The 183,337-nt window shown below is 59.5% G+C and carries 174 protein-coding genes, 1 tRNA gene and 1 pseudogene; 106 read left to right on the plus strand and 70 right to left on the minus strand.

The window, feature by feature from the left end; genetic code table 11:
- Nucleotides 1-99: 99 nt before the first annotated feature.
- The gene (locus PMI32_RS25035; protein WP_008025317.1) at nucleotides 100-903 is read right to left on the minus strand and encodes a SirB1 family protein; all 804 of its coding nucleotides are present in this window, start codon (nucleotides 901-903) and stop codon (nucleotides 100-102) included.
- A 172-nt stretch (nucleotides 904-1,075) separates the two neighbouring features.
- Here PMI32_RS25035 and PMI32_RS25030 point away from each other — a divergent pair, with 172 nt between their 5' ends.
- The 3 genes from PMI32_RS25030 to PMI32_RS25020 all read left to right on the plus strand — a co-directional run bounded on the left by PMI32_RS25030 (nucleotide 1,076) and on the right by PMI32_RS25020 (nucleotide 3,456).
- Nucleotides 1,076-2,095 carry a Glu/Leu/Phe/Val dehydrogenase family protein gene (locus PMI32_RS25030; protein ID WP_008025318.1) on the plus strand — a complete coding sequence of 340 codons (1,020 nt, stop codon included), beginning with the start codon at nucleotides 1,076-1,078 and terminating at the stop codon, nucleotides 2,093-2,095.
- A gap of 117 nt (nucleotides 2,096-2,212) precedes the next feature.
- Nucleotides 2,213-3,028 carry a hypothetical protein gene (locus PMI32_RS25025; RefSeq protein WP_238541016.1) on the plus strand — a complete coding sequence of 272 codons (816 nt, stop codon included), beginning with the start codon at nucleotides 2,213-2,215 and terminating at the stop codon, nucleotides 3,026-3,028.
- The gene (locus tag PMI32_RS25020; protein WP_008025320.1) at nucleotides 3,025-3,456 is read left to right on the plus strand and encodes a hypothetical protein; all 432 of its coding nucleotides are present in this window, start codon (nucleotides 3,025-3,027) and stop codon (nucleotides 3,454-3,456) included. The genes PMI32_RS25025 and PMI32_RS25020 overlap by 4 nt, the downstream gene beginning before the upstream one ends.
- Nucleotides 3,457-3,620: 164 nt before the next feature.
- Here the strand turns inward: PMI32_RS25020 and PMI32_RS25015 are convergent.
- A pseudogene (locus tag PMI32_RS25015) lies at nucleotides 3,621-3,860 on the minus strand (YebG family protein); the annotation flags it as partial.
- Between the two features lie 371 nt (nucleotides 3,861-4,231).
- Between PMI32_RS25015 and PMI32_RS25010 the strand changes: the two are divergent.
- Entirely contained in the window at nucleotides 4,232-4,732 is a 501-nt protein-coding gene (locus PMI32_RS25010; RefSeq protein WP_008025322.1) for a phosphate-starvation-inducible protein PsiE, read from the plus strand.
- On the opposite strand, the gene PMI32_RS25005 is transcribed toward PMI32_RS25010, so the two are convergent.
- From PMI32_RS25005 to PMI32_RS24995, 3 genes are all read right to left on the minus strand, one after another.
- Nucleotides 4,729-5,046 (minus strand): DUF3509 domain-containing protein, encoded by a 318-nt coding sequence (locus tag PMI32_RS25005; protein WP_008025323.1) that lies wholly within the window; start codon nucleotides 5,044-5,046, stop codon nucleotides 4,729-4,731. The two genes, PMI32_RS25010 and PMI32_RS25005, sit on opposite strands and share 4 nt — an antisense overlap.
- Before the next feature lie 274 nt (nucleotides 5,047-5,320).
- Entirely contained in the window at nucleotides 5,321-6,622 is a 1,302-nt protein-coding gene (locus tag PMI32_RS25000; RefSeq protein WP_008025324.1) for an HAAAP family serine/threonine permease, read from the minus strand.
- 63 nt (nucleotides 6,623-6,685) lie between these two features.
- On the minus strand, nucleotides 6,686-8,062 hold the full coding sequence (locus PMI32_RS24995) for an L-serine ammonia-lyase (protein ID WP_008025325.1): 1,377 nt from the start codon (nucleotides 8,060-8,062) through the stop codon (nucleotides 6,686-6,688).
- A gap of 135 nt (nucleotides 8,063-8,197) precedes the next feature.
- On the opposite strand from PMI32_RS24995, the gene PMI32_RS24990 reads away from it, so the two are divergent.
- Complete coding sequence (locus tag PMI32_RS24990; protein WP_008025326.1) at nucleotides 8,198-9,145, plus strand: LysR substrate-binding domain-containing protein; 948 nt, start codon at nucleotides 8,198-8,200, stop codon at nucleotides 9,143-9,145.
- A 213-nt stretch (nucleotides 9,146-9,358) separates the two neighbouring features.
- On the plus strand, nucleotides 9,359-9,766 hold the full coding sequence (locus PMI32_RS24985) for an HPF/RaiA family ribosome-associated protein (protein WP_008025327.1): 408 nt from the start codon (nucleotides 9,359-9,361) through the stop codon (nucleotides 9,764-9,766).
- A 193-nt stretch (nucleotides 9,767-9,959) separates the two neighbouring features.
- On the opposite strand, the gene fecA is transcribed toward PMI32_RS24985, so the two are convergent.
- The 3 genes from fecA to PMI32_RS24970 all read right to left on the minus strand — a co-directional run bounded on the left by fecA (nucleotide 9,960) and on the right by PMI32_RS24970 (nucleotide 13,925).
- Nucleotides 9,960-12,293 carry a TonB-dependent Fe(3+) dicitrate receptor FecA gene (gene fecA, locus PMI32_RS24980; RefSeq protein WP_008025328.1) on the minus strand — a complete coding sequence of 778 codons (2,334 nt, stop codon included), beginning with the start codon at nucleotides 12,291-12,293 and terminating at the stop codon, nucleotides 9,960-9,962.
- 208 nt (nucleotides 12,294-12,501) lie between these two features.
- Nucleotides 12,502-13,440 carry a FecR domain-containing protein gene (locus tag PMI32_RS24975; RefSeq protein ID WP_008025329.1) on the minus strand — a complete coding sequence of 313 codons (939 nt, stop codon included), beginning with the start codon at nucleotides 13,438-13,440 and terminating at the stop codon, nucleotides 12,502-12,504.
- Complete coding sequence (locus PMI32_RS24970) at nucleotides 13,437-13,925, minus strand: sigma-70 family RNA polymerase sigma factor (RefSeq protein ID WP_008025330.1); 489 nt, start codon at nucleotides 13,923-13,925, stop codon at nucleotides 13,437-13,439. Before PMI32_RS24970 ends, PMI32_RS24975 begins: the two co-directional genes overlap by 4 nt.
- 182 nt (nucleotides 13,926-14,107) lie before the next feature.
- Here PMI32_RS24970 and PMI32_RS24965 point away from each other — a divergent pair, with 182 nt between their 5' ends.
- From PMI32_RS24965 to PMI32_RS24940, 6 genes are all read left to right on the plus strand, one after another.
- Nucleotides 14,108-14,401, plus strand: a complete 294-nt coding sequence (locus PMI32_RS24965; RefSeq protein WP_008025331.1) for a DUF3649 domain-containing protein — start codon at nucleotides 14,108-14,110, stop codon at nucleotides 14,399-14,401.
- Nucleotides 14,398-15,978, plus strand: coding sequence for a PepSY-associated TM helix domain-containing protein (locus PMI32_RS24960; RefSeq protein ID WP_008025332.1), 1,581 nt, complete (start codon nucleotides 14,398-14,400; stop codon nucleotides 15,976-15,978). Before PMI32_RS24965 ends, PMI32_RS24960 begins: the two co-directional genes overlap by 4 nt.
- Complete coding sequence (locus PMI32_RS24955; protein ID WP_008025333.1) at nucleotides 15,979-16,305, plus strand: DUF3325 domain-containing protein; 327 nt, start codon at nucleotides 15,979-15,981, stop codon at nucleotides 16,303-16,305.
- A gap of 4 nt (nucleotides 16,306-16,309) precedes the next feature.
- Entirely contained in the window at nucleotides 16,310-16,873 is a 564-nt protein-coding gene (locus PMI32_RS24950) for an RNA polymerase sigma factor (RefSeq protein WP_008025334.1), read from the plus strand.
- Entirely contained in the window at nucleotides 16,870-17,856 is a 987-nt protein-coding gene (locus PMI32_RS24945; protein ID WP_008025335.1) for a FecR family protein, read from the plus strand. Before PMI32_RS24950 ends, PMI32_RS24945 begins: the two co-directional genes overlap by 4 nt.
- A gap of 217 nt (nucleotides 17,857-18,073) precedes the next feature.
- Complete coding sequence (locus PMI32_RS24940) at nucleotides 18,074-20,503, plus strand: TonB-dependent siderophore receptor (RefSeq protein ID WP_008025336.1); 2,430 nt, start codon at nucleotides 18,074-18,076, stop codon at nucleotides 20,501-20,503.
- 125 nt (nucleotides 20,504-20,628) lie between these two features.
- Here the strand turns inward: PMI32_RS24940 and PMI32_RS24935 are convergent, their stop codons facing one another.
- Nucleotides 20,629-21,504, minus strand: coding sequence for a helix-turn-helix domain-containing protein (locus PMI32_RS24935; protein WP_008025337.1), 876 nt, complete (start codon nucleotides 21,502-21,504; stop codon nucleotides 20,629-20,631).
- Nucleotides 21,505-21,640: 136 nt separating this feature from the next.
- Here PMI32_RS24935 and PMI32_RS24930 point away from each other — a divergent pair, with 136 nt between their 5' ends.
- Nucleotides 21,641-22,543, plus strand: coding sequence for a DMT family transporter (locus PMI32_RS24930; RefSeq protein ID WP_008025338.1), 903 nt, complete (start codon nucleotides 21,641-21,643; stop codon nucleotides 22,541-22,543).
- Between the two features lie 28 nt (nucleotides 22,544-22,571).
- Here PMI32_RS24930 and PMI32_RS24925 read toward each other — a convergent pair whose 3' ends face one another.
- The 4 genes from PMI32_RS24925 to PMI32_RS24910 all read right to left on the minus strand — a co-directional run bounded on the left by PMI32_RS24925 (nucleotide 22,572) and on the right by PMI32_RS24910 (nucleotide 26,298).
- Nucleotides 22,572-23,081 (minus strand): DUF2165 domain-containing protein, encoded by a 510-nt coding sequence (locus tag PMI32_RS24925; RefSeq protein WP_008025339.1) that lies wholly within the window; start codon nucleotides 23,079-23,081, stop codon nucleotides 22,572-22,574.
- Nucleotides 23,082-23,252: 171 nt separating this feature from the next.
- Nucleotides 23,253-24,227, minus strand: a complete 975-nt coding sequence (locus PMI32_RS24920) for a 2-hydroxyacid dehydrogenase (protein ID WP_008025340.1) — start codon at nucleotides 24,225-24,227, stop codon at nucleotides 23,253-23,255.
- 364 nt (nucleotides 24,228-24,591) lie between these two features.
- A complete protein-coding gene (locus PMI32_RS24915) occupies nucleotides 24,592-24,897 on the minus strand; it encodes a DUF6124 family protein (RefSeq protein WP_008025342.1) in 306 nt (101 codons plus the stop codon).
- A gap of 432 nt (nucleotides 24,898-25,329) precedes the next feature.
- Complete coding sequence (locus PMI32_RS24910) at nucleotides 25,330-26,298, minus strand: LysR family transcriptional regulator (RefSeq protein WP_008025343.1); 969 nt, start codon at nucleotides 26,296-26,298, stop codon at nucleotides 25,330-25,332.
- A gap of 274 nt (nucleotides 26,299-26,572) precedes the next feature.
- Here PMI32_RS24910 and PMI32_RS24905 point away from each other — a divergent pair, with 274 nt between their 5' ends.
- The 4 genes from PMI32_RS24905 (at nucleotide 26,573) to PMI32_RS24890 (ending at nucleotide 31,471) form a co-directional block, all read left to right on the plus strand.
- Nucleotides 26,573-28,072: an efflux transporter outer membrane subunit gene (locus tag PMI32_RS24905; RefSeq protein WP_008025345.1), complete on the plus strand. Its 1,500-nt coding sequence runs from the start codon at nucleotides 26,573-26,575 to the stop codon at nucleotides 28,070-28,072.
- Nucleotides 28,073-28,211: 139 nt separating this feature from the next.
- A complete protein-coding gene (locus tag PMI32_RS24900; protein ID WP_008025346.1) occupies nucleotides 28,212-30,404 on the plus strand; it encodes an FUSC family protein in 2,193 nt (730 codons plus the stop codon).
- Nucleotides 30,394-30,594 carry a DUF1656 domain-containing protein gene (locus tag PMI32_RS24895; protein ID WP_008025348.1) on the plus strand — a complete coding sequence of 67 codons (201 nt, stop codon included), beginning with the start codon at nucleotides 30,394-30,396 and terminating at the stop codon, nucleotides 30,592-30,594. The genes PMI32_RS24900 and PMI32_RS24895 overlap by 11 nt, the downstream gene beginning before the upstream one ends.
- Nucleotides 30,595-30,619: 25 nt before the next feature.
- On the plus strand, nucleotides 30,620-31,471 hold the full coding sequence (locus PMI32_RS24890; RefSeq protein ID WP_008025351.1) for an efflux RND transporter periplasmic adaptor subunit: 852 nt from the start codon (nucleotides 30,620-30,622) through the stop codon (nucleotides 31,469-31,471).
- Between the two features lie 129 nt (nucleotides 31,472-31,600).
- Here the strand turns inward: PMI32_RS24890 and PMI32_RS24885 are convergent, their stop codons facing one another.
- From PMI32_RS24885 to yaaA, 16 genes are all read right to left on the minus strand, one after another.
- Complete coding sequence (locus PMI32_RS24885; protein WP_008025352.1) at nucleotides 31,601-31,999, minus strand: DUF4440 domain-containing protein; 399 nt, start codon at nucleotides 31,997-31,999, stop codon at nucleotides 31,601-31,603.
- Nucleotides 32,000-32,120: 121 nt separating this feature from the next.
- The gene (locus tag PMI32_RS24880; RefSeq protein ID WP_008025354.1) at nucleotides 32,121-32,945 is read right to left on the minus strand and encodes an SDR family oxidoreductase; all 825 of its coding nucleotides are present in this window, start codon (nucleotides 32,943-32,945) and stop codon (nucleotides 32,121-32,123) included.
- A gap of 33 nt (nucleotides 32,946-32,978) precedes the next feature.
- Complete coding sequence (locus PMI32_RS24875; protein ID WP_008025356.1) at nucleotides 32,979-33,443, minus strand: hypothetical protein; 465 nt, start codon at nucleotides 33,441-33,443, stop codon at nucleotides 32,979-32,981.
- A 289-nt stretch (nucleotides 33,444-33,732) separates the two neighbouring features.
- On the minus strand, nucleotides 33,733-35,184 hold the full coding sequence (locus PMI32_RS24870; protein WP_008025357.1) for a mannose-1-phosphate guanylyltransferase/mannose-6-phosphate isomerase: 1,452 nt from the start codon (nucleotides 35,182-35,184) through the stop codon (nucleotides 33,733-33,735).
- A gap of 213 nt (nucleotides 35,185-35,397) precedes the next feature.
- On the minus strand, nucleotides 35,398-36,054 hold the full coding sequence (locus tag PMI32_RS24865; protein WP_008025358.1) for an alginate O-acetyltransferase AlgF: 657 nt from the start codon (nucleotides 36,052-36,054) through the stop codon (nucleotides 35,398-35,400).
- Between the two features lie 14 nt (nucleotides 36,055-36,068).
- The gene (locus tag PMI32_RS24860) at nucleotides 36,069-37,244 is read right to left on the minus strand and encodes an alginate O-acetyltransferase (RefSeq protein ID WP_008025360.1); all 1,176 of its coding nucleotides are present in this window, start codon (nucleotides 37,242-37,244) and stop codon (nucleotides 36,069-36,071) included.
- Between the two features lie 11 nt (nucleotides 37,245-37,255).
- On the minus strand, nucleotides 37,256-38,821 hold the full coding sequence (locus PMI32_RS24855) for an MBOAT family O-acyltransferase (protein WP_008025362.1): 1,566 nt from the start codon (nucleotides 38,819-38,821) through the stop codon (nucleotides 37,256-37,258).
- Nucleotides 38,822-39,026: 205 nt separating this feature from the next.
- A complete protein-coding gene (locus tag PMI32_RS24850) occupies nucleotides 39,027-40,148 on the minus strand; it encodes a mannuronate-specific alginate lyase (protein ID WP_008025363.1) in 1,122 nt (373 codons plus the stop codon).
- A 7-nt stretch (nucleotides 40,149-40,155) separates the two neighbouring features.
- Nucleotides 40,156-41,604, minus strand: coding sequence for an alginate O-acetyltransferase (locus PMI32_RS24845; RefSeq protein WP_008025365.1), 1,449 nt, complete (start codon nucleotides 41,602-41,604; stop codon nucleotides 40,156-40,158).
- 10 nt (nucleotides 41,605-41,614) lie between these two features.
- The gene (algG, locus tag PMI32_RS24840; RefSeq protein WP_008025367.1) at nucleotides 41,615-43,186 is read right to left on the minus strand and encodes a mannuronan 5-epimerase AlgG; all 1,572 of its coding nucleotides are present in this window, start codon (nucleotides 43,184-43,186) and stop codon (nucleotides 41,615-41,617) included.
- Nucleotides 43,187-43,212: 26 nt separating this feature from the next.
- Nucleotides 43,213-44,697 carry an alginate export family protein gene (locus PMI32_RS24835; RefSeq protein WP_008025369.1) on the minus strand — a complete coding sequence of 495 codons (1,485 nt, stop codon included), beginning with the start codon at nucleotides 44,695-44,697 and terminating at the stop codon, nucleotides 43,213-43,215.
- On the minus strand, nucleotides 44,694-46,199 hold the full coding sequence (gene algK / locus PMI32_RS24830) for an alginate biosynthesis TPR repeat lipoprotein AlgK (protein ID WP_177318871.1): 1,506 nt from the start codon (nucleotides 46,197-46,199) through the stop codon (nucleotides 44,694-44,696). Before algK ends, PMI32_RS24835 begins: the two co-directional genes overlap by 4 nt.
- Before the next feature lie 9 nt (nucleotides 46,200-46,208).
- The gene (locus tag PMI32_RS24825; RefSeq protein ID WP_008025372.1) at nucleotides 46,209-47,378 is read right to left on the minus strand and encodes an alginate biosynthesis protein Alg44; all 1,170 of its coding nucleotides are present in this window, start codon (nucleotides 47,376-47,378) and stop codon (nucleotides 46,209-46,211) included.
- Between the two features lie 36 nt (nucleotides 47,379-47,414).
- Nucleotides 47,415-48,896: a mannuronan synthase gene (gene alg8, locus PMI32_RS24820; RefSeq protein WP_443216496.1), complete on the minus strand. Its 1,482-nt coding sequence runs from the start codon at nucleotides 48,894-48,896 to the stop codon at nucleotides 47,415-47,417.
- A gap of 179 nt (nucleotides 48,897-49,075) precedes the next feature.
- The gene (locus PMI32_RS24815) at nucleotides 49,076-50,392 is read right to left on the minus strand and encodes a nucleotide sugar dehydrogenase (RefSeq protein ID WP_008025375.1); all 1,317 of its coding nucleotides are present in this window, start codon (nucleotides 50,390-50,392) and stop codon (nucleotides 49,076-49,078) included.
- Nucleotides 50,393-51,215: 823 nt separating this feature from the next.
- On the minus strand, nucleotides 51,216-51,995 hold the full coding sequence (gene yaaA / locus PMI32_RS24810; protein WP_008025377.1) for a peroxide stress protein YaaA: 780 nt from the start codon (nucleotides 51,993-51,995) through the stop codon (nucleotides 51,216-51,218).
- Between the two features lie 264 nt (nucleotides 51,996-52,259).
- On the opposite strand from yaaA, the gene PMI32_RS24805 reads away from it, so the two are divergent.
- From PMI32_RS24805 to cyoE, 12 genes are all read left to right on the plus strand, one after another.
- On the plus strand, nucleotides 52,260-53,384 hold the full coding sequence (locus PMI32_RS24805) for a polysaccharide deacetylase family protein (RefSeq protein WP_032828588.1): 1,125 nt from the start codon (nucleotides 52,260-52,262) through the stop codon (nucleotides 53,382-53,384).
- A 336-nt stretch (nucleotides 53,385-53,720) separates the two neighbouring features.
- On the plus strand, nucleotides 53,721-55,115 hold the full coding sequence (locus PMI32_RS24800; RefSeq protein WP_008025381.1) for a PhoH family protein: 1,395 nt from the start codon (nucleotides 53,721-53,723) through the stop codon (nucleotides 55,113-55,115).
- A 241-nt stretch (nucleotides 55,116-55,356) separates the two neighbouring features.
- Nucleotides 55,357-55,830 carry a cyclic pyranopterin monophosphate synthase MoaC gene (moaC, locus tag PMI32_RS24795; protein WP_008025383.1) on the plus strand — a complete coding sequence of 158 codons (474 nt, stop codon included), beginning with the start codon at nucleotides 55,357-55,359 and terminating at the stop codon, nucleotides 55,828-55,830.
- Nucleotides 55,827-56,069: a molybdopterin converting factor subunit 1 gene (gene moaD, locus PMI32_RS24790; RefSeq protein WP_008025385.1), complete on the plus strand. Its 243-nt coding sequence runs from the start codon at nucleotides 55,827-55,829 to the stop codon at nucleotides 56,067-56,069. Before moaC ends, moaD begins: the two co-directional genes overlap by 4 nt.
- A 3-nt stretch (nucleotides 56,070-56,072) precedes the next feature.
- Entirely contained in the window at nucleotides 56,073-56,525 is a 453-nt protein-coding gene (gene moaE, locus PMI32_RS24785) for a molybdopterin synthase catalytic subunit MoaE (RefSeq protein WP_008025387.1), read from the plus strand.
- A 284-nt stretch (nucleotides 56,526-56,809) separates the two neighbouring features.
- A complete protein-coding gene (gene aotJ, locus PMI32_RS24780; RefSeq protein WP_008025389.1) occupies nucleotides 56,810-57,586 on the plus strand; it encodes an L-arginine-binding protein AotJ in 777 nt (258 codons plus the stop codon).
- Nucleotides 57,587-57,821: 235 nt separating this feature from the next.
- On the plus strand, nucleotides 57,822-58,331 hold the full coding sequence (locus PMI32_RS24775) for a disulfide bond formation protein B (RefSeq protein ID WP_032828589.1): 510 nt from the start codon (nucleotides 57,822-57,824) through the stop codon (nucleotides 58,329-58,331).
- Between the two features lie 828 nt (nucleotides 58,332-59,159).
- Nucleotides 59,160-60,104 (plus strand): ubiquinol oxidase subunit II, encoded by a 945-nt coding sequence (cyoA, locus tag PMI32_RS24770; protein ID WP_008025394.1) that lies wholly within the window; start codon nucleotides 59,160-59,162, stop codon nucleotides 60,102-60,104.
- Nucleotides 60,105-60,107: 3 nt separating this feature from the next.
- Nucleotides 60,108-62,138 carry a cytochrome o ubiquinol oxidase subunit I gene (cyoB, locus tag PMI32_RS24765; RefSeq protein ID WP_008025397.1) on the plus strand — a complete coding sequence of 677 codons (2,031 nt, stop codon included), beginning with the start codon at nucleotides 60,108-60,110 and terminating at the stop codon, nucleotides 62,136-62,138.
- Between the two features lie 3 nt (nucleotides 62,139-62,141).
- Nucleotides 62,142-62,768, plus strand: coding sequence for a cytochrome o ubiquinol oxidase subunit III (locus PMI32_RS24760; protein WP_008010573.1), 627 nt, complete (start codon nucleotides 62,142-62,144; stop codon nucleotides 62,766-62,768).
- A complete protein-coding gene (gene cyoD, locus PMI32_RS24755; RefSeq protein WP_008025399.1) occupies nucleotides 62,769-63,104 on the plus strand; it encodes a cytochrome o ubiquinol oxidase subunit IV in 336 nt (111 codons plus the stop codon).
- Between the two features lie 11 nt (nucleotides 63,105-63,115).
- Nucleotides 63,116-64,003 (plus strand): heme o synthase, encoded by an 888-nt coding sequence (gene cyoE / locus PMI32_RS24750; RefSeq protein ID WP_008025400.1) that lies wholly within the window; start codon nucleotides 63,116-63,118, stop codon nucleotides 64,001-64,003.
- A 266-nt stretch (nucleotides 64,004-64,269) separates the two neighbouring features.
- Here the strand turns inward: cyoE and PMI32_RS24745 are convergent, their stop codons facing one another.
- Complete coding sequence (locus PMI32_RS24745; RefSeq protein WP_008025402.1) at nucleotides 64,270-65,688, minus strand: aminotransferase-like domain-containing protein; 1,419 nt, start codon at nucleotides 65,686-65,688, stop codon at nucleotides 64,270-64,272.
- A gap of 148 nt (nucleotides 65,689-65,836) precedes the next feature.
- Between PMI32_RS24745 and PMI32_RS24740 the strand changes: the two genes are divergently transcribed.
- The 10 genes from PMI32_RS24740 (at nucleotide 65,837) to PMI32_RS24695 (ending at nucleotide 75,099) form a co-directional block, all read left to right on the plus strand.
- Nucleotides 65,837-66,937, plus strand: a complete 1,101-nt coding sequence (locus tag PMI32_RS24740; RefSeq protein ID WP_008025403.1) for an MFS transporter — start codon at nucleotides 65,837-65,839, stop codon at nucleotides 66,935-66,937.
- 42 nt (nucleotides 66,938-66,979) lie between these two features.
- Nucleotides 66,980-68,260 (plus strand): ATP-grasp domain-containing protein, encoded by a 1,281-nt coding sequence (locus tag PMI32_RS24735; RefSeq protein WP_008025405.1) that lies wholly within the window; start codon nucleotides 66,980-66,982, stop codon nucleotides 68,258-68,260.
- A gap of 49 nt (nucleotides 68,261-68,309) precedes the next feature.
- Nucleotides 68,310-68,807, plus strand: a complete 498-nt coding sequence (locus tag PMI32_RS24730) for a RidA family protein (protein ID WP_008025407.1) — start codon at nucleotides 68,310-68,312, stop codon at nucleotides 68,805-68,807.
- Nucleotides 68,808-68,889: 82 nt separating this feature from the next.
- The gene (locus PMI32_RS24725) at nucleotides 68,890-69,357 is read left to right on the plus strand and encodes a cupin domain-containing protein (protein ID WP_008025409.1); all 468 of its coding nucleotides are present in this window, start codon (nucleotides 68,890-68,892) and stop codon (nucleotides 69,355-69,357) included.
- A 207-nt stretch (nucleotides 69,358-69,564) separates the two neighbouring features.
- Nucleotides 69,565-70,209: a glutathione transferase gene (yfcF, locus tag PMI32_RS24720; RefSeq protein WP_008025411.1), complete on the plus strand. Its 645-nt coding sequence runs from the start codon at nucleotides 69,565-69,567 to the stop codon at nucleotides 70,207-70,209.
- Between the two features lie 31 nt (nucleotides 70,210-70,240).
- A complete protein-coding gene (locus PMI32_RS24715) occupies nucleotides 70,241-71,581 on the plus strand; it encodes a KamA family radical SAM protein (protein ID WP_008025413.1) in 1,341 nt (446 codons plus the stop codon).
- 24 nt (nucleotides 71,582-71,605) lie between these two features.
- Complete coding sequence (locus PMI32_RS24710) at nucleotides 71,606-72,478, plus strand: branched-chain amino acid aminotransferase (protein WP_008025415.1); 873 nt, start codon at nucleotides 71,606-71,608, stop codon at nucleotides 72,476-72,478.
- Nucleotides 72,479-72,499: 21 nt separating this feature from the next.
- Nucleotides 72,500-73,258: a TauD/TfdA family dioxygenase gene (locus PMI32_RS24705; protein ID WP_008025417.1), complete on the plus strand. Its 759-nt coding sequence runs from the start codon at nucleotides 72,500-72,502 to the stop codon at nucleotides 73,256-73,258.
- A 67-nt stretch (nucleotides 73,259-73,325) separates the two neighbouring features.
- Complete coding sequence (locus tag PMI32_RS24700) at nucleotides 73,326-74,285, plus strand: diiron oxygenase (protein ID WP_008025418.1); 960 nt, start codon at nucleotides 73,326-73,328, stop codon at nucleotides 74,283-74,285.
- A gap of 13 nt (nucleotides 74,286-74,298) precedes the next feature.
- Nucleotides 74,299-75,099, plus strand: a complete 801-nt coding sequence (locus PMI32_RS24695) for an N-acyl homoserine lactonase family protein (protein WP_008025420.1) — start codon at nucleotides 74,299-74,301, stop codon at nucleotides 75,097-75,099.
- Between the two features lie 94 nt (nucleotides 75,100-75,193).
- On the opposite strand, the gene PMI32_RS24690 is transcribed toward PMI32_RS24695, so the two are convergent.
- Together PMI32_RS24690 and PMI32_RS24685 are read right to left on the minus strand one after the other, a co-directional pair.
- Nucleotides 75,194-76,624, minus strand: a complete 1,431-nt coding sequence (locus tag PMI32_RS24690) for an aminotransferase-like domain-containing protein (RefSeq protein ID WP_008025422.1) — start codon at nucleotides 76,622-76,624, stop codon at nucleotides 75,194-75,196.
- Nucleotides 76,625-76,845: 221 nt separating this feature from the next.
- Nucleotides 76,846-77,550, minus strand: a complete 705-nt coding sequence (locus PMI32_RS24685) for a hypothetical protein (protein WP_008025424.1) — start codon at nucleotides 77,548-77,550, stop codon at nucleotides 76,846-76,848.
- On the opposite strand from PMI32_RS24685, the gene PMI32_RS30225 reads away from it, so the two are divergent.
- Nucleotides 77,550-77,744, plus strand: a complete 195-nt coding sequence (locus PMI32_RS30225) for a hypothetical protein (RefSeq protein ID WP_157214346.1) — start codon at nucleotides 77,550-77,552, stop codon at nucleotides 77,742-77,744. The two genes, PMI32_RS24685 and PMI32_RS30225, sit on opposite strands and share 1 nt — an antisense overlap.
- Before the next feature lie 28 nt (nucleotides 77,745-77,772).
- Here the strand turns inward: PMI32_RS30225 and PMI32_RS24680 are convergent, their stop codons facing one another.
- Genes PMI32_RS24680 through PMI32_RS24670 form a run of 3 tightly spaced genes read right to left on the minus strand, consistent with a single transcriptional unit; the run spans nucleotide 77,773 to nucleotide 80,556 of the window.
- Nucleotides 77,773-78,273, minus strand: a complete 501-nt coding sequence (locus PMI32_RS24680; RefSeq protein WP_008025426.1) for a DUF6622 family protein — start codon at nucleotides 78,271-78,273, stop codon at nucleotides 77,773-77,775.
- A gap of 52 nt (nucleotides 78,274-78,325) precedes the next feature.
- On the minus strand, nucleotides 78,326-79,843 hold the full coding sequence (locus tag PMI32_RS24675; RefSeq protein WP_008025428.1) for a sensor histidine kinase: 1,518 nt from the start codon (nucleotides 79,841-79,843) through the stop codon (nucleotides 78,326-78,328).
- Entirely contained in the window at nucleotides 79,840-80,556 is a 717-nt protein-coding gene (locus PMI32_RS24670; RefSeq protein ID WP_008025429.1) for a response regulator transcription factor, read from the minus strand. The genes PMI32_RS24675 and PMI32_RS24670 overlap by 4 nt, the downstream gene beginning before the upstream one ends.
- Nucleotides 80,557-80,706: 150 nt before the next feature.
- Here PMI32_RS24670 and msrB point away from each other — a divergent pair, with 150 nt between their 5' ends.
- The 3 genes from msrB to msrA are packed head-to-tail and all read left to right on the plus strand — an operon-like array spanning nucleotide 80,707 to nucleotide 83,774.
- A complete protein-coding gene (gene msrB, locus PMI32_RS24665; RefSeq protein ID WP_008025430.1) occupies nucleotides 80,707-81,225 on the plus strand; it encodes a peptide-methionine (R)-S-oxide reductase MsrB in 519 nt (172 codons plus the stop codon).
- Nucleotides 81,226-81,259: 34 nt separating this feature from the next.
- Nucleotides 81,260-83,035 (plus strand): cytochrome c biogenesis protein DipZ, encoded by a 1,776-nt coding sequence (locus PMI32_RS24660; RefSeq protein ID WP_008025431.1) that lies wholly within the window; start codon nucleotides 81,260-81,262, stop codon nucleotides 83,033-83,035.
- A gap of 31 nt (nucleotides 83,036-83,066) precedes the next feature.
- Nucleotides 83,067-83,774, plus strand: a complete 708-nt coding sequence (msrA, locus tag PMI32_RS24655) for a peptide-methionine (S)-S-oxide reductase MsrA (protein WP_008025433.1) — start codon at nucleotides 83,067-83,069, stop codon at nucleotides 83,772-83,774.
- A gap of 12 nt (nucleotides 83,775-83,786) precedes the next feature.
- Here msrA and PMI32_RS24650 read toward each other — a convergent pair whose 3' ends face one another.
- From PMI32_RS24650 to PMI32_RS24635, 4 genes are all read right to left on the minus strand, one after another.
- Nucleotides 83,787-84,179: a GNAT family N-acetyltransferase gene (locus PMI32_RS24650; RefSeq protein ID WP_008025435.1), complete on the minus strand. Its 393-nt coding sequence runs from the start codon at nucleotides 84,177-84,179 to the stop codon at nucleotides 83,787-83,789.
- A gap of 65 nt (nucleotides 84,180-84,244) precedes the next feature.
- Nucleotides 84,245-85,195, minus strand: a complete 951-nt coding sequence (locus tag PMI32_RS24645) for a phospholipase D family protein (protein WP_008025436.1) — start codon at nucleotides 85,193-85,195, stop codon at nucleotides 84,245-84,247.
- Nucleotides 85,196-85,273: 78 nt separating this feature from the next.
- Nucleotides 85,274-86,287, minus strand: a complete 1,014-nt coding sequence (locus PMI32_RS24640) for a sensor domain-containing diguanylate cyclase (RefSeq protein WP_008025438.1) — start codon at nucleotides 86,285-86,287, stop codon at nucleotides 85,274-85,276.
- 65 nt (nucleotides 86,288-86,352) lie between these two features.
- Entirely contained in the window at nucleotides 86,353-87,258 is a 906-nt protein-coding gene (locus PMI32_RS24635; protein WP_008025440.1) for a LysR family transcriptional regulator, read from the minus strand.
- A 102-nt stretch (nucleotides 87,259-87,360) separates the two neighbouring features.
- On the opposite strand from PMI32_RS24635, the gene PMI32_RS24630 reads away from it, so the two are divergent.
- A complete protein-coding gene (locus PMI32_RS24630; protein ID WP_008025441.1) occupies nucleotides 87,361-88,536 on the plus strand; it encodes an aspartate aminotransferase family protein in 1,176 nt (391 codons plus the stop codon).
- 87 nt (nucleotides 88,537-88,623) lie between these two features.
- On the opposite strand, the gene PMI32_RS24625 is transcribed toward PMI32_RS24630, so the two are convergent.
- From PMI32_RS24625 to PMI32_RS24610, 4 genes are all read right to left on the minus strand, one after another.
- The gene (locus PMI32_RS24625) at nucleotides 88,624-89,139 is read right to left on the minus strand and encodes a P-loop NTPase family protein (RefSeq protein WP_008025443.1); all 516 of its coding nucleotides are present in this window, start codon (nucleotides 89,137-89,139) and stop codon (nucleotides 88,624-88,626) included.
- Nucleotides 89,140-89,210: 71 nt separating this feature from the next.
- Nucleotides 89,211-91,133, minus strand: coding sequence for an alkaline phosphatase D family protein (locus tag PMI32_RS24620; protein WP_008025444.1), 1,923 nt, complete (start codon nucleotides 91,131-91,133; stop codon nucleotides 89,211-89,213).
- Nucleotides 91,134-91,216: 83 nt separating this feature from the next.
- Nucleotides 91,217-91,600, minus strand: coding sequence for a hypothetical protein (locus PMI32_RS24615; RefSeq protein ID WP_238541017.1), 384 nt, complete (start codon nucleotides 91,598-91,600; stop codon nucleotides 91,217-91,219).
- Nucleotides 91,601-91,635: 35 nt separating this feature from the next.
- Nucleotides 91,636-92,205: an NAD(P)H-dependent oxidoreductase gene (locus PMI32_RS24610; protein ID WP_008025448.1), complete on the minus strand. Its 570-nt coding sequence runs from the start codon at nucleotides 92,203-92,205 to the stop codon at nucleotides 91,636-91,638.
- Nucleotides 92,206-92,297: 92 nt separating this feature from the next.
- Between PMI32_RS24610 and PMI32_RS24605 the strand changes: the two genes are divergently transcribed.
- Nucleotides 92,298-93,197 (plus strand): LysR family transcriptional regulator, encoded by a 900-nt coding sequence (locus PMI32_RS24605; RefSeq protein WP_008025450.1) that lies wholly within the window; start codon nucleotides 92,298-92,300, stop codon nucleotides 93,195-93,197.
- Nucleotides 93,198-93,412: 215 nt separating this feature from the next.
- Here the strand turns inward: PMI32_RS24605 and PMI32_RS24600 are convergent, their stop codons facing one another.
- Nucleotides 93,413-94,204, minus strand: coding sequence for an MlaA family lipoprotein (locus PMI32_RS24600; protein WP_008025452.1), 792 nt, complete (start codon nucleotides 94,202-94,204; stop codon nucleotides 93,413-93,415).
- A 166-nt stretch (nucleotides 94,205-94,370) separates the two neighbouring features.
- On the opposite strand from PMI32_RS24600, the gene PMI32_RS24595 reads away from it, so the two are divergent.
- The 4 genes from PMI32_RS24595 (at nucleotide 94,371) to PMI32_RS24580 (ending at nucleotide 97,377) form a co-directional block, all read left to right on the plus strand.
- Nucleotides 94,371-95,081, plus strand: coding sequence for a response regulator (locus PMI32_RS24595; RefSeq protein ID WP_008025454.1), 711 nt, complete (start codon nucleotides 94,371-94,373; stop codon nucleotides 95,079-95,081).
- On the plus strand, nucleotides 95,078-96,436 hold the full coding sequence (locus PMI32_RS24590) for an ATP-binding protein (protein ID WP_008025456.1): 1,359 nt from the start codon (nucleotides 95,078-95,080) through the stop codon (nucleotides 96,434-96,436). The genes PMI32_RS24595 and PMI32_RS24590 overlap by 4 nt, the downstream gene beginning before the upstream one ends.
- 55 nt (nucleotides 96,437-96,491) lie before the next feature.
- A complete protein-coding gene (locus PMI32_RS24585; RefSeq protein ID WP_008025457.1) occupies nucleotides 96,492-96,944 on the plus strand; it encodes a hypothetical protein in 453 nt (150 codons plus the stop codon).
- A gap of 91 nt (nucleotides 96,945-97,035) precedes the next feature.
- On the plus strand, nucleotides 97,036-97,377 hold the full coding sequence (locus tag PMI32_RS24580; protein ID WP_008025459.1) for a potassium channel family protein: 342 nt from the start codon (nucleotides 97,036-97,038) through the stop codon (nucleotides 97,375-97,377).
- A 370-nt stretch (nucleotides 97,378-97,747) separates the two neighbouring features.
- Here the strand turns inward: PMI32_RS24580 and PMI32_RS24575 are convergent, their stop codons facing one another.
- Genes PMI32_RS24575 through PMI32_RS24560 form a run of 4 tightly spaced genes read right to left on the minus strand, consistent with a single transcriptional unit; the run spans nucleotide 97,748 to nucleotide 102,874 of the window.
- Nucleotides 97,748-97,969 carry a formate dehydrogenase subunit delta gene (locus PMI32_RS24575; protein WP_008025460.1) on the minus strand — a complete coding sequence of 74 codons (222 nt, stop codon included), beginning with the start codon at nucleotides 97,967-97,969 and terminating at the stop codon, nucleotides 97,748-97,750.
- Nucleotides 97,966-100,842: a formate dehydrogenase subunit alpha gene (gene fdhF / locus PMI32_RS24570; protein WP_008025462.1), complete on the minus strand. Its 2,877-nt coding sequence runs from the start codon at nucleotides 100,840-100,842 to the stop codon at nucleotides 97,966-97,968. The genes PMI32_RS24575 and fdhF overlap by 4 nt, the downstream gene beginning before the upstream one ends.
- On the minus strand, nucleotides 100,839-102,398 hold the full coding sequence (locus tag PMI32_RS24565; protein ID WP_008025464.1) for a formate dehydrogenase beta subunit: 1,560 nt from the start codon (nucleotides 102,396-102,398) through the stop codon (nucleotides 100,839-100,841). Before PMI32_RS24565 ends, fdhF begins: the two co-directional genes overlap by 4 nt.
- Nucleotides 102,398-102,874, minus strand: coding sequence for a formate dehydrogenase subunit gamma (locus PMI32_RS24560; RefSeq protein ID WP_008025466.1), 477 nt, complete (start codon nucleotides 102,872-102,874; stop codon nucleotides 102,398-102,400). Before PMI32_RS24560 ends, PMI32_RS24565 begins: the two co-directional genes overlap by 1 nt.
- 408 nt (nucleotides 102,875-103,282) lie before the next feature.
- Here PMI32_RS24560 and PMI32_RS24555 point away from each other — a divergent pair, with 408 nt between their 5' ends.
- Together PMI32_RS24555 and PMI32_RS24550 are read left to right on the plus strand one after the other, a co-directional pair.
- Nucleotides 103,283-104,032 (plus strand): hypothetical protein, encoded by a 750-nt coding sequence (locus tag PMI32_RS24555; protein ID WP_008025468.1) that lies wholly within the window; start codon nucleotides 103,283-103,285, stop codon nucleotides 104,030-104,032.
- Between the two features lie 36 nt (nucleotides 104,033-104,068).
- The gene (locus tag PMI32_RS24550) at nucleotides 104,069-104,437 is read left to right on the plus strand and encodes a PH domain-containing protein (RefSeq protein ID WP_008025469.1); all 369 of its coding nucleotides are present in this window, start codon (nucleotides 104,069-104,071) and stop codon (nucleotides 104,435-104,437) included.
- Between the two features lie 106 nt (nucleotides 104,438-104,543).
- Here PMI32_RS24550 and PMI32_RS24545 read toward each other — a convergent pair whose 3' ends face one another.
- The 5 genes from PMI32_RS24545 to PMI32_RS24525 all read right to left on the minus strand — a co-directional run bounded on the left by PMI32_RS24545 (nucleotide 104,544) and on the right by PMI32_RS24525 (nucleotide 107,705).
- Nucleotides 104,544-104,912 (minus strand): hypothetical protein, encoded by a 369-nt coding sequence (locus tag PMI32_RS24545; protein WP_008025471.1) that lies wholly within the window; start codon nucleotides 104,910-104,912, stop codon nucleotides 104,544-104,546.
- Nucleotides 104,913-105,090: 178 nt separating this feature from the next.
- Entirely contained in the window at nucleotides 105,091-105,405 is a 315-nt protein-coding gene (locus PMI32_RS24540) for a DUF3077 domain-containing protein (RefSeq protein ID WP_008025473.1), read from the minus strand.
- Between the two features lie 445 nt (nucleotides 105,406-105,850).
- On the minus strand, nucleotides 105,851-106,900 hold the full coding sequence (locus PMI32_RS24535; protein WP_008025475.1) for a DUF4062 domain-containing protein: 1,050 nt from the start codon (nucleotides 106,898-106,900) through the stop codon (nucleotides 105,851-105,853).
- Nucleotides 106,901-107,141: 241 nt separating this feature from the next.
- Complete coding sequence (locus PMI32_RS24530) at nucleotides 107,142-107,471, minus strand: hypothetical protein (RefSeq protein ID WP_008025477.1); 330 nt, start codon at nucleotides 107,469-107,471, stop codon at nucleotides 107,142-107,144.
- 149 nt (nucleotides 107,472-107,620) lie between these two features.
- A tRNA-Leu gene (locus PMI32_RS24525) sits at nucleotides 107,621-107,705 on the minus strand.
- A 107-nt stretch (nucleotides 107,706-107,812) separates the two neighbouring features.
- Between PMI32_RS24525 and queA the strand changes: the two genes are divergently transcribed.
- The 6 genes from queA to PMI32_RS24495 all read left to right on the plus strand — a co-directional run bounded on the left by queA (nucleotide 107,813) and on the right by PMI32_RS24495 (nucleotide 113,914).
- Entirely contained in the window at nucleotides 107,813-108,862 is a 1,050-nt protein-coding gene (gene queA / locus PMI32_RS24520; protein WP_008025479.1) for a tRNA preQ1(34) S-adenosylmethionine ribosyltransferase-isomerase QueA, read from the plus strand.
- A 14-nt stretch (nucleotides 108,863-108,876) separates the two neighbouring features.
- Complete coding sequence (tgt, locus tag PMI32_RS24515; RefSeq protein WP_162130724.1) at nucleotides 108,877-109,992, plus strand: tRNA guanosine(34) transglycosylase Tgt; 1,116 nt, start codon at nucleotides 108,877-108,879, stop codon at nucleotides 109,990-109,992.
- 43 nt (nucleotides 109,993-110,035) lie between these two features.
- A complete protein-coding gene (gene yajC, locus PMI32_RS24510; protein ID WP_007916913.1) occupies nucleotides 110,036-110,374 on the plus strand; it encodes a preprotein translocase subunit YajC in 339 nt (112 codons plus the stop codon).
- Between the two features lie 63 nt (nucleotides 110,375-110,437).
- On the plus strand, nucleotides 110,438-112,306 hold the full coding sequence (secD, locus tag PMI32_RS24505; RefSeq protein ID WP_008025484.1) for a protein translocase subunit SecD: 1,869 nt from the start codon (nucleotides 110,438-110,440) through the stop codon (nucleotides 112,304-112,306).
- A gap of 9 nt (nucleotides 112,307-112,315) precedes the next feature.
- The gene (gene secF / locus PMI32_RS24500; protein WP_008025485.1) at nucleotides 112,316-113,230 is read left to right on the plus strand and encodes a protein translocase subunit SecF; all 915 of its coding nucleotides are present in this window, start codon (nucleotides 112,316-112,318) and stop codon (nucleotides 113,228-113,230) included.
- Nucleotides 113,231-113,362: 132 nt separating this feature from the next.
- Nucleotides 113,363-113,914, plus strand: a complete 552-nt coding sequence (locus PMI32_RS24495) for a glycine zipper 2TM domain-containing protein (protein ID WP_008025488.1) — start codon at nucleotides 113,363-113,365, stop codon at nucleotides 113,912-113,914.
- A 241-nt stretch (nucleotides 113,915-114,155) separates the two neighbouring features.
- On the opposite strand, the gene suhB is transcribed toward PMI32_RS24495, so the two are convergent.
- The gene (gene suhB, locus PMI32_RS24490) at nucleotides 114,156-114,974 is read right to left on the minus strand and encodes a type III secretion system regulator SuhB (protein ID WP_008025490.1); all 819 of its coding nucleotides are present in this window, start codon (nucleotides 114,972-114,974) and stop codon (nucleotides 114,156-114,158) included.
- 146 nt (nucleotides 114,975-115,120) lie between these two features.
- Between suhB and trmJ the strand changes: the two genes are divergently transcribed.
- The 22 genes from trmJ to PMI32_RS24380 all read left to right on the plus strand — a co-directional run bounded on the left by trmJ (nucleotide 115,121) and on the right by PMI32_RS24380 (nucleotide 134,604).
- Entirely contained in the window at nucleotides 115,121-115,891 is a 771-nt protein-coding gene (gene trmJ, locus PMI32_RS24485) for a tRNA (cytosine(32)/uridine(32)-2'-O)-methyltransferase TrmJ (RefSeq protein ID WP_008025492.1), read from the plus strand.
- A gap of 2 nt (nucleotides 115,892-115,893) precedes the next feature.
- The gene (cysE, locus tag PMI32_RS24480) at nucleotides 115,894-116,670 is read left to right on the plus strand and encodes a serine O-acetyltransferase (RefSeq protein WP_008025494.1); all 777 of its coding nucleotides are present in this window, start codon (nucleotides 115,894-115,896) and stop codon (nucleotides 116,668-116,670) included.
- A gap of 238 nt (nucleotides 116,671-116,908) precedes the next feature.
- Nucleotides 116,909-117,400 (plus strand): Fe-S cluster assembly transcriptional regulator IscR, encoded by a 492-nt coding sequence (gene iscR, locus PMI32_RS24475; protein WP_007903581.1) that lies wholly within the window; start codon nucleotides 116,909-116,911, stop codon nucleotides 117,398-117,400.
- Nucleotides 117,401-117,450: 50 nt separating this feature from the next.
- Nucleotides 117,451-118,665, plus strand: coding sequence for an IscS subfamily cysteine desulfurase (locus PMI32_RS24470; protein WP_008025496.1), 1,215 nt, complete (start codon nucleotides 117,451-117,453; stop codon nucleotides 118,663-118,665).
- Between the two features lie 86 nt (nucleotides 118,666-118,751).
- Entirely contained in the window at nucleotides 118,752-119,138 is a 387-nt protein-coding gene (gene iscU / locus PMI32_RS24465; RefSeq protein ID WP_003443374.1) for a Fe-S cluster assembly scaffold IscU, read from the plus strand.
- A gap of 34 nt (nucleotides 119,139-119,172) precedes the next feature.
- The gene (gene iscA, locus PMI32_RS24460) at nucleotides 119,173-119,496 is read left to right on the plus strand and encodes an iron-sulfur cluster assembly protein IscA (protein ID WP_003227904.1); all 324 of its coding nucleotides are present in this window, start codon (nucleotides 119,173-119,175) and stop codon (nucleotides 119,494-119,496) included.
- A gap of 8 nt (nucleotides 119,497-119,504) precedes the next feature.
- Nucleotides 119,505-120,026, plus strand: a complete 522-nt coding sequence (hscB, locus tag PMI32_RS24455) for a co-chaperone HscB (RefSeq protein ID WP_008025499.1) — start codon at nucleotides 119,505-119,507, stop codon at nucleotides 120,024-120,026.
- Between the two features lie 51 nt (nucleotides 120,027-120,077).
- Entirely contained in the window at nucleotides 120,078-121,943 is a 1,866-nt protein-coding gene (gene hscA, locus PMI32_RS24450; RefSeq protein ID WP_008025501.1) for a Fe-S protein assembly chaperone HscA, read from the plus strand.
- A complete protein-coding gene (gene fdx, locus PMI32_RS24445) occupies nucleotides 121,943-122,284 on the plus strand; it encodes an ISC system 2Fe-2S type ferredoxin (protein ID WP_008025503.1) in 342 nt (113 codons plus the stop codon). Before hscA ends, fdx begins: the two co-directional genes overlap by 1 nt.
- 14 nt (nucleotides 122,285-122,298) lie before the next feature.
- A complete protein-coding gene (gene iscX, locus PMI32_RS24440; protein ID WP_008025505.1) occupies nucleotides 122,299-122,499 on the plus strand; it encodes a Fe-S cluster assembly protein IscX in 201 nt (66 codons plus the stop codon).
- An 88-nt stretch (nucleotides 122,500-122,587) separates the two neighbouring features.
- On the plus strand, nucleotides 122,588-123,013 hold the full coding sequence (gene ndk, locus PMI32_RS24435) for a nucleoside-diphosphate kinase (RefSeq protein WP_007916882.1): 426 nt from the start codon (nucleotides 122,588-122,590) through the stop codon (nucleotides 123,011-123,013).
- 28 nt (nucleotides 123,014-123,041) lie between these two features.
- Nucleotides 123,042-124,184, plus strand: coding sequence for a dual-specificity RNA methyltransferase RlmN (gene rlmN / locus PMI32_RS24430; RefSeq protein ID WP_008025507.1), 1,143 nt, complete (start codon nucleotides 123,042-123,044; stop codon nucleotides 124,182-124,184).
- Between the two features lie 17 nt (nucleotides 124,185-124,201).
- The gene (gene pilW, locus PMI32_RS24425) at nucleotides 124,202-124,960 is read left to right on the plus strand and encodes a type IV pilus biogenesis/stability protein PilW (RefSeq protein ID WP_008025510.1); all 759 of its coding nucleotides are present in this window, start codon (nucleotides 124,202-124,204) and stop codon (nucleotides 124,958-124,960) included.
- Nucleotides 124,960-126,036, plus strand: a complete 1,077-nt coding sequence (locus PMI32_RS24420) for a RodZ domain-containing protein (RefSeq protein WP_008025512.1) — start codon at nucleotides 124,960-124,962, stop codon at nucleotides 126,034-126,036. Before pilW ends, PMI32_RS24420 begins: the two co-directional genes overlap by 1 nt.
- Before the next feature lie 3 nt (nucleotides 126,037-126,039).
- Complete coding sequence (ispG, locus tag PMI32_RS24415) at nucleotides 126,040-127,149, plus strand: flavodoxin-dependent (E)-4-hydroxy-3-methylbut-2-enyl-diphosphate synthase (protein ID WP_007903603.1); 1,110 nt, start codon at nucleotides 126,040-126,042, stop codon at nucleotides 127,147-127,149.
- A 23-nt stretch (nucleotides 127,150-127,172) separates the two neighbouring features.
- Entirely contained in the window at nucleotides 127,173-128,462 is a 1,290-nt protein-coding gene (gene hisS, locus PMI32_RS24410) for a histidine--tRNA ligase (protein WP_008025514.1), read from the plus strand.
- Nucleotides 128,463-128,504: 42 nt separating this feature from the next.
- A complete protein-coding gene (locus PMI32_RS24405; RefSeq protein ID WP_008025516.1) occupies nucleotides 128,505-129,146 on the plus strand; it encodes a tetratricopeptide repeat protein in 642 nt (213 codons plus the stop codon).
- Nucleotides 129,139-130,290, plus strand: coding sequence for an outer membrane protein assembly factor BamB (gene bamB / locus PMI32_RS24400; protein ID WP_032828591.1), 1,152 nt, complete (start codon nucleotides 129,139-129,141; stop codon nucleotides 130,288-130,290). Before PMI32_RS24405 ends, bamB begins: the two co-directional genes overlap by 8 nt.
- A gap of 234 nt (nucleotides 130,291-130,524) precedes the next feature.
- The gene (der, locus tag PMI32_RS24395) at nucleotides 130,525-131,994 is read left to right on the plus strand and encodes a ribosome biogenesis GTPase Der (protein WP_008025521.1); all 1,470 of its coding nucleotides are present in this window, start codon (nucleotides 130,525-130,527) and stop codon (nucleotides 131,992-131,994) included.
- 210 nt (nucleotides 131,995-132,204) lie between these two features.
- Nucleotides 132,205-133,353 (plus strand): pyridoxal phosphate-dependent aminotransferase, encoded by a 1,149-nt coding sequence (locus tag PMI32_RS24390; RefSeq protein ID WP_008025524.1) that lies wholly within the window; start codon nucleotides 132,205-132,207, stop codon nucleotides 133,351-133,353.
- Complete coding sequence (locus tag PMI32_RS24385) at nucleotides 133,341-134,132, plus strand: amidohydrolase (protein WP_008025526.1); 792 nt, start codon at nucleotides 133,341-133,343, stop codon at nucleotides 134,130-134,132. Before PMI32_RS24390 ends, PMI32_RS24385 begins: the two co-directional genes overlap by 13 nt.
- Nucleotides 134,133-134,211: 79 nt before the next feature.
- Nucleotides 134,212-134,604 (plus strand): hypothetical protein, encoded by a 393-nt coding sequence (locus PMI32_RS24380; RefSeq protein WP_008025528.1) that lies wholly within the window; start codon nucleotides 134,212-134,214, stop codon nucleotides 134,602-134,604.
- Nucleotides 134,605-134,737: 133 nt separating this feature from the next.
- On the opposite strand, the gene leuA is transcribed toward PMI32_RS24380, so the two are convergent.
- Nucleotides 134,738-136,417, minus strand: a complete 1,680-nt coding sequence (gene leuA, locus PMI32_RS24375) for a 2-isopropylmalate synthase (protein ID WP_008025530.1) — start codon at nucleotides 136,415-136,417, stop codon at nucleotides 134,738-134,740.
- Nucleotides 136,418-136,691: 274 nt separating this feature from the next.
- Between leuA and PMI32_RS24370 the strand changes: the two genes are divergently transcribed.
- Nucleotides 136,692-137,162 carry a hypothetical protein gene (locus PMI32_RS24370; RefSeq protein WP_238541018.1) on the plus strand — a complete coding sequence of 157 codons (471 nt, stop codon included), beginning with the start codon at nucleotides 136,692-136,694 and terminating at the stop codon, nucleotides 137,160-137,162.
- Between the two features lie 116 nt (nucleotides 137,163-137,278).
- Here PMI32_RS24370 and PMI32_RS24365 read toward each other — a convergent pair whose 3' ends face one another.
- Together PMI32_RS24365 and xseA are read right to left on the minus strand one after the other, a co-directional pair.
- Nucleotides 137,279-138,100, minus strand: a complete 822-nt coding sequence (locus PMI32_RS24365; protein WP_008025534.1) for a M23 family metallopeptidase — start codon at nucleotides 138,098-138,100, stop codon at nucleotides 137,279-137,281.
- A gap of 3 nt (nucleotides 138,101-138,103) precedes the next feature.
- Nucleotides 138,104-139,483, minus strand: coding sequence for an exodeoxyribonuclease VII large subunit (gene xseA, locus PMI32_RS24360; RefSeq protein ID WP_032828597.1), 1,380 nt, complete (start codon nucleotides 139,481-139,483; stop codon nucleotides 138,104-138,106).
- A gap of 165 nt (nucleotides 139,484-139,648) precedes the next feature.
- On the opposite strand from xseA, the gene PMI32_RS24355 reads away from it, so the two are divergent.
- From PMI32_RS24355 to guaA, 4 genes are all read left to right on the plus strand, one after another.
- Nucleotides 139,649-140,416: a sulfite exporter TauE/SafE family protein gene (locus PMI32_RS24355; RefSeq protein WP_008025541.1), complete on the plus strand. Its 768-nt coding sequence runs from the start codon at nucleotides 139,649-139,651 to the stop codon at nucleotides 140,414-140,416.
- Nucleotides 140,417-140,576: 160 nt separating this feature from the next.
- A complete protein-coding gene (locus PMI32_RS24350) occupies nucleotides 140,577-141,125 on the plus strand; it encodes a hypothetical protein (RefSeq protein WP_008025543.1) in 549 nt (182 codons plus the stop codon).
- 210 nt (nucleotides 141,126-141,335) lie between these two features.
- Complete coding sequence (gene guaB / locus PMI32_RS24345; RefSeq protein ID WP_008025544.1) at nucleotides 141,336-142,805, plus strand: IMP dehydrogenase; 1,470 nt, start codon at nucleotides 141,336-141,338, stop codon at nucleotides 142,803-142,805.
- Nucleotides 142,806-142,902: 97 nt separating this feature from the next.
- Nucleotides 142,903-144,480 carry a glutamine-hydrolyzing GMP synthase gene (gene guaA, locus PMI32_RS24340; protein ID WP_008025547.1) on the plus strand — a complete coding sequence of 526 codons (1,578 nt, stop codon included), beginning with the start codon at nucleotides 142,903-142,905 and terminating at the stop codon, nucleotides 144,478-144,480.
- A gap of 71 nt (nucleotides 144,481-144,551) precedes the next feature.
- Here the strand turns inward: guaA and PMI32_RS24335 are convergent, their stop codons facing one another.
- Together PMI32_RS24335 and treR are read right to left on the minus strand one after the other, a co-directional pair.
- A complete protein-coding gene (locus PMI32_RS24335; protein ID WP_008025549.1) occupies nucleotides 144,552-147,605 on the minus strand; it encodes a membrane-targeted effector domain-containing toxin in 3,054 nt (1,017 codons plus the stop codon).
- Nucleotides 147,606-147,704: 99 nt separating this feature from the next.
- Nucleotides 147,705-148,409 carry a trehalose operon repressor gene (gene treR, locus PMI32_RS24330; protein WP_008025551.1) on the minus strand — a complete coding sequence of 235 codons (705 nt, stop codon included), beginning with the start codon at nucleotides 148,407-148,409 and terminating at the stop codon, nucleotides 147,705-147,707.
- Between the two features lie 238 nt (nucleotides 148,410-148,647).
- Here treR and treP point away from each other — a divergent pair, with 238 nt between their 5' ends.
- The 7 genes from treP to tadA all read left to right on the plus strand — a co-directional run bounded on the left by treP (nucleotide 148,648) and on the right by tadA (nucleotide 157,992).
- Nucleotides 148,648-150,090, plus strand: coding sequence for a PTS system trehalose-specific EIIBC component (treP, locus tag PMI32_RS24325; protein WP_008025554.1), 1,443 nt, complete (start codon nucleotides 148,648-148,650; stop codon nucleotides 150,088-150,090).
- 35 nt (nucleotides 150,091-150,125) lie between these two features.
- Nucleotides 150,126-151,775, plus strand: coding sequence for an alpha,alpha-phosphotrehalase (gene treC / locus PMI32_RS24320; RefSeq protein WP_008025555.1), 1,650 nt, complete (start codon nucleotides 150,126-150,128; stop codon nucleotides 151,773-151,775).
- A 104-nt stretch (nucleotides 151,776-151,879) separates the two neighbouring features.
- Complete coding sequence (locus PMI32_RS24315; RefSeq protein WP_008025558.1) at nucleotides 151,880-153,103, plus strand: maltoporin; 1,224 nt, start codon at nucleotides 151,880-151,882, stop codon at nucleotides 153,101-153,103.
- A 62-nt stretch (nucleotides 153,104-153,165) separates the two neighbouring features.
- Nucleotides 153,166-155,700, plus strand: a complete 2,535-nt coding sequence (gene ptsP, locus PMI32_RS24310; RefSeq protein ID WP_008025560.1) for a phosphoenolpyruvate--protein phosphotransferase — start codon at nucleotides 153,166-153,168, stop codon at nucleotides 155,698-155,700.
- Between the two features lie 2 nt (nucleotides 155,701-155,702).
- The gene (locus PMI32_RS24305) at nucleotides 155,703-155,993 is read left to right on the plus strand and encodes a PTS sugar transporter subunit IIB (RefSeq protein WP_008025561.1); all 291 of its coding nucleotides are present in this window, start codon (nucleotides 155,703-155,705) and stop codon (nucleotides 155,991-155,993) included.
- 125 nt (nucleotides 155,994-156,118) lie between these two features.
- On the plus strand, nucleotides 156,119-157,495 hold the full coding sequence (locus tag PMI32_RS24300) for a multicopper oxidase family protein (protein WP_008025563.1): 1,377 nt from the start codon (nucleotides 156,119-156,121) through the stop codon (nucleotides 157,493-157,495).
- Nucleotides 157,495-157,992: a tRNA adenosine(34) deaminase TadA gene (tadA, locus tag PMI32_RS24295; protein ID WP_008025564.1), complete on the plus strand. Its 498-nt coding sequence runs from the start codon at nucleotides 157,495-157,497 to the stop codon at nucleotides 157,990-157,992. Before PMI32_RS24300 ends, tadA begins: the two co-directional genes overlap by 1 nt.
- A gap of 132 nt (nucleotides 157,993-158,124) precedes the next feature.
- On the opposite strand, the gene cmoB is transcribed toward tadA, so the two are convergent.
- From cmoB to PMI32_RS24260, 7 genes are all read right to left on the minus strand, one after another.
- Nucleotides 158,125-159,081, minus strand: coding sequence for a tRNA 5-methoxyuridine(34)/uridine 5-oxyacetic acid(34) synthase CmoB (cmoB, locus tag PMI32_RS24290; protein WP_008025566.1), 957 nt, complete (start codon nucleotides 159,079-159,081; stop codon nucleotides 158,125-158,127).
- The gene (gene cmoA, locus PMI32_RS24285; protein WP_177318187.1) at nucleotides 159,078-159,857 is read right to left on the minus strand and encodes a carboxy-S-adenosyl-L-methionine synthase CmoA; all 780 of its coding nucleotides are present in this window, start codon (nucleotides 159,855-159,857) and stop codon (nucleotides 159,078-159,080) included. The genes cmoB and cmoA overlap by 4 nt, the downstream gene beginning before the upstream one ends.
- Nucleotides 159,858-159,998: 141 nt before the next feature.
- Nucleotides 159,999-160,634 carry a lysoplasmalogenase gene (locus PMI32_RS24280; RefSeq protein ID WP_008025570.1) on the minus strand — a complete coding sequence of 212 codons (636 nt, stop codon included), beginning with the start codon at nucleotides 160,632-160,634 and terminating at the stop codon, nucleotides 159,999-160,001.
- Between the two features lie 2 nt (nucleotides 160,635-160,636).
- Entirely contained in the window at nucleotides 160,637-161,029 is a 393-nt protein-coding gene (locus PMI32_RS24275; RefSeq protein WP_008025571.1) for a protease inhibitor I42 family protein, read from the minus strand.
- Nucleotides 161,030-161,247: 218 nt separating this feature from the next.
- Complete coding sequence (lon, locus tag PMI32_RS24270; RefSeq protein WP_008025574.1) at nucleotides 161,248-163,665, minus strand: endopeptidase La; 2,418 nt, start codon at nucleotides 163,663-163,665, stop codon at nucleotides 161,248-161,250.
- Between the two features lie 247 nt (nucleotides 163,666-163,912).
- Entirely contained in the window at nucleotides 163,913-164,416 is a 504-nt protein-coding gene (locus tag PMI32_RS24265; RefSeq protein WP_008025576.1) for a L,D-transpeptidase family protein, read from the minus strand.
- 51 nt (nucleotides 164,417-164,467) lie between these two features.
- Nucleotides 164,468-165,019 carry an NUDIX hydrolase gene (locus tag PMI32_RS24260; protein WP_008025578.1) on the minus strand — a complete coding sequence of 184 codons (552 nt, stop codon included), beginning with the start codon at nucleotides 165,017-165,019 and terminating at the stop codon, nucleotides 164,468-164,470.
- Between the two features lie 147 nt (nucleotides 165,020-165,166).
- Between PMI32_RS24260 and PMI32_RS24255 the strand changes: the two genes are divergently transcribed.
- The 5 genes from PMI32_RS24255 to purT all read left to right on the plus strand — a co-directional run bounded on the left by PMI32_RS24255 (nucleotide 165,167) and on the right by purT (nucleotide 168,445).
- Nucleotides 165,167-165,766, plus strand: a complete 600-nt coding sequence (locus tag PMI32_RS24255; RefSeq protein WP_008025581.1) for a CoA pyrophosphatase — start codon at nucleotides 165,167-165,169, stop codon at nucleotides 165,764-165,766.
- A gap of 54 nt (nucleotides 165,767-165,820) precedes the next feature.
- Nucleotides 165,821-166,345: a gamma carbonic anhydrase family protein gene (locus PMI32_RS24250; RefSeq protein ID WP_008025583.1), complete on the plus strand. Its 525-nt coding sequence runs from the start codon at nucleotides 165,821-165,823 to the stop codon at nucleotides 166,343-166,345.
- On the plus strand, nucleotides 166,342-166,557 hold the full coding sequence (locus tag PMI32_RS24245; RefSeq protein ID WP_008025585.1) for a DUF1289 domain-containing protein: 216 nt from the start codon (nucleotides 166,342-166,344) through the stop codon (nucleotides 166,555-166,557). Before PMI32_RS24250 ends, PMI32_RS24245 begins: the two co-directional genes overlap by 4 nt.
- 138 nt (nucleotides 166,558-166,695) lie before the next feature.
- Nucleotides 166,696-167,163 carry a 7-cyano-7-deazaguanine/7-aminomethyl-7-deazaguanine transporter gene (locus PMI32_RS24240; protein WP_008025587.1) on the plus strand — a complete coding sequence of 156 codons (468 nt, stop codon included), beginning with the start codon at nucleotides 166,696-166,698 and terminating at the stop codon, nucleotides 167,161-167,163.
- A 100-nt stretch (nucleotides 167,164-167,263) separates the two neighbouring features.
- Nucleotides 167,264-168,445 carry a formate-dependent phosphoribosylglycinamide formyltransferase gene (gene purT / locus PMI32_RS24235; RefSeq protein WP_008025588.1) on the plus strand — a complete coding sequence of 394 codons (1,182 nt, stop codon included), beginning with the start codon at nucleotides 167,264-167,266 and terminating at the stop codon, nucleotides 168,443-168,445.
- A 113-nt stretch (nucleotides 168,446-168,558) separates the two neighbouring features.
- On the opposite strand, the gene PMI32_RS24230 is transcribed toward purT, so the two are convergent.
- The 3 genes from PMI32_RS24230 to PMI32_RS24220 form a co-directional block, all read right to left on the minus strand.
- Nucleotides 168,559-169,875, minus strand: a complete 1,317-nt coding sequence (locus PMI32_RS24230; protein ID WP_008025590.1) for an MFS transporter — start codon at nucleotides 169,873-169,875, stop codon at nucleotides 168,559-168,561.
- 230 nt (nucleotides 169,876-170,105) lie between these two features.
- Nucleotides 170,106-171,338: a transporter associated domain-containing protein gene (locus PMI32_RS24225; protein WP_008025591.1), complete on the minus strand. Its 1,233-nt coding sequence runs from the start codon at nucleotides 171,336-171,338 to the stop codon at nucleotides 170,106-170,108.
- 12 nt (nucleotides 171,339-171,350) lie between these two features.
- On the minus strand, nucleotides 171,351-172,163 hold the full coding sequence (locus tag PMI32_RS24220) for a cytochrome C assembly family protein (RefSeq protein ID WP_032828592.1): 813 nt from the start codon (nucleotides 172,161-172,163) through the stop codon (nucleotides 171,351-171,353).
- 195 nt (nucleotides 172,164-172,358) lie between these two features.
- Here PMI32_RS24220 and ffh point away from each other — a divergent pair, with 195 nt between their 5' ends.
- The 6 genes from ffh to PMI32_RS24190 all read left to right on the plus strand — a co-directional run bounded on the left by ffh (nucleotide 172,359) and on the right by PMI32_RS24190 (nucleotide 176,434).
- Entirely contained in the window at nucleotides 172,359-173,735 is a 1,377-nt protein-coding gene (ffh, locus tag PMI32_RS24215; protein WP_008025596.1) for a signal recognition particle protein, read from the plus strand.
- A 249-nt stretch (nucleotides 173,736-173,984) separates the two neighbouring features.
- A complete protein-coding gene (gene rpsP / locus PMI32_RS24210; protein ID WP_007944872.1) occupies nucleotides 173,985-174,236 on the plus strand; it encodes a 30S ribosomal protein S16 in 252 nt (83 codons plus the stop codon).
- Nucleotides 174,237-174,241: 5 nt separating this feature from the next.
- Nucleotides 174,242-174,778, plus strand: a complete 537-nt coding sequence (gene rimM / locus PMI32_RS24205) for a ribosome maturation factor RimM (protein WP_008025598.1) — start codon at nucleotides 174,242-174,244, stop codon at nucleotides 174,776-174,778.
- A 2-nt stretch (nucleotides 174,779-174,780) separates the two neighbouring features.
- A complete protein-coding gene (gene trmD / locus PMI32_RS24200; RefSeq protein WP_007897583.1) occupies nucleotides 174,781-175,533 on the plus strand; it encodes a tRNA (guanosine(37)-N1)-methyltransferase TrmD in 753 nt (250 codons plus the stop codon).
- Between the two features lie 45 nt (nucleotides 175,534-175,578).
- The gene (gene rplS / locus PMI32_RS24195; RefSeq protein ID WP_003175895.1) at nucleotides 175,579-175,929 is read left to right on the plus strand and encodes a 50S ribosomal protein L19; all 351 of its coding nucleotides are present in this window, start codon (nucleotides 175,579-175,581) and stop codon (nucleotides 175,927-175,929) included.
- Between the two features lie 91 nt (nucleotides 175,930-176,020).
- Nucleotides 176,021-176,434, plus strand: a complete 414-nt coding sequence (locus tag PMI32_RS24190; RefSeq protein ID WP_008025600.1) for an acyl-CoA thioesterase — start codon at nucleotides 176,021-176,023, stop codon at nucleotides 176,432-176,434.
- Between the two features lie 87 nt (nucleotides 176,435-176,521).
- Here PMI32_RS24190 and PMI32_RS24185 read toward each other — a convergent pair whose 3' ends face one another.
- Complete coding sequence (locus PMI32_RS24185) at nucleotides 176,522-178,330, minus strand: cation:proton antiporter (protein WP_008025602.1); 1,809 nt, start codon at nucleotides 178,328-178,330, stop codon at nucleotides 176,522-176,524.
- Between the two features lie 107 nt (nucleotides 178,331-178,437).
- Here PMI32_RS24185 and xerD point away from each other — a divergent pair, with 107 nt between their 5' ends.
- The 4 genes from xerD to thrC all read left to right on the plus strand — a co-directional run bounded on the left by xerD (nucleotide 178,438) and on the right by thrC (nucleotide 183,254).
- Nucleotides 178,438-179,334 carry a site-specific tyrosine recombinase XerD gene (xerD, locus tag PMI32_RS24180; protein ID WP_008025604.1) on the plus strand — a complete coding sequence of 299 codons (897 nt, stop codon included), beginning with the start codon at nucleotides 178,438-178,440 and terminating at the stop codon, nucleotides 179,332-179,334.
- A gap of 273 nt (nucleotides 179,335-179,607) precedes the next feature.
- Nucleotides 179,608-180,339, plus strand: a complete 732-nt coding sequence (gene dsbC, locus PMI32_RS24175; protein WP_008025606.1) for a bifunctional protein-disulfide isomerase/oxidoreductase DsbC — start codon at nucleotides 179,608-179,610, stop codon at nucleotides 180,337-180,339.
- A 134-nt stretch (nucleotides 180,340-180,473) separates the two neighbouring features.
- Nucleotides 180,474-181,778, plus strand: coding sequence for a homoserine dehydrogenase (locus tag PMI32_RS24170; RefSeq protein WP_032828598.1), 1,305 nt, complete (start codon nucleotides 180,474-180,476; stop codon nucleotides 181,776-181,778).
- Between the two features lie 66 nt (nucleotides 181,779-181,844).
- Entirely contained in the window at nucleotides 181,845-183,254 is a 1,410-nt protein-coding gene (gene thrC / locus PMI32_RS24165) for a threonine synthase (RefSeq protein ID WP_008025609.1), read from the plus strand.
- Nucleotides 183,255-183,337 lie beyond the last annotated feature (83 nt).

Raw genomic sequence — 183,337 nt, forward strand, 5'->3', positions numbered from 1 at the left:
CAGTTTTTTGTAGGAGCCGGCTTGCCGGCGATGAACGATAACGCGGTGTTCCTGACTGACAGCGGCGTATCAATCGCCAGCAAGCCGGCGCCTGCAGGTTCAGTGGACGATTGAGTTGGGGGGCAGGTGGCCGAGTCGTTCGGTCAGGCGGATCCGCTGGATCGGGTCGTCGCTGAGCAGCAGCGCATGCTCCAGATCGAAACGCTCGGCGTTCGGGCAGTCCAGCCGCTGGTAAAGGCTGGCCCGGGCCAGGTAGTCGGAGGCGCTGGCGTTGCCCAGTTCAAGCACGCGTTCGGCGTCGATCAACGCGCCAATGTAGTCATCGTGGGAAAGGTGCAACTGGCGCAGGTTACGTGATAACCGCTGGAGCATTTGCACCGGCTCGGCCGTCAGCAAATGTTCGGCGCTGAGTTTCATGTTCGGGCCGTACTGGCGTTGCAGCAGTTCCCGGCAATCGTTGGGGTACAACCGTCGACCGCCGCAAGGGTCCAGCAGGTGATCGGCCCCCGGAACCCGCAGCAGGAAATGCCCTGGGAAGTTGACCCCGACCAAGGGGATTTCCAGGCCTCTGGCCAGTTCCAGCGCAATCAGGCCCAGGGCCAATGGCTGGCCACGTCGGCGCTCCAGCACTTTGTCGAGCAAGGCCACTTGCGGTCGCAATGGTGTGAAATCGTCCTGGGCGTATCCCAGATCATTCAGGCGTCGCAACAGCGGCTGGGCGAGCTCGCTCACCGGCAACATCGGCAAGCCGTAACTGACGCGCTGTTGCAGGTCCTTGAAATTCGCCAGTACCGCCTGCGGATCCACCTCTTTATCGTGCTCGACGGCAATCCACAGCGCCGCTTCGAACAGCGCGGGCGGTGATCGTTGCAGGCAGTCGAAAAAGCGTTGGCGGGGCGTCATCAAAATCTCCGGGACATGCCTCGTTTTAGCCTCCCCTGCGGCATTCGTCCAGTGCCGCGCAGGTTATGTCCGAAAGCCTGAATGGCGGCGCCGCTTATTCCGGTGCGCTTCTGCAAATTTTGGGCGCAAGCCTATACTGGCGACTACAAGAAGTGATTCGGGAGCCCTTACGATGTTCGCTCTCATGCAAAGCACTCGCCTTGAATCGCTGCATCTGAGCGTCGACTCGGTTACCGGGTTGAAGGCGGTCATTGCTATTCATAACAGCCGTCTGGGGCCTGCCCTGGGCGGGTGTCGTTACCTTGCCTATCCAAGCGACGAGTCCGCGGTCGAGGATGCCATTCGTCTGGCTCAAGGCATGAGTTACAAGGCGGCACTGGCCGGCCTGGCTCAGGGTGGCGGCGTGGCGGTGATTGTTCGACCGGTCCATGTGGAAAACCGCGCCGCGCTGTTCGAAGCGTTCGGGCGCTGCATCAATCAGCTCGACGGGCGCTACATCACGGCCATCGACAGCGGTACCTCAGTGGCGGACATGGATTGCATCGCCCAACAGACCCAGCACGTCACCAGCACCACTTCGGCGGGCGACCCGGCGCCTCACGCGGCGATGGGCGTATTCACCGGCATTCGTGCCACCGCCATGGCTCGCCTGGGCAGCGACAACCTCGAAGGCCTGCGCGTGGCCATACAAGGCCTGGGTAATGTCGGTTATGCCTTGGCCGAGCAGTTACACGCTGCCGGTGCCGAACTGCTGGTCAGCGACATCGATCACGGCAAGGTGCAACTGGCGATGGAGCAACTCGGGGCTCACCCGATTGCCAACGAGGCGTTGCTCAGCACGCCTTGCGACATTCTCGCGCCGTGCGGCCTCGGCGGCGTGCTCAACAGCAACACCGTTACGCAACTGCGTTGCTCGGCGGTGGCCGGTTCGGCGAATAACCAACTGACTCATCTGGATGTCGCGGATCAACTGGAACGGCGAGGCATTCTTTATGCGCCGGATTATGTGATCAATGCCGGCGGACTGATCTACGTGTCGCTCAAACACCGAGGCGAAGAGCTGACGACCATCACCGCGCACTTGTCGAAAATCAGCTCACGACTGACCGAAGTGTTCGCCCATGCCCAGGCTGAGAAACGTTCCCCCGCCCGGGTGGCGGACGAGTTGGCGGAGAAAGTCTTGTACCGGTGAAGGCTCGCCGCGTCCTTCACCTCGCTGGCAAATTCTAAAGACCTGACTACGCTGCAAGCGGGATGGCGCAACGCCACCCGCCCGGTTGATGAGGGCCTGCCAGCGTCTGGGGCAATCATGACTGGCGCACTGCTTTTTCGTGATTTCAAGGAGCGAATCATGTCTTCCAGTTCTTCTCTCACCTGCAATTTCACGATCAACTCCAGCCTTGATATTGGCGTGTCGTTTGTCAGCGACGATAACGGCGCCAATTACGGCGGGCAGATCACTATTTTCACCCCCGGCACCGCAGGTCCGGTAAGCACCGGTTTATGGGACAACGACGGCAACGTCTTCTTCACCCTCTACCAGTCTGAAAACCCGGCCATCAACTGCGTTATCAATTCGGGATCGACGCCCGGTTCCTGGGACCCCTACGTGGAGGTCGCCCAGCAAAATGGCCTGATCTGCACCATTACCGGCCCGGTGCCGCAGCCCGGTGAAAACACGTTTGGTTATACCCTCAATGTCACGCAGGGCACGGGCGTTGGTCAGGGCGCCGTAACGGCTCAGGCAGCAGGGTCGCCGACGCCGCAATACGTTGCGCGAATGATGCTTCCCGCGGGCGGCAAAGAGGCGTGGACGCTGATCATGCAGGGCAATACCCCGGTGCCCGATGAAATCAGTGTTGGCTCGCCGGTCGTCATGGCATGGGCGCGGTTTGACGACGGGACGCAAGTCGCCGGCGGTGTTTACAAATCGGCTACCCCGACAGACTACAACGTCAAGTTCATGTGGGTGCTGGACGCCAACGGTAATCAGTACCCCGGTTGGCCCATCGATGTCAGCGATCACGAGGACTTCCTCAACAATGGCTATCTGTTTTCACTGACGCCTGACAGTGAAGAGGTCTACCTGTTGAACGTCGTTGAACGGCCATGGGTGAAATCATGAGCACTTCTTACACCTTCTCCGTCAGCCTGTTCGACGCGAGCGCCAACCCGAACGGGTTGCAGGTTTGGCAGAGCGGCACGTTGACGCTCGACACCGATTCGGTGACGGGCGCATTGGCGCTACCGGATTTTTACCAGGATCCGATCCCGTACGAGGGGAGCACCGCATCGCCATCAACGTCGGCAGGCACCACCATCAAGGCCTCGGGTAAAAGTGCCGAGGCACAGATCACCTTCACGGTGACCTATAACTTTGATGGTTTCCTTTACAACGGTAGCTATGTCGGCGGTTTGATCAGCGTGCTCGACTACGCAGCGCAAGAAACGTATCTCTACGTCATCCAGGGACTTTCTCCGCAGTCGCCATGGGGGGCGTCAGTACGTGGAGGCTCGACAGCTGCAGACGAGCGAACGCCGCGAACGGTTTGAGCCGCGTTTTTCGCAGGCATGAAAAAGGCCCTGAGTCATTCGACTCAGGGCCTGTTCAATTCGGGTGTTGCTTACTTCGGTGTTTTAGCGGCTTTGGCTGGCTTGGTCGGCTCAGCTGTTTCTGCCACTTCAACCTGTTCCGCGACTTCAACAGGCGCGCTCAGCAGCTCGGACAACGCATCCGGCTGGCTCTTGAACGCCTTGGCGAACACATCGCGGTTCTTCGCCATGTAGATCCCGGCTTCTTCCACTTGCTGCTCGGTCAGGGACGGAACGGCTTTTTGCAACACTTCAGCCAGCAATTCGGCCAGTTCGAGCATTTTGTCATGACGGTCAGCTTCGGCTTTATCCATGAACAAGCGCTCCAGATCTCGGCTGCTGCGGTATACCACTTCGACGGCCATTCACCACCTCACATGCCTTCACGATAGTTGTCTGTTTCGACCACTGTGTTTTTATACAGCGAAAAGGATAAGCGAATCCCTGCGCTTTGGGTAGTGGCTTTTTAATGTAGACCGTAATCAGCGTTTGTCAGGTAGACCGCGTTGCTCCATTCGCGGGCAAGCCTCGCTCCTACAGATAATACCGGCCCTGTAGGAGCGAGCGGTGCGGCGGTCCGACTTGCCCGCGAAGACGCCCGTCCAGACACCACAAAAGTGTCCACTGGCAGCCTATCGCCATCTCACCATCAGCCTCTGGCCTTTTTTCTGCATGCAGAACAACCGTCACGTCCAACCGGCATCATCCGCTCGAACCGAGCTAAGGAAGAATCATCGTGAAAATCAACTGGGCCGAGAACCTGCGGCAGAACGTGCACCAACTGGCCGAATCCCTGGGCAATCTGTTCGTCGAGACCTTCCACTACCTGGCGTTGTTCGCCATCGGTGCGGTGACCGCGTGGGCGGCGGTGATGGAGTTTCTGGGGATGATCGAAGCGGGGCACATCAAGATCGACGACATCTTGCTGCTGTTCATCTACCTCGAACTGGGCGCGATGGTCGGGATTTATTTCAAGACCAATCACATGCCGGTGCGTTTCCTGATCTACGTGGCGATCACCGCGCTGACGCGTTTGTTGATCTCCAACGTCTCGCACCACAATCCGCCGGACCTGGGCATCATTTACCTGTGCGGCGGGATTCTGCTGCTGGCGTTTGCGATTCTGGTGGTGCGTTACGCCTCGTCGCAATTCCCTTCGGTGAAGATCGAACACCCGCAACGCAAGACCGGTGCGGGTTCCAGTGAGCATCCCGAAGTGGAGAAGGGCGAGATTTAAAACCGCATGGCGGGGCGCGGGTGGGCTTTGGTCGATGGCGGCGGCGGGGTGCGATTGTCGCTGTCGGTCATGGCTTCGAGGATGGTCATTGCGCTGTGACCCTGCTCGATGGCGATGCCGAATTGAATACTTTGCACCAGGCGCTTGAGGCGCTTGGGGTCATTGCGTTGTTCGGCGCTGATCATTCGCTTGGCCACGACGCGGCCGCTGTTGGAGAGGGTCAGCATGATGCTGCCGTCCAGCCCCTGAATGCTCAGGTTGATCTGGTAATCCGGTGCAAAGGCATCGGTAATGAGCTGAAAAGGGTTGTCCATGATGCGTCACCGCCTGATTGAACGTGCAGTTGTTGACCGGCCATGATCGGGTTGGTTCGCAACACCGGACCATTGGCATGTCGCTCGCTGAGGTTTTCAAAAATCCTTTTTGCCTCGTCAGGGATGTAGCAAGGGGCATGCCGGAAAGATTGTCGGACAATGTAGGAGCGAGCCTGCTCGCGATGGTCGTCAACGATTACGCGTGTTTATCGGTAAACGCGGCGCTCTGAAGTCCATCGCGAGCAGGCTCGCTCCTACAAGAACGTTGCCCGTTTCAGGGCATGAATGAGTAGATGATCGCAGACAGTGCAATCAGACCGATCAACACCACAAACACGTTCGACGCCTGGCCCGAATACTGGCGCAAAGCCGGCACCCGACGGATGGCGTACATCGGCATCAGGAACAACAGGCACGCAATGATCGGCCCGCCGAGGGTTTCGATCATGCGCAGGATGCTCGGGTTGAAAGTGGCCACGGCCCAGCAGCTGAGGATCATGAACAGCGCAGTGATGCGGTTCAGCCAGCTCGCCGACATCACCTGGCCACGACCACGCAGGCTTTTCACGATCAGGCCCTGAAAGCCTTCGCTGGCGCCGATGTAATGGCCGAGGAAGGATTTGGTGATCGCCACCAGCGCAATCAGCGGCGCGGCGTAGGCAATGACCGGGGTCTGGAAGTGGTTGGCCAGGTACGACAGGATCGAGATGTTCTGTGCCTTCGCCGCCGCCAGATCAGCCGGGGACAGCGCCAGCACGCAGCTGAAACAGAAAAACATCACGGTCACCACCATCATCCCGTGGGCAATGGCGAGGATGCCGCTGCTCTTGCGCTCGGCCTGCTCGCCGTACCGCTGCTTCTGATCGACAGCGAAGGCGGAGATGATCGGCGAATGGTTGAACGAAAACACCATCACCGGGATCGCCAGCCACAGCGTTTTGAAGAACAGCGGCATCGGCATGCCTTCACCGGCGGTGGCGAAGAACGCACCGTTCCAGTTCGGAATCAGACTGATGCCGAGCAGCAGCAACGCCGCGACGAACGGGTAAACCAGCACGCTCATGCATTTGACGATGACACCCTGGCCGCAGCGGACAATCGCCATCAGACCAAGGATCAGCCCCAGCGACAGCACCGCCCGAGGTGGCGGGGCGATGTGCAACTGGTGCTCCATGAAACTGCTGAGGGTGTTGGTCAGCGCCACGCTGTACACCAGCAGAATCGGGAAGATCGCGAAAAAATACAGGAGCGTGATCAGCTTGCCGGCACCGATGCCGAAGTGTTCTTCCACCACTTCGGTGATGTCCCCGGAGCGTCCCGACAGCACGAAGCGAGTCAGGCCCCGGTGGGCGAAGAAGGTCATCGGAAACGCCAGCACCGCCAGGATCAGCAGCGGCCAGAAGCCACCCACGCCGGCGTTGATCGGCAGGAACAGCGTGCCGGCGCCAATCGCCGTGCCGTAGAGGCCCAGCATCCAGGTGGTGTCGTGTTTGCTCCAGCCCTTGTGGGCTGTTTCTGTATTGTGTGTCAGGTCTACAGCAGGATTATCGGCAGCAGGTGTACGTACATCGGTCATCGTTATTGGCCTCGTTATTATTCTTGCTCGGGCTCACGTGTTGCGGACGGTCGGGAATGCTCCTCAGCACTCCACCCAGCTGACAGCCAGGCCGCCCCGTGAAGTCTCTTTGTATTTGTCATGCATGTCGGCGCCGGTATCGCGCATGGTGCGGATCACCCGGTCCAGGGAAATGAAGTGTTTGCCGTCGCCGCGCAGGGCCATTTGCGTGGCGTTGATCGCCTTCACGGCCGCGATGGCGTTGCGCTCGATACACGGCACTTGCACCAGGCCACCGACCGGGTCGCAGGTCAGGCCCAGGTTGTGTTCCAGGCCGATTTCGGCGGCGTTTTCCAGTTGCTCGGGCGTGGCGCCCAGTACGTCGGCCAGACCGGCGGCGGCCATGGCGCACGCCGAACCGACTTCGCCCTGACAGCCGACTTCGGCGCCGGAGATCGAAGCGTTTTTCTTACAGAGAATGCCTACGGCCGCGGCGCCCAAAAAGAACGCAACGACGTCATCGTCCGACGCGTCCGGGTTGAATTTCATGTAGTAGTGCAGGACGGCGGGAATGATCCCGGCCGCGCCGTTGGTAGGCGCGGTGACCATCCGTCCGCCGGCGGCGTTTTCTTCGTTCACGGCAAGGGCAAACAGGTTCACCCATTCCATCGCCGACAGCGTCGAAGTGATGACGTTCGGCTTGCCGATTTCCAACAGGCTGCGGTGCAATTTCGCTGCGCGGCGCGGAACATTCAGACCGCCGGGCAGGATGCCTTCGTGGCGTAAACCCTGCTCGACGCACTCGCGCATCACCGACCAGATGTGCAGCAAGCCCTGACGGATTTCGGTTTCGCTGCGCCAGGCCCGTTCGTTGGCCATCATCAACTCGGAAACCCGCAGGCCATGCTGATTGCAGAGCTTGAGCAATTCGGCGGCGCTGGAAAAATCATACGGCAGCACCACGTCGCTGGTCGGTGCGATGCCTGACTCGGCTTCGGCGGCTTCGATGATGAAACCGCCGCCGATCGAGTAGTACGTTTGCTCTGCCAATTCGCCGGTGTCGCCGAAAGCTGTCAGCGACATGGCGTTGGGGTGGTAGGGCAGGCTCTCGTCGAGCAGCAGGAGATCGCTTTGCCAGTTGAAGGCGATGGTGGTTTTACCGGCCAGACTCAGTTCGCCGGTATCGAGCAGTGTTTTGATGCGGCTGTCGATGCTGGTCGGATCGATGCTGTCTGGCCATTCGCCCATCAGGCCCATGACGCAGGCGCGGTCGGTGGCGTGGCCGACGCCGGTGGCGGAAAGGGAGCCGTACAGGCGGATTTCCACTCGGCGTACGGCGTCCAGCAAATGCTGGTCAATCAGTGCCTGGGCAAAGGTCGCGGCGGCGCGCATCGGGCCGACGGTGTGAGAACTGGACGGACCGATGCCGACTTTGAAAAGATCAAAAACACTGATAGCCATGCTAAAGCCTATACAAGCAATGGAAGAGAAATCGCTGCCATTTTTGTAGGACAAGCGCAATGTCGGCGATACTGCCTACCTCGGTCCTACGTGACCAACGAAACTTCCTAAGACAGCCTTTAGCAGGACTAAACAATGAGTCGCCAATTGCACGCCCAGACTTACGTCTGGCTGCACGTGTTTTCCTGTGCCGCACGGCACTTGTCATTCACCCGCTGCGCCGAAGAACTGCACATCACGCCGGGGGCGGTCAGTCAGCAAATCCGACAACTGGAAGAACGGCTGGGTTTTCGACTGTTCCACCGGCGTGCCCGGGGCGTGGAGTTGAGCGCGCAAGGCCAGCGACTGGCCATTACGGTCAACGAGGCTTACGGCAGCATCGACGCGGAATTGCGACGACTGGACGCGGGAATGATCAGCGGGATTTTGCGGGTACGGTCGATTCCATCGTTCCTGAGCAAATGGCTGACCCCGCGCCTGCCGCGCTTGCAGCAGCGTTTTCCGGACATTCAGTTACGCCTGGTGGCCGAGGACAGCAGCGTGCCGTTGCACGAGGGCGACTTTGACCTGGCCATCGACCTGAACGACGGCAGCTACCCTGGCTTGTTATCCACAACCTTGCTCGACGAACAGATCTTCCCGGTGTGTGCGCCGAGTCTGTTGCGTGGGCGGCCGCCGTTGCATGGCCCGGCAGACCTGTCGCACTTTCCGCTGTTGCACGACATTACGGCCTGGCGCGGCAGTTACGAGTACGCGGAGTGGGAGTTCTATCTCAACGCCATCGGCTTCGAAGGAGCGGACGTGCGGCGCGGGCACACGTTCAATCGCAATCACCTGACCATCGAAGCGGCGATTGCCGGCATGGGCGTGGCGATTGCGCGGCGAACGCTGTTGAACGATGAGCTGGAGCGCGGGACGTTGATTGTGCCGTTCGGTCTGGCGGTGCCCAATCACAAACGTTACGTGTTGCTGTATGCGCCGGGGGCGCTGAGCCATCCGGGCGTGCGCGCGGTGCATGACTGGCTGGTAGAGGAGGCGGGTGTTTTTCGCAGCCTGCACCCGCTGGCGGAGCGGCAGATGTGAGTAATTATGACAAAGAAGTGAAGCGACCCAACTCCCGACCTTAACAGTGCTTTTGCTCCTTGTCCGGCTTTTTTTGCGTATGAAAATTTATCTTTTTTCAGGGGTTGAATTGTTCGGCGTACAGACCGATTGTGTAACCAAGAGGTCACGGTGATGACGCCCAAGGGCCAGCCGAGGGGCCTCTCGCGAGCTAGCTGAAATAAGGGATGAACTATGCAAATCCAAGTCAACAGCGATAACCATATTCAAAGCAGCATCCGACTGGAGGAGTGGGTACGTACTACCATTGAGAGCACGCTCGAACGTTATGAAGAGGACCTGACACGCGTCGAGGTCCATCTGCGGGATGAGAACGGCGACAAGCCCGGTCCCCATGATTTGCGCTGCCAGCTGGAAGCGCGGCCAAAAGGCCACCAACCGATTTCTGTCACCCATAAAGCCGAAAACCTGGAACTGGCGATCGACGGTGCGGCTGAAAAACTCGAACATGCACTGGAACATCTGTTCGGCAAATTGCGGGGCAAACCACGTGCCGCTGTGGTGCCGTTCGAGAGGCGTGCAGCCGATGCGCTGCTGGAAGACGAGTTTCTCGAGAACGAACAGGCTGCACAAAACGGCTGACGCCTGATTTAACGTCCCAACGAAAAACGGGCCTGCATTGCAGGCCCGTTGTTGTTTGTGTCGATCGCTGGCCCCTGTAGGAGCGAGCCTGCTCGCGATGGTCGTAAACGATAACGCTGGCTGTCTGGATAAACGCGTTGTTCTGTAGTCCATCGCGAGCAGGCTCGCTCCCACAGTGGAGAGCGGCTTCAGATCAGAACGCCACCGACGTCTGCACATACACCGTCCGCGGTTCCCCGACGTACTTGCCCTTGTTGTTGTCATCGAACGAGCGTGTGAAGTACTGGTGGTTGAAGATGTTTTTCACCCCCACCGCCACATTCAAATCCGACAACTTCGGCCCGAAGTCATACGCCGCGCGGCTGCTGAACAGCATGTATCCAGGAATCGTGCCCGTGCTGCCGTCGGCGCTTTCTTTCGACGTATTGGCGTTGTCGGCAAACTGGTCGCTCTGATAGCTGCTGTCCAGGTTCAACTTCCACGCGCCTTCGGTGTAACCGACGCCCACGGTGCCCTTGTGTTTTGAGGAGAACGGCACACGATTGCCCTTGTTCGGCCCGTCTTCGCGGATGGTCGCGTCCACATAGGCATAAGTGGCGTAGACATCGAAACCGGCCAATGCCGGGCTCACATCATCGAGTGCGTAGTTGACGCTGGTTTCGATGCCCTGATGGCGAGTCTCGCCCCGGGCGATCACCGAATCGTTGGTCTGATTACTTTCGTACTGATTGTCGAAGTTGATCAGGAACGCGCCGATTTCCGCGCGTAACGCACCGTTGTCGTAGCGGGTGCCCAGTTCCCAGGTGCGCGCCTTTTCCGGTTTGACTTCGCCGCTGGTCACGCGATTTGGCATCTGGCTGTATTGCACGCTGCCGAACGAGCCTTCGGTGTTGGCGTACAAGTTCCAGCTGTCGCTCAGGTGATAGAGCACGTTCAGCGCCGGCAGGGCGGTGTTGTAGTCGCCCTTGTATTTCTCGTTCGTCAGGTTGTTGGTCTGTTGCGATTCGATCATTTCGTAGCGGATGCCCGGCGTCACTGTCCATTTGCCGATGTCGATCCGGTCATCGACGAAGAACGCGTTGGCCTCGGTGCCGCCGCGCGTATCGCGGTCGTTGCGGCTGTTGGTGGTCGGGTATTGGTTGCTGGCAATCGGCGTGCGATAGCGCAGTTCGTGGCCGGCCTCGTTGATGTAGCGATAGCCGACACCGACTTCATGGCTGGTCGGGCCGACATCAAAACCCTGGGCGAAGCGGGTTTCCAGACCACGTACCCAGTATTCGCGCGGTGACAGCGACAGGAACGTGCCCTGATCCAGATAGCCGCTGCGCAGGGTTTTGGTGAAGAAGGTGTTGGCGGTGAATTCGCGGCGATCTTCCTGGTAGCGATAGCCGAAGTTGAACATCGTCCGGCGACCCCAGAACTGATCTTTCGGGCGGGTCGACTGGTACGGGTCGGCATCATAATTGGCGACGTTCAGGCCACCGGGCATGTCGGCCTTGCCTTCGTAATACTGGGCCATGGCGTTGAAGCTGTTGGCGCCGTCGAGCTGGTATTTGCCTTTGAGAATCAGGTCGTCGATCTCGGTGTCGCTGTGTTCACGCCAGTCGCCACCGCGTGTGCCGGAATACAACAACGCGCCGCCCAGGCCATTGTCGCCAGTGCCGCCGGCCAGCAGGTTGCCGGTGGTCTTGAAACCGTCGTGGCTGGAGGAGGGGCTGGTTTCGGTCTGGAAACCGCCTTTCACTGTGGGCTCATCGGGAATCGCGCGGGTCACGAAGTTGACCACGCCGCCGACGTTTTGCGGGCCGTAACGCACCGCGCCGCCGCCGCGCACCACGTCGACCGCGTCCATGTTGCCCATGCTGATCGGCGCGAACGACAACTGTGGCTGACCGTAAGGCGCGAAGGGCACCGGGATGCCATCCATCAACACCGTCGAGCGCGACGCCAGGCGCGGATTGAGACCACGAATCCCGAAGTTCAGCGCCATGTCATGGCTGCCGGTGCCGTTGTTGTCCGGCGCGTTGACGCCGGGGATGCGGTTGAGCACGTCCCTGGCCTGGGTTGCGCCCTGGCGTTCGAATTCCTCGCGACGGATCACGTCACGCGCGCCGGGATGCTCGAAGACGTTGATTTGCTGCGCATCGCCGAGCCAGTCGCCGACCACTTTGGACGTGTCCAGCTCCAGCGCGGTATTGCCCACCGGTTGCAGGCTGAACGCGTTGTTGCCTTCGGCGCGGGCTTGCAGGCCGGTGCCTTCGAGCAAGGCGTTCAAGCCCTGTTCGGCGGTGTAGTTGCCCTCCAGGCCACGACTCTGCACACCGCTGGTGACTTGCGAACCAAACGAGATCAACACGCCGGCTTCACGGCCGAACTGGTTGAGGGCGTTTTCCAGCGACGATGGCGCGATGTGGTACGGCTTGGCATCGTCTGCGTGGACGAGTGGCAGCGCGCCGAAGCTCAGGCTGGCGCCCAGCAAGAGTTGGCGCAAGGTGCGGGCCAGCGGGGTAAGGCGGGTGGGGTGCATGGAGGACGATCCTGAGAAGGTGGAATCAAGGTGGCTTTCCTTCTCTGTCACGCCAGATCTGAAAAACGGCTCACGTTTAACGAATATTTTTTATGACACTGAGGACCTGTGGGAGCGGGCTTGCTCGCGAATACGTTATGCCAGTCGCAATATAGGTGTCTGACACGCCGCCTTCGCGAGCAAGCCCGCTCCCACAGGGGGTTGTGTTTCAGGCGCGCGATTCGACGGTCACCCAATACCGCGTAAAGCGCTTCACCTTCACCGGCAAACTGATTTCCAGCAGATCGAGAATCCGCTCGCTGTCGTCCAGTGGATAAGTCCCGGAAATCAACAAGTCCGCAACTTTCGCATCGCAGTTCAGCTGCCCGCGACGATAGCGGCCAAGTTCCTCAAGGAAATCGCCAAGGCGCATGTGCGCAGCCACCAGCATGCCGTCGGCCCAGGCACCGCTGTTGGCATCCAGAGGCACGGTGTTGCCGATTCCGCGAGCATCAAAACTCAACTGCCGGGCGCTTTGCAGTACCCAGGGTGAACCGCCATCAGGCGTCAATTCAACATGGCCTTCAAACACCGCGACCTGAGTGCGATCCGCAAACTGCCTGACGTTCAGGCGCGCCCCTTCGGTTTTCAACAAGCCTTGTGCCGTGCGCACTTGAAACGCTTTGGACGCCGTCAGCAGCATCTCGCCTTCAAGCAAACGGATCAGCCGTTGCTGACCCTCGACCTGCACATCCACCGAACTCGCGGTGTTGAGTTGTAATTGGCTGCCATCTGCGAGCGCGATCTTGCGCCGCTGGCCAATGGGGCTGCGGTAGTCGGCCAGTAACGGTGGCAGCAGGTTGTGCTCGCGCATGCCCCAGGTGACGGCCGAACCGGCACCAAGAATCAGCAACAACTTCAGCGCCTGACGCCGGCTGCCGGACGTTGGTGCGTTCAGGGCCGCATGCGCCAGCGGCGAAGACAAACCGCGCAGGCGCTGGTTGACCCGCTGAATATGCTCCCACGCCCGTTGATGCTCGCTGTGCGCATCGAGCCATTGTTGCCAGGCGTTTTGCTGGCGCGGGCTCAACGGCCCTTGCTGCATTTTCATCAACCACTGCACCGCCTGCTCGGCGACTTGCGGTGAAAAATCCGGGGTGCCGTTCATAGGGAGAAGTAGCAGCGCATCGCCGCTTTATTCAGGTACCGCTTGACCGTGGCGATGGAAATCCCCAGCTCGGCGGCGATCTGTGGATACGTCAGGCCATCGACCTGGGCCAGCAGAAATGCGCGCTTGACCAGGCGCGGCAAACCGTCGAGCAACTGGTCCAGTTCCATCAGGGTTTGCAGGATGATCGCCCGTTCCTCTTCCGACGGCGCGACCCTTTCCGGCATCTGCGCCAGGGCGTCGAGGTAGGCGCGTTCAAGATCCTGACGGCGGTAATGATTGAACAGCACGCGTTTGGCGAGGGTGGTGAGGAAGGCTCGCGGCTCGATGATCTGCGGCGTGTCTCGTGCGGTCAGCACCCGCATGAACGTGTCCTGGGCCAGATCCGCCGCGCTGTCCGGGCAGCCGAGCTTGCGCCGCAACCAACCGGTGAGCCAGTTGTGATGGGCGTGATAAAGGACTTCGACGGTGTGGGCTGGCTGCAACGGTAACTCCGAGCGCGGTTTAATGCGTTAGAGAACAAGAATTGTTCGCATTGTAGAGGCGCGAACCCGCTCCGGCAATCGGCGCTGATCGTATCTCTTTTTGCGTATGAGAATATTTATCATTAATATTGCGGCCCTGGCCTCGTGATTTCCCCAGGCCCCACCGGTTTCAAGGTCGAAACATGAAAGTAATCCCCGTGTCCTATCGATTGGCCGTCACCTCCCGGGTGCTGGCCGCCGTGCTGGGCGGCTATATCGTTGCGGCGCTGGCCAGTGTCAGCCTGACGCTGTGGGTGCCCATGGCCCGCGCCGACGCCGTGGTGACCGGGATGATGACCTCGTTTCTGGCCTACCTCGGCGCAGTGATCTGGTGCTTCGCCTGCCGCAGCGCATGGCGGGCCTGGCTCGGGTTGATCGTGCCAAGCCCGGTGCTGGCGGCGGTGTCGGGCCTCGCGTACTGGATGGGCCGCTCATGAAAGAGGGCTTTCGTCAGGCCATGGCCTGGTTGCACACCTGGGCCGGGTTGATCTTTGGCTGGTTGCTGTTTGCGATTTTTCTCACCGGCACACTCGCGTATTTCAAGGATGAGATCAGCCACTGGATGCAGCCGGAAATCCCTGCGCGTTCGGTGACTTCCGAAGCCAGCCTGACCGTGGCGCAAAACTATCTTCAGCAACACGCTGCCGGCGCCTCACGCTGGCTCATCGACCTGCCCGATGCCCGCGAACCCGGCCTGTCGGTGCGCTGGCAGCAGACCCCAGCCAAACGTGGCGAACGCGGCCAGTTCACAGAAAAACTCCTCGACCCGCAAACCGGCGCCGAAGTGCAGGGCCGGGCAACCACCGGCGGCGAGTTTTTCTACCGCTTCCACTTTCAGCTGCAAATGCCTTATCCGTGGGGTCGCTGGTTGTCCACCATCGCCGCCATGGTGATGTTCGTCGCGCTGATCAGCGGGATCATCACCCACAAGAAAATTTTCAAGGACTTCTTCACCTTCCGCCCGCGCAAAGGCCAGCGTTCCTGGCTCGACGGGCACAACGCGGTGGGTGTGCTGGTGCTGCCGTTTCACCTGATGATCACCTACAGCAGCCTGGTGATTTTCATGTCGATGGTGATGCCTGCGAGCATTCTTGCCGCGTACAACGGTGATGCTCGGGCGTTTTACGATGAGGTGTTCCCGGCCTCCACGGCCCCGGAGCGTGCGGACAAACCGGCGCAGTTGGCGCCGTTGGCACCGCTGCTGGAAAAGGCGCGCGAACAGTGGTCGGGCGGGCGCGTCGGGCGGCTGACGGTGAACAATCCGGGCGACGCGAATGCCTCGGTGGTGCTCGTGCGTGATGGCGCGGACCGTGTAGTCCACGACTTCGGCAGCGCGGTGACCTTCAACGGCGTGACCGGGCAATTGCTCGGCACGACCCCGGAGCAATCGCTGCCGAGGGCGATTGCCGGCAGTTTCTATGGTTTGCACATGGGCCATTTCGCCGGCCCGGTGCTGCGCTGGTTGTACTTCATTTGCGGGTTGGCCGGCACGGCGATGATCGGCACCGGGCTGGTGATCTGGCTCGGCAAGCGTCAGCTCAAACACGCGAAAAGCGCCGTGATGCCGTTCGAGTTGCGACTGGTGGAAGTGCTGAATATCGCCAGCATGTCCGGGTTGATGGTGGCGGTGGCGGCGTTCTTTTGGGCCAATCGGGTGTTGCCGGTCGACATGGCCGGACGTGCGGATTGGGAAGTGAACAGCTTCTTCATCGTCTGGGGTTTGAGTGTGCTGCATGCCATGGTCCGCCGGGGCCGCACGGCGTGGATCGAGCAATTGGCACTGGTGGCATTGCTGTTTGGCGCGATGCCGCTGCTGAACGCCATGACCACGCCGTATCACTTGGGCGTGACGTTGGCGCAGGGCGATTGGGCGATGGCCGGTTTCGATCTGACGTGCCTGGGCAGTGGTGTGTTTTTCGCCTGGGCTGCGTGGAAAATGCAGCGTTCGGGACAGGCCAGGATCGTCATCCGGCAGCGTGCACAACCGATCACCCTTGAGCGAGAGGCGAACTGAATGTTGCTGTCGCTGTTGCTCTGTTACGGCGGTTTCACCGCACTGTGTTTATCGATGGACCGGCATCATGCCGAACTGTTGGGCGGCAAGCCGACGACCCGTCGTCGCCGGTTATTGAAACTGGGTGGCTGGCTGTTGCTGGTCTTGTCACTGTGGGCGGCGGTGTCTTCGACCGGCTGGGGACTTGGTCTGGTGGAATGGTGTGCGGTGTTGATGCTCAGCGCGTTGCTGCTGGTGCTGTTGATGCCGTATCGCCCGCGCCTGGCGCTGTCGATGGCTGCTTTGAGCCTGCTCGTCAGCCCCGTTGCCGCATTTGCGCAGTACTGACCCGATGATGACTAGCCCTCCCGATTCCCATGACAACGAACCTCGCGGAGCACGTGCGCATTTCCTGCAAGTGTTCTTGTCCCAGCGTTCGCAGATGGAAGCGCTGGTGAACCGTCGCGTCGGCTGTCGGGCAACGGCGGCGGATCTGGTGCAGGATTTGTTTTTGCGCTTCTGGCGCCGGCCGCTGGTGCAGGTCGAAGAGCTCAGCACCTACCTGTTGCGTTGCGCGGGTAACATTGCCATCGACCACTTGCGCAGCGAAGGCACGCGGGTGCGGGTCAACGAAGGTTGGTTGCCGGATCAACCGTACAGCCACGGCAGTGAGCCGCAAGCCGCGCTGGAAGCCGGCAACGATTTGCGCCACGTCGAAGCGGCGTTGCGTGCGTTGCCCGAGCGCACGCGGCAGATCTTTTTGCTCAATCGCATCCATGGCCGTAAATACGCCGAGATTGCCAAGGCCATGGGTTTGTCCCAAAGCGCCGTGGAAAAACATATGATGCGCGCCCTCGAAGCCTGCAAGGCCAGCCTGCGGGACCCCGAACCGCGCACGCCAGGGAAAGCACCGTGAATCACATCGAACGCGTCATCCCGACACCCGCTCAGGAACAGGCCGCTTTCGCCTGGCTGAGTCTGTTGCATGACCAGCCGAGCAGCGGTGATCAGGCCACCTTCAGCCATTGGCTGCAGGCCGATCCCGCGCATGCCGAGGCCTATGCCCAGGCGCAAGTGGTGTGGGAATTGAGCGAAGGTCCGGCGCGGACGCTGGCCAACGAAGACGCGTTTGCCTTGCAGGGTTACCTCAATGCGATGAATCGCTCGCGGCGCAGCAGCGTTCGGCGCTGGTCCGGAGCGTTGGCAATGGCGGCGTGCCTGTTGTTGATGGTCAGCCTCGGTTCAGGCTGGCAGCCGATGCGCTGGGTGGATGATCTGGGTGCTGACTATGTGTCGGCACCGGGGGAAGTTCGCACCGTCACGCTGGCGGATCAATCGCAGGTCACGCTGGATGCCGACAGCGCCATCGCGGTGGATTTCAGTCGCGGTGAGCGTCACGTGCAGTTGCGTCGCGGCGCTGGTTTTTTCAGCGTGACGCACACCGGCGAGCCGTTTGTGGTTGAGGCTGAAAAGGGCCAGGCGCGGGTGCTGGGGACGCAGTTTGAAGTGCGTTTGCAACCTCACGGTGCGCAAGTGACGGTGTTGTCCGGCCGGGTCGGCGTGACGGCGGACAAGCATGCCGAGCAGCAGATTCTGACCGCCGGCCAACAAGTGGCTTACGGCGACGGTACGGCGGAAAAACTGCATGCGGTGGACAGCGAAGCACAGTTGGCGTGGCGTCAGGGCTGGCTCAATTACTACAAGGCGCCACTGGCCGACGTGGTGCAGGATTTGCGACGTTACTACCCGGGGCGGATTGTGCTGCTCGACGATGAGCTGGCGGCGCGGCGGGTCAGTGGCAGTTTCCCGAGCAAGGATCCGCAGGCGGTGTTGAGTTCGTTGCAGGGGGTGATGGGGTTTGAGCAGCATGCTGTGGGGCATTTGATTATTTTGCGTTGAGGCGTCCGGCCTCATCGCCGGCAAGCCAGCTCCTACAGTTGAAATGCATTCCCCTGTAGGAGCCGGCTTGCCGGCGATGGCGTCCTCTCAAACAACACATTCCCCCCAAATAAAAATATTTTCAAAATCTTGGTGAGGTAAACCCAAGCCCCATCCGTGTAGTGACTGAAACTGCGAGTCATTCGCATCCGTAGTGGTTCTACACAGGTCATGAGCAATGAAGTCCAGGGCAAAATCGGGTTCGGTCAAACAGTGGTTGGGCGCTTCGGCGCTGAGCATTTCGGCATTGGCATTGCTGCCATTGAGCGTGGCATTGGCCGCTGAAGCGGGCTCGACGCAGCAGCGCACGCAGTTCAGCTTCGCGATGGCCGCCAAACCGCTGCCCCAGGCCCTGAGCGACTTCAGCCGGATCACCGGCATCAGCGTGGTCTACACCGATGAAGCGCCGTACGGCATGACCGCGCCAGCGGTCAGCGGGCAGATGAGCGCCGAACAGGCGATCCAGCGTTTGCTCAGCGGTTCGGGTTTGACCTTCCGTCGTACCGATGCGCACACCATGGCGCTGGAACCGCAGCCCACCGAAGGCGCCTTGAACCTCGGCGCGACCACCATCACCTCGGTGATGGATCAATCCATGAGCTACCAGCCGCCGCCGACCAGTTCGGTGATGCGCTCTTCGGCCTTGCTCCAGGAAATCCCCCAGACCGTCAACGTTATCCCGGCCCAGGTCATTCGCGATCAGGCGCCGCGCAACCTCGACGACGCGCTGGCCAACGTCAGCGGCATCACCCAGGGCAACACGCTGGGCAGCACCCAGGATTCGGTGATGACCCGCGGCTTCGGCGACAACCGCAACGGCTCGATCATGCGCGACGGCATGCCGGTGGTGCAGGGCCGTGGCCTCAACGCCACGGTCGATCGGGTCGAAGTGCTCAAGGGCCCGGCCTCGTTGCTCTACGGCATCCAGGATCCGGGCGGCGTGGTCAACATGGTCAGCAAGAAACCTGAGCTGGAACAGTACAACGCGTTGACCGTGCGTGGCTCGACGTACGGCGACGGCAAAAACGGCAGCGGCGGCAGCTTCGACAGCACCGGCGCGCTCGGTGATTCCGGGCTGGCATACCGCATGGTGCTCGACCACGAGGACGAAGATTACTGGCGCAATTTCGGCACCCACCGCGAAACCCTGGTGGCGCCGTCCCTGGCCTGGTTCGGTGAAAACACCAAGCTGTTGTTCGCCTACGAACACCGTGAATTCCTCACCCCGTTCGACCGTGGCACGCTGATCGACCCACGCGACAACCATCCGCTGGACATCTCCCGCGAGCGTCGCCTGGACGAGCCGTTCAACAACATGGAAGGGCGTTCGGACCTCTATCACTTCGAGGCCGACCACGAGCTCAACGACAACTGGAAAGCGCACTTTGGCTACAGCTGGAACCGTGAAACCTACGACGCCAGCCAAGTGCGCGTTACCGCCATCGACACCAAAAAAGGCACGCTGACCCGCAGCATGGACGGCACGCAAAACGCGATCAGCACCGACCGCTTCACCACGGCCAGCCTCGAAGGCAAAGTGAATGCGCTGGGCATGCAACATGACCTGGTGTTCGGCGTCGATGACGAGTACCGCAAGATCTACCGCGAAGACCTGATCCGCCAGAAAAGCCTGACCACCTTCAGCTACCTCAACCCGGTCTATGGCCGTGAAGTCGCCGGCACCACCGTCAGCCCGGCGGACAGCGCGCAGACCGATCTGCTGCGCAGCGATTCGTTGTTCCTGCAGGACTCGATCCATCTCACCGACCAGTGGATTCTGGTGGCCGGCGGCCGTTTCCAGGAGTACGACCAGTACGCCGGCAAAGGTGTGCCGTTCAAGGCCAACACCGACAGCAACGGCCAGAAATGGGTGCCGCGTGCCGGCCTTGTCTACAAGTACACCGACGCGTTGTCGTTCTACGGCAGCTACACCGAATCGTTCAAACCGAACTCGACCATCGCCCCGTTGAGCGGCAGCAGCACCGTGCTCGACGGCAGCATCGCGCCGGAAGAAGCCAAGTCCTGGGAAGTGGGAGCGAAGCTGGATATTCCGGGGCGTGTGACGGGTAACGTTGCCCTGTTCGACATCAAGAAACGCAACGTGCTGGTGGCCAATGCCGAAGGTCCGGTGACCCTTTACAGCGCCGCCGGCGAAGTGCGTTCCCGGGGGCTGGAAGTGGACCTGAGCGGTCAGCTCAGCGATCGCTGGAGCATGATCGGCAGCTATGCCTACACCGATGCCGAAGTCACCGAAGACCCGGACTACAAAGGCAAAAAACTGCAAAACGTGGCGAAGAACACCGGCTCGCTGTCGGCGGTCTATGACTTCGGCACCATCGTTGGTGGCGATCAATTGCGGGTCGGCGCGGGCGCGCGGTATGTCGGTGAGCGGGCGGGTAACGCGGTGAACGATTTTGATCTGCCGAGCTACACCGTGGCCGATGCATTCGCCACCTACGACACCAAGGTCGAGGGGCAGAAGGTCAAGTTCCAGCTCAACGTGAAAAACCTGTTTGACCGCACTTACTACACCTCGGCGGCGAGCCGGTTCTTTGTGTCGATGGGGGATTCGCGGCAGGTGTCGTTGTCCAGCACCTTGGAGTTCTGACGGTAGACCGCGTCATCGTTCATCGCCGGCAAGCCAGCTCCTACAGGAATCGTGTCGAGCCCAATTTTCGCGATCAACACACATCCCTGTAGGAGCGAGGCTTGCCCGCGAAGGCGGCTTCCGGGTCAGCGCAAAAACGCCTGCCGATACTCGCCAGGCGTCCCACCGAGAACCTGCCGAAACCGATTGGTGAAATGACTCGCACTGGCAAACCCGCACGCCAATGCAATCTCCCCCAACGGCTGCGATGTCGAACGCAACAACTCCCGCGCCCGGCTCAGCCGCCTTGCCAACACATACTGATGCGGCGGCAAGCCGAAACTCTCCCGGAACATCCGCGCAAAGTGATACTCCGACAGCGCGCACAACCCCGCCAACTGCCCAAGGCTGATGGCTTCGGCCAACTGATTGTCGATGAACTCGACCAGCTGCCGCCGCTGGTGCGCCGCCAATCCGCCCTTGAGCCGCAAGCCGTCGCGCATGCCGACCTGGCCGAGTAACACGTGGCTGAGCATTTCATGGGCCAGGCTGCTGGTCAGCAGGCGTTCGCCGGGTTCATCCCAGTTGAGCGTGAGCATCTGGCGAAAGCGCCGGGCTTGCTGCGGGTCGTCGAGAAAAGTCCCTTCACGCAACTGCAATTCGCGAGGTTCGCGATCCAGCAGCGTGACGCAACCGAGGGCGAACTGTTCCGGGCTGAAATACAGATGGGCCAGGCGAATGTCGCCATTGATCACCCAGCCTGACTGATGGTCGGCCGGCAGAATGCACAGTTTGTCCGGACCGCCCTTGGTGCCGGGCTGGTCGCGGCGAAAAGTGCCGGTGCCGCCCGCGATGTAACAGGACAAGGTGTGATGGCTCGGCGCTTCGTAGTCCTGGGCGTCGTGATGGTTGCTCCACAAGGCTGCAGCCATGCCGTCACCGAGCTCGGCGCTGTGCTCGAGGCGAGCATTGGGCGAGCGGTTGAGGGCTTGAAAGACTTGCAGTGATTCCAGTGCGGGCATGATCGTTTCTCCAACGCTTCGCATCCTACTCCGTAGACGTTGGCCTGCCAGCCTCTGGGCCGACAAAAGCGCAAGTTTATGCAAGTGCGAAAAAGTTTGGCGCAGGACACTGGGCACCTATTGAGGAGCCTTCGCCATGAACCTTTCGCTGTATTTGCTGACCGTGCTTATCTGGGGCACCACCTGGATTGCCTTGAAATGGCAACTGGGTGTGGTGGCCATTCCGGTGTCGATCGTCTATCGCTTCGGCCTCGCCGCGCTGGTGCTGTTCGTGATGCTGTTGCTCAGCCGCAAGCTGCAAGTGATGAACCGTCGCGGACACCTGATCTGCCTGGCGCAGGGCCTGTGCCTGTTTTGCATCAACTTCATGTGCTTCCTGACGGCCAGCCAATGGATCCCCAGTGGCCTGGTAGCCGTGGTGTTTTCCACTGCCACGTTGTGGAATGCCCTGAATGCGCGGGTGTTCTTCGGCCAGAAAATTGCCCGCAACGTCCTGTTGGGTGGCGCGCTCGGTTTGTTCGGGCTGGGTTTGCTGTTCTGGCCGGAGCTGGCCGGCCACACCGCCAGCCCGGAAACCTTGTTGGGCCTGGGCCTGGCCTTGTTGGGCACGCTGTGCTTCTCGGCGGGCAACATGCTGTCTAGCCTGCAACAGAAGGCCGGGCTCAAGCCGCTGACAACCAATGCCTGGGGCATGGCCTATGGCGCGGCGATGCTGTCGGTGTGGTGCCTGGTCAAAGGCATTCCGTTCGAGATGGAATGGAATGCGCGTTACATCGGTTCGCTTCTGTACCTGGTCATTCCGGGGTCGGTGATTGGCTTCACCGCCTACCTGACGCTGGTCGGGCGCATGGGCCCGGAGCGCGCAGCCTATTGCACGGTGCTGTTCCCGGTGGTGGCGCTCAACGTCTCGGCGTTTGCCGAAGGCTACCAATGGACCGCGCCGGCGCTGATGGGCCTGGTGTTGGTAATGCTGGGCAACGTGCTGGTGTTTCGCAAACCCAAGGCACCGATGGTGCAGGGGAGCGGCAAGCTGGCTTGAAGATGTTACGGATCGGGTGCGTGTGCACTCAGCGCTCGATCCGGATGGCCACATAGATCATTAACGGCATGATGAAATCAACGATATGTCGGGCCCAGTCTTTATAGTTCCATTGTTGTGATTCATCCATGTTGAACCATTCGACACCCATAACCTGAAAACACACGTAGTAGATGAATACGGCAATCAGCAAGCCAATCAGTGCATATTTCTTTGCCTCGTGAAACTTTTTGGCGCTGGTATTTATATTCTTGAATAGTTGGTAAGTACCCATCATGCAAAAAGCGGTGAAGAGGACTTCGAGTGTAATGATCAGCCAGTAAATCCTGTGATGGGCCATGGGTGAGTTAATGGCGAGATAACTGTACTTCTCGCCCTCGCGGGTGGTGTCCATGCTGAGGATGTGGGCGATGTATTCGTAGTTGGTAGGGTAGTCGGTGAAGTTGCTAAACAATATTAAAAAACCAAAGAAGCTTATAAACAGCATCAGTGTGGCTTTGCTGATTCTAATTGTTTGATCGGTCGTCAAGTGGTTCAAGGTAATAGTTCTCCAGAACGGGTTCCCGTCAGGGCGGGTAAGTAAGGAGAGTCTATAGCGAAGTGTATTTGTTGAGGGCTGGACTAAATTACAAGTTGTGTATTTGTTGTGTTGTGACGTGTGAGGCTTAGTTGTAATCGGGCAGGCGCTTTAATCGCCTGTCCGTTTTTTTCAGCCTTTCCAGACTTGCGGGTTCACCAGGTCCTGCGGTCGTTCACCCAACAAGGCGCTGCGCAGGTTGGCCAAGGCGCGATTGGCCATCGCTTCACGGGTTTCATGGGTGGCGGAGCCGATGTGCGGCAAAGTCACTGCGTTTTTCAATTGGAACAGCGGCGATTCGGCCAGCGGTTCTTTCTCGTAGACATCCAGCCCGGCGCCACGGATCTGGTTGTTTTGCAGCGCTTCGATCAGCGCGGGCTCGTCCACCACCGGGCCGCGGGCGATGTTGATCAGAATCGCGTCCGACTTCATCAGCGCCAGTTCACGGCGGCTGATCAGGTGTTTGGTCTTTTCGCTGAGCGGCACTACCAGGCAAACGAAATCGGCTTCGGCCAGCAACTCATCGAGGCTGCGGAACTGCGCACCGAGCTCTTGCTCAAGTGCAGTTTTGCGGCTGTTGCCACTGTAGATAATCGTCATGTTGAAACCGAGCCGACCGCGCCGGGCGATGGCGGCACCGATGTTACCCATGCCGACGATGCCCAGGGTCTTGCCATAGACATCGGTGCCGAACAGCGGGGCGCCGACGGTGGCTTGCCATTGACCGGCCTTGGTCCAGGCATCGAGTTCGGCGACGCGGCGGGCGCTGCTCATGATCAGGGAGAAGGCCAGGTCGGCGGTGCTTTCGGTCAGCACATCCGGCGTGTTGGTCAGCATGATCCCGCGTTCGTTGAAGTACGCGACGTCGTAGTTGTCGTAGCCCACCGAGACGCTGGACACCACCTCCAGGCTGCTCGCGTTCTCCAGTTGTGCGCGACCGAGCTTGCGACCCACGCCAATCAAACCGTGGGCATGGGGCAGGGCCTCGTTGAATTGGGCGTTGATGTCGCCTTTTTTCGGGTCAGGCACGATGACGTCGAAATCCTGCTGGAGGCGTTCGATCATGGCGGGAGTGACGCGGCTGAAAGCGAGGACGGTCTTTTTCATGGGAGGCGGGCTCGTCGGGCGTGGAGAATGCCAAGCACGCTAACATTCTTCCGCGCTTTTGTGCGAGTGCCCGGATGGTTCGGATGCACGCATTTCCCTCTGTCGGATGGGTGATGCGCAAAAGGTACTTCGTACACGAATTTGTAGGAGCCGGCTTGCTGGCGATCCAGGCACCTCGGTCCGCCTGATGCACCGCGTCGCATGGATCGCCAGCAAGCCGGCTCCTACAGGTGATGGGTGATGCGCAAAGGGTGCTTTGTACGCGAACTTGTAGGAGCTGGCTTGCCGGCGATGGCGGTGGGTCAGGCACACCGTGTTGTAGCGATCGCCAGCAAGCCGGCTCCTACGGATTGCGGGTGACTGCCTAATCCTGCGGGTCGATGTTATCCAGCGCGCGGTTGACGGCCAGTTCGCCCAGCATGATGACTTGTTGAATGCCCAGCAGGGTGTTGCGGTGGGGACCGTCGAGAAATCCGGCGAGGTCGCTGGCCATGACGCTGGCCGAGGCGAGGGATTCGCTGGCGTGGACCAGGAGGGTTTCGGTGTTGATGTCGGGGACGACGGTGAATGGATGGCTGGGGGTGTGGGGCGGGATGGAGGCTTTCAGGGCGAATGAGTTTTGGGGGGAGGTGACTTCCGCATCTGGCGGATTGGGTGACGGCTTTTTCATGGCGTATTCCTCTTGCTTGATGGAGCCGCCATTTTTCGTTTCCAGACGAAAGGGTGGCAGCTATGCGCGGGCTGGAAAACCGAGGCAAGAGCAAAACCCGGCAGACCCGAAGGTCTCCCACGCACAGCTGCCATAACAAGTGCTAACGGGCAAAAAAAGCGCCGTAGTATGTCATGAAGTCCGGCATCTATCTCTTGAACCTCGGGTTTCCAGGCCCGGTCGCTGATTCGTCAGCGACGCCCAAAGCCTACCCATCTCGCTTCCCACCCGACAACCGACAGAACGCGTCGGAAACGTCCTAGGACACCACGCTTTTTGTAGGAGCGAGCCTGCTCGCGAAAAACGTGAGAACACCGCGGGGTATCTGGATCACAGCGTTATCGTTCACGACCATCGCCGGCAAGCCGGTCTCGCTCCCACAGTGTTCTGTCGTCAGTTTGCCAATCTTGCCCCACCCAGGCTTCCGCTCAACTCATACGCCGCCAGTTCTGCCTGATGCGCCGCCAATATCTCCGGCAACGACCCGCGCAAATACTCGACCCAGGTTTTGATCTTCGCATCCAGATACTGCCGCGACGGATAGATCGCATAGAGATTCAGTTCCTGCGAGCGGTAGTTCGGCATCACCCGCACCAGTGTGCCGTTGCGCAAGCCTTCGATCGCCGCATACACCGGCAACACGCCGACGCCCATGCCGCTGATGATCGCGGTTTTCATCGCATCGGCGGAGTTCACCAGAAACGGCGAGCTGTTGATGGTGACCATTTCCTGGCCTTCCGGGCCGTCGAAATTCCATTTCTCGAGCGGAATCACAGGGCTCACCAGGCGCAGGCACGCATGGTTCAGCAAATCGCTGGGCTTGTGTGCGCAGCCGTTGGCTTTCACGTAGGCCGGGGAGGCGCAAACGATGCTGTAGGTGATGCCCAGGCGCTGGGAGACGAAGCCCGAGTCCGGTAGTTCGCTGGCAAGGACGATGGACACGTCGTAACCCTCGTCGAGCAAGTCCGGCACACGGTTGGCCATGGTCAGGTCGAAGGTCACGTCGGGATGGGTCTTGCGGTAGCGGGCGATGGCGTCGATCACGAAGTGCTGACCGATGCCGGTCATGGTGTGCACCTTGAGTTGCCCGGCCGGGCGCGCGTGGGCATCGCTGGCCTCGGCTTCGGCCTCTTCGACGTACGCCAGGATCTGCTCGCAGCGCAACAGATAACGCTTGCCGGCCTCGGTCAGGGCGATGCGACGAGTGGTGCGGTTGAGCAGGCGGGTTTGCAGGTGGGCTTCCAGGTTGGAGACCGCGCGCGAGACGTTGGCCGTGGTGGTGTCGAGTTGCACGGCGGCGGCGGTGAAGCTGCCGGCCTCGGCCACGTAGCTGAAGGCGCGCATGTTTTGCAAAGTGTCCATGGGGTGCTCTCGGGTGCGATGGCAAATTGTGACACGAAGTTTCAGAGTCTGAGACCCCGACCAAGGGATTATCGCGTTAACGGTAACAAAGATTCACAGGAATCCCAGCTTATCGCCATCAAACCCGCCCCCTAGAATTGGTCGCCCTTGTAGGAGCCGGCTTGCTGGCGATGGCATCACCGCGGTTTTCCTGACCCACCGAGGCGATGCCATCGCCAGCAAGCCGGCTCCTACAGGAATCTGGTACCTCCCCCTATTTCAGGAATTTTCAGCAGTGCCGCGTCGCATCAGCAGAGCGCTTCAGACGCTCAGTGTTTTGGCTTTAACCCTGGCAATCAGCGGCTGCATCGGAACCGCAGGTATTGCCCCGCAGGGCAAGGCACTGGAGGCCAATTCACTGGCCACCGACGACGCCATCCAGAGCGCCGCGCAGGACGCTCACTGGCCCACCGCGCAATGGTGGCAAGCCTACAGCGACCCGCAACTGAACCGCTGGATCGACCTCGCCCTGCAAGGCAGCCCGACCATGGCCATGGCGGCGGCGCGGGTGCGTCAGGCCAAATCCATGGCGGGCATCGCCGAGTCTGCCGAGTCGCTGCAGATCAATGGCGGGTCCACCCTCAAGCGCCACAACTGGCCCACCGATCAGTTCTACGGGCCGGGCGAGCTGGCCAACGCGACGACGTGGGACAACAACGCCGCGCTGGGCTTCAGCTACGCCCTCGACCTCTGGGGCCGTGAAAGCAACGCCACCGAGCGCGCCGTCGACATGGCGCACATGAGCGCCGCCGAAGCGCGTCTGGCCCAGCTCGAACTGCAGAACAACATCGTTCGCGCCTACATCGAACTGTCGCTGCATTACGCGCAACGGGACATCGTCGCCGCGACCCTGCAACAGCAGCAGCAAATTCTCGACCTCGCGCAGAAACGCCTGAGCGGCGGCATCGGTACTCACTTCGAAGTCAGCCAGGCCGAAACGCCGCTGCCGGAAACCCACCGCCAGCTCGATGCGCTGGACGAAGAAATCGCCCTCAGCCGCAACCAGCTTGCCGCTCTCGCAGGCAAAGGCCCGGGCGACGGCGCGCAGTTGCAGCGACCCACGTTGGCATTGGGCACTGCGCTGAAACTGCCATCGTCGCTGCCGGCGCAATTGCTCGGCCAGCGTCCCGACGTGGTCGCCAGCCGCTGGCAAGTGGCGGCTCAGGCGCGGGGCATCGATGTGGCTCACGCGGGTTTTTACCCCAACGTCGATCTGGTCGGCAGCCTCGGCTACATGGCCACCGGCGGCGGTGCGCTGGAGTTTTTGACCGGCAAGAAACTCAACTACAGCGTCGGCCCGGCGATCTCGTTGCCGATCTTCGACGGTGGCCGGTTGCGCGCCGAGTTGGGGGAAGCCTCGGCCGGTTATGACATCGCCGTGGCCAAGTACAACCAGACGCTGGTCAATGCGCTGAAAAACATCTCCGACCAGTTGATCCGCCGCGAATCCATGGACAAGCAGCAAACCTTCGCCGCCGAGTCCGTGGCCACCGCGCAGAAGACTTACGACATCGCGATGATCGCTTATCAACGCGGGCTCACCGATTACCTCAACGTGCTCAATGCCCAGACCTTGTTGTTCAAACAGCAGCAGGTTCAGCAACAGGTTCAGGCTGCGCGGCTTAGTGCGCATGCAGAACTGGTGACGGCGCTCGGTGGTGGACTTGGTGCGGGTAATGACGTGCCAAATGCTGAGAAAACCCAGCCCCCGAAAACCCCGGTTCTTTTGCGTTGAACACAAAACCTGTAGGAGTGAGCCTGCTCGCGATGAGGGAGTGTCAGCCAATGATGATGTCGCCTGACACACCGCTATCGCGAGCAGGCTCGCTCCCACAGGTTCTGTGTGTTAACCGAATCTCACTGAGCAGGATTTCATGACTCCCTTGCCCGCACCGCTGCGCTGGCTGTATTCCCTTGAATGGCGCCGGGGTTTCTTCGACTGGGCACGCAGCGACGGCGTGACCTGGGTCTACATTTTCAAGGTGTTGTTCGCCGCGTTCCTGACCCTGTGGCTGGCCATGCGTCTGGAATTGCCGCAACCGCGCACGGCAATGATCACTGTGTTCATTGTCATGCAGCCGCAAAGCGGCCAGGTGTTCGCCAAGAGTTTTTATCGCTTCCTTGGCACGCTGACCGGGTCGGCGGTGATGGTCGCGCTGATTGCCTTGTTCGCACAGAACACCGAGTTGTTCCTCGGTTCGCTGGCGATCTGGGTCGGCATCTGCTCGGCCGGTGCGGCGCGTTCTCGCAACTTCCGCGCCTACGGTTTTGTGCTGGCCGGGTACACCGCCGCGATGGTCGGCTTGCCGGCCCTGGCGCACCCGGAGGGCGCGTTCATGGCAGCGGTTTGGCGCGTGCTGGAAATCTCGTTGGGGATTCTCTGCGCCACGCTGGTCAGCGCAGCTATCCTGCCGCAAACCGCCAGCGCGGCGATGCGCAACGCCTTGTATCAGCGCTTTGGTGTGTTCGCCTTGTTTGTCACCGATGGCTTGCGCGGTCGCAGCAAACGGGACGCTTTTGAAGCCAGCAACGTGCGCTTCATCGCCGAGGCGGTCGGCCTGGAAGGGTTGCGTAGCGTCACCGTGTTCGAAGACCCGCACATGCGTCGGCGCAACGGCCGACTCAGTCGCTTGAACAGCGAGTTCATGGGCATCACCACCCGGTTCAATGCCCTGCACCAACTGCTCGAACGTTTGCGCAGCAGTGACGCCGATCATGTGGTCGCGGCAATCAAACCAGGCTTGCAGGACCTCGCGGAAGTGCTCGACGGTTTCAGTGGTCGCGCGTTGACCAGCCCTGACGCCGCGCGCTTGGTGATTGCGCTGAGTGCCTACAAGGAAGCGCTACCGGCGCGTGTCCGCAGCCTGCGCGCGACGTTTCAGGAGAGCGAGCCAAGCGACGCCGAGCAGCTCGATTTTCATACCGCATACGAGCTGCTTTATCGCTTCGTCGACGACCTGCACGGTTATGCGCAGACCCACGCGTCCCTGGCTGATCACAGTCATGAACGGGAGCAGTGGGACGAGCCTTTCACCCCGCAAACCAACTGGATGGCGTCCGCCGCTTCGGGGATTCGCGCGGCGTTTATTCTGGTGGTGCTGGGCAGTTATTGGGTCGCCACCGCGTGGCCGAGCGGGGCGATGATGACCCTGATTGCCGCCGCCACCGTGGGCCTTTCGGCGGCAACGCCGAACCCGAAACGCATGGCATTCCAGATGGCCTGCGGCACATTCCTGGGTGCGCTGATCGGCTTCGTCGAGATGTTTTTCATCTTCCCGTGGATCGATGGTTTTCCGTTGCTGTGCGTGATGCTCGCGCCGGTGATCGTGCTCGGTTCGTTCCTGACCTCGCGCCCGCAATACGCCGGTGTCGGCCTCGGTTTGCTGATCTTTTTCAGCACCGGTTCGGTGCCGGACAACCTCACCATCTACAACCCTTACACCTTCATCAACGACTACATCGCCATGGTGCTCGGCATGCTGGTGTGCGCCGCTGCGGGGGCGATCATCCTGCCGCCGAACAGCCGCTGGTTATGGCGCCGGTTGGAGCAGGATCTGCGCGGGCAAGTGGTGTATGCGATCAGCGGCAAACTGAAGGGCCTGGCGTCGAGTTTCGAAAGCCGTACGCGGGATTTGCTGCACCAGGCTTATGGCCTCGCCGCCGGTCAGCCGCAGGTGCAACGGGACTTGCTGCGCTGGATGTTCGTGGTGCTGGAAGTCGGTCACGCGATCATCGAGTTGCGCAAGGAACAGGCGATTCTGCCGGTGCACCCGGCGTACGCCGAATCGCAGCCGTGGCGCCAGGCCATCCGTGTGATGGGCCGTTCGCTGGTGCGGCTGTTTCTGCAACCGGGCCAGAGCAATCTGCAGCGCTGCCTGATCGCGGTCGATCATGCGATCAGCCGCGTGCAAGCCACCGACGAGCCCTTCGCGCCGCACTTCGACACCTCGGCGTTGCGCCGGGTGAAGAGCTACCTGCATTTCATCCGCACCTCATTACTCGACCCGCAATCACCGCTTGCCGCCTACGCAATGACCACGCCCCAAGGACTTGAACATGCCTCGTGAAATCGCCTTCCACGGCGTGTACATGCCAACCATGACGCTGATGTTTTTCATCGCCGCGGTGCTGGCCTGGGCGCTGGACCGGTTCCTGTCCGGGTTCGATCTGTACCGTTTTTTCTGGCACCCGGCGCTGCTGCGCCTGAGTTTGTTTACCTGTCTGTTTGGTGCTTTGGCGCTGACTGTCTACCACTGACTCTCTATCTCTGAAGAAGGCCCTGATGAAAAAGCTTTTCAGCCTGCTCGCCACTCTGCTGGTGCTGGCCCTCGCGCTGTGGATCGGCCGAACCCTGTGGGTGCATTACATGAACACGCCGTGGACCCGCGACGGTCGGGTGCGCGCCGACATCATCAACGTCGCCGCCGACGTCACCGGTGAAGTGGTGGAAGTGCCGGTGCGCGACAACCAACAGGTGAAGAAGGGCGATCTGCTGATGCGCATCGACCCCGAGCACTACCGCATCGCGGTCAAACAGGCGCAGGCACTGGTGGCTTCACGCAAGTCGACGTGGGAGATGCGCAAGGTCAACGCCCATCGCCGCGCCGACATGGATGCCTTGGTGATCTCCAGGGAAAACCGCGACGACGCCAGCAATATCGCCGACTCGGCCCTCGCCGATTACCAGCACGCGCAAGCGCAACTGGAAGCCGCCGAACTGAACCTCAAACGCACCGAAGTGCGCGCGGCGGTGGACGGTTACGTGACCAACCTCAACGTGCATCCCGGCGACTACGCACGCATCGGCGAAGCGAAAATGGCCGTGGTCGATATGAACTCGTTCTGGGTCTACGGCTTCTTCGAAGAAACCAAACTGCCGCACGTGCGGGTGGGCGACAAGGCCGACATGCAACTGATGAGCGGCGAAGTGCTCAAGGGGCATGTGGAGAGTATTTCTCGCGGGATCTACGACCGCGATAACCCGGAAAGCCGCGAGCTGATTGCGGACGTGAACCCGACGTTCAACTGGGTGCGCCTGGCACAGCGGGTGCCGGTGCGGATTCACATTGATGAAGTGCCGGAAGGGGTGTTGTTGGCGGCGGGGATTACGTGCACGGTGGTGGTTAACCAATAGTTAGACCGAGTTGCCTGCATCGCCAGCAAGCCGGCTCCTACAGGTTTTGCGCCGAACACAAAAATGTGTGTACGACACCTGTTTGTAGGAGCCGGCTTGCTGGCGATGCAGGCGCCTCGGTCTTACAGTTCACTCCTTGCAAAACGTTTCATGCAAATGCCGCCAAACCACCTTGCCACTGGCCTGCTTCTCAAACACCACCGTCGAACGCCGGTCCGTCTGCAGTCCGGTCGCATCGGTCTGCTGCTCGCGATAACTCACGGTCGCGCCGTTGTCGGACAGCGCAATGCCACGCAACTCGCTGAGCTCAATCCTGAACCCGAGCTTCTTCCCGCCCGCCATCCGGAACAACTCGCCAAGCGCGTCGAAATCCAGCACTCGGCCCAACGGCGAGACCATGGAAAACTGCGGTGAAAAACGGGCGAGCAAGTGTTCAAGTTCGGTGGCGTTTCGTTCTTCGGCCAGCCATTGCTCGATGGCGACGTGGGCCTGGATCACTTCGGTGAAGTATTCGGTGTAGTCGGTCATGTTACTTCCTGAAAATTTTGCAGAGTCTGATCTGACGCTTTCGCGGGCAAGCCTCGCTCCTACAAGGCTCGCGCAAAACCTGTAGGAGCGAGGCTTGCCCGCGAAGAACGATAACGCGGTCTCAAAGCTGCCCGCGCAACCCGAACCGCTTCATCAACCCCGACTCCAGCAACCCTTTGGGCAGCAACCCGGCCAACAACGGCAACGCCCGGCTGCCATTGCCCAAGCGAATCAGGCGCGGCGGTTTGTCCTGCTGCACCGCCTTGAGCAAACCGACGGCAAACTCACTGGCCGGCGTCGGGTTGTCCTGGGACGCCTTGGCCCGCGCACGAATGCCTTCGCGCAGCGGAAACCACGGTGATTGTTCACTGATCAACTGCTCCGCCTCGGCCCCGGCATTCTTGGCAAAACTGGAGGCGATGGCGCCCGGTTGCACCTCCATTACCCGCACGCCAAACGGCGCCAGTTCCATGCGCAACGCATCGCTCAAGGCGTGCACTGCGGCTTTCGAGGCGCAGTAAGCACCGGCAAATGGCGTGACCAGAACCCCGGAAACACTGCCGATGTTCACCACTATCCCTTTGGCCCGGCGCAGCACCGGAAACAGCGCGCGTGTCACACCGACAATCGCAAACACATTGGTTTCGAACTGCCGCTGCATGGCCGGCACACCGCCGTCCAGCAGCGGCCCCATGGCGCCATAACCGGCGTTGTTGATCAGTACATCGAGGCCGCCATGTTGCTGGTTGATCTGCCCGGCCAACGCGTCAAGTGCCACGCCATCGTTGACGTCCAGTTGCACGGCAGTGAAACCGGCCGCCGTCAACGCGGCAACGTCTTCAGCCTTGCGGGCGCTGGCCCAGACTTTATAACCGGCACCTTTAAAGGCATCCGCCAGAGCGCGGCCAATGCCGCTGGAACAACCGGTAATCAACGCAACGGGCATGGCGCGGTCCTTGTGCAAAGGGAAGAGTGGGGATCAGTCGGAGAAACTACCCTGCAAACGCTCGGCGCGAAACTCCAGGGTTTGCGGGCGATAACCGGGACGCAGCGGCGGCATGGGCAAGCAATCTTCCCAGTTCGCCCCGGCCTGCAGTTCACCAGGGCCGCGATAACGCGGTGCGGCGTATTGATTGTCGGCGAGGTTGACCGTATCGCCCGGCGCGTAGGCAGCGACGCGCCAGCGCAGTTCGGTCAGCGGCACGTCGTTGCCGTTGTTCATCTTCAATAACAACGGGCGATCCGCCGGGCAGTGCTCCGGCGCGTAAGTGATGCGCAACTCAAGGCGCGCCAATTGCTTGACCTCGCGATTGTCCAGCCAGACCACCCAGGTGGCCACCAGCCCCAGTCCGATGGCGGCCGCGACTGAAACCGGCAGAGCCTTGGCGGGATATCGCAGCAGCAGGATGAGCCAGGTGATGACCAGCAGGACGCCGATGAACATGACGCGAAACCTCGGAGGAGAGAAGGTCATCCTACCTAAGCGTGGGAGGGGTTGGCGATGGGCTTTATTTCTGCGGTGAATTAACGGACCTCATCGCGGGCAAGCCCGCTCCCATAGTGATCGGAGGCGAACACAAAATTTGTGAACAATCGAACACCCTGTGGGAGCGGGCTTGCCCGCGATGAGGCCCGCCTGGGCAATAAAGAATCCAGCCAAAAAAGCCCCCGACCAACCCACTGCGGATGGGGACGCAGCGGACTGGACGGGGGCTTCTCGTTTTACTGAACGCTTACTGCGCGATGGTTTTCACCGAAACCCCGCGCTCGATCGGCGTAGACCGACCATAGATATCTTCAAACCGCTCGATATCGTCCTCACCCAGATAGCTGCCCGATTGCACTTCAATAATCTCAAGTGGAATCTTGCCCGGGTTGCGCAAACGGTGAACCGAAGCGATCGGAATGTAGGTCGACTGGTTCTCGCACAGCAGGAACACGTTCTCGTCGCAGGTCACTTCAGCGGTGCCACTGACCACGATCCAGTGTTCGGCGCGGTGGTGGTGCATTTGCAGTGACAGGCACGCGCCCGGTTTGACCGAGATGTGCTTGACCTGGAAGCGACCGCCCATGTCGACCGAGTCGTAGGAGCCCCACGGACGATAGACTTCGCAGTGGTTCTGCGTTTCGGTGCGGCCCTGTTCGTTGAGGGTGTTGACCATCTGTTTCACGCCTTGGACCTTGTCCTTGTGCGCAATCATCATGGCGTCCTTTGTTTCGACGACCACGATGTTTTCCAGGCCGATCACCGACACCAGTTTGCCATTGCCGTGGATCATGCAGTTTTTGCTGTCCTGAATGACCACATCGCCTTTGGTGACGTTGCCGTTGGCGTCTTTCTCGTTCACTTCCCACAACGACGACCAACAACCGACATCGCTCCAGCCCGCAGTCAGCGGTACGACGCAGGCGCGCTGGGTTTTTTCCATGACCGAGTAATCGATGGAATTGTCCGGGCAGCAGGCGAAGGTGGCTTCGTCGATGGTGACGGTGTCGGCATCCTGTTGGCTGCGTTCCAGGGTCAGCAGGCAGGTGTCGTAGATGTCCGGATCGTGCTTTTTCAGCTCTTCCAGGAAGCGGCTGGCGCGGAACAGGAACATGCCGCTGTTCCAGAAGTAACCGCCGGACTGGACGAACTCGGTGGCGCGTTTCACGTCCGGTTTTTCAACGAAGTGCGAGACGCGGCTGACGCCTTCCGGCAGCAGCGAGTCGTTGGTCGACTTGATGTAGCCGTAGCCGGTTTCCGGTTTGGTGGCCGGGACGCCGAACAGCACCATTTCGCCGTTTTCGGCGGCGACGGTGGCCAGAGCCAGGGCGCGTTGCAGGGCTTTCTGGTCTTCCAGTACGTGGTCGGCCGGCAGCACCAGCATCAGCTCGTCACGACCTTCGTTGACCAGCATCATCGCAGTCAGGGCCACGGCCGGCGCGGTGTTGCGGCCGAACGGTTCCATCAGGATGCGCTGGGTTTCCAGCTTACGGTTGCTCAGTTGCTCGTTGACGATGAAGCGGTGGTCTTTGTTGCAGACCACGATCGGGGTGTCCATGCCTTCGAACACCAGGCGTTCCAGGGTTTGCTGGAACAGCGTGTGTTCGCCGGTCAGGGCCAGGAATTGTTTAGGAAACTGCTTACGGGAAAGCGGCCAAAGACGTGAGCCACTACCACCTGACAAGATCACCGGAATCATGTTGTTACTCCTTGAAAATCGTATGGGTCAGAGCTACTGCGTTCTGTCGTTTCACTCTTGTTTTTGTTTCGTGTCCCGATTGCCTCGCCCTTTGTAGGAGCCGGCTTGCCGGCGATGGGGCCCTTGAGGACGCCATCGCCGGCAAGCCGGCTCCTACAGGGGACCGCGTTTTTTCAGCGGGCCTGTGGGCCATCAGCAATCAGGAAAAATTTGTTAGCGCGTCGAAACCGGGCGTTTTACCCAGACTGGCGACAGGCTGCTGCCGTTGCCGGTGACGTACAGCACCGCCGCTTCACCGCGTTCCAGGGCAACCGGTTTCACGTCGCCCACTTTCGTGGCGCCATCGTATAGCGCCAGGCTGACTTTGACCGGGTTGATTTCACGCTCGCCACGGCCCTTGGCGGCCACGGACGGGACCACTTCGGTCTTGCCGTCGGCGGTTTTCAGGGTCAGGGCCTTGTCGCTCAGGTTCTGTACGCGAACCAGGGATTTCTGCTTGTTCTTGAACGGCGGCTCTTCGATCAGTTGCGGCGCGCCGCTGGCGTTGTTGACCAGGGTGTAATAGTGATCGCCGGCCAGTTTCACCGGCAGGGTCTGGCTGCCGACCTTGGCGCTGTAGTCGCCGCCCGGCATGAAGCTGAAGTCTGTGCTGGACAGCGGCGCGACGTCGCTCAGGCTGGTGCTGCCGACGGTGGCGCTGACTTCAGCGTTACCGGCGTTATAGACCCGTACGAAGCTCGAACCTTTAGGCGCGGTCGGACCGTAGAGGGCCGAGTCACCGGCGGCGAAGGCGTTCATGGACAGCACGCTGAAGGTTGCGGCCAGAGCAAAGGTCTTGGCGAGACGGCGAGGAGTAGTAGTGAAAGTCATGGTGTACCTCTCTTTCAGTTTTGCGCCCGGTCGGGCGTCTCGGATTTAGTGTTTACGGCTACGTTTTGTTGGCGGGCGCCGGCTTCTTTGAGCGCTGCGACCCACTGCGGGTCGGCGTCGCCGATTTCGTTGTTTACAGGCAGATAACGTTCAGGAAACTCCCAGATCAGCACCTGTGGCGGGCTGTTCTTGAAGGCATCGCTTTTCAGGTAGCTGAGCATCGGCAGAATCGGGCCGTGGCCGTCTTCGGCGTAATTGACCACGTCGCTGTTCAGCGCCTCTTTCAGCGCGCCGACGAAGTTCCAGTTCGGGTTGGCGCTGTAGCTGGTGCCGATCAGGGCCACCGGCACTTCGGTATTGGCGAACAGCGCGTCATCACCGCCAGCCTGATCGTCGGCCACCACGGTGTTGCGCTTCTGCAACGGCTCGGTCGCGGGCATCAGGTTTTCGAACAGCGGGTCGAGCGGCAGGAACAAACGCAGGTCACCCTTGTGGGTCACTTTCTCTGCCGGCTCGGTGACGAAGCGCTGAGGCTCGCCGCTGAGCGGGGTTTTCTCGGCAATGGTTTTGGCCAGGGTCTGGGCGGCGATTTGCGCGCCTTCCGGGGTCCAGTGGGTGTCGGTGCGCAGGAACACTTGCTGACCGTCGAGCTTGGCCTTCAGCAGGGGGCCGTACAGGTCGGGTGCGAGGATCTTGTTGGCCGCCAGACGAGCGTGGAAGTCCTCATAAAGATTGGCGTGAATGCTCGAAGGCTTCACTTCGCCCAGGTGTTCCGGATACAGGCGAGTCTTGGCCGGCACGATCGCCATCACCAGTTTCACGCCTTTCTCCTTCAGTTCCTGGCGCACGCCTTCGACCAGCGCGTAGTTGCCTTGCAGGTTCAACTCTTCGTTGACGATCGGGTTAAATTCTTCGTCGCTGTACAACCACTGATCGCGACCGAGCACGACGCCCGGACGACCTTCGTTGAACAGTTTGAAATCCAGCGCGGCCCAGAGGTTGGTGCCCAGGCGCTTGATCGGGAACTCGTCGTCGTAGTGCGTTTCGACAGCCTTGGCCCAGCGGCCATTGAGCACCGTCGCATCGGCGTTGGTGCTGAAGCCGAAGAAGCTGCGCGTCGACCACAGGCCCAGGACCAGCAGGGTCACCAGGAACAGGGCGATGTAGAAGATGCGTAATGAGCGGGTCATGGTCAGATCCCTCAGAACTGGAAGTAAAGGAACGGCGAGAAGCTTTGCGCCGAGAGTTTGAAAATCGAGGCAATGAACAGCACCAGTACCAGCGTGCGCATCACGTAACGCGACCAGTCCGCCGTCCAGTAAGCCGGCTGCACGGTGGCTTCGACGCCAACGGTGTAGCCCGGTTGGTGGATGCTGGCCGGGTTGTCGCCCGGTACGGCTTTGATCATTCCTGGTGTCGCACCGGCAGGGCCATCGGCCTCGACGTTGACTGCAGGTTTGGTCTTGACCGGTGGCTGGTTGCTGTAGAAATCACGGATGCCGAAGAACGCCAGGGTTGCGTACGCCACCACCAGAGTCGCCACTTGCAGACCGGTGAGGTTGGCCTCATTGAGTTCCGACAGCGACCACTCGCCGAAGCTGAACATCGCGCCGTACATGCGGCCGGCGACGTGCAGGTTTTCGGCGCGGAAGATCACCCAGCCCATCACTACCAGCAGGAAGGTCAGCGCCCAGCGGATCGGGTTGATGCTGCGCGGCGAAGTGTTCAGGCCCAGGGCCTTTTCAATCGCCAGCCACATGCCGTGCCACGCACCCCACACGATGTAGGTGATGTTCGCGCCGTGCCACAGACCACCGAGCAGCATGGTCAGGAACAGGTTGCGATAGGTCATCAGCGTGCCTTTACGGTTACCGCCCAGCGTGATGTACAGGTAGTCACGCAGCCAGGTGGACAGGCTGATGTGCCAGCGACGCCAGAACTCGGTGATCGACTGGCTGATGTACGGCTGCTTGAAGTTTTCCATGAAGCGGAAACCCATCATCAAGCCCAGGCCGATGGCCATGTCGCTGTAACCGGAGAAGTCGAAATACAACTGCGCGGTGTACGCCAGCGCGCCGAGCCAGGCATCGCCCGTGGTCGGGTTCTGCAAGGCGAAGCAATGGTCGGCCACCACCGCGAGGGTGTCGGCGATGAAGACCTTCTTGATGAAACCCTGCATGAACCGCGTGCAGCCCTCGGAGAACTTGTCGAGGGTGTGGGTGCGGTTGTTGAACTGGTCGGCCAGGTCGCGGAAACGCAACACCGGGCCGGCAATCAAGTGCGGGAAGATCGCCACGAACGCCGCAAAGTCGATCAGGTTGCGCGTTGCCGGGGTGTCACCACGGTAGACGTCGATGATGTAGCTGATGGACTCGAAGATGTAGAACGAGATCCCGATCGGCAACAGCACGTGGGTCAGGATGAACGGCGACAGACCCACCGACGTCATCATCGCGTTGATGCTGTCGACACCGAAGTTGGCGTACTTGAAGTAGCCGAGAATGCACAGGTCGACGGCCACGCCGAGCAGCAGCCAGCGCTGGGCCGGTTTGGTCCGAACGCCTGCGGCGCCGACTTTGAGGCCGATCCAGTAGTTCCACAGCGTGACGGCGGCGAACAACGCCAGGAAGTCCACGCGCCACCAGGCATAGAACACATAGCTGGCGATCAGCAGCAGCAGGTTGCGATAGCGTATTCCGCTCAAGTAGTACATGCCGAGAAAGATCGGCAGGAACAAAAACAGGAACACGTTGGATGAAAATACCATCCCGGTCTCTCCATGTTTAACCAACAGTCAAGGGCCGCAGCCCCCCCCAAACCCCCCCACCAAAAACCTGGGGAGATGCATTGCATTCAAACCACCGCGAACCTTGTAGGAGCGAGGCTTGCCCGCGAAGGCCGTTATGCGGTTGAACTGATGAACCGTGTCATCGTTCTTCGCGGGCAAGCCTCGCTCCTACAAAGGTTATGCGTTAAGAACCTTTGCCTTTTTCGTTCGCCGGGTCGTAGACCTTGGTCAGGTCACCCCCGAGGCGGAAGGTCTTGAACGGCTGCATCTCGTGCTTTTTCTCAAGCACATCCGGCGAGCAGGTGTAGAGCGTGCAGAACGGTTCGAGCCAGGCGAATTTCGAGTCGACCTTGAGGTCGGTCATGTCCTGTTCCTTGCCGTTCTTGTTCTCGAAGATGTCGGGGTCTTTAACCCCGGCGAGCACTCGATCACCCAAACGTTTCAACGCGCCGTTGTTTTCCTGACGCAGATCCACACCGTTGACCTGAGCGAAACTGGCGATCATCGCCAGCGGCGGCAGGGCGTAGTTGTGATAGGCGAGGGCGCGTTGCTGGCGCTTGAGTTCGTTGGGCAAGAAGCCTTGGGCGTCGACCTGATTGGCGCCGACCTTGTATTCCTTCACGGCCCAGTCGAACAGGTCGCGGCGGTTGGTGGCGACGGACGTTGCCATCACCGACCACGCTGCCCAGTACGAGTGGTTGTTGGTTTGTTCCAGCGGCAGGTTGTCCCAATCGCTGACCACCTGATCGGCCATTTTGCTGAACCAGGCTTCAATCAACTGCGACTCTTGCTGATGGTTCGCCAACGGATGCGAGTCGGAGAATTTCAGGCGGATGTACGAAGACGCCATGCTGCCCAACGCCCATTTGCGCATCGATTTGCCGGTGTGGTTGAAGTCTTTGGACATCAACGCATCGGCCTTGGCCCAGGCGGTCAACCAGTTCAGCGTGCATTCGAGCTGTTCCGGGCGACCGTCACGCATGAACTGCATCACGCGTTTGCTGGTGCCGCGCTCGATCTTGGTGATGTCGGCGGTGGTGTCGCGGAAGGCTTTTTCCGATACCTCGTTCAGGGTCGAACGGGCCTTGTCGGAACCTTCGTATTTGCTGCGAAATTGCAGCGCGCCGGTGTACGGCGTCGGCATCGCGTCACAGCCTTCTTTGCTGTCGCCGGTTTTGACTTTTTCAATCGGCGCGAAGTAACCCTGTGGCGGACGCAGCGGCGCGGCGGCCTGGGTGGCGCCGGCGAACATCGCCAGCGTCAGCAGGGAGGGCGCGAGTAGTTTTTTCAAAGTTCGGGTTTGCATGATTGCCTCATTGCCCGACCGAAGCAGTACGCTGCTCGGCACTCGGGAACACGTTGCGTTTGCAGATTTTCGCTTCGACTTTCTGCTGCGCGGCACCTGCTTCAGGACCCTGGATTTCGACGGCCAGCAGATTCTGCGAGGCCCAGTCTTCGTCCGTGCGCAACTCAAAGGCGAAACGCCCGTCGGTGTCGGAGGTTTCCGGTTTTTCGATCTTGATGTCCTCGTGGCGACCGTTCATGTACCAGAGGGTGGCTTGCAAGGTTTTCACCGACGGATCGGCGAAACGGATGTCGACCTGGTGACTGCTGTTTTGCAGGTTCAGGTTCTTGCTGTTGACCATCAATTCGTTCTTGCCCGGTTTCAACGTGGTGCTGCCGGACATCTGTGCATCCTTGCCTTCGCAACCGTTGTCCAGCAGCGCCATCATCTGGCGGTAGATGGTTTCCTGGTCGAGGCGATAGAGCGGCGAGAATTCCCAGATCAGAATCTTCGGCGGCTTGGTCTGGAACTCTTCGCTGCCCAGGTACTGCAGCATCGAACCTTCCAGGCCACCGCCGGGGAACGCCACGTTGAGGATGTCGGCGCCGATGGCCTCTTCGAGGAAACCGGCGAAGTTGTAGTTCTTGCCACTGTGGCTGGTGCCGACCAGGGTGATTTCCGGGTTGCCGGAATCACTGAACAGATCGCCATCCGCCGCTTCGCCTTTTGGCTCGGTGGTGAATTGATCCATGTACTGGATCGCGTAGCTGGTGCCACAGAGTTGACCGGCCATGTTGTGCAACGTTCCGGTCTTGCCCATGCGACCCGACTTGTGGCTCTCGAATTCACGCTTGGGAATGCCGGCAAACTCAGGCAGTTGCTTGATTTTTTCGCCGACGATTTTTGCCGTGCGCTGAGCGCCATACGGCGTCCAGTGCTGGTCGCCACGGAAGTAGAAGTCGTGGGCGGGCAGGGTATCGGGCAGCGACTCGTTGGTCAGCGGCGACAGGTCCGGCACCACGTAACCCATGGCGGCAAAGCGGCCGAGCATGGTCTTGTAGTTCCTCAGCGCCTTGTCGAAATCGAACCTGGCCTTGTCTTCCGGATTGAGCTTGTTGCGGTTCACCAGGCCACGAGTGGGTTGGTAAACAATCACCAGCTCCACGCCTTTGCTCTTGAACGCATCGTGCAGTTCTTTCATGCGTTTGTAGCCGGCGGGGGTGGTGTCGAATTCGGTGCGCAAGTCTTCTTGCGTACGGAACAACCAGTCACCCTGAGCCTGCACCAGCGTGGTGAAGTTCTGCTGATAACGCGTGGTGTAGTTCTTCGCGTCGTGGGCTTCGGGGCACAGGTTGCAGCACGGTTCGGCGTTGAATGTCGGCGCTTTGGCTTCATCTGCACGAACGCCGCCGCTGGCCGCGAGAATGCCGGCGGTCAGGGCCGACAAGCTGAGTAATTTGATCAAGTGTGGGTGCATAAAATTATCCTCAGTCCCGCATTTCGGTCTGGCGTTCGACAGGGTCGATCAGCACGGCTTTCTGCTGGCGCACCAGCAGGTCGAGAATTTCATCCTGACGCTCGCCGAGAATCCCGCTGAAGCTGATGCCGCTGGATTTGGTCGGGGCAAGCATGGACACGCGATACAGCTCGACGCTCAGCGGCGAGTCGATGGACAGCGGGCCGCTGCCGTTGCCGGCCAGTTCGCCGCCGACAACGATCAGCGACACCTGGGCATCGAACGGGTCGAGCTTGATGTCCCGGTCGGTGTCGCTCAGGTCCTTGATGTGGCCGTAGACACCGGTCAGGCCGTTGGCCATGGACAGGTTTTCGTACAGGCGAATGTTCACGCTGTTACGAATGCGGATGCCGTGGCGACGGTTGCTGATCACCTTGTTCGCCCACAGCAGGTTGTCGGCACTCTCGTAGAGGGTGATGCCGTCGGTGTGGTTCTTGTAGATCTCGTTGTAGGCGATGATGTTGTTGACACTGTTCCGGTCGATCACCAGGCCCGACAACTTGTTGTCGTAGCTGCGGTTGTTGAAGATGAAGCTGTCGTTGACCTCACGGGAAATGATGATCCCGTGCTTCTTCTTGGTCCCGTAAACGGTGTTGTCGGCGATGATCAGGCCGTGCGAACGGTCATGCGGGTCGATGCCGTAGACGATGTTGTCTTTGTAGGTGTTGCCCTTGACCACGAAGTCGCGGGTTTCGTAGCAGTAGAAGCCGTACCACATGTCCGAGAACTCGGAGCCGACGATCCAGCCGGTCGGTTCAGGACGCTTGAGCACCTTGGCCATGTTCGGCGTGTACTGGGAAATACTTACGCCATACGACTTACTGTTGGCGTAGCCGAAACTGGCCATCTTGCTGTTGGCGATGTAGGTCTGGGTGCCGCCCCAGGCCAGCAGGAACGGACGGAATTCCTTCGGCGACTTGAACGTCGCCGGGCCGTTGTCCTTCTCGCGCCAGCCAGTGATTTTGGTGTCGCGCACAAACAGCTGGCCGTCGTTGACCAGGAATGAACCGGCCTCTTGGGACAGGCGCAATTCCTGGGTCTGCTTGTCGATTTCGAGGATGCCTTTCTCACCGACCACAATCGGCAATTTCGCCAGGAACACGCCCGGCGAGGTTTCGCTGAAGTACTGCTTGGGCAGTTTCTTCGCCAGGTCCTTGAGGTTCATGTAGCCGTCGTCGATGAAGATCGCCTGCGGGATACCGTGCTGACGCACCACCCATTCGGCCATCTTGTTATCGCCGCCGATGAAGTCCTTCAGCGCGTTCTCTTGCATCATCCGACGCACGCTGATTTTGCCGGCCTTGGTGCGCACGATTTTCGCGGCGATGGCGTCGGCGGTGTAGCCGGCGGTGTCTGGCAGCGTCGGCTTTTCCAGTTCCAGCGGCGCGGTCGGGGCGCTGCTGACGGTGTAGGTCTTGGCCTGTTGCAGTTCCTTGGCCATGGTTACCGGCTTGGTCGGTTCCACGTTGGCGAAGGCGGCCGAGCTTGCCAGCAGCATCGCGCCGGCCAGCAAGGTCAACGAGCCTCTCTTCGGACTGTTCATGTCAGGAACTCCCTTAGCGGTTCGCATCAGAAGCGCCAGATCACGTCGATGAACGCGCGGTGCATGTACGAGTCGACTTCTTTGCCGTAGGCATCGCCCGGCTTGAACACGCCGCCACGCAAGCGCACCAGGGCCGACGGTTCGTCGATCGACTGGCTCAGCGCGGCAGGCAACAGGCCTTGCTTGAAGTACTTGGTGACCACAAGGTCCATTTCCTGGCCGAGGTCTTTGTTGCCATCTTCCAGCGGCAGGGATGTGCTGGAGAGAATCGCGCCGGTTGGGTCGGTGTCGTTTTCGACGGCGTTGATGCCGTTGCTGCCGACCGGCTTGTTGCCGTCGACGCGCCAGAACTTGTGGTAGATCACGCTGGCGTCGTACTCGTCGTTGAGCATCCACGAACCGAACAACGTAGCGGTCTGCATGTTGTTCATTTCGCCACGGAACGCTTCGCCGAAACGGTGAACCCGCGAGCGCGTACCGGTGTAGTTCGAGCGGTTGCTTTCCAGGCCGTTCTGTTCGTAATCGGCACTGGCGCGGGCATAGGCTGCACCGACTTGCCATTGCGGATCGAGGCGCAGGCGCACGCCGATATCGGTGGCCCAGCCGTTGAGGTCTTCACCGCGCTTGGCTTCGGTCGGGCGGGAGCCGTCGGCGTTGAGCTGATTCACCGTTTCGGTGTCGCCGCTCATGCCGGTGATGCTGCCCCAGTAATTGACGGTGTTGGTGTTGCGGTAGTTGTACGCATCGCTGTCAGCGGTGAGGCCGAGCCAGCTGATGTCGCCGTTCTGTTTCTTGTCCAGCGAGTCGCCGGGCACGCCCGGTTCCGGGTAGTCGAGTTTGCCGTCGTCGTGGGTGTGATGACCGCGAATGCCGACCCAGTTGCCCGGCGTCCATTGATACGCCGTGTCGGCGTAAACGTGCAGGCGGTCTTTGTCTTTTGGCGCCAACTCTTTGAGGTCGGTGCGGTATTCGCTGAAGCGTTCGGCGACGCCGACGTTGGCACGCAACAGCGTGGTGTCGAAGGTCCAGTTCAGGGCTTCGATGTTGGTGTCGCGCCATTGGCCGTCGTCGTTGCGCAGGCGTTGACGACCGAGCTTCAACTGCTCGCCCGGATACGGTGTCAGGCCGCTGTAGCCGACCCAGAATTCGCGCATCGCCAGGTAGTTTTTCTTGGTCTTGCGATCACCGTTGTCGGTGGTCTGGGTGCCGTCGCTGTCGGACTGCTGCAAGGTGTCGGTTTCGATGATGTCGGTGGACGTCACGGCCTGACCCATGGCGTAGGCGCTCCACGCGCCGCTTTCGCCGTAGACCCAGGGACGCAGGTCGAGACCGACGCCATTGACGTCGCCGCCGCTGGCAGTGCCGAGGTCACGGTCGTCTTCGGACTGGCCGGTGATTTTTACGTCCAGACCGAAATTCTTGGTTTCGGTGATTGCCGCCAGGGTCGGGCAAGACCAGATCAGCGCAAACGTCAGGCCGATGCCGGCCTTCATGAATGGATTCAACTTCATAGGGATTCCTCGCCGTCTTCTTCTTGCAGGGCATGCAGTTCCAGCGTGTTCTGGCTCAAGGCACCACGAACGGCCTGTTCTTGTTTCAACAGGCGTTGGGCCTCGGCCAGCTGGGCAGGCGGCAGTTGGGCTTCGAGAGTTTGCGCAAGCTCGGTGGCCTGCGGGGTGTTCTGGGCCTTGGCCAATTGGCTGAAGACATAAGCGTTAAGCGGGTCGGGCTTGGTGCCCTTGCCTTGGGAAAACAGCTGGGCGATGGCGAAGTCGGCGCTGTTCTGGCCGTTGCGCGCAGCGGTCAGCAAGTGGTCCAGTGCCTTCTGCGAATAGACCTTGCCCAGGTAACCGCGACGGTAGATCTGGCCGAGGTAGTAATCGGCGGCGACTTCCTTGCCGACGGCTTTCTGGAAATGTGCTTCGGCGACTTTCGCGTCCGCCGGCACCCATTTGCCTTCGTAGTAGAGCTTGCCGAGCAACAGTTCGGCGCGTGGCTGGTCAGCGGCGCGGCCGTTGTCCAGGTACTTCATCATCGTGTCGACGTCGCCGAGTTCCGGGAAGTCGTAGAGCAATTGCGCCAGGCTGACCCACGAAGCGGGGTAGGCGGGGGCGATGTCTTCGAGCAGCGCCTGAGCGGTTTTTTCGTCGGTCTTGCCCAGGCTTGCATCACCAAGCACACGAGCGACGCTGTCCACGCGCTGAGCGGAAACGGTGCCACGGGTATGTGCCGCTTGCATTTGCTTGATCAGCTCGGCTTGCTGTTCCGGTTTGCCTTGTTTCTGGTAAACCGTGGTCAGCTCGACGTAGCAGATGTCGGTGGTGTTCAACGCCGCTTTGCAGATCGTTGCGACTTCGTCCAGGTGCTGGTCGTAAGTGCCTTGGGTGCGATAGAGCAGCACCTGGGCCAGGCCGGCTTCCGGTTTGCCTTCGGCGCGCCATTGGCTGATCTGCTGTTGCGCGTTGACGTTGGGGAAACTGTGCGGGTATTGCAGGTACAGCATCGCCAGCGGGATCAGCGTGTTGCCTTCGCCATTGGCCGAAGCCTTTTTCAACAGGGCTTCAGCTTCGTGCTGTTCGGCTTCGGTGGAGCCGGGTTTGGCCACCAGCAAGCGACCCAGGCGAGCCTGCGCTCGCGGCGATACGTCGGCCGCGGCGCGGTAAGTCGCCTCGGCCTGCTTGAGCTGCGCCGGGTCGCGGCTGTCGACCTGGATATCGGCGAGGCCTACTTGAGCCTCGCTGTAGCCCAGGTCGGCCAGTTGCTTGTAGTTCTGCTGCGCGAGCGCGGTGTCGCCGCGCTTGAGCGCTTCATTGGCCAGACGCTGATCCGGCAGACCGGCGCAACCGGCCAGGCTGACGGCCAATGCCAAGGCACACACTGTTCCAATGTGGGAGCCAGCCTGCTGGCGATTCAGGCAGCGCGGTGCATCAGTTGAACCGCGTTGATCCCATCGCGAGCAGGCTCGCTCCCACAGGGTCTGCGGTGTGTTCAAGGTAGGAGTCGTCACAGGCATGTCCTCGACTTAAAGACCGGAAGCCATGGCTTTATCGATCAGCCAGTTCAGGTTCGGGCCACGGTCGCTGTTCACTTCAACCGGGCGACCGGCGAACTTGCTGTCCAGCGGCTCGTCCGGCTGGATCAGCACGCGGATGTCGGACGACAGGTCGGCGCTTTTCAGGCTGGTGCTGCTGACGATCTTGCCGGTGCGGGTCTTGTCTTCGCCGGCAATCTGGAAGTTGACGTTGGTGCCTGGGCGCACGTCGCTGAACTGGCGATAGGAGAAGCGCGCTTCAACGTTGGCTTCGCTGTTACGCGGCACCAGTTGGAAGATCACGTCGCCCTTGCTGGCGTACTGACCGTCGGCGACCAGTTGCTGGGCCACGGTGCAATCGCATGGCGAGGTCAGGGTGCCGGTCATTTGCTTGCCGAACAGTTCTTCAACCTTGGCCGGTTGCAGTTGATTGTCGTCAAGATGGCCCTTGAGCACGTCGAGCATGCTGGTGCTGAACGTTGCCAGTGGCGCGCCTTTGGCGGCAACGCCGTCGGCCTTGATCAGGCTTTGCACGGTGCCGTCACGGGGCATGGTGATGCTCATGCCCGGCACGCTGACCAGACCGGCCTGCGCATGGCTGACGAAGTACATGCCGTACACCGATTTGAAAATGAAACCGAACGCCGCCAGACCGACGAGGAAAATCCCCAGGCTGAAGGTCACGGCACGCAGGCGACCGAACGCGGTCATGCCGTGGCCGCCATCCTTGACCTTGCGCGCCTTGGTGAAGTTGTCGCGCTGCAGGGTCGCCAGCACTTCACCCATGCTGACGATGTCGCCGGCCAGGTGCGAAGTGATCAGGTGGCGCAGGGTCGAGATGTCTTGCGGTTCCAGGTTCTGGAACTGGCAACCGGCACGGCCGGTCTGGCGGTCGAAGGAGCGCACTTGCATCTCTACGTCCATGGCCAGGCCGAGGTTATCGATGACGAACTGCAGGCGAGCCTTGTGCACGTCGCCGACCTTCAGCGGCAGCTGACCGGCGTTGAACGCCAGGCCGCCGGCAGAGAGGTCGAGGACCCGGGCTTCAACCGGCGTGCGGTCCGGGCCGAAGAAACGCAGCTTGGCCGGAATTTTCACTCGGGCGTGTTGGCGCTGGGCTTCGGATTCATGCACTACATTGGCGTTGACGGCGGTATTCATAGGGGCGATTTCCTGGTTAATTCAATAAGGGGGCGGTCAGACCATCATCAGCAGCACGGCGACAAAAATGCTGCCGGCGGAGAAGGTCATGGTCCGAGACGACCAGGTGTTGAACCAACGTTGAAAGCTGGCGAGATCACGGGTCAGGGAAGTGGGCTGGCGAGTCCAGGACTGTTGGTCGAGGCGGAAGAACACGTAGATCTTCACCAGCGCACCGACGATCTGGTTGTAATAGAGAATCGCCGGGTAGGCCGGGCCGATCCGGTGACCGGACAACGACAGCAGCACGGTCAGGATCAGGCGGGTGATGCCGATCCACAGCAGGTAAACGAGGATGAACGCGGTGCCGTACTTGAACGACGCGATGAGCGCGACGGTCAGGCCCAGCAAGGACGTCCACATCGATACACGCTGATCGAACAGCACCACCGAGGTGAACAGGCCGAGGCGCTTCATCCCCAGGCCCAGGGCACGGGAGTTCTGGCGCAGGTTGTTGCCATACCAGCGGAACATCAGTTTGCGGCTGGCCTTGATGAAGCTTTTTTCCGGCGGGTGTTCCACGGTGTGGATCGCCGCGTCGGGCACGTAGAACGTGTCGTAACCCAGGCGCATCAGGCTGAACCAGCTCGACTTGTCGTCACCGGTGAGGAACTTGAAGCGGCCCAGGCGCCAGTGTTGCAGCGAGTCGCTTTCCACATCGGCGATGAAGTCCGGGTTGGTCACGACCGTTGCGCGGAACACCGACATGCGGCCGGTCATGGTCAGCACGCGCTTGGACAAGGCCATCGAGCACATGTTGATGTGACGCTGGGCGAAGCGCAGCTTGTGCCACTCGCTCATGATGTAGCCGCCGCGCACTTCGCAGAACTCGTTGGTGGTCAGGCCGCCGACATTGCCGAATAGCTGGAACCACGGAACGGTCTTGAGCACGACGCCTTCGGCGAGCACGGTGTCGCCATCGATCACGGCCACCACGGCGCGGTCGTCCGGCAGGTGACGGGAGATGGCGCGGAAACCGTAGGCCAGGCCATCACGCTTGCCGGTGCCGGGAATGCGCACGAAGTCGAGCTTGACGCGCTCCGGTGGATTCATCTTGGTCCACAGGCTTTTCACCAGCTTCTCATCGGACATTTCCACGATGGAGCAGACCATGGTGGTCGGCAGGCCGCAGTCGATCGCTTCGCGGATCACCGAGGCGTAGACCTGGGCGGTGGTCAGCGCGTCGATACGGAAACTGGTGACCATCAAAAACACATGGGACGGGTCTGCCGCTTTACCCAGCTTGCGCACTTTGCGCCGCAGGTGCGGGTAGACCACGTACAGAAACAGCATGCCGCGCAGAAAGTGCGTGGCACCCATCGAGTAGCGCCAGATACCGACGATACCGATCAGGAAAATGAAGTCCTTCGACTCGGAGTCGAACGTGGACACAGGCAACGCCATGGCGATGCCCATCAAAAGACTTAAGTAAAACAGCCAACCGGCGGCCTGAAGTAGGCCGTGCTTTAGCCTGTGCATAATCTGCATCCGTCTCGATCTCGGGCGAGCCTGTGGGGTGGCCCGATGGGGTTAAGGCAGGCGTAAATGCCAAGCGGTCTCATCAGACCTGTAGGAGCGAGGCTTGCCCGCGAAGGCGGCGTACCTGACACACCGTGGCGCCTGGTTCGCCGGCAAGCCTGGCTCCTACAGAGGCTGTGTTACCAGCAGATGCCTTCGGTGCGGCCACTCACGCTGGTGGCTTTCGACATGAAGCCGACCAGGTCGATCACTTGCTTGCCGTGCGGAGCGTTCTGCGCCAGGGCGCGGAATTTCTCGTCACGGTTGCCGAGGATGATCACGTCGGAGTTGTTGATCACTTCGTCGAAGTCGGCATTGAGCAAGGACGAGACGTGAGGAATCTTCGACTCGATGTAGTCCTTGTTCGCACCGTGAACGCGGGCGTATTCGACGTTGGCGTCGTAGATGCTCAGGTCGTAGCCTTTGCCGATCAGCATTTCTGCCAGATCAACCAGCGGGCTTTCGCGCAGGTCATCGGTGCCGGCCTTGAAGCTCAGGCCCAACAGGGCGACTTTGCGTTTGTCGTGGCTGGAAACGATGTCGAAGGCGTTCTGCACCTGGGATTCGTTGCTGCGCATCAGCGAGTTCAGCAGCGGTGATTCCACGTCCAGGGCGCCGGCGCGGTAGGTCAGGGCGCGCACGTCTTTGGGCAGGCACGAACCGCCGAAGGCGAAACCAGGGCGCATGTAGTACTGGGACAGGTTCAGTGTCTTGTCCTGGCAGACCACTTCCATCACTTCACGACCATCGACGCCGCACGCCTTGGCGATGTTGCCGATCTCGTTGGCGAAGGTCACCTTGGTGGCGTGCCACACGTTGCAGGTGTACTTGATCATCTCGGCAACGGCGATGTCCTTGCGGATGATCGGCGCGTCGAGTTCTTCGTACAGCGATTGCAGAACGTCGCCGGACGCCTTGTCGAATTCGCCGATGACGGTCATCGGTGGCAGGTCGTAGTCGGCGATCGCGGTGCTTTCGCGCAGGAACTCAGGGTTCACCGCCACACCGAAATCAACACCGGCTTTCTTGCCGGAGCAGTCTTCGAGGATCGGGATGACAACGTTTGCGACAGTGCCCGGCAAAACGGTGCTGCGAACCACGATGGTGTGGCGGGTGGTCTTGTCACGCAGGACAAAACCGATCTCGCGGCACACGGCTTCGATGTAGTTCAGTTCCAGGTCGCCGTTCTTCTTGCTCGGCGTGCCGACGCAGATCATCGACAGGTCGGTGTCGCGAATCGCTTCCGCGAAGTTGGTCGTACCGCGCAGTCGACCGGTCTCGATACCCTTGGCCAGCAGTTCGCCCAGACCTGGTTCAACGATTGGCGATTTGCCGGAATTGATCATATCGATCTTGTCTTTGGCGACATCGACGCCAACGACGTCATGGCCCCGTGCAGACAGGCAACCGGCACATACTGCACCGACGTAACCCAAACCAAATATGCTGATGCGCATCGCATTTACCTCTCGTTAACAAGACTGTGTTCAACAAGCCATTACATGGCCGGAATTAAGTGTGTTCAGCAGTTGTAGTGCGCTCGGAAGTGCGGCAGTCAGGCGCCACAATGCCGTGTACAGGCATACTAAGTTCCGAGTGTCTAAATAAGTGCACTCAAGGTGTGCGTAACCAGGCCTTATTGTTATGACTTGCCCTGTTATGCAGCCGAGTCCTCTGGTCGAGGTCCTTCGTGCAAAGGTCTTGCGCGCTCAATGCCAGGCCGAAAGCCCGTAAATCAAGCGGTTTGGTGCTCAGGTGAGCACGTTTATAGGGGCGCTGCCTTGGCCGTGTAGGGGATAGTAGTGATGCGTTATCTCCTTTCCTTCAGATGTTGCCCAAATCAGGGATTATGTAGCCGAAGTTATTGTGACAACTTCGCTACGTGAATCTCTTCTCTGCGTAAGTTATCTCGTACATGTTCAGAGATAATGGTTACCGGTGGTATGAGCTACGCATTTGGACATAGTTCCAGTCCACCCATCGCGAATTCTGAAATTTCTTGAAATATTGAAAAAGATGGCACTGCTTTCATATTGATAGCAACGGCTGTTTCACCCTTGATACATAGGGTCGTCGTTGGATTAGATAGTTTTATGCCACTACTGATAATTTTTTTTAGTGCCACTACTGAAAAAAATCACGAAAGTCGAGTGAAACTAAAGTTAGGATTTTGATTGATTGAAAATTGGCGCCAAATAACTGGCGAAAAAGGCGGGGGATTGTTTGGCGATTTGTAGGCGGTGCACGACGCTTTTGCGGTCGTGCACCGACCGGGTGCATTTACTCGGGGGCGTGATCGCGCAGGAACACCAGGTTGTCCGGTTTAGACTGCTCGGCACTGTACCGATAGCCCTGAACGTCAAACTGCTTGAGTGCGGCGGGGTCGTTGATGCGTTCTTCGATGACGAAGCGGCTCATCATGCCCCGGGCCTTTTTCGCGTAGAAGCTGATGATCTTGTACTGACCGTTTTTCAGGTCCTTGAACTCGGTATTGATGATGCGGGCATTCAGGGCGCTGCGTTTGACCGCCGAGAAATACTCGTTGGACGCCAGGTTCAGCAGCACATCATCGCCCTGATCGGCCAGGGCTTCGTTCAACCATTCGCTGATGCGCGTGCCCCAGAAGGCATACAGGTCCTTGCCACGGGCGTTGGGCAATTTGGTGCCCATTTCCAGACGGTACGGTTGCATCAGGTCCAGTGGACGCAACAGGCCATACAGGCCGGACAGCATGCGCAGATGCTGCTGGGCGTAATCGAAATCGGCTTCGCTGAAGGTTTGCGCGTTGAGACCGGTATAAACGTCACCCTTGAACGCCAGCAGGGCCTGTTTGGCGTTTTCAGGCGTAAACGCCGGTGTCCAGCTGCCGAAACGCGCGGCGTTGAGTCCGCCGATCTTGTCGGAGACATGCATCAGCTCGCTGATCTGCGCCGGCGTCAGGTCGCGCAATTGCAGGATCAGCTCCTGGGAATGGTCGAGGTATTGCGGCTGGGTGAAACGCTGGGTGGCCGGCGGTGTTTCGTAATCGAGGGTCTTGGCGGGGGAAATCACCATCAGCATGAAGTCGTCTCCTTTAATCGTGGGGCGATTCTAGGGGGTTGTCCGTGTTGACTCCAGCTATCAAGTCCATAGGTGATGATCGGTGGCCACGATCTCCTGTAGGAGCGAGGCTTGCCCGCGAAAGCGGTGTATCAGTTTGAACATCAGTGGCTGAAACACCGCTTTCGCGGGCAAGCCTCGCTCCTACAGGTGTTTGGCGGCGCTGCGGGAATAGGGGCCGGATCAGCTATAGTGCCGCGCGGGTTTTGTTATGGAGACATCCCATTGCGTATCGTTTTTCTTTTTTCGGCGTGGCTGTTGAGTTTCGGTGCCCTGGCGGCGCCGGGCGATGTGGCGACGCTTGATCGCAGCACCTGGCCTGAACAGCTCAGCAATCCGACGCTGTTCGATGTCGCCTCGCGGGCAGAGATTCTGATGTTCGCGCGCGTGCTGCTGGCCAGCGAATCGCTGGATGACGCGAGCCTGGCCCAGCGCCTGGGCTTGCGCACCATCAACCTGGACTCGGTCAACCGCCTGCGGCAGCGCATGTGGCAACAGTTGCTGGCCAACTACAACTTCGCCCAGCAGAGTTGTGATCAGGACGCTTCCTGGTGTTATCTGGTGGAGGACATGGCCACCTTGCGTGAGCAAGCCGCCAAGTTTCAGGTCAGTGCCGACAGCTACTACATCAAGTGGTCCGAGCCGAGCCGACTGTTCCATGCGCAGTACCTCGACGAGCAGTTGCGCAAGGCCGCACTGTTTCCGCAAACAAGCAGTGAAGTCGATCGTTTTGGCGACTACGAGCGCAACGGCGAGCAGATGCATGACCGGCTGTTCCTGTTGACCTTCGACAGTGCCGCCAACGCCGCGCCGGACAACACGGCGTGGGTCACCGAGTACCTGCGCAAGTCCAACATGACGGGCACGTTTTTCGTTCTTGGCAAGGACATTCAGGCGCGTCTGACCGATCGTTCCGTCGCCAACCTGCAAGCCACTTACTCGGCGCAGTGCATCGGCGTGCAAGGCTGGGAGTTCCGCTCCCACAGCCATTGGCAGGACTGGCAGGACTCGGTGCGGCGCAGCGCCGAACTGGTCAAAAGCAAATTGCCGGAGAACTACGTGCCGTTGTTTCGTCCGCCCGATGGTCAGCGCCGTTCAGACGCGCAAGGCTTCTTCAGATCCCAGGGCCTGCAAGTGGCGCTGTGGGACATCGATGCCCAGGACGGCGCCGGCAAACTCAAGGCCAGTCAGAGCGCGCAGCGCGTGCTGACCCTGATGCTGTTGTGGCGGCATGGGGTGATCAATTTCAACATTAAACAGGACGGCGTGAAAACGGCGGTGCCCTGGCTTGTGACGCAAACGGCGCTCAGCGGGATCGGTTGGGAAGATTGTCAGGATGCGTTTCGCTGAAAGCGGGAAAGCCCATAAACATTGGGGGAAGGGCGATTTTGGAGGGATATTCAGTGCAGGCGGACTTCCGACTTTAACGGCACATTGCCTGCACGCCAAGGGCTATTCGTCACTCTGAAAAATAAACTTCAAAAAAGCGTCAAAGTGCTTTTTTCTGTCACATGTTTTGGAGTATTACGAAGACAGACCGCCGAAACCTGCAACACAGGTGGCGTCTCCCAAGACCCAGCTATGGATGCAGTTCACTTGAGTCCCCGCAGGTGAATTCGGCAGTCACTTCGAGGCGCAGCACCGCCAAGGTATTGCGTCGAATGGCTCCCACAAAGGTGACCGAGTATGGATGATCACGGACGTAGTTCTTCCTCCAACCAGCCAATCCTTTATGTACTCGATACCAACGTATTGATTCACGATCCAAACGCCCTGCTGAACTTCGAAGAACACCACGTCGCGATCCCGATGACCGTGCTTGAGGAGCTGGACAAGCTCAAGAGCGGGCATCACAGCGTGGCTGCGGAATGCCGTCAGGCGATTCGCCTGATCGACAAGACCCTGGGCGAAGCCAGCCCTGAAGACGTTGAGCTGGGGGTGCCGATCCAGCGTGGCAAAAGTGGGCCCAAGGGTTTGCTGTCAATTCTGATGAGCAAACGTGCCGAACCGAACATCATTCTTCCTGAACACCTGAACGACAACATCATCATCAACCAGTTGATCGACCTGCACGCGCGCGCGCCAAAGCTGCCCGTGGTGCTGGTCACCAAAGACATCAACATGCGCCTCAAGGCCCGTGCCTGCGGGATCGCGGCCGAGGACTACAGCACTGACCAACTGGTTGACGACGTTTCGTTGCTGCCCAATGGTTATCACAACATGGATGGCTCCTTCTGGGATCGCGTGAGTAATGTCGAAACCCGTCAGGACCACGGCCGCACCTGGCACCAGGTGAAGCTGACCGACAACCTGCCGGCGGTGCACATCAACGAGTTCATCATCGATGAGCAGGGCTTTGTCGGCTGGATCAAGGAGATCGACGAAGACAAACTGCTGATTCTCGATCTGCATCAGGAACCCCTGTTGCACCAGGAAGCCTGGGGCCTGAAACCGCGTGACATCTATCAGAGCCTGGCGCTGTACGCCTTGCTTGATCCGGATATTCACCTGGTCAACCTGTCGGGTGCGGCCGGTTCCGGCAAAACCATCCTGGCACTGGCGGCGGCAATCGAGCAGACCATGGTCAGCAAACGCTACCGCCGGATCATCGCGACGCGCAGCGTTCAGGGCCTGGACCAGGAGATCGGTTTCCTGCCCGGCACCGAAGCGGAAAAAATGGAGCCGTGGCTGGGCGCCATCACCGACAACCTCGAAGCCTTGCACATGGATGACGAAAACACCCATGGCAGCGTCGATTACATCCTCAGCAAAGTGCCGTTGCAGTTCAAATCCCTCAACTACATCCGGGGTCGCAGCTTCCAGCAGAGCCTGATTTTGATCGACGAATGCCAGAACCTCACGCCGCACCAGATGAAAACCATCATCACCCGTGCCGGCGCCGGTTCCAAAGTGGTGTGCCTGGGCAACCTGGCGCAGATCGACACCCCTTACCTGTCCGCGACCAGCTCCGGGCTGACCTACCTGACTGAACGTTTCAAGGATTTCCCCAACGGTGTGCACATCACCCTGCAAGGGGTGCCTCGCTCGATTCTGGCCGAATACGCCGAATCGCATCTGTAACCCTCACCAAAACACCGGGCGGCCCTCGCGGGTCGCCCGGTTTTTTATGCCCAACACAAATCCCCCCTGTAGGAGCGAGGCTTGCCCGCGAAGGGTACGACGCAGTCTGTCAGGCACACCGCGTTATCGTTTTTCGCGGGCAAGCCTCGCTCCTACAAGGGATTGTCGTGATTCCATAATCAAACGTGCGGAAGATTGACCCACGGGTTTACAATCGAGGCTCTTGATCAGGAGTAACCCTGTGCTGACTCATCTCGATTCCCAAGGTCGCGCCAACATGGTCGACGTCACTGAAAAAGACGTAACGTTCCGTGAAGCCACCGCTCAAGCGCGGGTGCGCATGCTGCCCGAAACCCTGCAAATGATCGTCAGCGGCGGTCACCCCAAGGGTGATGTGTTCGCCGTAGCGCGCATCGCCGGCATTCAGGCGGCGAAGAAAACCAGCGATCTGATTCCTCTGTGCCATCCGTTGCTGCTCACCGGCGTCAAGGTCGAACTGAGTGCCGAAGGCGACGACACCGTGCGCATCGTCGCGAGCTGCAAGTTGTCCGGGCAGACCGGTGTCGAAATGGAAGCGCTGACCGCAGCCAGTGTCGCGGCGCTGACGATTTATGACATGTGCAAGGCCGTGGATCGTGGCATGACCATCGAAAGCGTGCGGTTGCTGGAGAAACTCGGGGGCAAGAGCGGTCATTACCAGGCGGATCAGCCATGAACCTCACCGTGAAGTTTTTCGCTCGTTATAGAGAAGCACTGGGTGTCGACTCAGTGAAAGTTGAAGGTGACTTCGCCACCGTCGATGACGTTCGCGCACTGCTGGCCAAGCGTGACGGCGCCGATGTATTGAGCGAGCAGAACCTGATGTGCGCCCGCAACGAAGACCTCTGCCAACTCGACGAGCCGGTAAGTGATGGCGATGAAGTGGCGTTCTTTCCGACCGTGACCGGGGGCTGAACCATGGCGATTCGCGTGCAGTCCACGGCGTTCGATCCGGGTGCGGAAGTCAACGCCATGCACGCCGCCAATGTTGGCGTCGGTGCGGTGGTGAGTTTTGTCGGTTACGTGCGCGACTTCAATGACGGGCTCGACGTGGCCGGGATGTTCCTGGAGCACTATCCGGGCATGACCGAAAAGGCTCTCGGCAAGATCGCCATCGAGGCCGAACAACGCTGGCCGTTGCTCAAGCTGGAAGTGCTGCACCGCATCGGCGCCCTGGAACCGGGTGAGCCGATCGTCTTCGTCGGCGCCGCCAGCGCCCACCGCCAGGCCGCGTTCGATGCCTGCGCTTTTGTCATGGACTACCTGAAAACCCGCGCACCGTTCTGGAAGAAAGAGAACACCCGTGATGGCGCGCGTTGGGTGGAAGGGCGTGACAGTGATCATGCTGCGGCGGATCGCTGGAAGCAGTAACCCCTGCGACGCCTTCAAGTACGCCTTCGCGGGCAAGCCTCGCTCCTACAGGATCGTGTCGTTCAGACATTACCAATCCCTGTAGGAGCGAGGCTTGCCCGCGAAGAGGCCATCTGCATCACCCAATACCTTCCTGACTCACCGCCCGGCACATCCGCGTTCCCCCCAATTGACGGTTCATACATAAAAGTCCAGTATGGAATTATAAGTACAAAAAAGGCGTGCCCCGTTTCTGCTCTTTCTTCTGTCTTGCCAAACCAACAACAACCCGCGAGAGAACGAACATGAAGAAATTCCCCCTCATCACCGGTCTGGCCCTGAGCCTGTTGGCGTGCAGCACTTTGTTTGCCGCCGAGAAAACCCTGCGCATCGGCATCGAGGCGGCTTACCCACCGTTCGCGTCGAAAACCGACAAAGGTGAAATCGTCGGTTTCGACTACGACATCGGCAATGCCCTGTGCGCGCAGATGCAGGTCAAGTGCGTCTGGGTCGAAGGTGAGTTCGACGGTCTGATTCCTTCCCTGAAAGTGAAGAAAATCGACATGGCGCTGTCGTCCATGACCATCAACGAAGACCGCAAGAAGTCGGTGGACTTCACCCACAAGTACTACTTCACCTCATCGCGCCTGGTAATGAAGGAAGGCGCGGTGGTGGATGATCAGTACGCCAGCCTCAAAGGCAAGACTGTGGGCGTGCAACGTGCGACCACCACGGACCGTTATGCCACCGAGGTGTTTGAACCCAAGGGCATCACTGTCAAGCGTTATGGCAACAACGAAGAGATCTACATGGACCTGGCGGCCGGTCGCCTCGACGCCATTTTCGCCGACACCATCCCGCTGAATGACTTCCTGTCGATGCCGCGCGGCAAGGGTTACGCCTTCGTCGGGCCAGAGCTCAAGGATCCGAAATACGTGGGCGAGGGCGCCGGGATTGCGGTGCGCAAGGGCAACGCCGAGTTGGTCAGCCAACTGAACACGGCCATCGACGGTATTCGCGCCAGCGGCGAGTACCAGAAGATTTCCGAGAAGTACTTCAAGTCCGATATCTACGGTGACTGAGCAGCCGCATCGCCAGCAGGCTGGCTCCCACAGTTGAATGCATTCAAAAGTGGGAGCCAGCCTGCTGGCGATGCGGTCGTGGGATCATGCAAATCTCTGGAAAGTGATCGAATTTAATCCCTTCTTAACCACCTTATCGTTTATTTCCCGACATCTATTCCACACGCCCCGGGCTCTCCAAGGTCCGGGCCAGCGTGTAGACTTCCGGTCAATCGATATCTAGAAGGGAAACGCAATGAGCGAGGAAACGATGCGGTTGGGCCGTGAGCGGCGCTACCTGGTGTTGCTGGGCATCATCTGTCTGGCGCTGATCGGCGGCGCGCTGTACATGCAGATTGTGCTGGGCGAGGCGCCGTGCCCGCTGTGCATCCTGCAACGTTATGCCTTGTTGCTGATCGCGATCTTCGCGTTCATCGGCGCGGCAATGCGCACCCGCCGCAGCATCACGGTGTTTGAAACCCTGGTGGTGATCTGCGCCCTGGCAGGCGTCGGCGTAGCCGGGCATCACGTCTATACCCAGTTCTATCCGGCAGTCAGCTGCGGCATCGATGTGTTGCAACCGATAGTCGATGGTCTGCCGCTGGCGAAGATCTTCCCACTGGGGTTCCAGGTCGACGGTTTCTGCTCCACGCCGTACCCGCCGATCCTGGGTCTGTCGCTCGCACAGTGGGCTTTGATTGCCTTTGTCCTGGTGGTGGTGCTGGTGCCATTGCTCACTTCGCGCAACCGCAAAGCACTGCGCTGAGGTCATTCGCGGTATCGCTGCGCAACACATGAAAACGCCCCGGCCCTCGTTGAGAGAGTCGGGGCGTTTTGCCATTCAGGGCTCGGGTAAAAAGACCTTGATGCGCGACAAGAACGGGTGCGGCGCATGTGCGACATGTTGTCACAGCGCGAGTGTCGCAAGGCGTTTCAGCGTGTCGGATTGGTATGCGTAGACGTAATGAAAATGGTCTTCTGATTTCGCAGCAGGCTTTAGCGCTCTCAACCTGGAACAGGCAGTTTTAACAGGCCTTGGCAAATTGCCAGAGCCCTTGTCACATGGGGGCTTAGGCAGGGTAGAGGGCAGAGGCAGAGCTTTCGATACTGTCTGAACTGCGCGTGGTAGCCCTACTTATTTTGGTGTTTTTGTTGAGAATGAATTTCGATAAGATGCCGCACTTTTGCGAAAACCGTTAATGATTGTTGCTGGAATGGATAAAAATTATTTCGGGATGAGACATGGTTTATGAATCGTTACATATCTACAATCGCCCGCACTGAATTCCCGGCACTGCTCACCCTGCTTCAGGTGCTTGAGCAGCAATAGGACGTCGAGGGGCCGGATGGCTTCATGCGACTCCTCTGGTGTCGGTGCCTTCCAACTATCCGCACCAAATGGAATTGGTCTGTAACAAGGCCTTTGACCACGAATTCGAATAAGAACTCACCGCTTGCCCAGGAATTGTCGAGCAGCGTCTGACGCGCGACGGGCGGCCCTTATTCAATCCAAGAAAATGCCAACCCTTGGCAGGGTGAAGTGTTGGCGATCAAAACCCAACTGCATTGCGCAAGCTGCTTTAGAGGTCGTGAGATGAGTAAAAACAGGTACCCCAGACTACTAGGCTTATTGCCGCTGATCGGCACGTTGTTGCTGTCAGGCTGCAACATGACCTTGCTCGATCCCAAGGGCCAGGTTGGCCTGGACGAGCGAAACCTGATCATCACCGCAACGCTGCTGATGCTGTTGGTCGTGGTTCCGGTCATCGTCATGACCTTCCTGTTCGCCTGGAAATACCGCGCGTCCAACACCGACGCCGTGTACACGCCGAAATGGTCGCACTCCACCAAGATCGAAATCGCGGTGTGGGCTGTTCCAGTGCTGATCATCATTGCCCTGGGTTATGTCACTTACAAGTCGACCCACGCACTGGACCCTTACAAGCCGCTGGTCTCCGACGTCAAGCCAATCACCATTGAAGTGGTCGCGCTGGACTGGAAGTGGATGTTCATCTATCCGGAGCAAGGCATCGCCACCGTCAACAAGATCGTGTTCCCGGCGCACACGCCGATCAACTTCAAGGTGACTTCGGACTCCGTGATGAACTCGTTCTTCATCCCGGCGCTGGGTGGCCAGATCTACGCGATGGCCGGCATGCAGACCAAACTGCACCTGATCGCCAACCAGAACGCTGAAATGGACGGTATCTCCGCCAACTACAGCGGCGCGGGTTTCACCGGCATGAAGTTCAAAGCTATCGCCACTTCCCAGGAAGATTTCGACGCCTGGGTCAGCGAAGTCAAAAAGGCACCTAAACAGCTTGAAAAAGCTGAATACGAAGCCCTTTCCAAGCCAAGCCAGAACAACCCAGTCGAGCTCTACTCCTCGGTCACGCCGAACCTGTTCCAGATCATCGTCGACAAGTACGAAGGCATGAAACCAGGCAAGCCGATGCACCACGAGAAGAAAGAGCACGAAGTGGCCGCCATGGAAGGGATGGACATGAGTTCGCATTCAGCTGCCGGGGCAGAGGAGTAAACGATGTTTGGTAAATTAAGTTGGGAAGCGGTCCCGTTCCACGAGCCGATCGTGATGGTGACCATCGCCATGATCGCGCTCGGTGGTCTGGCGCTGTTCGCTGCAATCACCTACTTCAAGAAGTGGACTTACTTGTGGACCGAGTGGCTGACGTCGGTCGACCACAAGAAAATCGGCGTGATGTACATCATCGTCGCCATGGTCATGCTGCTGCGCGGCTTTGCCGACGCCATCATGATGCGTACCCAGCTGGCCATGGCCACCGAGGGTTCGCCTGGCTACCTGCCGCCTGAACACTATGACCAGATCTTCACCGCTCACGGTGTGATCATGATCATCTTCATGGCGATGCCATTCTTCACCGGCCTGATGAACCTTGCAGTGCCGCTGCAGATCGGCGCCCGTGACGTTGCCTACCCGTTCCTGAACTCCCTGAGCTTCTGGTTGCTGGTATCCGGCGTAGTGCTGATCAACCTGTCCCTGGGCGTCGGCGAATTCGCCAAGACCGGCTGGGTTGCCTATCCACCGCTGTCGGGCCTGCAATACAGCCCTGGCGTGGGGATGGATTACTACATCTGGGCGCTACAGCTATCGGGTCTGGGTACGACGCTGACCGGGGTTAACTTCCTGGCGACCGTGCTGAAAATGCGTACCCCTGGCATGAAGCTGATGGACATGCCGATCTTCACCTGGACCTGCACCTGGGCCAACGTTCTGATCGTGGCTTCGTTCCCGATCCTGACCGCTACCCTGGCACTGCTGACGCTTGACCGTTACATGGATTTCCACATTTTCACCAATGAACTTGGTGGCAATCCGATGATGTACGTCAACCTGTTCTGGGCCTGGGGTCACCCCGAGGTTTACATCCTGATTCTGCCGGCGTTCGGGATCTTCTCCGAAGTCATCTCGACCTTCTCCGGCAAGCGTCTGTTCGGCCACCACTCGATGATCTACGCCTCGGGCGCGATCTCGATCCTGGGCTTCATGGTCTGGCTGCACCACTTCTTCACCATGGGTTCGGGGGCCAGCGTCAACGCCTTCTTCGGTCTGGCGACGATGCTGATTTCGATCCCGACGGGGGTGAAGCTATTCAACTGGCTGTTCACCATCTACCAGGGCCGTCTGCGTTTCACCAGCCAGGTTCTGTGGACCCTGGGCTTCATGGTGACCTTCGCCATCGGCGGCATGACCGGCGTACTGCTGGCCATCCCGGGTGCCGACTTCGTTCTGCACAACAGCCTGTTCGTGATCGCGCACTTCCACAACGTGATCATCGGCGGCGCGGTATTCGGTTACATCGCAGGCTTCGGCTTCTACTTCCCTAAAGCGTTCGGCTTCAAGCTGCACGAAGGTTGGGGCAAGGCAGCGTTCTGGTTCTGGATCACCGGCTTCTTCGTCGCGTTCATGCCGCTCTATGTACTGGGCTTCATGGGCATGACCCGTCGTCTGAACGCCACCACCAACCCTGAGTGGGTGCCGTACCTGTACGTCGCCATGTTCGGTGCGGTGATGATCGCCGTCGGCATCGCTTGCCAGCTGATTCAGCTGTACGTCAGCGTGCGTGATCGCAACAAGCCAGAAAACATGTGCGAACACGGCGACCCGTGGAATGCACACACCCTGGAATGGTCGACCTCGTCGCCACCACCGTTCTACAACTTCGCGGTCCTGCCAAAAGCAGAAACCATCGATCCGTTCACCGAAGCCAAGGAAAACGGTACTGCGTACAAGGCTCCGGCCAAGTACGAACCGATCCACATGCCAAACAACACCGCGACCGGTGTGGTCATGGGTGCTCTGTTGACCGTGTTCGGTTTCGCGATGATCTGGCACATCTGGTGGTTGGCTGCATTCGGCCTGATCGGCACCGTGGTGTACTTCGTGATCCACGCTGCACGTGATGATCAAGGCTATATGGTGCCGGTCGACGTGATCGAGCGCATCGAAGCCGAGCAGCACAAGCGTCTGGTAGCGGCCGGGAAAGTTCCAGCCACCGCCACCCGTGTTGAAACCTCGTTGGAACAGGCTTAAACCATGTCGAACTTAGTGACCAATGCTGGACACACCCATGTCGATGGACATGGGCACGATGACCATCACCACGACTCGGGCGAGATGACCGTATTCGGTTTCTGGCTCTACCTGATGACCGACTGCATCCTGTTTGCATCGATCTTCGCGGCGTACGCGGTACTGGTTAACAACGTAGCGGGTGGCCCGTCGGGCCACGACATCTTCGAACTGCCATACGTACTGGGCGAAACCGCTCTGCTGCTGTTCAGTTCGATCACCTACGGCTTCGCCATGCTGGCGTTGTTCAAGGGCAAGAAGAACCAGGTCCTGGGCTGGCTGGCCATGACCTTCCTGTTCGGTGCCGGCTTCATCGGCATGGAGATCAACGAGTTCCACATGCTGATCTCCGAGGGCTTCGGTCCTAGCCGCAGCGGCTTCCTGTCCGGGTTCTTCACCCTGGTCGGCACCCACGGTCTGCACGTGACCAGCGGTCTGATCTGGATGGCGATCATGATGTACCAGGTGCAGAAAAACGGCCTGACGGCGACCAACAAGACCCGTCTGAGCTGCCTGAGCTTGTTCTGGCACTTCCTGGACGTGGTGTGGATCTGCGTATTCACCGTTGTTTATCTGATGGGGACTATGTAAATGGCTAACGCTCATTCCCACGATAGCCACGACGCCGGCCACGGCAGCGTCAAGTCCTACGCTATCGGTTTCATCCTGTCGGTCATCCTGACCGTCATTCCTTTCGGCCTGGTGATGTACCCATCGCTGCCGAAAGCCTTGACCCTGTGGATCGTACTGGCCTTCGCAGTGATCCAGGTGCTGGTGCACCTGGTGTACTTCCTCCACCTGGACCGTTCGGCCGCGCAGCGTAACAACGTGATTGCGTTTGTGTTCGCCGCGATCGTGATCGTCCTGCTGGTTGGCCTGTCGCTGTGGATCATGTTCAGCATCCACACCAACATGATGGCGCACTGAGGTAAAACCGGATGTCCTTGAAGCACTTTATCCAAATCACCAAACCGGGGATCATTTTCGGTAACGTGCTTTCAGTGGCAGGCGGATTTTTCCTGGCCTCGAAAGGGCATGTCGATCTGGCCATCTTCCTGGCCGCCATGATCGGCACGTCCCTGGTGGTGGCATCCGGTTGCGTGTTCAACAACTGCATCGACCGCGACATCGACATCAAGATGGAACGCACCAAGAACCGGGCGCTGGTGCAGGGCTTTGTCTCCCTGAAACTGGCCCTGGCCTTCGCGACCGTCCTGGGTGTTGCCGGCGTTGCTTTGCTGTACAAGGTGGCCAATCCGTTGGCTGCGCTGTTCGCCGTGATCGGTTTCGTCATCTACGTCGGCTTCTACAGCCTGTACCTCAAGCGCAAGTCGGTTCACGGCACGCTGGTGGGCAGTCTGTCGGGCGCGATGCCGCCGGTGATCGGTTATGTCGCGGTGAGCAACACCTTCGACATGGCTGCACTGACGCTGCTGGTGATGTTCAGCCTGTGGCAGATGCCGCATTCCTACGCCATCGCGATCTTCCGCTTCAACGATTACCTGGCCGCATCGATTCCGGTGCTGCCAGTGAAGCGCGGGATTCAAGTGGCCAAGAAGCACATCCTGATCTACATCCTGGCCTTCCTCGTGGCGACCTTGATGCTGACCTTCAGCGGCTATGCCGGCATGAGCTACCTCGCCGTCGCCGCGGCCATGGGCATGTACTGGTTGTACATGGCCTGGACCGGCTACAAGGCAGTGGATGACACGGTCTGGGCACGCAAGCTGTTCGTGTTCTCGATCTTCACCATTACCGCGTTGAGCGTGATGATGTCCCTGGACTTCAAAGTGCCGACCGAGCTGTTGCTGACGTACGCGCCTTAAGCGTCGGATGCTGTAAAGAAAAACCCCGCCCTTTGAGAGAAGGTGCGGGGTTTTTTGTTGCCCGTATTCTGGTGGACCGAGTTGCCCCTATCGCGAGCAAGCTTGCTCCTACAATGGATCGGCGTTGCACCAAATACAGACCCTTGTAGGAGCGAGGCTTGCCCGCGAAGAACGATAACGCGGTCTGGCTGATACACCGCGTTATCGTTCTTCGCGGACAAGTCGGGTCGCCGCACCGCTCGCTCCTACAGGATGGCGACGGTCAGTTACTTACTTGGTGTGTCGAGCAACCGAAAGAACCGCTCCCGCACCTGAACGTTGTCGCTGTGCGCCACGTTGAAACGCAGGAAGTGACTGGCATCCGGCGCTTTGCTGAGCAGCGTGCCGGGAGCCAGCACCAGGTCGATGTCCAGGCCTTTCCTCGCCAGCGTTTCGGCATGATGCCCTTCGGGCAATCGTGTCCAGATAAACAACCCTTCATGGGGCAGCGATGACACCGAGCAACCGGCTTCCATCAGCCAACTGCTCACCCGACTGCTCGCCTCGTAAAGCCGATCCACCGTGCGCCGGGTGTGTTTGGCGTAGCTGCCGTCACTGAGCATCGTGCAGATAATCTGCTCTGCCAGTTCCGAGGTCATGCCACCGCAGGCCATTTTCAGGGTGACCATCCGTGCCGCCAGTTGCGGCGAAAGCACCGCATAGCTGACCCGACTGTTCGCCGTCAGGGTCTTGGAGAAACCGGAGACGTAACTGACATTGTCCAGCCCGCCCGCTGCCAGGCGCGGGGTCGTTCGTTGCTGCATGTCGCAATACAAATCGTCTTCGAGTATGTGAAAACCGTAACGGTGGCTCAACTCCAGCAAGCGATAGACCTGCGCCGGGGAGAACGAGTGTCCGGTCGGATTGTGCAGGGTGTTATTGGTCATGTAGAGCACGGGCCGGTGGACAATCAGCAATTGCTCGAAGGCGTCCAGGTCCATGCCGTCCGCGCCACGGGGGATGGTGATGACCCGGGCGCCATGCAGGGCCAGGTTGGTGTGCATGGTGAAGTAACACGGATCGTCGAGCAGCACCGTGTCGCCGGGTTTGACCAGCAGGCGCATCAGCATGTCGATGGCCTGCACGGTGTTGGCCGTGGTGATGATCTGGTCCACCGGCACTTCGATGCCCAGGGTCGCCAGTTTGACCCGCAACGCTTCGCGCAGCGGCAGGTAACCGGCGGCGACGCCGTATTCGCCCATGCGCAGGGACGTTGCGCGCAGCGTGCCACGCACGGCTTTGAGCAGTTCGTCCGCCGGTAGCCACGAGGACGGCAGAAAACCCGCACCGGGGCGCAGCGAGCCGTTGTCCTGCAGCACCGCGCGGCGGACCACGCTGAGGGTGTCTTGAGGTTGCAGGTCCGGGCCGGCATCGGTCTTGAGCGTGGCGCTGGAGCGGTGCACGTAATGCCCCGACCCCTGGCGTGAAACCACCAGACCCTTGGCGCGCAAGCGGTCCAGCGCATCCACCACGGTGGACTTGCCCACGTTCATCAACTCGGAAAGTTCGCGAATCGGCGGCAGCCGCGAGCCGTGAGGCAGCCCGCCCTGGCTGATCGCTACCGACAATTGATCGACAATCTGCTGGACCAGCGGCACACCCGGCTGGAACTCGATAGCGGCGATCACGGCACGCTGAACCTGCATTTTACTGGTCTCTCCGGCAGTAAAGTTCGTTTGATTCTATACGAACTTGCTCTGATGAAAACAAGCGACTCTCTCTACCATCACCTTACAGACTTTCCTGATTGTTCGCGCTGAACGCCTGAACAATCGCTGGTTCCAGAGGTGTTGCATGAGTGTTCAAACAACGGTCGCCGTCGCTAAACCGGTGATCAATATTCGCCTGTTCACGATCCGGATCATCACCGCCGTGTCGCTGTTTGCCGTGCTGGGCAAGGCCAACGTCTGGCTCGACACCGCCACCAACAGCATCCTCGCCCTCGGTTATCGGGCGTTGCTGTTGCTGCTGCCGCTGACGTTATTGGTGCTTGGCCGTCGCTCCCTGAGCGTCACGTTGATGTGCGCCGCCCTCGGGCTGGTGTTGCTGGCGGTCACCAGCAACCAGGGCATGGTGATGTTCGCCGCCGCGCTGTTCGCCTACGGCATCGCGATTGCCGGTTACCTGATCAAGAGCGAAGCCGCCCAGACCAAGGAGGGCGCGGCCTACAACCGCGTCGCCATGAACATGGGCAGTCTGGTGGCGGGGCTGATCCTGCTCTCGCCGCTGCTGACCCCGACCCTGTTTTTCCTCGGCGCGGCGGGTTTCGTCCTGCTGTGCCTGCCCATCGCCATGGGCGCGACCTTCACCTCCCAACCGGTGGTTGCCAGCCCGGTCACTCATGACGGCAGCGGCTGGCGCAACAAACTGCCATGGGTGATCGCCGGCATCATCATGGGCATCAAGCTGTTCGGCGTGTTCTCGATCCTGCCCCAGGCAATCCTGCTGGAAACCGGCGAACTGCCGGCCTGGTATGGCCTGATGCTGATCCTCAACAGCGCCGTGGTGGTCTTCGCCCAGGTGCCGGTGATGAAACTGATCGAGCGCACCGGGCGCTTCAAAGTGGTCGCTGTCATCGGGATCATCATCGGCGGCTTCGCGGTGCTCTCGTCGCCGGGCGCATTCCACGTCGAAACCCTCGTGGGCGCGTTGATCTGGGTCGCGCTGCTGTCCATCGCCGAGTGTGCGTTCAGCTACCTCGATTACTTCTCCGTCAAACAAAACAACATGTTCGTCAAGGAAGTGTCCCTGGGCGTCGGTGCCGGCCTGACGGTGCTGATCATGCGGGTCATGCCGCCGCCCTATAGCGCCCTGGTGCTGGCTGCCATCGGCGCGGGAGGCATTCTCGCCTGGTACTGGCTCAACCGTAGAGCCAACGCGTCGCTGCACGACTGAGTCACCGCGTTTGCGTTTTTTACTCCACAGGTCGGAGGCTTCATGAATACGACGTCATGCGTAGTGGTGGTCGGGTACAACGGCAATCGGGTTCACGACATCCAGAAACTGCGCGAACTCTGCAAAACGCTCTACAACGCCCGGTTGATCCTGCTGGTCGAGAAGATTCAGCCCGATGACGACCAGGTGGCCGATCACGTCTGCAGCACGTCCCTGGCGCCGGAAGACGTCACCGAATCCCTGGAACTGGTGGCGGGTTGCTTGAGTGCCGATCACTGGAAACTGATCGGCGTGCTGCCGTTTTCCGACCGTGGCGTGCTGCTCGGCGCGGCGCTGGCGAGTCATTACGGCTTACCCGGCATCACCCCGGCCGAGGCCCGTGCGGGGTTGGATAAACAAATCTTTCGCAAGCTGGAAGCGGCGGCCGAGCAGTCGCCGGAAGATTATCGTCCGGTGTTTTCCGTGCGCATCGAAAGCCTCGCCGAGCTGCGTCAGCGGGTCGTCGAACTGGGCGGCAAAGCCTTCATCAAACCTGCCTGCGAAGGTGCAAGCAGGGGCTGCCGGGTCATCCATCATCCGTCCGAATGCGACGAGGCGTGGCAGGCACTCAAGCCGTATCGCGAGGGCGGCATCGTCCTTGAAGAACTGATTCAGAACGCCCGGGAATACAGCTGGGATTACGTTGCGGGCAGCACGTGGGTCACGGAGAAAACCACCACCGAAGGCGCCTATCGCGCGGAAATCCAGCAAGTGGTGCCGGCACCGCTGGCGGCAGACGTGCAAGCCAGACTGGCGGCCGCCGGACGACACATGTCCGGGTTGGTCTCGCAGGCTAACGGCGCGTACCACAACGAGGTGTTCCTGCGCAGCGACGGCCTGACGTCGGCGGTGGAAACCAACATGCGCCCCGGCGGCATGCACATCTGGGACTTGGCCCGCCTGGCGTTCGTCGATTTCGATCCATGGGAGCGCTGGGTCAGGTGGGCGGTGGAAGGCAAGACCGACCCGCGCGATCCCGTTGCTCGGGGCTATTGCGGCATCCGTCTGGTCCGGGCGCCGGCCGGCGGACTGCTGCGCTACGTGCCGGACATCGAGTCCCTGGCCCGGGACCTGAACATCGACCTGGTAGAAGCCGTTTACACCAAACGCCTCAGTGATTCGGTCACCGCACTGGTGAAGGACAACACCTCGTTTATCGGCCACATCGTGTTGTTCAGCGAAGACTATGCACAGCTCAGCGACAACCTGCTGCGCCTGGCTGACGCGATCGAATCACGTGTCGAGGTCACTTGCCTGGCGGCCCCGACGAGAGTCGCGAGCTGAGTCTTCCGGATCTGCGTTTTGGTATTTTTGAGTTGAGAGGATTGTTTCAATGATCGAGCAAAAAATGACCTGTGATGAGCGCTTTATAGCCCTGGCGAAAGAGCTGGACTATGACATCTACGGCGAAAACACTGCGGGTGGTCATTACGCGCCGCTGATTCGGCATCACGATGAGCTCTATCTCAGCGGTCTGGTGCCGCGCATGACCGGCGAAATCCGCTACCCCGGCAGAGTGGGGCTGGAGCTCAGCCTAGCCGATGCACAAGCGGCCGCCAGTATCAGCGCCATGCGCGGGCTTGCCTTGATCGTTGATGCCATCGGCTCGCTGGACAAAATAAAGTCGCTGATACGTATCACGGTTTACGTGAAGTCCACGGCGGACTTTGTTGACCTCAGCGAAGTTGCCAACGGTGCATCGGATGTCTTCAGTCATGTGCTGGGCGATGCGGGTAAACATACTCGAACCACTGTAGGTGTTTATCAGCTGCCAAAAAATGCCGCTGTAGAAGTTGACATGATTGTGGCGCTTCGGCCTTCGGTTTTGTGAGTGTTAGTGCGCCGACTTTACAGTGATCAATTGTTCGCCTAGTGTCCGGTCACTTAAGTCGCTCATAACTCGGTGTTTACGGATGAATAACATTCAAGGTGGTTTTTTTTCATATAAGGACTTTCGCCAGAGTTTAACCCGTCCACCGGTGAGTGCACGGGTGTGGAAGGGCGATGAACTTACCGATATGCGCCAGAGCCTTGCGGCCAGCGAGGTCGATATTGTCGCGCTGGCTCACCATGACAGCAGCGAAGGCTGCAAGTTGACGCCAGGGATGGCGGTGTCGATGCAATGGTTGAACCCCGGCACCGAACTGAACGGTCATGCCCATTCGTGGTGGCACCTGTTCATCATTCAGTCCGGCAGCGGCACCTTGACCCTGGGCGATGCCGATGCAGTGAACATCAGCCCCGGCGACGTGTTGCTGGTGCCGGCCTGGACCCGGCACGGCTTCATCAACACCAGCGCCACTGAGCCGCTGGCCATGCTGAACATGAGCAACATGCCCCAGATGGCGTTGCTGTCCAATGCTGCAGACGCCACGGTCTGACACGCTCGATCTTCACCGTCGTTGCCCACAGGGAGTCCGCATACGCTGACTCCCTTTTTCATTTCTGCTACCCCGGCAGGCCATGGCTGTTTTGACTTTCTGTATCCGTAGAAACAGATAATTTCTGTATCTGTTCAGCACCTGGCCAACTAACTACGATCGATTCCAATGCAACGGATTATTGTGGTTAGTGCAAGGGAGCGTTCTATGGATAGTACGAAGCTGAAACTGTATGTTGGCGCAGATTTTGTCAGTGCTTTTGCAATGTCGGCATTTGTCGCGCTGAAAGAAAAGCAACTTTCATTTGAACTTGTTAAGGTTGATTTAAAGGCGCGTGATAACTACCTGGCGAGTTATCGTGATGTATCGCTGACCTGCAAGATTCCCACGCTGGTTCATGACGGTTTTGCACTGTCTGAATCTTCGGCCATTGCCGAATACCTGGAAGAAATAGCGCCGGGACATAAAAAGCTGTTCCCGCTCGACATCAAACAGCGCGCTCGCGCCCGTCAACTCCAGGCCTGGTTGCGCAGTGATTTGTTGGTGATTCGCAAAGAGCGCCCGGCGGACCTCATCTACTTCGGCAAGAAAGAAACCCCGTTGTCGGACGAAGCCCAGGCCGCTGTCGCAAGGCTGTTCTTCGTCGCGGATCGGTTGCTGGAGGAGGGGGCCGATCACCTGTTCGGTGACTGGAGCATTGCCGACACCGACCTGGCAATCATGCTCAATCGACTGCTTGCCAATGGCGATCGCGTTCCTCAGCGGCTCGCGGCCTATGTGCGTCGGCAGTGGGATCGCGACAGCGTTCGGGCATGGATGGACATAGAGCGCGCAGCGCCGGCCATCCAGTAACTAACGCCAGGCAATCACCAGGAGCGCTGCCATGCAGGGACCGTCGGAGCTGGAAAGATACAAACCCTACAACTCACGCACCATTCGCGACACGCCGTACTGGCAGAAACTGACGCCAGCGTTGCAGGAAGCCATGACCGTGGTGGCCCGGGTCATGCCGTTTCGCACCAATGAATATGTGCTGGGCACGTTGATCGACTGGAACAACATTCCGGACGATCCGATTTTTCGCATGACCTTTCCCCACAAGGACATGCTGCTACCGGACGAATACGCGTCGCTCAAGCAACTGATCGAACGGGATGACGCCGTCGCCATCAAGCGGCGGATCGAGGCGATCTGGTTGCGCATGAACCCGCATCCGGCCGGTCAGCTGACGCACAACGGCGCGACCCTCGACGGAAAAGTCCTGCCGGGCATTCAGCACAAGTACCGCGAGACCGTGCTGTTTTTCCCCGGTGCCGGTCAGACGTGTCACGCCTACTGCACGTTCTGTTTTCGCTGGGCGCAGTTCATCGGCGAAGAAGAGCTCAAGTTCAACGCGCGTGAGTCCCAGGAGCTGGTGAATTACTTGCGGGTGCACACTGAAGTGACGGATGTGCTGATCACCGGTGGCGATCCGATGATCATGAACACCCGTTCGCTGGCCGGTTACATCGAGCCGCTGCTGGCGCTGCCGCACCTCAAAAGCATCCGCATCGGCACCAAGTCCGTGGCGTATTGGCCGCAGCGGTTTGTCAGCGACAAGGATGCGCCGCAGCTGCTGGATCTGTTCAAACGCATCGTTGCGGCCGGGAAAAACCTGTCGGTCATGGGGCACTACAACCACCCGGTCGAGATTCGCCAGGACATTGCCCGGCAGGCTGTCGAACGCATTCGTTCCACCGGCGCGACGTTGCGCATGCAGGCGCCGGTGATCCGCCACATCAACGAAAACCCCGGCGATTGGGCCGAACTATGGACTGAAGGCGTGCGGCTGGGAGCGGTGCCTTATTACATGTTCGTCGAGCGCGATACCGGGCCCAGCCACTACTTCGCGATGCCGCTGGCGCGGGCGTTCGAGATCTTCCAGGCGGCTTACCGCACGGTGTCCGGGCTGGCGCGCACCGTGCGTGGGCCGTCCATGAGCACCTTCTACGGCAAGGTGTTGATCAACGGCATCGAGACCGTGGCCGGGGAAAAAGTCTTCGTGCTGCAGTTTCTCCAGGCTCGGGACCCGCAATGGGTATTGCGCACGTTCTATGCGCGCTTTGATCCGAACGCGACCTGGTTCGATGAGCTGCGGCCAGCGTTTGGCGAACGTGCGTTCTTCTTTCAGCCGGAGCCTGTGGCAGCGCCCGAATTGATACCGGTCCTGCTCGAAACGGCGTAGGACGATTCATCAGGAGATAAGGATATGAGCAGTATTCCGTTTGATCAGCGAGAAGGTTTTATCTGGCTCGACGGCGAGTTCGTCGAGTGGCCCCAGGCGCGACTGCATGTGCTGAGTCACGGCCTGCATTACGCGAGTACGGTGTACGAAGGGGAGCGCGTCTACAACGGCAAGATCTTCAAGCTGCGCGAACACAGCGAGCGGCTGTATCGCTCGGCACAGTTGATGGATTTCGCGATTCCCTATGAGCTGGCCGAACTGGAAGCGGCCAGTCATGAACTGCTGCAACGCAACAACGTGGTCGATGGTTATCTGCGGCCAGTGGCGTGGCGCGGCAGTGAAATGATCTCGACCTCGGCTCGTTTCAACCGCGTGCACGTGGCGATCGCCTGCTGGCAATGGCCGAGTTATTTCGACCCGGCGGGGCACATGGGCGGCATTCGCTTGAAGACCGCGCAGTGGCGGCGTCCGCCACCCAGCAGCAGCCCGTTCGAAGCCAAGGCGTCCGGGCATTACCAGATCGCCACGCTCAGCAAGCACGATGCGGAAAACAACGGTTTTCACGACGCGTTGATGCTCGACTGGCGCGGTCACGTCGCCGAAGCCACCAGCGCCAACGTGTTCTTCGTCAAGGACCGGACGCTGCACACGCCGCTACCCGATTGCTTCCTCAATGGCATCACCCGCCAGACCGTTATCGAATTGGCCGGGGCGCTGGATTACCAAGTGGTCGAGCGCACCATTCTTCCTACGGAGCTTGGCGATTTCGATGAGTGTTTTCTGACGGGCACCGCCGCCGAAATCACCCCCGTGCAGAGCATCGACGAGCAGCGCTACCGACCGGGCAACGCCTGCCGCGAATTCATTGCCGCTTACACCTCAACCGTTAACGCCTGATAAACCGCCAGGAACTTCACCATGTCAGATCAAGGGATTGTTGCGTCTACACCTTACGTTTCACTGGGCCACCGCCATGACGAATTGTCGTCCCGCGGCTGGACGGTACTGACCCCGGCCGAATTTGCCTACGATGTCGTCGGCACTTTGCAGGCGTTCGGTCAGATCATTCCGCAATTCAACGGGCAGACGGCCTTCGCCATTACCCGCAAGCCGGGGTATGAAGCGTTGCCGTACTCCCAGAGCATGAACGGCATCGGACCGCACACCGAAGCGCCGGTCTATGGCCCACCGCCGCGTTATCTGGCGCTGCATTGTCATCATCAGGCCACGTGCGGTGGCGGACATACCGGGTTGGTCGACGGGATCGAGTTTCTGGCATTCCTCGAACGCACGGAGCCCGAGTTGCGCGAATGGATCGACGACACGCCCGTGGAGTTCGTGGCCACCGCCAAACCGGGTGAAGTGGCGCAAACGCGGGTCAAGGAATACATCCTGACGCCTACAGAGGACGGGGACATTTTCCGCTTCAGCTACAACCAGTTTCATTACGGCGATGTGAACCCTTCCGAGGAGGATCTGCAGCAATCGAAGGTGACGAACAGCTCATCGCCACTGGCCAGGTTCGCGATGCTCGGCGAGGAATACTTCATCCAGCACAACACGCCGGTGCTGATTCCCGACGGCTGCATGCTGATTTGGGACAATTGGCGAATGATCCACGCCCGCAGTCGATACACTGACCCGGCGCGAAACCTGACCCGCTACTGGCTGGCCTGATTCATCCGTCGCCCACAATTCCATCGGCGTACCCCTCGGCGGGTACGCGTCTTACAGGTATCGCGTCATGCAAACAGCAATCGAGATCGCCAAGGTCGATCATCAACTGGTCGTGCGGCTCAATCAGGCCTGGACCAAAAGGGCCACGGTGTGTACGCCAGACAAGGCCTCGGTCAGCGAAACGTTCGACCCGGCGCGCCCGGATTACCCGGAGTGCATGGTGCCATTTTTCCATCACCCGAAATTCCAGGCCTTGAGCGACGAGCTCAAAAGCACCGTGGTGACCTGGGGCTGGATCGGCTACAACCTGCGCACGGTCACGGCCGAAGAGCACGTGGTGAATCCGGCGCTGAGCGTCATCGCCAATCAGTACCTGGGCAAAAACGACTGGCATTTTCGCGAAGCGATGCAGCAGACGTTGATCGACGAGCATTACCACACGCTCATGCACCTGCGGGCCATCGAACGGACCAAAGAGGATCGAGCACTTGATCAGGATCTGGACCTGCCGCCGTCGGTGACCTATTTGCGTCTTGCCGCGCTGCGTGAGGAATTGCCCGAGCAGTGGCAGCGCGATCTGGCGGCGATCACCTTCGCGGTAGTGGCCGAGATCAGCGTCAACGCTTACCTCGATCTGCTGGCCGACGATCAAACCATTCAGCCGCAAAACCGCCGCGTCGCCGAACTGCATAACCGCGACGAATATGCCCACAGCAAGATTCTCGCGGAGGTGGCGAAGGTCATGTACGCCAACATGCAGCTGCCTCAACGGGCATTTTTCGCACAGACGTTGTCGGTGGCGTTGAGTGCCTTTGTCGCTCAGGACTACTCGATGTGGGAGGCGATTCTGACGCAGCTCGGCGTCGAGGACGCGGCACTGATCATTGCCGACACCCGGGAGAGCAACAAGAACGCCACGATCATGCGCGACTACAGCGGCCTGCATCGTCTGGCTCAGGATCTGGGGATTAGCGACGAGATCGATTTCGACTTCCGTCCGACCCTAAAAACCGCTGCAGTGGCCTGATCGGGAGGTGAATATGTCCGTTCCTGTGTACGAAGTGTTAGCCATCCGAGTCGGCGCCAATGCCCAGCGCACTGCCCGGGAGAACTTTCTTTACGACGCCTGCTGCGGTGATCCGAATGCGTCGATGCCGCTGGATTACTACTTCTGGGTCATTCGTAATGAGCAGCAGGTGATCGTGGTCGACACGTGCTTTCAACCCGCGACAGCGGATCGGCGCAACCGTCAGATGTATCGCCTGCCGGAAGATTCCCTACGTCAACTGGACATCGATCCGGCGCAGGTCGAGAACCTGATCCTCACCCATTTGCACTGGGACCACGCCGGCAACCTGGGGTTGTTTCCGAAAGCCACGGTGCATTTGCAGGAAGCGGAGCTGCGCTTCTGCACCGGACCGAAAATGGCCCATCGCACGGTGAACAAAACCTACGAGGTCGAGGATGTGATGTCGGCGTTGCCACCGCTGTTCGAAGGCCGGTTGCGTTTGCATACCGGCACGGTCGAGGTGGTTCCCGGCGTGACGCTGCACCCGGTGGGCGGCCATACGCCGGGTAGCCAGGTGGTGCGGGTGAACACCGCACGCGGGTGGATTGTACTGGCGTCGGATGCGGCGCATTTGTGGGCGAACATTCGTCAGCGCAGTCCGTTCCCGATCATTGATGATCTGGCACAGACGCTGGAAGCGTTTATCGAAATCGACCGTTTGGCCGACGGCGAAGACCACGTCATTCCCGGCCATGACCCGCTGATCGCCGAGCGCTTCCCGCATTGGAACGATGACCCACACATCATCTGCCTGCACGCCAATCCCTTGTAGGAGCCGGCTTGCTGGCGATGGCGGTGTATCAGGCGACATCGATGTTGACTGATCCGCCGCCATCGCCAGCAAGCCGGCTCCTACAGGTTATGTGTCAGCATTGGTTTTTGAGGAGCTGGCCGAGGGTCGCCAGCGCCTCATCAATCTTCGGCGAATACGGCGCCCCACAACCGATCCGCACGAAGTGACTGAAGCGCTGGGCATTGGAAAAGATATCCCCAGGCAAAATCTGGATGCCCACCTTCAACGCAGCATGAAAAAACGCCATGGACGCCTGTTCAGCCGGCAGTTCCACCCACAACAACGTACCGCCCTGTGGATGGGTGATGCGGGTGCCCGGTGGAAAATACCGAGTGATCGCCGTACTCATTTGCTGGCGCTGCTGTGTCAGCGTTTTCCTCAAGCGGCGCAGGTAACGTTCGTAGGACGGCGTCTTCATGAACGCACTGACCGCCAGTTGCGACAGCGCTTCACAACCTCGGGACTGCGTGTGTTTGAGCATTTCCACGCGGTCGTGCCACTGCCCGGCGCTGATCCAGCCCAGGCGTATGCCCGGCGCCAGCGTTTTGTTCAGCGACGCGCAGTAGATGACGTTGTCGGTGCGGTCCCAGTGTTTGAGCGTGGATAACGGCTGCTCGGTGTCCACCAGGTCACCGTAGGTATCGTCTTCGATCAGCACGGTGCCGTGTTCGGCACACAATTGCACCAGCCGCGCCTTGTGGGTGTCGGGCATGATGCTGCCGAGCGGATTCTGCAGATTGGGAATGACGATCAGCGCCCGAATCCGGTCGGGGCCTTGCAACAGCTGTTCGAGCGCAAACAGATTGATGCCCGAATGGGCCGTTGCCGGGACTTCGAGCACTCGCAAGTTCAAACTTTCGAGAATTTGCAGCAGGCCGTAAAAGGTCGGGGATTCCACGGCCACGGTGTCGCCGGGGTGGGTCACCGCACGCAAGGCCAGGTTGATCGCTTCGGTCGCGCCGTTGGTGATCACCATTTTCTCGGCGCTCAGGTTGGCCTTTGCCGTCAGCGCTCGTCGGGCAAGGATGTTGCGCAACTCAATGTTGCCGCAGGTCGGGCCTGTCGCACCCAGCAGTTTCTGATCCTGACGCAATGCCTTGCTCATATGGTCTTGCAGAATCTTCAACGGATAGAGCTCCGGCGCGCAGTAGGCGCTGGCGAAATTGACCTTGACCGTCGCGCGTTGGCTGGCCTTGAGCACCGATGACACTTGCTCGTGAATGCCGAGATAGACCTCGGTATCAAGGGGCGCAGGCGTTGTGGTCACGGCCGGTTTGGGCAAGGTGTCCGGCTGGCGAATGTAGTTGCCGGAGCGCGGACGGGCTTCCAGGACGCCATAGTCCTCAAGCTCCCGGCACACCTGCACCGCGGTCGACAGGCTGACGGCGTGTTTTTCCATCATCAGCCGAATGGAGGGGAAGCGTTCCCCGGTTTTCAAGGTGCCGCTACGGATCGCGTCGAGGTAGTGGTTGGCTAACTGACGGTACAAGGGGGTCGGGTGCATGATGACCTCAGCAATCGCACCACTGAGGTCTTGGGCTGGAAAGAAAGTTGACGTTCCCCGCAGGCGGACCCGTGGTGCTCAAGGGTTAAGGGAAGTTTTTTTCTGGCGTCGATACACAGAGAGTAATCGCGCTTTTGCCGGAATCGCGGGCAATAAAAAGCCCCGCTCTAGGGCGGGGCTTTTAGGTCAGTGGCGCTTGAGGCGCTGCTGAGCGGGAAGTGTTACTGCGCGGCGATGCTGTAGCCATCGAACGCGGTTTGCTGCTGAAGCGCGGTGATGATGTTTTTGCGGTTAACGGCGTGTTCGGTTCCGCTACTGTCCAGGAACGATTCGCTTTCCAGCTCTGCTTCATCGCCTTCGCCGACAAAGGTAAAGCCGAGGAACTCCAGGGCCTCACGGTCAACGTTGAGTCGCGAACGCGGAGTGCGCAGCGGCAGCGTGACGCTGATGCCGTCCTTGCTGATGGTGAACACTTCGACATCTTTCTTGGCGCGGGCCGTTTTGCTCTTGCCACTGGTTGGGTTGCTGATGGCCTGATGCGTCTGGTTCAGTACTTTCAGGGCCAGACCGTAGACGATCTCCTGAAACGCAGGATCGTCCTTGAAGCTGGAAAGGATCCGGCTGATCGAGAATTTGCTGCTCAGGTCTTCAAGGGCCGCGATATCGGCCGCCTCGGCGTCCTTGAGTTGCTTGAGTTCGCCCATCAATTCATAGGCTTTATCGTCGTCGAAGCGGTCGTGGGCCTGGCGAATCGCGGCGCGCAGCTCGCGGATCTGGTCGCTTTCCCGAGTGGATTGGAAAGCGTCCAGCACCATCTCGGCGATGGTCTTGGCCTGGGGCACGTGCTGTGAAAGATTGATGGAGTTTTCGTATTCCGCTTTGGACGACAAGGTGACTACGGATTCAGCGGTATTGGAATCGGACATTGAAATTTCACTACTTCTTTAACTTGAATTGGGGCGAAAAAGCACAGGGCTTTTTCAGGCCGCCTAATCTATTGGACCTGCGCGGCGTTGTCACGGGTGAACAGGCGAGCGGGCAAAAGAACTGGCTACCACCACCTTGTAGGAGCCGGCTTGCTGGCGATGGCGGCATGTCAGTCGATACCAATATTGACTGACCCTCCTCCTTCGCCAGCAAGCCGGCTCCTACAGGAGGGCAGGCTTGAGGGAGCGGAACGTTTGATAAAACCGGAATGAGCGTCCGCAGAACAAACCGCTCGAAAAGCCTGATGCACAGGCCTTGAACAACACCATCGACAGCGTGGCCGAATGCTGCGGATCAACCTCGGCCTGGTAGCCAAAGTAATAGTTAACAGCGAAAAACAGCAGGTAAAGCACCAGGGTTTTTGCTGTGCCCGGCATGATCAATCCGGTTTGCGCTTGATCCAGCTCGACACCCTTGCGCGAAAAAATCACCAGCGCGACGACGCTGCCCACGATCACTGCAGCCAGCCAGCAACTGATTGAGAGTGAGAAGTCGGGCGTCAGGTTCAGCGAATACAGCGACCAGCCCAACAAAATCGGCGGTGTGATCAGCAGTGAAAATTTGCTTTCACGGGTCGGGGACAGGGCTTTGATGCCGTAGTAACAGAGCAGCAGAAATACTGCATAAACCCACAGCGGGGTATTTTCCAGGGTGTTGAGCATCGAGCAGCGTCCTTGCCGAAAAGTGAAGTCGGGATCATAGCGGTTGCGGCGACTATTTCCCCGGTGAATTCAGATTCATCGACCGCACCGCCCATTGCTCTGCGGTTTGCTGATCAACCGGCAGTGTGAAGCGGAACGTTGCACCGCGGCCGGGCACATCGATCAGCTGGATATCGCGACCGTGCAGTTGCAGGATCCGATGCACGATTCGCAACCCGAGTCCGCCATCGCGCCGTGCCCCGCCAATGTTGAAAGGGCGCAGGAACAACCCTTCGCGCAGTTCTGGCGCGATGCCGGGCCCGGTGTCGCTGACGGTGACTTCGACGAAAGACCCTTGAGGGCGCAGGCTCAGTTCGACTTCCCCACCTTGGGCGGTGTGGCGCAGAGCGTTGTCGAACAGATTGGTGAGCACGCGTTCAATCAGCCCCAGATCGGCGCAGGCGGCTGCAACGTTGGGGGCAAAGTTGGCTTTCAGTTCGACCTGCCGCGCCTCGGCGGTCAATTCGAATTTCTGGAAAATATCCTGCACCAGGTCGGTCAGAGAGAAGCGCTCCAGCACGGGTTGTACAAACCCGTGTTCCAGACGCACCAGCTCCAGCAGCGATTGCGCCAACCCGCCGACCTTGCGGCTTTGATCCAGGGCAATGCCGAGGTAGCGGCGGCGGTCGGCGGGGGACAATGTGGCGTCCTTGAGTGACAGGGTTTCCAGATAACCGTGCAGCGAGGCCAGTGGTGTGCGCAAGTCGTGGGAAATGTTCGCCACCAGTTCGCGGCGTTCCTGATCCTGGCGGGTCAACGAGCGCCATTGCTCGCTGAGGCGCGCCTGCATTTGTCGGAAGGTGGCGTCGAGAATGGCAATTTCATCGTGGCTGGCATTTTTTTCCACCGGTGCTGATTCAGGGGGCGTGGCCGGGACGCCATCGATGTCGAACTGGCTGACGGTTTCGGTCAGTCGGCGCAAAGGGCGAGTGATCAGTGCAAACGCGGTGAGACCGGCAATCAGGCACAGCAGTGCGACCAACCCGATCGATAACAAGGCGGTATTGAGTGCCGCACTGGTGGCGCCGCGTTCAGCCAGGCGATCGTGGTCCTCACCGAGCAGCACCACATAGAGATAACCGGCCGGCTTGCCGTCAACTTTCAGCGGCGCGGCGCTGAACACCTTGCGCGCATCGGCGCTGCGCGGGTCGTCGCCGAGAATCGGCAGGGCATCGCCTTTGAGCAGGCGCTGGATCGGCGCGAGGTCGATCTGCTGCCGATGAATCCGGCCCTCGGGCGCGGCACTGCCGACAATCTTGCCTTCGGTGTCGAGCAGATAGACCTCGACACTGGGATTGACCAGCATCAGTTTGCTGAACAGGTCACGCACGGCATTGGGCATCAGGCCCTGGGTATCCATCAGCACGGTGTCACGAGCGATGTGCTGGGCAAGATCCCGCGACAGCCCTTGCACCACTTCCTGTTCATGCATCTGGTTGGAACGCACCTGCATCCATGCCGAGGTGCCGCAGCACACCAGCAACAGCACGGCGAACACCAGCGACAGCCGCTGGGTGAGGGTCAGCCTCATGGCTGTTCCTCCCTGGCCGCGAATTTGTAGCCACGGCCCCACACGGTGAGGATCCGTACCGGTTGTGCCGGGTCGGCCTCGATTTTCGCGCGCAGGCGGTTGATGTGGGTATTGACCGTGTGCTCGTAGCCTTCATGGCTGTAACCCCACACGGCATTGAGCAGGTCCATGCGCGAGAACACCTTGCCGGGCTGGCGGGCGAAGAAATACAGCAGGTCGAACTCCCGTGGCGTGAGATCGAGGCGGCGACCGTCAAGTGACACGTCGCGGGTGATCGGATCGATGGCGAGTCCGTCCGTGATCAGGCTGCCGGCGTCCATTTTCAGGTTGCGGGCCATGGCATCGACCCGCCGCAACAGCGCTTTGACCCGGGCGACCAGCTCGAGCATGGAAAAGGGTTTGGCCAGGTAATCGTCGGCACCGAGTTCCAGCCCCAGAATCCGGTGCACTTCACTTGAGCGCGCGCTGGTGATGATGATGGGGGTGTAGCGGGCCATGGCGCGGGCGCGCCGGCAGATTTCCAGGCCATCGACGCCCGGCAGCATCAAGTCGAGGATCAGTGCATCCCAGCTCCCTTGCTGCAGCATTCGCATGCCTTCATCGCCATCGGCGCAGTGCACCACCTCGAACTGCTCATCACGAAGATGCAGGCAGATAAGGTCGGCGATATGCAGGTCGTCCTCGACCACGAGGACGCGTTTGGTCGGTTCCATCAAGCTCAATCCTTCGGCGCAATGAGCGCATTGTGCGGGTTTTCCGGGGCCAGAGTTATCACGAATTGTTTAACTTCCCGTGAGGATTTGGCGATCAACCCAAGCCTATGCTGTGTTCCATGAAAGGCACTTTGGATTTTGGAGACGGCCATGTTTTCACGGCGACAATTTCTTGTAGCGAGCGGCGGGCTGGGGGTTGCAGCCCTGGCGATCGGTGTATTGCCAAAATTTGCTGCCAGCTCTGCGCTGGTCAGCGAGGCCAGCGCGGCGGAGGTTTTCGAGGTGACGCACACTGACAGTGAATGGCGTGCCCTGCTCAGTGACGAGCAGTACGAAATCCTGCGGGAAGAGGGCACTGAACGGGCTTACAGCAGTGCGCTGAACAATGAGCATCGTGATGGAACCTTTGTCTGTGCCGGTTGCGATCTGCCGCTGTTTTCCTCTGCCACCAAGTTCGACAGCCACACCGGCTGGCCGAGTTTCTGGGCACCGCTGGACAAGGCGGTGGCGACCCGTCAGGACCGGTCCTTTGGTGTGTTGCGCGAAGAGGTTCACTGCCGGCGTTGCGGCGGTCATCTGGGCCATGTCTTCGACGATGGGCCCAAACCTACCGGTCTGCGCTACTGCATGAACGGTCTGGCGATGACCTTCAAGCCACAGGCGGCTTGATTCCTTTTTCTCTCATTTCCTGCAGGTCGACGCTATGTGGCTTCTGATCCTCGCTTATCTCGGTGGTGTGCTGACGATCGTCAGCCCGTGCATTCTGCCGGTGTTGCCGTTTGTCTTCGCTCGCACCGGGCAGCCGTTCATGAAGAGCAGCCTGCCGCTGCTGGCGGGCATGGCGCTGACCTTCGCGCTGGTCGCTTCATTGGCGGCAGTGGGCGGCGGTTGGGTGGTGCAACTCAATCAGTATGGACGCTGGCTCGCGCTGGTGTTTGTCGCCCTGTTCGGGCTGACGTTGTTGCTGCCGCAGTTGGCCGAACGTCTGACGCGCCCGTTGGTGGCGGCTGGCAGTCGGTTGTCGGAGGCGGCGGGCGCCGATGCCCGGCCGCGTCCCGGTGCTTCGTTTTTGATCGGTGTTGCCACGGGGCTGCTCTGGGCGCCGTGTGCCGGGCCAATTCTGGGCCTGTTGTTAACCGGCGCCGCGCTGCAAGGGGCAAGCATCGCCACCACCCTGTTGCTGCTGGCCTACGCCGCTGGTGCCGCCACTTCCCTCGCGGTTGCGCTGCTGCTGGGCGGTAAGGTTTTCGCCGCCATGAAGCGTTCCATCGGTGCTGGCGAGTGGGTCCGTCGAGGTTTGGGCGCGGCCATGCTGGCGGGTGTGGCGGCGATTTCGTTGGGGCTTGATACCGGGATTCTGGCGCGGTTTTCCACGGCATCTACCGGTGGTATCGAGCAGGCACTGGTGGGCCGTTTGGCCGGTAAGACACCGAACGGCAGCGGGGCGATGATGGCGAGGACCCCGGTTGCTGATGGTGCGATGAGCGTGGCTGACAAAGCGCCGGGCACACTGCCCATCGAAGGCAAGCTTCCATCGCTGGATGGCGCCGTGCAATGGCTCAACTCGCCACCACTCGATGCCCAGGCGTTGAAGGGCAAGGTAGTGCTGGTGGATTTCTGGACTTATTCCTGCATCAACTGCCTGCGCAGCTTGCCCTATGTAAAAGCCTGGGCTGAAAAATACCGCGATCAGGGGTTGGTGGTGATCGGCGTCCATGCGCCCGAATTCGCCTTCGAACGCAACGTAGGCAACGTCACCAAAGCCATGAAAGACCTGGGTATCAACTACCCGGTGGCCATCGATAACGAATTCAAGATCTGGCGAGCTTTCAACAATGAGTATTGGCCGGCCCACTATTTTGCCGACGCCCAGGGGCGCATTCGTTATCACCACTTTGGCGAAGGCGAGTACGCCGAGTCGGAGCGGGTGATCCAGCAATTGCTGCGTGAAGCGGGTGCCGCCAAGGTGGATGACGGGTTGATCAATGCCAATGCCGAGGGTGTTCAACTCGCGCCGGACATGAACGAAGTGCAGTCGCCGGAAACCTATGTCGGCTACCAGCGCTCGGAGCATTTCGTCCCCGAAGCCAGTCTGGCTCCCGACAAGTTGACGACCTACTACCCTCCGCCGCAACTGGCCCTGAATGACTGGAGCCTGGGTGGTCAGTGGACTGTCGGTTCGGAGCGGGCCACTTCAAGCGCGCCCGCCAGTCGCATTGTCTATCGCTTCCACGCACGTGATTTGCATCTGGTACTGGGCCCTGGCGCAGACGGCAGACCGGTGCGTTTCAAAGTGCTGATTGACGGAAAAGCTCCCGGCGATGCCCACGGTACAGACGTGGCGCCCGATGGCAGCGGTAGCGTCACCGAACAACGTTTGTATCAGCTGGTGCGCCAGTCCGGCGCAGTAACGGATCGGACTTTCAGCATCGAATTTCTCGATCCGGGTGTCTCGGCGTATGCCTTTACGTTCGGTTGATCGCCACTTCACTGATTCAGGAGTCAGCCTCATGAAAACCCTGTTCACCTTGCGTCGCACCCTGTTGGGACTGGCCGCCGCTGGCGTCATCGGCCAATGCTCTGCGTTCTCTTTCGGTTCCGCCGAAGACGCGGTCATCATCCCCGCACCCACCCTCGACGAAATCACCCAGGCCCACAGCGAAACCGCTGTGTTCGCCGGCGGTTGCTTCTGGGGCGTCCAAGGTGTGTTTCAGCATGTCAAAGGCGTGAAGAAAGCCGTCTCCGGTTACGCGGGCGGGGCGGCCGACACCGCTCAATACGAGCGGGTCAGCGGCGGCAATACCGGTCACGCGGAATCGGTCGAAGTGACCTTCGACCCCACTCAGGTCAGCTACGGCACCTTGTTGCAGATCTACTTCTCGGTGGCTCACAACCCGACCGAACTCAATCGTCAGGGACCTGACCACGGCACGCAGTATCGCTCGGCGATTTTTCCGGAAAACAGCGAGCAGCAACGTGTTGCCCAGGCCTACATTGCCCAGCTCGACGCTGCGAAATCGTTCAACAAACCGATCGTCACCAAACTGGAAACCTATAACGGTTTCTACCCGGCAGAAGAGGAACATCAGGACTTTCTGACTGAACACCCCACCTATCCGTACATCGTTATCAACGATCTACCGAAAGTGGCGCAGTTGAAGAAGTTGTTTCCGGAGCGGTATCAAGAGAAACCAGTGTTGGTGAAGGCGGGGATGTAACTGGCGGCTTGGTTACTTACGACGCGGACGCTCCATCGCGATGGTCGACGTTTCAAACCCCAGGCCCGAAAAGAAATCCGAAGCACCTTCGCGACCCGCTCGTAAAACCCAGGTGATCTCGTTGTTGTCACCCATGACATGCTCAACCAGAGCACGCCCGACACCTTTGAGTCGATGGTGCTCACATACGACAACCATCGACAGATAACCGTTGGACAGTCCATCGGTAATGCCTCGGGCGAACCCAATGATCCTGGAATCCTTCACCGCAATGGCTGTGCGTTGGGAGTTAGCGATCAGCAGAGCAAAATGATCAGACGAACCTGTGCGATGGGCCCATCCGTTCTTTGCGAGAAAAAGGCGAACAGATTCAACTGCTGCGGGTTTCAAGTCACAGATGTACATGGTGTCTCTCATGGTCGTTGGGTGATGCCTTGTCTGGCGCACATGACGATGGAAATAACTAATGTCTAGTCGTCACACATAAAGCTGGATATGTTGTCTCTGTTCAGCTTAGTAATACCTTGCTCGTACCAGTCTGAAAGGTGGATTTTAATTTGGCTTTTTCTATGTTTTATCGGGAAGGGGCGAAAGAGTTTTCCTTGTTTTAATGAGTAGATGTAATATGTCTTACCGCTTTTTATGATTCGGTCAAAACTGTAAAAATCAAGGTAGTGACCTTTGTTGCTGGTGCAGATAACGATGTCGCCCTCATTGTAGGGGCATCCGCTTGAAGCGTCATAACAGAAAAAGTCACGAATGCCCTTATGCTCAATGGTTGAAGTGTTTTCCTTTAGTACTTTCTGTGCGCGCTCTTTTGTCTTCTCGGTGTGATAGGTGTCCCATATAAAAATTGGCAGTGACTGGTTAGACTCATCCTTTAGCCAATCAGGACCGTCGGCGTATTGCATGCCTCTGGCTAAGGCCTTTTGCATCTTGTCGTGATTCGCTCTGTAAAGGTTTAAATGCCTGTTGAAGGTGTCCGTACGAGAATAAATAACGGCGGGTGATTTTTTGATTGTTGCAATTTCTTTTTTGTAGTTGTTGTGAAGCTCCTTGCTGGTAATAACTACACAAGTGTCGCGAAATAGACTGATTCCGGTGCTTGTGAAATTGGCACTTCCAATAATGACGGTCTTCGGGGCTATCAAGTACACCTTCCAATGGGTGCTTGCCTGATAACCAAAGTCTACAGAAAAGTTAAGCTTGTTATTTTTGATGTCTCTGCAGTGTTCAATGAAATCGGGGGAGGAGAATGAGTTGATTGTTCCGATAATAAGCTCAATGGTGTTTTCATTTTTTAGCATTGTGTCAATCAGGTTTTCTGTTTTGCTTGCAAAGGCACTAACTATTGTTATTTGTTTGTTGTGAATTTTTTCTAAATAAGCATTTAGATTGTTTTCGTTGTTCAGAATTTCCATAACAATGCTATTGCTCCATTTTTTGACTTGCTGAGGTTGTCACTACATCTTGAGGTGATCATGGATTAACCAATACCTTCACCCTGAAATCACATTTTTGCCCGCCACTTTCGACCGATACAACGCTTGATCAGCCCTGGCCAGCAGCCCGGTCTGTTGTTCTTCTTCAAAGCGTTGTACGACGCCAAAACTCATGGTGACTTGAAAGTCTCCCACTGGCAGCAAACTGGCGACGCTATGGCGGATTGTCTCCGCGAGGCTTCTGGCGTCGGCCAACGGGGTATCGGGAAGAATGATGATGAACTCGTCACCGCCCCAGCGCGCCAGCAAATCGCCGTCGCGTACGCAATGTTTCACGCTCTGGACTACCTGCACCAACGCGGCATCCCCCAAGGCATGACCGTAGTGATCGTTGATGTTCTTGAAGTCGTCGATGTCCATGGCAATCAGCGACAGCGGCTGTCGGAAGCGCTGGGCGCGATCACATGCCTGAGGAAGGTCCTTGCTCAGGCGATGGCGATTGGCGATTGTGGTCAGTGCGTCGGTTTCCGCCAGTTTGCGGTTTTCTTCGAGCTGAATCTGCAGTTGCTGGTTGACCCGGGATAACTCGCGGGTGCGTTCTTCGACGATGGCTTCGAGGGATTTGTTCTTTCGTTCAAGCTCTTCGAACAAGCGCTTCTTGTCTTCGATGCTGCGGTGCGCACCGACCATGCGCGCCACCGAACCGTCGGCGTTGCGGGCGAGCACATAGCCGCGGTCTTCGACCCAGGTATAGCTACCATCCTGCATGCGGCAGCGATACTCGGCCTGATAGCCGGGAGCCTGTTGGCTCAGGTAGGCGTCAAACAGGGCCATGACCCGTGGGTAATCCTCGGGATGCATCACCGATTCCCAGGTGAATACCGTGTTGTTGAGGGAATGAGGCGCATAGCCGAGCATTTCGTACCAGCCGCGGTTGCGGTAAACGAACCCGGTATTGGCGTTCCAGTCCCAGATGCCATCACTGACCAGTTCCAGGATGGTGTGCAGCATGTCTTCGTTCAAATCCGACAGATTGAACTTCAACGCTTCAATATCCGAGGCCCCATCCATCACTGCTCTCCCTGACCAAAGCGACCCGCCAGTCGAGGAGATTAGTCGATGGTGCATTCAACCGCCTAGTGCTTGCCCCACATCGCCATGGCGAAGTCGACGAAACGGCGTAATTTTGGCAAGCGGTAGCGATCCTGAGCGTACATCAGGCTCATTGGCCGGCTCGGCGGCGGGTAATTGGGCATCAAGGCCACCAGTGTTCCGTCCTTGAGGTCTTGTTCTACCAAGGCGTCGGGTAACAGCACGATGCCCATGCCGGTGCGTGCCGCCTGATGCAAACCGGCGGAGCTGTTGATCAGCATCGGTCCACTGACCGCCACCGCTACCTCGCCTTCGGCCCCGCTCAGACGCCATTCCTTTTCCACCGATTGCCAGTCATCACCGGCCGGGTAGGCGAAGGACAGGCAATCGTGGTGTCGCAGGTCATCAGGTTTTTCCGGGTTGCCGCGACGCGCCAGGTAGATCGGCGATGCGCACATGGTCAGGGTGTAGTCCACGAGTGGACGGGCGATCAGGTTGGTCTGTTCCATGTTGCCCAGGCGAAACGCTACGTCGATGCCGTTTTCAAGCAGGTCCGGGCGGCGGTTGGTGAGGACAACGTCCAGCTTGACGCGCGGGCACAGCAGGGCGAATTCGCTGAGCGCCGGTGCCAGTTTTTCCGTGCCGAACGTCAGCGGGGCGGTAATGCGCAGGGTGCCGCTCGGCTCGTCGAGGGCCTGCTCGGCCAGGCGTTCGGATTCGGCCACCAGTCCCAGCACTTCCAGGCAGCGTTGATAGTACGCGGTGCCAAATTCCGTCAACCGCTGGCGCCGGGTCGTACGGTTGAGCAAGCGCACACCCAGACGCTGCTCCAGTGCCCGCAGATGATTGCCCACCATGGTGGTGGACATTTCGCACTGAAAAGCGGCGGCGGTCATGCTGCCGGATTCCACCACTCTTACGTACACGGTCATTGCCTGGAACAAATCCATTATCAAGCCCGACTTTTAAATGATTGAAGTATTGCAGCGTTTATCCAGCTCAGGTGGCTAACCATACTGCAAAAACACCGACCATTGATGGAGCTTGATGTCATGACCGCCGCCTGCCTGATGAGTACTTACCAACCGCTGGCACTGAGTTTCAGTAAAGGCCTGGGCACACGCCTGTGGGATCAGGCCGGTCGTGAATACCTGGACGCGGTGGCAGGCGTGGCGGTGACCAACGTTGGGCACTCTCATCCTAAAATTGTCTCGGCGATCAGCGAACAGGCCGGCCTGCTGCTGCACACCTCCAACCTCTACAGCATCGACTGGCAACAGCGGCTGGCGCAGAAACTGACGCGCTTGGCGGACATGGAGCGGGCGTTCTTCAATAACTCCGGTGCCGAAGCCAACGAGACTGCGCTGAAACTGGCGCGGCTGCATGGCTGGCACAAAGGCATCGAACAACCCTTGGTGGTCGTCATGGAAAACGCGTTCCATGGCCGGACGCTCGGCACGCTGTCCGCCAGTGATGGCCCGGCCGTGCGCCTGGGTTTCAATGAACTGCCGGGTGATTTCGTCAAAGTGCCGTTCGGCGATCTCAAGGCGCTGGACAAGGTCCAGCAGGCCCACGGCGCAAGTATCGTGGCAATCCTGATGGAGCCGATCCAGGGTGAAAGCGGCGTGCAACTGGCCCCGCCCGGTTACCTCAAGGCCGTGCGCGACCTGTGCAACCGGCGTGGCTGGCTGATGATGCTCGATGAAATCCAGACCGGCATCGGCCGCACTGGCCAGTGGTTTGCGTTCCAGCACGAAGGCATCGTTCCGGACGTCATGACGTTGGCCAAAGGCCTCGGTAACGGCGTGCCCATCGGTGCCTGCCTGGCCCGGGGCAAAGCCGCCGACCTCTTCACCCCCGGCAGCCACGGCAGCACGTTCGGCGGTAATCCACTGGCCTGCCGCGTGGGTTGCACCGTGCTGGACATCATCGAAGAACAAGGATTACTGGAAAACGCCAAAATACAGGGCGAACGCTTGCTCGCCAGATTGCGCACCGAGTTGGCCGATGACCCGAACGTGCTGGCGATTCGCGGCCAAGGTTTGATGATCGGCATCGAACTCAAGCAACCGATTCGCGACCTGACCCTGATCGCCGCCCGGGATCACGCCTTGCTGATCAACGTGACACGGGGCAAGACCATCCGTCTGCTGCCACCGCTGACGATTGATGAGCGCGAGGTGGAGATGATTGTCAGAGGGGTTGGTCGGGCGGTGAAAACGGTCTGAGCTACTTTAATGCTGACCGCTTTTTGTAGGAGCCAGGCTTGCCGGCGAAGGCACTCTTGAGGACGCTTTCGCCGGCAAGCCTGGCTCCTACAGGTGCGGTTCGCTCTTATACGGCCGGGAATCAGCGAAGTCGGTGATGTCCGCGCGGTTCATGAGTCGCAGTTTTGAACCGGCGAACCCTTCGAACAACTGCCGATGCGCGGCAAACCCACTGGAACCCTCGCGAGCACGATAACTGCCGGCCCAGTCGAGCAAGGCGATCAGCCTCTCGTCCTGCTCATCCCGATTTGCCTCACGCAGGCGAATATTGGCAACGCATTCCTCATCGTCAATACACAGCCAGATCAACGCCGTGGCCCTGTGGATAAGTTCGCTGACGATCCAGCCGTAGACACCTTCGATCACCCAGCGCTCTTCATCTGCTGCAATCCGCGCCATGCCCAGGGCTTCGGCGCGGGGGCGGGCGATGCTGTGTTCGTCGGACAGCCAGTGAATCGCGTCCAGATCAACCCACGGCGCTTTCAAGTGATCCGCCAGGCGCTCGGCCAGCCAGCTTTTGCCGGAACCGGAATTGCCAATGATCAGGGCTCGGATGAGATCCATAAATCACCACGATCTACTGTAGGAGCAAGCTTGCTCGCGATGCAGACAACTCGGTCTCTCGCCTTCAGTCTTCAGTCTTCAGTCTCAGGCGCCACCATCCGAGTCTTCGGCGAGCCATCCGAATTGTGCTGGTAAATCGCCTGCGGCTGTCCTTTTTCATTAAAGAACACCTGCCCGATCCCCGCCGAATTCCACAACCGTTCACCCGCCTCGGCATGCTCCGGGACATGCGGCACGATGCGCATGCGTCGGCGTTTGGTCAGCCAGTTCAGTGGTGAACGTGGCGAATAGAGCCAGCGGTTGAGGCGGTCGAACCATTCCAGCAGCGTCGGCGGAAATTCGTTCTTGATACCGCTGCTGGTGATCTGCCAGATCCTCGGGCCCGCCTTGCGGTGTCGGATCAGCACTTCGTAGACGAAGGAATAATGCACATCGCCTGACAGCACAACGTAGTTACCCGGTGTACGCGAGTGTCGGAAAATGTTCAGGATCACCTGCGCCGCGCCGCGATGGGCCATCCAGTTTTCGGCGTCCACCAGCAAGGGATAACCGAACCAGCTGAACACCCGTTGCACGGTTTCGATCAGCTTCACGCCGAACACCGGCGCGGGCGAAACGATGATCGCCGACGGGTGATCCAGCAGTTCCTGTTGCAGTTCGCAGAGGGCTTCCCAGTCCAATAGACCCGAGGGTTGCTTGAGCGTCATCTCGCTGCGCCAGCGCCGGGTGCGGGTGTCGAGCACCACCATCGCGGGGCTGGTGGGCAGCACGTAATGCCAGTGCTGAAACTTCAGCAGCTCATCGATCAAGGCGTCCTGCACCGGGCTGTCGAGGTAGCCGTCTTCCCCGGTCGCGCTGAAACCATCGGTCTTCGCCAGCACCGCGCCGAACGCATCCGGGTTGTTGCCCCAGCCCTGGCACAACATGTAAGCGATCAGTGCGTTGCCGATGATGCGCTTGGAGAACGGGTGGCCGTAGGCCGTTTCCTCCCATTGCGCGGAAAGATTCCAGTCATCGGTAATATCGTGGTCGTCGAAGATCATCAGGCACGGCAGATGCGCGAAGGCCCGTGCGACACCACCCAGGCCAGCCTTGAAGGTATCGATGCGCGTCTGCTCCAGCGCATAACGCTCGCGCCGTTCGGGAATCAACTTCGGCGGTTTTGGCGTGATCAGCGTCCAGGGTGTCGGCGACCACACCAGCAGGTACATGGCCATGACTTCAGCGAAGGTCACCAGATGATTGTCGGCACTGCTGCTGGTGAAAATCGGCTTGCGCGCCCCGCCGAAAAATCGCTCGCGCAGGGTTTCATTGCTTTGCAGCGCCGGTAACAAATCCGCACGGTGGTAGTAGCTGGCCGCATGCTCATAGAGCTTGGCGCTGTCGCTGACCACGGCGCCTTCGAGGTGTTCGCCGAACAATCCCAACCGTGCGATCAAGGCATGAATGGCCCGCAGCATCGGCCCGGCGACATCGTCGGCGTACACCTGGTCGCCACTCATCATCAGCAGCGCCGGGCGCTCAGTGGCCTCGTGTTCCGAGGCCAGCAAATGATCGACACAGAGCAAGCCGTCGGCGGCGGGGTGATGAGGTTTACGGCAGGAGCCATGCAGCAGTTGGTCGATCCGCGAGCGCAAAACAAAATTCGGGCAGCGTGCTTCGCCATACAACAGATGCGGCGCCCATTCGGCGATGCCCGTCATCGCGTCATCAATCAACAGATCGTACTCGATCAACGTGTCGCAGGGCAGGGCGTTGTCGAGCGGCACATCGATCAAATGAATAAAGACGTGCGTTCCGACGGGAATGATCGTGCATTGCCCGGCGTCGAGGCGGATGTCGCCAACATCTTGCAGGCGCAACGTCAGCGATAACGGCCGGGTGCCCACGAGCCACAGCACCAGCCGTGAAGGCTCCAGGCGCCGCAATAGCGGCCCGACCAGAACCGGTGGCAGTGGGGTGCAGTTGTCAGGCAGTGGCAGTGATTCGGACATCCGGGTTCAAGACTCTTGGCGCACAGGCCGGCGATGATAACGCAGACCTCTGCCTGAACTTCATCAATTGCCTGGGGTAACGTTTACTTGGGGGGGAAGGTCGTTACCCACAGCAACAGCATGAAAAATGCCGCCACCACACTGCAGGCCCCGGCGATAAAATGACGGCCGACCGGATGTTCGCCTTTCTTGAATCGGGCGATGACGAAGAGCCACGTCCCGATGAACACCCCGATGAACGCCATCAACGAATAAAGAAAATACGCCGGGCCCCGTGTTCCAGCCTGTTCGGGGGCCATAAAGATCAGCACGACCACACCCACGAGGAAACTGGCCAGGGCACCTGCCAGGTTGGCCAGCCACAGATTGACGCTGCCACGATTCCTCACGATCCAATGCCATATCCCCGCTGATGCAGCGAGGAACACCAAAATGCCGAGGGGTACCATTGATTCTTCCTTGTTCATGGGTCGGGAGAGACGATGGCGTGCACGATATCAAATCAGTGGCTTTGAGCTGAAGTGCGTCGTGGGTTGTGTTGAAACTGCTCGATCCTGGCCCGGTATTCAGTGGCGATGACATGCAACTCCGAGCCCGGCAGCTTGTTGGCCCGATACACCAGATACGGCTCGCTCCACGCCCATTGGCAGCGATGCGCAGTCGCGCGCAACGGTTGCAGCAATTGCTCAAGGGAAAACAGGTTGGCGCCGGTTTCACTGTAGGCTTCGGGCGTATTGCCCGCCGTCGCCACAATCATGATCGGCAGCCCCTCAAGCCTGGAGCCCTGCGCTTCATAAGCGATGTAGTACATCTGCGTCAGCACGCGGTCCTGCCAGTTTTTCAGCAGCGCCGGGGTCGAGTACCACTGCACCGGAAATTGCAGCACCAGCCGTTTTGCCGACAACAGGCGCTGCACCTCCACGGCGGTGTCGACTTCATCGGTCGGGTAAAGCCCATACAGATCGACGATGGAGACACCCGGCAGATCCTTCACGGCATCAAGCAAGGCGCGGTTGGCGTGTGAACGTCCCAGATCCGGGTGAAAACTCATAATCAGCGTGGTGTCGTTCATGGGATTACCCGGTTCAAGTGAAGGGAGCCACAGCGTGCCAGCGTGCTATAAATTGCTCCAATGGATGGTTTGTCTAATTAGGTATTGATTCAATGAATCTACGTTCGGTGGACCTCAACCTGTTGACCGTGCTCGATGCGTTGCTCGACGAAGCCCACGTCTCCCGCGCTGCCGAGCGTGTCGGCCTGTCGCAACCGGCGGCCTCCAATGCGCTGGAGCGTTGCCGGCATCTGTTCCAGGATCGCCTGCTCGAACGCGTGCCGGGCGGCATGCAACTGACCCCCAAGGCGCAGGCCTTGCGCGGTCCGTTGAAGCAGATTCTGGGCTCGGTCAGCACGCTGGTCGGCGCTGCCAGTGCCGACCTGAGCACCCTGCGCCAAACCGTGCGCATCGTCATGGCCGACTTCCCGGCGATCATCGTCGCGCAACAGTTGCACCAGCGACTGGCCGAGTTGGCACCGGGCATCGACCTGGTGATTCAACCCTGGCAGGGCGGCGAAGCGGCTCAGGAAAGTTTGAGTCGCGGCCAAAGCGATCTGGCCATGTCGGTCTTCCCGCCCCTCGGACCGGACTACACCCGACGCCTGCTGTTGCACGAGCATTTCGTGGTGGCGATGCGCGCCGGGCATCCTGCAATTGCAGACTTCGATCTTGATCGCTGGCTGAGTTATCCACACGTGCTGGTGTCTGGCCGGGGCGCAACCTGGGGCCCGCTCGACGAGTTGTTGAAAGGGAGGGGGCTGGCGCGACGGGTCGGGATCGTCGTGCCGAGCTTCGTCATGGTTCCGGATCTGCTGCTGGGCTCGGACCTGATTGCGATGTTGCCCAGCCAGTGCCTGTCGATACCGATGGCCAAGACGCTGCACGCCGTGCAACCGCCGATTGAGGTTGAGGGATTTGCGGTGCATCTGGCCTGGCATAAACGCCGCGATGAGGACGCGGCGGTGCAGTGCGTAGCGCGGGTGTTGGAGGAAGTGATCGCTGCTCACTGACATCCGCCTCCCCATTGGCGACCAGCCAGCGAAACAGCTCGCTCACCGACACCGTGTGACTGCGCTCGATCCAGCGCACCACCGCCGGGCCGTAGTGTTCGGTGTAGCGGGTGAGCACCAGTTGGCGACAGTCTGCGGACAGGCGCAGGGTGATTTCCCGGCAGTGCAGATTCGCCTCATCGTCGCGGGTCACGCGGTGTTGAAGAATCAGGCCTTCAGAAACCATCGGCCGGTGCTCCTGTGCATTGTGGTTGAGTGTTCTTCGGCGAGCCTTGTTTGCCCTCGACCACGAAAGCGGTGCGATGCTCGGCGACCACGTTGCGCAACGCGCTGTAATAGTCCGGCAGTTTTTGCAGGCTGTCGGTCAGCGGCAGCACTTCGGCTCGGCCATCGACGATGTCGCCGACGGTGTTGATCGTTGAGAGCGTGTCCACGGTATCGCTGTTGTCGCCGAACGGATCGACCACGAAACTCAGCACACGCCCGGCCGCATCGCGGCTGTTGGACGTGCCGAGCAACGGCAGTTCGACGATTGGCCCGTTGCCGATGCCCCACACGCCGAAGGTCTGGCCGAAGTCGGCTTTATGACGGGGAATGCCGGCCATGCCGGAGACGTCGATCAACCCCACCACGCCCACCGTGGTATTCAGCGCGAACCGCCCCAGCGTATTGACCGAACGCATCGGGTTGCCTTGCAGCAGGTCATTGATAAATACCTTGGGCTCGCCGAAGTTCGCCACGAAGTTATGCACACCCGTCTGGAAAAAGTCCGGCGTGTGGCGATAGCCGCGAGCGACCGGTGCCAGGGCGTAGTCATCCACCACCCGGTTAAACGCGAAGACCCCGCGATTGAGTGGTTCCGCCGGGTCGTACACCGAATAGGCGATGTCGGCGCAGCTCACTTCGGCGCTGGACGACGGCTGGCTGCTGCAGCCCGCCAACCCGGCGGCCAGCACGGCAATCGAGGTGTTGCGGGCCAGCCAGGGAGCACATTTGAAAGGCAACATGGACGCGAGTCTCGGGAGGAATTGGCGGCGATGCTGGGCCCCGAGCCTTGCGCAAAGATGTCCGGTTTATTGCGCCGCTGTCGTTTTATTGCAGGATTGAAATATATGACGCGCTGCCGTGAATGGTTTTAGATGACGGTTCCATTCGCCCCGTAAGTGACCTTCGGTGAACAGCCTTTTAATTGTCGACGACGACCTTGAAGTCCTCGATCTGCTGAAAAAATTCTTCGTCCAGCACGGCTACAGCGTCGAGGTCGCCACCGACGGCGCGTCGCTGTGGGCGGCCATCGAGCGCCAAGCGCCAGACCTGATCATTCTCGACGTGATGTTGCCCGGCGACAGCGGGCTGATCCTGTGCCAGCAACTGCGCATCCGCCACGCGATCCCGGTGATCATGCTCACCGCCATGGGCGAACTCAGTGATCGGGTGGTCGGCCTCGAACTCGGCGCCGACGATTACCTGACCAAACCCTTCGACGCCCGTGAATTGCTGGCCCGGGTGCGTGCCGTGTTGCGCCGCGTGGAGGACCGCCGACCGCTGGCGCAGGAACGTCCACGGCCGCTGATCGACTTCGCCGACTGGCACCTCGACGTCACCCGCCGGGAACTGCGCTCGCCGGACAACGTGATGATTCCGCTGTCGGCCGGTGAGTTTGATTTGCTGCTGGTCTTCGTCGAACACCCGCAACGCATCCTCACCCGCGAGCAGCTGCTGGACCTGGCGCGCGGGCATTGCCACGACGCGTTCGACCGCAGCATCGACGTGCAAGTCAGCCGCTTGCGACGCAAACTCGAATCCGACACCAAGCGCCCGGCGATGATTCGTACCGTGCGCAACGGCGGTTACTTGTTCACTCCAAGTGTGACGCGGCGATGAACTGGCTGAAGCGGATTCGCCGGGACACGGTGGCGCGCTGGATCGCCCTGACCATCATCCTCGCCATGCTCATTTCTCTGGCGCTCAACGGGCTGTTCATTCAACTCGCCGGCGTCTGGGCGCGGCCGCCGCTGACTGAAACCGGGCTGCTGGAAAAAGTGGCCGCCATCACCCGCGTCATCAAGGCTGCCCCGGTGCCCCTGCGCAGCCAGTTGGCACAAGCTGTCAGTGATGAAGGCTTTACCGTCAGTTGGCACCTTGAACGGCGTGAGCTCAACCTGCCTCCCGTGGAGGATCTGGATTCCGAAATCGGCTCGACCCTCTTGCAGCCGTTGCTTAAATTCGCAGGTCGAATCCAGGCCTACGAGCCGGCTGACTGGACGGAACCCTCGGCGGACGCGCATTACGCGTTGCTGATCGAACTGCCGGACTCGTCCTGGGTGATGTTCTCTGCGCCCTCACGCAGCTGGGGCCTCGACGAAACGCCGCGCTACCTGATCGTCATCCTGCTGGTGCTGATTTCCACCGCGCTGGTCGCCCTGATCGCCACCCGCCGTCTCGCCACACCCTTGCAGCGCTTCGCCGAAGGTGCCCGACGCTTCGGCATCGATTTCCGCGCCCCACCCATCGAACCCCTCGGCCCGCAGGAAATCCGTCAGGCGATCCTCGCCTTCAACGCCATGCAGGCCCAGTTGCAACACTTCATCCGCGACCGCACGCAAATGCTCGCGGCCATCTCCCACGACCTGCGCGCACCGTTGACGCGCATGCGTTTGCGCGGCGAATTCATCGAGGATGCCGAGCAACAGCAGCGGCTGTTTCGTGACGTGGATGAAATGCAGGCGATGATCAATTCGGCGCTGGAATTCTTTCGGGATGACGCGCGGCTTGAACCGGCGACCCAGTTTGATCTGGCAGAACTGCTGCAAACCTTGCGGGATGACTACCGGGATCAGGGTGTCGAGATTGCCTTCAGCGGGCCGCAACGGCTGGTGTATTTCGGGCGGCCGTTGGGGCTTAAGCGGGTGATGACCAATCTGCTGGAGAACGCGATCAAGTACGGTAGCGAGCCTGCGATTGAGCTGATGCCTGATACGGGGGAAGTGCGGATCAACGTGCTGGATCGTGGCCCGGGAATTCCGCAGGCCAGTCTTGAGCAGGTGTTTGTGCCGTTCTTTCGCCTGGAAGGCTCGCGGAATAAAAGCACGGGCGGGGTAGGGTTGGGATTATCGGCTGCACGGGCGATTGTGCTGGAGCACGGCGGCGAGCTGAAGCTGCGCAACCGGTCGAAGGGCGGGTTGGCGGCGTTGGTGGTTTTGCCGGTGCATCCGGGGACAGGATTCGGTCTACAGTGAATGATCCATGCAGTTCGCGGGCGCTGGGGAAGGCGCTGATCAGAGGAGAGGACTTATGAAACGGATCATCCTGCCGGCATTGGCCACCATGATGTTGGTGCAACTCCCGGCCTATGCCATCAACGACAAGTACCGCAAACAACTTGAGCAATCCGGTTGCACCCAGGTCAGCGAGACTCAGGGCTGCGATATCCACAAGAGCAAAGCGGAAAACGCCAAGGCCGGATTCACCAACCCCGCGGCGGACAGCACAAATACCCAGACGCCTTACGCCGGGCAATGGGTCGCCAAGAGCGATGCCGGCGCGACCGTTGCCACGATTCGTATCGATGCCAAGGAGCAGGTCTGGGTCAACGGCAAGCGGGTCAATGCCAAGCGCACCGATGGCACGCTGCAGTTTCATCAGGGCAAACTCACCTTCACGATTCAGGGCGATCGGCGGTTGCAGAATGAGGATTACTGGACCGACAGCGATGCCGGGACCAAGGGGCCGATTCAGATCGAGTAGCCCTTACATCCAGGGACGCGGCATCGATTTCCAATACTTGTGCCAAGCTGATGAGTGTCAATCCGCCTGCCGCCCTCAGGAAACCCACGACATGAAGCCTGCAAATACGTCGAACATCCGCCGAGAGTTCTACAAAGCTGTCGGCTATTACCTTCGAGTTGTCTGGCCCATCCTTTCCACCATGCTGATCGTCATCGTCACGTGCGGCCTGATCATCAGCTACCTGGAAGGTTGGGATCCTTTCGACGGCATCTATTTCGGCTTCGTGACCGGCTTGACCATCGGCTATGGCGAGCTGGTGCCGAAGTTGCCGGTTTCGCGGATATTGGCAATATTGCTCGGGTTCAACGGCGTGCTGCTCACGGCGATCTTTGCGGCGATCAGCGTGCGGGCGATTGAGATCGCGGTGCGGGTGACCGATGGGGATAAATAAGGCGGGCAAACACCACACACAACCCCTGTAGGAGCGAGCCTGCTCGCGATGCAAGTTCATACAACGCGGGCATCCAGACAGCCCGCGTTATCGTTGACGACCATCGCGAGCAGGCTCGCTCCTACAGGTTTTTTGTCGTTTTCTAGATCTACGCTTCCCAACCCGCCCCGCTGACCACCGTTGCGGCGATCAGCGTGCGGGCGATTGAGATCGCGGTGCAGGTGACCGATGGGGATAAATAAGGCGGAACACTACACACAACCCCTGTAGGAGCGAGCCTGCTCGCGATGCAAGTCCGTACAACGCGGGCATCCAGACAGCCCGCGTTATCGTTGACGACCATCGCGAGCAGGCTCGCTCCCACAGGGTTTCAGGCCTCCCAACCCGCCCCGCTGACCGCCTCTTGCGCCAACGGATGCAAATCCGCCCCCTGATGCTCTGTCTGCCAGGCCAGCAACTCCTTGCGCATGCCCGGCGTCCAGTACATCTGCAGATGATTACGCACACCGAGCACGGCCTGTTTCCGGTCCGGTTCGGTGGCGAAATACTGGGCGATCTGGTTGACCATCTTGATCAGATTGGCAGTGCTCATCGGCGCACCTCCGCTTTAGCGCCTTGACGGCGTTCCTTGAGCAAACGGTGCTGTTCGTCGGTGAATTCCTGGAAGCGTTTTTGCCACTCCGAAGGGTGGTAGACGCGGCTGACCTCAACGGCCGTGACCTTGTACTCCGGACAGTTGGTCGCCCAGTCGGAGTTGTCGGTGGTGATCACGTTGGCCCCCGATTCAGGGAAGTGGAACGTGGTGTACACCACGCCCGGCGCGACCCGTTCGGTGACCCGCGCACGCAGCACGGTTTGCCCGGCGCGGCTGCCGATGCCGACCCAATCGCCTTCGTTAATGCCACGGCTTTCGGCGTCGGTCGGGTGGATTTCCAGGCGGTCTTCGTCGTGCCAGGCGACGTTCTCGGTACGCCGGGTTTGAGCGCCGACGTTGTACTGGCTGAGGATGCGTCCGGTGGTCAGCAGCAGCGGATAGCGGTTGTTGACCTTCTCCTCGGTCGGCACATAACCGGTGAGCATGAACCGCCCCTTGCCGCGCACGAATTGATCGATGTGCATGGTCGGTGTGCCGTCCGGTGCGGCGGCGTTGCACGGCCATTGCAGGCTGCCGTGGCGATCCAGTTCGGCGTAGCTGACGTTGGTGAACGTCGGCGTCAGGCTGGCGATTTCATCCATGATTTCCGATGGATGTTTGTAGTTCATCGGGTAGCCCAAGGCGTTGGCCAAAGCCACGGTGCCTTCCCAGTCGGCCTTGCCGCCCAACGGGTCCATGACCTTGCGGACCCGCGAGATACGGCGCTCGGCGTTGGTGAAGGTGCCGTCTTTTTCCAGGAACGAAGCGCCCGGCAGGAACACATGGGCGAACTTGGCGGTTTCGTTGAGGAAAATGTCCTGCACCACCACGCATTCCATGGCCGACAAGGCCGCGGTGACGTGCTGGGTATTCGGATCGCTTTGGGCAATGTCTTCGCCCTGGCAATACAGGCCCTTGAAGCTGCCGGCCAGCGCAGACTCGAACATGTTCGGAATCCGCAGGCCCGGATCGGGTTGCAAGGTGACGTTCCACGCCTGTTCGAACTGCGTACGGACCGTTTCGTTGGAGATGTGCCGGTAGCCGGGCAACTCGTGAGGGAAGGAACCCATGTCGCAGGAACCTTGAACGTTGTTCTGCCCCCGCAGCGGGTTCACGCCCACGCCTTCGCGGCCGATGTTGCCAGTGGCCATGGCCAGGTTGGCGATGCCCATCACGGCGGTGCTGCCCTGACTGTGTTCGGTGACGCCCAGGCCGTAATAAATCGCGGCGTTGCCGCCAGTGGCATACAGGCGAGCGGCGGCACGAATATCGGCAGCGTCGACCCCGCAGACAGGGGCAAGGGCTTCCGGCGAATTCTCCGCACGGCTGACAAACTCGCTCCAGCGGGCGAAGTCATTGCCTTCGCAACGGGCGTCGATAAAGGGCTGGTCTTGCAAGCCTTCGGTGATGATCGTGTGGGCCAGCGCGTTGAGCATGGCGACGTTGGTGCCGGGGCGCAGGGCCAAGTGATATTCGGCGCGGGCGTGCACCGAGTCCACCAGATCGATTCGACGTGGATCGATAACGATCAACCGCGCACCTTCACGCAGACGGCGCTTGAGTTGCGAAGCGAACACCGGGTGAGCGTCGCTCGGGTTGGCGCCCATCACCAGGATCACGTCGGCCTGCATCACCGAATCGAAACTCTGGGTGCCGGCGGACTCGCCCAAGGTTTGTTTCAAGCCATACCCGGTCGGTGAGTGACAAACCCGCGCACAGGTGTCGACGTTATTGTTGCCGAACGCGGCGCGCACCAGTTTTTGTACCAGATAGGTTTCTTCGTTGGTGCAACGGCTGGAGGTGATACCACCAATGGAATCGCGGCCATATTTCTGCTGCAAGCGACGGAATTCGCTGGCGGCGTAGGTCACCGCTTCATCCCAGCTGACTTCCTGCCATGGGTCGCTGATGTTCTTGCGAATCATCGGTTTGGTGATGCGATCCGGGTGGGTCGCATAACCCCAGGCAAAACGCCCTTTGACGCAAGAGTGGCCGTGGTTGGCCTGACCGTTCTTGTCCGGAACCATGCGCACCAGTTGGTCGCCTTTCATCTCGGCGCGGAACGAGCAGCCTACGCCACAATAGGCACAAGTGGTGATCACGCTGCGTTCCGGCTGGCCGAGTTCGACCACGCTTTTTTCCATCAGCGTCGCGGTAGGGCAGGCTTGTACACAGGCACCGCAGGACACGCATTCCGAATCGAGGAAGTTATCACCGCCAGCAGCGGCCACGCGGGATTCAAAACCACGCCGGGTGATGGTCAGGGCAAAGGTCCCTTGGGTTTCTTCACAGGCGCGCACGCAGCGGTTGCAGACGATGCACTTGCTCGGGTCGTAGTCGAAATAAGGGTTGGAGGTGTCTTTCTCGTCCTCCAGATGATTCTCGCCTTCATAACCGTAACGCACTTCGCGCAGACCGACCTGACCGGCGACGGTTTGCAGTTCGCAGTTGCCGTTGGCCGAGCAGGTCAGGCAATCCAGCGGGTGATCGGAGATGTACAGCTCCATGACGTTGCGGCGCAGCGTTGCGAGCTTCGGCGTCTGCGTATGCACGGTCATGCCTTCAGTGACCGGCGTGGTGCAGGACGCCGGATAGCCGCGCATGCCGTCGATCTCCACCAGGCACATGCGGCAGGAGCCGAAGGCTTCCAGGCTGTCGGTGGCGCAGAGTTTGGGAATGGTGGTGCCCATCAGCGCAGCGGCGCGCATCACCGAAGTGCCTTCGGGCACGCTGATGCTGCGGCCATCGATGTTCAGGGTGACTTGCACCTGGCTTTCGCGAGCGGGAGTGCCAAGGTCGATATCGGTTTTCGGGTCGAAGAGAGTAATCATTGCTCGGCCTCCGAAGGCTGCAGACCGAAGTCGGCGGGGAAATACTTGAGGGCGCTGGTGACCGGGAAGGGGGCCATGCCGCCCAAGGCGCACAGCGAACCGTATTGCATCGTGTCGCACAGGTCCTTGAGGATGATCACCTGCGCATCGCGTTCACTCTGGTCCGGCGCGGCCAGCATCCGGTCGATAACCTCAACGCCCCGGGTCGAGCCGATGCGGCAAGGCGTGCATTTGCCACAGGATTCCTCGGCGCAGAACTGCATGGCGAAACGGGCCATTTGGGCCATGTCCAAGGTGTCGTCAGCCACGACCACACCGCCGTGGCCGACCATCGCGCCGATGCCGGCGAAGGCCTCGTAATCCAGCGGTGTATCGAATTGCGACGGAGGTACCCACGTGCCGAGCGGGCCGCCCACCTGCGCGGCCTTCAGCGGCCGACCACTGGCGGTTCCGCCGCCGTAGTCTTCCACCAGTTCCCGCAGGGTCAGGCCAAAGGCCCGTTCAACCAGACCGCCGTGACGAATATTGCCCGCCAGTTGGAAAGGCATCGTGCCCAACGAGCGGCCCATGCCGTAATCGCGATAGAACTGCGCACCCTTGGCCAGAATCAGCGGCACCGAGGCCAACGTCAGCACGTTGTGCACCAGCGTCGGCTGGCCGAACAGTCCTTGTAGAGCAGGGATAGGCGGCTTGGCGCGGACGATTCCGCGCTTGCCTTCCAGCGAATCCAGCAGCGCCGTTTCCTCACCGCAGATATAAGCGCCGGCACCGACCCGCACTTCCATGTCGAAGGCCAGACCGCTGCCGCCGACATTGGCGCCGAGGTAACCCGCTTCACGAGCAATGTTCAACGCTGCACGCAGAGTGGCCACGGCATCCGGATATTCCGAACGGACATAGATGTAGCCGAAGGTGGCGCCGACGGTAATGCCGGCGATGGCCATGCCCTCGATCAGCAGGAAGGGGTCGCCTTCCATCAGCATGCGGTCAGCGAAGGTGCCGGAATCGCCTTCGTCGGCGTTACACACAATGTACTTCTGCGCCGCCTGAGTGCCGCGCACCGTGCGCCATTTGATTCCGGCGGGGAAGGCCGCGCCGCCACGGCCACGCAGGCCTGAATCGAACACTGCGGTTGCGGTCTCTTCGCCGCCAATGGCGATGGACCTTTTCAAACCCTCAAAGCCACCGTGCGCCCGGTAATCGTCCAGCGACAGAGGCCGGGTAATACCGGCGCGGGCGAACAGCAGGCGTTGTTGAGATTTGAGATAAGGCAGCTCTTCCACCAGGCCCAAGGCCAGTGGGTGAGCGGATGGGTCGCCTTTCAAGGCATCGAGCACGGATGGCACATCGTCTGCCGTCAGCGGACCGAAGCCGATCCGACCTTGCGGGCTGTCCACTTCCAGCAGCGGCTCCAGCCAATACAGGCCGCGCGAACTGGTGCGCTGCAACTCCAGCGGCAGATTACGTTCCTTGGCCTGAGTGATCAGCGCTGTGGAGACTTCATCGGCACCCACAGCACGGGCAAGGGAATCACAGGGCAAATAAAGAGTCGGCATCACGCGTCCTCCCGGCAAGCGTCGAGCAAGGCATCGAGACGCTCAGCACTGAGCCGCGCATGCACCCGGCCATCCAGCTCCAGAGCCGGCGAACAGGCGCAGGCGCCGAGGCAATAAACGGGGCGCAAACTGATGTTGCCGTCGGCGCTGCTGCCGTGATCGTCCAGTTGCAGGCGGTCGCGCAACTGCGCGGCCAGCTCCTCGGCGCCACGGCTTTTGCAGGACTCAGCGCGGCACAAACGCAGAATATGGCGGGCTGGCGGCGAGGTACGGAAGTCATGGTAAAAACTGATCACCCCGCGAACCTCGGCCTGACTCAGGTTGAGGGCATGAGCAATCTCGGGGACGGCCACATCGGGGATGTAACCGATGCGTTCCTGAATATCATGAAGAATGGGCAACAGTGCGCCGGGGGAGCCTTTGTGGCGCTCCAGCAGGCTGTTGACCAATGGCAGGTGCAAACTCTCATCAGGCATTCAGCAATCCTCACGGTCACGGACAAACCAGAAGGTTGTCGGTCGTCCGAAAGTGTCGGCTGCGGCACTCACACCACGTCACGGTATCGTGGCAATTTCAGGCCGGTGGCCAGGGCACCCTTGGCGGGCATCTTGTTGTGCCCGGCACGGTCTTCGCCGCACCTCAATAAGGGCATAAAAGTCAGATTGCCACGCGGCTGTTGAATTGACTGCACCAATGCGACGTGTCCGGTTCTATCCACGACCTCTTATTGAGTCTAGAAGAACGTAGCCTGCGTGGAGGTTTCAGAATGCATGCACAGCGGATCGCCGCAGGAAATATCGGCTTTCCCCTTCGCCGCCAGTGGACGGCAGGGCGGCAAAACAGTAGCGTTGCGCCACTTTCATCAACTTTGTAACGGACTACACATGGCCACTGTCACTCGAGCCTCGCGCCTGTTCTGCGCAATCACTTTCGCCGTCGTGATGACCCCGGCGCTCGCCGGCCTGTCGAGTGAAACCCCGACATACGCCTGGGACGGCTACCTTTCCGATTGCCAGAAATTTCTGCAGGTGGTGGCCGAGGTGCAGGCCGGGCGCCAGACGCCCAAAGAAGCTAATCCCGCTATCAAGATGCATCTGAGTACCCTTGAGTTCCATCGCTACTACCTATCCCCGTCAAGCCTTGGCTCCCCCGATTACGCTCGTTGTGAGAGCGGCGTTCCCATAGCGGAAGAGATCGCGCACAAGGGCGAAATTGAACTCAGCGAAGACGTGGACGAGTATCTCGCGCAAGCCCAGATCAAACACCTGGCCTCCCCGGCATACAAGCGCGCTCGCTCTCTGGGCTTCACCGACGTCGGCGAAATCGGAGAACTCGACCAGCACGCCGAGCTGGATGGTGAAGCAAATCTGAAGACCTTGATGATCAGAGTCGATTCTGGTTGCGGCGAACATTTCCGCGCCGCGAAATACGTCAAACCTTATGTGATCTACACCGTCGGTCCTGACGATGGCACCTGCGCCATTAACCGGAACGTCGCAGTGTTGGGCGGCAAAGTCGCGGAGTGGGGCGAGTACATTGATGAAGAAGCGATTTTTCAGTATGTGGGATGGAAGAAACTGCCCGGACAGGATGGATTCCCCGTCAACATTCGAGTCGTAAAAGCGCTGAAGTAATTCGCAGGGATTTTTCTTCGAACGGAGGATGGGCAGATGATCGACTTCAACAACAAAGGCTTCTTCAAACTCAAGCAAAACGAAGAATACGCAGAACGTGTCAGTGCACTGCTGCTGGAAGGCGAGCACGTCATCGACTCGTACAAATCCATGCGCGACGGCGTCGTCTTCACCAACAAACGCATCATCGCCGTCAACGTACAGGGCATCACCGGCAGCAAAAAAGACTTCACCTCGCTGCCCTACAAAAATATCGTCGCGTACTCGGTAGAAACCTCCGGCACGTTCGACCTGGACTCGGAACTGGAGATCTACTTCTCTTCGCTGGGAAAAGTGAAATTCGAATTCACCGGCCGGACATCAATGGTAGAAATCTCCAAACTGATCTCCCAACACCTCCTCTAACCCGAGCACCCAAAAGCCCCGAAAACCCCGGGGCTAGCCCACACCCCCTGTAGGAGCCGGCTTGCCGGCGATAGCGCCAAACCAGCCACCACCAACCCCAAGGCACTCACCCAGAAACCAAATACGACCAAGCCTGCCCAAGCACAACCGCGCCAACAAAAACACTCACCGCCCCGGCAAACAAATGGCGCAGAAACAGATTCTCGGGCTGCTCAAGCCTCGCAATAAGCCACATCCAAGTCCCAACCAACGTGCCCAGCCCAGCCATGATCGAATACAACATAAATGGCTCTTCCGGCGACGGAGTCCCGCGGGCAGCTTGGGTCAATAGCTCCACCACTATCGCGACAATAAGGCCGCTCACAACCCCCGCCAGATTCGCCAACCACACATTCAGTGTGCCACGACAGCGCACCACCCAAACCCACATCCCAAAGAATGTACCGTTAATAGCCAGCCAGTCGAACAACATCATTCACTCCACTCCTTGGTTCAAAAAAAATCAGGGCCAACATCACCCTACAAACAACCCCACCCCCCTGTAGGAGCCGGCTTGCTGGCGATAGCGCCAAACCAGCCACCACCACCACCGAACGACTACCACCATCGCAAGCAACCCGCCCCCACAGACTTCCTATCTTATCGACTGACGGCTAAATCCCCTCAGCCTTCGCCCCCGCCCGCTTGGACCCCGACAAAGAATCCCGATCCCGCGTCAACACCTTCACCGCATCATCCACCAACGCCTTACTCATCGACGTCAAATAATGCGCAGCCCAGGCGTGGCGGTCGGTGTCTTTGGCGTAGGCAGCATCTTCGTTGAGTGTTTTGGCGAGGAACAGGAAATCGGAAGCCATAGATAACGCGTCGCCGAGAGGGACGTCGCGGGTGACGTGGAAGAGTGGTTGATCGCCGCAGTAGATGGCGGGGGTTAGGCCGATGGTTTTTAGTTCGGGGTGGTTGGTCATTGGGTGCCTCCAGTAACGGAGAGGCGATGGGGGAGGGGTGAAGCGTTACGCGATTGGGAATTGCGTAGAGGGGAAAGCCAAGTTTTGTACGGATTCATGCTGCGCATTATCAGACTCCTTGATATGAGGAGCTGCCACGTTCGTTTCCACACGAATGGGTGACAGCTGTGCGCAGGGTGGAAAACCGGGAATCAAGGAAACCGGCACGCCCGAAGACGTCCCACGCACAGCCGCCATAACTCACGCCGCAGGCATAAAAAAAGCGCCGGCAGACGTGATGGGGGCGCTGTTGCGCCTTGAATTACACGGGTTTCCACACCCGGTCGCTGATTTGGCAGCGACACACGGAGATTATCGTGCGGACCTCTTTCCTGCAACCTCGAAAGCTTCTTCTCTAAATTACATGCCATTAGAAAATGTGTCTGTCCTCCTTTTTGTATATCGGCTATGGCTGCGATATGCTCATGTATGCATGATTCTCAATTAACTTTTTTCTAGATGTAGATGGGAGTTTAAGGTAGGCGTCGTATTGTTCTTGCAACCATGTTAGCTCGGCGCGCTGGAGCTTGGTTAGTTTTCCTGAGAGCTTAGCAATTGTCTCGCTCAAGTAGACTAAAGTAAAATAAGGGGCTTCATCATCCTCTTTTCCTTCGACTATTTCGAAGAATCCGAATTGAACAAAGAAATCATGCCATGCCGGAGGTGGGATGTTTACCGCATCATCTATCTCGCTGCTGTACAGGAAGTGTCGATCAGAAGATCTTGTTGCAATGGTTGCAAAAAGTTCCCTCGCTTCACCTTCTAGGTCAATTGTGTTAAGAGCTGCTTCTGCGCCGGCGCCGTCCATATTTTTATAGATTCCCTTGACAATTTCTTCAATCTTTTCAGAAGCTGCTGTCAAAGTTGCGAGGGTCTCATTGGTCGTTGAAAGTTGCTTGTTTAATGACCTACTTTGTAGGTACTCGAAGAACATTCCAGCCCATTGTTTTCGAAGGTAATCAAATATTTCCTTGGTCAGGCGAAAGCCGAAAAAACCATTATTGTTTGGTGCTAGTCTAACTTGATCTATAAAGTTAAATATGTCGGCAGCATTTTCCTGTTTGTCTATCGAAGGGTAATTGATGTCCTTAACAAACGGCTTGTCTCTATTTTTTTGCCAAATGTTGTGGTCGTTTAATACGTCTTGTTTTATGAATGTAAATATTGGGATTCCTTGTTCTTTGGCTGCAATGTACTCGGCGTTAGTAATTGATTTTGTTTTGTCGATTACATGCTTTCCGCCAAAGCGTCCACCAATTACCAGGATGAATATCTGGCAATTAGATGTTTCTCGTATACATGCGGTGTGAGTGTGCAAGTCAGGATGGTAAAATACGTCGCCCCGTTCACTAAGCGCGGTGTCAAATCCAAAGGCGTTGCAGAAGCCAACAATCGCGTCGCGTTCTTCAGCTAGGTCGTAGCATGTAGAACTGACGAAAACTCTTGGTGCAGCCATAACTTTTCCTTTTTCCTTTTTCCTTTTTCCGTTTGATGGTTAGGTGCTAGGCCTAATTATTGTTAGATGTTAATGGCCGAACGCCCCCAGCGAAGGTGTTTCTATGTGCGTGAATCTGCTCGGCGAGATTGTAGTTAAATTTCTGTAGAGAAAAGGGGCCGGCTTATGATCCGTCGATACGTCGCGATCAGCAACGTAGCGCCTGTCGGGGGGGACTCGTATTTTAGGCAAGTCCCTTCGTTCATTGAATATCTTTCAAGTAGTCCTTGAGCTCGATGAGTGGAGCACCAAACTGCTCCAAAGTGCGCGCATTGCTCAAATCAGCCGACAACCGATGAAGCTCCCGTCCTAGCGGCGTATCAACACCGCCTAAAGCGTCCAGCGCCAGTCCTACGCAGTGCGCCACTCTAAACTGAATCCCCTCAACATCCCCCCGCCGCACCAGCAACCCAAAAACCTCCCGCTCATAATCGCTCATGATCGGATCATCCCGCAGAATCGGACTCGACCCCTCCGTCTCATAAGCCAGCTTGAGACAGAACAGAGCAACAGTTTCCAGCAGCAGTTCCATGGGATGAATCCTTGAGAATGTCGTACCGGCCGAGGACGAAAAAAGCCAAAAGCATCGCCAGCAAGCCGGCTCCTACAGGTCGGTGGGGTGTCAGGTGCTTTTCTGCAGGCGAAAAAAAAGGCCTTGCTAAGCAAGACCTTTCTTAATTTTGGTGCCCCGAGGGAGACTCGAACTCCCACTCCTTTCGAAAACGGATTTTGAATCCGCCGCGTCTACCAATTCCGCCATCAGGGCTCAATGGCGGCGAAGTATAGAGATGAGATTACCGTCGGTCAATCAGGTACATAGAGAATTTTCACTATTTCGGCTAGACTTCCGGGCCCTGCTAGACGAACCCCATCATGCGCGTTGCTGACTTTACTTTCGAACTCCCTGATTCGCTGATTGCTCGCCACCCTTTGGCCGAGCGTCGCAACAGTCGCCTGTTGACCCTTGATGGGGTTAGCGGCGCCCTGGCACACCGTCAATTCACTGATTTGCTTGAGCATTTGCGCCCGGGCGATTTGATGGTGTTCAACAATACCCGGGTGATTCCGGCGCGGCTGTTTGGCCAGAAGGCTTCCGGCGGCAAGCTGGAAATCCTGGTGGAGCGGGTGCTCGACAGTCATCGCGTGCTGGCCCATGTGCGCTCCAGCAAGTCGCCGAAGCCGGGTTCGAAGATCCTGATCGATGGCGGTGGCGAAGCCGAGATGCTGGCGCGTCACGATGCGTTGTTCGAGTTGGGGTTCGCCGAAGAGGTGTTGCCGCTGCTCGACCGCGTCGGGCACATGCCGTTGCCTCCTTATATAGACCGCCCGGATGAAGGCTCGGACCGCGAGCGTTATCAGACGGTGTACGCCGAGCGCCTGGGCGCGGTGGCGGCGCCGACGGCGGGGCTGCATTTCGATCAGCCGCTGATGGAGGCGATTGCGGCCAAGGGCGTCGAGACGGCGTTCGTGACCTTGCACGTTGGCGCGGGCACGTTCCAGCCGGTGCGGGTCGAGAAGATTGAAGACCACCACATGCACAGCGAATGGCTGGAAGTCGGTCAGGACGTGGTCGATGCCGTCGCCGCTTGCCGCGCTCGCGGTGGTCGCGTGGTGGCGGTGGGGACCACTAGCGTGCGTTCGCTGGAAAGTGCCGCGCGCGATGGCGTGCTCAAGCCGTTCAGTGGCGACACGGACATTTTTATCTACCCGGGCCGGCCGTTTCATGTGGTTGATGCCCTGGTCACCAACTTCCATTTGCCCGAATCCACGCTGTTGATGCTGGTTTCGGCGTTCGCCGGTTATCCCGAAGCCATGGCCGCTTATAAAGCCGCCGTTGAGCATGAATACCGCTTTTTCAGCTACGGTGATGCGATGTTTATCACCCGTAATCCCGCACCACGTGGCCCTGAGGACAAAGAATGAGTCGCCAAAGTCGTATGTCGTTTGAGTTGCTTGCTACTGACGGCAAGGCTCGTCGCGGTCGCTTGACCTTCCCGCGCGGTACCGTCGAGACCCCGGCCTTCATGCCGGTCGGTACTTACGGCACCGTGAAGGGCATGCTGCCGCGGGACATCACCGCGACCGGCGCGGAAATCATTCTGGGCAACACCTTCCACTTGTGGCTGCGTCCTGGCACCGAAGTGATCAAGAAGCATGGCGACCTGCACGATTTCATGCAGTGGAAAGGCCCGATTCTTACAGACTCCGGCGGTTTTCAGGTGTTCAGCCTGGGCGCGATGCGCAAGATCAAGGAGGAGGGCGTGACCTTCGCTTCTCCGGTCGACGGCGCCAAAGTGTTCATGGGCCCGGAAGAGTCGATGCAGGTCCAGCGTGACCTGGGCTCGGACATCGTGATGATTTTCGACGAATGCACCCCGTACCCGGCTGATGAAGACGTCGCGCGTATTTCCATGGAGCTGTCGTTGCGTTGGGCCAAGCGTTCGAAAGAAGCCCATGGCGACAACACGGCGGCGCTGTTCGGTATCGTTCAGGGCGGCATGCACCAGGATCTGCGCATGCGCTCGCTGGAAGGCCTCGACAAGATCGGCTTCGATGGCCTGGCCATTGGCGGTCTGTCGGTGGGCGAGCCGAAGCACGAGATGATCAAAGTGCTGGATTACCTGCCGGGTCAGATGCCGGCTGACAAACCTCGTTACCTTATGGGCGTTGGCAAACCGGAAGATCTGGTTGAGGGTGTGCGCCGCGGTGTGGACATGTTCGATTGCGTGATGCCAACCCGTAATGCCCGCAATGGGCATCTGTTCATTGATACTGGCGTGCTGAAGATCCGTAACGCGTTCCATCGCCATGATGATTCGCCGCTCGATCCGACCTGCGATTGCTATACCTGTCAGAACTTCTCCCGCGCTTATCTGCATCACCTGGACAAGTGCGGCGAAATGCTGGGAAGCATGCTCAATACCATCCATAACTTGCGTCATTATCAAGTGCTTATGGCTGGTTTGCGCGAGGCTATTCAACAGGGTACATTGGCCGCCTTTGTCGATGCCTTCTACGCCAAACGCGGGTTACCTGTTCCGCCTTTGGACTGAGTTTTCTGACCCCAAGATTCAACATTTGCAACTGGAGTGCTAAATGAGCTTTTTTATCTCGAATGCCATGGCTGACGCCGCTGCACCGGCCGCTGCCGGCCCAATGGGTGGCGGTTTTGAGTGGATTTTCCTGGTCGGTTTCCTGGTCATCTTCTACCTGATGATCTGGCGTCCACAGGCCAAGCGCGCCAAAGAGCAGAAGAACCTGCTGAGCAGCCTGCAAAAAGGCGACGAAGTTGTGACCACCGGCGGCATCGCCGGCAAGATCACTAAAGTGGCTGACGATTTCGTGGTTCTGGAAGTTTCCGACACCGTCGAAATGAAATTCCAGAAAGGCGCCATTGCCGCCACGCTGCCAAAAGGCACGCTGAAAGCGATCTAAGTTTCAACTTCTACTCAATCGACGGGGCGCGCAAGGCGCCCCGCGTCATAAGCGGGCGGCGTGATGCTGAACAAATACCCTCTGTGGAAATACATTCTGATCCTGGCGGTGCTGGCGATCGGTCTGATTTATTCCGCTCCCAATCTATATCCTGATGACCCGGCCATTCAGGTCAGCGGTGCAAGCACTGCGCTGCAGGTCAATCAGGCTGATCTGGATCGAGTGAGCGCTGCGCTCAAGGAATCCGGGATCAACGTCAAGGCGGCCACGCTGGCGACCAACGGCAAGGGCGGTCTGATTCGTCTGGTCAAGGCTGAAGACCAGTTGCCTGCCAAGGACGTCGTGCGCAAGGCATTGGGTGATGACTACGTCGTTGCTCTGAACCTGGCACAAACCACTCCACAATGGCTGCGCAGCCTGGCCGCGCACCCGATGAAGCTGGGTCTGGACTTGTCCGGTGGTGTGCACTTCCTGCTCGAAGTGGACATGGACAAAGCCCTCGACGCACGCTTGAAAGTGTACGAAGGCGATGTAAAGAGCCTGTTGCGTAAAGAGAAACTGCGCTATCGCAGCCTGCCGCAACTGGGCGGTGCCATTCAGCTGGGCTTCTCTGATGAAGCTTCCCGCGAACAGGCCCGTGCACTGATCCGCAAGAACTTCAACGATTTCGACATTGTTCCGGCAGACCTCAATGGTCAGGCGGTGCTGCGTCTGGCGATGACCCCGGCCAAGCTGGCGGAAATCCGCGAATACTCCATCAAGCAGAACTTGACCACGGTACGTAACCGCGTCAACGAGCTGGGTGTTGCCGAACCGATCGTTCAGCGTCAGGGCGCCAACCGCATCGTGGTTGAGCTGCCGGGCGTACAAGACACCGCAGAAGCCAAGCGTATCCTCGGCAAGACGGCCAACCTTGAGTTCCGTCTGGCTGCTGAGCCTGGCGCTTCGAAAGCCACTTCCGAATCCTTCGAGTTCCGTGAGGGCAATCGTCCTCCTGCGCTGATCGAGCGTGGCCTGATCATCACCGGTGACCAGGTCACTGACGCCAAGGCTGGCTTCGGCGAGCACGGCACGCCAGAAGTGAACATCCGTCTGGATGGCCACGGTGGCGAGCTGATGAGCCGTGCGACCCGTTCGAACGTCGGTCGCAGCATGGCGGTGATCTTCATCGAGCAGCGTCCGGTCACCACTTACACCAAGCAAGTGGTCGATGGCGTCGAGAAAGACGTGGCAGTGCAGTCGTTCAAGGAAGAGAAGAAGATCATCAGCCTGGCGACCATTCAGTCGCCGCTGGGTGCTCAGTTCCGCATCACCGGCCTGAACGGCCAGGGCGAATCGTCCGAACTGGCGCTGCTGTTGCGTGCCGGTGGTCTGGCAGCGCCGATGTACTTTGCTGAAGAACGCACCATCGGCCCGAGCCTGGGTGCGGACAACATCACCAAAGGTATCGATGCATCGCTGTGGGGCATGCTGTTCGTCTCGCTGTTCATCATCGCCATCTATCGCTTCTTCGGCATCATTGCCACCGTTGCGCTGGGTGTGAACATGGTGCTGCTGCTGGCCCTGATGTCGCTGCTGGGTGCAACGCTGACCCTGCCGGGTATCGCCGGTATCGTATTGACCATGGGTATGGCGGTCGACGCCAACGTACTGATCTTCTCGCGGATTCGTGAAGAGATCGCGGCGGGCATGACCGTACAGCGGGCAATCAACGAAGGTTTCGGTCGCGCATTCACGGCGATTCTCGATGCCAACCTGACCACCTTGCTGGTGGGCGGGATCCTGTTTGCCATGGGTACAGGTCCGGTCAAAGGCTTCGCAGTGACCATGTCCCTCGGGGTTTTGACTTCGATGTTCACGGCCATCATGGTCACCCGCGCGATGGTCAACTTGATCTTCGGCGGTCGTGACTTCAAGAAGTTGTGGATTTAAGGGGCTGCCATGTTACGTACAATCAACTTCATGGGCGTTCGCAACTTCGCGTTCGGCGTCACATTGTTCCTTACTGCGCTGGCCATTTTCAGTGTCTTCCACAAGGGCATGAACTGGGGGCTGGACTTCACCGGCGGTACGCTCATCGAGCTGACCTACGAGCGTCCGGCCGACGTCACCAAGGTGCGTGAGCAGCTGGTTTCGTCCGGTTATCACGAAGCCATCGTGCAGAACTTTGGTGCGACTACCGATCTGCTGGTGCGCATGCCTGGCGAAGACCCGCAGTTGGGTCACCAGGTGGCAGCGGCGTTGCAGAAGGTCGGCGGCGATAACCCGGCGACGGTCAAGCGCGTCGAGTTCGTCGGCCCGCAGGTGGGTGAAGAGCTGCGCGACCAGGGCGGCCTCGGCATGCTGATGGCGCTGGGCGGCATCCTGATCTACCTGGCGTTCCGCTTTCAGTGGAAATTCGCCGTCGGTGCGATCGTTTCCTTGATTCACGACGTGATCGTGACCATCGGTATCCTGTCGTTCTTCCAGATCACCTTCGACCTGACGGTGCTGGCGGCGGTGCTGGCGATCATCGGTTACTCGCTCAACGACACCATCGTGGTATTCGACCGGGTTCGTGAGAACTTCCGTGTACTGCGCAAGGCCAGCCTGATCGAGAACATCAACATCTCGACCACGCAAACCCTGCTGCGGACCATCGCGACGTCGGTTTCCACCTTGTTGGCGATTGCTGCACTGCTGTTCTTCGGTGGTGACAACCTCTATGGCTTCTCCCTGGCGCTGCTGGTGGGTGTTCTGGCCGGTACTTACTCGTCGATCTACATCGCCAACGTGGTGCTGATCTGGCTGAACCTGAGTTCCGAAGACCTGATCCCGACGGTGAATACCGAGAAGGAAGTCGACGACCGTCCTTGAGGACTCTCTAGTCCAGAGCAGTTCCCCAGCGATGTAGTCCAAAAAGGCGCGAGTTGAACTCGCGCCTTTTTTTATGCTCCAAGGCTGGGAGAAGCACGGGTTTATCCCGCATGTGATGGTCAGGAGGTTCATGTGAACAAGTCGATGCTGGTTGGTGCTGTACTGGGTGCTGTCGGTGTGACTGCCGGGGGTGCTGTGGCCACCTACAGCCTGGTAAAAAATAACGGCCCCGAGTATGCGCAAGTACTCGCCGTTGAGCCGGTCAAGACGCAAATCAAGACTCCACGTGAAGTGTGCAAGGATGTAGCGGTCACCCGGCAAGCGCCGGTGAAAGATCAACACCAGATTGCCGGTACGGTGGTGGGTGCGCTGGCAGGTGGTCTGCTGGGTAACCAGATCGGCGGCGGCACCGGCAAGAAAATTGCCACGGTTGCGGGCGCGGTTGGTGGTGGTTACGCCGGCAACAAGGTTCAGGAGGGCATGCAGGAGCGTGACACCTACACCACGACGCAAACTCGCTGTAACACAGTGAATGACATCAGCGATAAGGTTGTTGGGTACGACGTTCGTTATTCGCTGGACGGCAAGGAAGGCAAGGTGCGGATGGATCGTGATCCGGGCAACCAGATTCCGGTGGATAAGGAAGGTAAGTTGATCCTGACGCAGAATGAACAGGCGCATTGATGAGCTGATTGTCAGCCGCTGAAAAAGAAGCACCCTTCGGGGTGCTTTTTTTGTGCCCAAAATTCACGCATCCCCTGTAGGAGCCGGCTTGCCGGCGATAGCGGTATAACTGTCGACATAAATGTTGAATGCCAGACCGTTATCGCCGGCAAGCCGGCTCCTACAGGGGGTGGTGTTGTCAGGGACAAATTCCGGGCATAAAAAAAGCACCCCGCAGGGTGCTTTTTCTGTCGCTGGAAGCTTAGCGCTTCAGCGAGGCCGGCAGGTGCGGCTGGATCGCCGTCAGCACTGCCTTGAAGCACTTGGTGTTGCCGGCAACGATGTGGCCTTTCTCAAGGAAATCGTGACCGCCGGTGAAGTCGCTCACCAAACCGCCAGCTTCCTGGATCAGCAGGGCGCCTGCAGCCATGTCCCACTCGGACAGGCCCGACTCCCAGAATGCGTCGAAACGGCCGGCAGCCACGTAGGCCAGGTCCAGGCTCGCCGAGCCAGCGCGGCGGATGCCGGCGGTCTGGCCAACCAGGGCGCGGAACATGCCCAGGTAGTTGTCGAGGTTGTCCATCTGGTCGTCACGGAACGGGAAGCCGGTGCCCAGCAGGGCGCCGTCCAGGCTGGTGCGGCCGCTGACGCGCAGGCGACGACCGTTCAGTTGAGCGCCGCGACCACGGCTGGCGGTGAATTCTTCCTGGCGAACCGGGTCCAGAACAACAGCGTGTTCCAGGCGACCGCGGTATCTGCAGGCGATGCTGACAGCGAAGTGAGGAATGCCGCGCAGGAAGTTGGTGGTGCCGTCCAGCGGATCGATGATCCACAGGTATTCTTCGCCTTCGATCCCGGTGCCGGCGTGCATGCCGGTTTCTTCACCCATGATCGAGTGGTTCGGGTAAGCCTTGCGCAGCGCGTCGATGATTTTCTGTTCAGCGGCGCGATCCACCTCGGATACGTAATCCTTGGCGTCTTTTTCGTCGACCTTGATGGTATCCAGGCGCTCGATGGAGCGGAAGATCAATTCACTGGCGCTGCGGGCGGCGCGCAGCGCGATATTCAGCATGGGCTGCATGGATGTGTCACCTAAGGTTGTTAAAGAAAGCCGGGCATTCTATCAGAACTTTTCTACAGGTGAAGGTCAGTGTTCGCTTTCATAGCTTAACGGTAGGTTGAGCTGTAAGATTCTGCTCCCCATTAAAGTGTTCGAGAGCGCCTCCCTTGCTGCAAAACATTCGTGTCGTCCTGGTCAATACCAGCCACCCCGGCAATATCGGCGGGGCTGCGCGTGCCATGAAGAACATGGGCCTGTCGCGGCTGGTGCTGGTCGAACCACGGTTGTTCCCGCACCACGAGGCCGATGCCCGTGCATCCGGCGCCGGGGACATCCTTGAAAACGCGCAAGTCGTCGCCACTTTGGAAGATGCCTTGGTCGGCTGCAATCTGGTGCTCGGCACCAGCGCCCGTGACCGGCGCATTCCCTGGCCGCTGCTCGATCCCCGCGAATGCGGGACGAAAGTGGTCGAGGAGGCCGGGCAGGGCGCCGAAATCGCCTTGGTATTTGGTCGTGAAGATTCCGGCCTGACCAATGAAGAGCTGCAGCGATGTCATTATCACGTGCACATCCCATCAGACCCTGAGTTCAGTTCGCTGAATCTTGGGGCGGCGGTGCAGGTGTTGAGCTATGAAGTGCGCATGTCCTGGCTCGCGGCCCAAGGCCAGCCGAGCAAGGTCGAGAAGGAAGAAGTGGCATCGGTCAAAAGCGCTGAGCTGGCGACCATGGATGAGCTGGAGCGGTTCTATGAGCACCTGGAGCAAACCCTGGTGGCCATCGAATTCCTCGATCCGGAAAAGCCACGGCACTTGATGGCGCGCCTGCGTCGGCTGTACGGACGAAGCTCGGTCAGCCGGGCGGAAATGAATATATTGCGTGGCATCCTCACGGAAACCCAGAAAGCGGCCCGTGGTGAGCTTCTAAAGCGGAAGGATTAATGATGTTCGAGCGTTTGCGTGAAGATATCCAGAGTGTTTTCCATCGTGACCCGGCGGCGCGTAACGCTTTTGAAGTCCTGACTTGCTACCCGGGCATGCACGCCATCTGGATCCACCGGTTGTCGGCGGCCTTGTGGCGCGCCGAGCTGAAGTGGCTGGCGCGGCTGGTGTCGAACTTCGGTCGCTGGTTGACCGGGATCGAGATCCATCCGGGCGCCAAGGTCGGTCGTCGGTTCTTCATTGACCATGGCATGGGCATTGTCATCGGTGAAACCGCTGAAATTGGCAACGACGTCACCCTTTATCAGGGTGTGACGCTGGGCGGCACCAGCTGGAATAAAGGCAAGCGTCACCCGACACTGGAAGACGGTGTGGTGGTGGGGGCTGGTGCCAAGGTGCTCGGTCCGTTCACCGTGGGGGCCGGAGCCAAGGTCGGTTCCAATGCCGTGGTGACCAAGGCTGTGCCGCCCGGTGCGACAGTGGTCGGCATTCCAGGGCGGATCATCGTCAAATCCGATGAAGAGCAGGACGCCAAGCGCAAGGCCATGGCCGAGAAGATCGGTTTCGATGCCTACGGTGTTGGCGAAGACATGCCGGACCCGGTGGCGCGCGCCATTAACCAATTGCTCGATCACCTGCAGGCTGTTGATGGGCGTCTGGAGGGGATGTGCGGGGCGTTGAAGGATCTGGGCAGTAATTACTGTGCGAAAGATCTGCCTGAACTGCGCGAAGAAGACTTTGCGTGTGTGAAGGATAAGGATCAGAGCCAGGCCAGCTAGACCGAGTCGACAGCATCGTGAGCAGGCTCACTCCTACATTTGAAATGCGTTTCCCTGTAGGAGTGAGCCTGCTCGCGATGAACGATGACTCGGTATTGCTGGCTGTAACCGCCCAGCCTTTGTTATGATGCGGCCGCTCTTTTGCGGGTAAACCTGACTAAAGTACTAGGTCTTATAGTTGACTTAAATACTCGGGAATTGCATACTCGCCCCATTCCGAACTCCGTGGTAATTGTCCATGCGACTGACTACAAAAGGCCGATACGCCGTGACCGCCATGCTTGATCTGGCGTTGCATGCGCAGCACGGGCCCGTGTCCCTGGCCGATATCTCCGAGCGCCAAGGCATCTCCCTGTCCTACCTCGAACAGCTTTTTGCCAAATTGCGCCGCAGCAATCTGGTGTCCAGCGTCCGTGGTCCGGGCGGCGGTTACCAGCTGTCCCGCGACATGCAGGGCATCCAGGTCGCCCAGGTGATCGATGCGGTAAACGAATCGGTCGATGCCACCAAGTGCCAGGGGCAGGGCGATTGCCATCAAGGCGACACCTGTCTGACCCACCACCTGTGGTGCGACCTGAGCCTGCAGATCCACGAATTTCTGAGCGGTATCAGCTTGGCTGATCTTGTTACTCGCCGTGAGGTACAAGAAGTAGCCCAGCGTCAGGACCAGCGTCGTTGCAACAGCAAGGCGCCGCGCCTGGACAAGATTGAAGCGTCCGCCGTCGAATGACAGCCAAAGAGCTAGCGGCACGCCAGCCAGCCTGATTTAGGAGATAGTCCATGAAATTGCCGATTTACCTTGATTACTCTGCGACCACCCCGGTTGATCCGCGTGTTGCGCAAAAGATGAGTGAATGCCTGCTGGTCGACGGAAACTTCGGTAACCCGGCGTCCCGTTCCCACGTGTTCGGCTGGAAAGCTGAAGAGTCCGTCGAAAACGCCCGTCGTCAGGTCGCAGACCTGGTCAACGCCGATCCGCGTGAAATCGTCTGGACCTCCGGTGCCACCGAATCCGACAACCTGGCAATCAAGGGTGCGGCGCATTTCTATGCGACCAAGGGCAAACACCTGATCACCACCAAGATTGAGCACAAGGCTGTCCTCGACACCATGCGCCAACTGGAGCGTGAAGGCTTCGAAGTGACCTACATCGAGCCTCGCACTGACGGTCTGGTTACGCCGGAAATGATCGAAGCTGAACTGCGTGACGACACCATCCTGGTTTCGGTCATGCACGTGAACAACGAAATCGGCACCATCAACGACATCGCAGCCATCGGCGAACTGACCCGCTCCAAAGGGATCCTGTTCCACGTCGACGCCGCTCAGTCCACCGGCAAGGTCGAGATCGACCTGCAGAAGCTGAAAGTCGACATGATGTCGTTCTCCGCCCACAAAACCTACGGCCCTAAAGGCATCGGCGCGCTGTACGTCAGCCGCAAGCCGCGTGTGCGCATCGAAGCGACCATGCACGGCGGCGGTCACGAGCGCGGCATGCGTTCCGGCACCCTGGCGACCCACCAGATCGTCGGCATGGGTGAAGCCTTCCGCGTAGCCAAGGAAGACATGGCTGCCGAGAACGTGCGCATCAAAGCCTTGAGCGACCGTTTCTTCAAACAGGTCGAAGACCTGGAAGAGCTGTACGTCAACGGCAGCATGACCGCCCGCGTTCCGCACAACCTGAACCTGAGCTTCAACTACGTTGAAGGCGAGTCGCTGATCATGGCGCTCAAGGATCTGGCTGTTTCGTCCGGTTCGGCTTGCACCTCGGCTTCGCTGGAGCCTTCGTACGTACTGCGCGCCCTGGGCCGCAACGACGAACTGGCGCACAGCTCGATCCGTTTCACCTTCGGTCGTTTCACCACCGAAGAAGAAATCGACTACGCCGCGCAGAAAGTCTGCGAGGCCGTTACCAAGCTGCGCGCTCTGTCGCCGCTGTGGGACATGTACAAAGACGGTGTCGACATTTCGAAAATCGAGTGGGCGGCACACTGATTTCAAGTCGCCGCAAACCAGGCCCTGTAAACTTAAGGTAGGCAGGGCTTCAAGAGCGACTCTCTGATGAGTGAGGATTAAGAATCATGGCTTACAGCGAAAAGGTCATCGACCACTACGAAAACCCGCGTAACGTCGGCAAGATGGACGCGGAAGACCCGGATGTCGGCACCGGCATGGTCGGCGCTCCGGCGTGCGGCGACGTGATGCGCCTGCAAATCAAGGTCAACGAGCAAGGCATCATCGAAGACGCCAAGTTCAAGACCTACGGTTGCGGTTCGGCTATCGCCTCCAGCTCCCTGGCGACCGAGTGGATGAAAGGCAAGACTCTGGATGAAGCAGAGACCATCAAAAACACTCAACTGGCCGAAGAACTGGCTCTGCCGCCGGTGAAAATTCACTGCTCCGTACTCGCTGAAGACGCTATCAAAGCGGCCGTTCGCGACTACAAGCAGAAGAAAGGCTTGATCTGATTTTCAAGATTTTGCGACGAGTAAGGAGTCACCGATGGCTATCAGCATGACAGAAGCGGCTGCTCGACACGTGCGACGCTCCCTCGACGGGCGCGGCAAAGGTGAAGGGATTCGTCTGGGTGTTCGCACCACGGGCTGTTCCGGCCTTGCCTACGTGCTGGAGTTTGTCGACGAGGTGGTTGCCGAGGATCAGGTGTTCGAAAGTCACGGCGAGAAAGTGATCATCGACCCGAAAAGCCTGGCCTACCTGGACGGCACCGAGCTCGATTTCGTCAAGGAAGGGTTGAACGAAGGCTTCAAGTTCAACAACCCCAACGTACGCGGTGAATGTGGCTGCGGCGAAAGCTTCAACATCTGAGGCTTCTTGTGGGTACTCCTTGTCATTTCGCTTTATTTGAGCTGCAACCGAGTTTCAATCTGGACCTCGACCAGCTGGCTACGCGCTACCGTGAGTTGGCGCGCAGTGTTCATCCAGACCGTTTTGCGGACGCTTCCGAGCGCGAGCAACGGCTGGCGCTAGAGCAATCCGCGAGCCTCAACGAGGCCTACCAGACGCTCAAAAGTCCCCCGAAGCGCGCGCGATACCTGCTCGCCCTGAATGGTGGCGAGCTGCCGCTGGAGGTCACGGTGCATGATCCGGAGTTTCTTCTGCAACAGATGGAGTTGCGCGAAGAGCTCGAAGACCTGCAGGACAGCGCCGACCTGAATGGCGTTGCCGTCTTCAAGCGTCGTTTGAAAGTTGCTCAGGAAAAACTGAACGACAGTTTCGCAGCCTGTTGGAATGATGCAGCGCAACGTGAACAGGCCGAACGCCTGATGCGGCGCATGCAGTTCCTCGACAAGCTCACCTACGAAGTGCGCCAGTTAGAAGAGCGCCTCGACGATTAACCCAGTGCCGCTCCGGTCGCACGCCTGATATACAGATAAGTCCTGATCACGATGGCCCTACTGCAGATCGCCGAACCCGGCCAAAGTCCTCAACCGCACCAGCGTCGTCTGGCTGTGGGGATCGACTTGGGCACTACCAATTCGCTGGTCGCTGCATTGCGCAGTGGTCTTTCCGAGCCTCTGGCCGACGCTGACGGGCAGGTCATCCTGCCGTCCGCCGTGCGTTACCACGCCGATCGCGTCGAAGTGGGCGAGTCGGCCAAGCTGGCTGCCGCTACCGATCCGTTGAACACCGTGCTGTCGGTCAAGCGCTTGATGGGTCGTGGTTTGTCCGACGTCAAGCAATTGGGCGAGCAACTGCCGTACCGCTTTGTCGGTGGCGAGTCGCACATGCCGTTCATCGAAACCATTCAGGGGCCAAAAAGCCCGGTCGAAGTCTCTGCCGATATCCTCAAGGTATTGCGTCAGCGCGCTGAAGCGACATTGGGTGGCGAACTGGTGGGTGCGGTGATCACCGTTCCGGCCTATTTCGACGATGCTCAGCGTCAAGCCACCAAGGACGCGGCCAAACTGGCCGGCCTCAACGTGCTGCGTTTGCTCAATGAGCCGACCGCCGCTGCCGTGGCTTACGGTCTGGATCAACATGCTGAAGGCCTGGTCGCGATTTATGACCTGGGCGGCGGCACCTTCGATATTTCGATTCTGCGCCTGACCGGCGGTGTGTTCGAAGTGCTGGCCACCGGCGGCGACAGCGCCCTGGGCGGCGATGACTTCGACCATGCGATTGCCGGCTGGATCATCGAGAGCGCCGGTTTGTCCGCCGATCTCGATCCGGGTGCGCAACGTAACCTGCTGCAAACTGCCTGCGCGGCCAAGGAAGCGCTGACCAATGTTGCGGCCGTTGAAGTCGCTTATGGCGACTGGAAAGCCGAGCTGACTCGCGAAGCTTTCAATGCGTTGATCGAGCCGATGGTTGCTCGCAGCCTGAAAGCCTGCCGTCGCGCGGTGCGTGATTCCGGCGTCGAGCTGGAAGACGTGCACGCGGTGGTCATGGTCGGCGGTTCGACCCGTGTGCCTCGCGTTCGTGAAGCCGTCGCTGAAGCCTTCGGTCGCCAACCGCTGACTGAAATCGACCCGGATCAAGTGGTGGCCATCGGTGCCGCGATCCAGGCCGATACGCTGGCCGGCAACAAGCGCGATGGCGGCGAACTGCTGTTGCTCGACGTGATTCCGTTGTCCCTGGGGCTGGAAACCATGGGCGGCCTGATGGAGAAGGTGATTCCGCGCAACACCACCATTCCCGTCGCTCGTGCCCAGGATTTCACCACGTACAAAGATGGCCAGTCGGCCATGGCGATCCACGTGTTGCAGGGTGAGCGCGAGCTGATCAGCGACTGCCGCTCCCTGGCGCGCTTCGAGTTGCGCGGCATTCCGGCGATGGTCGCCGGTGCAGCGAAGATCCGCGTGACCTTCCAGGTTGACGCCGACGGTCTGCTCAGTGTCTCGGCCCGTGAGTTGGGTTCGGGTGTTGAAGCAAGCATTCAGGTCAAGCCGTCCTACGGTCTGACCGACGGCGAAATCGCCAAGATGCTCAAGGATTCGTTCCAGCACGCCAACGACGACAAGGTCGCCCGTGTACTGCGTGAGCAGCAGGTCGATGCCCAGCGCCTGATCGAAGCGGTGCAAGCCGCTCTCGAAGCCGACGGCGAGCGTTTGCTCGACGCCGAAGAACGCATGGTCATCGAATTGCAGATGCAGGAACTGACCGAACTGATGAAAGGTGCCGATGGTTACGCCATCGAACAGCAGACCAAGCGTCTGTCGCAAGTCACCGACGCCTTTGCTGCCCGCCGCCTGGACTCGACGGTGAAAGCCGCGCTGGCGGGGCGCAATCTGAATGAAATCGAGGATAACTGATGCCGCAGGTCATTTTTCTGCCACACGAGAAGTTTTGCCCGGAAGGCATGGTGGTCGAGGCTGAGCCCGGTACATCGATTCTCGAACTGGCTCATGAGCACCACATCGAGATGGAAAGTGCCTGTGGCGGCGTTTGCGCCTGTACCACTTGTCACTGCATCGTTCGAGAAGGGTTTGATTCGCTGGAAGAAGCGGATGAACTGGAAGAAGATTTCCTCGATCGTGCCTGGGGTCTGGAAGCTCAATCGCGTCTGGCCTGCCAGGCGATCGTCGGGACTGAAGACCTGACCATCGAGATTCCGAAGTATTCGCTCAACCACGCCGCCGAAGCGCCGCACTGATTCAAGGAACTGTCATGAGTCTCAAGTGGACTGATGTGCTGGAAATCGCAATCCAGCTGGCTGAAAGCAAGCCCGATGTTGACCCTTTGTCGGTCAACTTCGTCGATCTGCGCAAGTGGGTGATGGAATTGCCCGAGTTCGACGACCTGCCTGAGCATTGTGGCGAAAAGATCCTCGAGGCCATTCAGGCCCACTGGATCGAAGAACGCGACTGAGCCACGCTGCAGGTTAGGCAATACCCAAGAACCCGCGTATAATTCGCGGGTTTAATTTTTCACAAATTACCGTTTCTGGAGTTACACCATGGCTGTTCAACGTACTTTCTCCATCATCAAGCCTGACGCTGTTGCTAAAAACGTCATCGGCGAGATCACCACTCGTTTCGAAAAAGCAGGCCTGCGCGTTGTAGCTTCGAAACTGAAGCAACTGTCCAAAGCCGAAGCTGAAGGCTTCTACGCTGAGCACAGCGCTCGTGGTTTCTTCGGCGACCTGGTTGCTTTCATGATCTCCGGTCCTGTTGTTGTTCAGGTTCTGGAAGGCGAAAACGCTATCGCTCTGAACCGTGAGCTGATGGGCGCTACCAACCCTAAAGAAGCTGCTGCCGGCACCATCCGTGCTGACTTCGCTGATTCCATCGACGCCAACGCTGTACACGGTTCGGACTCCGAAGCCGCTGCTGCTCGCGAAATCTCGTACTTCTTCGCAGCTACTGAAGTAACCACTCGCTAAGCATTGGCTTAAGAGTGAAGGTGAATCCATGACTACATCGACTGTAAAAACCAACCTGCTGGGTCTGACTCAACAGGAAATGGAAAAATTCTTCGACTCAATCGGGGAGAAGCGTTTCCGTGCCGGTCAGGTAATGAAATGGATTCACCACCTTGGCGTCGATGATTTCGACGCCATGACGAACGTCAGCAAGGCCCTGCGCGACAAGCTCAAGGCCATTGCCGAAGTTCGCGGTCCTGAAGTCGTCAGCGAGGACATTTCCACCGACGGCACCCGTAAGTGGGTGGTGCGCGTGGCGTCCGGCAGCTGCGTCGAGACCGTTTACATTCCCCAGGGCAAACGCGGCACTCTGTGCGTTTCGTCCCAGGCAGGCTGTGCCCTGGATTGCAGTTTCTGCTCCACCGGCAAGCAAGGTTTCAACAGCAACCTCACCGCCGCCGAAGTCATCGGCCAGGTGTGGATTGCCAATAAATCGTTCGGCAGCATCCCGGCGACCGCCGACCGTGCCATCACCAACGTGGTGATGATGGGCATGGGCGAGCCGCTGCTGAACTTCGACAACGTCGTTGCGGCCATGCATCTGATGATGGACGACCTGGGTTACGGCATTTCCAAGCGCCGTGTGACCCTGTCGACCTCCGGCGTGGTGCCGATGATCGATGAGCTGTCCAAGCACATCGACGTCTCCCTGGCGTTGTCCCTGCACGCACCGAATGACGCATTGCGTAACCAATTGGTGCCGATCAACAAGAAATATCCGCTTAAGATGCTGCTCGAGTCGTGCCAGCGCTACATGTCGTCCCTGGGCGAAAAACGCGTGCTGACCATCGAGTACACCTTGCTCAAGGACATCAACGACAAGGTTGAACATGCCGTTGAGATGATCGAGCTGCTCAAGAACATCCCGTGCAAGATCAACCTGATTCCGTTCAACCCGTTCCCGCATTCCGGTTACGAGCGTCCGAGCAACAATGCGATTCGTCGCTTTCAGGATCAGCTTCACCATGCAGGTTTCAATGTCACCGTGCGCACCACCCGCGGTGAAGACATCGATGCCGCGTGTGGCCAATTGGTAGGGCAGGTGCTGGATCGCACCCGTCGCAGTGAACGTTATATCGCCGTGCGCGAGTTGAGCGCCGACAACGATATGGCTTCGAACGCTGCGAAATAATTCAAGAGAGGATCTCTATGTCCCTGCGCTTTGCGCTGCTTTTGCTGTTGGCCAGTCTTTGTACTGGCTGCGTCCTGTCGGGCGATTTCAATCCGATGAAGACCAGCAAGGGCCGCGATGAAGCGCGAGTTGCCTACGTGCAACTGGGCTTGGGCTATTTGCAGCAGGGCATGACCGAACGCGCCAAGGTCCCGCTGAAAAAGGCCTTGGAGCTGGACGGTTCGGATCCTGACGCCAATGCCGCATTGGGTCTGGTGTTTCAGGCCGAGATGGAGCCGGAGCTGGCGGATGAGCACTTTCGCAAGGCGCTATCTTCCCGCCCCAACGATGCCCGTATCCTGAATAATTACGGCAGTTTTCTTTTCGAACAGAAACGTTATAAAGAGGCTTACGAGCGCTTCGAGCAAGCCGCTGCCGATACCCTGTATCCTGAGCGTTCGCGAGTGTTCGAGAACCTGGGCATGACCGCTTCCAGGCTTGGCCAGCGTGATCTGGCCCAGCAGCAGTTGGAAAAAGCTTTGCGTTTGAACCGTCAGCAACCCCGTGCATTGCTGGAAATGGCTGAGTTGTCTTACGAAGACAGGCATTATGTGCCCGCGCGTGACTATTACGACCGTTTTAGCCTGCTCACCGAGCAAAATGCACGTAGTCTATTGCTCGGCGTTCGGCTGGCAAAAGTGTTCGAAGATCGCGACAAGGCAGCCAGTTATGGCCTGCAACTAAAACGACTCTATCCCGGTACGCCGGAATATCAGCAATACCTGTCGGAGCAATGATGAAAGCGGCGCATCCCGAAGTTGTAGCAGCGAATCGCGTTAACCCCGGTGAAACTTTGCGCCAGGCCCGCGAAAGCAATGGCTGGTCGCTGGCCGAAGTGGCCCTCAAGCTCAACCTCACCGTTAATTCCCTGAGTAATCTGGAAGCCGGCGCATTCGACAAGCTGCCGGGGCATACCTTTGCCCGCGGTTATATTCGCGCCTACGCCAAATTGCTCGGCATGGACCAGGCCGTTCTGGTTCAGCAATTCGACCAATCCACCGGTACCGACTCTCAGGGCGCCAACGTCCACAGCCTGGGTCGCATCGAAGAGCCGGTTCGGGTTTCCCACACTATTTTGCGAATCGTCAGCTTGCTGTTGCTGATCGCGGTGATCGGCGGCGGTTTCATCTGGTGGCAGGATCAAACCTCATTGCGCACCAAGGACCTGATCAGCCTGAGCCCGGAGCACGTTGAAGTCGAAGGCGCCGACGGCACCACCCAGATCCATCCGCTGGACGAGCCGGAAGACCAGGCTGTCGCGGAAGGTCAGGCTGAAAGTTCGACCGCGCTCGTATTGCCGCAAGCCGAGACTTCGACTGAAGCGCCGGCTGAAGCTGAACCCGCTGCGCCTGTGGTCGCTCCGGCCGCACCGGCTGCCCCGGCGCCAGTTGCACCGACACATAACACCGCACCGGCCGCTCCGGCACCCGTTGCCCCGGCGCACAGCACCGCGCCAGTTGTCGCGCCTGCGGCCCCGACGGCTCCGGTTGTGTCGACCCCGCCTGCAACCGCCTCGGTGACGCCGACCATTCCTGCTCCGGCAGCGGCTGCTCCGGTTGCTCCGGTTGCCGGCCAAGGCCAGGTTCAACTGCAATTCACCGCTGATTGCTGGACACAAGTCACCGACGGCACTGGCAAAGTGCTGCTCAGTGGTCTCAAGCGCAAAGGCGAAACCGTTTCCCTCAGTGGTAAGCCGCCATTTGCCGTGCGTCTGGGCTTCGCCCGTGGCGCGCAGGTCAGCTACAACGGTCAGGTGGTTGATGTCGCTCCATTCACCAGTGGCGAGACTGCTCGCCTGAAGTTGGGTCAATAAGTCATGCACGGCGAATCTCCAATCAAGCGTCGCGAATCCCGGAAAATCTGGGTCGGTAACGTGCCTGTTGGCGGCGATGCGCCCATCGCTGTGCAGAGCATGACCAACAGCGACACCAATGACGTTGCCGCCACCGTCGCCCAGATCAATCGTCTGGAAGCCGCTGGCGTCGATATCGTGCGGGTTTCCGTACCGGACATGGACGCCGCCGAAGCCTTCGGCAAGATCAAGCAACTGGTCAAAGTACCGTTGGTGGCCGACATCCACTTCGACTACAAGATCGCTTTGCGCGTAGCCGAACTGGGCGTTGATTGCCTGCGGATCAACCCGGGCAACATCGGTCGTGAAGACCGCGTGCGTGCGGTGGTCGATGCCGCCCGTGATCGCGGGATTCCGATCCGCATCGGCGTCAACGCCGGTTCCCTGGAAAAAGACCTGCAAAAGAAATACGGCGAGCCGACCCCGGCCGCACTGGTCGAATCTGCCCTGCGTCACGTCGAGCACCTTGAGCGCCTGAACTTCCAGGACTTCAAGGTCAGCGTGAAAGCCTCCGACGTGTTCATGGCCGTCGCTGCTTACCGCTTGCTGGCCAAGGAAATCGTCCAGCCGCTGCACTTGGGCATCACCGAAGCCGGTGGTTTGCGTTCAGGCACAGTGAAATCCGCCGTGGGCCTCGGTATGCTGCTCGCCGAAGGGATTGGCGATACTATCCGCATCTCGTTGGCGGCCGACCCGGTCGAGGAAGTGAAAGTCGGCTACGACATTCTCAAATCCCTGCACCTGCGTTCCCGTGGCATCAACTTCATCGCCTGCCCGAGCTGCTCGCGGCAGAACTTCGATGTGGTCAAGACCATGAACGAGCTGGAAGGACGCCTCGAAGATCTGCTGGTGCCGCTGGATGTCGCGGTCATCGGTTGCGTGGTCAACGGGCCGGGCGAAGCCAAGGAAGCCCATATTGGCTTGACTGGCGGCACGCCAAACCTGATTTACATCGACGGCAAGCCGTCGCAGAAACTGACGAATGACAATCTGGTGGATGAGCTTGAACGCTTGATCCGCCAGAAAGCGGCCGAGAAGGTCGAAGCTGACGCAGCTGTAATCGCTCGCGGCTGATCGAACGAATTTAAGGATTTAAAGTGAGCAAGTCTCTGCAAGCCATTCGTGGCATGAACGACATCCTGCCCGAACAGACTCCCCTGTGGCGTCATTTCGAGGGCACCGTTTCGCGTCTGCTGGATAACTACGGTTACAAGCAGATCCGCATGCCGATCGTCGAGTTCACCGAGCTGTTCAAGCGCTCGATCGGTGAAGTGACCGACATCGTCGAAAAAGAGATGTACACCTTCGAAGACCGTAACGGCGATTCGCTGACCCTGCGCCCTGAAGGCACAGCGGCTTGCGTGCGTGCGGTGCTCGAGCACGGTATCACTGGCGGCGGCCAGGTGCAGAAACTCTGGTACATCGGCGCGATGTTCCGCCACGAACGTCCGCAGAAAGGCCGTTATCGCCAGTTCCACCAGATCGGTGTCGAAGTGTTCAACCTCGACGGTCCGGACATCGACGCTGAGCTGATCGTGCTGACCTGGCGCCTGTGGGGCGAGCTGGGCATCCGTGATGCGGTCAAGCTCGAGCTCAACAGCCTGGGCACCAGCGAATCCCGTGGTCGTTATCGCGAAGCGCTGGTCGAGTTCCTGTCCGCTCACCTGGACAAGCTCGACGAAGACAGCCAGCGTCGTCTGAAGACCAACCCGTTGCGCGTTCTGGACACCAAGAACGCCGACACTCAAGCGATCCTGGTCGACGCGCCGAAAATGGCCGACTACCTCGACGACGAATCCCGCGTGCACTTCGAGGGCCTCAAGGCTCGCCTGGACGCCGCCGGTATTCCTTACGTGATCAACCCGAAGCTGGTACGCGGGCTGGATTACTACAGCAAGACGGTTTTCGAGTGGGTCACCGACAAGTTGGGCGCTCAAGGCACCGTGTGTGCCGGCGGCCGCTACGACGGTCTGGTGGAACAGATGGGCGGCAAGCCGACCCCGGGCGTTGGTTTCGCCATGGGCATCGAGCGTCTGGTGCTGCTGCTTGAAACCCTGGAGCAGATCCCGGAAGAGATCTCCCGTCAGGTCGACATCTATCTCTGCGCATTCGGCGAGGCTGCCGAGTTGGCGGCCCTGACGTTGAGCGAGAAGGTGCGCGATCAGTTGCCCAACCTGCGCCTGCAGATCAATGCCGGCGCCGGCAGCTTCAAAAGTCAATTCAAGAAGGCCGACAAGAGCGGTGCGCTGTACGCGCTGATCCTCGGTGACGACGAAATGGCCCAGCAAGTGGTAGGTTTCAAACCCCTGCGTGGCCAGGGCGAACAACAAAGCATTGCCTGGGATGCGCTTGCTGCACACCTGGCCACCTGCGTCGTGCAGGGTTGAAGCTGTCATAAACAGCCGATTTAGCGATTAAGGAGTATTGGGGTGTCGAGTACCGAAGACGAACAGCTGGCGGATTTGAAGGACTGGTGGACACGCAACGGCAAGCCCCTGGTCACTGGCGGCCTGTTGGCGCTGGTCATCGTGTTCGGCTGGCAGGCCTTTCAAAAGTATCAGAGCAATCAGTCGCAAGGCGCCTCGATGCTCTATCAGCAATTGCTCGAAACCACGCTGACGCCCAGCGGCAAGCCTGATGCCGCCCGTGTTTCGGACCTGGCCGGCAAGCTCAACAGCGAATTTGGCGGCAGCGCCTACGCGCAGTACGGCAGCCTGTTCGTGGCGAAAGTCGCGGTCGACAGCGGCAAGCTGGACGACGCTGCCACCGAGCTGAAAGCCATCGTTGCCAAACCGGCCAACCCGGCACTGGGCGAAATCGCCCGTCAGCGCCTGGCGCAGGTACTGGCCGCGCAGAACAAGGTCGATGAAGCGCTGAAACTGCTCGAAGGCGATGCCGATAAAGCATTCCTCGCCACCCGCGAAGAACTCAAGGGCGACCTGCTGGTGCAGTTGGGTCGTACCGACGAAGCGCACGCTGCGTATCAAAAAGCCAAGGCGGCACTGTCGGATGAAGCGGCAGTCGGTGGCCTACAAATCAAGTTGGACGATCTGGCCAAAGGGGATGCGTGACGTGATCCGTTGGAAACATGCAGCATTGCTGGCTCTGGCCGTTTTGGCCGCGGGTTGCAGCAGCAACAGCAAAAAAGAATTGCCGCCTGCCGAGCTGGTCGACTTCAAAGAAGAAGTGGTCCTGCAAAAGCAGTGGAGTCGTTCGATTGGTGACGGTCAGGGCGAAACCTACAACATGCTGGTTCCGGCGATCGATGGCGATACCATCTATGCCGCCGACGTCACTGGCGTGGTGATGGCGATGGATCGCAGCAATGGCGACGTCAAATGGAAGAAAGACCTCGAACTGCCAGTTTCCGGCGCCGTTGGCGTAGGTTATGGCCTGCTCGTGATCGGTACGACCAAGGGCGAAATCGTTGCGATGGACGCCACCAACGGTGAAGAGAAATGGCGCGCTCGCGTGTCCAGTGAAGTTCTCGCGCCGCCGGCCAACAACGGTGACGTGGTGGTTGTTCAGACTCAGGACGACCGTCTGATCGGTCTGGATGCCTCCACCGGCAACCAGCGCTGGTTGTATGACAGCACGCCTGCGGTCCTGACCCTGCGTGGCACCAGTGCGCCGATCGTGACCAACCGCCTCGCGGTGGCTGGCCTGTCGACCGGTAAAGTGGTTGCGCTCGATATCTCCAACGGCGTGCCGGTGTGGGAACAGCGGGTTGCGATCCCGCAAGGTCGTTCGGAACTGGAGCGCGTTGTCGATATCGACGGTGGCCTGCTGCTGTCCGGCGGTACCTTGTACGTCGCCAGCTATCAGGGTCGCGTTGCGGCACTGGACCTGGAAAGCGGTCGTCAGCTCTGGCAGCGTGATGCTTCCAGCTATGCCGGCGTTGCGCAGGGCTTCGGCACTGTGTACGTGAGCCTGGCTTCGGGCACCGTTGAAGGCGTTGACGAGCGTTCCACCACAGCTTTGTGGAGCAACGACTCGCTGGCTCGCCGTCAACTGTCGGCTCCAGAAGTGTTCTCCAGCTATGTTGCAGTCGGTGACATGGAAGGCTATGTGCACCTGCTGAGCCAGGTGGACGGTCGTTTTGTCGGCCGCGAACGCATCGACAGCGACGGCCTGCGTGCCCGTCCGCTGGTGGTGGGTGACACGATTTATCTGTATGGCAACAGCGGCAAACTGGAAGCCCTGACCATCAAGTAACGACTATGCTTGGGGTTTAACCCCCAAGCGGCTTCACTGTATGTAGAACTGTAGGAGCGAGCTCGCTCGCGATGGACGTCAACGATAACGTTGGCATCCTGGAAAAACGCGGTGCCATTGCGTTTTTCGCGAGCAGGCTCGCTCCCACAAAAAACGCACAGTGATTGCCCCGAGCACCAGCCGCTGCCTCGCAGCGGCTTTTGTATTTTCTGAAATAACGAAGTGGAGAGCCGCATGGTTCCCGTAATCGCCCTGGTGGGCCGACCGAACGTCGGCAAGTCCACCTTGTTCAACCGCCTGACCAGGACTCGCGACGCCATCGTCGGCGACTTGTCCGGTCTGACCCGTGATCGCCAATACGGTGAGGCCAAGTGGCAAGGGCGTTCCTACATTCTGGTCGACACCGGCGGTATCTCCGGTGACGAGCACGGTATGGACGAAAAAATGGCCGAGCAGTCGCTGCTGGCCATTGAAGAAGCCGATGTCGTTCTGTTCCTGGTAGATGCCAAGGCCGGTTTCACCGCCGCCGACCAGATGATCGCCGAGCATTTGCGCAAACGTAACAAGCGTTCGTACGTGGTTGCCAACAAGGTCGACAACATCGACCCTGAAATGGCCCGCGCCGAATTCGCCCCGTTGGGCATGGGCCACGCGATCCCGATCGCCGGTGCTCATGGTCGTGGCATCACCCAGATGCTGGAAATCGCCTTGAGCGACTTCCCGAAAGACGAAGAAGAGCTGGAAGAAGGCGAGGAAGAGGACGTTGCCGAAGGCGAGGAAGCCAAGCGCATTCCTGGTCCAAGCGAAAAAGACGGGATCAAGATCGCCATCATCGGCCGCCCGAACGTCGGCAAGTCGACCCTGGTCAACCGCATGCTCGGTGAAGACCGGGTCATCGTGTACGACCAACCCGGCACTACCCGCGACAGTATCTACATCCCGTTCGAGCGTAACGACGAGAAGTACACGCTGATCGACACCGCCGGTGTGCGCAAGCGCGGCAAGATCCACGAAGAAGTCGAAAAATTCTCCGTGGTCAAAACCCTGCAAGCGATCAAAGACGCCAACGTGGTGATCTTCGTGATGGACGCCCGCGAAGGCGTGGTGGACCACGACCTCAACCTGCTGGGCTTCGCCATTGAGTCGGGTCGTGCGCTGGTCATCGCGATCAACAAGTGGGACGGCATGACGCCGAGCGAGCGTGACTTCGTGAAGGTCGAGCTGCAACGTCGACTGTTCTTCGTTGACTACGCCGACATCCACTTCATCTCGGCGCTGCACGGTACGGGCGTGGGCAACCTCTACGCTTCCGTACAGAACTCGTTCAAGTCCGCGGTCACCCGCTGGCCGACCAACCGCCTGACCCAGATTCTGGAAGATGCGGTTGGCGAGCACGCACCACCGATGGTCAACAACCGCCGGATCAAGCTGCGTTATGCGCACTTGGGTGGTGCCAACCCGCCGATCATCGTGATTCACGGTAACCAGATCGAGAAGGTGCCGAAGTCTTACGTCCGTTACCTGGAAAACACTTATCGTCGCGTCTTGAAGCTGGTCGGTACGCCGATCCGCATCGAGTTCAAGGGCGGCGAGAACCCGTACGAAGGCAACAAGAATTCGCTTACTGATCGTCAGGTCAACAAGAAGCGTCGCTTGATGTCGCACCACAAGAAAGCCGACAAAAAGCGCCGCGACAAGCGCTGATGCTTCTGTAGGAGCCGGCTTGCTGGCGATAGCATCAACGCGGTTTATCTGAAACACCGTGGTGATACTATCGCCAGCAAGCCGGCTCCTACAGGGTTCGGCAGTAAAAAGGGTACTCACCAGAGTGCCCTTTTTTTATGGGCGCCGTTTGGCTATCCTCGGACTCTCCCGCGCCGCCGTTAGAGCCGGGTGTAGAGCAGGGAATCACCGATGATCACCAGTAAGCTGCCGAATGTCGGCATCACTATCTTCACGCAGATGTCTCAGCTCGCGGCGCAAACCGGGGCGATCAACCTGTCACAGGGTTTTCCCGATTTCGATGCCCCGCAAGCCTTGTGCGATGCGGTCGGTCGGCACATTGCCAATGGCCACAACCAGTATTCGCCAATGACCGGCCTGCCGGCCCTGCGTCAGCAAGTGGCAGCGAAGATCGCTCGCAGTTACGGCGTCAATGTCGATGCCGACAACGAAGTGACCATCACGCCCGGTGCCACCCAGGCGATTTTCTGTGCCATTCAGGCGGTTATCCACAGCGGCGACGAAGTGATCGTGTTCGATCCGTGCTACGACAGTTACGAGCCGTCGGTGGAGTTGGCCGGTGGTCGTTGCGTGCATGTGCAACTCGGGCTGAATGACTTCTCCATCGATTTCCAGAAACTGGCTGAGGCCATTACCCCGCGTACGCGGATGATTGTGCTAAACAGCCCGCACAACCCAAGCGGCGCGTTGATCAGCCGTGCCGAGCTCGATCAGTTGGCGGATCTGATCCGTGATCGCGACATCTACCTCGTCAGCGACGAAGTCTACGAACATCTGGTATTTGACGGTGTGCCTCACGTCAGTGTGCTGAATCACGAAGAGCTGTATCAGCGAGCCTTCGTGGTCAGCTCGTTCGGCAAGACCTATCACGTCACCGGCTGGAAAACCGGCTACGTGGTCGCACCACCGGCCCTCACGGCGGAGCTGCGCAAGGTGCACCAGTACGTCAGTTTCTGCGGTGTGACGCCGTTGCAATACGCCTTGGCCGACTTCATGGCCGAACACCCGGAGCACATTGAAGAACTGCCGGGCTTCTACCAGGCCAAGCGCGATCTGTTCTGCGACTTGCTGACACCATCGCGTTTCAGTTTCACCCGCGTCACCGGCACCTATTTCCAGTTGGTCGATTACTCGCAGATCCGTCCCGACCTCAACGATGTCGAGATGGCGCTGTGGATGACCCGCGAACACGGCGTGGCGAGCATCCCGATCTCGGTGTTCTACCAGACGCCACCCGAAGGCCAGCGCCTGGTGCGCCTGTGCTTCGCCAAACGCGAGGAGACCCTGCGTGAAGCAGCGGCAAAACTATGCGTGATCTGAGTGCATTGCCGAATCTGACCATCGCGTTGATCCAGACAACCCTGGCCTGGCACGACCGCCAGGCCAATCTGGAGCATTTCGAGCAACTGCTGGAGCAGGCTCGTGGCGCGGACCTGATCATCCTGCCGGAGATGTTCACCACCGGTTTTTCCATGGAGTCCGAGACGCTTGCCGAGGCGGAAAACGGTCCCACCAGCAAATGGCTGCGCACCCAGGCGGCAAAACTCGATGCGGTGATCACCGGTAGCATCATCGTTCAGGCCGCTGACGGCAGCCATCGCAATCGCCTGTTGTGGGCGCGACCGGATGGCGAAGTCTGGCATTACGACAAGCGCCACTTGTTCCGTATGGCCGGCGAGCACAATCACTTCACACCGGGTGAGCGTCAGGTGCAGTTCGAGCTCAAAGGCTGGCGCGTGCGCCCGCTGATTTGCTACGACCTGCGTTTCCCGGTGTGGAGCCGCGATGCCCAGGACACAGACCTGTTGCTGTACACCGCCAACTGGCCAGGTGCGCGGCGCCAGCACTGGAACCGTTTGCTACCGGCGCGGGCAATCGAAAACCTGTGCTACGTGGCGGCAGTGAACCGCATTGGGACCGACGGGAAAGGCTTTGCATATACCGGCGACAGCCAGGTGCTGGATTTCCAGGGCGAGACCTTGCTCAGTGCCGGCGAAGCCGATGGGGTGTTTCAGGTCGTTTTGAATGCGGCCGACCTTCAGGCTTATCGCACACGTTTTCCGGCGAATCTGGATGCTGATACGTTTGAGTTCACCTGATCGGTGAATGTTGAACGATCTATGGGTACAGATTTTTCTGTGCGGGCCGATAGCAAGGTCAGCCAAGGAGGAGTGACCCATGATCAATGTCAGCACCATCACCATTAACTCGTACGCCGTGTCCTCGCCGAATGTCGCGACCGGTCAAGCTGACGAACGCAAACTGGTCCCGGTTGATGATGCGACTGACAAGGATGGCACGCTGCGCGTCAACAGTGCCGGGGCCAACATCGACTCGGTCGGTGGTGCCAGTGACCCGATTGCCGCGTTGAAAAAGCAGATCGAAGAAGCCCAGAAATTGCTGGCCGAACAGCAAGCTCAACTGGCAAGTGCGCAGAAGAGCCAGGACAACGAGCAGAAGGCGGCGCAGGTGATGGAAATCCAGAGCCAGATCGCCGTGACCAGCAGCAACTTGCAGGTGCTGCAAGCCGCTTTGTTGCAGGCGATGTTCAGCGTAGATACCCATGCCTGAAATCTTTGTCGCCTGACAGGGCCCCTTCGCGGGCAAGCCCGCGAAGGGGCCATAACAGACAGTACAAAAACAGCATGCAAACAAAAAGGCCCCAAGGTTCGCACCTTGGGGCCTTTTGCATTGCAGCGAAGGCTTACGCCGCTTTCGCTTCCGGCTGGCTCAACGAGCGGTTCAGCGCGCTGAACAGGGCCTTGAAGCTGGCGGTGGTGATGTTTTCATCGATGCCCACACCGTGCACCGCACGTTGGCCTTCCACACGCAGTTCGATGTAGGCCGCGGCCTTGGCGTTGGTGCCCGCACCGATGGCGTGTTCGTTGTAGTCCATGATCTCCACCGGAATCGGCAGACCGGCCACCAGCGCTTCCAGCGCGCCGTTGCCTTTGCCGCGCCAGTGCAGGTTGGTTTCGCCCTGGCCCTTGCCGGAAACTTCCACTTCCACGGCGCTGTGACCGTTTTCTTCCTGCAGGCGATGGCTGACCAGCGCGTACGGGGTGTTGGCCTGCAAGTACTCGCTGTGCAGCAACGCGTGGATCTGCTGGGCGGTCATTTCGAGGCCCAGGCGATCGGTTTCACGCTGCACGACCTGGCTGAACTCGATCTGCATGCGGCGCGGCAAGCTGATGCCGTATTCCTGTTCCAGCAGGTAAGCGATGCCGCCCTTGCCCGACTGGCTGTTGACGCGGATCACCGCCTCGTAGCTGCGGCCGATGTCGGCCGGGTCGATCGGCAAGTACGGCACTTCCCACAGGGCGTCCGGTTTCTGCTGGGCGAAGCCCTTGCGGATGGCATCCTGGTGGGAGCCGGAGAACGCGGTGTGAACCAGGTCGCCGACGTACGGGTGACGCGGGTGCACCTGGATCTGGTTGCATTCTTCGACGACTTTGCGCACGCCGTCGATGTCCGAGAAATCGAGCTCAGGGTGGATGCCCTGGGTGTAGAGGTTCAGTGCCACGGTGACCAGGTCGACGTTACCGGTACGCTCGCCGTTGCCGAACAGGCAGCCTTCGACACGATCCGCACCCGCCATCAGGCCCAGCTCGGTGGCGGCCACGCCGGTGCCACGGTCGTTGTGGGTGTGCAGGCTGATGATCACGCTGTCACGACGGTTGATGTGGCGGCCGAACCATTCGATCTGGTCGGCATAGATGTTCGGGGTCGCGCATTCGACGGTGGCCGGCAGGTTGAGGATCACCTTGTGCTCAGGCGTCGGGTTCCAGACTTCGATGACTGCGTCGCAGACTTCCTTGGCAAATTCCAGCTCGGTGGCGCTGAAGGTTTCCGGCGAGTATTCGAAGGTCCACTGCGTGTCCGGCTGCTGGGCAGCGTATTTGACGAACAGCTTGGCGGCGTTCACGGCGATGGCCTTGATCCCGTCCTTGTCCTGGTTGAAGACAATGCGGCGGAAGGAAGGGGAGGTCGCGTTGTACAGGTGAACGATGGCTTTCTTCGCCCCGCGCAGGGATTCGAAGGTGCGCTCGATCAGGTCTTCACGGCCCTGGGTCAGCACCTGAATGGTGGTGTCGTCCGGGATGTGGTTGCCTTCGATCAGGGTGCGCACGAAGTCGAAGTCGGTTTGCGACGCAGCCGGGAAGGACGCTTCGATTTCTTTCACGCCAACCTGTACGAGGGTTTTCCAGAAACGCAGCTTCTTGACCGCGTCCATCGGCTCGATCAGCGACTGGTTGCCGTCGCGCAAGTCGGAGCTGCACCAGATCGGCGCGGCGGTGATGGTCTTCGACGGCCAGGTGCGGTCCGGAATGTCGATGGTCGGGAACGCGCGGTATTTCGAAGACGGGTCTTTGAGCATGCTCATCGGGAAATCCTTATTGTGTGGGCCGAAAAAAGGCGGCCTGCCGGTGGATCAAAAGTTCTTGGGGAAAAGCGTAAAACGAGGCGTCGCGATTCAGCCCGGCAGTCGTGCGCTGACGAGGCACAGGCTGCGGTGCTGGCGAAGCTGAATGAGGGTGTGAGAGGTTTTCATGTCTTCAACCCTAACCGCGAGGGTGAAGGATGGCAAGCAGTCGAAAAAAATTGAGAGGAATACTCGCTAGCGCGTATTTATCGAGATTTTATTGCTGTGAGTCCCCGTGATTGTTTGGTTTTTTGCGCGAGCTTCAAGCGATGCGCAATTGATGGTTTTAGCGCCGGGCGCTGACAGTCGGGCTATTCTTAAAGCCTCGACTGGCATTCAGGAGTCGGCGATGAACGAGTCTGACTGGAAGCAGTATTGCGTGTTACGGCCGGTGGCACATGAACGGATGTGCGAGCGGATTTTGTCGGATGTCGAAAAAACGCTGCTGGATAAGAGCAACGCGCCCTACGAACGAATAGATGCCAGCGAGGAACTGCTGAAAGCCGGGCAAAAGGAGCTGTATTGGGCGTTTGGTGTTTTCAGGTTTTCGCGTCATGAAGCCCGATCGCATTTGCTTGGGTTGTGCGCGCGGGAATTGATCACGGCAGAGGAGTTGAGCTGGTTTTCAGTCGAGACGCAGGAGTGGGTCAAACACTGCCTGGCGGATCGAGAGGTCCATGGGATAGAGGACCTGGACGCGGAATAATCGGCGTCAGTGATACCGCCTTCGCGGGCAAGCCCGCTCCTACATTTGTTCGGTGTGAACACGGTAAATGTGGGAGCGAGCCTGCTCGCGATGAGGCCATCAACCTCACCGAAAATCTAAGGCTGAAACGCGCCTATGAAGATCGCCGGATCCACCCGCGCATCATTCAGGCTGACATTCCAGTGCATGTGCGGCCCGGTCGCCCGTCCAGTCGAACCGACCTTGCCAACCACACCGCCACGAGCCAGTTGCTGCCCAACCTTCACATCGATCTTCGACATGTGACAGAACATGCTGATAAAGCCCTGCCCATGGTCGACAAACACCGTGTTGCCGTTAAAGAAGTAGTTACCGATCAAAATCACCTTGCCCGCCGCCGGGGTCTTGATCGGCGTGCCGGCGCCCACGGCGAAATCCAGGCCTGAGTGGGGATTACGCTCTTCACCATTGAAGAAACGGCGCACGCCGAACTTGCTCGACAGCGGGCCGTTGACCGGTTTGTCCAGCAGCAGGTTGCTCGGCGTATTCGGGCTGAACGTGCGGTACGCGGCGATCTGTTCGGCCAGTTCGCGCTCGATGCGCTTGAGATTGTCCGGGTCAGGATTGACCTGTTGAGTGTTTTTCAACGTGATGCGCTGTTCCGGATACTTCTTGTTGCCAACGGTGAAACTCAGGTTGCGGCCGCCGCTGCTGATGGACTGGGCACCCGGTTTGACCGTCAACGGCACACCGACAATCGCCAGCCAATTGTTCTGTTCCTTGACCACCAGCACCGGTTTGCCCTGATAGCTGGCTTTCGGCGCCTGGGCAGAGCTGCCCAGATCCACCACCGCCACACCCCCCGGCACCGGTTTGTTCAACAGGCGGGTGATGTAGCTGTCAGCGTGGGCGTTGAAGGTCAGACACAGCAACAGCAGCGAAGCTAAAAAACGCGGCATGGATCAATCCAGTAAAGAAAGGGTGACAGGCGTCAGGTGATTGTCTTCGACCCGCACTTGCAGTTCGCCTTCACCCAGTTTGGCTTTCAGGCGTTGGCCGTTGTGGGTTTGCGCGGCGTTGCGGATCGCGTTGCCGCGCTCGTCCAGCAAAATGCTGTAGCCACGGCCGAGGGTCGCCAAAGGGCTGACCACGTGCAGAGTCTGCACCTGGCTTTGCAGTTGCAGACGACGGGACTTGAGCCCTTCGCACATGGCCCGAGGCAGGCGTTCGGCGAGGCTGTCGAGGCGCTGACGCAACATCGCCAGTTGCCGCCCCGGATGTTGCCCGGCGAGGCGGGTTTCCAGGCGGATCAGCCGTTCGCGACGGGTGTTGAGGCTGCGCTCGAAGGCGCGGCGCATGCGCATGTCCAGATCATCCAGACGTTGCGCCTGTTGGCGCAGACGTTCACCGGGATGGCGCAGGCGACGAGAGATGCCTTCCAGGCGCAGGCGATCACGCATCAAACGGTCACGCATGCGCATTACCAGCCGACGGTGCAGGCTTTCGACCCGACGCACCAGGTCGCTGGAATCCGGCGCCAGCAGTTCAGCGGCGGCGGACGGCGTCGGGGCGCGAACGTCGGCCACGAAATCACTGATCGATACATCGGTTTCATGGCCGACGGCGCTGACAATCGGCGTCACGCAAGCATCCACGGCGCGGGCCACGGCTTCTTCGTTGAAACACCAGAGGTCTTCCAGCGAGCCGCCGCCACGGGCCAGGATCAATGCATCGAAACCACGGGCGTCCGCCAGTTTCAACGCGCGGACAATCTGCGCCGTCGCTTCACGGCCCTGCACGGCGGTGGGGATCAGCGTCAGCTGGATCTGCGGTGCGCGACGGCGGAACACGCTGATGATGTCGCGGATCACCGCGCCGGTCGGCGAACTGATGATGCCGATGCGCTGCGGATGCGCCGGCAGCGGCACTTTGCGCTCGGCGCTGAACAGGCCTTCGGCGCTGAGTTTTTCCTTCAAGGCATCGAAGGCCAGGCGCAACGCACCGTCACCGGCCGGCTCGACGGTGTCGAGAATCAGCTGATAGTCGCCACGCCCTTCGAACAGCGAAACCTTGCCGCGCACCTTGACCGCCAGACCATCCTTCAGCGCCTGACGAACCCGCGCCGCGTTCTGCCGAAACAGCGCGCAACGTACTTGGGCGCCGCTGTCCTTGAGGGTGAAATACACGTGGCCGGACGCCGGGCGAGCGAGGTTGGAGATTTCGCCTTCGACCCAGATATTACTGAACACGTCTTCAAGCAACACCCGCGCGCGGCCGTTGAGCTGGCTGACAGTCAGGACTTCACGGTCCAGGCCGAGTCTTGCAAAGGGATCTTTAATCATGGGGCGCATGATAAAGGCATTCTCCAGCCGAATGCACGATCCCCTGTAGGAGCGAGCCTGCTCGCGATGGTGTGTCAGCTACATTGGTGTCGACTGACACACCATCGCGAGCAAGCTTGCTCCTACAGGGGTAGAGTCTGCCTCGGGATTCATGGATGACTGGGGATGAATGTGTTTGAACTGATGAATCAATGGCCATTTGGCGGGGTGGATTGGCTGGTGATCGGGGCGGCCATCGCCCTGGCGTACATCGTATTTGGCATCGCCGGGTTCGGCACTGCACTGGTGGCGGGGCCGATTCTGATTTTGTTCATGCCGCTGTCGAAGATCGTGCCTTTGCTGGTGCTGCTGGATTTCGTCGCCGCGTTCGGCAATCTGCTGCCCTCGCGGCGGGATGTGGCCAGGCCTGAGTTGCTGCGGCTGTTGCCGTGCATGGCGGTGGGTTGCACGCTGGGGGTCATCTTTCTGCTGAACCTGAAATCCGACGTGTTGCTGCTGTTGATGGGTCTATTTATCAGCGTCTATGCGGTTTACAGCCTGTGGGTCAAAACCCGGCCGACGCAGTTGTCTGCCGCCTGGGCAGTGCCGATGGGCACGGTGGGCGGGATGTTCGGGGCGTTGTTTGGCAGTGGCGGCTTTTTATATGCGATCTATTTGAACAGTCGCTTGCCGAAAGACGCGGCGCGGGCGACCCAGAGTGCGCTGATCAGTTGCAGCACCGTGGTGCGCCTTAGCCTGTTTGCTGTCGCGGGTGTATATGCCGAGCTACCCTTGTTGGTATTGGCGCTGTGTTTGTTGCCGGCCATGGCGCTGGGGTTGTGGGTTGGCCGGCGGTTGACCATGCGATTGTCCCGCGAGGCGTTTGTGCGGCTGGTGACCTGGTTGGTGCTGGCCAGCGGGATTGCGTTGATCGGGCGGTATTTGAGTACTTGACCTCAGAGTGTCAGGGATTAAGCTGCCGCCCGCTCGGACGCCTTCGCGGGCAAGCCTCGCTCCCACATTAGAGCGCAATCAAATGTGGGAGCGGGCTTGCTCGCGAAGGCGTAGGACGGCACACCGCAGAACTTCCATTTGACGCAGCAGGCTTGCACCCATGAATTCCCAAAGCATCATCGTCCCGAAAATCTCCACGCTGCCGGTGCACGAACCCCGGGCCCGGGCGGTCGTGCGGTGGCTGGTGCGCAAGGACATCATCAAGGAAGAGCTGACCACTTGCGGCCGCACCGGCAACCGCATGGGCCACGCGATCGCCGACGGTGCCCGCGCCGTGGTGCTACACCCGGATGCGCTGCCGTTCGGCGAGCCGGTCAATGGCCTGGAGATCATTACCAAACGCTGCATTTATACGCCGGCCAAAGGTTTTCTGGGTGAGGCGGGTTGCGCCGAGTGCCGCAAAGAAGTCGGCGAAGCGTTGTTCGAAAGCCTTGAAGACTGGATGCCGGGGCGTACCGATAACTTCACCTGTCCCGAATGCGGGCATGAAGATGACATCAACGGGTTCCTGTTCCTGCAGGAATGCGGGTTTTCCAACCTGGGGTTCATTTTCAACAACTGGGCCGAGGCCGGGTTCAAGCAGAGCTTTATCGATGAGTTTGCCGATTGGCTGGATCAGCCGGTTAGTTGGGTGAAGGTCGAACTGTAAGTGAAGCCGTAACCGTAGGAGCGAGGCTTGCCCGCGAAGCTTTTGGCGCCAGTGATGACGCCTTCGCGGGCAAGCCTCGCTCCTACAGGATTTGCGTTCCAACCCCCCCGTCGATCACCGCATCGATAATAGACAGAGTTTTACATTGAACCCGAGGGGGTGTCTGACTATAATGGCGCGCTTCCATTTTCCCGCTCGGGAGCCCCCGCGATGCTGCGTATCAGCCAAGAAGCTCTGACATTCGACGACATTCTCCTAGTGCCCGGTTATTCCGAGGTGCTTCCTAACGAAGTCAGTCTCAAGACCCGCCTTACCCGTGGCATCGAGCTGAACATTCCTCTGGTTTCTGCCGCCATGGACACCGTTACTGAAGCCCGTCTGGCAATCGCCATGGCTCAGGAAGGTGGCATCGGCATTATCCACAAGAACATGACCATCGAGCAGCAAGCTGCCGAAGTTCGCAAGGTCAAGAAGTTCGAAGCCGGCGTCGTCAAGGATCCGATCACCATCGAGGCTGACGCCACGGTCCGTGATCTGTTCGAACTGACCCGCATGCACAATATCTCCGGCGTTCCGGTACTGCACGATGGCGACCTGGTCGGCATCGTCACTTCCCGTGACGTGCGCTTCGAAACCCGTCTGGAAGCCACCGTACGTGAAGTGATGACGCCTAAAGAGCGTCTGGTCACCGTCCGTGAAGGCGCCAACAAGAACGAAGTCCGCGAGTTGCTGCACAAGCACCGCCTGGAAAAAGTCCTGATCGTCGACGACAAGTTTGCCCTCAAAGGCATGATGACCGTCAAAGACATCGAAAAAGCCAAGGCTTACCCACTGGCCAGCAAGGACGATCAAGGTCGTCTGCGCGTAGGCGCTGCGGTCGGCACCGGTAAAGACACCGGTGACCGTGTTGCTGCCCTGGTCAATGCCGGCGTTGACGTGGTGGTGGTCGACACCGCTCACGGTCACTCCAAAGGTGTGATCGACCGCGTTCGCTGGGTCAAACAGAATTTCCCTGAAGTGCAGGTCATCGGCGGCAACATCGCCACCGGCGCTGCCGCCAAGGCCCTGGCCGAAGCTGGCGCCGATGCGGTCAAGGTCGGTATCGGCCCTGGCTCGATCTGCACCACCCGTATCGTCGCCGGTGTCGGCGTCCCGCAAATCAGTGCCATCGCCAACGTCGCCGCTGCCCTTGAAGGCACCGGTGTTCCGTTGATCGCCGACGGCGGCATCCGTTTCTCCGGTGACCTGTCCAAGGCCATCGTAGCCGGTGCTTCCTGCGTGATGATGGGCTCGATGTTCGCCGGTACTGAAGAAGCGCCAGGCGAGATTGAACTGTTCCAGGGTCGTTCGTACAAGGCTTACCGTGGCATGGGTTCGCTGGGCGCCATGTCCCAGGCTCAAGGTTCCTCCGACCGTTACTTCCAGGACTCCTCGGCAGGCGCCGAGAAACTGGTTCCGGAAGGCATCGAAGGGCGTGTTCCGTACAAGGGCACCCTGAGCGCGATCATCCATCAACTGATGGGCGGCCTGCGTTCCTCGATGGGTTACACCGGCAGTGCCAACATCGAAGAAATGCGCACCAAGCCTGAGTTCGTGCGGATCACCGGCGCTGGCATGGCCGAGTCCCACGTTCATGACGTACAGATCACCAAAGAAGCGCCAAACTACCGCGTAGGTTGAGCCTTCAAGCAAAAAGTTAAGTAACCGGGGCTGTTTTATTCAGCCCCGAGTTGTTTCTGATTCTCTTTATTCGAATTGCATAGACGAGACTGACTTCATGGCCCTCGACATTCACGCCCACCGCATCCTGATCCTCGACTTCGGTTCCCAGTACACCCAGCTGATCGCCCGCCGCGTGCGTGAAATCGGCGTGTACTGCGAACTGCATCCGTTCGACATGGACGACGAAGCGATTCGCGAATTCGCTCCAAAAGGCGTCATTCTCGCCGGCGGTCCCGAGTCCGTGCACGAAGCCAACAGCCCTCGCTGCCCGCAAGCGGTGTTTGACCTGGGCGTGCCGGTCTTCGGCATCTGCTACGGCATGCAGACCATGGCTGAACAGCTGGGTGGCAAGGTCGAAGGTTCCGAACTGCGTGAATTCGGTTATGCCCGTGTCGACGTGGTCGGCAAGAGCCAGCTGCTGGACGGCATTGAAGACCACATCGACGCCGACGGCCTGTTCGGCCTCGACGTGTGGATGAGCCACGGTGACAAGGTCACCAAAATGCCGCAGGACTTCCACATCCTGGCCAGCACCCCGAGCTGCCCGATTGCCGGCATGTTCAACGATGACCTGCGCTACTACGGCGTGCAGTTCCACCCGGAAGTGACCCACACCAAGCAGGGCGGTCGCATCCTGTCGCGCTTCATCCTCGAGATCTGCGGCTGCGAAGCACTGTGGACGCCGTCGAAGATCGCTGAAGACGCCATCGCCCAGGTTCGCGCCCAGGTCGGCACCGACAACGTTTTGCTCGGCCTGTCCGGCGGCGTTGACTCCTCGGTGGTTGCCGCGCTGCTGCACAAAGCCATTGGCGACCAGCTGACCTGCGTCTTCGTCGACAACGGCCTGCTGCGTCTGCACGAAGGCGAGCAAGTGATGGCCATGTTCGCCGAGAACATGGGCGTCAAGGTGATCCGCGCCAACGCTGAAGACCAGTTCCTGAACAACCTGGCTGGCGAAAGCGATCCAGAGAAGAAGCGCAAGATCATCGGCCGTACCTTCATCGACGTCTTCGATGCCCAGTCCAACAAACTGGACAACATCAAGTACCTCGCCCAAGGCACCATCTACCCGGACGTGATCGAGTCGGCTGGCGCGAAAAGCGGCAAGGCGCACGTGATCAAGTCGCACCACAACGTGGGCGGCCTGCCGGAAGAAATGAACCTCAAGCTGGTTGAACCGCTGCGCGAGCTGTTCAAGGACGAAGTCCGTCGTCTGGGCCTGGAGCTGGGCCTGCCGTACGACATGGTCTACCGTCACCCGTTCCCGGGCCCGGGCCTGGGCGTGCGGATCCTCGGTGAAGTGAAGAAGGAATACGCCGACCTGCTGCGTCGCGCCGACCACATCTTCATCGAAGAACTGCGCAAGGCCGACTGGTACCACAAAGTCAGCCAGGCATTCGTGGTGTTCCAGCCGGTGAAATCGGTTGGCGTTGTAGGCGATGGCCGTCGTTACGCCTGGGTCGTGGCCCTGCGTGCCGTGGAAACCATCGACTTCATGACTGCGCGTTGGGCTCACCTGCCTTACGAACTGCTGGAAACCGTCAGCGGCCGCATCATCAATGAAATCGAAGGCATCTCCCGCGTCACTTACGACGTGTCGAGCAAGCCGCCAGCGACCATCGAGTGGGAATGATCCCGTTCTGACTGATCGCCTGTAACACCGCAAAGGCCCCGTGAATGTGAGTTCACGGGGCCTTTTGCGTATCAGACAGCTACGGAGGGCAGACGTCCTTGCAGCGTCAGGCCCATGCGGTTGAGTGCGTGGGCAAGGCTGATCAGATTCGCGAAGGTGACCTGATGCACACCCGCCCAGGCCGGACGGTTGATCCGAAAGCCGCTATCCATCGTTCGCTCGATTGTCGTTCGCACAACCTGGCCAGTGCGGCTGCGATGAATCAGCGAGAAGGTGTCTTCCGACCTTTCAATGGTGAACATGCCTTGGCGGAACAGCAGCTGATTGATCTGCTCGGGCGTTCGTTGAATGAACGGCGTCGGCATCTGCAGGCTGATGTCGGCATACAGGGTGTCGGTATTACCGTGCATCGGGCCAGTTCCCCCGGCATTCTCATGGCCTACTTCGATACCATGGTCGATGTCCAGGTGCAGACTCTGATCGGGTTGCACTTCTTCTATGCGCAAACCGATACCACCCTCCGTTTCGCTGATGCCGGCCATTCCCCTGAACGTGTTGGTACTCTCCTGGTCGGTGAGTACCAGCCATTTTCCGCCGCCGTTGCGGGCTTGAGTCGCCTGCATGATGGTGTGGGTAAGGTAGGTCTTGAAGGATTGCTGTGCTCTGAGGGTCATGGTCGAGTCTTCATAACGATAACTCGCCAGGCAGTCAGTGGCCTGGATTTGAATGCCGTTCTGTTGGGCCGTTTTGACGACCTCCAGCGGCGTGAACTGTCCCGCAGGATCGCCTGGCAACTTTTTCAGGTACATCTCCAGCATGCCATGCATATTTCCGGTTTCGGCGAAGTTGTTCAGGTCGACTTGATTGAAGTCGTTGAGCAGACGATGCATGTAGATCGTCTTGACGCCTTTCCTGGCTAGCGTCGGCATGTTTTCGATCAGGAAGCGCATGCTGGCAATGCGATCCTGACTTTCACCGACCACCAGCCCCGGTGCTGCATCGAATACCTTCTCGATGAGTTCGGTGACCGTCGTGGATGGAGTGATCACGGGCTGGACCGGTCGGGGAGGCAGCGAGGCGAAAAAGTCCTTGGGCATTTGGAATGCGATTGCATCCCTGGCCAGTGCCGTGCGACGTCCGGCGACATACTCTTCGTAGGGGGAGACCCCTCTGATTCGCCCACCAGGCATGTTGACGACTTTTATATGAGTTTCCTGTTTTCCCAGCGCCAGGAAATTCAACGAGCGACCGTTAGGGGCATCGTATCGGGTCAAGTGTGCGTGATCATTCACTTTGGGCGGTGTTGGGGCAGCGGGCCGGGAGGGGCCGGGAACAAGTTTGCTGGGGCCTTTGCCGCCACCCATCAACCCGCTTTTCGGCGCCAGCTCCCATTCACCTTCGGCATTCAGGCGTACGGGAATCGAACCCGTAAAGGCATTCGGGTTCTGCGGATCAATGATGGCCCATGTTCCGCCACCATTGGCGTCTGCTTCGAAACGTACGAAGTAAGCCTGCTCGTTGATCAGGATGGCATTGGAGGGTTGTGAATCGAGTGTGTAGACACCCTGGAATTTTCCGCTGGTGGCCATGGGGTAGCTTTCGAGGATTTCATTGCTTTGCCAGTGCTCTGGCACTTCAAACGCTTGCTCGGTTTCATCGGGCGGGCCGGGCAACTCTCCAGGTTGCAGGGTGACTTCCTCTGATTCGCCGGGTGCCTGCGTTTCTTGCGTGCCAGCGGTTTCTTCTGGATCGAGCGTCTTGTTCAAGTCCGCCATCTCGGCCGCTTCTGCCGCCTCAGCCGCCGTCCCGGTTTCGTTCAACACACTGACCTCTTTGAGCAGCGGGAGATTGAACAGCACATTGATGCCATCGAGCACCGCGCCGATGATGCCGGCCTTGCGTTCTGCCGCTGTTTTGCCATTCACCGCTTTGTCGATGTTCAAACCCATGGCCGCGATGCTGGCCCCGATCACCGGCAATGCGATCGGCCAGCCAAGCACCGCCAACGGGCCGAAAGCGTGCAGTGCGACGGTGAGATAACCCAGCCATAGCTGCTTACGCATCTGTCCATTACTCACCAGCGTCAGGTCAGCCTCTTCCAGCATCGTGCTCTGGACAGCCCGGCTCTGCCAGGTGAACACATCACCGCTGATGGTGATGTCTTTTTGATTGATCAAGTGGTGGTCGTACTTGCCCCAGGTGCCGACCAGCTGATTCATCAGCGGGGTGATGTTGTCGTGGACCTCCTTGCGAACCGACAGCGGGAAATGGGTCATGAATTCGGCTCGGGGCTTTTCTTCGTTCATTTGCAGCAGCATCCACCAATGCGTGTCCGTCAATGTCGGGTGCACGTGGAAGGGGTCTGCGGCGCCGGGAACGTAGGTGATTTGCCGACCGTTGGGCTCAACAATGCGCAGAATATCGGTGGCGACATGCCCTGCGACATCCAGCGCGCAGACACGAAGATCCGCAGGCGTAGCGGTTTGCGCTTGCAGGGTAGCCAGGGTGATCGGCCACGACGCGCCACCGATGACGGCCCTGATGACGGTCTGGAAATCCTCCTCTTCGAGTTGCCCGCTTTGCCGCGCCTCCACGGCTTTGCTGAGGTAGTTACATTTGGCCAGTGTGCGGTAGTCATCAAAATGGCTGGCCCAGAACGCATTCAGCTTATCCAGGTATCGCTGACTGAGGTTCTTCTCCCACAGGTCCGCGAGCACCTGCCTGGGGTACATCCGCACTTCATTAGTTTCGTTGTAAATACTGGCGTTCGCATCCGCAGTGTAAAACCCGCCATTGCTGTCCAGTTCGAGGGCGTCGTCCTGGTCGGTCACGCAGTACCGATGGATTACCAGTTGCGTCAGGGTTAAAGATTCACTGGGTTTGGGCGCGTGCTCCCAACCCAGAAAAGCCTTGGTGCTGCTGGCCGAGACATTGTCGAAGCGATGCCACCAGACCTGATCCGGGTCCAGGTGGGTGATGCCATGTTTTTGCAGGATTTCACTGGCGACCGCATGGGCTTCCTCCTGCAAACCGGGGCAGGCTGTCACCACGATCGGCGCGATGAGTCTGAGTGTTTCCTGGTCGGCGGCATTGCTTGATGCGGGGGTGTTTTGTTCGGTGGACATGCTCTCGCTCCTTGAGAAATGGGCAGCGATGATTGCCCGTTTCCATGCAGGAGGTGCACTACATAGTTATGCCCAAACGCGATTCAAGAACCTGTAGGGTCAGCGCCGTGCCACATCCGAAAAGTAGAACTTGTCGAGGGTGTGCCGTGATTCCGTGTACTCGAACTGCCGGCCGTCCTGCAGAAACGTATGGTTGCTGACCACGATCACGTGGCTCTGGCCGTCGAGGTCGAGGTGTTGCTGGTCGTCCTTGCTGCGGGGCACAGCTTCGATGGTTCGCTGGGCGTAGGCGATTTGCAGTTGCAGGGTCTGTTCGATGAAGGCGTAGATCGAGTGTTCGGCGATGTCCCGCGATAGTCCGGGGATCACGTTGCTGACGAAATGGTTGATGTCGAGGATCACTCGTTTTCCATCGATCCGCCGTACGCGTTTGATCCTCGTGATCAGGCTGCCTTCCTCAGCCTTGATATGTTCCAGCAGCGCACCTTCGAGAGGGATCTGGCTGAACTCGACCACTTCGGTGCTGACGTTGTTGCCCAGTCGCGGATAGGTTTCCTGAAAGCTGACGATGCCGCCCAACTGAAATTCGATCGGGTCGGTCGACAACACAAAGGTGCCTTTCCCGTGGACTTTCTGGGCAAACCCGCGCTCCTGTAATTGCTCGATAGCCTTGCGCACGGTGCCGCGACTGGCCTGGTAGCTGTCCATCAGTTCGGTTTCGGAGGGCAACCGGGCGCCGCGCTCCAGACGTTCGGTCGTGATGCTGGCAAGCAGATCGCTGTAGATCTGGTTGTATTTACTCATGGGGATGGCTCTGTGCCGCAATGTGCTCAAGGTTTCGAACCTTAAGGGCAGGGTAGGGGTTTGTCCATGCGGGTTTGGGTTTTCATCGTCTGAGAGGGTGGGAAAAATCGCCGCCGGTCGGGTGACAAGTAAACAAATTCAAACTCGTCTGTACGAGTTGTTGATTTAACTCGTACAGACGAGTACTTTTCGCTTCGGCGTGCTGCCAATAACAAAAAACCACAGCGGAAAAACAAGCATGAGCCACGACTATCCGAACATCGTCAGCGAGCTGTTGCAAAGCCTCGGTGGCAGCGACAACCTCGAGCAAGCCGCGCATTGCGTCACACGCCTGCGCCTTGCCCTCAAGGACCCGAGCCGGGTCAACAGCGCCACGCTGAACCAGATTGACCTGGTCAAAGGCTCATTCTTTACCGGCGGCCTGTTCCAGGTGGTCATCGGTCCTGGCGAGGTGGAGAAGGTTTACGCAGAGCTGCGCCATCAAACCGGTCTTGCCGCGTCAACAATCGCCGACGTTAAACAGAAAAGCGCCGACAAGATAAACGCCATGCAGCGTCTGGTGCGGGTGTTTTCCGACGTGTTCATGCCGATCCTGCCGGCGTTGATCATCGCGGGCCTGCTGATGGGCATCAACAACCTGATCGGCGCCAAGGGCATGTTCATCGAGGGCCAGACCCTGCTGGACGCTTACCCCAAGCTTGACGGGCTCTGGAGCCTGATCAACCTGATGGCCAACACTTCGTTCGTGTTCCTGCCTGCGCTAGTGGGCTGGTCAGCAGCCAAGCGGTTTGGCGGCAGCGAAATCCTCGGCATTGTGCTCGGTCTGATGCTGGTTCATCCCGATCTGCTCAATGCCTGGAACTATGGCAAGGCAGTCGCAGGTCTCGACGGCCAGAGCCTGCCGTATTTCGACATCCTCGGTCTGTTCCAGATCGAAAAGGTCGGTTATCAGGGGCAGATCCTGCCCATCCTGCTGGCGGCATACGTGATGAGCGTCATCGAAAAATGGCTGCGGGCGAGAGTGCCTAATGCGGTGCAATTGCTGGTGGTGCCGATCACCACCATCGTGGTTACCGGCGTGCTGGCGCTGGCGGTCATTGGCCCGGTGACCCGGCATCTGGGGATTCTCATCACCGAAGGTGTGGTCACCCTGTTTGATCTGGCGCCGATGGTCGGCGGCGCGATCTTCGGCCTGCTTTACGCCCCGTTGGTGATCACCGGCATGCACCACATGTTTCTCGCGGTCGACTTGCAGCTGATCTCGACCCAGGGCGGTACTTTCATCTGGCCGATGATCGTCATGTCCAACCTCGCCCAAGGCAGCGCGGCGCTCGCGGTGTTCTACATGACCCGTAATGCACGGGACAAGTCCATGGCGTCGACCTCAGCGATTTCGGCCTATTTCGGCATCACCGAACCGGCGATGTTCGGGGTCAACCTGCGCTACAAGTTTCCGTTTTACGCTGCACTGATTGGCTCGGCGCTGGGGGGCATCTTCCTGTCGATGAACAAGGTCCAGGCCTCGGCCATCGGTGTCGGCGGTTTGCCCGGATTTATCTCGATCATTCCGCAGTTCATCCCGATGTTTGTGATCGGGATGATCATCGCCATGGTCGTACCGTTTGTTTTGACCTGTGGGTTGAGCATGAAGATTGTTCGGCCTGGGTATCGGGTCGCCTGATAGATCGCTATCGCAGTTCGAGAAGGAATACAGCCATGCAAGACTGGCAACGTTCGGTGATCTACCAGATCTACCCGAAGAGTTTTTACAGCCACGCGGGCAATCCCACGGGTGATTTGCTCGGCGTCGTGGCCAAGCTCGACTACCTGCACTGGCTGGGCGTCGATTGCCTGTGGATCACGCCGTTCCTGCGTTCGCCCCAGCGTGACAACGGTTACGACATCAGCGATTACTACGCCATCGATCCGAGCTACGGCACCATGGCCGACTGTGAATTGCTGATCGCCGAGGCCGGCAAGCGCGGGATCAAGTTGATGCTCGATATTGTGGTCAACCACACCTCGATCGAGCACACCTGGTTCCAGCAGGCGCGCAGCAGTCTCGACAATCCGTATCGTGACTTCTACATCTGGCGCGATCAGCCCAATAACTGGGAGTCCAAGTTTGGTGGTTCGGCATGGGAGTACGAGGCTCAGACCGGCCAGTATTTCCTGCACCTGTTCGATCACACTCAGGCCGACCTGAACTGGGACAATCCGAAGGTGCGTGCCGAAGTTTTCAAAATGATGAGGTTCTGGCGGGATAAAGGTGTGGGCGGGTTCCGGCTGGATGTGATCAACCTGATCTCGAAACCGGCGGACTTTCCCGAGGACAATACCGACGGCCGACGCTTCTATACCGACGGGCCGAATGTTCACGAATACTTGCAGCAAATGCACCGCGAAGTGTTCGAAGGCCATGACCTGATCAATGTCGGGGAGATGTCGTCTACCAGTCTCGAACACTGTATTCGCTATTCGCGGCCGGACTCCAAAGAGCTGTCGATGACCTTCAACTTCCATCACCTGAAAGTCGATTACCCGAACCTGCAAAAGTGGGTTCGCGCCGATTTCGACTTCCTCGAACTCAAGCGCATCCTCTCCGACTGGCAAACCGGCATGCAGGCCGGCGGCGGCTGGAATGCGCTGTTCTGGTGTAATCACGACCAACCTCGGGTGGTCTCGCGATTTGGTCATGACGGCGAGCACCGTGTGGTGTCGGCGAAGATGCTCGGCACCGCGCTGCATTTTCTCCAGGGCACGCCATTTGTGTATCAGGGCGAAGAGCTGGGTATGACCAATCCGGGCTTCGATCACATCGATCAATACCGCGACGTCGAGACCCTGAACATCTTCCGGCTCAAGCGCGAAGCGGGTGCGAGCGATGCCGACAACATGGCGGCGATCATGCAGAAGTCCCGCGACAACGGCCGTACGCCGATGCATTGGAATACCGGACCGAACGCCGGTTTCAGCACGGCGCAACCCTGGATCGGCGTGCCGGCCAACTCGGCGCAGATCAACGTCGCTACTCAACTCGACGACCCGGATTCAGTGCTGCATCACTACCGCCAGTTGATCAATTTGCGGCGTACCGAAGTGCTGATGTCCGATGGTATTTACCGTCAGTTGCTGCCTGAGCATGCGCATGTCTGGGCTTATGTCCGGGAAGGAAGCGGCGAACGTTTGCTGGTACTGAACAACTTCTACGGGACGCCTTGCGAAGTTGAATTGCCGGATGCAGTGATCGCTGAATTCATGACTCAGCGCTTGGTCATCAGCAACTATGCGGACTGTCCGCAGCGAAATCGACAGGTGTTTTTACGACCGTATGAGTCGTTTGTCTTGCACTTGACTGACCACTGACCCCTCACAAAAAAACACCGTTTCAAAAACACGCAGAACGCTGCGCGGGGGAGTTTTGCGCGCCGATTTTGCTGCAGCACACAATAAAAATAATGGAGTGTTTCTTGAAAACAACAATAAATCGCGGCCTTGCAGCCGCTGGCATTTGCCTGGCGTTGCCACTGACGGCCCATGCGCTGGAGTTCGGCGGTTACCTGCGCAGCGGCGTCGGTACGTCGGTCAACAGTGGTAAACAACAGTGTTTCCAACTGCCCGGAGCACAGACCAAATACCGCCTCGGTAACGAGTGCGAGCAATATGGGGAACTGGAACTTCGTCAGGACTTGTACACCCTGGATGACGGTTCGGTGCTAAGTGTCGATGGCATGGCCTCACTGTATAACCAGTACGACAAGGACCTGACGTTCAATGGCGACAACGGCTCGGTGCGTCTGCCGCAGCTGTACGCGCAATGGTCGAACATGCCTGGCCTCAACGGCGGTTCGCTGTGGGCCGGTCGCCGCTATTACAAACGGAACGACATCCACATTTCCGACTTTTACTACTGGAACCAGAGCGCCACCGGCGGCGGCATCGAGGACGTGCTGATCGGAGATCTGAAATACAGCTACGCCTTTTCGCGCAAGGACAACCTGTACCAGAAGGATTACATCAATCGTCACGATTTCAACGTTGCCGGTTTCAACACTAACCCTGGCGGTGAGCTGGAGTTTGGCCTGAGCTACATCGACAAACCCGACAGCCGCGACGCTCATCGTGGCTGGGCGATTACCACCCAACATGTGCAAAAAGGATTTCTGGGTGGCAAGAACAAACTCGCGTTTCAGTACGGTGAAGGGCCGGGCACCGGGTTGGGCTATACCGGTAACGTGAAGCTGGATGACAGCAATAAAAGCTACCGGGTGGTGGAGTTCTTCGACTGGCAGGTGACGCCCCGGTTTGGCGGGCAGGTCGAGGCGGTTTACCAGAAGGATATTCGCCCCGACGGATCAGACCAGAACTGGATTTCCCTGGGCGTTCGGCCGGCCTACGCGATTACCGAGCAGTTCAAACTGGTGACCGAGCTGGGTCACGATCAGGTCGAAGCCACAGGTGGCACGCGCAAGCTGAGCAAGTTCACCTTTGCCCCGACCTGGTCGCCCAAGGGCCCTGAATTCTGGGCGCGGCCCGAAGTGCGCTTGTATTACACCTATGCCAGCTGGAACGAGGCGGCCAAGCGTGCGGCCAATGAACTGGCAGCGGGTTCAGCGTTGTCCGACACCGGAGCCTTCGGCACGGCGCGACACGGTGCGAACGTCGGATTGCAGGTCGAGTACTGGTGGAAATAAGCGATGCTGTCGGAGCGTCGCGCTCCATCGGCACTTCAAAGAACAGAACAGCAGGTGAAGTCATGGCCACACCCCAACAATTGCAGCTTCACGCACCCCTGTCCGGCGTATTGATGCCCTTGGACCTTGTGCCCGATCGAGTTTTTTCCAGCCGGATCATCGGCGATGGGCTATGCATCGATCCGACGTCAACAACGTTGTGCGCGCCGCTGGCGGGGGTTGTCAGCAATGTGCAGGCCAGTGGGCATGCGGTCAGCATCACCGACGAAAATGGCGTGCAGGTGTTGATGCACATTGGGCTCGACACGGTGAACCTTGCAGGAAAGGGGTTCACGCGGTTGGTGGAGGAGGGGCAGCAGGTTGCCGTCGGGCAGTCGCTGATCGAGTTCGATGCTGATTTTGTTGCGTTGAATGCACGCAGCCTGCTGACCTTGATGCTGGTGGTCAGCGGTGAGCCGTTCACTTGGCTGACGGCGGAAACCGGATGGGTAGACAGTGGTCAGCCATTGCTGGGTTTGAATTCAGTCGAGCTGACAACGGATGAGTCTGTGGCTAAAGAAGGCGAGGCGCTGTTCTCCAAACCGGTGACGTTGCCCAACCCGAACGGCTTGCACGCCCGTCCTGCGGCGGTGTTCGCCCAAGCGGCGAAAGGTTTCTCCGCGAGCATTCACCTGCATAAACAGCAGGAGAGTGCGAATGCGAAATCCCTGGTGGCGATCATGGCATTGCAGACCGTTCACGATGATGTTGTGCAAGTCAGTGCGGTCGGCCCGGATGCTGAGGCGGCGATCAAGGCACTGGCCGAGCTGCTGACCGCCGGATGCGGCGAGACCGTGCCCGTGACGGCGGATGTTGCCCCGCAGCCCCTGGAGGCATCATCACCCAAGGTGCTGCGTGGGGTATGTGCTTCGGCGGGTTCGGCATTTGGCCAAGTGGTGCAGATCGCCGAGCAGGTCCTTGATGTCAGCGAATGGGGTGAGAGTTCGCGGGTTGAGCGCGATCACCTGTCTGCAGCGTTGACCGAGGCAATTTCAGCGTTGCAGCAGATGCGTGATAACGCCACGGGCGATGCTCAGGCAGAGATCTTCAGGGCGCATCAGGAACTGCTCGAAGACCCGGGTTTGTTGGAGGTGGCTCATGTGCTGATCGACGAAGGCAAAAGCGCCGGATTCGCCTGGCGTGCGGCCACCGGGTCGACGGCAACCTTATTCAAAAGCCTGGGCAATGCGCTGCTGGCCGAACGAGCGGCAGACCTGGCCGATGTCAGTCAGAGAGTGCTCAAGTTGCTACTCGGCGTGCGGGACCGCGAGCTGGAGTTGCCTGAGGGCGCCATTCTGATTGCTGAACAACTGACACCGTCCCAGACCGCCGGGCTCGATACCCGTAAGGTGCTGGGGTTTGCCACGGTCGGCGGTGGCGCCACCAGCCATGTCGCGATCCTTGCGCGGGCGTTCGGTTTGCCGGCGATCTGTGGGTTACCGGTGCAAGTGCTGGCGCTGGTCAACGGCACCCAGGTGTTGCTCGATGCCGATAAGGGGGAGTTGCAGCTCGACCCGGATCTGGCCGCCATTGAAGAACTTCAAGCCAGGCGCGCGCTTGCGCAGCAACGTCAGCACCGTGAGTTGGCGCAGGCGTCACTGGCTGCCTGTACTCGCGACGGACATCATGTCGAGGTGACAGCCAACATCGCTTCGCTGGCTGAAGCCGAACAGGCCATGGCGCTGGGAGGCGCGGGTGTGGGTTTGCTGCGTTCGGAGTTTCTATATCTGGATCGCCATCATGCGCCGAGCCAGGACGAGCAGGCCTCCACCTACAGCGCCATCGCCCGAGCTCTCGGGCCTGCGCGTAATCTGGTGGTGCGCACGCTGGATGTTGGTGGTGACAAGCCTTTGGCCTATGTCCCGATGGACAGTGAAACCAACCCCTTTCTGGGCGTGCGCGGGATTCGTCTGTGCCTGGAGCGTCCGCAGCTGTTGCGCGATCAATTCAAGGCAATCCTGAGCTGTGCGGGACTGACGCGTTTGCACATCATGCTGCCGATGGTGACGCAGCTGTCGGAGTTGCGTGTGGCTCGTCAACTGCTCGAAGAGGAGGCGCTGGCCCTGGGCCTCACGGAACTGCCGAAGCTGGGGATCATGATCGAGGTGCCAGCAGCGGCGCTGATGGCTGATCTGTTTGCGCCCGAAGTGGATTTTTTCTCTATAGGCACCAATGACCTGACCCAATACACCTTGGCCATGGACCGCGATCATCCGCGGCTGGCCAGTCAGGCTGACAGTTTTCATCCTGCGGTGCTGCGATTGATCGCCAGCACCGTGAAAGCCGCCCATAGCCACGGCAAGTGGGTGGGCGTGTGCGGCGCCCTGGCCTCCGAAACCCTGGCCACGCCGCTTTTGCTGGGGCTGGGCGTGGATGAGTTGTCGGTGAGTGTGCCGTTGATTCCGGCGGTCAAAGCGGCGGTTCGGACAGTGGACCTGGCGGATTGCCAGGCCATTGCCCAACAGATCCTGGGCTTGGAAAGTGCCGGGCAAGTACGCGAGGTCTTGAGGCTGTATCGCGACGCGACGGTCGAAACTTCACTGGTTATGGAGAACTGAACATGTTCGAGAAAATACAGCGAGCGTTCTGGAAAGCCTTGACGCCGGATCTGATCGTGGATGAACCGAAGGTGGCAGCGCCATCGGCGCCTGGCCTGGCAGCGAATGTGGTGGCCGCGTTGGGTGGTGTGGATAACCTCAAGTCGCAGCAGCCTGTGGCGCTGACCCGGGTTCGGGTGGAATTGCGCGATGTGGGGCGGATGAATCGGCAGGCTTTGAATCTGGCAGGTGTGCCAGGCGTCATGGTGCTGGAGGGCGGCGTGGTGCACCTGATCACCGGCCTTCAGCCATAACCGATCCCTCGCCACAGTTGATGTGAGTCACTCGGTCGCCCTTACCGTTTCTCAACCGCAGGTGTATCGTATTCGCCTTTTCCAGGTCTCCGGACCTGTCGCTGATACGTGAGGTAGTTGAGTTCATGTCCTTTACCCGTCGCCAAATCCTCGGTGGCCTGGCCGGTCTTGTTGTCGTTGGCGTTGGTGCGGGGGGCGCGTCGCGTTACTGGCTGGGCAAGATGGCCGACGCCGATGCGGGCCATGACTATGAGCTGATTGCGGCGCCGCTGGACGTCGAACTGGTGGCCGGGCACAAGACCCAAGCCTGGGCGTTCGGCCCGTCGGCGCCGGGCACCGAGTTGCGCGTGCGTCAGGGCGAATGGCTGCGGGTGCGGTTCATCAACCACTTGCCGGTGGCGACCACCATTCACTGGCACGGCATCCGCCTGCCGCTGGAGATGGACGGCGTGCCCTACGTCTCGCAGCTGCCGGTGCTGCCGGGTGAATACTTCGACTACAAATTCCGCGTGCCCGATGCCGGCAGCTATTGGTATCACCCGCATGTGAACAGCAGCGAAGAACTGGGCCGTGGTCTGGTGGGACCGCTGATTGTCGAAGAGCGCGAGCCGACCGGTTTCAAGTACGAGAAAACCTTGAGCCTCAAGAGCTGGCATGTCGACGAGGTGGGCAATTTCGTCGAGTTCAGCATTCCCCGGGAAGCGGCCCGGGGCGGCACGGCGGGGCGTCTGGCGACGATCAATGGTGTGCCGCAAGCGGTCATCGATTTGCCGGCCGGGCAGATCACCCGCGTGCGCCTGCTCAATCTCGATAACACCTTGACCTATCGCCTCAACATTCCCGGTGTCGAGGCGCAGATCTACGCGTTGGACGGCAATCCCGTCGAGCCACGCCCGTTGGGCAAGGAATACTGGCTCGGGCCGGGCATGCGCATTTGCCTGGCAATCAAGGCACCTGCGGCCGGTGAAGAATTATCCCTGCGCAACGGCCCGGTACGCTTGGGCACGTTCCGCTCTGTGGCGAACACCGAGGCCCCAACCGAGTGGCCGCCCGCGCTGCCCGCCAACCCGGTAGCCGAGCCGGACCTGGCCAATGCCGAGAAACTCAACTTCAATTTCGAATGGGTGGGGTCCGTCTCGGTGAACGTCGACAACGGCCGGCCGCCGAGCCTGTGGCAGATCAACGGCAAGGCCTGGGACATCACCGACAAGACCTGCGCCGATCGCCCGATTGCCAAGCTCGAGAAGGGCAAAAGCTACATTTTCGAATTGAAGAACATGACTCAGTACCAGCACCCGATTCACCTGCATGGCATGAGCTTCAAGGTCATTGCCTCGAACCGGCACAAGGTCATCCCGTATTTCACCGACACTTATTTGCTGGGCAAGAACGAGCGCGCGCAAGTGGCGCTGGTGGCGGATAACCCTGGGGTGTGGATGTTCCATTGCCATGTGATCGACCACATGGAAACCGGCCTGATGGCCGCGATCGAGGTGGCGTGATGCGTCAGATTCGTCCCGCCGCGATCATCGACCGCAGTCGTGATCGCGACTTCATGCGCGAAGCGCTGGCGCTGGCCGCACAAGGCGCTGCGCTGGGTGAAGTGCCGGTGGGCGCGGTGTTGGTACAGGACGGTGAAATCATCGGTCGCGGCTTCAATTGCCCGATCAGCGGCAACGACCCGAGCGCGCATGCCGAGATGGTCGCCATCCGCGCGGCGGCATTGGCCGCCAGCAATTATCGCCTGCCGGGCAGTACGCTGTACGTGACGCTTGAGCCGTGCAGCATGTGCGCCGGGCTGATCGTGCATTCGCGCATTGCGCGGGTGGTGTACGGCGCGCTGGAGCCCAAGGCGGGGATTGTGCAGAGTCAGGGGCAGTTCTTTACCCAGGGCTTTTTGAATCACCGGGTGCTGTATGAAGGTGGGGTGTTGGCCGAGGAATGCGGGGCGGTGCTCAGCGAATTCTTCAAGGCCCGACGGGCCAAACCCGCAGAATAAACGCGGACCCAATGTGGGAGCGGGCTTGCTCGCGAATGCGATTTAACATTCAGCAGAGATGTTGACTGACCCACCGCATTCGCGAGCAAGCCCGCTCCCACATTTGGATCTGCGGTGGTTTGGATATCGGGTTTATTTACGGGCGACGATCACCGCGCGCATCGGCGCCGGCAGCCCTTCAATCGTCTTGCTGTGATCCTCGGGATCGAGGAAATCACTCAACGACTGATACTTCATCCACTCCGTGCCGCGCTGTTCCTCGACGGTCGTCACGCTGACATCTACGCACTTCACGTCCGTGAAACCGGCACGCCGCAACCAGAGCATAAGCGCCGGCACCGATGGCAAGAACCACACGTTACGCATCTGCGCATAACGGTCTTCCGGCACCAGCACCTGCTGTTGATCACCTTCGATCACCAGCGTCTCCAGCACCAGTTCGCCGCCCTTGACCAGGCAATCCTTCAGCGCCAACAGATGCTCGATCGGCGAGCGGCGGTGGTAGAACACGCCCATGGAAAACACTGTGTCGAAGCCTTCGAGTTCCGGTGGCAGGTCTTCAAAAGGAAACGGCAGGTGCCAGGCATTCGGCTCGGACAAATAGCGCTGAACCGCCTGGAACTGACAGAAGAACAGCCAGTTCGGGTCGACGCCGATCACGCTGTCCGCGCCGGCACCGAGCATGCGCCACATGTAGTAACCATTGCCGCAGCCGACATCGAGGATGCGTTTGCCCTTCAGGTCCAGATGTGGCGCGACTCGCGACCATTTCCAGTCCGAGCGCCATTCGGTGTCGACGTGCACGCCGAACAGATCGAACGGGCCTTTGCGCCACGGCGACAACCCCATCAATGCGGTACGCATTTGCGCGCGGGTCTCAGCGTCGCAATCGGTGTCCAGGGTCAGGCCATTCAGTAGGTCGACTTCACTCGGCTGGATTTTTGGCAAGGCGTCCAGCGCACTCTGCCAGCGCTCGAGGTCGCCGTGACCCTTTTCCATTTTCTTGTCGAGTTGCGCTTGCAGGGTGTTGGCCCATTCGGCCAGCGGTGTACCGGCCAGACGGCGGGCGAGGGGGGACAGATCAATCATGGCAAGGCAATCAACGAGGCAAAGTTAAGACACTGGAACCACGGCACGACTTTCGAGAACCCGGCGGCCAACAGGCGCTCGCGGTGTTCTTCGAGGCTGTCGGGCTTCATGACGTTTTCGATGGCGCTGCGCTTCTGGGCGATTTCCAGTTCGCTGTAGCCGTTGGCGCGTTTGAAGGCGACGTGCAGGTCGGTGAGCAGCGCGTGTTCTTCGGGGTCGTTGAAGCGCAGCTTTTCCGAGAGGATCAACGCACCGCCAGGCAGCAGCGATTGACGGATGCGACTCAGCAACGCGGTGCGCTGCTCGGGAGCAATGAATTGCAACGTGAAGTTCAGCGCCACCACCGAGGCTGGCTGAAAGTCGAGGGCGAGGATGTCGCCTTCGATCACTTCCACCGGCAGTAACTCCTGGAACATCGAATCCTGACCGTTGAGGTATTCGCGGCAGCGTTCGACCATCGCCGCCGAGTTATCCACAGCGATGACGCGGCAGCCGTCGGTACGAACGTGACGGCGCAACGCCTGGGTCACGGCGCCGAGGGACGAGCCGAGGTCGTAGAGCACGCTGTTGGGCTGGGCGAATTGCGCGGCGAGCACGCCGAGGTTTTCGACAATGGTCGGATAACCTGGCACCGAGCGCTTGATCATGTCCGGGAACACCCGCACCACGTCCTCGTTAAAGGCGAAGTCGGGCACCTGGGCCAAAGGCTGGGCGAAAAGGCGATCGGGTTCTTTGCTCACGGCGGTTCCAGCGGCGTATGTGGAAAAGGCCGGCATTTTAGCCAACTTGGCGCGGGGATGCGCGGGTTGTCTGATAAAGCGGTGGGCAGGCTTTTAGATATTCGTGTTCAGGGACATTGCTTCGCGAGCAGGCTCGCTCCTACAGGACCTGTGGGAGTGAGCCTGCTCGCGATGAATTCAGCGCGGTCTTGTGCCGAACGCGGATGCCGCAATCCCCCATTGCCCCAGCCAGTAACTGAGGATGATCACGTAAGGTGCGGCATGAAACGGCGCAACAAACCGGTTGATGCCAATCACGCTGTCCGAAAACACAAACGCCAGCGCACCGCCCGCTGCCAGCATCGCCGAGCGCTTCGGTACATCGGTGCCCAGGCGAGCCAGTGCCCGCCAAAGCATGGCGCTGATGGCCAGACCGTAGACGATCACCGGGATCAGCAATGGACCCAGACCATTGGCAATCAAAATCCCCAACAGCACCGCGCCGACGCCCAGCGCGAGGATCAACGGCAACACCGCCAACCGCCGGCAATCACTCAAATACGCTTTCAGATAGGCAAGGTGCGCGACCAAAAACGCCCCGAGGCCGAACACAAACAAATCCCCCGGCCACGCGAGCAACACATCGCCCAGCAGGGAAAAGATCAAACCCAGGCTGATCCAGCGTCGATACTCGCTGGGCGGCGCATCGTGCAGCCAGCCGAGCAAGGCCAGCACAGGCAACGGTTTGACCAGCAGGCAGAGCAGCGCGGCGTGCACGCTCAGGCCGTAAAGAAAGGTCACCGCGCCCATCAGCGCCAGAATCAGCCAGCCCATGATCAGTTAACCGAGATCGCGCAGTCGAAGGTTTCCACCGCCGGCACTTCCGGCGCCCAGGGTTGTTGCGAAGTCAGGCGCAAGCGTCCGGAACCGGCGGTGAACGCCTGGAAGCGCCAGGTCGACACACCGGCTGCGCCCACGACACCGGCTTCTTCCGGGTTTCGATAAACTTCCGGCCCCAGAGCGCGCAATACGCCACCGGCCGAATCCTGGATTGCCCAGCGATAGCCCGTGGTCGGGTTGCTCGGCAGGGTCAGGATCAGGTTTTGCCCGTTATGCAGTTGCACGGGGCATTCGCTTTGTTTTTCCACGGTCACGTTCTGTTTCGGTTGCGTGGCGCACGCGGCCAGCAAGGCGAGGGCGAGGGGGACAAACAGGCGGGTGGGGGACATGAGGTCAGTGGCTCCGGCATTCACGACGAACGGCGAGCATAACTGAAGATGAGACAAAGTGTGACAGCGGCGGGAAGTGATGTCGGTAGCGCCGACGCCATCGCCAGCAAGCCGGCTCCTACAGAGGACCTGTGTCGGTCACAAAAATGTGAACGACACAAAACCCTTGTAGGAGCCGGCTTGCTGGCGATAGCGTTGGTGCGGCCACAACATGACTATCAGAACAACACCTTCGCCACATCCGCAAAACGCTTGGCAAAGTGCACGGTAATCCCTTCCTTCAGGTAATCCGGCAATTCATCAAAACTCCCACGATTCGGCTCCGGCAGAATCAATTCGAAAATCTTCTGCCGCCGCGCCGCAATCACCTTCTCGCGCACCCCGCCAATCGGCAAAACATGCCCGGTCAGCGTCAGTTCGCCGGTCATGGCCACGCCTTTTTTCGGCGGCTGGTTTCGTGCAAGCGAGAGCAGGGCACTGGCCATGGTCACGCCGGCGCTCGGGCCGTCTTTCGGGGTGGCGCCTTCTGGTACGTGCAGGTGAACAAAGGCTTCGTCGAAGAACTTCGGATCACCGCCAAACGACTTCAGATTCGAACTGACGTAGCTGTAGGCAATTTCTGCCGACTCTTTCATCACGTCGCCCAGTTGTCCGGTGAGCTTGAAGCCCCGGTTCAGCGTGTGAATCCGTGTCGCTTCGATGGGCAAGGTCGCGCCGCCCATGCTGGTCCAGGCCAGGCCGGTGATCACGCCGGTACCGGACAGCACTTGCTCATTGCGGAACACCGGATGGCCCAACGATGCTTCGAGGTCCTTCGGCGCAATTTTGATCACCGCTTTCGGCTCGTCGATCAGCTTCACCACGGCTTTGCGCACCAGTTTGCCCAGTTGTTTTTCCAACTGTCGCACCCCGGCTTCACGGGCGTAACCGTCGATCAACGCCTTCAACGCACTGTCGCTGATGCTCAGACTGCCTTTGGATACGCCAGCCTTCTCAAGTTGCTTGGGCCACAGGTGGCGCTTGGCGATGGCGATTTTTTCTTCGGTGATGTAACCCGACAGGCGAATCACTTCCATCCGGTCGAGCAACGGGCCGGGGATTGAATCGAGGGTGTTGGCGGTGCAGACGAACAGCACTTTCGACAGATCCAGACGCAGATCGAGGTAGTGATCGAGGAATTCGACGTTCTGTTCCGGGTCGAGGGTTTCCAGCAGCGCCGAGGCCGGGTCGCCCTGGTAGCTCTGGCCCATCTTGTCGATTTCGTCGAGCATGATCACCGGGTTCATCACTTCGACGTCTTTCAACGCTTGCACGAGTTTGCCCGGCATCGCACCAATGTAGGTGCGGCGGTGACCCTTGATCTCGGCTTCGTCGCGCATGCCGCCGAGGCTGAAACGATAGAACGGTCGGCCAAGGGACTCGGCGATGGATTTGCCGACGCTGGTTTTACCCACGCCCGGCGGGCCGACCAGCAGCACGATGGAACCGCTGATCTCGCCTTTGTAGGCCCCCACGGCGAGAAATTCGAGGATGCGGTCCTTGATGTCGTCAAGACCGGCGTGGTGTTTGTCCAGCACCTTGCGGGCATGTTTGAGGTCGAGTTTGTCCTCGCCATACACGCCCCACGGCACTGAGGTCGCCCAGTCGAGGTAGTTGCGCGTGACCGCGTACTCCGGCGATCCGGTCTCGAGGATCGACAGCTTGTTCATTTCCTCTTCAATGCGCTTCTGCGCCTGCGTCGACAACACCTTGCCTACCAGGCGCTGTTCGAACTGCTCGATGTCGGCGCTGCGGTCATCCTTGGTCAGGCCCAGCTCTTGCTGGATGACTTTTAACTGTTCTTTGAGGAAGAACTCGCGCTGATGCTCGCCGATCTTGCGGTTAACTTCGGCGGAAATTTCTTTTTGCAGTCGCGCAACTTCAACTTCCTTGCGCAGCATCGGCAGGACTTTTTCCATGCGCTTGAGCATCGGCACGCAGTCGAGCACTTCTTGCAGCTCGCTGCCGGTCGCCGAAGTCAGGGCGGCGGCGAAGTCGGTCAGCGGTGATGGATCGTTGGGGCTGAAACGGTTGAGGTAGTTCTTCAGCTCTTCGCTGTACAGCGGGTTGAGCGGCAGCAGTTCCTTGATCGCGTTGATCAGCGCCATGCCGTAGGCCTTGACCTCGTCGGTCGGCTCGGTCGGCTGATGCGGGTACTCGACTTCCACCAGGTACGGCGGGCGATGGTGCTTGAGCCAGGTCTTGAGGCGTACGCGGGTCAGGCCCTGGGCGACGAATTGCAGTTTGCCGTTTTCACGACTGGCGTGGTGCACCTTGACCAGCGTGCCGTAGAGCGGCAGGGCCGAGGTGTCGAAATGGCGCGGATCTTCCTGGGGCGTGTCCATGTAGAACAGGGCCAGGGAGTGATGATCGGATTTGCTCACCAGATCCAGCGTTTCAGCCCACGGTTCTTCATTGACGATCACCGGCAGCACTTGGGCCGGGAAGAACGGGCGATTGTGGATCGGGATGATGTAGACCTTGTCCGGCAGGTTCTGGCCGGGCAGGGCGAGGCCTTTGCCGGTGGAGTGGTGCGGGGCGTTTTCGGGGTCGGCGTAGTCGCTCGGGTCTTCGGGGAATTCTTGCTGGTCGCTCATGGGGCACCTGCGCAATGGGGTATGGGTCTTAGATGGGGCAGGTGGGGGGTGGTTTCAATGGCAGGAGGGTTTTCGTAACGTGTGTTCAGGTTCTGGACAGGGGGGGGAGATTTTTGGCGTCTGTCCGGGCCTCATCGCTGGCAAGCCAGCTCCTACAGGGTATGCGTAACTTTGTAGGAGCTGCGATGCGGCGACCCGACTTGCCGGCGATAGCGGACTGTCAGGAGGCGACAATCCCGCGGTGGGATTACGGGCGGATTTCGATCATCGTGCCGTCCGGCACCAGGCCCCATACCTCGCGCATGTCCATGTTGCGCATGGCGATGCAGCCGTCGGTCCAGTCCAGGGTGTGGAACAGGTTTTCAGGGTTTTCTTCGGTGTCCGGCGTACCGTGGATCATGATCATGCCGCCGGGCTCGACGCCTTCGCGCCGGGCGCGTGCAGAGTCGCTGATGTTCGGGTAGGAGATGTGCATCGCCAGGTTGAATTTATCGCTGACCTTGCGCCAGTCCAGCCAATAGAAACCTTCAGGCGTGCGTTTGTCGCCTTCCATCAGTTTCGGCCCCTTGGGGCGTTTGCCCAGGGAGATGCGGTAGGTCTTCAACGGTTTGCCGTCGTTGATCAATTGCAATTGGTGGGCGGACTTGAGAACCAGGACTTTGTCGATGACTTTGCCGTCCAGCGTTTCCGCAACGGAAGCCTGGGAGATAGCGACGAACGACAAGCAAAACAGGGCAAGCAACCAGCGCATTGAAACGATATCCCTAAGAGGTGTCGCGGCTATTTTATTTATAGATGTTTTTTAGGTGATGGCAGGCTGAGCAAGCGGCGGGATCGACTCGGATCGCACGGGGTAGACCTCGGTCCGCCGGTCAGCGAAGAAGCATTCTAAGGTACGGCCCACCGTGCGGAAAGCCAGGGCGGACCACGGGATGTCGGCTTCGTCGAAAAGTGCCACTTCCAGGCTCTCGGGGCCGGCGGAAAAATCCAGGTCCACCAGCTCTGCGCGAAAGAACACATGCACCTGACTGATGTGCGGCACATCGATCAACGTATAGATGCTCAAGTTGCGCACCCGCGCGCAGGCTTCTTCGGCCGTTTCGCGAATGGCCGCCTGCTCGATGGTTTCACCGTTCTCCATGAAACCGGCGGGCAGGGTCCAGTAACCGAGCCGTGGCTCGATGGCGCGCCGGCACAGCAACACTTTCGAGCCCCAGGTCGCCACGCAGCCGGCGACGATATTGGGGTTCTGGTAGTGAATCGCCTGACAGCTGTCACAGACAAAACGCAGACGCGAATCGCCTTCGGGAATGCGCTGGGTGACCGGGTTGCCGCACTGACTGCAAAATTTCATGCTTGGGTTCCTGAATGCTGCGCCTATCTTGGCGTGCGGCGGTGTCTGTCGGCAAGTTGTCGTTTAGCGACACTCCGCAGTTCGGGGGCTTGGGCGGTCGATGTGATTGGTGCATGATGCGAGGTAGCGAATAAATCGAGAAGACTCATGCTGGACGAGCTACTGCATCGAGTAAGCAACCACATCCCACGCACACTGGAAACCGACAAGCGTTTCCCGGAGGCCGCGGTTCTGGTGCCCATCACTCGCAGTGATGAACCGGAACTGGTTCTGACCCTGCGCGCCAGCGGGCTCTCGACCCATGGCGGCGAAGTGGCCTTCCCCGGCGGACGCCGTGACCCGGAAGACCCGGACCTGATTTTCACCGCACTACGCGAGGCCGAAGAAGAAATCGGCCTGCCGCCGGGGCTGGTCGAAGTGATCGGGCCGTTGAGCCCGCTGATTTCCCTGCACGGTATCAAGGTCACGCCTTATGTCGGCGTGATCCCGGATTTTGTCGAGTACCTGGCCAACGACGCCGAGATCGCTGCGGTGTTCAGCGTTCCCCTGGAATTCTTCCGCAAAGACCCGCGTGAACATACCCATCGCATCGATTACCAGGGCCGCAGCTGGTACGTGCCGAGTTATCGTTATGGCGAATACAAGATCTGGGGTTTGACCGCGATCATGATCGTCGAGTTGATCAACTTGCTCTATGACGCCAAAATCAGCCTGCACCAGCCGCCCAAGAGTTTTATCAACACCTGAAGCCATCGCTCGTATGGCGTGAAGCCGCGGCTGCCTGAGCCTGAGGACAACACGATGAAATACCGCCTGGGCGACGCCCGCGTCGACACCCATCCGCAGAGCTGGGTTGCCCCCAACGCCGTGCTGGTGGGCAAGGTCAAACTGGAAGAGGGCGCCAACGTCTGGTTCAACGCCGTGTTGCGTGGGGACAACGAACTGATCCTGATCGGCAAGAACAGCAACGTCCAGGACGGCACCGTGATGCACACCGACATGGGCTACCCGCTGACCATCGGCACCGGCGTGACCATCGGCCACAACGCCATGCTCCACGGCTGCACCGTCGGTGACTACAGCCTGATCGGTATTAATGCAGTGATCCTCAACGGCGCAAAAATCGGCAAGAACTGCATCATCGGCGCCAACTCGCTGATCGGCGAAGGCAAGGAGATTCCGGACGGTTCGCTGGTCATGGGCTCACCCGGCAAGGTGGTGCGCGAACTGACCGAGCCGCAGAAAAAAATGCTCGAGGCCAGCGCTGCGCACTATGTGCATAACTCCCAGCGTTATGCCCGCGATCTGGCAGAGCAGGAAGAATGAACACGCCCGAACGCCCGGTGCTATCGCCCTGCGTGAACATCTGTGCGCTGGACGACGATGACATCTGCACCGGGTGCCAGCGCACCGTGGCGGAAATCACGGGCTGGAGCCGGATGGACAACGAAGAGCGGCGCAAGGTGTTGGGGTTGTGCCATGAGCGGGCGAAATCCAGCGGGTTGCTCTGGATGATCGGGGCGAAACCGGGAAATTGAGGCGCGGCCATCGCGAGCAGGCTCGCTCCCACAGGGGAATGCGATCAAATGTGGGAGCGAGCCTGCTCGCGAAAGCGTCAGCGCTGACACCACCGCCCCCTCTGAAGTAACCTGTGCGCCAATTTGACAGGTACCTCCATGCTCTTCCTGATCGCCTACATCTGCAGCGTCGTGCTGATCAACTACGCCTTTTCCACCGCGCCGCACCTGGACATCATCTGGTCCGCCTGGGGCGGTTTGGTCTTTGTCCTGCGCGACATGGTGCAAACCCGTTTCGGCCACGGTGCAATCGCGGCGATGCTGGCGGCGCTGGTGCTGTCCTATGTCACCTCCGATCCCTCCATCGCCCTGGCCAGCGCCACCGCGTTCGCGGTCTCCGAATGCATCGACTGGCTGGTGTTCAGCATCACCAAACGCCCGCTGCACGACCGCCTGTGGATAAGTTCGGCCCTGAGCATTCCCCTCGATACCTTCATATTCTTCGGCATGATCGACGCCTTTACCCCAGCCGTGATCCTCACCGCCATGGGCTCGAAGTTCGCCGGCGTGACCGCCGTGTGGCTGATCATGGCGTGGCGCTTGCGCAAACTGGCTGTCGCCGGCTGAAGCCAAACCCTCAGGTTCATGTAAAATGCCGCGCTTTCTCCCCATGGGAAGCGTGCCAGGCACCGCGACCCTCGATGATCCGCTCCTTTGAGGACCTGAGATGACCCGTATCGGAACTCCATTGTCGCCAACCGCGACCCGCGTATTGATGTGTGGCTGTGGTGAGTTGGGCAAGGAAGTGGTGATCGAGCTGCAACGCCTGGGCGTTGAAGTGATTGCCGTTGACCGTTACGCCAACGCGCCGGCCATGCAAGTCGCTCACCGCAGCCATGTGATCAACATGCTCGACGGCGCTGCCCTGCGTGCCGTGATCGAAGCCGAGAAGCCGCATTTCATCGTGCCGGAAATCGAAGCCATCGCCACCGCGACCCTGGTCGAACTGGAAGCCGAAGGCTTCACCGTGATCCCGACCGCCCGCGCCGCGCAACTGACCATGAACCGTGAAGGCATCCGTCGCCTGGCCGCTGAAGAGCTGGACCTGCCGACCTCGCCGTACCACTTTGCCGACACCTTCGAGGATTACAGCAAAGCCGTTCAGGACCTGGGCTTCCCGTGCGTGGTCAAGCCGGTGATGAGTTCGTCGGGTAAGGGCCAGAGCCTGTTGCGCAGCGTCGATGACGTGAAAACCGCGTGGGATTACGCGCAAGAAGGCGGTCGTGCCGGTAAAGGTCGGGTGATCGTCGAGGGTTTCATCGACTTCGATTACGAAATCACCTTGCTGACCGTGCGTCACGTCGGCGGCACCACGTTCTGCGCGCCGGTCGGTCACCGTCAGGAGAAGGGCGACTATCAGGAATCCTGGCAGCCACAAGCCATGAGCCCGGTTGCCCTGGCGGAATCCGAGCGTGTGGCCAAGGCGGTCACCGAAGCCTTGGGCGGTCGTGGTCTGTTTGGCGTCGAGCTGTTCATCAAAGGCGATCAGGTGTGGTTCAGCGAAGTCTCGCCGCGCCCGCATGACACCGGCCTGGTGACCCTGATTTCTCAGGACCTTTCGCAGTTCGCACTGCACGCACGGGCCATTCTGGGGCTGCCGATTCCATTGATCCGTCAGTTTGCGCCTTCGGCTTCGGCGGTAATTCTGGTGGAAGGGCAGTCGACCCAGATGGCTTTCGCCAATCTCGGCGCGGCATTGAGCGAGCCAGACACGGCGTTGCGTCTGTTCGGCAAACCTGAAGTGAATGGTCAGCGCCGGATGGGTGTGGCGCTGGCGCGGGACGAGTCGATCGAGGCTGCCCGGGCTAAAGCGACCCGTGCTTCTCAGGCGGTCGTTGTAGAGCTGTAACCGAGGCGCGGCCTTCGCGGGCAAGCCTCGCTCCTACAGGTTATTTGTCGAGCGAACCATTGTCGTTCGACGCGGACCTGTAGGAGCGAGGCTTGCCCGCGAAGCTTTTTCTATCAGGCCACCCGATTCAAATCGTTGTGACGCGTCTCTTTCAGACACAGCACCGCAATCAAACTCAGCACCGCCGCCCCCGACACATACCCGCCGACATAACTCAAACCACCCATCGCCACCAGCTTCTGCGCAAAGAACGGCGCCGCCGAGGCTCCGACAATGCCGCCCAGGTTGTAGGCCGCTGACGCGCCGGTATAACGCACGTGTGTCGGAAACAGCTCCGGCAGCAGCGCACCCATTGGCGCAAACGTCACGCCCATCAGAAACAGCTCGACGCACAGGAACAGCGCCACGCCCCAGGTCGAACCCTGGGTCAGCAGCGGTTCCATCAAGAACCCGGACAGAATCGCCAGCACGCCGCCGATGATCAGCACCGGTTTGCGCCCGTATCTGTCACTGGCCCAGGCCGACAATGGTGTCGCGGCAGCCATGAACAGCACCGCAAAACACAGCAGCGCGAGGAAGGTTTCGCGGGTGTAGCCCAGCGTCGACACGCCATAACTCAGTGAAAACACCGTCGAGATGTAGAACAGCGCGTAGCACACCACCATCGAACCGGCGCCCAGCAGCATCGGCGCCCAATACTGGCTGAACAGCTCGACCAGCGGGATCTTCACTCGCTCTTGACGGGCCATGGCATTGGCGAACACCGGGGTTTCGTGCAGTTTGAGGCGCACGTACAGGCCGACCATCACCAACGCTGCGCTGAGCAGGAACGGGATCCGCCAGCCCCACGAACGGAACTGTTCGTCGTTCAGTGTCATTGCCAGTGTCAAAAACAGCCCGTTGGCCGCGAGAAAGCCAATCGACGGGCCAAGCTGCGGGAACATGCCGAACCAGGCGCGCTTGCCCTTGGGCGCGTTTTCCGTCGCCAGCAATGCCGCGCCGCCCCATTCGCCACCCAGGCCCAAACCCTGGCCGAAGCGCAGCACGCAGAGCAGGATCGGTGCCCAGGCCCCGATGCTGTCGTAACCCGGCAGCACGCCGATCAGCGTGGTGCACACGCCCATCAACAGCAAGGAGGCGACCAGGGTAGATTTGCGCCCGATGCGGTCACCGAAGTGGCCGAACAGTGCCGAGCCCAGCGGCCTGGCGAGGAACGCGATGCCGAACGTGAGAAACGCCGAGAGCATCTGGGCCGTGCCGGAGGTCTGCGGAAAAAACACCGGACCGATCACCAGCGCCGCGGCAGTGGCGTACACGTAGAAGTCGTAGAACTCGATGGCGGTGCCGATGAAACTCGCGGTCGCCACGCGGGTGGCGGAGTTCGTCGGTTGCGCAGGCGTGGTTTCTGAATAGGTCGTGCTGGTAGTCATGCGGTAATCCCTGACAGTCATGTGCCCCAGTGGAGCGAATTATTATGGTCGAACACCCAGGGATGTGGGTTTGATGCGGGGGTGCGGGTAGCACGGGGGTGGGGCGGGGCTTGGGTAAGCGGGCTTGATTATGCCACGGCCGGAAATGCTTTTTGTAGGAGCCAGCTTGCTGGCGATAGCGATTTCAAGGGCGCCATCGCCGGCAAGCCGGCTCCTACAAGGGCGGGGTGTCAGACGGTTGTGGGGGTTGCAGCCGTGTGCCAGATCAACACGCGGGTCACGCGGTTGTCTTCGGTCTCCAGAATCTCCAGCCGATAACGCCCGATCTTCAGGCACACCGCGCTGTCCGGAATCGTCTCCAGCGCTTCGGTCACCAGCCCGTTAAGGGTTTTCGGGCCATCGCTGGGCAAATGCCAGCCGAGGCTTTTGTTCAGGTCGCGAATCGACGCCGCACCGTCGATCACCAGGCGTCCATCGGCCTGTGGATGGATGTGCGGGTTGTCCAGGCTGTGCTGGCTTTCGAATTCGCCGACGATTTCTTCGAGAATGTCTTCCAGCGTGACGATGCCGAGCACTTCGCCATACTCGTCGACCACCATGCCCAGGCGCCGCTGCTGTTTGTGGAAGTTCAGCAATTGCAGCTGCAACGGTGTGCTTTCCGGTACGAAATACGGGTCGTGACACGCGGCCAGCAGTGCTTCGCGAGTCAGCAGGCCGTCGGGCAGCAGATGGCGAATCTGCCGGGTGTTGAGCACCGCCTCGACCTGGTTGATGTCGCTGTGAAACACCGGCAGGCGCGTGCGCCGGTTGGCACGTAACTGTTCAAGGATTTCTTCGATTGAGTCGTCGAGGTTGATCCCGTCGACATCGCTGCGCGGCACCAGAATGTCGTTGACCGTGATGTTGTCCAGCGCGTGGATGCCGGACACCGCGTGCGGACGGCAAACCGGTTGTTGGTCGTCGTGACGATCCTTCGGCGTCTCGTCCTCGCTCTGCTGCACCACTTTGGCCTTGCGGGCAAACGGCCGCATCAGCAACTGGCTGATGCCATTGAGGAGCCAGGCGGCCGGGTAGATGATTTTCAGCGGCGCGCGGAGCAGGGTGTTGCCCAGCGCCAGGACCGCGTCGGGATAGCGGACGGCCAGGGTGCGCGGCAGGTAGTCGGCAAATACCAGCAGAATCGCGCCGGCCCCCAGGCACGCGGCCCATGGACCATTTTCAGCCCAAGTGAAAATCGCCAGCAAGGTGCTGATGACCACTACGAGTGCACGGCACAGGGTGTTGCAGAAAATCAGGCTGTTGAGCGGAAAACTCAGCTTTGCCACCGGTTTGTCGCTTGCACGCGAGGCGGTGCGCTGGGCCAGCAAGTGCTGGTGTGCCGCTTCAATGGCGGTGAACAGCCCCGACCATAAAATCAGCAGGGCCACTACGGCGAGCATCGGCCCTATGGGCAAGTCGTCCATTTATGCCGCCCGTCAGATGTGCAGGATGTATTCACGGACCAGCTTGCTGCCGAAATACGCGAGCATCAACAGGCAGAAACCGGCGAGGGTCCAGCGAATGGCCTTGTGTCCGCGCCAGCCGAGGCGGTTGCGGCCCCAGAGCAGCACGCTGAAGACGATCCAGGCCAGGCATGCCAGCAAGGTTTTGTGCACCAGGTGCTGGGCGAACAGATTGTCGACGAACAGCCAGCCAGAGATCAGCGACAACGACAGCAAGGTCCAGCCGGCCCACAGGAAACTGAACAGCAGGCTTTCCATGGTTTGCAGCGGCGGGAAGTTCTTGATCAGTCCGGACGGGTGCTTGTGCTTGAGCTGATGGTCCTGAACCAGCAGCAGCAAGGCCTGGAACACTGCGATGGTGAACATGCCGTAAGCCAGGATCGACAGCAGGATATGCGCGAGGATGCCCGGCTCTTCGTCGATGATCTGCACCGTGCCTGCCGGGGCGAACTGTGCCAGCAGCACGGTGGCGGCGCCCAGCGGCAACAACAATATCAGCAGGTTTTCCACCGGGATCCGCGAGCAGGCCAGCAGCGTCAGGGCAATGACTGCCGCGGCGATCAGGCTGGCGGCGCTGAAAAAGTCCAGGCCCAGGCCAATCGGTGTCAGCAGATGGGTGAACAGGCTGGCGCTGTGAGCCAGCACGGCGAGCACGCCGAGCGTGACCAGCAGGCGTTTGTTCGCCTTGGCGCCGGTGGCCAGGCGAGAGCCCTGATAAATGGTCGCAGCGGCATATAAGCAGGCGGCGGCGAGGGTGGTTAGCAAACTGGGTGACAAGGGGAGCATAAATCCTGTTAGGCAAGCCCGAAAGGCGCTGAGTTTGGCATAGAACCCACACACCACGAAAGTGCGAGGTGTCCGCCAGTCGCAGTCTTCGCTATAATCCGCGACCTGCCCACGCCGCAGGCTCGCCGAGCACATGTTGATTCCGGTCTGGGCCGCCATTATCCCGGTCTACACAGGGCCTGAAAGGATCGCGCAATGTTTGAAAACTTAACCGACCGTCTCTCGCAGACGCTGCGCCATGTCACCGGCAAGGCCAAGCTGACCGAGGACAACATCAAAGACACCCTGCGCGAAGTGCGCATGGCGTTGCTCGAAGCCGACGTCGCCTTGCCGGTGGTGAAGGATTTCGTCAATTCGGTCAAGGAACGCGCCGTCGGCACCGAGGTGTCGCGTAGCCTGACGCCGGGCCAGGCCTTCGTGAAGATCGTCCAGGCCGAACTCGAAAGCCTGATGGGCGCGGCCAACGAAGACCTGAACCTGAGCGCCGTTCCGCCTGCCGTCGTATTGATGGCCGGTTTGCAGGGCGCCGGTAAAACCACCACAGCCGGTAAACTTGCGCGCTTCCTTAAAGAGCGCAAGAAGAAGTCGGTAATGGTCGTGTCCGCGGACGTTTACCGTCCTGCGGCGATCAAGCAGCTGGAAACCCTGGCCAACGACATCGGCGTGATGTTCTTCCCGTCCGACCTGAGCCAGAAGCCGGTCGACATCGCGCAAGCGGCTATAAAAGAAGCAAAGCTTAAGTTTATTGATGTGGTCATCGTCGATACCGCCGGTCGTCTGCACATCGACGAAGAGATGATGGGCGAGATCAAGGCGTTGCACGCCGCGATCAACCCGGTCGAAACGCTGTTCGTGGTCGACGCCATGACCGGCCAGGATGCCGCCAACACGGCCAAGGCCTTCGGCGATGCGCTGCCGCTGACCGGTGTGATCCTGACCAAGGTTGACGGTGACGCCCGTGGCGGTGCCGCACTGTCCGTTCGTGCCATCACCGGCAAGCCGATCAAGTTCATCGGTATGGGCGAGAAGACCGAAGCCCTTGAGCCGTTCCATCCGGAGCGTATCGCTTCGCGGATCCTCGGCATGGGCGACGTGCTCAGCCTGATCGAACAGGCCGAAGCGACGCTCGACAAGGACAAGGCCGACAAGCTGGCCAAGAAGCTGAAGAAGGGCAAGGGCTTCGACCTCGAAGACTTCCGCGATCAGCTGCAACAGATGAAGAACATGGGCGGCCTCGGTGGCCTCATGGACAAACTGCCGAACATCGGCGGTGTGAACCTGGCGCAAATGGGCAATGCCCAGGGCGCGGCAGAGAAACAATTCAAGCAGATGGAAGCCATCATCAATTCCATGACCCCGGCCGAGCGCCGCGACCCTGAGCTGATCAGCGGTTCGCGCAAGCGCCGGATCGCCATGGGTTCCGGCACCCAGGTGCAGGACATCGGTCGCTTGATCAAGCAGCACAAGCAGATGCAGAAGATGATGAAGAAATTCTCCGCGAAAGGCGGAATGGCCAAAATGATGCGCGGCATGGGCGGTATGTTGCCCGGCGGCGGCATGCCGAAAATGTAAAGAATTCGCGCAGGGGCTTGCTCTTGCGCAGCCCACACGGAAGTGGGATCTCCAGCAAACCCGCACTTGGCGGGAGCTGACTGGCCGTTTTCAACGACGGCTCTATAGCAAATCTGGATGGCGTCCGATAGGCCGCCGGAAAAAGACATTTGCAAAAGTCCGGATATTCCTTAGAATATGCGGCCTTTCGGGCACCTATGCCCGCTGTGCCTTTAGATTTGCAGCACCGACTACAGGAACGATGTTCACATGCTAACAATCCGTCTTGCCCTTGGCGGCTCCAAAAAGCGCCCGTTTTACCACTTGACCGTAACCGACAGCCGCAACCCGCGCGACGGTTCGCACAAGGAACAGGTTGGTTTCTTCAACCCTGTTGCTCGTGGTCAAGAAGTCCGTCTGTCCGTGAACCAAGAGCGCGTAGCCTACTGGCTGAGCGTTGGTGCACAACCTTCTGAGCGTGTTGCTCAGTTGTTGAAGGACGCTGCTAAGGCTGCGGCCTGAGCAATATGAACGCGACGCCAGCCATTGCTGATGATTTGATCGTTATCGGCAAGATTTATTCTGTTCATGGCGTTCGCGGCGAAGTGAAGGTGTATTCCTTTACTGATCCGACTGAAAACCTGTTGCAGTACAAAACCTGGACGCTCAAGCGCGAAGGCAATGTGAAACAGGTCGAGCTGGTCAGCGGACGCGGGAGCGACAAGTTCCTGGTCGCAAAGCTCAAGGGTCTTGATGATCGTGAAGAAGCGCGTCTTCTGGCCGGTTATGAGATCTGCGTGCCGCGCAACCTGTTCCCTGAATTGACCGACGGCGAGTACTACTGGTACCAGCTGGAAGGTCTGAAGGTTATTGATCACCTTGGGCAATTGCTCGGGAAAATCGATCATCTTCTGGAAACCGGCGCCAATGATGTAATGGTGGTCAAGCCTTGCGCTGGCAGCCTGGATGATCGCGAACGCCTGTTGCCCTATACGGAGCAATGCGTGTTGGCTGTCGACCTTGCCGCAGGCGAGATGAAGGTGGATTGGGACGCGGACTTCTAAGCGTGGCTAACTTGCGCGTAGAAGTGATCAGTTTGTTTCCCGAGATGTTCTCCGCCATCAGCGAGTACGGCATCACCAGTCGGGCGGTGAAACAGGGGCTCTTGCAGCTCACCTGTTGGAATCCGCGAGACTACACGACGGATCGACATCACACTGTGGACGATCGCCCATTTGGCGGTGGCCCGGGCATGGTGATGAAGATCAAGCCCCTTGAAGATGCTCTGGTTCAGGCCAAGGCAGCAGCCGGGGAGGCGGCGAAGGTGATTTACCTGTCCCCCCAAGGCCGTCAACTGACTCAGTCGGCGGTACGCGAGTTGGCGAATCTGGATGCATTGATCCTGATTGCCGGCCGCTATGAAGGCATTGACGAGCGTTTTATTGATGCTCATGTCGATGAAGAGTGGTCGATTGGCGACTATGTACTGTCTGGCGGCGAGCTGCCGGCGATGGTCCTGATCGATGCGGTTACACGACTGCTGCCTGGAGCTTTAGGGCATGCGGACTCCGCCGAGGAAGATTCCTTTACGGATGGTTTGCTGGATTGCCCGCACTACACCCGACCGGAGGTGTATGCGGATCAGCGTGTTCCCGACGTATTGCTAAGTGGCAATCACGCGCACATCCGGCGTTGGCGTTTACAGCAGTCCCTTGGTAGGACCTTTGAACGACGCGCCGATCTTCTGGAAAGCCGCTCGCTTTCTGGAGAAGAGAAGAAGCTGCTCGAGGAATACATCCGCGAGCGGGACGATAGTTAACAACGTATCGATGGTAAGTCCGTTGATTTACCTTAGGAGCACAGCATGACTAACAAAATCATCCTTGCACTCGAAGCAGAGCAGATGACCAAAGAGATCCCTACCTTTGCCCCGGGCGACACCATTGTCGTTCAGGTGAAAGTGAAGGAAGGCGACCGTTCGCGTCTGCAAGCGTTCGAAGGTGTTGTTATCGCCAAGCGTAACCGCGGCGTAAACAGTGCTTTCACCGTTCGTAAAATCTCCAACGGTGTTGGCGTAGAGCGTACTTTCCAGACCTACAGCCCGCAAATCGACAGCATGGCCGTTAAACGTCGCGGTGACGTACGTAAAGCCAAGCTGTACTACCTGCGTGACCTGTCCGGTAAAGCAGCTCGCATCAAGGAAAAACTGGCTTAAGTCCAGCTTCCGATGCAGAAAAAAGCAGCCTACGGGCTGCTTTTTTGTTGCCCGCCATTTATTCCGGAATTTCGTTTCAGGCTGTAGACCCATGACCGCTCGTGAGCAAGAAATCGAACGCCGCACCGAACTCTCGGTGAGCCGCGTGACCAAGGCGGTTTTCCCGTCGACTACCAACCACCACAACACCCTGTTCGGCGGCACTGCGCTGGCCTGGATGGATGAAGTGTCATTCATCACCGCCACCCGCTTTTGCCGGCTACCGTTGGTGACCGTTTCCACGGACCGCATCGACTTCAATCACGCAATCCCTGCCGGCTCCATCGTTGAACTGGTCGGGCGGGTGATCAAGGTCGGCAACACCAGCCTCAAGGTTGAGGTTGAAGTGTTTGTTGAAAGCATGAGCTGTGATGGTCGCGAGAAGGCGATTCATGGGCAGTTCAGTTTTGTGGCGATTGATGAAGACAAGCGGCCGGTGCCGGTGTTGCCTGGGTTTGCCGCCTGACCGAGGTGCGGCCTTCGCGGGCAAGCCTCGCTCCTACGGGTATCAAATAGTCCTTGTAGGAGCGAGGCTTGCCCGCGAATCGATCTATCAGGCGCCGCTGGCCTGCGGCTGAATCAACGCCAGCAACGTCCACCCCGCCGAAGGCTTCAGCGCACTGTCCGGCGTCGCCACATGCACCCAGCCGCTGTCATCGCGAGCGAACAGTAATGTCGCGCGTTCCCCGTGCAGCGCCCGGTAATCCTCCCAGCCGAACCCCTCCGTCAGAGTTGTGCTGTACAGCTCGGCCCCCTGGTGCAGCAGATTAGCCAGTTTGTTGTAGGTCAGTTCCTCATTGCCCAGCAAACGCCCGCGATGTTCATGGCTGGCGCGGTGCTTGTCAGTGCGATGGCTTTCCTGACCACTGGCCAGGCCAAACAGTCGCTGTTGGCCGAAATCGTGCCGAAAACGCATCGACGCCAACGCATTCAATTCGCCGGACGGCGACAATGTCAGCAAATGCCCAAGCCCGACCAGATCCAGATGAGCATCGGCATGCTGCGACGCCGGGTTACCAAAGTACGTCGGCAAACCGTCCATGCGCGCCGCGCGAATATTCTCCCAGCTCGAATCCGTCAGCAGCACTCGACAGCCCAGCTGTTGCAGGGCTTTGCCCAAGGTGCGTGCCGGGGCGTTGGCGCCGACGATCAGAAAACCGCTGGGCGCCGGTTCGGCGACTTTCAGCAGGCGCGCCAATGGCCGGGCCGTGGCACTTTGCAACACCACCGTGCCGATGATCACCGCAAACGTCAGTGGCACCAGCAGCAACGCGCCTTCGAGTCCGGCCTCATTCAGGCGAACGGCGAAAATCGCTGAAACCGCCGCCGCCACGATTCCGCGAGGTGCGATCCATGACAGCAGCGCCCGCTCGCGCCAGCTCAAACTCGAGCCTGCCGTGGAAAGCATGACGTTCAATGGCCGTGCAATGAACTGAATGATCAGCAACAGAATCAGCACCAGCGGCCCTAGGCCGATCAAGGCGTTCAAATCGAGTCGCGCCGCCAGCAAAATGAACAGCCCGGAGATCAGCAGCACGCTGAGGTTTTCCTTGAAGTGCAGGATGTCCCGCACATCCACGTCCTTCATGTTGGCCAGCCAGATCCCCATCAAGGTCACGGCCAACAAACCGGATTCGTGCATGACTTGATTGGCAGTAATGAAAATCCCCAGCACCGCCGCCAACGCCGCCAGGTTGTGCAGGTATTCCGGCAACCATTGGCGCCGAATGATCGTGCCGAGCACCCAGCCGCCGGCAATCCCGAATGCGGTGCCGCACAAAATCACTCCGCCGAAGGTCAGCAGGCTTTGGCTCAAGCCGTCACCCGACGTACGGGCGATGATGAAGCTGTAGACCACCACGGCGAGGAGGGCGCCGATCGGGTCGATGACGATGCCTTCCCAGCGCAGGATGTTGGCAATCGAGGCTTTGGGGCGTACCACGCGCAGCATCGGTACGATGACCGTGGGCCCGGTGACCAGGGTCAGGCTGCCGAACAGTATCGCGAGCGACCAGTCGAAACCCAACAGCCAATGCGTGGCGACAGCAATGACCACCCAGGTCGAGATCGCGCCAATCGTCACCAGCCGGCGTACGACGCTGCCGATTTCGCGCCACTCCGAGAGGTGCAGCGTCAGGCTGCCTTCAAACAGAATCAGCGCCACCGCCAGCGACACCAGTGGCATTAGCAAAGGGCCGAACATTTCCTGTGGGTCAAGCCAGCCCAGGATCGGGCCGACCAGAATCCCGCTCAGCAACAGAAACAGGATCGCCGGCAATTTCAGTCGCCACGCCAGCCACTGACACCCCAGTGCCGCCGCACCAATACCGCCAAAAGCCAACAGAATCTGTTGCTCGTTCATTGAGTCTTCCTGTTCCTTGAAGTAGCGGGCTATGAAAGACTAGCGGTGGTTTTTACTGTTCACCTTTTTTTCGCGCGCAGTCTCAAGACTGCATGTTTCGAGTGCCCATGCCTGCCATCGATCATCCACTGATAGACCAATTCCTCGACGCGTTATGGCTGGAGAAAGGCCTTTCCGACAACACTCGCGATGCCTATCGCAGTGACCTGGCCTTGTTCAATGGCTGGCTGCAGGAGAAGGGGCTGGAGTTGATCAACGCCGGTCGCGAGTTGATCCTCGATCACCTGGCCTGGCGCCTGGAGCAGAATTACAAACCCCGTTCCACTGCGCGATTTCTCTCGGGGGTGCGTGGCTTTTATCGCTATCTGTTGCGGGAAAAGTTGATCGCGGTCGATCCGACGTTACGCGTCGATATGCCTCAACTCGGTAGGCCGTTGCCAAAATCCTTGTCGGAAGCCGATGTGGAAGCACTGCTGAAGGCGCCGGATCTGAGTGAAGCGATTGGCCAGCGTGACCGCGCCATGCTCGAAGTGCTGTACGCCTGCGGTTTGCGGGTGACGGAACTGATCAGCCTGACGCTGGAGCAGGTCAACCTGCGCCAGGGCGTGCTGCGGGTGATGGGCAAGGGCAGCAAGGAGCGGCTGGTGCCGATGGGCGAGGAGGCGATTGTCTGGGTCGAGCGTTACATGCGCGACGCCCGTGGCGAGCTGCTCGGCGGGCGTCCCAGCGATGTGCTGTTCCCCAGTCAGCGCGGCGAGCAGATGACGCGCCAGACCTTCTGGCACCGGATCAAGCATCAGGCCAAGGTCGCCGGGATCGGCAAATCGCTGTCGCCGCACACTTTGCGCCATGCCTTCGCCACGCACCTGCTCAACCATGGCGCGGATTTGCGAGTGGTGCAGATGCTGCTCGGCCATAGCGACCTGTCGACCACTCAGATCTACACCCACGTCGCCCGGGCACGCTTGCAGGACCTGCACGCCAAACACCACCCGCGCGGATGATCACAATCCCTGCCGCGCGATCCCTGTAGGAGCGAAGCTTGCTCGCGAAGAACATCAACGATAACGCATGCTGTCTGGATGAACGTGTTGTCCCGACCTCCTTCGCGAGCAAGCTTCGCTCCTACAGGGAGTGCGGTGTTGTCTTGTCACCCCACATTCGGCCACACAGCCCTTATGTGGTAGGCTTTGTCGGTTTGTACGATGGGCGGTTATGACCCGGTGTTTCGGCACGGGCGTTCTGGTCGTCCCATTTGTCCGCCTTCAGGAGTTCTCATGCGTCTGACCCAGATTTTCGCCGCCGCAGCCATTGCGTTGGTCAGCACCCTTGCCGTCGCCGATGACGCGGCCGAAAAAGCCATTCGTAAAAGCCTGGAAACCCTCCAGCTCGAAGTGCCGGTAGAAAGCATTTCCGCCAGTCCGCTGCCGGGCCTGTATGAAGTCAAACTGCAGGGCAGCCGCGTGCTGTATGCCAGTGCCGACGGCCAATACGTGGTTCAGGGCTACATGTTTCAGCTCAAGGACGGCAAGCCGGTCAACCTGACCGAAAAAGCCGAACGCCTGGGCATTTCCAAGCTGGTCAACGCCATTCCTGTTGCGGAAACCGTGGTTTATCCGGCCATTGGCGAAACCAAATCGCACATCACCGTGTTTACCGACACCACCTGCCCGTACTGCCACAAACTGCATGCCGAAGTGCCTGAGCTGAACAAGCGCGGCATCGAAGTGCGCTACGTCGCGTTCCCGCGCCAGGGCCTGGGCTCGCCGGGTGACGAACAGCTGCAAGCGGTCTGGTGCTCGAAAGACAAGAAAGCGGCCATGGACAAAATGGTCGACGGCAAGGAAATCAAGGCCGCCAAGTGCGATAACCCGGTTTCCAAACAGTTCGCCCTCGGTCAGTCGATTGGCGTGAACGGCACACCGGCCATCGTTTTGGCCGACGGTCAGGTCATTCCGGGCTACCAGCCTGCGCCACAAGTCGCCAAACTGGCGCTGGGCGCGAAGTAAATTCGCATCGTCACGGCCAGCCTTTGACGATCATGGTCCGGCGGCAACATTTGCCGGGCCATTAACAGAGAGCCGCGAGCATGCGGCTGTTTTCACGGCCGGCCTTGAGTCGGCCGTTTTATGGGGAGTTCACAGTGAAACCGGTCAAAGTAGGCATCTGTGGGTTAGGGACCGTCGGTGGCGGTACCTTCAACGTACTTCAGCGCAACGCCGAGGAAATTGCTCGTCGTGCCGGGCGTGGAATCGAAGTGGCACAAATTGCCATTCGCACGCCAAAGCCTCAGTTCCAAACGACCGGTATTGCGATTACCAACGATGTCTTCGAAGTGGCCACGAACCCTGAGATCGACATCGTTATAGAGCTGATGGGCGGCTACACCGTTGCCCGCGAGCTGGTACTCAAGGCCATCGAGAATGGCAAGCATGTGGTCACCGCGAACAAGGCGCTTATCGCCGTTCACGGTAATGAAATTTTCGCCAAGGCTCGCGAGAAGGGCGTGATCGTTGCGTTCGAAGCGGCCGTGGCCGGTGGCATTCCGGTGATCAAGGCGATCCGTGAAGGCCTGTCCGCCAACCGTATCAACTGGGTCGCCGGCATCATCAACGGCACCGGCAACTTCATCCTCACCGAGATGCGCGAGAAGGGTCGCACCTTCGAAGACGTACTCGCCGAGGCGCAGGCCCTGGGTTACGCCGAAGCCGATCCGACCTTCGACGTTGAAGGCATCGACGCGGCCCACAAGCTGACGATCCTGGCCTCCATCGCGTTCGGCATTCCGCTGCAATTCGACAAGGCCTACACCGAAGGCATCACCAAGCTGACCACGGCTGACGTGAACTACGCCGAAGCGCTGGGCTATCGCATCAAGCACCTGGGCGTCGCTCGCAGCACGGCGGCTGGCATCGAGTTGCGCGTGCACCCGACGCTGATCCCGGCCGATCGCCTGATCGCCAACGTCAACGGCGTGATGAACGCGGTGATGGTCAACGGTGACGCTGCCGGTTCTACCCTGTTCTACGGCGCCGGCGCCGGCATGGAACCGACTGCTTCGTCGGTGATCGCCGACCTGGTGGACGTGGTTCGCGCCATGACCTCGGATCCGGAAAACCGCGTGCCGCACCTGGCCTTCCAGCCGGATTCGCTGTCGGCTCATCCGATCCTGCCGATCGAAGCCTGCGAAAGCGCCTACTACCTGCGCATTCAGGCCAAGGACCATCCGGGCGTGCTGGCTCAGGTTGCGAGCATCCTGTCGGAGCGCGGCATCAACATCGAATCGATCATGCAGAAAGAAGTCGAAGAGCATGACGGCCTGGTGCCGATGATCCTGCTGACCCACCGTGTGCTGGAACAGCACATGAACGACGCGATTGCCGCCCTCGAAGCCCTGACAGGCGTGGTCGGTCCGGTCGTACGGATCCGCGTCGAGCACCTGAACTAAGCCGTTATCGTTCACCGGGCCTGCGTGCGGGCCCGGGTTTGCGAACACTGTCCATTGGAGTCAGTCATGCGTTATATCAGCACCCGCGGCCAGGCACCGGCCCTGAATTTCGAAGACGTCCTGCTGGCCGGTCTGGCCACTGACGGCGGTCTGTACGTCCCGGAAAACCTGCCACGTTTCACCCAGGAAGAAATCGCTTCCTGGGCCGGCCTGCCGTATCACGAGCTGGCCTTCCGGGTGATGCGCCCGTTCGTCACCGGCAGCATTCCTGATGCCGATTTCAAAAAGATTCTTGAAGAAACCTATGGCGTGTTCTCGCACAACGCCGTGGCACCGTTGCGTCAACTGAACGGCAATGAGTGGGTGCTGGAGCTGTTCCACGGCCCGACCCTGGCGTTCAAGGACTTCGCCCTGCAACTGCTCGGTCGCCTGCTTGATTACGTGCTGGAAAAACGCGGTGAGCGCGTGGTGATCGTCGGCGCCACTTCCGGTGATACCGGTTCGGCCGCCATCGAAGGCTGCAAGCACTGCGAAAACGTCGACATCTTCATCCTGCACCCGCACAACCGTGTATCGGAAGTGCAGCGTCGGCAGATGACCACCATCTTCGGCGAGAACATCCACAACATCGCCATCGAAGGCAACTTCGATGACTGCCAGGAAATGGTCAAGGCGAGCTTCGCCGACCAAAGCTTCCTCAAGGGCACGCGTCTGGTGGCGGTGAACTCGATCAACTGGGCGCGGATCATGGCCCAGATCGTCTACTACTTCCACGCAGCCCTGCAGCTGGGCGGCCCGGCGCGTTCGGTGTCGTTCTCGGTGCCGACCGGCAACTTCGGCGACATCTTCGCCGGTTACCTGGCGCGCAACATGGGCCTGCCGATCAATCAGTTGATCGTCGCCACCAACCGCAACGACATCCTGCACCGCTTCATGAGCGGCAATCAGTACGTCAAGGAAACCCTGCACGCCACGCTGTCGCCGTCGATGGACATCATGGTGTCGTCGAACTTCGAGCGTCTGCTGTTCGACCTGCACGGTCGCAACGGCGCGGCGATTGCCGGGTTGATGGATTCGTTCAAGCAGGGCGGCGGTTTCAGCGTTGAACAGGAGCGTTGGACCGAAGCGCGCAAGCTGTTCGATTCGCTGGCTGTGGATGATGCGCAAACTTGCGAAACGATTGCTGAGGTTTACGAGCAGACGGGTGAGTTGCTGGATCCGCACACGGCTATCGGTGTGAAGGCTGCGCGTGAATGCCGTCGTAGTCTGGATATTCCGATGGTGATCCTTGGCACTGCGCACCCGGTCAAATTCCCGGATGCGGTTGAGAAAGCAGGTGTGGGTAAAGCGCTGGAGTTGCCTGTTCACCTTGCCGATCTGTTTGAGCGGGATGAGCGTTGCACGGTGTTGCCGAATGATCTTAAGGCTGTTCAGGCGTTTGTCAGTCAGCATGGGAATCGTGGGAAGCCGTTGTAATCGGTTGGGGGGCATATCCGTTGCTGCGGTAACGGCCACTATTGGTTTCGCTCTTACAGCGAGTCACTTTCGAAAAGCGCGAA

This window comes from Pseudomonas sp. GM60 (assembly GCF_000282415.1).
Taxonomy (GTDB): Bacteria; Pseudomonadota; Gammaproteobacteria; order Pseudomonadales; family Pseudomonadaceae; genus Aquipseudomonas; species Aquipseudomonas migulae.

Excerpts from the sequence above, each read along its gene's own strand:
- msrB (WP_008025430.1), top strand. The coding sequence starts at position 80,707 with ATGTTTTCACGGCGACAATTTCTTGTAGCGAGCGGCGGGCTGGGGGTT.
- suhB (WP_008025490.1), bottom strand. The coding sequence starts at position 114,974 with ATGCAGCCCATGCTGAATATCGCGCTGCGCGCCGCCCGCAGCGCCAGT.
- treP (WP_008025554.1), top strand. The coding sequence starts at position 148,648 with ATGAGCCACGACTATCCGAACATCGTCAGCGAGCTGTTGCAAAGCCTC.
- cyoA (WP_008025394.1), top strand. The coding sequence starts at position 59,160 with ATGAGTAAAAACAGGTACCCCAGACTACTAGGCTTATTGCCGCTGATC.
- PMI32_RS24635 (WP_008025440.1), bottom strand. The coding sequence starts at position 87,258 with ATGGATTTGTTCCAGGCAATGACCGTGTACGTAAGAGTGGTGGAATCC.
- PMI32_RS24775 (WP_032828589.1), top strand. The coding sequence starts at position 57,822 with ATGAGCGAGGAAACGATGCGGTTGGGCCGTGAGCGGCGCTACCTGGTG.
- treR (WP_008025551.1), bottom strand. The coding sequence starts at position 148,409 with ATGAGTAAATACAACCAGATCTACAGCGATCTGCTTGCCAGCATCACG.
- PMI32_RS24420 (WP_008025512.1), top strand. The coding sequence starts at position 124,960 with ATGAAAGCGGCGCATCCCGAAGTTGTAGCAGCGAATCGCGTTAACCCC.
- PMI32_RS24645 (WP_008025436.1), bottom strand. The coding sequence starts at position 85,195 with ATGGAAATTCTGAACAACGAAAACAATCTAAATGCTTATTTAGAAAAA.
- ndk (WP_007916882.1), top strand. The coding sequence starts at position 122,588 with ATGGCTGTTCAACGTACTTTCTCCATCATCAAGCCTGACGCTGTTGCT.
- PMI32_RS24880 (WP_008025354.1), bottom strand. The coding sequence starts at position 32,945 with ATGCCCGTTGCGTTGATTACCGGTTGTTCCAGCGGCATTGGCCGCGCT.
- PMI32_RS24670 (WP_008025429.1), bottom strand. The coding sequence starts at position 80,556 with ATGGAACCGACCAAACGCGTCCTCGTGGTCGAGGACGACCTGCATATC.
- cmoA (WP_177318187.1), bottom strand. The coding sequence starts at position 159,857 with ATGCCGGCCTTTTCCACATACGCCGCTGGAACCGCCGTGAGCAAAGAA.
- PMI32_RS24675 (WP_008025428.1), bottom strand. The coding sequence starts at position 79,843 with ATGAGGCTGACCCTCACCCAGCGGCTGTCGCTGGTGTTCGCCGTGCTG.
- PMI32_RS24250 (WP_008025583.1), top strand. The coding sequence starts at position 165,821 with ATGAAATACCGCCTGGGCGACGCCCGCGTCGACACCCATCCGCAGAGC.
- PMI32_RS24575 (WP_008025460.1), bottom strand. The coding sequence starts at position 97,969 with ATGAGCACTGCCAATCTGATCAAGATGGTCAACCAGATCGCCCAGTAT.
- PMI32_RS25035 (WP_008025317.1), bottom strand. The coding sequence starts at position 903 with ATGACGCCCCGCCAACGCTTTTTCGACTGCCTGCAACGATCACCGCCC.
- PMI32_RS24590 (WP_008025456.1), top strand. The coding sequence starts at position 95,078 with ATGAACTGGCTGAAGCGGATTCGCCGGGACACGGTGGCGCGCTGGATC.
- purT (WP_008025588.1), top strand. The coding sequence starts at position 167,264 with ATGACCCGTATCGGAACTCCATTGTCGCCAACCGCGACCCGCGTATTG.
- PMI32_RS24240 (WP_008025587.1), top strand. The coding sequence starts at position 166,696 with ATGCTCTTCCTGATCGCCTACATCTGCAGCGTCGTGCTGATCAACTAC.
- ispG (WP_007903603.1), top strand. The coding sequence starts at position 126,040 with ATGCACGGCGAATCTCCAATCAAGCGTCGCGAATCCCGGAAAATCTGG.
- PMI32_RS24335 (WP_008025549.1), bottom strand. The coding sequence starts at position 147,605 with ATGTCCACCGAACAAAACACCCCCGCATCAAGCAATGCCGCCGACCAG.
- xerD (WP_008025604.1), top strand. The coding sequence starts at position 178,438 with ATGCCTGCCATCGATCATCCACTGATAGACCAATTCCTCGACGCGTTA.
- fecA (WP_008025328.1), bottom strand. The coding sequence starts at position 12,293 with ATGCACCCCACCCGCCTTACCCCGCTGGCCCGCACCTTGCGCCAACTC.
- PMI32_RS24985 (WP_008025327.1), top strand. The coding sequence starts at position 9,359 with ATGCAAATCCAAGTCAACAGCGATAACCATATTCAAAGCAGCATCCGA.
- PMI32_RS24615 (WP_238541017.1), bottom strand. The coding sequence starts at position 91,600 with ATGAACAAGGAAGAATCAATGGTACCCCTCGGCATTTTGGTGTTCCTC.
- PMI32_RS24835 (WP_008025369.1), bottom strand. The coding sequence starts at position 44,697 with ATGAAGTTGAATCCATTCATGAAGGCCGGCATCGGCCTGACGTTTGCG.
- secD (WP_008025484.1), top strand. The coding sequence starts at position 110,438 with ATGCTGAACAAATACCCTCTGTGGAAATACATTCTGATCCTGGCGGTG.
- dsbC (WP_008025606.1), top strand. The coding sequence starts at position 179,608 with ATGCGTCTGACCCAGATTTTCGCCGCCGCAGCCATTGCGTTGGTCAGC.
- PMI32_RS24930 (WP_008025338.1), top strand. The coding sequence starts at position 21,641 with ATGAACCTTTCGCTGTATTTGCTGACCGTGCTTATCTGGGGCACCACC.
- PMI32_RS24960 (WP_008025332.1), top strand. The coding sequence starts at position 14,398 with ATGAAAGAGGGCTTTCGTCAGGCCATGGCCTGGTTGCACACCTGGGCC.
- PMI32_RS24725 (WP_008025409.1), top strand. The coding sequence starts at position 68,890 with ATGAATAACATTCAAGGTGGTTTTTTTTCATATAAGGACTTTCGCCAG.
- PMI32_RS24355 (WP_008025541.1), top strand. The coding sequence starts at position 139,649 with ATGAATGTGTTTGAACTGATGAATCAATGGCCATTTGGCGGGGTGGAT.
- PMI32_RS24365 (WP_008025534.1), bottom strand. The coding sequence starts at position 138,100 with ATGCCGCGTTTTTTAGCTTCGCTGCTGTTGCTGTGTCTGACCTTCAAC.
- guaA (WP_008025547.1), top strand. The coding sequence starts at position 142,903 with ATGGCCCTCGACATTCACGCCCACCGCATCCTGATCCTCGACTTCGGT.
- PMI32_RS24225 (WP_008025591.1), bottom strand. The coding sequence starts at position 171,338 with ATGGACGACTTGCCCATAGGGCCGATGCTCGCCGTAGTGGCCCTGCTG.
- PMI32_RS24530 (WP_008025477.1), bottom strand. The coding sequence starts at position 107,471 with ATGGAACTGCTGCTGGAAACTGTTGCTCTGTTCTGTCTCAAGCTGGCT.
- PMI32_RS24640 (WP_008025438.1), bottom strand. The coding sequence starts at position 86,287 with ATGGATGGGGCCTCGGATATTGAAGCGTTGAAGTTCAATCTGTCGGAT.
- iscX (WP_008025505.1), top strand. The coding sequence starts at position 122,299 with ATGAGTCTCAAGTGGACTGATGTGCTGGAAATCGCAATCCAGCTGGCT.
- moaD (WP_008025385.1), top strand. The coding sequence starts at position 55,827 with ATGAACCTCACCGTGAAGTTTTTCGCTCGTTATAGAGAAGCACTGGGT.
- PMI32_RS24860 (WP_008025360.1), bottom strand. The coding sequence starts at position 37,244 with ATGACCCGCTCATTACGCATCTTCTACATCGCCCTGTTCCTGGTGACC.
- tadA (WP_008025564.1), top strand. The coding sequence starts at position 157,495 with ATGCGTCAGATTCGTCCCGCCGCGATCATCGACCGCAGTCGTGATCGC.
- moaE (WP_008025387.1), top strand. The coding sequence starts at position 56,073 with ATGGCGATTCGCGTGCAGTCCACGGCGTTCGATCCGGGTGCGGAAGTC.
- PMI32_RS24625 (WP_008025443.1), bottom strand. The coding sequence starts at position 89,139 with ATGGATCTCATCCGAGCCCTGATCATTGGCAATTCCGGTTCCGGCAAA.
- PMI32_RS24850 (WP_008025363.1), bottom strand. The coding sequence starts at position 40,148 with ATGCAAACCCGAACTTTGAAAAAACTACTCGCGCCCTCCCTGCTGACG.
- guaB (WP_008025544.1), top strand. The coding sequence starts at position 141,336 with ATGCTGCGTATCAGCCAAGAAGCTCTGACATTCGACGACATTCTCCTA.
- iscR (WP_007903581.1), top strand. The coding sequence starts at position 116,909 with ATGCGACTGACTACAAAAGGCCGATACGCCGTGACCGCCATGCTTGAT.
- PMI32_RS24745 (WP_008025402.1), bottom strand. The coding sequence starts at position 65,688 with ATGCAGGTTCAGCGTGCCGTGATCGCCGCTATCGAGTTCCAGCCGGGT.
- PMI32_RS24910 (WP_008025343.1), bottom strand. The coding sequence starts at position 26,298 with ATGGACACTTTGCAAAACATGCGCGCCTTCAGCTACGTGGCCGAGGCC.
- PMI32_RS24940 (WP_008025336.1), top strand. The coding sequence starts at position 18,074 with ATGAAGTCCAGGGCAAAATCGGGTTCGGTCAAACAGTGGTTGGGCGCT.
- PMI32_RS24190 (WP_008025600.1), top strand. The coding sequence starts at position 176,021 with ATGACCGCTCGTGAGCAAGAAATCGAACGCCGCACCGAACTCTCGGTG.
- thrC (WP_008025609.1), top strand. The coding sequence starts at position 181,845 with ATGCGTTATATCAGCACCCGCGGCCAGGCACCGGCCCTGAATTTCGAA.
- ptsP (WP_008025560.1), top strand. The coding sequence starts at position 153,166 with ATGGCCACACCCCAACAATTGCAGCTTCACGCACCCCTGTCCGGCGTA.
- algG (WP_008025367.1), bottom strand. The coding sequence starts at position 43,186 with ATGAACAGTCCGAAGAGAGGCTCGTTGACCTTGCTGGCCGGCGCGATG.
- treC (WP_008025555.1), top strand. The coding sequence starts at position 150,126 with ATGCAAGACTGGCAACGTTCGGTGATCTACCAGATCTACCCGAAGAGT.
- PMI32_RS24975 (WP_008025329.1), bottom strand. The coding sequence starts at position 13,440 with ATGAACGGCACCCCGGATTTTTCACCGCAAGTCGCCGAGCAGGCGGTG.
- PMI32_RS25005 (WP_008025323.1), bottom strand. The coding sequence starts at position 5,046 with ATGGACAACCCTTTTCAGCTCATTACCGATGCCTTTGCACCGGATTAC.
- PMI32_RS24705 (WP_008025417.1), top strand. The coding sequence starts at position 72,500 with ATGTCAGATCAAGGGATTGTTGCGTCTACACCTTACGTTTCACTGGGC.
- yaaA (WP_008025377.1), bottom strand. The coding sequence starts at position 51,995 with ATGCTGATGGTGATTTCCCCCGCCAAGACCCTCGATTACGAAACACCG.
- secF (WP_008025485.1), top strand. The coding sequence starts at position 112,316 with ATGTTACGTACAATCAACTTCATGGGCGTTCGCAACTTCGCGTTCGGC.
- PMI32_RS24855 (WP_008025362.1), bottom strand. The coding sequence starts at position 38,821 with ATGGTATTTTCATCCAACGTGTTCCTGTTTTTGTTCCTGCCGATCTTT.
- PMI32_RS24870 (WP_008025357.1), bottom strand. The coding sequence starts at position 35,184 with ATGATTCCGGTGATCTTGTCAGGTGGTAGTGGCTCACGTCTTTGGCCG.
- rlmN (WP_008025507.1), top strand. The coding sequence starts at position 123,042 with ATGACTACATCGACTGTAAAAACCAACCTGCTGGGTCTGACTCAACAG.
- PMI32_RS24560 (WP_008025466.1), bottom strand. The coding sequence starts at position 102,874 with ATGCCTGATGAGAGTTTGCACCTGCCATTGGTCAACAGCCTGCTGGAG.
- rimM (WP_008025598.1), top strand. The coding sequence starts at position 174,242 with ATGAACGCGACGCCAGCCATTGCTGATGATTTGATCGTTATCGGCAAG.
- PMI32_RS24300 (WP_008025563.1), top strand. The coding sequence starts at position 156,119 with ATGTCCTTTACCCGTCGCCAAATCCTCGGTGGCCTGGCCGGTCTTGTT.
- PMI32_RS24690 (WP_008025422.1), bottom strand. The coding sequence starts at position 76,624 with ATGCACCCGACCCCCTTGTACCGTCAGTTAGCCAACCACTACCTCGAC.
- PMI32_RS24710 (WP_008025415.1), top strand. The coding sequence starts at position 71,606 with ATGAGCAGTATTCCGTTTGATCAGCGAGAAGGTTTTATCTGGCTCGAC.
- PMI32_RS24685 (WP_008025424.1), bottom strand. The coding sequence starts at position 77,550 with ATGTCCGATTCCAATACCGCTGAATCCGTAGTCACCTTGTCGTCCAAA.
- cyoB (WP_008025397.1), top strand. The coding sequence starts at position 60,108 with ATGTTTGGTAAATTAAGTTGGGAAGCGGTCCCGTTCCACGAGCCGATC.
- PMI32_RS24390 (WP_008025524.1), top strand. The coding sequence starts at position 132,205 with ATGATCACCAGTAAGCTGCCGAATGTCGGCATCACTATCTTCACGCAG.
- iscU (WP_003443374.1), top strand. The coding sequence starts at position 118,752 with ATGGCTTACAGCGAAAAGGTCATCGACCACTACGAAAACCCGCGTAAC.
- cysE (WP_008025494.1), top strand. The coding sequence starts at position 115,894 with ATGTTCGAGCGTTTGCGTGAAGATATCCAGAGTGTTTTCCATCGTGAC.
- pilW (WP_008025510.1), top strand. The coding sequence starts at position 124,202 with ATGTCCCTGCGCTTTGCGCTGCTTTTGCTGTTGGCCAGTCTTTGTACT.
- cyoD (WP_008025399.1), top strand. The coding sequence starts at position 62,769 with ATGGCTAACGCTCATTCCCACGATAGCCACGACGCCGGCCACGGCAGC.
- PMI32_RS24350 (WP_008025543.1), top strand. The coding sequence starts at position 140,577 with ATGAATTCCCAAAGCATCATCGTCCCGAAAATCTCCACGCTGCCGGTG.
- PMI32_RS24955 (WP_008025333.1), top strand. The coding sequence starts at position 15,979 with ATGTTGCTGTCGCTGTTGCTCTGTTACGGCGGTTTCACCGCACTGTGT.
- PMI32_RS24610 (WP_008025448.1), bottom strand. The coding sequence starts at position 92,205 with ATGAACGACACCACGCTGATTATGAGTTTTCACCCGGATCTGGGACGT.
- PMI32_RS24760 (WP_008010573.1), top strand. The coding sequence starts at position 62,142 with ATGTCGAACTTAGTGACCAATGCTGGACACACCCATGTCGATGGACAT.
- fdx (WP_008025503.1), top strand. The coding sequence starts at position 121,943 with ATGCCGCAGGTCATTTTTCTGCCACACGAGAAGTTTTGCCCGGAAGGC.
- PMI32_RS24605 (WP_008025450.1), top strand. The coding sequence starts at position 92,298 with ATGAATCTACGTTCGGTGGACCTCAACCTGTTGACCGTGCTCGATGCG.
- PMI32_RS24915 (WP_008025342.1), bottom strand. The coding sequence starts at position 24,897 with ATGAAAAAGCCGTCACCCAATCCGCCAGATGCGGAAGTCACCTCCCCC.
- PMI32_RS24550 (WP_008025469.1), top strand. The coding sequence starts at position 104,069 with ATGATCGACTTCAACAACAAAGGCTTCTTCAAACTCAAGCAAAACGAA.
- PMI32_RS24885 (WP_008025352.1), bottom strand. The coding sequence starts at position 31,999 with ATGACCGACTACACCGAATACTTCACCGAAGTGATCCAGGCCCACGTC.
- der (WP_008025521.1), top strand. The coding sequence starts at position 130,525 with ATGGTTCCCGTAATCGCCCTGGTGGGCCGACCGAACGTCGGCAAGTCC.
- PMI32_RS24965 (WP_008025331.1), top strand. The coding sequence starts at position 14,108 with ATGAAAGTAATCCCCGTGTCCTATCGATTGGCCGTCACCTCCCGGGTG.
- PMI32_RS24545 (WP_008025471.1), bottom strand. The coding sequence starts at position 104,912 with ATGATGTTGTTCGACTGGCTGGCTATTAACGGTACATTCTTTGGGATG.
- PMI32_RS24715 (WP_008025413.1), top strand. The coding sequence starts at position 70,241 with ATGCAGGGACCGTCGGAGCTGGAAAGATACAAACCCTACAACTCACGC.
- PMI32_RS24650 (WP_008025435.1), bottom strand. The coding sequence starts at position 84,179 with ATGTACATCTGTGACTTGAAACCCGCAGCAGTTGAATCTGTTCGCCTT.
- PMI32_RS24540 (WP_008025473.1), bottom strand. The coding sequence starts at position 105,405 with ATGACCAACCACCCCGAACTAAAAACCATCGGCCTAACCCCCGCCATC.
- msrA (WP_008025433.1), top strand. The coding sequence starts at position 83,067 with ATGAAAACCCTGTTCACCTTGCGTCGCACCCTGTTGGGACTGGCCGCC.
- cmoB (WP_008025566.1), bottom strand. The coding sequence starts at position 159,081 with ATGATTGATCTGTCCCCCCTCGCCCGCCGTCTGGCCGGTACACCGCTG.
- PMI32_RS24275 (WP_008025571.1), bottom strand. The coding sequence starts at position 161,029 with ATGTCCCCCACCCGCCTGTTTGTCCCCCTCGCCCTCGCCTTGCTGGCC.
- PMI32_RS24660 (WP_008025431.1), top strand. The coding sequence starts at position 81,260 with ATGTGGCTTCTGATCCTCGCTTATCTCGGTGGTGTGCTGACGATCGTC.
- PMI32_RS24950 (WP_008025334.1), top strand. The coding sequence starts at position 16,310 with ATGATGACTAGCCCTCCCGATTCCCATGACAACGAACCTCGCGGAGCA.
- PMI32_RS24305 (WP_008025561.1), top strand. The coding sequence starts at position 155,703 with ATGTTCGAGAAAATACAGCGAGCGTTCTGGAAAGCCTTGACGCCGGAT.
- PMI32_RS24555 (WP_008025468.1), top strand. The coding sequence starts at position 103,283 with ATGGCCACTGTCACTCGAGCCTCGCGCCTGTTCTGCGCAATCACTTTC.
- PMI32_RS24695 (WP_008025420.1), top strand. The coding sequence starts at position 74,299 with ATGTCCGTTCCTGTGTACGAAGTGTTAGCCATCCGAGTCGGCGCCAAT.
- leuA (WP_008025530.1), bottom strand. The coding sequence starts at position 136,417 with ATGAGCATGCTCAAAGACCCGTCTTCGAAATACCGCGCGTTCCCGACC.
- iscA (WP_003227904.1), top strand. The coding sequence starts at position 119,173 with ATGGCTATCAGCATGACAGAAGCGGCTGCTCGACACGTGCGACGCTCC.
- PMI32_RS25020 (WP_008025320.1), top strand. The coding sequence starts at position 3,025 with ATGAGCACTTCTTACACCTTCTCCGTCAGCCTGTTCGACGCGAGCGCC.
- aotJ (WP_008025389.1), top strand. The coding sequence starts at position 56,810 with ATGAAGAAATTCCCCCTCATCACCGGTCTGGCCCTGAGCCTGTTGGCG.
- PMI32_RS24280 (WP_008025570.1), bottom strand. The coding sequence starts at position 160,634 with ATGGGCTGGCTGATTCTGGCGCTGATGGGCGCGGTGACCTTTCTTTAC.
- PMI32_RS25000 (WP_008025324.1), bottom strand. The coding sequence starts at position 6,622 with ATGACCGATGTACGTACACCTGCTGCCGATAATCCTGCTGTAGACCTG.
- PMI32_RS24220 (WP_032828592.1), bottom strand. The coding sequence starts at position 172,163 with ATGCTCCCCTTGTCACCCAGTTTGCTAACCACCCTCGCCGCCGCCTGC.
- PMI32_RS24470 (WP_008025496.1), top strand. The coding sequence starts at position 117,451 with ATGAAATTGCCGATTTACCTTGATTACTCTGCGACCACCCCGGTTGAT.
- PMI32_RS24565 (WP_008025464.1), bottom strand. The coding sequence starts at position 102,398 with ATGCCGACTCTTTATTTGCCCTGTGATTCCCTTGCCCGTGCTGTGGGT.
- PMI32_RS24380 (WP_008025528.1), top strand. The coding sequence starts at position 134,212 with ATGATCAATGTCAGCACCATCACCATTAACTCGTACGCCGTGTCCTCG.
- PMI32_RS24935 (WP_008025337.1), bottom strand. The coding sequence starts at position 21,504 with ATGCCCGCACTGGAATCACTGCAAGTCTTTCAAGCCCTCAACCGCTCG.
- PMI32_RS24700 (WP_008025418.1), top strand. The coding sequence starts at position 73,326 with ATGCAAACAGCAATCGAGATCGCCAAGGTCGATCATCAACTGGTCGTG.
- PMI32_RS24580 (WP_008025459.1), top strand. The coding sequence starts at position 97,036 with ATGAAGCCTGCAAATACGTCGAACATCCGCCGAGAGTTCTACAAAGCT.
- PMI32_RS24385 (WP_008025526.1), top strand. The coding sequence starts at position 133,341 with ATGCGTGATCTGAGTGCATTGCCGAATCTGACCATCGCGTTGATCCAG.
- PMI32_RS24260 (WP_008025578.1), bottom strand. The coding sequence starts at position 165,019 with ATGAAATTTTGCAGTCAGTGCGGCAACCCGGTCACCCAGCGCATTCCC.
- PMI32_RS24920 (WP_008025340.1), bottom strand. The coding sequence starts at position 24,227 with ATGAAAAAGACCGTCCTCGCTTTCAGCCGCGTCACTCCCGCCATGATC.
- PMI32_RS24255 (WP_008025581.1), top strand. The coding sequence starts at position 165,167 with ATGCTGGACGAGCTACTGCATCGAGTAAGCAACCACATCCCACGCACA.
- PMI32_RS24600 (WP_008025452.1), bottom strand. The coding sequence starts at position 94,204 with ATGTTGCCTTTCAAATGTGCTCCCTGGCTGGCCCGCAACACCTCGATT.
- PMI32_RS24800 (WP_008025381.1), top strand. The coding sequence starts at position 53,721 with ATGGATGATCACGGACGTAGTTCTTCCTCCAACCAGCCAATCCTTTAT.
- rplS (WP_003175895.1), top strand. The coding sequence starts at position 175,579 with ATGACTAACAAAATCATCCTTGCACTCGAAGCAGAGCAGATGACCAAA.
- alg8 (WP_443216496.1), bottom strand. The coding sequence starts at position 48,896 with ATGCACAGGCTAAAGCACGGCCTACTTCAGGCCGCCGGTTGGCTGTTT.
- yajC (WP_007916913.1), top strand. The coding sequence starts at position 110,036 with ATGAGCTTTTTTATCTCGAATGCCATGGCTGACGCCGCTGCACCGGCC.
- PMI32_RS24630 (WP_008025441.1), top strand. The coding sequence starts at position 87,361 with ATGACCGCCGCCTGCCTGATGAGTACTTACCAACCGCTGGCACTGAGT.
- PMI32_RS24230 (WP_008025590.1), bottom strand. The coding sequence starts at position 169,875 with ATGACTACCAGCACGACCTATTCAGAAACCACGCCTGCGCAACCGACG.
- PMI32_RS25025 (WP_238541016.1), top strand. The coding sequence starts at position 2,213 with ATGACTGGCGCACTGCTTTTTCGTGATTTCAAGGAGCGAATCATGTCT.
- PMI32_RS24585 (WP_008025457.1), top strand. The coding sequence starts at position 96,492 with ATGAAACGGATCATCCTGCCGGCATTGGCCACCATGATGTTGGTGCAA.
- PMI32_RS24740 (WP_008025403.1), top strand. The coding sequence starts at position 65,837 with ATGAGTGTTCAAACAACGGTCGCCGTCGCTAAACCGGTGATCAATATT.
- PMI32_RS24620 (WP_008025444.1), bottom strand. The coding sequence starts at position 91,133 with ATGTCCGAATCACTGCCACTGCCTGACAACTGCACCCCACTGCCACCG.
- PMI32_RS24895 (WP_008025348.1), top strand. The coding sequence starts at position 30,394 with ATGCCTCGTGAAATCGCCTTCCACGGCGTGTACATGCCAACCATGACG.
- PMI32_RS24245 (WP_008025585.1), top strand. The coding sequence starts at position 166,342 with ATGAACACGCCCGAACGCCCGGTGCTATCGCCCTGCGTGAACATCTGT.
- PMI32_RS25030 (WP_008025318.1), top strand. The coding sequence starts at position 1,076 with ATGTTCGCTCTCATGCAAAGCACTCGCCTTGAATCGCTGCATCTGAGC.
- fdhF (WP_008025462.1), bottom strand. The coding sequence starts at position 100,842 with ATGATTACTCTCTTCGACCCGAAAACCGATATCGACCTTGGCACTCCC.
- PMI32_RS24185 (WP_008025602.1), bottom strand. The coding sequence starts at position 178,330 with ATGAACGAGCAACAGATTCTGTTGGCTTTTGGCGGTATTGGTGCGGCG.
- xseA (WP_032828597.1), bottom strand. The coding sequence starts at position 139,483 with ATGATTAAAGATCCCTTTGCAAGACTCGGCCTGGACCGTGAAGTCCTG.
- PMI32_RS24815 (WP_008025375.1), bottom strand. The coding sequence starts at position 50,392 with ATGCGCATCAGCATATTTGGTTTGGGTTACGTCGGTGCAGTATGTGCC.
- yfcF (WP_008025411.1), top strand. The coding sequence starts at position 69,565 with ATGGATAGTACGAAGCTGAAACTGTATGTTGGCGCAGATTTTGTCAGT.
- rpsP (WP_007944872.1), top strand. The coding sequence starts at position 173,985 with ATGCTAACAATCCGTCTTGCCCTTGGCGGCTCCAAAAAGCGCCCGTTT.
- PMI32_RS24990 (WP_008025326.1), top strand. The coding sequence starts at position 8,198 with ATGAGTCGCCAATTGCACGCCCAGACTTACGTCTGGCTGCACGTGTTT.
- algK (WP_177318871.1), bottom strand. The coding sequence starts at position 46,199 with ATGCCTGTGACGACTCCTACCTTGAACACACCGCAGACCCTGTGGGAG.
- PMI32_RS24265 (WP_008025576.1), bottom strand. The coding sequence starts at position 164,416 with ATGCGCTGGTTGCTTGCCCTGTTTTGCTTGTCGTTCGTCGCTATCTCC.
- PMI32_RS24875 (WP_008025356.1), bottom strand. The coding sequence starts at position 33,443 with ATGTTCATCGGCGTCCTGCTGGTCATCACCTGGCTCATCCTGCTGCTG.
- PMI32_RS24845 (WP_008025365.1), bottom strand. The coding sequence starts at position 41,604 with ATGCACCCACACTTGATCAAATTACTCAGCTTGTCGGCCCTGACCGCC.
- lon (WP_008025574.1), bottom strand. The coding sequence starts at position 163,665 with ATGAGCGACCAGCAAGAATTCCCCGAAGACCCGAGCGACTACGCCGAC.
- PMI32_RS24535 (WP_008025475.1), bottom strand. The coding sequence starts at position 106,900 with ATGGCTGCACCAAGAGTTTTCGTCAGTTCTACATGCTACGACCTAGCT.
- bamB (WP_032828591.1), top strand. The coding sequence starts at position 129,139 with ATGCGTGACGTGATCCGTTGGAAACATGCAGCATTGCTGGCTCTGGCC.
- PMI32_RS24900 (WP_008025346.1), top strand. The coding sequence starts at position 28,212 with ATGACTCCCTTGCCCGCACCGCTGCGCTGGCTGTATTCCCTTGAATGG.
- tgt (WP_162130724.1), top strand. The coding sequence starts at position 108,877 with ATGTCGTTTGAGTTGCTTGCTACTGACGGCAAGGCTCGTCGCGGTCGC.
- PMI32_RS24865 (WP_008025358.1), bottom strand. The coding sequence starts at position 36,054 with ATGACTTTCACTACTACTCCTCGCCGTCTCGCCAAGACCTTTGCTCTG.
- PMI32_RS24825 (WP_008025372.1), bottom strand. The coding sequence starts at position 47,378 with ATGAATACCGCCGTCAACGCCAATGTAGTGCATGAATCCGAAGCCCAG.
- hscA (WP_008025501.1), top strand. The coding sequence starts at position 120,078 with ATGGCCCTACTGCAGATCGCCGAACCCGGCCAAAGTCCTCAACCGCAC.
- ffh (WP_008025596.1), top strand. The coding sequence starts at position 172,359 with ATGTTTGAAAACTTAACCGACCGTCTCTCGCAGACGCTGCGCCATGTC.
- PMI32_RS24730 (WP_008025407.1), top strand. The coding sequence starts at position 68,310 with ATGATCGAGCAAAAAATGACCTGTGATGAGCGCTTTATAGCCCTGGCG.
- PMI32_RS24680 (WP_008025426.1), bottom strand. The coding sequence starts at position 78,273 with ATGCTCAACACCCTGGAAAATACCCCGCTGTGGGTTTATGCAGTATTT.
- PMI32_RS24890 (WP_008025351.1), top strand. The coding sequence starts at position 30,620 with ATGAAAAAGCTTTTCAGCCTGCTCGCCACTCTGCTGGTGCTGGCCCTC.
- cyoE (WP_008025400.1), top strand. The coding sequence starts at position 63,116 with ATGTCCTTGAAGCACTTTATCCAAATCACCAAACCGGGGATCATTTTC.
- PMI32_RS24735 (WP_008025405.1), top strand. The coding sequence starts at position 66,980 with ATGAATACGACGTCATGCGTAGTGGTGGTCGGGTACAACGGCAATCGG.
- queA (WP_008025479.1), top strand. The coding sequence starts at position 107,813 with ATGCGCGTTGCTGACTTTACTTTCGAACTCCCTGATTCGCTGATTGCT.
- PMI32_RS24995 (WP_008025325.1), bottom strand. The coding sequence starts at position 8,062 with ATGGCTATCAGTGTTTTTGATCTTTTCAAAGTCGGCATCGGTCCGTCC.